This is a genomic window from Ruegeria sp. O11, from assembly GCF_056535285.1.
Window position 1 is genome coordinate 114,448 of record NZ_JBQERS010000001.1, and the last position, 222,291, is coordinate 336,738.

Below are 222,291 nucleotides of genomic sequence, written 5' to 3' on the forward strand. Positions count from 1 at the left end.
TTAGTTGAAGTCCCGGTTGGCAGTTTGCACTGCGTGCCGGCGGCGATGTCAGATGCCGCTGCCAGCCTCGCCGAGCCGGTGGCCTGCGTCACAAACTCGATGTTTGGTACACACGGATATGTCGAACCGTCGCAGCCCACCTTGGTGATTGGACCCGGGTCTATCGGACTGATTGCAGCACAGGTGGCCGCCGCGCAAGGAGCGGATGTCACCGTTCGCGGGACAGATCGCGACGCACTTCGCCTTGATCTGGCCCAGAAACTTGGCTTCAACGTTTCGAAAGTTGGCGATGGCTTGCCGCATAACCGCTTTGAGACGGTGATCGAATGCTCCGGCAATGCTCTTGGATACGCCGATGCGATCAGGTTTGCGGCGCGTACCGGGCATATTGTGCAAATGGGATTGTCGGGGAAATCCTCGGACCTGCCGTCGGATCTTATTTGCTACAAAGAGCTCACGATCACCTCTGGTTTCGCCTCAACGCCGCGTTCGTGGCACAGGGCCATGGCGCTGATGAACTCCGGCGCTATCGACCTTGAGAGCCTTGTCACGGATGTATTTCCATTGTCCGACTGGCGAAGCGGCTTTGACCGATCTTTCGCCGCAGATGGCGTGAAGTTCGTTCTCGCTAACTTGTAAACTCAATTACTATTCCGAAGTACCTGCGTGGCACTGCCTTAGGAAACCAGTTTGAGGAGGTGTCCGTCGACAAAAACTTTCGCTTCCATGGCTTGATGCAGGCGTTTTCCAGAACCAACCGGATTTACGATGCGACCAAGACGTTCGGCAATATCGTGGCGTTCAGGGACCTTGAGCAAGCGACCGTTGATGCGATCACGCTGTTCGGTGACAAGAACACAAAGAACGTCGTGCTTGAGAAGAGCTACGACGAGTACATGAATGGTTTCGTTGATCAGGAAACCGGCGCGGCGCGACGCGGGTTCATTGATGTCGTGAAGGAGTTGACCGAGCGCTTCCCAAAGCCAGACGAGATTGTCAAAGAAGTAGATAAAAAGGAGTTCGCGAAGCTCTTTGGTGAGTATCTGAGAGTTGAGAATGTGCTCAGGAACTACGACGAATTTTCAGCATTGAAAGCCTATCAGGGGCTGGATTTAACAGATCCAGCTGCCGTTGAGGAGTTCAAGCAAAAGCACTATTTGAGCGACGAGGACCTCCGCGACCTAGCGGCGATAGACCTGCCTTCAGACCGAGCAGTTCAAGACTACAGATCAACATACAACGACATTCGCGATTGGCTGCGCCGGGAAAAGTCTTCGGCTGAGCAAGAACAAAGTAATATTGAGTGGGACGATGTCGTTTTCGAAGTGGATCTTCTGAAGTCGCAGGAAATCAACCTCGACTACATCCTCGAGCTCATCTTTGAGAAAAACAAAAAAGTGAGGAGCAAAGGGGATCGGATTGAAGATGCTCGCCGCGTCATTCGCGGTAGTCTTGGGAACCGAGCCAAAGAGAGCCTGATTGTGGACTTTATCAACCAGACTGATCTTGATCAGATAGATGATAAGGCAGGCGTGATCGATGCATTTTTCTCTTTTGCTCAGGAGCAGCAACGCAAAGAGGTAGACGAGCTTATTAGGTCGGAAGATCTAAATTCCGATGCGGCAAGGCGCTATATTTCTGCTTCCATAAAACGCGAATATGCAAGTGAAAACAGTGCTGACCTCAATGCCATACTCCCCGAGATGAGCCCACTAAATCCGCAGTTTCGGACCAAAAAGAAGACCGTCTTCGAGAAGATTGCAGCTTTTGTCGAAAAATTCAAAGGTGTTGGCGGGCAGGTCTAGCCAAAACGTTGAGGTGCCCTACGATTGCTGTTTTGCTTCTGCTTGTTGCCAGTCGTGATACGTCTGTTTTGATCCCTTGACCTTCCACTCCAGGCGTCCGTTGCTGTTTCGGTCCAGGACGACAGCAGCGGCGGCTGAAGGGCTATTGAACGACCAGGGTTTCGTGAAGCGGAGTTTTTGATTGCCGTCGGCGACCAGAGTGCCGTCGGATATGAGCTTTTCCTTCAAGCTGCCGTAGCTTAGTTGGACATAGCCAGTTTCGGTCAGCGCTTCGGACCCTTCCAGTACAACAAATTCGCCGTCCTCTTCGACAGCCGTCGCTTTGACGCCGCTCTTGTGGCGGATCTCGAATTGCACTTCGCCCTCGGTCCGCTCGTCAACAGGCTTCGCTGTCTGTGTTACCGCGCGTGGTTTTGGCTTGAGCATATCCAGACCGATTACGGGCAGGATGATGCGTAGGTTTGAGAGAAACTGCTCCATGTTGGCTACGTCGGCCTCGGGCAGTCGCCGCCTGCTTGTGTCCGGCTGCGTGCCGTTATCCAACATGACGCGGCCTGCCTGGGCGGCTTGCTCTATGAGTCGCGCCTCCAGATACTCCTCGTGTCCTTTGGAAAGGTCATCGTCACTTGTGGTGATGGTGATGGCAGTTTCCCAGAAATCTCTTTTGATCGCGCTTTGCTTGATCCTCTCGGCCACCGAATTTCCGGAGCCAATATAGGTGCGGGTGGCACCGGTTTTTTCGGGATCGGGGCCCGAGAGGATATAGATGCCGGTCCGATCAACTTCATCACGAGCGGTCAGGTCGCCGAAAGCTGAAGCGCCGCTTACAAAAAGCAAACCTGTCCAACCATGGATTGTCGCTTTTCGCAGCCCGGTTGGCTTCCCGTCTACGAGGAAAAGCTGGATTGTTCGACCGAATGAGCCCTCTGTTTGCACGATTTGTTCCTTGAAAACATGATTCTAATAATTTCTTGCACAGCTCACTCTAACCACGAAATTACATGATTGTCGTCCCGTGAGGACGGCTTTCCCATACGGACCGCACCGAGGCTCAACGGGCCGTTGGCCCGCTCCCCCCGATCCAGGCATCATTCCTTTTGTTGGGTCCGCCCAACATCCCTGACCGTGGCGGTCAACCTTAGTCCATCCCCAAAATCAGCCACCAATTTCCCCTGTCTCGCTGGCGAGCCATTCCTCGCGGGGCAAATTGGTGTCTGATTTTGGCGCAGACATTTTCTTCGCAAATGTGGCCGATTGACAGCCCCGTTCAGGGCCGTGGGTCGGGCTTTGCCCTCTCCCACTCTGTTCCGCCGAATACATGCGTATTCGGTCAGATCAGGTGGCCGAGGCGCAGCCCATCGGCGGAAAGGGGCGTGAAGCCTCTCCCGCGTCACTTTGATCGAGGAGGCCACAAATGGCACCGAAGTTTGATGTATATGCCCACGTCACCCTCACCATTATTGCAGAGATTGAGGCAGGCACGCCGCCATGGCGCAAGCCGTGGACTGGGAGCGCGTCGGGCATTGCCCTGCCAACCCGACACAATGGCGAGGAGTATCGCGGGATTAACATCTTGATGCTCTGGGTCATGGCAGCAAAGCATGGCTATGTGTCCAGCCGCTGGATGACCTACAAGCAGGCGCAAGAGCTGGGCGGCCAAGTCCGCAAAGGCGAGACGTCTTCGACTGTGGTCAAATACGGGACGTTCACCCGAGAGAACGAGCAGGGCATTGAGGAAGAACTGCCCTATGCGCGCGCCTATCGCGTGTTCAATGCCGCTCAGATCGAGGGTTTGCCGGAGGACTACTACATCCGGCCCGAGGCCCCGCGCGATCTTGGCACAGCCGAAGATCCTGAGCTTGAGGCGTTTTTCAGCCGGACAGGGGCAGAGATCCTCACCAGTGATGATCCGCGCGCCTATTACAGCCCAGCCAAAGATCACATCCACATGCCGCCGATTGCCACGTTTCACGATGCAGTAGGCTACTATGGGACGTTGGCCCATGAGGTGATCCATTGGACCGGCAGCGAAAAGCGGCTGGAGCGGATCAAGAAGTTTGCAAATCGAGAAGCCTATGCCTTTGAAGAACTGGTCGCAGAAATTGGCGCTTGTTTTCTTGGTGCTCAGATTGGCGTCGCGCCGGAATTCGACCAAAGCGCCGCCTACGTTGAAGGTTGGTTGAAAGCGTTCAAAGAGGACAAACGGGCGATTTTTCGTGCGGCATCTGAAGCGCAGAAAGCCGCAGACTTTGCATTGCAAGCAGCAGGTCAAAGCAAGGAGGTGGCAGCATGACTCCCGACTATCACAGCGATGATTTTGCGACGGCGCGTCTGGAAGATACCGTCAGCTTGCGAAGCGCCGCCCGTGAGGCGCACGCCACGCTTTACGCGGTGTTGAACCGACTGGAACTGAACGATCTGGACGGCGAAGAGCAGCCCTATATCGACGATTGTCTCGGGGCACTCGCAATCCTTGAGGAGGCGTTGCGATGACCTTGGAAGAGATCAAAACAGCAGTGGACGCGGGCAACCGCGTTCACTGGGTCAACAGCGGGTATGTGGTGACGCGTGATGACCTCGGGCGATACTTCATCACATTCATGCGGAACGGGTCGGCTATCGGCTTGACCGGTCGGGATGGCACCCTCCTGAACGGCGAGCCTGACGAATTTTTCATCGAGGAAAGCGCCGAGGATTGCCATGAAGTACTCTGACATCAGGCAGGCGGCCCGAGAGGGCCGCGCCAGCGTGCATCTTCATGGGTTCTGCAATCTGCCCGATGGCGGGCAGGAGTATTGTGATGATCCAGAACTGATTGATGGCTGGGCGATCTATGTCCGAGTTGAGACCCCGGACGACCCGCAACAACACTTTGATCTGCACGAGCTGCCCGATCATCAAACCTATGCCAGCGCCGAAGGCGCGGCCCGCGCAATAGCGCTGCAATTGCTTGGCGATGCTGAGGCGTGGAACCACGACTAGTGGTGCCATGCCTTGCGCATGAGGCTGGGCTTTGCCCGGCGGTCGCAGCCTATGGCTGCTCCAAACGGAATACAGGCAGTTGATGCAATATTATAATATTGAATCAAATATGGCTAAATGCCATAACAGAGCTGCCTGTATGATGCTGGCAAGAAATAGGGGTGATTACTTCACATGAGCCGACCGCGCGCACCACGGCACAAACGACTGACGCAAAACCAGCGTTTTGCGATCGTGCGCAAGCGTGCAGAGGGCGTCCCGATCGAGGATCTGGCCCGTGAATTCGGCGTCACGACCCGCAGCATCTTCTACACGTTGAAGGCCAATCAAAGCCGCAAGCTTGATGCGCGCGTGCGCTCCGAATTGGTGAATGTTCGGCTTACGCCAAAGGAGCTTGCGCGCTTTGATGCCGTGCTGACGCGGCATGATATCAACAGCCGGGCGGAGGGGCTGCGGCGGCTGATCTATGCGTCGAACGATCTGTTTGTTCCCGACGATGAACTGGCGAACCAGATGCAGGGGCTGTCGGCCTCGCTCAATCGCACAGGCAACAACATCAACCAGATTGCACAGCGCCTGAACGAGGCAAAACGCCAGGGCAAGACGCCGCCCTATGGCAATTCTGCCCATGGCCAAGTCCGCGCCTTGGCCGGGCTGATCTTCGACATCGCCGACCAGGTTCAGGACATGGCGCAGCGCCGCCGAAGCGCGCTGTCTGGCGAGGTTGCCCGCGTTCTGGGAGGCTTTGCCGATGACCCGGAATAGCGCCATTGCGGCCGCGCAGGAGGCCTTCTTCGACCGTGACTGGAGCCGCATTCGCGGCAGCGTCCCGCGCGCCCGCGCGAAGCACATGGCCCGGGCGGCGATGGGGCATTCCCCTGCGATCTTCAAAGCCATTCGAGACGGCGGAACACACAACAAATCACAGCTGCGCAACCAGCTGGAATACCTGACCACCAAGTCGAGCTTTATCATCGACAGCCGTGGCACCTATGACGGGCAAAGCGTTCTGTCAGCCAAAGAGATCGAGCAGGTCACGCGCCGGTTTTCCGCGCAGTGGAATGAAGGGTTCCATCCAAAGCTGGGACATACCTCACATCTCTTGATGGCCTTCCCAATTGGCACGCGCGGCGAGGATGTAGCCGAGATCACGCGCGAGATTTGCGAGCGGTTCTTTCAGGGCGAAGGCAGCCATTTTGACTACATCGCCGCCGTGCATGAGGACCGGGAGCACCCGCACGCCCACATCGTTCTGAACAGGCGCAGCAAGGACGGTGAATTCTTCTTTATGAAGGAAGGGCACCACTTCAATTACGACAGTTTTCGCGAGGCGATGGTCGAGGTGTCGGACCGCTACGGGCTGCGGCTTGAGGCGACGCGACAGCTCGAGCGTGGCATCACGACGAAGAGGCCCAGCGACGTGGACCAACGTCGTGCAGAAGCTACGGGGCAGAAGCCGACCGAGCGTGAGCGCGTGGGGCCGGAGCTTGACCGTGCCTTGGCTGAGGTGGCGCAGAACGCGCGGCTTTATCGCGGCCTGGCTGCCGAGGCCTCGCGCGAGAACCAGCATGAGATTGCAGCAGCCTTGGACAAGGCCGCGACGCTTTTGGCGCAGGGCAAACCGATTGAAGCAGATGGAAAGGTATATGGCATGGCCGAAGAACAGCATTCGTTTGATGAGGTCGTGGATGCCTTTCACGACAAGATCAACCAAGCCGAACGCATTGTTGCTGAGGCACCGGTCGATCGGCGCGCGGCGCTGGAGCATGAGCTGAACGACATCTATCGTTCACTGTCACATCTCAGCCCAATGGGAACGCAGTCCCACACCTTGCTCGAAGATGCGTCCAAGAGTGGGATCTATTCGGCCGCGAATATACGGGCCGAGGCCCAAGGCGCTTTGCAGGATCCGGCGCTGGCCGAACGCCTCGAACAGGCTTTGAAAGGCACCGGCATTGACGCGCAGGAGGTGACACGTCGAGTCGAAGTCGGCGCGGGCAATGCCGCGCTGGAGCGGCAATGGCTTGGTCAGGATTTGAAGGCGATTGCCGAGAAGGACGGCTATGACCTGTCTCGCGCCGATGAGCTCGAGAAAGCGATCGACCATCTCGACCGGGTTCATAGCGATCTGGGCCGTGTCTTGGCCGATGCTGAGGTTCTCAAAGACAGTGAGGTGGTGGAAGCGGACGGGCAAGCAGCCTTGGTCGACAGGTTGCCGCCGACCACGGCTGATATCCTGAGCCGTTTGAGAGGTGATCCGACCGAAGATCCCTTCCGCAGCGACCTGGAACGCGAGACTTTGCGTGCTGAGCTGGAGGAGCTGGTCGGTGAAGAAAATACCCCTGACTTAGCGATTGGCGATGAGACCGCGCTGGAGGAACAAATCGAAGACCGCCTGGACCGGCTCTATGCGGCCAAGGCCTACCTGCAGAGCGATGCCGCTCTGGCGAACAGTGTGGCGATGGAGTACGTCCTCGACGAAATCGCCAATGAAGAAATTGATGTTCAACGCGCGCGGCATGTCGATAGCGATGGCGAAAAGGGTGTGGCGCATGGGTAAAGCGCGGATCGCTCTTGGCGTCATGAGTTTTGCTGTTCTGGGCGCGGTTCTTGGGTATGTCCTGGCGTCGGCCTTTCTGACATTCCGCTGGTTCGGGGGCGGGGCGGATATCGATTTCCTGATGTTGGCGCGCAGCTATGGGGTTCTCCGAATGACCCATCCGGCCGATATGCAGATTGTTCACCTGATCGTGGGGGGAAGTACAGCAGCCGGTGTTTTGCTCAGTGCGGTCTTGATGAACGACGCTCTGACCAAATTTGGGGAAACCCACTGGCAGCACATGTCCGAGATGAAGCGGAACGGCTTTTTCGGAAAGCCCGGCTACGGCTATGTCGTCGGCAAAATGGGCAAGCCCAATAGTCGCAAACCCTTCGTGATGTCCAAGGTGTTCCCCCATGCCCTGATCGTCGCCCCGACCGGGCGCGGTAAGACGACGGGTTTCGTCATCCCGAACCTTCTGACCTACCAAGGCAGTGCCGTGGTGCTGGACGTAAAAGGTGAAAACTTCGAGGCAACAGCGCGCCAAAGAGCTGCGCAGGGCGACAAGGTGTTCCGGTTTGCGCCCACTGATTGGAAGGACAGCCGCTCGCACCGCTACAATCCCTTGCTGCGAATATCGGCGCTGGAAAACGTCGACCGCCAGCAGATGGAGCTGCAACTTCTGGCCTCGCTGTTCTTGCAAGCTGATAACGACCGCGTCCAAGGGCTCCTCGATGGCGGTATCGATCTGTTCGTGGCGGCAGGGCTTTTAGCTTTCGAGCGCAAGCGACCGACCCTCGGTGAGATTTACCGCATCACCGCATCAGGTGGCGACAAGCAGAAGGAATATCGCCGCCGCGCCGACGAGGTGGTCAACCCAGCCGCCAAGCTGATCTTCATGCGCATGGCTTCGACCAACAACGACACGCTGACGTCCTACCTGTCGCTTCTGATGACCTCGGGCCTCAAACAATGGTCAAACCCCGCCATCGACCGTGCAACGGCAACTTCTGACTTCGATTTTCGGGATATCCGAAAAGCGCCGTTTTCGGTTTATCTCGTGGTCGAACCACTGATGGTGAAACCGCTCGCGCCGCTGATCCGCTTGTTCTTCTCAGATTTGTTAGCATCGCTTCAGGACCATGAACCTGGCAAGGACGAACCTTGGCCGGTGATGATCATGCTCGACGAGTTCAACCGTCTGGGCAAAATGCCGATCGTTCTGGACAGCATTGAGACACTGCGGTCTTACCGGGCCAACCTCGCGATCGTCACACAGACCATCCCGGCGCTAGATGAAATCTACGGCGAAAATGCCCGGCGTGCCTTGCAGGGCAACGCGGGCATCAAGCTCTATCTGACTCCCTCAGATGAAAAGACCATCGAAGAGCTCAGCAAAGCTGTCGGCAAAACCACCAAGCGCGTTGTGACCCACTCGCGCTCAGTCGGTCGCAACCCCTTCTCCGGTCGCAGTATGTCTGAACGGACCGAAGAGACCGCGTTGCTGCCCGAGGATGAAGCGCGGCGCATGGATCTTGATGACATCGTTCTGGTGGTCGACGCGCAAATGCCCGTGCGCGCCAAACGGATCAAATACTATGACGACCGGTTCTTTAAGCAGATCTTCGACAAGCAAACCGGCGATCTGCCGTACCCGTCCGCCGGGGACCAAATGCGTGGTCTGCAAGGGCAAATTAAAGCGCTGGAGGAGAAGATTGGGGCGCTTGAGGTGCCGAAGGTGATGCCTGCTGAGGGATCTGAAAGTAGCGGGAAGCGACGTGAAGAGATCGATGATTTGGCCAGAGAAGAGCGGGAGGTGACGTCAGGCAACAAGCCTAGTCGGGGCGAATATCAGGCGGGAACAGATCGGGTGGAGAGGTTCATTGCGGGGGCGGCTGACCGATGAGTGTAGGCGGCAGAAGCATCCTCTCTTGGTGCATATTCCAATCAGAATTCGCCGTAATAGATGCACATCGCGCAGGCCCTAAAGCGGCATCTTAGGCTTTTTCTTAAGGTTCAGGTTAACAGAGTTGCATGAACACCGAAGCCCTTCTGGTGCAGTGCCTTTGGGAGTAATATACAGCCATGATCCGCAGTCATCGCATTGTGCGCATGCCAGCAGATCCTTGAACGCCTTAACAATAGGTATAAAGTCGTTGGGACTAAAGTTGGCCCACTCGTTGAAATGTACGGCCTTATTGACGGTCCAGTCTTCCTCGCCCTTGTGGGTGTTGGCTGCCTTGAGACGTTGCTTGCGAGCCTGCGCTTTGGACTTTTGGTCCTCGTTGCCCCAGGATTGCGCCGAGTCGACGGCTTTTCCTAGGAGATCTGACAGTCTAGAAAAAGCGCTCGGTAATAGCCCCCCTAGATCGTAGCTGTTGTCTGCTCTGAAGACCGTTTGCGCCCCCAGTTGATCCGCAAGGAGTCGGGCGACAAACTCCATGTGACGCCGCAAAATCGGAGCGGCAACTTCGACCTTACCCTTAGCCAAAGCTGTATCGATTTCCACCCAAATTTCTGGGTTCGATTCCACCAACGGACCGGTGTCCACAGACCAACTATCAAAGGCCATAGATGTTTTTCGGGTCACCAGCTTTGCCGAACGCATCTGCTCTGCCCAAACTTTGTCATGGGTGGCAATCACGAATTGCGTGTTTGGGAATTCTGCCATCAAAAGTTTGCAAAATTGGTAACGATGGTCTGCATCGACAGACATCACAACATCATCGAGCAGCGCGACGGTAAAACGGTCACCCAAGAGCCGCTTCATCAATGCAAGGTATAGGCATACACCCATGCCATCTTGGTGACCTTCGCTATGAAAAGCACCTGGTGGGAAAAGTCCCCGCTCGTAGAAATTCACATCAAAATCGAGACGCCCTTCAGTTGCTTTAAAACGTGCGACAAATTTTTGCTCATCGCCGTCATTTAAGAGGCGATAAAACTTGCTGAAATCATCTTCGACGGCCTCGTATAGCTCGTCGAGTTCCGACTCCATCGCTGCGCACCAAGCGTCATATGCGACTTTGCTGGCGTCTCGTGCCTTTTTGGAAGCTGTCTCGGTGAAACGTGCTGCTTTGTAGTCCTTGAACCGCTGTTCAGCATTGATCAGAAAACTCTGTGCGGCCAACGAAGCAGATTGATCAGGCTTCGCGCGAATAGCGCTCATAAAGTCCGCCAGTTTGGCCCCAAAGCCTTCCGGAATGGCTGGCCATCCACTGGCCAAGCGATCCTTCAACTCCAAGATTGTTGCGAAAGACTTTAGTTGTTCCTGAAAAAACGCCAAGTCTTTGCCCCATGCGACGACGCTGGACAGCATTTCAACTGCGCTCTCAATCTTGGCAATACGGTGAGTTTCGAGCAGCAGCGCTTTCAAGTTTCCCACTTCCGTCGAAAGTGATGATGCATGCTCAATGAGCTTTTGCTTCAGCTCTCCTGCCGCTTGCGATTTCTGTTGCTTGGCATGTAGGTGCGAAAGAAGATGTGCTTCATCGGGCCATTCATGATCGCACATTGGACATGACGGTCCGTCCACCAACTTCAAGCCGCTCTTCACCAACTCCCGTTGTTGCAACGAAACGAGGAGCCGTGCGTCTTTTTCGAGTTGCTCGATCTGATCGATAAGAGCTTCAGCATCCGGAGACGGAGATTGCCCAAGCTCGACGATCTTCTTGTTAAGCTTGTCCAGTTCGATCAGTGCTGCGGATTTATTGAGCGATTGTTCACCGGTAGGTTCCGCCAAGCCCTGGTCGATGATTGTATCAGCCGTCATTGCATCGTGGATTTCCAGTCCTAGCAGCTTGCGCTTTGCATTGACCGCTTCCAGCATTTCAGCTGCAGACAAAGACGTGATGCCTAGGTGCTGCAACAGCGTATCTCTTTTGTCCTGCGTATCCGTTTCCGCTGCAATCGCTGCCCGGTTGAGCTTGCCGTATGCTGTGTTCAGTGCCGAACGGGTCTGACCCAACTCATCGATCTTTAGAATCTCTTGAATCTGTGCCGATCGCTTCGTTGGTTCAACCAAGATGAATTTCAGAATTTCTCTTCTCGCCAAAGTGATTTCGGGATGCTGAGAAACTTCGTCCAAAATTTCCACGATGTCCGGATCGTTCGGTTCGATACTTGGCTTCTTGGGGGCAGAAACCTTGCGAGTGAGCTTGGCTTTTTTGCCAAGTGTCGGGAAGGATACCTCCAGCTCTACAAATGCAGCATCTGGGAATTTGATATGGTCTACATGAGGACCATGATCTGCTAGTGACAGCCCTTTGGTTCCGGTTCCGGTCAATCTGCCAATCTGACCAGTTAGCGCAAATTCGATGGCGTCAATGACCCCACTTTTTCCCGAGCCGTTCGGGCCGGATATCGCGAAGGTCTTCTCAGCCAAGTTGATGTCCAACTTACGAATTCCACGAAATTCTTCGATGTGTGCTGAAACGATCTTGATCACAGAACTTCCCCTCCGTCTGGAAGAGTGAAAATCGCGGCCAGATCGTCAGCCTTAATTTTTCGACCTTCTTTCAGGAGCGCTTCAAGCTTCGTTGTTTTGGATGAGTCGAAATTTTCATCATTTGAAAGTGTTTCGAGAAATTTGTTTGCAACTGAATCCTGAAGCGACGCCATTTTACACCAAGCTTGTTTAACCTGATTTACTATAGGTTGAGTGCCAGTTTCTCGTAAGGGGTCTTGTTTGGAAAAGTTTGAAATCTGACACCATCCGAAAGCTTTGACTGGCATGGCGCTTATTGCAAGACGCTGTCTTGGCAGGCTTTCTAGCAATACCTTTCTAACTTGAAGCAGCTTGAAAAGGACCAATTCACTCCAGCCGCTTCGCTCGTTCTGCTACCCGCTGAACCATCGAAACAGACGCAGTGCTAGCTTGCCGTATCCCAGCCCCCGCAACTTCCGCGTTTGACCTCGCTCCAAATCTTGCCCGCGCCAGTGACCCTTTGGTGCCAATCAAGCCCTTTGCGAACCCACCCGGACCGGGAATGCTCGGGGGCCCAGCCATCATGAAGTTGCCTGAGATTGAGCGGACGATCAGCGGGGTGGCGATGATCATGCCGCCTGCGAGAAACATCATCATGAAGAAAGGCACCAGCGCGCCGATGTTGCTCGCGCCAGAGGGATCGCCGAGCTCGGTCATTAGTGAGCGCGACATTCCGACGACGGTGGAAAAAACCCCCGCGATCACGAGGGGGTAGAGCGCATAGGATACCGTGCTGGACAGCCAGCGATGGAAATAGTCCTTGCTGACATCAAAAAGCGAAAGCGCGATCATGATGGGGGCGATGCCGATTATGAAGGCCAGCATAATCTTCGCGAAGATCAGGACCAGGCCGCAGAGCGCACCGATGACGCCCAATAGGAACGCGCCGATCGCGCCGATCAGGGCTCCGGCCATCCAATGCATGTTGTCTCCTGCCGCATTCAGGTAGTCACCAAATTCTTCGATGAGGTCGTCAAAGGCCCCGGCAAAGTAGGATGCACCTGCACCGCCGCCGCCAAGCCCTGCCACCATGCCGCCCGCGAGCTGGTCAAGCCCGTTGATGAGGGCGCTGGCCACCGCGTTGAATTGGACCCAATTCATCGCAAACAGGGAGATGAGCATGAGCTTGAGGGCGAACCAGAAGGCAGTCCGCCCATCCGTGGATTTGTACTGAAACACCATGTTGAGGAAGACGCCGATCACCGCGAGCGTCGAGGCCACCGCAATGACGCCGCCAAGCTGCCCGGCGACGTTGCCAAAAGTGGTTTGGGCCGCGTCTTCCAGAAAGTTGTCGGTTGTCTCAACCATCCATGTGACGACGCCCATAGGATCCCCCTCAGTTAGGTTTAGGCGCTCGCGCCGGTGCGACGTTTCAGGAAGGCCTTCAGGATGTGCTCGCCGTCAAAATCTGGCACGACCGAGACTAGCTCCCAGCCATCTTGTCCAAGGGCGGTCAGCTGCGCTTCGATCTTTGGCGGCTTTGTTTTGGCCGTGTTGATCTGTTCAATCTTGTATTCAAGCATGGGCTATTTCCTTTGAATGGGCCGGATCTATCGGCAGGTAGAATTCGGTGATGCCGCGCGCGCCTTCATGGCGACCGGCCTGAATGATCACATCGATCGAGCGGGTGATGTAGTCGTTCATGTCCTGGTAGGTCATGGGCACGTCCATTTTCAGGGCGGCGATGGCGAGACGCTGGATTGCCAGCTGCGGCGTTTCAGCGTGCAGCGTGGTGAGAGAGCCACCATGCCCAGTGTTGATCGCCTCGAGGAAGGTCATGGCCTCTTTGCCGCGTACTTCACCCAGGACGATACGGTCCGGCCGCATGCGCAGGGTAGAGGTCAGCAGGACATCAGCGCTGCGTGTGACCTCGTCGCGGTCAGACATCAGCGTGACGACATTAGGCTGCGTTGGACGTAGTTCGGCGGCTTCTTCGATGGTGATGATGCGCTCGTCGGCGGGCACAAAGGAGAGGATCTTACGCGCCGTGACGGTCTTGCCGGTCGAGGTCCCGCCGGAGACGATCATGTTGAGCTTGTGCGTCACACAGAACTTGATCGCGGCGTCGATGTCGCCGGTGGCCACGAAATCGCGCAGCTCGGCGTTGCGCTTGCGCCTTGCCCCCTCGTTGCTGCGTTCTTTGCCGAAGAGGTAGGACAGCTTGATCTGGTCCAATGGCAGGTCCGCAAAGAACCGCAGCGAAATCGCGTAACCGCCATCAACGGCCGGAGGCTGTATGACTTGCGCGCGGATTGGGCGGTCACGGTAGGTGATGCTGACTGACACAATCGGTTTGGTCCGGCTGAGCGTCGTGTTCGCGGCGGAAGCAATCTGATTGCCTAAGTCTTTGATCTCGTTCTGCGAGAGCCGTCGATTGACGCGCCGCATAAAGTGATCCCCCTGAAACTCCGCCCAGGGCGTGCCGTCGGGGTTGATACAAAGCTCGATCAGCTTTGGATCACGCGCCTCGGGGATCTTGTCCATCGAGCTTTGCAGATAGCTGGCCGCCATAATCAGAAAATCTCCAGATCGCGGTCGACCATCACGGTGACGCGGGCACCCTGATCCACATAGATCACGGGCGAGACGGAGAGGTATTCGCCAATCACGCTTTGAGCGCTGTCTTGCAGGTCTTCGCCAATACCCTCTAGCACATCTGAGGTGATCTCATCTTCGGTGTTCTGCGCGGCGACGGCAGGCAAGGCTCCGATCAGCGATATCAGGGCGGCTGACCCAAACCGGGTGCCAAAACGGCTATCGACGAAACCGGTTGTGCCGGACCGCCCCAGTTCATCACCTCCGAAGGCGCTGATTTCGACGGTCTGGTTGCTGGGCAGAATGATCCGGTCCCAGGCGATGGTCACGCGTCGTTGTGCTATGTCGAGCCCGGATTGATACCGCCCGATCAGACGTGCGCCGCGTGGGATCAGGATCCGCGAGCCGTCATAGGCGTGGACATCTTCCGATACAATCGCGCGGACCTGACCGGCGAGCGAGCTGTCGATTGCGGTCTCAAGCACCGCCTGGATCATCGTGCCCTGAACAACCGTGATTGACGGGTTCACGATCAACTGGGCTTGCGTCACCTCAGCAGGTTCAGCGCCGTTGCGGACAAAGTCTGTGTCGCCATCAAGTCGCCGTTGCTGCACGGCGGTCTCTGCATTGCCGGTGCCCGAACCGCCAAAGGCGATAATTGGGCTAGCAATACGGGCTTGCAGTTCCTCAAGTTCGGCCTGCCGTCGCCGCTCGAGCTCTTGAAGACGCAGTTCTTCGGCCGTGGGGCCGGTTGGGGCTGGCGTGCGCGGGGTCTCCAGGCGTGCAAGCTCTAGATCGTTCTGTAGTCGCTGGATTTGCCGTGCGCGTTCCTCCAGCTCCTCGCGCAGGGCGGTTTGCGTCGCAGCGGCCTCACTGCGTAGGGCATCGATCTCTGCGCCCAAGGTATCCAATGCTTCTGTGTCCACGGTTGGGGCTTCAGGTGCAGGTGTGTTGAGCAGGGCTTCGAGCTCGGTGCGCATTGCGTCTATTTGCGCGCGCAGCTCTTCCGTTTCGCTATCTGGTTCCGGCTCCGGCGGCGGAGTTGTGTCAATCGGTGCAGGCGTGGGCTCGAGCGCACCAAAGCCCGGTCCCGCTGCTTGGAATTCATCCGGGGAGGCGGTTTCCAGGCTGTCGGGTTCAGAACCGCCAGAGAACAACAGCAAGAGGCCGCCAAGAGCGGCGATTGCCGAGATGCCCAACCCAACAGCGACAAATGACGGTCGTGCCTTTGAGTTTTGTGATTTACCTTCAAGCGCTTCGAGGCGCTTCTTAAGCTCAGCTGTTTCACTCATCGTGGTTTGCCTCGCTCATCTCTTGTACGCAGATCTCGTCCTCGCCGAGCCTGAGAACCCATCGATCGCTGACACCTGACACACGGATCACGCCGTCTGGCCGCGCGAGCGCATTCACGCTGCGCTCATTGCCGTTTGACCAGCGAAAGATCGCAGGCAGCGGCGCGTTTGCGGTAAAGCGGAAGTAAGTGAAGGTGCCGTCGTCCCAAATCTCGCGCGGAGTGATTTCGGACCGCGCGCTGACGCCATAGGCGTGGTTTGCTGGCGCGTTCGCTGCCACACGCGATTGCCGAGGGGACGCCTCGGGATAGGTGAAGCGGATGACATAGAACGTCGGAGAGCTCGCCTCAGTGACGTTGAAATAGTAACTGCGCCGGTTGGTATAGACGGTGATGTTGGTATGCGCGCCGGGCGTGACGGGCTTGATTGCAAAGGCCTGGCCACCGGGCACGCCGTCCAAAAGGAACCCTTCGGTATCGCCTGCAATGATTGAGCGGATGGTCTCGCCTTGGCCGAATTCAATGCTGGTCACATGGGTCAGGCTGGTGCGAATGCGGTAGACCTGCCCATCCTGATAGGTGGCGAGCCGCACACGGGCATCATAGGGGCCTTGTCGCGGCTGAGTCTCCGCATAGGCGGTGCCTGCAATCGGAACAATGAGGGCGAGGATCAGGAACAGGCGGCGCATTGGTTACTCCAAACGATCCGAGCGGATCGCGTATTCGGTGACAGTGAAGCCGAAGGGGTTCTGCCAGACATCGTCGATCGACCGGCTGTTCTCGGGTAGAAACTCAAACATCAGGGTTGCGGTGAAGAGCCCGTTTTGACTGCCGCGCGGCGAATTGAGCCGCTTGCGCAGGCGCACTTGGGCGCGATTGGCGCTGATGTGCGTGATCGACAAAACTTCGACATCAAGCCGGGCATCTGTGCCGTAGCTGTCCGGCGGGTAGGCCTCATGGCCGCTGGTCCAAAGCGCGCGCAGTCCCGCGGCGGCCGCGCCGTCCGATTGGTCCAGGGCCCGCCGCACGCGCATGTCATTGTCGAGCTGATTATAGGTCTCTCGATCAATGACATAGCGGTAGACCTGTGCCTCGATGATAGCGGGGCGTTCCGTGAGTGAGACCGCTTCAACCATGGCATTGGGTAGGGCCATGCCGGTTTCGCTATCAAAGGGCACGATCATAGGCGGCGGGTCCACGTCGAACAGGGCAACAAGGGCAGCGGCGAGGCAGCCTGTCATGCCAAACGCCATGCCTGTCAGCCCCAGTTTCTGCCACATGAGCTCGCGTCGTCGTGCGCCATAGACGAGCTCTTCTTCGATGATTTCTGCATCGCTGTTCATGGGATCAGTCCGCGCGCAGGTCTGGAAGGGTAAAGTCCATGTAGCGGCGTTCTTCGGCTAGCGTCGCGGCATCCACCACGCCGGACTGGCCCGCGCCGACAGTCTGAATGGCTTCGAGCTCCCACATGCGCGTCATGGCGATGGCCAGCTCAGCCGTGACGCGGGTGTTGTGATCGACGGCTTCCTTGAGCGTTTCCATGTCGGGGATCAGGGAAACCAGCTGTTCGACCCGCTTGAGGGATTGCGCGGCCTCGTCATAACTGTTCTCAGCCGCAGCCGACATCACTGCCCCAGTGCCTGCCTGGCTGGCAATGCGCTCAGCCCCTGGATTTCCGCTGCTCGCCATGTTGGAGAGGGTATCTTGGTCGAACCCTGCCTCTTCAAGCGCTTGCGTCATGCGGCCTTCCATTTGAGGGGCGGCGTTGCCGATAAGGCCGCTGAAATCGCCACTTTGGATTTGCCGGATGGTGCCAAGGAGATCGCCGAATTCCTGATCGAGAAGCCCATCAAGATCACCGCCCATGGCCATCTCGATGATGTCAGTTGCGCCGGTCAGGGCCGCGTAGGTCTCGTTAAGCGTGTCGAGTTGTTGTTGCACCAGGTCGAGCTGTTCGAGAAGCGTGTCGAGCTGGTCGGTCTGGATCCCGAAATCCTCCAGCATCTGCTGCAGCTGACGAATTTCCTGCGCGATGTTGCGTGTGTCGACCGTCGGCACACCTTGGGCAGATGCAGGAGACGCAAGCAACAATGCGCAAATGGAAATGCTTGAAAGAAAGCGGATCATCGGAGTACCTCCAGATCGAATTGCATGAAGTCTTGTTCGCGCGCCTGCGCGGCCGCCATAGCCAGCTCAGCGGTGCTAAGCGGGCGGGTGTGGGCGGATTTGAGGCGGGTGCGGATGGCGATCAAACGGGCGAGTTCGGCCCGCGCGTAGGTGTTGAGCGACATGGCCGCATGAATGTCGTCAGTTTCGCCAATGCGCCTGATGATGTCCTGCACCCGAAGCGCGGCCGCTTGCACCGAGACCAAGGAGTAGTCGCCATAGACCCCTGCGCCGAACGAGGTCAGGCTCATCGTGGAGTTGGCAAGCAAGACAGGATCAATCGTGCCAAGCGCATCGAGGCCGCCGACGCGTGCAATGTAGAGATTGTAGCGTTCGGGGATCACTTGAACGTAGTGCTGGGTTTCGGAAATGGGTGGCACGCCACCGTAGCGCTGCACATTGCCGGGACCGGCGTTGTAGGCGGCCAGCCCGTGAATGATGTTGCCGTCAAACATGGCCAGCATCTGCGCCAGATAGCGCGCGCCGCCTATGACCTGGATATAGGGTTTTTCGTAATAGGCCGGATAAATCCCGAGATCCTGCGCCGTGCCGGGCATGATCTGGGTCAGGCCGAACGCGCCTACAGGCGAGCGCGCACCAATGGTAAAACGGCTTTCTTGCCAGATCAGCGCCTGCAACAGGTAGCGCCATTGCTTGGGCGACAGGCCCGCCGCGCGCACGCCGGACATGTGGTGCGTTTCTTGAGCGGCGCGAATGATCAGCTCTTCGATTGAGCCCGAGGCATCGCCGAACATTTGGGCTGCGCCAGGGTTTGGGTCGACCGGGCCGTATAGCTGTCCTGCGGCACTCTCAGGCGATGAGCCTGCTTCCAGGCTTGCGACCAGTGCGCCTGAGTTCCCGCTGGCCAACGTCGTGGCATCGAGAATGCCTTCCAGCGCTTGGAGTTGTTCTTGCTGGAGCTCTTCAAGCTCGTCTTCTTTGGTCAACCGATCTCGTTGCAGCGCCAGATCTTGCTCGCCCTGCTGCAACACGCGTTCACGCTGCAGGAACATGCCCGCATCAAATGTGGGCACGCCTTGGGCAAAGGCCGCTGGTGCGGCAAAACAGACCAAACCCGCAAAGATATGCAGGCGGTGCTTACTCACTGAGACCACCAATCGGCCCGAGTAGCTCGAAGTTACAGTTGCTGCGGCTGACCTCGGCAAACGAGTTGAAACATTCGGCTTCAGACGGCCGGTATTCTGCACAGGCTGTCAGGGTCAAAAGGGTGAGGGTCAGCACGCAAAGTCTACGCATCAATCTGTCTCCAAAATTCCGGGTTTTGGCGATAATCCGCGCCGACCAGCGCCTCGCCTTTTTCCATTCCGCCAAGGATCGTGAGGTAGGGCCCAAGGGCGCTGAGATCAGCGTCGATCACCACCGAGCCTTGATCATCGCGCACCAGCGCCAGACGGGAATTGCTGCCTGTGCTGAGCAATACGCTGAGCTCTTTCTCAGAAAGGCCTAGCATGGTGTAATCGCTGGCCGAGGCGCGGATGTTGGGAAGCAAGAGCTGCGTCGGCACAGCCTCGACAATCGTTTTGCCTGTGCGGGTCTTTTCAAGCTGGCTTGCGTATTGGGTCATCATCACGACCACGGCGTTCTGTTTGCGCGCGGTCACGAGCCAATTGCTCAGCCGATCGGCGAAATACGGGTTATCCAGCGCCTTCCAGGCCTCATCGATGATGATCAACGTCGGTTGGCGATCCTCAATCACCCGCTCCACCCGACGAAACAGGTAGGACAGGACCGCCATGCGTTCCTTCTCGCTTTCGCTGTCGAGAATGCCGGTCAGGTCGAACCCAACAACATCACCATCGAGCGAGAAGGTATCCTCAGCGCCTTGACCGAAAATCCAACCGTGGCGGCCATCAGCAGTCCATTCCTGAATCCGTTCGAACAGATCTCCTTCATCTGCCCCCGCCACAAAGAGCGAGGCCAAATCCTGCCAGTTGCGTAGGGCGGCATCGCTCGCCCCGGCGTTCTGGCGCACCACTTCTTGGATGCGATTGATCTGAACAGGGCTCAGGGGCTTGTCGGCACGATGCAGTAGCTTGGCTAGCCAATCAGAAAGCCAGGCTTGCCCGCGCCCATCGATTTCGGTGCGCAGCGGGTTGAGACCGGTTGCTTCACCCGCTTTGATGGCGCTGTAGCGCCCGCCATTGGCCCGCACGGCCATTTCCATTCCCGCGCGATAGTCGAACACGAACACGCGCGCGTCGCAGCGACGGGCTTGGGTCATCAGGAAGGCCGACAGCACTGACTTGCCTGAGCCAGGACGGCCGAGGATCAGGGTATGCCCGCCGGTCGGTTCTTTGTCCGGCTGACCCGTCTCATGATAGTTGAACAGGAAACCTGAGCGTTCAGGCGTCGGGAAGAGAGTGATAGGCTTGCCCCAAGGCACTTTGTGGCCAGGTTTGCCCAGTTGACCGCGATGCAGTGCTGCGAGGTCGGCAAAGTTCGTGTTCGTGATGGCGGCCTTGCGGCTGCGCATTTGCCCATTGCCAGGATGCTGCGCGAAATAATGGGTGCGCGCCGCAAAGCTCTCGTTCACCAGATTGACGCCTTCACTGGCAGCTATATTGCGCACCTCGGCGGCGATTGCTTCCAGCTTTTCCTCGGTCTCGGCGAAGACCGTGCCCGTCATGTGATGATCACCAAAGCTGAGCCGCTTGGATTCCAGATCGTCGAGCGCGTCGACCAGTTCTTCTGCGAGAGAAAACGCGCCATCATCACTGGCCTTCATCAGACGCTGTTGGCGTTTGATCCGGCTGGCCATGATGTTGCTGTTGATCGGCGTGAAGGAATGGGTGACGACCATGTCGACTGGCAGGTTCAGCTCATCGAACATAGTGCAGCTGGTTTTGGCTGGGTAAGTCTTGATCGCAAAGCTGGTTCCGAACCGCTTGCCCGCCGTCCCATCATCCAGCGCAAAGCCTAGCCCCTGAAACGTGACACGCGTGTTAGCCACATCCTCGGCAATGATGCCAAAGCGGGATTTTGCGAAAAGCGGTCGCTCTTGACCGATGTTGAGCGCCCCGAGGAAACCCAGCAGTTCGCCGCTTTCGGCCCCAAGAAGGCGCGGGTTCATTTCGGCAAATGACGACAGCAGAAAACCGACGACTTCCTCGAGTTTGCGCAGCTGCTTAGCCGTCTGGCCTTTCAACTGTGCGATTGAGTCTGCGCGTTTCAGACGCAGCCGCGCGCCGAGGGGAGGGCGTTTCAGCACGGTGAGCGTGAGCGTCTTGTCCCGCAGGCCTGCCCGCGCCATGGCCGTTTGCCAGCGGATGTCCAGCGCTTGTGCAAACCCTTCCTCGGGCACCGGTGGCAAGGCGGTCTCGATCTCTTTTGAAACCTTGTGAACGTAGAAACTGTACTCCGGCCCTATCTGCGCGATGATCGCCGCGAAGAGCGCGCGGACCTTCTCCAAATGCGGGTCATCGCTTGTCATGCTGTTGACGCCACCAAGGCGGATGCACTGGAACAAAGCATTGCCGCGCGTGCGGATCGTCACATCATTTACCAGGCTTACATAGGGCAGCATGCTGGCCATAGGCCGCTCTTTGTGCGCCCAGTCCGGCAGTCCGGCAAGATTATCCGAAGGGTCATGGAGCATAGCTGTCCCCCGAATGGATCTTGCGGTTCGGGGTGGGTGGCGTTTCCTGCAGTGATGTCACCATCACCTCAAGAAAGGCCGGGTCCCAGTCAGCGGCTTTCCACAGCGCAGGATAGGCCAGAGCGGCAATGATGATCACCGGCCAATTCTGGACCCAGAGAAACAGCAGCACAAACCCGAACAGCCAGACCATCGCATACATGATCGGCAGCCCGATGAGCTTTGGTGGCCGGATAAGTCCCAGGAAGAGGCGGGTTTGTGTCGCCATGCCGAATTTACGCGCCCCAGATCGCGGTCACGATGGTCGGCGCAGCCGCGATGCCTGCGATGGCGACCAGCACCCAAAGTGCTTGGCGGAAATCGAGGATGCCGAAGAGCCAGGAAAGGAAAACTCCGATCAAGGCCAAGGTGCCGATGACTATGCCCAAGGGGCCGGTGATCGTGTCGACGATGCCCTGCAAAAGGTTCTGCACCGGCGAGAGGTCAATGCTCTGCGCAAAAGCCGGGTTGGCAATCATCAAGCTGGCCATAGCCAGCGACAGGATCGTGCGGAATTGTGTTTGCATCAGGAGGCTCCAGTCAGTCGGTCACGCACGGCCATGACGCGATGCACGTGATTTTGGGTTTCTTGGTAAGGAGGGATGCCGCCATAGCGCGCGACCGCGTCTGGTCCGGCGTTATAGGCAGCGAGCGCCCGTTCGGGCGTGCCGAACTGCGCCAACATCATTAGGAGGTAGCGGGCAGACCCATCGAGGTTGGCCTGCCAATCATGCGGATCAACGCCGAGCTGCGCGGCCGTCGCAGGCATCAATTGTCCAAGTCCAATCGCGCCTTCGGAGCTACGCGCATTCGGGCGATAGGCGCTTTCGATCTCGATATTGGCTTGGAAGAGCGCCTGCCATTCCGTCACCGACAGCCCAGCCCGGCGCAGCGCGGGGTGCCCGCCATAACGATGCGCGGTGCTTTCAAGTGCTGCGAGAATTTCGGGGCGGGGAACTGCGCGGGCGGGTTCAGGAGGCGGTTCTACAGGCTCAGGAGCTGCTAAAACGATCAACTCTGGTGGGTTTGCACCAATCCCGTCGACATATCTCTGCGCAAAACCTGATTGGGGCGCTTTGGTCTCCAGCTGGCCATCGGCCCGCATGGAAAGCACGAAGCCTTCAGAATAGGCGGGGGCAGCAAGGAATGCTGCGAGGACGGCAAGTAGTTTAGCCTTCGTCGTACAGGTTGTGAGAGGCAACCTTGCCTTCGAGCATCGGGATTGAGGCGATCGAAACACCAAGGCCTGCAAGGAAGCTGGATAAGCCGTTGATTGTCTTGAACTCTCGGGCAGCCATGTTGTTGCGTGCGGTGACGAGCAGGCGGCGCGTCTCGCCATCGGGCGAGACGCAATGCACGGTCCAAACTCCGGACCACTGAGCACCTGTACGTTTGGGCGTAACCCGGCACACAACATCCGCCGAATGACCCTCGGCAAGCAGCGTGCGCAGCCCGTCTTCACTGACAACATTGGGGGCGTCTTGCATCAAATTCATAGGATCGAGCCTTGCAGAATTGTGCACTAGCCCGGCAGTCCCTCATGGACTCCCGAACCGATACAATATTATAATCATGCAATCAATAGGTGCAATTTGCTTTATTGCGCCCTTCATGCGTTGAAACAAATTTACTGCAACGGAGTGGCTGAGCCAAGATAATATGGGGCTTTTGAAACAAACATGGATGGTTATGGTCGTTCTGAGCTGGGGATCTGCCGCGATTGCGGGCAGTTGCCTGCCGCCAGCGCCGCCCTGGATGCCCACCGATCCCGATGATGTCAGGTCATATGCTGACCTGTTGAGGCGTGATGCGAAGACGTATTTTGCCGATGTTGAGCGGTACTTCCGTTGCCTAGATCAGGAGCGACGGGAGGTCTTCGAACAAGCGCGCGAGGTCAGTGGAGACTATGCGCGCGTTCTGGAGTTCCTGTATGATATGAGGAAATGATACCTGTCCTCACATAGAGAAAGCTGTCGTTCAACAAAGCTGCGGCGAAGGTCTCCCAAGCGGGACAAAGCCGCCAATAGGCTAATGTCTGCTTCAATAATTGGGCGTTTGAGTCGAACTCGGAATCTTTGCTGTTTGTGATCGTAGTCGCTCATCCGGGTTACGCTCTCTTCGCAGCCTGTTTGATGCCACATGGAACATCGCTGCATGCATGTGTCGGATTGGTTGTGGAGTTCCGTCATACATGGATCAATGGTAGCACTTGGCTGAAATGAAGGTGTCCCACGAAGTAGCGCCACCCGCCAAAGGCGAAAAGGCATCGGATCAGAACTATGAAACCCCTGTTTCATTGAGCTAGAGATCATTTGAATTTACATAGATGGTTCGAAGGTTTGCGATGTCGTTGCAGACTTTCGTGCTCAGCTAACCACCACGAAGTTTCTTAAGCTTGGGTGCGGATCTTGAACCAAAGGTCGGAAACGCCCGTTCCTTAGAGTATCTTTTGAGAAAGTCGATTGGCCTCGAGTACTGTAAAACTTCCGGAGAGCCAGAAGCACTACTTGCCCGCGTCAACCAATCCTTTGGTGGCTTCCAATCCAAGGCATGCGATCAACTGGTCGTGGGCTCTTTCGATATTAAGCCGGAGGCACTTGCAGGCCGTCGCGGCATCGTTGCCCGCGATCGCGTGAATGATCATTCTGTGGAGTTCGTTCGACACCTTGAGGTGGCCTCGCACGTTCAAGATATGAAAGTTGGGCGAAATCCGCAGCCAAAGGTTTCGAATGATTTCGATTAGGACCGGGTTCTTCGACTGTTCATAAATCAAGAAGTGAAAACGGTAGTTCAGATTGATGAACCTTAGGTTGTCGTGGCTGCGCTCGGCTTCAATCATCTCCGAAAGCAGGTCGTGAAGCCGCGCTTCAAATTGTGCTTCTCTAATTTCGACCGCCATTCGCACAGCAGCCTCTTCGACCGTGATCCGCGTATCGCGAAGATGGATCAGTTCTTCAAGGCTGGGGTTTGGCACACCCATTGAGCGCCCTGTCAGTCGTGTTAGTGCGCCAATATGCGCAAGACGCGCCATCGCCTCGCGGATGGGCATAGGGCTTACATCAAGGACGTCACTCAAGGATGCGACGGTAACGGCCTGACCGGGTTCAATACCTCCTTCGAGGATAAGCTGGCACATGCGCTCGAACACAATCTCTGGAAGGTTTTCGCGGCGAACGGGCTGCATTTTTGATAGGTCTGCCATGTGCCTACATTCGCAATTCGCACCCATTCTGTCTATCTGATTTTTGATCGTTGACTTTTGATCAAAGATCTATCTTAGTAGTACTGACAACAACAGGGAGGAAATCATGTTGAAATGCACCGCGAGAATTCTCGCACTCTCGACAGCTTTGACTGGAGTGAGCGGCGCCGCGTTTGCTGACGAGCCGTACAAGATCTTCTTGTCAATGAGCTACATCGGCAATGACTGGCAAGCCGAAGCAGCCAATATGGTCAAGGCGATTGGCGCTCATCCGGACTATGCCGACAGGGTTGATCTGCAGGTGCAGGTGTCCGGGCCAAACGCGCAGCGACAGATCCAGCAGATCAACGCCATGGTTCAATCCGGCGCTGACGCGATCATCGCATTCCCGATTTCACCGACTGCGCTCAACAATGTGGTGAAGAATGCCTGCGACAAGGGCGTGGTTGTCTTTGCTTATGACGCTGAGATCACCGAACCCTGCGCCTACAATACCCATATCAACCAGATCGAAGCTGGCCGCGTTCCGGCACAGTGGCTGGTAGATCAGCTTGGTGGCGAGGGCAATATCATTGCAATCACTGGCGTTCCCGGAACATCGGTTGATGCAGAGCGGACCCAAGGCGCCATGGAAGTCTTCAACGCTCACGAAGGCATCGAGATCGTTGGCGAGGCCGTAGGCATGTGGAGCCAGGCGGTCGCCCGGACAGAACTTTCCAAAATCCTGGCCACGCGCGATTGGGATGACATCGATGGCCTTTGGATGCAGGCCGGTTGCTTCACGGCAAACGCGATGCAGCTTGAGGCGGGAATTGCCGCCGAAGATCTCAAGCCCTGCGCGGGCGAAGGTTCCAACGGCGGACGCATCCAGATGTTGCCTGCGGGCACCGAGGTTGAAGGTGCTTCCGGCGCTTATGCCCCGCTTGGCGCCCCGCGCATCAGCTACGCTTCACCGCCTTACTCCGGCGCGCTGGCGTTCAAGCTCGCGGTCGATGTCCTGGACGGCAAGGATGTTCCCAAGTTCACAGAGCTTCCGCTTCCCATCGTGACGAGCGAAACGGTGCAGCTTTGTGAAACGGGCACCTGGGAAGAGATGAAGGCCGGTTGCAATGCGTTCCTGCCGTCGCTGGTCTCCAATCCGGGTTGGTTCGCATCGATCTTCTCAGAAGACCTCCCGCAGGTCGGTTTGGGCGCAGCCCTTGTAGGCCAGCCCGAGGGCTGATCCTCCCTGGCGATGCGCGCATGTATGGCTTCTAGCCGTCAGCGCGCATCGCAACTTTTTGTGTATGGTCGTCCAGACTGACACCCAATCCAAAAGGGATCGGACGCATGACGCCGCGCGCGCCCATAATTGAATTGACCGGCATCACCAAGCGCTACGGCGCAACCGTTGCAAACGACGATGTTACGTTCTCTGTAGCGCCGGGTTCGGTGCACGCACTTCTTGGGGAAAATGGTGCGGGCAAATCGACCACGATGAAAATCCTCTCGGGGCTTGTAGCGCCCGACGAAGGGGAGCTGCGCGTTTCAGGCGAACTGACCCGGCTCTCGACGCCAAAAAAAGCACATGAGGCCGGAATTAAAACGGCTTTTCAAGAGCTTACACTGATACCCGACCTCACGGTTCTTGAGAATATGCTGATCCCGCGGGGCGCGGTGACAGCCTTTGGTACGCTCAAACGCCGTGACATGGCGCGAACCGTATCAGCGCATCTGGAAGAACTGGGATTAGAGATCGACATCCATGCCCTGGCCAGTGAACTATCGCTCTCTGATCGGCAGAAAATCGAGATCGCACGCGCACTTTTGCGCCAGCCTCGCGTCCTTCTTTTGGACGAACCGACTTCGTCATTGACCGGGCAGGATGTAGACTGGCTGGGTCAGCGCATTGCGGCGGCAAAGGCGGATGGGGTGACCGTTTTGTTCATTTCCCATCGAATGCCGGAAGTGCGGGCGTTTTGCGACGAAATGACAATTCTGCGCAACGGCAAGACTGTCGGATCGGGCAAGGTGCAGGACTTCTCGGATGAAGAAGTCGTTGAGATGATTATCGGACGTTCGGTGGAAACGGCATTTCCGCCCCGCGTCGACGAATCCGCTCGCGATTGGCCGGCGCCGGTGCTTTCGGTCCATAACCTGGGCGCGGGGTCCAAGCTTCGGAACGTCGAGTTTGATTTGCATCCCGGCCAGATCCTGGGCATCGCCGGCCTTCAGGGGATGGGCCAAAAAGATCTGTTCATGACGCTCTTTGGCGCGGAGCCGCTAGTTGAGGGCGAGATCAGGGTGGACGGCGTCCCGATCACACTCAACTCGCCTGCCGATGCGATCGACGAGTCCGTCGCGATCGGTCTGGTTCCTGAAGAGCGAAAGACGCAAGGCCTGTTTCTAAAGCTTTCAGGGTCCGAAAACGCGGCGCTTCCGGTGTTGCCGCTTTTTCGGAACGGGGCACTGCTTGATGCTGATGCCGAAGGCAGCGCCGCTGCTTCCGCATTCTCGGCTGTCGAGGTCGACGAGCGTGCGCACTACCTTGCGGCGGGGGCATTTTCAGGGGGTAATCAGCAGAAGATTGCAATTGCCAAGTGGTTTGTGACCCAAAGCCGAATCCTTCTTCTTTTTGACCCCACGCGGGGCATTGATGTCGGCACCAAGCACCAGCTTTATCAGCTCATTCGCGACTTCGCGGAAGCGGGTGGCGCGGTCTTGTTTTACTCGACCGAGATCCCTGAGATCGTTCACCTGAGCGACCAGGTCGGCGTCATTTACGAGGGCGAAATTCGCGCTTGGCTTGAAGGGTCCGACATCACCGAAACGGGCATCATGGACGTGGCTTTGGGTGGAAGTTCGACGCAAATTGCCAAAGTCCCCGGGACGGCAGTAGCCCAATGAACACGCAAGCGACACCCAGAATTGCCACACAGGCAAAACGTTCGCAGGGCATGATCGTTGCCGCTTTGGTGTTTGTGGGGCTGTTCTGGTTCTCAAACTGGCTCAGCCCGTTTCCGCTTTCCTACTTCGATGTCTCGTTTATCGCCAGTGGCGGCACGACGACCGCGATCGCGGCGATGGGACAGACGCTTGTGATCCTCTCGGGCGGCTTCGATCTGTCTGCCGGTGCAGTCATCTCTTTGGTGAACGCCGTGCTCGCGACGTACATGGACCCCACGGATTTCGAAGCGTCTGTGCCGCTTTGGACGACCATTGGGGTGCTTGTGGGAATGAGTGTCGGCGCTTTCAATGGGTTCTTTATTGCATTTCTGCGCCTTCAACCGATCGTGGTCACGCTTGCCACCATGTTCATCGTTCAGGGCGTGACGCTTCTGATCATGGCCAAACCCGGTGGGTTCATTTCGCCAAGCCTTGGAATTTATGTCGCTGACTTTGTCTCCGGCCTAATCCCAATGCCTGTGGCGCTGATAGCTGCCGTTCTAATCCTTTGGGCGTTACTGAAGCGCACCCGCTACGGTCTGGCGTTGTATGCGGTCGGTTCCGACGTGGAGGCCGCCGAGGCATCTGGACTGCCTGTCAGATGGGTTCTCTTTTTTACCTATGTGATTGCCGGCGGGCTCTATGGTCTCGCCGGGGTGTTCGTTTCGGCACAAACCGGGTCCGGCGACCCGCTTGTCGGCAACGCGCTGCTTTTGCCGATCTTTGCTGCTGTTGTCATTGGGGGCACGCGGCTTGGGGGCGGACAGGGCGGTCTGCTTGGGTCCGTCTTCGGCGCCTATGTCCTTTTGATCGTCGTCAACATTCTTCTGGCGGCCAATGTGTCGGCCTACTATTCAACTATCGCTGAAAGCGTCGTCCTTTTGGCGGCCGTCCTAGCTGGGTCGCTTTCGCGCGGTTCGGCGCTGGCTGAGCAGCTTGCCGCGGCGCGCCGTTGGCTGGCGGCGCGATCCGTCGGCACTTTGGCCTCACAGCGCGACCGCGTTGACAGAAGGTTGCACTTTGCCAACCCAGCAAGCGCGCCCGAGCTTCCCCCGTTCTTGCGCCGGAACGCCGCCACGCTGCGCCACGTACTGCCAGCATGGATCTGCCTCATCGGCGTACTGATTTTGACGCAGGTCGTGCTTGGCAATGTTTTCACGGGTTGGGGATATTGGGACTCGCTGTTGGTGCTGTCTGCATTCCTGGCCATTCTGGCCCTGGGTCAAGGCGCAGTTATCCTCACTGGCGGGTTGGACCTTTCGGTGCCATGGATGATCAGCCTAGCCGGTGTGATGCTGACGGGGATCGCGCAGGGCTCGGACATCGCGCTGGTTTACGCTGTTCCGATCGTGATTGCCGTTGCTATGGTCGTGGGGCTTTTGAACGGGATAGGCGTGGTCGCACTTGGTCTTTCACCGATCGTTGTGACGCTGGCAATGAATGGTCTGTTGCAGGGCGCGACCCTTCTCTATTCGGGCGGAACGCCGGACGGCTTTGCCCCGGCCGGGCTTCGATGGATCATGACTGGCGAGGTGCTTGGCCTTACCCCGGTTATTCCGCTGCTTGTCCTTTTCACCATTGGTGCGACTCTCTTGCTGACACGCACGGTTTTTGGGCGTCGCATTTACGCCGTCGGGAACAGTATGGAAGCGGCAGAATTGTCTGGGGTGCGTACAGGTCGCGTTCTGATTGGCGTGTACATGTTATGCGCCGTCTGCGCGGCCATCGTTGGCATTCTGCTCACGGGCTTTGGTGGACAGGCAAGCCTTGGGATGGGAGACGAGTATCTTCTGCCATCGATTGCGATCGTCGTCGTCGGAGGCGCGCTGATCACGGGAGGACGCGGGCACTACCTGGGCATGCTTGGAGGAGCGGTCCTGCTGACGGCCATGCAGACGCTGCTGGCCGGGTCGACTTTGCCTTATGCCTATCGAGCCGTCTTTTTCGGCCTTGTCATCCTTCTGGCGGTCATTGGCTTGCGTGAGAAGCAGGGGGGATGACAATGGGACTTGTTCAGGGCCAGAAGGTTGCGATCACCGGTGGCGGGTCAGGGATCGGACTTGCAATCGCGCGACGTCTCTACGCGGAAGGCGCGCAGATTGCGATTTGCGATGTCAACGCCGCTGCGCTTGAGAGCGTTGCATCTGAACTGCCGGGCACCCTGACCAAGGTCTGCGACGTCAGTCAGACATCGGATGTTGGACGTTTCTTCGCGCTCATCGAAGCCGAGTGGAGCGGCCTCGACGCCCTCATCAACAATGCCGGAATTGCGGGGCCAACCGGAGGCGTAGACGAAATCACACCTGACGAATTCGAGACGTGCCTCAGGATCGGCCTTCTCGGACAATTCAACTGCGCACATTTCGCGGTCCCTCTTATCCGCAAGAACGGAGGCGGGAGCATCGTCGGGATGTCTTCGGTCGCAGGCAAATACGGCTATGCGTACCGGACGCCCTATAGCGCCACCAAATTCGGGGTCGTGGGGCTGTGTCAAAGCCTTGCCAAGGAACTCGGCCCGGAGAACATCAGGGTCAACGCGATCCAGCCGGGGTTTGTCTCAGGGCCGCGCATGGAGGGCGTGATCACCGACCGGGCCCGTCAGGAAGGTGTTCCGGTCGAGACGATGCGCGAAAGCTACCTGTCGAAGGTGTCGATGCGCCGGATGGTTACCGAAGACGACGTCGCCAACACGGTTGCATTCCTTTTGTCGCCGGCGGGCGCGAATATCTCCGGTCAGAACATTGCCGTCGACGGCAATGTGGAGACGCTCTGATGACAGAGAAAGTTGCCATCATCGGAACAGGACTGATCGGACGCGCATGGGCGATCAGCTTTGCCCGGGGTGGTTTTGACGTCGCGCTTTGGGATGTAAATCCAGAGGCATCAAAGAAGGCGCAGGACATCTGCGGGAGGGACGCTGCAGAGTTGGAACGCCACGACCTGCTGAACGGCGAAAGCGCGGCGGACGTTCTGGCACGCATAAGTGCTTTGGATACGCTGGACGCCGCAGTGGATGGCGTCGTGCATATTCAGGAAAATGGACCTGAAGAACTGTCGATCAAGCAAGCGTTGGCTAGGGACATTCTCAAGGCCGCGCCGGAGAACGCCATTCTGGCGACCTCAAGCTCTGCCCTCCTGCCATCGCTGATCTTTGAAGGACTGGAAGGGCGGGAACGATGCCTTGTCGCCCACCCGATCAACCCACCCTCGCATATCCCCGCTGTGGAACTTGTGCCCGGGCCAGACACGTCGACGGATACGATGGAACGAACCGCTCGGGTGATGGTCGATGTGGGACAAAATCCGGTTCAGGTTCTGCGCGAGTTGAACGGTTTCATCGTCAACCGCCTTCAAGGTGCGTTGTTGGACGAAGCATTCCGACTGGTCGGTGAAGGCTATGCAGAAGCCGAAGACATCGACAAATGCATTCGTGATGGTCTGGCCCTTCGCTGGGCCCTCATGGGCCCCTTCGAAACCATAGATTTGAATGCGCCAGGTGGGCTGGAAGACTACGTCAACCGGTATGATCCGATGTACGCACGGATGAATGTGGGCGGCGGGCCGCGCCAGAGCTGGCAAGGCGACGTCTTGCGGCGCGTTTTGACGGACCGCCGTTCGCGATTGCCGATCGGGCGACTGGCTGCGCGCCGGGAATGGCGGGACACGCGCCTTTTAGAGCTCAGAGCTTTCAAGCGTGCAAACAATCTGGAGGGTAAGGAACGCGCTCATGACTGACGCCGTCATCATCACCTGTGCCGTCACCGGTGCCATCCACACGCCGCATATGTCGCCCCATTTGCCGGTCACGCCTGATGAGATTGCGGAAGCGGCCATCGGAGCCGCCGAAGCTGGCGCAGCGATCCTGCATCTGCACGCACGCGACCCCGACACCGGCAAACCCGATCAAACCCCCGAAGGTTTCTCCCGCTTTCTGCCGCGGGTCAAACAGGCGACCAATGCGGTTGTGAACCTGACCACCGGTGGCTCCCCCTATATGAGCGTCGAAGAACGCGCGCGCCCCGCGACAGAATTCGCGCCTGAGGTTGCCTCGCTCAACATGGGCTCGATGAATTTCGGGCTTTTCCCGATGCTGGCGCGTTATCCGGAAATCGCGGGATGGGAGCGCGAGCATCTTGAAGGGTCGCGCGACCTGGTGTTCCGCAACTCGTTCCAGGACATCGAGTATGTTCTGGCCGCAGCAGGGGAAAACGGCACGCGGTTCGAGTTCGAATGCTACGACATCTCGCACCTCTACAACCTTGCCCATTTCGTCAGGCGCGGTCTCGTGAAGCCGCCCTTCTTCGTGCAATCGGTGTTCGGCCTTCTTGGCGGCATCGGCAATCACCCCGAAGACATCACACATATGAAGCGGACGGCAGACCGTCTGTTCGGGTCGGACCTTCGGTGGTCGGTTCTGGGCGCGGGGGCGGCCCAGTTTCGGATCGTGGCGCATGCGGCAGCGATGGGGGGCAACATCCGCGTCGGCCTGGAAGACTCGCTCTGGATCGGAAAAGGCCAGCTCGCGACATCGAACGCCGAGCAGGTTAGAAAGGCCGCCGCACTGATCGGAGGGCTGGGCAAGCGCGTCGCTAGCCCACGCGAAGCGCGCGAGATTCTCGACCTCAAAGGCGGCGACGGCGTGAATTTCTGAAAGGAAGACAGATGCAAATCGATATTCTGCTCGACATCAAGACAACGCTTGGCGAGGGGCCGCTCTGGGACGTCGACCAACAGCGCTTCTATTTCATCGATTCGATGGACGGCCGCGTCTTTCGGTGCACCGACAAGGGTACGGAACTGCGGGCATGGGATGTTCCGGGCAAGATTGGATCCATGGCGTTGCGCAAGGACGGAAATGGGGCGATCATTTCGCTCGACAGCGGCTTTTACGCACTCGACTTCCAATCCGGCGACTGTGACCTGATCCACGATCCCGAACCCGACAAGCCCGCAAACCGGATCAACGATGGCAAGGTCGATAGGCGCGGGCGCTTCTTTGCTGGGTCCATGGATACGATGGAAGAAGGCCCCAACGGTGCACTTTATCGAATGGATCCTGATTTCAGCGTACACAAGGTCGATACTGACATCATTGTCTCGAACGGGCCGTGCTTCAGCCCGGACGATAAGACGTTCTACTTCGCGGACAGCTGGTCAGGTGTGATCTGGGCCTACGACTTCGACGTTGAAACAGGCGCCCTGTCAAACCGTAGGGATTTTGTTTCCGTCGACAGATCGAATGAGGGCGCGGCGGACGGATCGACGGTGGACGCAGAAGGGTGCCTTTGGAACGCCAATGTCTATGCCGGACGTCTTTACCGCTGGACGCCGGACGGCGAGGTTGACCGGGTGATCGACATGCCCGTGCGCAAGGTCACCAGCGTGATGTTCGGCGGGCCAAATCTTGATACGCTCTATGTCACGTCGATGGCCAAACCACCTCTGCCACGTTTCCCCGGGGACGGTGTGCAGCGCGGCAGCGTCTTTGCCATCACAGGGCTTGGCGTAGCCGGCGTGCCCGAGCCGCGCTTCGGCGCGTGAGTTCACCCGAAATGTCGCCGGACCTGCTTTTCCTTGGGCGTATTGCAGTCGATCTCTACGGCCAGCAGACTGCGACCCCTTTGGAAGAAACGCGCAGTTTCGCCCGGTACCCCGGCGGGTCATCCGGCAATATGGCAATTGCGGCGGCACGCGCCGGAGCGCGCGTTGGGCTGATTTCTGCCGTGGGAAATGACCCGATAGCCCGCCTTGGAGCGGGCAAATCTGGAGGTCGCGGATATCTTGCGCGCCCATGGGACGGCGTATCGCGCTGCCAATGTGGGCCATATCAGCCTCGGCCAGTTGAAGGTGATGTCGGCTATCGAGCGTTGCCGCACGGCGGTGCTCGGTGGCCATGTAACGCGCTGTGAAGACTGCGCCCACGAGCACATTGCGTACAACTCTTGCCGCAATCGCCATTGCCCCAAGTGCCAGTCCGGTGCCGCAAAGGCATGGTTGGCCGCGCGGGAAGCTGAGCTTTTGCCCGTGCGCTACTTCCATCTGGTCTTCACGTTGCCCAAACAAGTTGCCGACATCGCCCACCAGAACAAGCGCGCGATCTACAACCTGCTGATGCGGGCAAGCGCGGATACAGTCATCAAGATCGCTGCCGATCCCAAGCACCTTGGCGCGCGGGTCGGCGTCACCTCCGTGCTTCACACCTGGGGCTCGGCGATGACGCACCATCCACATGTCCATATGATTGTTCCGGGCGGCGGCCTGTCTGCGGACGGCACAAAGTGGATCGGTTGCCGCAAGAACTTCTTCCTCTCCGTTCGGGTGCTGTCCCGCCTTTACCGGCGGCTCATTCTGGAAGGATTGGCCAAGTTGCACGAAGCCGGGAAGCTGCAGTTCTTCGGCGATCATACGGAACTTGCCAACTCTAAAGCATTCGGTGCCTTTCTGGGCCCGCGGCGCCAGCTCGACTGGGTCGTCTACGCCAAGGAACCCTTCGCCGGGCCCAAAGCGGTGCTGGCCTACCTGTCGCGCTACACCCACCGCATCGCGATATCAAACAGTCGCCTGATCCGGTTCGATCAGACCAGCGTCACCTTCCGCGTCAAGAATTACCGCGTCAATGACGCCGGGCGGCATACCACCATGACGCTCGCAACCGAGGAATTCATCCGTCGGCTCCTCATCCACGTCCTGCCCAAGGGCCAGCACCGCATCCGCCACTATGGTTTCTACGGAAATGGCAACCGCGCAGCTAATATCGCCCGGATCAGGGATCTTCTCGGGGCCAAATCGCCGAGCCGGGAAGGCACCGGTGATGCAAATGGAGGCGACACCGATCAGCATCCCAGGGTCCTCGTACTGCCCTGTCCATGCTGTGGCGGGCGGTTGATCATTGTCGGCACTTTCGCGCCCTCGCAACATCCCAGAGCACCGCCGGCATCGGCGAGGGCCGCTGCATGAAACGCACGACCAACATGATAACAGACATCTTCAGCCGTAGCCGATGTCGCCTGCGAACCCATCGTCATGCACTGATCAAGTTATCGACAAGGTAAAAGTCGATGGCACAGGAAAAACACCACGCGTATCGTCCAAATACCGGCAAGGACGACACCGCGCTTGGCCTGACGGGAGCCGTTAAACGAGTCTGTCAGATCAGCCCAAGGCCAAGCTCAACCCTCAAATCCCCATAGCAACCCACTCACCAAGACCAACCCCGCGATTTCCCGCCTGAGCGCTTCTCCGACGCCAGACAACGCCCCACGTCACTCCAACGTCGCGCGTGGCGTCCGAGAAACCTGCATCTTTGCGGCCGTTAGCCGCGTTTTGCGCCAACGTCCGGTTCACCAGAATGAGCTGAGCAGTCTAGTGTTGTGAGGATGGCGTCTTCGTACAACGCTGCCTGCGTCTCGCCGTTGTCCCAGCGATACAAAAGACCGATTTCTTCACCTGTTTTGATGCAAGAAATACGACCGATGGCTTCGGCCGTTGTGCGAACGCTCTCAAATTCGGGCAAAACTAGCCCCTCTCGTTAAACAATTCCTTGGGATCGACGCCGAGAGCATCCGCAATCCGCTCCAGAACATCGATTGATGCTGAATTTTTGGCGAGTTCGATCTCGCTGATATAGCTGCGATCCACATCCGCAGCTAACGCTAGTTGTTCTTGGCTTAATCCTCTGGAACTTCTGAGATTCCGGACATTTAACCCTACTCGTTCCCTTAATTTCATGGCCTCTATACGGCCAGATCACAAGAACTGCTCTACGGAATATATTCCACAAAACGCGCGCGAGCCTCACAAAGGATATGCTCGCATATGGTGTAGAGGTGGAGGGAAGAAGTAATGTATCAATAATGCAGTAATGTAATCAAAAGGAAACTATTGATATGTGGTGTTGGTTCTTCAGAAATTGGGTTGCTGGAGGCGTGGTGGCTCTTTCCTGCAGCGTGTCTCCGCAGGCGGCGAAAGCCTATCAGGTCGACTGCGCCATTCTGCTTTGCCTGGCTGGTGGGTGGCCCGCGTCAGCAGAATGTGCCCATGCCCGCGCCGTGTTTATCCGTCGGATCACACCCTGGCCGATTGAGCCGCCTTTGCAAATCTGGCGTTGTCCTATGGGTGTTTCCGAGCGCGAGCCGTTGCAAAGTACGGCCCCTAAAATCTGGGAGGCAAGCAACCAATCGAGGCAGACACTTGGCCAAGTCATTCTGGCACAGGTGGTCGAAGGTGGAGCCGATATCGACATCAGTGGTCTGGAATTCGATTTCGTACGCTCGATCCGTGTCTGGGATGTTCGATACTATAGCCATCGGGAACGTGGCCGCGATGATGATTGCTCTGAAAGTTACAACATGCGCCTCGGCACCTACGGCACGCAGGGCGAATTCGGCTGGCAACGCACGACGCCAGCGGCCGCCCCGCAATGGGTGCTTCCGACGCGACGCTGTTCTTCATCAAGTTGGCGGCGCGGAGTCGGTGTCGAATGGGAAGATCACGAGGGCAACCACGGATACGAGTGGGTGGCCTACTAGGGCTAGTCGCCTATGTCCTTCATACGTTCCGCGATATCGCCCGCAATCCGCTCATACAGGGCAGCTTGTTTTTCCCTTGGAGTTCCAGGCTTTGGGTCTCTTCGACGGATGCGTTTTGCAAGCCAGAAGAGCAGCCGCGCGGCAGGGTCTTCCAGTTTTTCCGGCACAGGGGCCGGATAGTTTTCTTCGAGGAGGGCAACGACCTCAGCATTCATGCTGCGATGGTTAGCCTCAGCCGCAAGGCGTATTCGATCGCGCAGGCCGTCTGGCAGACGCACGATGAATTTATCCTGATTTTGAGAGCTTTGTTCCGGCATGGTGGCACTGTGCCATAAAAAGTAATTGACGCAATAGTGGCTAAGTGCCACTAACGGAGTGTGGTTTCAACCTGGAGGTGTTTCATGAACAGTCGTAAACCAATGCAGCTTCGGCTCCCGCAAGAGCTCAAAGAGTGGATCAAGGCGGAGTCAGATCGGAATGGTAACTCCCAGAATTCAGAAGTGATCCGCGCCATTCGGGCAGCGAAAGACAGGCGATCCACGTTCGGATCAGTTGGAAAAATCAATATGGATCAGGGCGATAATGCGCGTTTTTAACGACGTTAGAGAGGTGCCGATTAGATGACCAAAGCAAGTGCACAGACAAAAGCAAAACAGGCAGCCTCCGCCTTCATCCGCGAGGCGCGGGAGGCAGGTTGGCAGCGCGCGAAGTTCGAGATCAAGCCTGATGGCAGTGTCATCGTCGATGCCAACATGGTCGCGCCGGAGGCGGCAGACGACTTTCTCAACAGTGACCTGAGAATGGGCGAATGACTCGCAAAAGCTTGCCCAAATACGTCTACAATGACCGGGGGTATCTCCGGTTCATCCGGCGTTCACGCGGTATCTCGGTCATGATGCACGAGGAAGCGGGCACGCCAGAATTTTGGGATCACTACAATCGCCTGCTGAAGGGAAAGCCAGCGCCAGCGCCGGTGAAACGCAATTTTGAGGCGTTGATTCTTAGTTACTACGAGAGTGACGCCTACAAGAAGCTGAAGCCCCGGACGAGATCCGACTATCGGCGATACATCAGCCATATTCGAGAGATCTGGGCCGACAAGGACCCGGCGAGGATCGAAACCCACCACATTTATGAACTGCACCGGGCCAATGCGGATCATTGGAGGCAAGCCAACTATCTCGTTCAGGTTATGGTCGTCTTGATGAATCACGCCCGGTTGATCGGCTTCATCAAGAAAGAGCACGGCAATCCGGCAAAGGGCATCCCGCTTTTCAAGCAGCAGAGCGACGGCTGGGAGCCTTGGCCAGATGATGTTCGTGCCGAGTTCGAAGCGCTGGCTTCAAAGAGGGCGCGGCTGGTTTACGAGCTTTGCGTTGGAACAGGCCAGCGTATTGGCGATGTCGTGAAGATGAAGTGGGAGCACTTCTCGGATGAAGGATTCGATTTCACGCAGGGCAAAACTGATAAGCCTCTTTGGATCCCGCTCACCGACCGCCTGAAAACCCATCTCGACGGGCTCGCACGAACGGACGGCACCGTTGTGACCGACGCCAAGGGTCGACCAGTGAGCTACCGGATCGTTGCGGAGGAAATGCGCACCATCAAAAAGAAGATGAAGCACGAGAAGGCGAGCTACTACAAAACGCACGGGCTCAGGAAAAATGCGACGATCGAGCTGTATCTGGCCGGATGTGATGACGAGATGGTCAAAGCCGTCACCGGTCACTCAGGCGTTGAGATGCTCAAAAAATACGGCGGGCCGATCCGGCAAAGAGAGCTCGCCAAGCGCGCTCAAGAAGCAAGAAATCAGTTGGAACGAAGCAAGACCGAAACGTGAAAGTTTCAACGGTCGTTTCAAAAATGGCAGTGAAGGAGAGGAAGGATGACGCAAGTCATTGATTTTATTGGAGGCGAGTACCGGAATCGAACCGGTGTACACGGATTTGCAATCCGCTGCGTCACCACTCCGCCAACTCGCCTTTTCAAGCAATATCAAGTACTTGCTGTGGTGTGGTCGGCGTTCTAACAGCTTTCTGAGTGAACGTCCAGAGTTTTGAGTGCGATTGTTTCGGCTCTTGTACTAAATTCCGAAGCGCTCTGATAAGATCATTTTGCCGCGCCCGAATTTGCCGTCTGAGCCGTTGCTGCTGGCAGACGGATGTGGCACAAGTCAATAAGCAGATTGACAAGGATTGAGCGATCAAATGACAGATTTCGCAGCCCGGCGTCTTACGATGGTTGATACTCAAGTCAGGCCCTCGGATGTGACAAAATTCCCGATCATTGATGCGATGCTGTCAGTGGCACGTGAAAATTTCGTGCCGGATTCGCAGCGCGAGGCAGCCTATGTCGGCGATCTGATTGAATTGGGAGGCGGGCGTTGCCTACTGGAGCCCAGAACTTTGGCCAAGATGTTGGATGTAGTGAATATTTCCAACGATGAAGTGGTGTTGGATATTGCACCTGGATTGGGTTATTCGACTGCGATAGTGGCGCAAATGGCTGAGTTGGTCGTGGCTGTGGAATCAGAAGACGATTTGGCGGCAGAAGCGCAGACACTTCTGATGGAAGCCGATGCAGATAATGCAATTGTTCACACAGGTCCTCTCGAAATGGGTGCCGTTGAGCATGGCCCTTATGATGTGATCTTGGTTCAGGGCGGTGTTGAGCAGTTGCCCGCCACGCTGCTGGATCAGCTCAAGGATGGTGGACGGATCGTCTGCCTGTTCATGGAGGGCAGTCTTGGGACTGTGCGGGTAGGTATTAAGGCTGCAGGTCGGATTTCGTGGCGCTATGCGTTCAATGCCAGCGCTCCTGTTTTGCCCGCGTTTTGCGCAGAGTGTGCATTTTCGCTATAGTTGGCAATAGAAGTATTTTGATGCCTTGATTACTTGAAAACACCAGCGCAAACTGCTCCGGTGGTTGCGTAATTTCGATTTGAGAGGATTTGGTAATGCGCGGGACGACGACAGGAAAGCTGCTCAAAGGTCTCACTTTGGCTGCTGGTATTGCGTTTAGTGCAATACCCGGACGGTCAGTTTGGGCTGACAATCTGACAGATGCGTTTATCGGTGCGTATAATACCAGCGGTCTGCTCGAACAGAACCGTGCGTTGCTGCGGGCAGCGGATGAAGACGTCGCAATTGCGCTGTCTGCATTACGTCCCATCATCAATTGGACAGTGCGTGTTAGCAGCGACTACACGCGGACCAGTACAAGCGGCCTAATCAATACGAACGAACCCTCCAGTTTTTTCTCGGGCCTTACGCTTAGCCAGTTGATCTATGACGGCGGCGCTTCGGTTCTGGGCAAGCAATCGGCGCAGGAAACCGTTCTTTCCACGCGTCAGTCTTTGATCGATATCGAACAGCAAATCCTAAATCGTGCAGCGAATGCTTATTTAGGTGTATTGCTGCAGGAAGAAACTGTCGCGATCCGCCAAAACAACGTGGAAGTGTCGGCCGAGGAACTCCGTGCCTCGCAAGACCGTTTCGAGGTTGGTGAAGTGACACGTACCGACGTCGCGCTGTCCGAGGCACAGTTGGCCAGTTCGCAAGCGGATTTGGCCGTTGCCCGTGGTAACCTGAGCATTGCGCAGGCTGAATACGTAAATGCAGTTGGCAAAACGCCCGGAAGGACGGCTGGCCAGCCGAGGTTGCCAAATCTGCCGCGTTCGGAATCCGATGCTGTCAATCTGGCGCAGCGTAACCACCCGGCTATCCTTTCGGCGCAGCATCAGGTTCGCGCGCTGGATCTGATCGTACAGCAACAGCGAGCTAATCTTGGACCGAATGTCAGCTTGAATGCTGATGCAGGTATTACCGAGAGCTATGACAACGACGACTATATCAACGATGCAACGATCTCGTTGAATTTCAATCAGCCGATCTATGCTGGCGGTGGTCTGGCGGCTGCAGTGCGTCGGGCGATGGCAACGCGTGACGCGTCTCGCGCGAATTTGCTGAATGTACAGAAAAACATCACGCAAGGAGTTGCGGATCGCTATGCAGCATTTCAGGCCGCTACGGCCAGCTTGCGGGCTTCGACCGAGCGTGTTCGCGCCTCGCAAGTTGCCTTTGACGGTATCCGCGAAGAAGCGACGCTAGGTGCGCGTACAACTTTGGATGTTCTGAACGCTCAGCAGGATTTGTTGGACGCACAGTTGGCTGAAGTTGCGTCTCGGACTGAGCGGTCTCGTGCTGCGTATGAGTTGCTGCAGGCGCAGGGTTTGTTGACGGCAGAACGTTTGGGGCTGGCGGTGCAGATTTATGACCCGACCTTGTATTACAACCTCGTCAAAAAGGCGCCATCGCAGGTTAGCAAGCAAAGCCGCGATTTGGATCGGGTGCTCAAGGCATTGCGCCGGGATTAAACAGTATCGCTACCTGTTGTGGCGATGGTTTTGATTGGCTACAATCGAACCAAGGTTAGAGCGGTAGAAAAATATGTCGGATCGTGTTGTAAACGCCAATATTCAGGACGTTCTCTCGTCGGTTAAACGAATGGTCGACGAAGACGCCAGTGGCGAATCGGAATTTATCTTTGTCCCTTCGCCCCCGGTGTCCAAGCCTGGGCGGCTGGTTTTGACCGACGCCCTGCGTGTCAGCGAGGAACCGCTGATTGCTAAGAAGCGGGCACCTCTGAAGTTGATGCCTCATCGCAGCGCGGGCGATGAGGCAGAAAGACAGGCCGCGAATACGCCTGACAACCCAGACGAACCGATGCGTTTGCAGCCCAACGATGTTGTGCCTGCCAAAGATGCGGAGGTCAGCACCGAGGAAACAAAGCGTGACCTTGCGGGGAGTTTGAGCGCAAAAATCGAAGCCTTGGAGGCCGCGATCGCCCGGACTGAAGATCAGTGGGAACCGGATGGTGAAAGCGACGATGAGTACTCTGGTACCAAGACAATGGCTGTCGAGTGGCCAGTGGACAAGGGATTTGCGCAGTCTAAGGTCGCACAACCTGACACAGAGGCCAAAACAGAGGCCGTATTCATACGCGATCCTTCGGTAAAAGCGGCTCCGACACCAAAGCCCACCGGTGCAGTGTTTGAGGAGCAGCAGTTGCGCGAGCTTGTTGCGCAGATCGTCCGAGAAGAGCTGCAAGGCGCATTGGGCGAGCGGATAACTAAGAACCTGCGTAAGATGGTTAGGCGCGAAATTGTGCGGGCGTTGGCCGCTGGGGATCGAGACTAATCCTCAGCCCCGATTTGGTGTCTGCGCCATCGAGAGAAGCAGGTCTAAATCCATGTGCCGCTCAAGATGGTCGGCAAGGTCGTCCAAAACCTGTTCGACGCCGTCTTCATAGGCGTTTTCTGATACAACGCCCAATTCGGACAGATAGTTTGCGCGAAACGCGTCTGATGTAAAAATCCCATGCAGATAGCTGCCGCGTATGCGACCGTTGGCGCTGGCAGCACCTTCTGGCCTCCCCCCGACCTGCAGCCACGCGCGGGCGCAATCCGGACCGTCGGTCCTACCCATATGGATTTCATAACCGCTGACGGGTTCCTTACCGGGTAGGGCGGTCGCTGATCGCAATGTAACCTGCTTTTGACCGGCCATGGTGGTGGTGACATCCAGCAGCCCCAAACCTTCGACGTGACCCGGGCGACCGTCTACGCCATCCGGATCCGCGATGGTTTTTCCCAGCATCTGATATCCGCCGCAAAGGCCCAGAACATGTCCTCCCCGACGGACATGGGCATACAAGTCTATGTCCCAGCCTTGCGCCCGGAAATAGGCCAGATCGCCAATCGTGGATTTGCTGCCGGGCAGCAACACCAGATCAGCATCGCCGGGCAGGGGGCGGCCGGCAGGAATGATTTCTACCGTCACACCCGGTTCTGCCGACAGCGGGTCAAGATCATCGAAATTGGCCATCCGCTCTAGTTGAGGCACAACGATCTTGCACGCGCCTCCGGCATGAGAGCGAATATCCATCATATCCTCGGCAGGCAGCTTCCATGCATCGTGAAACCAGGGCACCACGCCGGCGCAGGGCCAACCGGTCCGGGCCGCGATGTCATCGCGACCTTCGTCAAATAGGGACACGTCGCCTTTGAACCGATTTATGGCAAAGCCTCGGATCATCTCGAGATCCCTTGCGTCCAGGACTGCCTGTGTTCCAACGATTTGGGCGATCACTCCGCCACGATGGATATCGCCGACCAGAACAACCGGAACGTCAGCGGCACACGCAAATCCCATATTGGCAATATCACCCATGCGCAAATTGGTCTCAGCTGGGCTGCCTGCGCCCTCGATCAGCACCAAATCGGCATCGCTGCACAGCCGGCCGAAGCTTTCCAAAGCCGCACCCAGAAGCTTGGATTTATCTTTGCGATAGTCGCCCGCTTTCATTGTGCCTGCGCGCTTGCCCTGAAGGATGATTTGGGCGCCTGTGTCGGTTTCTGGTTTCAACAGGATCGGGTTCATGTCGGTATGCGTCGGCCGTTTCGCCGCCCGCGCCTGCAGGGCTTGCGCGCGCCCGATTTCTCCACCGTTTTCAGTAACAGCGGCGTTGTTTGACATGTTCTGCGGTTTGAACGGAGCAACCCTCAGCCCGCGTCGGGTATATGCGCGTGCCAGTCCGGCCACCAAAACCGATTTTCCGACATTGCTGCCGGTGCCTTGAATCATGATGGACCACGCCATGGCCTGTCTCCTATGTTGACGCGCAGATGACCTGATTTAAGGGCAAAGGGAAAGCCCCCTATGAACACACCTGCGCATCTTTTGATCGGCGTCGCCGCTTTTGCACGCCCAGCCCAAGGAGCCGCATTATGGGCAGCGTTGCTTGGATCGTTGTTGCCGGACTTGTCGTTGTATGTGATGGCAAGTGCCTCGCTGTATATTCTGAACATCCCGGCACAGGTTGTATTCGACCAGCTTTACTTTTCGCCAGCCTGGCAAACGGTGTTCGCCGTCGACAACTCGTTCTTTGTGTGGGGAACAGCGCTTGGCCTAGGGCTGTGGCTAGGTTGGCACCTATTGACCATAGGTGCGTCCGCAGGGCTGCTGCACTTGGTGATGGATTACTTTTTGCACGCAGGAGATGGTCGGCCACAATTCTGGCCGCTCAGTTCTTGGGTCTTCGACAGTCCCATCAGCTATTGGGACAGCACGCATCAAGCCATGTGGGTCGCGCCCATATCCATGGCGGTGTGTTTGGCGGCCTATGCGGTGTTGTGGCAACGCGGCCTTTCGATAGGCGCTAAGCTCTTTTTTGCTGTTTTTCTTGCGGCCGAGCTCTGGGTTGCAAGGCAATGGATAATGTACTTTTAGTCTGGTCAAAGAAAAACGCGCCCCGTCGTCAGGGCGCGTTTTTTCAATCGGATGCGGGGTTCAATCAGGCCGCTTCGGCCTGCTGAGCCGCATTCCGGCGTTCGCTTTCTTCGCGTGACAGAGCCACCGAAGTCCGGACGCCGCGACCGACGAATTCCATCAATCCGCCAACAACCCGCTCATTGGGGTCGATACCGGCGCAGGACAGTACTTCGCGACCATCGCGCGAACGAGCCCAGCGGGCAATTTGTTCTGGCCCATTGCCGTATTTCTTGTCGTCAGCGATGGCATCATCCAGAGCAGCCAGTACAACGGCTGCGAAAAGTTTGCGTGCACGATTGCCTTGTTCGTTATTGAAGGCAGTGCCGTCAACGAAATCTCTCATCTCGTTTTTCCTGTTTTTCTTGCTCTTGCAATTTTCGGCGTGACGGTCCTTATGACCTATTACATGCGATTCGGATACACCTAAATCGCATAACTACGTTGCGTCATTTGCATGGCTCGCTGCATGTGCAGCACTAGGTTTCGTTGTCTTGTCAGGTGTGGTCACGCCAGATATAGGGACAACAACTGACGCATCAACCGTTTGTGAAGGATTTAAGTCATGCCCAAGATAAATGGGAACGAAATTCGCCCCGGCAATGTGCTTGAGCATAACGATGGGCTGTGGGCGGCTGTTAAGGTGGATCACGTAAAGCCCGGTAAAGGCGGTGCTTTTGCGCAGGTCGAACTGCGCAACTTGCGTAATGGCTCAAAATTGAACGAACGCTTTCGTTCCGCCGACAAGGTTGAGCGCGTACGGCTTGAGCAAAAAGATCAGCAGTTCCTGTACGAATCCGATGGCATGTTGGTGTTCATGGATTCTGAGACATACGAACAGATCGAGTTGCCGTCGGAATTGCTGGGCGAGCGCCGCCCGTTTCTGCAGGACGGCATGACCATTGTTGTCGAATTCTACGAGAGCGAGGCGTTGAATGCGACGCTGCCGCAAAAGGTGACCTGCAAGATTGTCGAGACCGAACCGGTCGTCAAAGGGCAAACCGCTGCAAACTCGTTCAAACCTGCAATCTTGGATAATGGCGTTAAGGTCATGGTTCCGCCGTTTATTGGTCAGGATGAAATGATCATCGTGAATACGGAAACCATGGAATATTCTGAACGCGCCTAAGCTTGTTCCAACCACATTCGAAAGACCGCATCCTTCAGGTGCGGTCTTTTTTGTTGCGCGGTCGCCGGTATCGCTCGGGGTCTGGACCAAACAGTTCAAGCATCAATTCGAACTTGATGCGATTGGCGCTGACTTGGCGATAGAATGCGATTAGGAATGCGGTTGGACCTTGTATGCGTGTTAGCCCGCTGGTGGCAGCAACCACGGTGCCGACGTCCGTACGCCCCTGCAAAACCAGCCATCCGCCAAGCATCAAGATGCCAACCGTCCCGGCACCGTTGATAACGCTCAGCAAGAATTTGGCAGATAATTTCCAGATGAACATGCGACGGCGTGTTTCGTAAATGTCATCAAACAGTGCCTCGATATCTGTAGATACAGCCTCGATATCCTCGGTCGTCAAACGGTCGGTCGAATTGCGCAGGATACGGACCCGTTCGGCGACAAAGACGTTCACGCGCCGTTGCGAGACCAGAACAATGATGATTTGTGGAAGGATCATCGAAAACGCGATCAGACCCAGGCCGGGTTGTGTGGATGAGATATAGCCAATCACACTGATCAACGTTCCGATCTGAACAACGGGGTCGGAAAAGGCGCCGCCTGCAAATTTACCAAGCTCTTCAGCCTCGGCAGAGACGGCAGTGCTCATGGTTCCCTTGCGAAAGGATCCTCCGGTTTGGTTGAGGTCAGCTGCGCGCACCAACAGGCGTCGACGGATCAGGCGGATCAAGTCCTCGCCCAAAGTGCCCGCCCGGTAGCCCAGCACCCATTTCAGGGCAAGGCTCAGCAAAATGACAGCCATCATGCCAGCGCCTAATGTCAACAATCGCTCGACCCCGACATCTGCCGAAGTCAGATGGTTGATGATGTCGCGCTGAAATTCCAGCGGAACTGCAGCTAGCGCTGCGACTGCCAATGACAGCAGGATAAGTATTACTTGCCGGCCCGCACTGGCCCGCCAGATTGCCCGATACAGCCGGAACATCTTTTACATCCCTCTTGCAGTTCCGGCGCCAGTGTTACCGCGCAGCGCGATGGGTTCCAGCGAAAACGTGGCGCGAGGCTATCCGTGGGGTTAGTCGGTCAAACGCACGATCGCATCGCCCGCCAGCATGTCCCCTTGGGCGCGGTCAAGGCGCAGATAGGCAATTGCTTTGCCATTGGATTGCGTAAACAAAGTTCCGGCGGGCTTTCCACCAGACTGTATCTCGGTTCCGATCGGTGCAGCGCCCGTAATTTCAACAACACGCAAGCCTTTGCGCAGTTCGGTTTTGTGCTTCATGCGCGCGGTGACTTCCTGGCCAACATAGCAACCTTTTTTGAAGTCGAGGCCATTCAGGGCTTCGAAACCGGCTTCAAGTATGTAGCTGTCTGGCGTTAGTTCGATATTTGTCTCTGGAATGCAATGACGGACGCGGATCGCATCCCAGTCTGTACCATCTTCGTCTTCCGGTGCCGAAGAATAGCCGCGCCAGCCAAGATCGGGATGCCTCGGATCGGGCAGGGCGCCTTCTGGTGCGGGGCCTGTGCCGCGCTGCAGATTGAGGTCGGTCGCTTCGATCGCAACATCAGCACGCAGCTTGTACATCGTCAGGCGCTTATTCAGCGCGTCGGCCAGATCCTCTGCCACGTCCAGCAGAATCGATGATCCGTCCCGTTTCAAAAAGAAATCAGCCAGATACTTGCCCTGCGGGGTCAGCAGGGCAGCGTAGACCAACCCCTCATTCATCCGCTGTACGTCATTTGTGATCAGCCCTTGCAGAAAGCTGTCAGTATCCTTGCCGGTCAGGCGCAGAATGCGGCGATTGGGCATGGGTTGATCCTCGTCATTTGGTCTGGCCTCGTGATATAGGAGAACGCGCCGCCATGACCAGAGGGTATCAGACGTGTCCGCCCCAATCAGCATCGTGATCCCGACATTGAATGCAGGGCAGGAGCTGCCAAGTACTTTGCAATCGCTGATGGAAGGTCTGCAACAGGGACTGATCCGCGAGTTGATCGTCAGCGATGCTGGTTCGGATGATCACACGCTAGAGATCGCTGATGAGGCAGGGGCCAGGATCGTGTCAGGCGCCCCATCACGCGGCGGGCAATTGCGGAGGGGATGCGCTGAGGCCAAGGCTGACTGGTTGCTGATCCTGCACGCGGATACCGAGTTGCAACCGGGCTGGACCGCAGCGGTTGCAGAGCATCTGAACACAGGCCAACCTGCGGCCTTTCGTTTGCGGTTCCGCGCCAAAGGCGTGGCCCCACTTTGGGTTGCTGGCTGGGCGAATTTGCGCAGCCGCCTTTTCGGGTTGCCTTACGGCGATCAGGGACTGTTGGTCCAGCGCCAGACCTATCTGTCGGCGGGTGGGTATCCGGATCAGCCATTGATGGAAGATGTCGCCCTGGTTCGCGCCCTGCCGCGCTCGGTGCTGTTAAAAGCGAATGCGGTTACGAATGCGGAACGCTATATCCGTCAGGGCTGGTTTCGGCGGGGTGCGCGGAATCTCTGGACATTGGCGCGCTATTTTCTTGGGGCTGATCCGGCGAAGTTGGCAAAGGCGTATCGGGGATAAAGGCGGTGCGCAGTTCAACAATGGACTTGCCGAGGCGAAACGGGGCCGCAAAACTGACCAGACATAGGGCGATGATCTGTAAGACCAGAATATGCGCATTGGCCTGCAGATATTCCCATTCCTCCTTCAATTTGCCCACCTGATCAATCAGATCGTCATAGCTCTGGGCGAGGATCAGGTAGTCGCCTGCGATGGCAGGTACTTTGCGGCGCATGCTGTCAACGGCGGCTCGCGTGGTTTCATCCAGAGAGGTGAACACCAGAAACTGCTGGATATCAAAAGCATCGGCCTTAGCGGCCATATCGCGAGCCTCTTCCATCTCGTCCTTTGATGTCCGGCCAAACAGGAAATGCAGCCCTTGCAGCGGTGCAACTTCGTTTGTGACCGCAATAAAGAGCGGTAAATCGGCATTGCTGGCGGTCGAGGCAGACAAGAATTCCACCTTTTCACACAAAACGGCGGTATCAGGATCATATGCCGGATCGCAAAACCGCAGTCGAAAGCGTGCTGCGTCGCGGTCGAAGGCCAGAGTTGCAGCATAAGCGACGTCAATTTGCCGATCCAATCGTGAGCTGTCTGATGTATAGAGCCCCGCCAGTACGGCGACCAATGCGCCGATCCCGCCCAAAACCACCCAGACAAGATCTGCAAGTTTCCAGGCTCGGTGTCCCGCTGGCTTCCGGAATAAGAAGCCGGTTCCCAATAGGCCGATCAGAAACGAAAGAATAAGCAACGGTAGTTGATTGTCGGCAATAAATGTCATGTGTACAGAATGTACGGTCTGAGGTCGTTCAGACAATAGTGTTCACGCGCAGTTGTATCTCATGACACCACGAAAAAGGCGTCAGGATCCCGAGCTTTGACCGAATTTGCGGAACAGTTTGGTCCTGTCGAATGCCTGCTCAAGCTCTTCCGTACGTTCTTTCACGCTGTCCCACAGACGTTCTTGCATTTCGGCGATCACACATTCCAATAGTACCAGGATCGAGGCCATGGAATCCCACGCAGACGGAACCGCGATACGCGCTGCAAATGTGTGCTTTGCCAGCCGATGGATCGGCGAACGCCATTGATCCGTCAGCAGCACGACCTCGGCGCCTCGTTCATGGCAAAGCTGTCCGATCAGCAGCGTGGTGTTTTCGTACCGCCGCACATCCAAGGCCACCAACACGTCCCCTTCACGCACCTCAAGCAGATCATGGGTCCAGGAGGCCGCATCTGATAGCAGTTTCACGTCGGGCCGTATCATTTGCAGGTGCAGATATAGATACTGCGCCAGCGTCCCGGTAATGCGTCCTCCGGTTATGAAAATGCGTCGATCCGGATCGCACAATAGGCGGCAAAAGCTGTCGAACTCTTCCGGAGCCACCTCATCGATTGAACGCCGTTGGTTGTCCAGCGCCTGCCGGGAATAGCGGTTTAGGATATGTTCCTCTGGCAGATCATTTTGCCAGACATCCCGCTTGGCAACGGGACCCGAGATCATCTCTTTCACTTCGCTGCGGATAGCGGCTTGAAACTGAGGATAGCCGCCAAATCCTGTTTTCTGCAGCATACGCGCGACTGTCGTGGTTGAAACCGAGGCGATGCTTGCAAGTTCCGTAATGCTGCCAAGACCTGCCATTGGATAATCATCCAGCAGCACATTCACCAATTGCCGCTCCGATGGGGTCATCGTTTCGCGATGGGCAAGGAGTCTTTCAGTTACGCGCACGGATTACATCCTCTTTGGTTGTCCACCATCCAATGTGTAATTTTTGACATCTGAAACGGTTGTGTGGGATATTTTACAGGAAAATTATTGACAGGTTAAGGCTGGGTGTAGAAATTTTTCCCCATGGAATCGCACAACAACCTTTCGCCGCTCGGGCATCTGGATTTTGGACCGGTAGTTCACGCACGCGAACCGGCGGACAGCCCATCGGTTATCGTGGTCTGTGAACATGCATCGTGCCGGATACCCAAAGAATTGAGGGACTTGGGTCTAAACGCGGATGCTTTGCGCAGCCATATCGCATGGGATCCGGGTGCTTTGCCTGTCGCGCAGGCTATGGCACGACAAATGTCTGCTTCATTGATCTACGGAGGCGTTTCGCGGCTTGTTTATGATTGTAATCGACCACCTGAAGCCGACGATGCGATGCCTGCTAACAGCGAGGATTTCGCGATCCCAGGCAACGCCTCCCTGTCTGACGCTGATCGCAAGGCCAGAGTCGAAGAGGTCTATAAGCCATTTTGTTTGGAACTTGCAGGAATGTTGGATCGTCATCGCGAAACGCTTGAGTTGATGGTGACAATACATAGCTTTACGCCCGTGTATCGGGGACAGAAACGGACTGTCGAATTGGGCTTATTGCATGGCGAAGACGAGCGCTTTGCGTTGAAAATGCTGGAAAAAGCCCCTGCGGACCTACCGCTGAAGACGCGCCTGAATGAGCCATACTCAGCCCACGACGGCGTGGCGCATACGCTGGACGTTCACGCGCAACCAAGAGGTTTGCTGAATGTCATGATCGAAATTCGCAATGATCTGATCGAGACGCCCGAGCAACAACAAGCGATTGCTGATGATCTAGTGCATTGGATCGAAAACACGATGAGCGCGATCCAAAGCGACGGCGCGCGGCAATGAAAATGATGGCCGCATATGTGCGCATCGTTGATGCGGTGAACTATCGGATCGGGCGGGTCATGATGTGGGGCCTGTTCGTGATGATGGGTATTTTGCTGTGGTCCTCGATCTCGAAAACGTTCTTTCTACCTTCGCTCTGGACGCTGGAAATGGCGCAGTTTGCAATGGTGATCTACTACATCATAGGAGGTCCGTACTCGATCCAATTGGGTTCGAACGTCCGGATGGATCTGTTTTATCACAATTGGAGCCCGCGCCGGAAAGCTTGGTTCGACGCCTGCACGGTGTTGTTACTGATCCTATATCTTGGCGTGCTGTTCTATGGTGGACTTGGTTCGACCGCCTACAGCCTCGGCTATTGGGGCGATGAACCGGTTTCCTATTTCACAGGCCTTCTGACCGGCAGTGAAGAGATCGGGAGACTTGAACGCTCATCGACTGCATGGAGGCCCTATATCTGGCCGGTCAAGGCAATTATGGTGTTCGGCTTCTTTCTTATGCTGCTGCAAGCAATTTCTGAACTCTTCAAAGACATCGCACGGATCAACGGGCAGGAAATCGGGGTCAGCCGGGCATGAGTCAGGAATATATCGCCATTTTCATGTTTGCCTCAATGATGCTGATGCTGTTTACAGGCCAGCGCGTTTTCGGGGCCATCGGAGCGGTTTCGGCGATTGCGGCGCTGGCACTGTGGGGAACAGGCGGGCAGGATATTCCCTTTTCGGCCGCGATGAAACTGATGAAGTGGTATCCGTTGCTCACGCTGCCGATGTTTATCTTCATGGGTTATGTTTTGAGCGAAAGCCGCCTGGCGGACGACCTCTATCGCATGTTTCACGTTTGGATGGGGCCGGTGAACGGAGGCCTTGCGATCGGTACAATCGGGCTGATGGTTCTGGTTTCTGCTATGAACGGCCTCAGTGTCGCCGGAATGGCCATTGGGGCGACAATTGCTTTGCCCGAGCTTTTGCGGCGCGGATACGACAAAACCATGGTGACCGGGGTCATTCAAGCCGGATCGAGCCTGGGGATTCTCGTGCCGCCTTCCGTGGTTCTAGTGCTCTATGCCATGATCGCGCGGCAACCTGTGGGTCAGCTGTGGTTGGCCGGTATTGTGCCCGGGCTGCTGATGGCGTCAATGTTCATCCTCTACATATGGATACGCTGTCGCATTCAACCTCAGCTCGGCCCAGCGATGGAGGACGCGCACGAAGTGCCTCGGGCCGAAAAAATCCGGTTGTTGGGGGCAGGCGCTCTGCCGCTGATTATCTTCGCGTCCATGATGATCCCCTTCGTCAATGGCTGGACCTCGCTTGTTGAAAGTTCAGCGATCGGGGCGCTGGCGGCTTTAGCGGCCTCGGTTCTCAAACGCCGGATGACGTGGAAAATCTTTGAAGACTGCACCAAGCAAACGCTGGCCATATCCTGCATGTTCATGTGGATCATTCTGGCCGCACTGGGATTTGGAGCCGTATTTGATGGATTGGGTGCGGTTAAGGCCATCGACAATCTGTTCACCGAACAACTCAATCTTTCACCATGGATGATCCTGATCCTGATGCAGCTCAGCTTTATCGTAATGGGCACGTTCCTCGATGATACCGCGATGCTCGTCATCGTTGCTCCGCTATATGTACCGCTGGTGGGGGCATTGGGTTTTGATCTGATCTGGTACGGCGTGCTTTATACGATCACGACCCAGATCGCCTATATGACGCCGCCATTCGGCTACAATCTGTTCCTGATGCGAGCGATGGCCCCGCCCGAGATTACGCTTCGCGATATCTATCGCTCGATCTTTCCTTTTGTGGGCGTAATGGTTCTGGCGCTCGCGATAATCATGATCTTCCCGGAAATAGCGCTTTGGCTGCCCGGATATGTTTACGGAAATTAACCAGAAGGCCCGGCAAACGGGCACTTGAACTTTAACGGAGAGGAAATTGACATGACGACAAGACGTAAGTTTCTCAAAACTGCTGGGGTGGGGGTTGCAGCTGCACCTTTGGCCGCACCGGCGCTTGCGCAAAGTACGATTACATGGCGAATGCAGACCTATGCAGGGCCAGCGCTTGCGGCCCATGTGATCGATCCAGCCATCGAGATGTTCAACAAGATCGCCGGTGACCGAATGCAGATCGAGTTGTTCTACGCCGATCAGCTTGTGCCCACCGGAGAGCTGTTCCGTGCCATGCAGAAGGGCACCATCGATGCGGTGCAGTCGGATGATGACTCGATGGCTTCACCCACCGAGGTCACTGTTTTCGGCGGCTATTTCCCATTTGCCTCGCGCTATTCTCTGGATGTACCGGTTCTGTTTAACCAGTGGGGCCTGAACGAGATCTGGGATGAGGAATATTCCAAGGTCGGCGTGAAGCATATCAGTGCCGGCGCGTGGGACCCCTGCCACTTTGCCACCAAGGATCCGATCAACTCGCTGGAGGATATGAAGGGCAAGCGCATCTTCACCTTCCCGACGGCGGGTCGGTTCCTGTCGCAGTTCGGCGTGGTTCCTGTGACCCTGCCGTGGGAAGACATCGAAGTCGCGGTGCAAACCGGAGAGTTGGACGGCATCGCGTGGTCAGGCATTACCGAAGACTACACCGTCGGTTGGGCCGATGTGACCAACTACTTCCTGACCAACAACGTATCGGGCGCCTGGGCGGGTCACTTCTTTGCTAATATGGACCGTTGGAACGAACTGTCCGAAGACTTGCAGACGTTGTTCCGCGCTTGCTGTGATCAGTCGCACTATTATCGCCAGTGGTGGTATTGGGGTGGTGAAGCCAACCTTCGCGTCAATGGCACCAAGATGCAACTGACCACAATTCCAGATGCCGAATGGGCGCAGGTCGAAGAAGCGGCTGTCAAATTCTGGGATGAGATTGCAGCTGAATCCGAGACCAAGGCCAAGGTTGTTGAAATCTTCAAGAAATATAACGCCGAAATGCAAAAGGCCGGTCGGCCCTATCGCTACGGCTGACCCAACTCGACCGGTCCGCGAGTGAGCGGGCCGGTCGCAACAGCAGCAAGAATTTTCGTCGGATTTTCTCGATCAAACTGGCCGAATTTTTTGATCCTGTGACACCAGGCGCGGCGCTCTGTCAGGCACACAATCTACCAACATGGGCCTACGAGACGCATTCATCCAAGTGTTTCCTATACCCCAACCAGACTTCGTCGAATGTGCCTTCATCGCCCCAAATGCCATCCAACGGACCGGGGACAATACCCCAGTCCTTTGAGCGCAGTGCAGTAACGGACTTGCAGACCCTATCCTTCACCTCACATATTGGTCACAGGTGAGGGAGTTTTTCATGACAAAAGAGATTGTTTTGATCCACGGAGCTTTTGCCGGGCCGTGGTGCATGCAAGATTACGCGGAGTTCTTTCGCGCACGCGGCTGGTCGGTACACACGCCTGCGTTGCGGTATCATGGCGGCGACCCTAACGCCGAACCTGATCCGGGCCTGACCGAAACCAGCGTCTTGGATTACGCCAACGAAATAGCTGAATTCGTTCAGGGTTTGGACAGCAAACCTGTGCTGCTGGGCCATGCCATCGCGGGCGTAGTGGCACAACAGGTGGCGTCTCGTGGTTTGGCCAGCGCCATTGTCCTGATCAACCCGAACGCAGCCTGGGGCACCTTGCCTGAAACTGACGACGAACGTGCTGTGCCGCGCGCTTTGATGGAAGGTGGGGCGTTCTGGAAACAGCCCATGCGCGTCGATTTCGACCTGATGGCCCCCTTTGCGCTGAACAAGATGCCCGAGGCGCAGCAGCATGAGGTGTTCGATCAGCTCGGCCCTGAAAGCGGGCGGGTGATGTTCGAGATGTTCTTTTGGATGTTCGACGATCACCACGCAATGAAGGTGGATATCGACAAGGTCGACTGCCCGGTTCTGATCGTTTCAGGCACCGAGGACAGGGCCGTGAACCCCAACACCTGCCGCGCGCTGGCGAAGCTCTACGGAGACCGCGCGACGTTTCTGCCCGTAGAGAACCACGCGCATTTTCTGTTCATGGAACCGGGCTGGGAAGGCCCAGCCGGACAGATCGCCAATTGGCTGGATCAGAAATTGGGGTAGGATGGGGTTTCACCCCATCGCTCCCGGTACGCTTTGATGGGTTGGAAACCCATCCTACGTCAGTTGTTGGTTTGAAACGTGCTCTGCGGTTTCCAGACCAGAGAGCCATCGTCATTGCGATGACACCGCAGCAGCCGTTCCTCGCGCGTACTGATGGTTGAGGTGACGGTATTGTCGCCGGTCAGCAGGATGAAGGCGTCGGGCGAATAGGCCATGCCGTCATAATAGCAAAACCGCGTCTCGGCGCCGTCTGGAATGGGCGATGCGGTGCTGAGCATCTGCTGCGCGGGGGCTGCCGAGGCCAGCAGGGTCAGGGCAAGCCCGAGGGTTAGTGTTTTCATGTCGTCCTCCCGTTCGGAAAATTGTTGGTTGTTTATTTGGGTCTTGGACGCTCGGAACCTCAAATGTCGTTCTTGGATGACGGTTTGAGGTTAAGTGTGAACGAGATCAACGGGTTAGGCAAGGGGGTTGCGGTGTGCCGGGCTGAAGCCCGGCCAACGGGTTGTGGGTTTATCTCGTGCTGTACTGCCGAAATTGGTGGAATTCATTAAGCAAACCTTCGCCTCATCTCATTGAAGCGCCGAGGTCAAAAATTCACCTTCTATTTACTCCGATGATATAATCACTTGGTTTCAACTCAGAAGTGAAACCTAAGCATTGAATGCCAGGGCATGAGAACATATCCTAAAATTATCTTCCGATGGAGACTCAGATGGCTCAAAAAGGACTGCATGTAACCCCGCGCAATGGGAAATGGGCCGTTCGTGCTGCGGGAAAGTCGCGTGCAGCTCGAGTCGTTTCGACGCAGAAGGAGGCTGAGAAGATCGCCAAAGAGCGAGCCAAGAGGGATGGCGGCGAAGTTTATGTGCACGGACGTGACGGTAGAATTCGCGAAAGAAGTACCTACGGCAAAGACCCATATCCGCCGAAAGGTTAGAATTGGAAGACTACGAAAATTCAGTTTTTATCAACTGTCCATTTGATGAAGATTTCGCCCCAATACTAGAAGCAATGCTATTTTGCGTTGTAAGGGCAGGCTTGAAACCTCGCCTTGCTTCAGAACGACTGGAGGCTGGCGAGAACCGGCTTGATAAGATTCTCGAAATCATTGGGAACTGCAAATATTCTGTACACGACTTGAGTTTAGCAGTCGCTGTGAATGCAGGTGAATCTTTCAGGATGAATATGCCATTTGAACTGGGTTTAGACATGGGGCGCCGAAGAGCACCAGATCCCGAAACCGCAGACAAACGGTTTATCATTTTCGAAGATAAACCTTATGAACTTAAGCGTTGCTTGTCAGATTTGGCTGGTACGGACGTAGCGTTTCATAAGCGGGATTTCAGAAAAGTAATTAAGAGCTTGAGGGATTTTTTTCGTGTAGAAGCAGGACGTGCATTGCCTGGCGCTACAACTCTTGAAAATGAATATTACGATTTCCAAGGGTGGATGGTTGAAAAGAAAATCGGCGAAGGGCACACCGAAGTGGAAGCTACTCAGTTGCCTACACAAGAACGCCTTGATGAAATGGTGATTTGGAATGCTCTAGGACGCCCCATTAAGTTTGATATGGAATAATTCGGCGCACTAGATTTTTGGCCTTTAAACATCCAACTCCTCCACAAACCGCGCGTTCTCCTGAATGTACTGGAACCGCAGTTCGGGTTTTTTGCCCATTAGACGCTCGACCAGATCGCCGGTCTCGCCGGGTTCGTCCTCGTCGATGGTGACCCGGATCAATTTCCGGGAGGCCGGGTCCATTGTGGTTTCTTTAAGGTCCTTGGCGTCCATTTCGCCCAGACCCTTGAAGCGTGAGACGTCGATTTTGCCTTTGCCGCCCAGACCTTTTTCCAGCCATTCGTCGCGCTCGGCCTCGTCCAGACAATAGACACGTTTGGCGCCTTGGGTCAGGCGGTAGAGGGGCGGGCAGGCGAGGTACAGGTGGCCCGCATCGATCATCGGGCGCATCTGGGTAAAGAAGAACGTCATCAGCAGCGAGGCGATATGTGCCCCGTCCACATCCGCGTCGGTCATGATGATGATCTTGTCATAGCGCAGGTCGTCGACGTTGAACTTGGTGCCAAGGCCAACACCCAGCGCTTGGGTCAGATCGTTGATCTCGGCATTAGTGCCCAGTTTCGAACTGGCGGCGCCCAGCACGTTCAGAATCTTGCCGCGCAGGGGCAGCAGAGCCTGTGTTTTGCGGTCGCGGCCCATCTTGGCGGAGCCACCGGCCGAGTCGCCCTCGACAATGAATAATTCGGTTCCGTCGCGTGTTGAACTGGAACAGTCCACCAGCTTGCCGGGGAGACGAAGTTTCTTAGTGGCGGACTTGCGTTGTGTTTCCTTCTCGGCCCGTCGGCGCAGGCGTTCTTCGGCCCTCAGGATGAGGAAGTCGAGGATTGCGCCTGCGGATTTCGTGTCCGCGGCCAGCCAGTTATCGAAATGGTCGCGGACCGAGTTTTCGACCAACCTTTGCGCCTCGACCGTGGCCAGACGGTCTTTGGTTTGGCCGACGAATTCCGGTTCCGAGATAAAGCAGGACACCAACGCGCAGCCGCCGGTGATCAGGTCGTCACGGGTGATCTGACCCGCCTTCTTGTTGTTGATCAGCTCGCCATAAGCCTTGATCCCTTTGAGGACCGCAGCCCAGAACCCGGCCACGTGCGTTCCGCCTTCGGGGGTGGGGACGGTGTTACAGTAGGACTGGATGAACCCGTCGCGTGAGGGTGTCCAGTTGATTGCCCATTCGACCTTGCCGGGGGTGCCGAATTTTTCCTGAAAGTCCACGGTGCCGGCAAAGGGCTGCTCGGTATAGGTGGACGAGCCGTTCATGGTTTCTTTCAGATAGTCAGAGAGCCCGCCGGGGAAGTGGAATGTGGCCTCGGTTGGCGTTTCACCGTCATCGATGGCAGATTTCCAGCGGATTTCGACGCCCGAGAACAGGTAGGCCTTGGAGCGGATGGATTTGAACAGCCGCGCCGGTTTGAACTTGTGATGGCCGAAAATCTCGGCGTCCGCATGGAAGGTAACGGTGGTGCCGCGCCGGTTGGGGGCCGCGCCGACCTTTTCCACGGGACCCAGCGGGATACCACGTGAAAAGCGTTGCTCGTACAGCTGTTTGTCGCGCGCCACTTGAACGACCATAGAATCCGACAAGGCATTGACCACCGACGCGCCCACGCCGTGCAGACCGCCCGAGGTCTGATAAGCCTTGCCCGAGAATTTTCCGCCCGCGTGCAGGGTGCACAGGATGACTTCAAGCGCCGATTTGTCGGGGAACTTGGGGTGCGGGTCGATCGGAATGCCACGCCCGTTATCGCGTACGGTCAGGGCGTAATCGGAATGCAGTTCGACCTCGATCCGGTTGGCGTGGCCCGCTACGGCTTCGTCCATCGAGTTGTCTAGGATTTCAGCCACCATATGGTGCAAGGCACGCTCATCGGTACCACCGATATACATGCCGGGCCGTTTTCGAACCGGTTCCAGCCCTTCGAGCACCTCAATGGATGAGGCGTCATAAGTTGTGGTCGCTTCTGGCGTCAACAGATCGTCGGGCATGGGTGCTGCTCTTGTTTTTGAGTTTCCCCCATTATGGCAGGTGATGTGGTCCGGGGGAAGAGGGGCGCGAGGTGTTGTGGGTGTTTTGGACTGCGATTGGTCTGAGCAGTTTTTGCGGCATTGAATCAACCGCTTGTTGCGTTACTCGAGAACGGGACTTTGTAAGCACGCTTAGCCTCCGCTTCATACGCTCTTGAACGTTTGCTTTTAGGCGATTTCCGGACGGGCTTTCAGAACACTTAAGAAACTAGATTCGATTGACTGAGGAGTTCACTCTTTCTCTTCAATCAATAGCTCTTCAATCAGAACACACAAAAGTTGCGTTCTCGATTTAACATTGGCTTTTCTGTAGATGGAGTTGTTCTGCGACTTAATTGTGCCCTCACTGGTCTCACGCAATTTAGCTATCTCTGCGACAGACAATCCCTTCACAGTGAGTAGCGCAACATCTTGCTCTGCAGCGCTCAGATTCCAGCGGTCGAATTGCAGCTCCAGCATCCGGAAAAACTCACCTTGAGCCATCTGAAGACTATGCTTGATCTCCTGATGTCGCCGCAAAAAAAGTTTGTGGCTCTGCCAGATCAACACCCCCCCAATAACAAAGCCGAACAGGGTGATGAGCGCGGTGATTTCGTGCACCACCCAGCTCGCAGAGAAAAAATAATATCCGGTGATTTCGCCAACCAATTCAGCCGCAAACGCAAATGCGGAGATCGCATATATAGCGATCCCCGCCTTGAACATGGCGTCCTTGTTAAACCAATTGTTCAAACTTGAGACTCACTTGCGGGCAAGCGGAAATACACCTTAGTCATCATCTCCCTCACCATCGTCACCTTCGCCATCGCTTTCGCCGCCGTCGTCGCCTTCGCCATCGCTTTCGCCACCGTCGTCGCCTTCGCCATCGCTTTCGCCGCCGTCGTCGCCTTCGCCATCGCTTTCGCCACCGTCGTCGCCTTCGCCGTCGCTTTCGCCGCCGTCGTCGCCTTCGCCGTCGTTTTCGCCGCCGTCGTCACGCTCGCCATCATCGCCTTCGTCGTCACGTTCGCTATCATCACCTTCGCCGTCATCTTCTTCGTCATCAAATCCTTCATCATCATCTTCATCGTCAAAATCTCTGTCGTCGTCTTCTTCGTCATCGTACTCATCGTCACGCTCAGATCGATCGCGGACGATGGTTCCATCTTTTCCCAATACCACTTCTCTCTCGATCCCAGGCCCAGTTGCCTCAAAGCGGAGATTCCCAAAAAGCGTGTTTGTTATTTCAATTCTCTGGAAACCTTGTTCAGTAAGCTCGTCGATGACGTCTTGTTTGGTGGTTTGCGAGAGTGCTGTTGTAGCCATCAAAACAAAGGTTGTCGTAAGACCCATAGTTTTCTTGTTCATGTTCCTATCCTCAACGATTTTGCTGATTAATTTAGACCACTCGCCGCTGAAGCTGGGAATATAACTTTGGATGGTTTCGCCATACTTGAACCAAAGATCTATTTCCTCAACGATAGGGGGTAACGCACGTAAAGTATTAAGGTGTGGGTTTGGAAAGCCCTAGGAGATCTGGCCAGGAAGACTCTTGCAGGTGCGCTCGGGGTGATCTGAATATTTTGACCAACAGTTTAGTTGAAGGTAACGCCAAGGACATGCCCGAAGCCAAGAAATTCGAGAAGCTTTTCTCCACTCCAATGATGCGATTCCAAGTGCCCAACAGCGCAGCATTAAATGCGGCGTTGTTGTTTGAGGCAGAAAAGATGCGTGAGGAAGATGAAGGCGTCTCAAAGTCCAATCGCGGGGGTTGGCACTCACGAGGGAATCTATTTGAACGCGATGCGCCGGCCATTCAGACTTTGCGCGACGCAGCAAAAGATGCGGTTTTCCAGATGACACGAAGGGTCTCGGACAAGGTTAAACCGGACGAACTTCGTCTGAAACTGTTCGGCTGGATGAACGCCAATCCCTCCGGCGGTTACAATGCACCACATACGCACCCCGGAGCGCATTGGTCAGGTGTATACTATGTCTCTCAACCCGAGGTCGAAGAAGGTTCGTCTGGAATGATTGAATTTCTCGACCCTCGGAATGAGTTGCCGCACTGGCGGATACTTGAGGCGAGTGCATTTCGGAACAAAAAGAAGCTGCGCCCATCTCCGGGTGAAATGATCCTGTTTCCATCCTATCTGACCCATTGGGTCCACCCAAATCAAAGCGAGGACAGCCGTGTAACCGTTGCGTTTAACGCAACTTTTCGTCGCCCTAAGTCAGGCACGCTGAAAACGTCAGGAAGCAAGTAGTATTTCATTCTGCGCAAACGATATCTAACGGATACATGTCGAATTCGTCTCGCCACCTACTCAAAGCACTCCTAGTCTGTGGACATTAATCAGTTACGACAACAGGAACCCAAATGAGCTGGATCAAGACCATACCCTATGCCGAGGCGACGGGCAGGCTGCGCAAACTCTATGACCGGGTCACCGGCCCGGACAACAATGTGGACAACATCATGATGGCGCACAGCCTGCGCCCGCACTCGATGGAAGGCCATATGGCGATGTACAAGGCTGTACTGCATCATTCAGGCAACGCTATCCCGAAGTGGTTTCTTGAGGTGCTGGGCGTGTGGGTCAGCTCTCTGAACCGATGCGGGTATTGTGTCGAGCATCATTTCGCGGGTCTGCAGCGGTTGTTGCAGGATGAAGCACGAGGGAACGCGATCCGGGCGGCGATTGAGGCAGGCGAGCCGGGGCAGGCGCCTTTGGACGCGGCGCAGGTTGCTGCGATGTATTATGCACGTCTACTGACCAAAGCTCCGGCGGATTTGACTGAAGCCGATGTTGAGCGTTTGCGCTCCGCTGGTTGGGATGATGGAGAGATTCTTGAGATCAATCAGGTATGCTCGTACTTTTCCTATGCGAACCGAACCGTACTTGGGTTAGGGTGCTCGACGGATGGGGACGTTCTGGGACTGTCGCCGAACAACTCGGAAAATCCGGATGATTGGGGCCATCGGTGAGGGCAGGAGCGAGGGGCCAGCCCCTCGCGCTCCCCGAGATATTTTTGGCCAGATGAAGGGCGGATCGGCGCGCCTGCCCGGAGGCTCAGTTAAAACACAACTCTGTTTGACACCAATCAAAGCGCTGAACATGCCGAACTGCTAGCTTTCTCTTCGACAGTGAAACCGAGGAGAGAATGTATGGATGCAACGCCCCAGATCAGTCAGAAATCACCTCATATTAATTCGGCAACTGCCCCAAATGCGGAGGCCTCGGCGCCGACGCTTGAAAAAATTCGGCAAGCTTTTGAAAGCGGTAACTATCCCTATGTCCGAAAGATGGCGCGCAAGGATTATGAGGCGCAGAAGGCCGAGTTGCAGGCTGAGTTGCTGAAAGTTCAGTTGTGGGCCCAGGAGACAGGCCAGCGGTTTGTGCTGTTGTTCGAGGGGCGCGATGCGGCCGGGAAGGGCGGCACAATCAAGCGGTTCATGGAACACTTGAATCCGCGTCAGGCGCGCGTCGTTGCGTTGAACAAGCCAACGGATGAAGAGAAAGGGCAGTGGTATTACCAGCGGTACGTGCAACAGCTGCCGACCTTGGGTGAGATGGTGTTTTATGACCGGTCCTGGTACAATCGCGCGGGTGTCGAACGGGTTATGGGGTTCTGTTCTCCCAACGAGTACTTGGAATTCATGCGCCAAACTCCTGAATTGGAGCGGATGTTAGTACGCTCGGGCATTCAGCTCTACAAGTACTGGTTCTCGGTCACACAGGAAGAACAGCAACGGCGCTTTCGGAGCCGTGAAACCGACCCATTGAAACAATGGAAATTGTCGCCGATCGACAAAGCCAGCCTGAGCAAATGGGATGACTATACCGAGGCGAAAGAGGCGATGTTCTTCTACACCGACACGGCCGACGCGCCCTGGACCATTGTAAAATCTAATGACAAAAAACGCGCGCGTCTGAATTGCATGCGTCACTTTTTGTCGACGTTGGACTATCCTGACAAGGATCACGAGATCGTTGTTGAACCTGACCCTCTGATCGTGGGGCAGGCGCATCATGTGATCCATCGCTCGGACCATATTCTTGGAACGGCACTGCATCCAGATGCAAAAATTGGCTAACGGGCCGGGTCATCACCAGACAGGTGATGGCCCACTTGGTACAAGTCAAGTAAGTCTCACATTGAAATAAACTTGTTCTGCTCTTGTCTTGCGCTGCGGGCAAGCCTAAGGCTGGCGGGATGAACAAGGTGATGACATATCCCGGCCATTTGCGGGCAATTACAGTGTTGGGCGTGCCATTGATTGGCGGGCATTTGGCACAATATGCGATCGGTCTGACCGATACCATCATGCTGGGGTGGTACGGGGTCGAGGCACTGGCCGCAGTGACATTGGCCAGCAGCTATTTCTTTGTTCTTTTTCTGTTTGGCGCAGGATTTGGCTTGGCCGTTATGCCGATGGTGGCGACTGCTGCGGCTGAAGAGAATGAGACCAGCATACGCCGGTCGACCCGCATGGGCCTGTGGCTGTCTTTGATCTATGCGACGGTGATGATGCCCCTTCTGTGGTGGTCACAACCCATTCTGATTGCATTAAAGCAAGAACCGCAAGTTGCTGAAACCGCAGCTATTTACCTGCGTGTGGCAGGGTGGGGCCTGTTCCCGGCGTTGTTGGTGATGACCCTCAAGTCCTATTTGGCCGCACTTGAACGAACGCAGATTGTGCTCTGGATCACGGTTGTTGCTGCTGTTGTGAATGGATTGACGAACTATGCGTTGATTTTCGGCAATTGGGGTGCGCCTGAGTTGGGAGTGATGGGTGCAGCCGTTGCTTCGGTCGTGACGCAGATCGTGTCACTGGTCGCGGTGGTGATTTATGCGGTGAAGGCGTTGCCGGAACACAGTCTGTTCCAACGTTTTTGGCGTCCGGATTGGGAAATGTTTATGAGCGTTCTACGCCTGGGCGTTCCGATCGGCCTGACGACACTGGCAGAGGTGTCTTTGTTCGCAATTTCAGCGGTGATGATGGGCTGGCTGGGTCCGGTGCCACTGGCGGCGCATGGTATTGCTCTGAATCTCGCATCTGCGACATTCATGGTGCATCTGGGACTGTCAAATGTAGCAACAATCCGCGCGGGAAATGCATTGGGTCGTCGAGATCGTGCACATCTTGAAAAAGGCGCCATCACAGTGACCGGAATGTCGCTGGTGGTTTCAGTCTTAACCATTATTCTGTTCTTGACCTGTGCCGAGCCTCTCATTTCCTTGTTTATGGAATTTGATGATCCGCAACGGCCAGAAATTCTGTTGATTGGCACCGGGCTGCTGGCAATGGCTGCTTTGTTCCAACTGGTCGATGGCGCTCAGGTGATCGCACTGGGTCTTTTGCGCGGATTGCAGGATGCCAAAGTGCCGATGGTGATGGCCGCGCTCAGCTATTGGGTGATCGGGATCCCTGCATCATATTATTTCGGCTTCGTTCAGGGCATGGAAGGGATTGGAGTGTGGCTTGGCCTGGTGCTGGGCCTTGCCTGTGCTGCTGTGCTTTTGATGTCGCGATTCTGGCTGCGGTCTGTGCGCGAAGTTGGCGAAGTTCCGGCCTAAGGGTTCAACCTTTGCTGATCCGATCTGATTTTTTGCGCACAAGCACCGAACGCAGATCGTGCATAGCCATCAATAGCCGATCCGTGACGTCCTCCAACTGCTCATCCGTGGCCTTGGACTGCGCCCATTGCGTCGTCAGATTCAGATGGTCGACGGCGCGATGAATATCATCCAAGTCGCGGCGTGATAGCAGGGCTTTCCGCTCTTCCATCCAGCGCGTGATTTCGGCTTTGTCCGCATCGGACAGACTACGTTGACCCTGCGGTTTGACCTCACCATTGCGGATGTTGACCACTGCGATCTGATCCATCTCGATCCGACGTTGGCGGTTTTCCGTATCGATCTTGAACACTGCTGCGCCATTCTCGCGTACGCGGAAGTAATATTCGGGCAGGGTTGTGGACATGGAAACCTCAGGTCAGGGACGCGCAGAAGCGTTGGATACGGGTGCAAGCCTCGGTCAGCGCTTCATCAGATGTCGCGTAGCTGACACGGAAATTGGGAGATAGACCAAAGGCCGCGCCAAACACCACCGCAACGTCGGCTTCTTCCAGCAGGGCAGTCGCAAATGCTTCGTCCGAGTCAATCACCGTCCCTGCCTGGGTGGTCTTTCCGATCAGGCCAGCAATGGAGGGGTAGACATAGAATGCGCCTTCGGGTGTTGGGCAAGAGATGCCATCGATCTGGCTAAGCATATCGACCACCAGATCGCGACGGCGTTTGAATATCTCGTTATTTGGCGCAAGAAACGCCTGAGTCCCATTCAACGCTTCAACCGCAGCCCATTGGCTGACCGAGCAGGGATTCGACGTGGACTGTGACTGCACTTTACGCATTGCCGCGATCAGATCGACCGGGCCCGCAGCATATCCGATGCGCCAGCCGGTCATGGCATAGGCTTTGGAGACGCCGTTGCAGGTTAGCGTCCGGTCGTAAAGCCCCGGTTCCACTTGTGCAGGCGTGCAGAATGCGAACCCGTCATAGGCCAGATGCTCATACATATCGTCGGTCATCACCCAGACATGCGGGTGCCGCATCAGCACGTCAGTCAGCTCTTTCAGCTCTGCTCGGCTGTAGCCCGCACCGGTTGGATTGGACGGAGAATTGAAGATGAACCATTTGGTCTTCGGCGTAATCGCTGCTTCTAACTGATCGGCCGTCAGTTTAAAGTTGGTCTGAAGTGAGGTTTCAGTAATCACCGGCGTCCCGCCTGCCAGCAAGACCATATCCGGATAGCTGACCCAATAGGGTGCGGGGATGACGACCTCATCCCCCTCATTCAGTGTGGCCATCAGGGCGTTGTAAAGCGTCTGCTTGCCCCCGGTCCCGACCGAGACCTGAGCGGGCGTATATTCCAACCCGTGGTCACGCTTCATCTTGGCGCAGACCGCCTGTTTCAGCTCGGGGATACCATCTGGCGCTGTGTATTTCGTCTTGCCTGCGGCGATGGCGGCAACAGCGGCGTCCTTGATGTTCTGCGGTGTGTCAAAATCCGGCTCACCAGCACTCAGCCCGATGACATCGCGCCCAGCGGCTTTCAATTCAGCCGCTTTGGCTGTCATGGCGATGGTGGGCGAGGGTTTTACGCGTGACAATGTCGCAGACAGGAAACTCATGGGTAGCCTCAGTTTGTATGTTCAGCCTGACTGTCATAGGGTGCGCCGAAATATCGATCAAGCCAATTGAACCTCACCTATTGGAGACCCCAATGAACGACGAAACGGACTGGTTCGGACCGGACACTGCAACCTTTGGAGATCGCGTCGCGGGCGCGCGCGAGGTTGCGGGTATGACCCAGACACAATTGGCCCGTCGTCTAGGGGTCAAAAAGGCGACGATAATTTCGTGGGAAGATGATCTGTCCGAACCCCGTGCCAACAAGCTGTCGATGATGGCCGGGCTGTTGAATGTCTCGATCATGTGGCTTTTGACCGGCGAAGGCGACGGCATGGATGAGACCAGCCTGAACGGCGATGTGGACTCGGAGCTGCGCGATCTGGTGGCAGAACTGCGTACAATCAGGGGTGAGATGCGCGCGAGTTCAGAGCGCTTGGCCAGAGTGGAAAAGTCGCTGCGCCTGAAGCTGGAACGCAGTCAATGACCGAATCCCGCGAAACTCGGATCAAGCGCATGAAAATGCGCTCGATGCGACGTGGTATCAAAGAGATGGATTTGATCCTGACAGCCTATGCTGATCGCAACCTGTCATTGATGGATGACGATGGGTTGAATACCTATGACGCGCTGCTGCACGAAAATGATCAGGATTTGTATCAGTGGGTCACCGGTCAGGCCAGCCCTCCGACAGAGCTGTCAGATTTGATCGCGGACATTGCACAAACCTTTCAGAAATAAGGGATAATTCAGCTTAACCGATTTTTCGGAAATTCGCGCCATGTTTTCAGAAACAGCGCGATGAATCGGAGGATCAGATGAGTATGGAGTTACAGGTCGCCGCGCCAGGGACCAAAGGATTCATGACGGGCTATCTTGAAGCACTGGCGCTGGTTGAGCGTCTGCACCGCTTGCTTCTTGATGTCATCAAGGATGAATTTGAACGTGTCGGCGTGTTGGAAATCAACGCCGTGCAGGCCTTGTTGTTGTTTAACATAGGCGATCATGAAGTGACTGCCGGAGAGTTGAAGAGCCGAGGCTACTATCAAGGCAGCAATGTCAGCTACAACCTCAAGAAGCTGGTTGAGATGGGGTATATGCACCATCAGAGATGCGAAATTGACCGGCGTTCTGTCAGAGTGCGATTGACCCAACGCGGGCGAGAGATTCGCGATATAGTATCTGATCTATTTGCCCGTCATGCAGAAGGGCTGCAAAATCGTGGCGTGATTGGTGCGGATGGAATTGAAGAGATATCGGGTTCATTGCGACGGGTCGAGCGGTACTGGACAGATCAAATTCGCTATATTTACTAGCGGTTTAAGAGGTCAGAGACCGAATTTCATTGGACTGTCCAATGAAGCGGCACTTTATGCCTGCAGATGTGAAACATTCATCAGGGGTGCAGCTCGGTAAGTTCAAAACCCATCAATTCTCGTTCCAGCTTGCGTCGCATTGCGTTTTCAAAGTCTTCAAATCCATTTGCGATTTCAACGAAAGCTCCGGGGCCGTGCAGGACGTTGGACTGAAAAAACGGGATCAGGTCGATTTCGCCCTCAAAGTCGCCAGCGTTAATGACCAGACCATTCACGGTCGTGTTCTGGAACGGAAAATGCTTGTAGGCGATTTGAGGTCCGTAACCATCGTTGTTTTTCCCATCACCTGAAATGTCGATGGTTTGGAACAGGCAGCGGGGCGCGCGTTGCATGAGCGTTGCACCGTATGCCAAAGCATGTCCCATTGCTGTTGGATAATCATTGGCAGACCTCTCGGAATCGCCGATGCTGTGTGCGGCAGCAAGCAGGTCTGCAGGCGTCTCGATCAAGAGCCAATCCAAAAGAAGTTTCTGGTTGAAACTGCCGGACCATTCGTAGACCGCCAGTGCAACCGGCTGCGGAGACCTAAAAAAAGCCTCTTGCACTTCTGGTGCGATCAGGGCGGCGGCCAACCCTTTGCGCTGCAATGCATCTTCGACAGCATCGACAGAAGTTGAGATGTCCATAGCAAGGGCAAGTGCAAGGCGACATTGCTCGGCCCAAACGGGGCCGCCTGAAACGAGCAACCCCAGAGATGTTATCCGGCGGATCACCAGTGACCGGTGCTTTCCATGCTTGTCCACGGTTCCGCCGGTTCCAGTGCCTCTCCGTTTTGTAGTAATTCAACAGAGATGTTGTCGGGCGAGCGCACAAACGCCATTCGCCCGTCGCGGGGTGGGCGGTTGATTACGATCCCGTTGTCCTGAAGGTGCTGGCAGGTCTCATAAATATTGTCGACACCATAGGCGAGGTGACCAAAATGGCGGCTGTCGCTGGGCAGTTTATCGTCGCCATCCCAGTTATAGGTCAGCTCGATCGGGGCGTCTTCCTGACCAGGAGGGGCGAGGAAAACCAGTGTGAATCGACCTGCTTCACTGTCGTAGCGGCGGGTCTCTTTCAGGCCAAGAAGCTCATAAAATGCCATGGATTTCTCAAGATCCTTCACGCGGACCATAGTGTGGAGGTATGTCAGCCCCATCGCGACTTTCCTTACATTGATTGTGATGCCCAGCACCTTAGCGCGCCGGGATGCGGTGTCGAGAGGGCAGGACTGACACAATTCGTAAATTGCGCGCTATGCCGCACATATCGCGGTTCCGGTGGTTGATAAGCCGATATATAGTGGTGGGCGACTCATTGCTGGAAAGGATAATTTCATGCCTCTGTCTTCCGACCAACTGGCCGAGATTGAAGCGCAACGCGCACAATCGAGCCCGACCCGCCGCGTCGTTGCCGAAGGTATGGAAGATCACCTGTACACGGCGCATCAGGTTCTGGATCACGGGTTTGTCCGGGTCATAGACTATATGGGCGATGACGCCGCGATCTGTCAGGCCGCGCGGGTATCCTACGGCAAAGGCACCAAATCGGTGCAAAATGATGAAGGCCTGATCCGCTATCTGATGCGGCATTGGCATTCGACCCCTTTTGAAATGTGCGAGATCAAACTGCACGTCAAATTGCCGGTTTTTGTCGCTCGCCAGTGGATTCGCCATCGGACTGCTAACGTGAACGAATACTCGGCCCGTTACTCGATTCTGGATCGGGAATTCTACATCCCCGCGCCCGAACATGTGGCCGCACAGTCTGAGGTGAACAATCAGGGCCGTGGCGACACGTTGCAGGGCGAAGAGGCCGCACGAGTGTTGGAGATTTTGAAATCCGACAGCGCGCGATGCTATGACAACTACGAAGCTATGATTGGTCAGGATGGCCAGCAAGGGTTGGCACGAGAACTTGCGCGAATGAACCTGCCAGCCAATATCTATACGCAATGGTATTGGAAGGTGGATCTGCACAACCTGTTCCACTTCTTGCGTCTACGCGCTGACCCTCATGCGCAGTACGAAATTCGCGTTTATGCTGATACCATGTGCAAGATCGTCGCTGACTGGGTGCCGTTTGCCTATCGCGCGTTCGAGGATTATCGCTTGGGTGCTGTCAACCTCTCGGCTCAGATGGTGACCTGCCTGCGTCGGATGTTGAGCGGTGAGAATGTTACTCAGGAAAATTCGGGCATGACAGCGCGGGAGTGGCGCGAGTTCGAAGGCGTTATCCGCGAAAGCTGAATAGTCAGGAAAAAAGAAAATAGCGCGTCCCGAGGTGGGCGCGTTTTTTAGGGGTAGCTAACGGTTAACGGCCGGAAATTGGCCGCCAACCTTATTTGTCTTTCCCGCCGGGGCGGGCCTTGCCTTACAGCGGCTTCAAATCAGACGCCATCTGTCGGCCATCACGTCCGTCTTCCAGCTCGTACGAGACCTTCTGATTGTCAGCGAGTCCGGTCAGGCCGGATCGTTCTACGGCCGAGATATGTACAAACACATCTTTGCCACCCTCATCGGGCGCAATAAAACCATAGCCTTTGGTTGTATTAAACCATTTCACGGTGCCAGTTGGCATTTCCCGTGTCTCCTTCTACTTACACGTTGTCCCACAAATTGGTGGGGGTAGTGGTTGGCAATACCGCAACACATCACTGTTCGCCCACACGATACAGCCCGGGTCGCGTGTTTCGCCTTTTTCAACATTGCACGGTGAAGTAAAAAATCAAGAATAACTGGGCCATGCCAATGGAATTGCCCGATTTTGCAGCGAAGACAGGATCAATCAAACTATGCGCCTCTATGGATTGAAGAATTGCGACACATGTCGCAAGGCATTGAAATCGCTTCCGAATGCGGAGTTTGTCGACGTGCGGGGGCAAGGTGTTCCCGAAAATATCCTGTCGGAGGCGTATGAGACTTTCGGCAAAGCCTTGCTCAATACGCGATCAACAACCTGGCGCGGATTGGATGAGGATACACGAAATCGGCCGGTGCTTGAGCTGTTGGCTGATCACCCGACCTTGATGAAGCGCCCATTGATCGAAACTGATGGCCGGATGTATTTGGGCTGGACGCCTGAAACGCGTTAGGCCCTTGGTCTTACCTAATCAATTGCCTATGTGACATGGGCAACAAGCGGAGACCTGTGAATGCGAAACGCTGCCATGATACTAGGTGTGATTGCCGGGCTGATCGGAATGGTCGTCGGATTTTTCGGCTATGGATTTGTGGAACTGATCGACCAATTTGGTGAGATCGAAGGGATTGCCGAACAGGTCGATAACCCGGAACTGATCCAGACCGCTTCGATTGTGGCACCGCTATTGGCGATAGTGGGTGGAGCGATGGCCCATTCACGTGCTCTGGTCGCGGGCATATTACTGCTTATTTCTGCGTCGGGCATGTACTACGCCTTTGGCTTTGGCGTCTTTACGATGTTCCCAATAGCCTTTGCCGGAGTAGCAGGAGTGCTTGGGCTCGCGGCTGGAAAACCGGACGAGCCCAAGGCGCATTTCTAAGTCATTTCAGGCGCAGCAGCCGATCCAGCGAAAGCGGGCCTGCACCGTTGATGACAATCACTAGCAGCAGGAATGTCCACATCACGCGCTGATCCATCAGCGTGATTGCGTTGTCAAACAAGCCACCCAATTTGACACCATGTCCGGTAACATCGGTGAGGGTCTGCACCCAGACAAATCCAATCATGCCAAGTGCGGCAAGACGGGTTAGCAGGCCGATCAGCAGCAGTACGGGCAATACAAACTCAGCCACGGTTCCAAAGAAGATGACAATTCGCTGGAAGAAAGTCATCTGGCTGACGTCATAAAGGACGGCTTCGGCCGCCTTGGGGAAGATTTGCCCAAATGCTCCGGCGGATGGCGAAAAGATTGAGCCGTCAATCTTCAGTGTTGCTGAGTTCCAATAATACACGAACAGGACAGCGATAAAGACAACCCGAGCGAGGGTAGGCGTCAGCCAGCCGGACGTGTTCGCCACTTTGTCCATCGTGTCATTGTAGGTAGAGATCAGGGCAGTCATGTGTCCAGCCTTTCGATAGTCACAGAAGTTATTGCACCGCCCTGCAAAAGCAGTGCCAGAGTGGTTCCAAGGTCAAATTCGGGCGTTTCCGCCACGGTGGCTTCAAATGCTTCGCCGATGCTTTGCCCGTTTCGAATGCGTGCGATCCATGCCGCGCCGCCCTGTGGCAGCGGTTGCGGGGCAGGATCGTATTCGGGACGTGTAATCAGTACATCCTGAGCACCCGCTTCAGGTTTCGGGGCGCCGTCTTCAGTGTTGAACAACCAGATCGCGTGAACAGGCCATTCAGATCTTAAAACAGTTGCCGCAGGTGCGAGGGTCAGCTTGGCGCGCATCAAGTCTTCTGGTGGAACGTTCAGAGCCTCAGGGTCGATAGGCTGGCAATCGGCAGCGTGATAGGCCCGCCGCAACGCCAGTTCCAGCCGCGCTACATCTGGCAGGTATCCCAGATGCGACAATTGCTCCATACCTTCCAAAAAGGCAGGGAATTCATCACCGTAAAACATCATAAGTGGTGAGGTAGGCGGGTGCTGGCGCAGGAAAATCCCGGCAAGCCCATCCATGTTCTGTGATCCCAGCAACTTAGAAATGACTGGAAACGCCTGATGCATTGCCTCGGTCAATGAAACGGCGACATTGTTGCGATACACGCTGAAACGACGTCCCGCCGCGTTTGCTTGCGCGTCCAGCAATCCATCCGGAACCGACTTGTTGGCGTCCAGCAAAGCGTCATGGAATGTGGTCTGAGACACGTTCATGCCGGAATCTTGTCCAACGCAGATTGGGCACGTTCGGCCTCGGCCCTCAGGATTGGCCAGTCAGGTACGTCGGTATCCCATTCAATCAGCACCGGCTTCGGTCCCGATTTTTCCAAAACGTAGTCCAGCAATGCCCAGACCGGATCAACCACCTCGCGCCCGTGGCTATCGATCAGCAGGGGGTGGCCATGATCGTCTTCGTCTTCGTCGTGACCGCCCAAGTGAATCTCACCCACCTGATCCAGCGGGTAGGCGTCGATATAGCCCTGAGGCGAAAAATCCAGATTAGTGGCAGAAACAAAGACGTTGTTCACATCAAACAGCAAACCACATCCGGTACGGCGCGTTATTTCGCGCAGGAAATCAGGCTCGGACCAGGTGCTTTCTTCGAAAGCCAAATAGCTGGAAGGATTTTCCAACAGCATTTGCCGTCCAACGACCCCTTGCACCTGATCAATATGATCGCACACGCGGGTCAGAGTGGCATCGGTATAGGGAAGCGGCAGCAGATCATTCAGGAAGTGACTTTCATGAGTTGACCATGCCAGATGTTCAGAGAAGCTTGCTGGGTTCAGCCAACCAACCAAGTGTTTCAGGCGTGCGAGGTGATCTGGGTCCAGCGGTGTTTCACCACCAATGGAGAGGCCAACGCCGTGAACGGATATGGGGAATTGTTCGGATAGATGGCGCAATTGTGCCAAAGGACGTCCGCCATCGCCCATATAGTTTTCAGCATGAATCTCAAGCCATTCTACTGGCTTCGCATGCTCAAGGATTTGCGAGAAATGCTGCGGTTTATATCCGACGCCTGGGGCGGCGGGCAATCGATTTGATCTGAGAGCATTGTCTAACATGTGCAAATCCCTTGATCATCACAGAAAGGGCGGGCGATGGTGCCCGCCCTTTCCGGTTCATTCGGGCAGACTTATGCAGGCAGATCGCGTTCCAGCGGCTCGAGCGAGCCTTTGCGGTCCGCACCATCTGCTGTTTTTGGCAGCTCAATGTCCGCGCAGGTGCCTGCGTCAACCAGAGTCCATGCATTACCCTGATAATCTACAGTTGACGTGCCCGCGCAGGTCGTACCGGGGCCAGCCGCGCAGTCGTTTTGACCGGCCAGCGAAACGCCATAGCATTTCTCTTTGGCCTGAGCGGTCGCCGTTGTTGCAGCGCCGGAAACGGCGGCGGCAACTGCGCTTGCGATAACCAGTGTTTTTGCGGTGTTCGACATCTCGGATTTTCCTTTTGCTGACTTTACGTGTCTGCTTGTGACAATGACAAAGGTAGTAGCTTGATGCTCAGAGTTGAATTCACGAGCCCGTGTCTCACAACCCCGTCAAAGACCGTCATGGCCCCTTGAAGGTTAACAAACTGTTTTTGAAATGAAAAATGGTATTTGTTTCAATCCGGCCCTAAAATCAGGGCCGGATTTTCGGCAATTTGGCACCGAATGTTACAGCAGATCTGGCGGCGTTGCGGCCTGACCCAGCTCTTTTGTTACAGATTCAAGCGACTGAACTTGTGTCTGTTTTTCACCGAGACGGCGGACACTGACCGTGCGCTCATCAACTTCGCGGTGACCGACGGCCAGAATGATCGGGACTTTGCCAACCGAATGCTCGCGGACCTTGTAGTTGATTTTCTCGTTACGAATATCAGCTTCGGCCCGAACACCAGCGGCGCGCAAGGCTTCGACCACTTCGGCCACATACGCATCTGCCTCGGACGTGATCGAGGCGACCACGACCTGACGCGGCGCAAGCCAGAAGGGCAGTTTGCCTGCGTGTTCTTCAATCAAGATGCCGATAAACCGCTCGAACGAACCCAGTGTCGCGCGGTGCAGCATGACCGGACGGTGTTTGCCGCCATCGGCGCCGATATATGTGGCGTCCAGACGTTCTGGCAGAACAAAATCTACCTGATGGGTGCCGCACTGCCAGTCCCGACCAATCGCATCGGTTAGAACGAACTCCAGCTTCGGGCCATAGAACGCCCCTTCACCCGGGTTAAGTTCCGGTTCGATCCCCGCAGCACGAGTCGCACTGAGCAGGGCGGCTTCAGCCTTGTCCCATACCTCGTCGGAGCCAGACCGCTTTTCGGGGCGATCCGAGAACTTGACCGAGAAGTTTTCGAACCCGAGGTCTTTGTAGATCTCGGACAGGAACCGAATGAACTCGGCGGTTTCAGATTCGATCTGGTCTTCGGTGCAGAAGATGTGCCCGTCATCCTGGGTAAAGCCGCGTACGCGCATGATACCGTGCAGAGCACCCGAGGGTTCGTACCGATTGCACGATCCGAATTCGGCCATACGCAAAGGTAAATCGCGATAGGATTTCAGGCCTTGGTTGAATATCTGCACGTGACAGGGGCAGTTCATCGGTTTCAAGGCGTTAATAGCCTTTTCCCGCGCATGTTCCTCGTCGACTTCGACGATGAACATATTTTCCTGATATTTGTCCCAGTGACCCGAGGCTTCCCACAGCTTGCGGTCGACAACCTGAGGCGTGTTAACCTCGACATAACCGCCCTTGCGCTGCTGACGGCGCATATAGTCCTGAAGTTGGGTGTAGACGGTCCAACCATTGGGGTGCCAGAAAATCTGCCCCGGAGCCTCTTCCTGCATGTGGAACAGGTCCATCTCGCGGCCCAGCTTGCGGTGATCGCGCTTGGCGGCTTCTTCCAGCATATGCAGATACGCCTTCAGCTTTTCCTTGCCGGTGAAGGCCACGCCATAGATGCGTTGAAGCATGGCGCGGTCGCTGTCGCCGCGCCAGTAGGCACCGGCGATGGACATCAGTTTGAACGCATCGCCCGGCAGTTGACCAGTGTGCTGCAAGTGTGGGCCACGGCAGAGATCCTGCCAGTGGCCGTGCCAATACATGCGCAGCGGCTCATCACCCGGGATGGATTCGATCAGCTCAACTTTATAGGGCTCATTGTTGGCCTTGTAGAACTCGATCGCGCGGTCACGGTCCCAAACCTCGCTGGTCACCGGATCACGCTTGTTGATGATCTCTTTCATCTTTTTCTCGATTAGGCCGAGATCTTCGGGCGTAAACGGCTCCTCGCGGTCAAAGTCATAGTACCAGCCGTTTTCGATGACGGGGCCGATGGTGACTTTGGTAGCGGGCCAAATCTCCTGCACGGCGCGCGCCATGACATGCGCCAGATCGTGGCGGATCAGCTCATTGGCTTGCGCCTCGTCCTTCATGGTGTGAATGGCGATTTGCGCGTCGGCTTCGATGGGCCATTGCAAGTCCCAATGCTGGCCGTTCACCGTGGCAGAGATGGCTTTTTTGGCCAGCGAGGTCGAGATGCCGGCAGCGACCTGAGCGGGCGTGACGCCTGCATCGAAGGATCGGGAATTGCCATCGGGAAAGGTAAGGGAGACTGACTGTGAGTCCAAGGCCATATCGGCTCTCCTCGTCGGTTTGGCGCCCACTGAACGCCCGGTTGCGGGTTATGTGTGTTCGGCTCATGTGGCAGGTGGGGATGCGCGTGTCAAGGGTGGGAACGAGGGGCGCTGCCCCTCGCGCACCCCGGGATATTTTTGGCCGGATGAAAAGGGATCGGGGAATTGCGAAGCGCGTGATGACGTGCATGATGCGGGAAAAGAAAAGAGGATTTCATGGCAGAGACGAAATTTCTTGAGACAGCGCAGGGGCGACGGCTGGCTTATCACAAGTCTGAAGGAACGGGGCCAACCATCGTTTTTCTGGGCGGATTGAAATCGGACATGGAAGGCACCAAGGCTGTGCATCTTGAGGCCTGGGCCAAGGCGCGAGGGCAGTCTTTCTTACGCTTCGATTATTCGGGGCATGGTGAAAGTTCCGGTGAGTTTACCGATGGGTGCATTGGGGACTGGCACGAGGATACGTTGGCTGCAATCTCTCGGTTGACCGCGGGCCCGTTGATTATTGTGGGATCATCCATGGGCGGATGGCAGGCGTTGTTGCTTGCGCGGGTCATGCCCGAACGGATTGCGGGTATGGTAACGATCGCTGCAGCACCGGATTTTACCGAGGAAGGGTATTGGGCTTCGTTTTCAGATCAGCAGAAATCTGATCTGGAGATCGTTGGGCATGTTGAGCTGCCTTCGGACTATATGGAGCCCTACGTCATTACCAAGCGGATGATTGAAGATGGGCGGCAGCGTCTGGTTTTGCGTACGCCACTTGAATTGCGCTTTCCGGTGCGTTTCCTGCAGGGAACGGCAGATACCGCGGTATCCACTGAAACAGCAGTAGGCTTGCTTAACCACGCGTCGGGTCAAGACATGCAGCTACTGCTAGTCAAAGACGCAGATCACCGATTCTCGGACGGACCGTGCCTTGGTTTGATCGAGCAGGCCGTTCGGGATGTAATAGGAGGCACCTGATGCAGCGCTTTGGCTGGATTTTGGGGCGTCTGCTGCTGGGATTGGCCCTGATTGGTGGGTTGGTCTACGTATTTGGGCCCCGTGAGCCGGTAGACCTGCATCCCCGTTTCGATCCACGCAAATTTGGTGAAGGCGTTCAGGTCTATTTTGAAAGCATCGAAACTGGCTATGACGACATCGTGCCGGGCGTTGAAAGGCGTGTGATCTGGCAGGATGGGTTTTACGAGCAGCGAACATCGTACGCGGAGCTTTATATCCATGGGTTCTCGGCCTCGTCAGAAGAGATCAGGCCGGTGCCCGATCGAGTCGCAGAGTCGCTGGGCGCCAACCTTGTTTATACCCGGCTTCAAGGGCATGGGCGTGATGGTTACGCTATGGCCAAAGCGACGGCCTCGGGCTGGATGCGGGATGCGGCCGAGGGGTTGGCAGCAGCCCGGGCAGTCGGAGAGCAAGTAGTTGTAATCTCGACATCTACTGGCGGAACTCTGGCGGCAACAGCTGCGCTGGATACCGAACTGAGTGCGAATGTGGCCGCGATGATTTTTGTCTCTCCTAACTTCGGTGCGACCATGGCTGCGGCCTGGGTGCCAACATTGCCATGGGCGCGAGATTGGTTGCCTCTTTTGATGGGGGCCGAGCGGGATGTATCCAGTTCTGATACTGAAAAGAATAGGTATTGGACAACAATCTACCCATGGGAGGCGGTTGTGCCGATGTCTGTCATCGTAGATGCAGTATATGGGTTGGACTTTTCAGTTGCACGGATCCCCGCCCTATTTTGGTTCTCGGATGAGGATCAAGTCGTGCGGCCGGACAGAACGCATGAGGTGGCAAAGGCATGGGGAGGCCCGGCCTCGGTTGCATTGGTGACCATGGGCCCCGGGGATGATCCAGCCTCGCACGTTGTGGCGGGGCGGTTGATGTCGCCCGGTCAGACTGATGCAACGGTCTCAGGTACGTTGGAGTGGCTATCGGAGCAGGGGATTCAGTGATGGAGCAACGTGTAAGTTTGATCACGATCGGCGTGGAAGACTTGGAAACAGCCGCAGTTTTCTATGAGAAACTGGGCTGGCAACGTGTTGAAAGTCCCGATGGGGTGATTGCGTTTGATCTGATCGGGCAAACGCTGGGCCTCTATCCACTTGCCGCTCTGGCTGACGAAATGGGAGTGGACGTCGCAACTCTGGGACGTGGTGCGATGACGTTAAGCCATAATTGCCGTGCGAAAGATGACGTGGCGGCGCTGATTGACCAGGCGGAACGTGCCGGAGCGGAGGTGCTCAAGCCCGCATCGGACGTCTTCTGGGGCGGACATCACGGGTATTTCCGCGCTCCGGACCAGACGATCTGGGAAATTGCGTTCAACCCCTTCTCGACCTTGGCAGCGGACGGTTCCTTTCGCTGGAACGGGTACTGATCGTGCGTCGGCCGGGCAGCATGTGGAGCCTCGAGAACCTGGGTCGTGTGCGCCTTTCCCGGCATTTCTTCATGCGGGATTTCCTTTATTCCGAAATTGGAAACTTTCACGAGTTACAGAACGTACCTGACAACCCCGATCTTGCGATCGAAACGGGGCGTGCGTTTTGTGAAACACTTATGGATCCACTGGAAGAGACCTTTGGGCGGGTCGCTGTACGCTCGGGCTATCGTTCGCGGTCCTTGAACCGGTTTGGGAACGAGAACAGGTTGAACTGCGCCCGCAATGACAACCCATTAGAGTGCCACATTTGGGACTGGGGCGAAGGCGACGCGCGTGTCGCGGGTGCTTCGATCATTATACCATGGTTTGCCGACCGGTATGAGCAGGGACGCGATTGGCGGGATCTTGCGTGGTGGATGCATGACCATCTGGATTACTCTGAAATCTGGTTCTTTCCGAAACTCTGCGCGTTCAATCTGGTATGGCGGCCCAAGCCTGTAAGGCGGATCGACAGCTATATTGCGCCGCGTGGCTGCTTGTTGCGGGCCGGGGCCGATCCGGAAGAAACGCTGGCACAAAGGCAAGCGCGGTACGCGGATTTTCCGCCATTCAGAGCGATCGTTTATCCCTGAGGTTTTGCTTGCCCGCCACTGGCAAACTTCTCATCCTGTAACAAAACAACAAACAACGACCGGAGGGTGCCAGGGCGATCGAGCCATTGGTTTTGCAGCCCGGATTGATGTGTGACGCGCGGTTGTTTCAGGCGCAAATCACAGCGATGTCGCATGATCGTGCGGTCACGGTTGCACCAATCACCGGTGGTAAGCGGATAGAGGAGATCGCGTCGGGTCTGCTGGATCAACTACCGCATCGGTTCGCATTGTGTGGGTTTGGTCTGGATGGAAGCATCGCGCTTGAAATTGTGCGACGCGCGCCTGAGAGGGTGACACAATTATGTTTGATCACGGCAGAGGTGCAGGCGGACACGCCTCAGATCGCTGCAGACCGCGAAGAATTGATCATAGGCGCGCAGGCGGGACGGTTGGACGACGTCATGCGCAGAGTGATCGGTTCAGACATGTTGGCCCCAAGGACCGCAACGAATTCCGGTTCTCGACGGTGTATTGCAGATGGCCAGGGCGTTGGGGCCGGAAGTGTTTGTGCGACAGATGCGAGTGTTGCAGCGGCGTCCGGATCAGCAAGGCACGTTGAGGCGGATCAAGACGCCGACCGTGATCATGTGCGGTGCTCATGATGCCGAAAGCACGGCGCAGAAACACACTTTCATGGCAGATCTCATTCCGGATGCGGTGCTGCATGTAATTGATGGAGCTGGACATTTCCCAACGCTGGAAGCTCCTGACACAGTAACTGAAACGCTGCTGGACTGGATTCAAACTCCGCTACGGCTGACCTAGTCGTAGAAAGCTGCGCGTTCTTCTTTTGTTAAAATGGTCGGTTGAGCAACGGGGGTGCCCGTCTCGGAATCGAAAAACGGTGTTTTCTTCCAGCTTCCCGACAGGCGCGATTTTAGTACCCGCTTCAGCAATCCCATGGCCGCATAGCGAATTTTTTCATGAGATTGTTTGCCATCAGGCCCGGGCACAAATCCGCGTGTGGTAATGGGACCAAGACTGTTGTTGTCGGGGATGCGTTTCACTATGACCCCCGCGAATGGAAATTTGGGGGTCATTGGCGTTGTTGCCAATGGCGCGTTGCAGCATTTGGCATACCACCGCAACATGCCCTTGGGACTAAGCTGCATCACAGCCAAGTGCTCGGCTCCTCGGTTAATCTCGATTTCTTCCGGGGCCATCTGAAAAATATCGACAGGGCCGGGGGCCGGGTCTGGCTGTTTGAAATACAGTTGGGTTGCACGACAATCATGGCAGAAGCAGACGACATGGGTGCCTGATTTGACGCCGCGCTCTGTGATGCGGCCAGAAAGCGCGCCGCAGTCGCAGCTGAAGGAGAGTTCCTTAGCTGCGGTGCCGCTCATGCCACTTTGTTGCTATTGGCGGCGCGACGGCGTGGCTTACGGCTATTTTCATTCATGAAATCAATCACAAGCGGGCGGATATTGTCACGCCAGCTGCGGCCCGCGAAAATACCATAATGGCCAGCGCCAGGTTCGACATGGCTTGCTTTTTTGCTGTCCGGCAGGCCGGTGCACAAATCAAGCGCTGCAATGCACTGACCGGGTGCCGAGATATCGTCGTTCGCGCCTTCAACCGATTTCACTGCGACATCGGTAATCTTGCCGATATCCACCTTGTGTCCGGCGACAACAAATTCGTTCCGCGCAATCTCGCGGTTCTTAAAGACCCGTTCGACGGTTGAAAGGTAGAACTCGGCCGTCATGTCCATCACGGCAAGATATTCATCATAGAACCGGTTGTGGGCATCGTGATCCGAAGCTTCATCCCGGATCACCCGCTGGATTTGGTCCGAAAACGCCTTGCTGTGACGTTCGGCATTCATCGACATGAACGAGGCAAGTTGCAGCAGGCCGGGATAGACCATGCGACCGACCCCTTTGTATTTGAAGCCAACGCGCTGGATCATGGTTTCTTCCAGTTGGCCCATTGTAACGCGGCGACCAAAATCCGTGACCTCGGTTGGTGTCGCATCGGGATCGACCGGCCCTCCGATCAGGGTCAGTGTACTGGGCTGCGCTATTGGTTCGACTTCGGCCAGATAGGCCGTTGCCGCCAATGTCAGAGGTGCGGGCTGGCAAACAGCGACAACATGTGTGTCGGGCCCGAGTTCTTTCATAAAATCGACAAGGTAGAGGGTGTAATCCTCAACATCGAATTTGCCTTCGGACACAGGGATATCGCGCGCATTATGCCAATCAGTGATGTAAACTTCACAATTGACCAACAAGCTTTTGACGGTCGAGCGCAGCAGCGTCGCATAATGGCCCGACATGGGTGCGACCAGCAGAACTTTGCGAGGCTGCTCTTCACGCCCGTTGACGCGGAAGTGGATCAGGTCGCCGAACGGGCGCTCAAGCACTGTTGTGACATCGACCAAATGGTCTTTACCATCTTCGCAGGTGAAGGTGCGAATACCCCAATCGGGTTTGACGATCATACGTTGGAATGTTCGCTCGGTTACTTCACCCCAGGCTGCCATCCAGTTGAAGGCCGGATTGGGTGTCATCGAAAACAGGGGATAGGACGCCATCGCGCTTGCGGTTGCACCAAGCCATTGGTTGGTGTTACGCATGGTTTCCATCAGGTCGTAAGTCATCATGTAGCGCATCGAATGTGCCTCCTGAGTATCAGCCTGAGAATTCGGACCATTCGCCGCTTTGCCCCCCGACGCCTACGACGTTATTCTGCACAGCAGCGAGACTAGGGGGGAATTGTTAAAATGACAACTACCGACGACCAGACGCCAGAATTGACTGAAGAACATATTGAACGACTTAAAGAAAATATGGGCAAAGTCGAAGAATTGTCCAAACGCCTCGTCGAAGTCATGGCGGGAAAAACGCCGCATACCCCTGCGTTAGACGGCCCGAATCAAGAGCTTTTTGCAAAAGCAGCAACAGCCTATTGGGCTGATGTTATGCAAAACCCTTCAAAGCTGCTGGAACAACAGATCGAGTATTGGGGAAAGTCAGTACTCAACTTTGCCGAAGCGCAGAAAGCGATGACTTCTGGCGAAAGCGAAGAGCCGGACGCCCCAGTCAAAGATAAGCGGTTTTCCAACCCGATGTGGGACACCAACCCCTATTTCCGCTTGATCCGCCAGCAATACCAGACCAATGCTGATGCGATCGCTCAGGCTGTCGCATCTGTTGATGACCTAGACACCAAAGACAAACAGCGCCTGCGTTATTTCTCGCAACAGATCATCGATATGATGGCACCGACCAATTTTCTGGCCACCAACCCCGATGCCCTGGAGAAAGCCGTCGAGACTGAAGGTCAATCATTAATACAAGGGCTTGAAAACCTCGTATCCGATCTTGAGGCCAATGACGGCGAGATGGTTGTTCGGCTCGCCGACGAAAGCGCCTTTGAGATCGGTGGCAATATCGCGACAACGCCCGGAGACGTCGTTTACCGCAACCGGATGATGGAACTGATCCAATATAAACCGGTGACCGAGACGGTGCATGAAACCCCCATCGTTCTGTTCCCGCCCTGGATTAACAAATTCTATATCCTCGACCTGAAGGCTCAGAACAGCTTGATCAAGTGGGTGACCGAGCAGGGCTATACTCTGTTTGTGGTCAGCTGGGTCAATGCCGACAGCTCTCATGCTGATATCGGGATGGAAGACTATATTCAGGAAGGGTTCCTGACTGCCATCGAAGAGGCCAAGAAAATCTGCAAGGTCAAGCAGGTCAACGCGGTAGGCTACTGCATTGCTGGAACGACACTCAGCCTAACCCTTTCGCTGATGAAGCAACGTGGCGACAAATCTGTCAAATCGGCTACCTTCTTCACAACCTTGACGGACTTTGGAGAGCAGGGTGAATTTACGCCGTTCCTGCAAAACGATTTCGTAGATGGGATCGAAGATCAGGTTTCAAAAGACGGCGTGCTGAAGGCCTGGATCATTGGCCGGACGATGTCCTTCCTGCGATCACGGGATCTGATCTACACACCGGCGATCCGCAGCTACATGATGGGAGAGACGCCGCCCGCCTTCGATCTGCTTTACTGGAACGGGGATGGGGCCAATCTGCCCGGTAAGATGGCGATCCAGTATCTGCGCGGTTTATGTCAGAGCAATGGTTTCGTGACGGACGGGTTCGAATTGCTGGGGCAGAAGCTGCATATCAAAGATGTGGATGTACCGCTGATGGCGATTACCTGTGAAACAGACCATATCGCCGCGTGGAAGGATTGCTATCGCGGGGTGCAGCAGATGGGTTCGAAGTCAAAGACCTTTGTAGTGTCCGAGTCCGGCCACATCGCTGGCATCGTGAACCCGCCGAGCAAGAAGAAATATGGTCACTACACCAATCCTGATCTTAAGTCTGATGCCGATACCTGGCTGAAAGAGGCTGACTTCCACGCAGGTTCGTGGTGGCCGATGTGGGAAGCTTGGTTGAAAAAACGGTCGGGCAAGCAGGTTCCGGCCCGGGATACCGGCGATTCGGATCATCCGCGCTTATGTCCGGCTCCGGGGACCTATGTTTTGGTCAAGGCAAACCGCTGATATCATTCTGAAACTAAAAATATTCTGCATCGCAGCAAGAAAAAACTTGCAATGCTGCGATGCAGCAATCATATTGCCTTCAAGCTGATGAGAACCGGGGTGGGCCCGGAACGGCTAGAAGGATTTAGGACAATGGCAAAGACCCAAGACTTTACCGCGACCCTGAAAGACATGATGGGCGCGTTCCCGGTTGACACAACCGCTCTGGAAGACGCATTCAAATCGACTGCTTCGCTGAACGAAAAGCTGTCGGGCGTTGCTCTGGACGCAGCTGAGAAATCGGCTGAAATCTCGAACAAATGGACCAAAGAAACTCTGGCCAAACTGACCGAGATGTCGAAAGCAAAAACCGAGCCCGCGGATTACGCAAAAGCCGCAACCGACTTCGCAAGCGCTTCGGCTGAAGTTGCTGCTGAAAATCTGGCCGCTTTCGCAGAAATCGCGAAAAAAGTTCAGACCGAAACCGTTGAGCTGCTGATGGCGGCTGGCAAAGACGCTGCAGAAGACGCAACCGCAGCCGTCAAAAAAGCCACCAACGAGGTGACTGCTGCCGCAAAGAAAGCAGCGACCACAAAGTAAGATAAGACTGCGACTTAGCACCCATTCCTCCCAAATGGTGCAATCGCTGCGGGCAGGTCGCTTGACCTGCCCTTTCTTTTTGTTCTGCAGTCGCATAACCTCTGCTGCAACGCATCATCCTTGGGGAGGATACAGGGTGTCGGAACAAGAAAAACCTCTGCTGATCAAGCGTTATGCCAGCCGTCGGCTGTATAACACTGAGACTAGCGATTACGTGACGCTTGAAGATATCGCGGGCTTTATTCGCGACGGGCGTGAAGTGCAGATCATCGACCTGAAAACCGGCGATGACCTGACCCGCCAATATTTGCTCCAAATCATTGCCGAACACGAAAGCCGTGGCGAGAATGTGCTGCCGGTCAACGTGCTAAATGATCTTGTCCGTAGCTACATGGTGCCGGGCGGGGGTATGATGCCGCAATTCCTGCAGAGCTCGTTCGAGATGCTGCGTGAAAGCCAGTCCAAGATGATGGAAAACATGAATGCGATGAACCCGATGTCACAGATGCCGGGTTTCGACGCGATGCAGGCGCAGCAAAAGGCTTTCCTGAAGGCCATGACCGGGGGGTTGGCTGGCAACTGGTCCAGCCCCGAGCAAGAGGCTGATGCACCGTCCGAACCAAAAGAAGATCTGGACGACATCAAAAAGCAGCTTGCCGATTTGCAGCAGAAGCTTTCAAAGCTGAGCTGATTTTACCGATGCGCTGGCTGTTTGTGCTGTGCGCGGTGCTTTGGGCATTCCAGACTGCAGCACAAGGGCAGTTCACGTCGATCTGGGAACCTGTCTGCACATTAGGACAGGATTCCGCTGCGGGCTGCGATGCTATCCGCGCGCGCGAAATTCTGGACGCTTCGACTGAACCTTGGCGCGCGATAGGGCGCGTCAATTTTGCCAGTCGTAGCCAACGCTCGCACTGCACGGGTGTTCTTGTCGCTGAACATTTGGTTCTGACCGCAGCGCATTGTCTGTTCAACACTGCCCGTCAGCGCTGGATCCCTCCTGGCAGCATCCGCTTTGCGGCGGGGTATCAACGCGGTGAGGCCATTGCTGTTTCATCCGTCGCTGCCTACCGACTTGATGCAGAGCAGGGTGTTGGAGGTCGTTTCAACAATCGCGCTGATCTGGATTGGGCCGTATTGGAACTGGACCAACCAATTGGAGCCCAGTTGGGCTTTTTCCCAATTTCCCAGACCGCTGAGAGGGGCGGTTCGGTCGTAGGGTATCCCGGATTGCGCCCACATGTGCTGAGTCAAACGGGCTCATGTGCCCCAAACCCGTCAGGTGATGGGCTTTTCCATGGGATTTGCCCGGTCATGATGGGAGATTCTGGTGCACCGTTCCTCGTACAAACCGATGCGGGCCTCGCCGTTGCAGGAATACTATCGCGTATTGCACCAACCCCCGATGGGATTGATGCATTGTTTCTGTCAATACAGGAGTTCGATCTGGGCAGGCGTTAGAGTTAGGTTCCATAAACCGGCATCGGACCAACAACTTCACCAATCGAGGCCAGTAGGATGTCGGCAATGACGTCCAGCTCTTCGCGTGTCAGGCGCACAGGCAGGCGCACATCACAGGCCTTCATCAACATCGCGCGGGTCTGCGGCAGATCAAACTGCTCGGGCAGGAATTGCCAGTTCCAGAAGGCGCGGGCATTGTCCTGACTCATGCCAAACACCTGCACTTTGACGCCACGCGCTTCGGCAGCAGCGGCGAAGGCGCGAATTTCTTCGTCGTTAAGGTCAACTAGATTGAACTGGATTGAATCCGGTGCGCGCTGCTCGGGTGCAAGCGGGGCAGGGACATTGATATAGGGTGAGGTGTTCAGGCGATCGGCCACGTAGTCATGGTTCGCCAGGCCGTCCCGCACGCGGCGCGCCAGTTCGGGAAGCTGAGGACGGATCACTGCGGCGCTGAGGTTGCTCATGCGCAGATTGTACAGTGGCAACCGGTTCTGCCAGCGGGCAAAGGCCTGTTCCAGCTCGGGCGAACCTGAGTGCTTTTTCCAGTTATGCTCGTACGCACCCGACATGATGACCGCCTGAGCAACCAGATCAGCATCATCGCTGACCAGAATGCCACCTTCACCGGCGTTGATCATCTTGTAGGATTGGAACGAGAAGCAGCCGACCTTGCCGATGGTGCCAATATTGCGCCCATGCCATGTGGTACCCAATGAGTGGGCTGCATCTTCGATCACCGGGATATCGCGTGCGTCACACAGCTCCATGATGGCGCCCATATCCGAAGTATGACCGCGCATGTGGCTGATGATCACCGCCTGCACGCTGTCGAGCTTGGCGGCGAAGTCGGCCATATCGACGCGATAATTGTCGCCGACTTCGCACAGAACCGGAATGCAATCCGCGTGCACGATTGAAGACGGCACGGCCGCAAAGGTAAATCCGGGAATCAGAACCCGCGCATCGCGGGGTAAGCCCAACGCTTTGAGCGACAGAAATAGCGCTGCGGAACAGGACGAAACAGCGAGCGCGTATTTCGTGCCGAGTAGTTCTGCGAACTCTGTTTCCAGCAGGGCGACAGGCGCATCCTGCGGTGCGGTATAGCGGAACAGATCGCCTGACTTCATCAGGGCGTCAATGGCGTCTCTTGCGGCTGCGGGGATAGGTTCGGCTTCATGAACGTTGGGTACAAGCGTCATATTTGGATTTCCCGAATTTTATCTTTGGGAAATATAAATTCGATGTACAGACAAGCCAAGTCCCAATTCGCATCGTCAGCGAGATTTCACCAATTCGTCGTATGGAATGTGTTTAGATACCCAGCCTGTCGCGCAACGCGTACCAAGTCATCGCCAAGACCAACAGGGGCGTTCGCAATGCGGGTCCACCAGGGAAGGGCAGCGCGGGAACGCGGGCCATGGTATCAAATCCCTCAGCCTGTCCCTGAATCGCCAGTGCCATTAGTTGCCCCGCATGGGTCGCAGTGCCAACGCCGTGACCGGAATAACCCGAGGCGGACAGGATATTCGGTGCGATCCGGGTGAGGTAGGGCATACGCCGCATGGTGATACCGAGGGTTCCACCCCAAGCATAGTCAATCTTGACGTCTCGCAGATGCGGGTAAATCTCGGTCATCGGTTTGCGCACCTTGGCGGCGATGTCCTCGGGGAAACGATAACCATAGCTTTCACCACCCCCAAACAGCAGCCTTCCATCCGCGCTTAGCCGGAAATAGTTTACCACAAATTTCGTGTCAGCAACGGCGATATCCTTGGCCAATACCTTTTGCGTCTCAGCGCCCAATGGCTCGGTTGCCGCGATGAAATTGTTGATGGGCATCACACGCGATGCAACTTGCCGGTTCAGATCGCCGAGATATCCGTTGCAGGCCAGAATAACGTTATCTGCGGTGATCTTGCCTTTTTCCGTGCGCACAGTCACGCGAGCGCCCTGATCGATGCCAAGAACCTCGGTGTCTTCATGCAGTCGTAACCCCGCTCCGATCGCGGCGCGCGCAAGGCCAAGCGCATAGTTCAACGGATGCAAATGCGCCGCACCATTGTCCAGATACCCACCCGCATAGGCAGGTGAGGGACAAAGCCCGCGCGCAGCATCGGCATCCAGGGCTTCGATTCGGTCGTATTTGTATCTGCCCGACAGATGCGCCGCGTGATCATGTAGCTCGGCGCGCTCCGAATCGTTGAAGCCCAGAACCGCAATTCCTGGCTTCAGATCGCAGTCGATCTGATGCTTTGAGATCAGTGATTTGACCAGATCCTTTGCATCTTCGGCCAGATCCCAGAGCTTTGAGGCGTCGTCATCGCCGACGAGCCGCTCAAGATCCTCTTGGTCCATCCGCTGTGCGCTGCCCAGTTGACCTCCATTGCGACCCGAAGCACCAAAGCCCACGCGGTGAGCTTCGAGCAGAACAACATCGAACCCGGCCTCAACCAAATGCAATGCGGCCGAAAGGCCTGTATATCCGCCCCCGACAATGCAGACCTCTGCGGTGTGATCACCTTCAAGTGCCGGATAGCGGTCGAATGGATGCGCAGTCGCAGCGTACCAACTCGGCGGGTACTCCGCCTTGCGATCATTGGAATACAGCAGGTTCATCGCGTCGTTGCCTTAGACGTTCATCAGCAGATGCTCGCGTTCCCACGGGGAAATGACCTGCAAAAACTCTTCGTACTCAGCACGCTTGACGATGCCGTAGACGCGGGCGAATTCAGGACCCAGAACTTCGTGCAGGGCTGTTGCTTCATCAAACAAGTCCAGGGCTTCACCCATGATCTGAGGGATATCGCCGTCGCCTTCATAGGCGTCACCGTAGAATTGGCGGCGTGGGCGTTCTTGCTGAGTCAGCCCCAAATAGCCGCAGGCCAGTGACAATGCGATGCCCAGATAAGGGTTGCAGTCCATGCCTGCGATGCGATTCTCGACCCGTCGCGCCTCGGGGCCGGACAGAGGTACGCGAATGCCGGTTGTGCGGTTGTCGCGCGCCCACTCCAGATTGATCGGAGCCGCGTGGTCTTTGACGTAGCGGCGATAAGAATTCACATACGGCGCCATCACCGCAAGCCCTGCGGGCAGGTGGTTTTGCAAGCCGGCGATGAAGTTGTAGAAGGCGTCCGTTTCTCCGCCTTGAGGGCCCGAGAAAATATTCTGACCCGATTCCATATCGATAATCGAGTGATGGATGTGCATGGCCGAGCCCGGCTCATCCTCGATCGGTTTCGCCATGAATGTTGCAAAGCAGTTATGACGTAGCGCGGCTTCGCGGATCAGACGTTTGAAGTAGAATACCTCATCGGCCAGTTTTACAGGATCGTCATGACGCAGATTGATCTCTAATTGACCGGCCCCGCCTTCTTGCGTGATCCCGTCGATTTCAAACCCCTGAAACTCGGCAAAGTCGTAGATGTCGTCGATCACCGGCCCGAATTCATCGACCGCCGTCATCGAATAGGCCTGCCGCGCCGCCGCCGGACGGCCCGAGCGGCCCATCATCGGCTTGATCCCTTGCGCCGGGTCTACATTCGGCGCGACAAGGAAAAATTCCATCTCAGGGGCGACAACCGGCTTCCAACCCTTGTCATGGTACATCTTCACAACGCGTTTAAGCACATTGCGCGGGCTGAAGGGGATCGGTTCCCCATCCCGGTCGAACGCGTCGTGAATCACCTGCAACGTCCAGTCACCCGTCCAGGGTGCGGCCGACGCAGTTGAGAAATCAGGCTTCAGGATCATGTCGCGTTCAATGAAACCATCTTCACCTGCGGCTTCGCCCCAATCCCCAGTAATAGTTTGGTAGAAAATACTGTCGGGTAGGTGAAAATAAGATTGCTTTGCGAATTTCGACGCCGGGACCGCCTTGCCGCGGGCGATGCCGGGCAGGTCAGAGATGATGCATTCAACCTCATCCAGCCGTTTGCCTTCGAAATAGGTGCGCGCCGCTTCAGGCAGCTGATCTGTCCAGTCGGCCATCAGGCCCTCGCTTTCTTTAGGAATTCTGCCATGTGGCGACCGAATTTGGCATTGTCATCCGGGGCATCATGCCGGTTCGCGGCCTCCTGCATCAACGCATCAGGAACCACGCCTTTGCCTCGGGTCTCCATCAAGCCCTGAATGAAGTCATTTCCATATTCAGGATGGGCCTGCACGGTCCAGATCGTATCGCCATAAGTGACCATGGCGTTTTGGCAAAAGTCATTCGTGCCAGTGACCACAGCACCTTCGGGCAGTTGGGTCACCTGATCCTGATGCCATGCGTTCAGGGTGACAGTTTGATCGCCAAAACGATAATCGGTGCGTCCAATGGCCCAACCATCTTTGAACTTTTCCACTTTTCCACCAAGGGCTTGCGCGATGATCTGGTGACCAAAGCAGACACCGATCAGCGGGTTTCCGGTTTTCTGAATGTCCCGGATCAATTGTTCGAGCGGTGGTATCCATGGGTGATCTTCGTAAGCACCATGGCGTGAGCCCGTGATGACCCATCCATCCGCCTGATGTGCGTCCTCAGGAAACTCTCCATCGACGACTGCATATGTCTGGAATTCGAAGCCGTTGCCGCCCAGCAATGCACGAAACATTCCATCATATTCCCCGAATTGATCATACAATTCGTCGGGTGGGTGGCCGGTTACAAGGATGCCGATTTTCATAGTTCACCAAATTTGATCAAATTTATTCTAGCGGAGCAGAACGAAGCGGGCAAGAGGCTCATACGCTCTCAAGATAGCTATGCCAGTGGCTTTCTGGGGGCCGCTCTACGAAGCGCGCGATTTCCTGCCGTTTTGTCATCGCCATGTTGCGGATCAGGTCAGCAGGGAAGATGCGCGCAACCAACGGGTCTGTCTCAAACGCGGAAATTGCCGAGGACCAGTCGGGAGCAAGCTGCGGAAGGTCTGCAACCTCATAAGCATTTCCGGATATCCGAGCAGGGGGCTCTAAGCCGTCTTCGATACCAAGCAGCGCGGCACCTAGCACGGCGGCCAGCATGAGATAGGGGTTGATGTCTCCCCCAGCGACGCGATGTTCGATCCGTCGGGCGGCAGGGGCACCGCCCGGAATGCGCAGGGCGGCTGTGCGGTTCTCGTAGGCCCAGCTTGCCCCGGTGGGGGCGTGCGCGCCGGGTACGAGCCGTGTGTAAGAGTTTCCATGCGGCGCGAAGATCAGGGTTGAGCCGGGCATTGCGGCCAGACATCCCGCAACCGCTGAACGCAACAATTCGGTGCCTTCGGGCCCCCCGTCGTCAAAGATATTTTGGCCATCAGCGTCTATAACCGAGAAGTGCACATGCATCCCGTTGCCAGCATCCTCGGCGTAAGGCTTGGCCATGAAGGTCGCAGTGAATCCGTGTTTTCGTGCAAGACCACGCGTCAAGCCTTTGAAAAGCCAAGTATCATCGGCGCAGCGCAAGGCGTCCTGATGATTCAGGTTGATCTCAAATTGGCCAATCCCGCTCTCCGAGATGGCGGTTTGGGCCGGGATGCCCATTGCGGTGCAGCCATCGTAAAGATCGGTGAAGAACGCATCAAAAGCATCCATCTCGGCCATCGACAGAACGGCCTCGTCCTGCAGCCTGCGGCCGGTGACCGGGTTGATAGGAGCTTGCGGTTGGTCGCCTGAAGCGTCGAGCAGAGTGAATTCCAGCTCAGTGGCGGCAACAACCGACCAGCCTCGTTCTGCATAGCGGTCCAGTACCGAAGATAGCGCGTGCTGGGGATCGCCCGCAAAGGGTGTACCATCATCGTGATAGAGGCACATGGGCACCAGAGCTGTGGCTGTGTCGAGCCAGGGCACCGGCACTGGGCCACGCCCCGTCGGACGCAGGACGCCATCGGCATCTCCGCTTTCGAAGACCAGCGGGCTGCCATCAATATCGGCTCCCCAAAGATCGACATTGAGCGCTGAGAACGGCATTCGAACAGCCCCCTTATCCAGCTTGGTGGCATAGGAGGGCGGCACGCGTTTGCCGCGCATCTGTCCGTTCAGGTCACAGGCGGCGACGCGAAATGTGTGCAGGGCGCTCAGGTCCATTGTAGGCTCCGTGGTCTTGTCACGAGAGGTTTAAATCAGGATTAGCGCCTTGTCACTAAATTTGATCAAATTATCAGTCAACGCTTATTGCGACGAGGGCCGAAACTGGAAATCTTCCAACTTGTACAGGGATCAAAACCGCTTTCTCCCGAGTTGTACAACATTCAGGCACCTGATTGTGCCTGGCACGGTGATCCCTATAGTCTCGGGTATGTTCATCTTTCTTACTATTGCGTTACTGGTCGCAGGCGGGATCGGCTATTACCTCTGGTCCAAAAAGCAGGCCCGCGCGGCACTGCTGGCGACTCATCTGACCTCGCATCAGGGTGACATCATCGAACAACAGGTGCCCATCATCCGGCGGCTACCCGCCTCATTGCGCAGCCACCTGGATGGCAAAGTGAATCTGTTTCTGGATCAGGTCAGCTTTTATGGCTGCGACGGGCTGGAAGTGACCGAAGAGATGGAGCTGTCGATTGCAGCGCAGGCCTGTCTTCTCGTGATCAACAGCGATCTTTGGTATGACAATCTGACGACCATTCTGATCTATCCCAATGCGTTCAAGTCAAAGCAGCAGCGACGCTCGGGTTATGTAGTCTCGGAGAAAGAGATCGTACGAACCGGAGAAAGCTGGGATCGCGGGCCGGTCATTTTGTCATGGGCACACAGCCGGCAGGGCGCGCTGGATGATCGCGACGGGCAGAATGTGGTGCTACATGAATTTGCGCATCAGATTGATGATCTGTCCGGAGGTACGAATGGTGTGCCGATCCTGAGCGAAGGGCAGAGTTTTGCCGAATGGGAAAAGGTTTTCCTGACCGCCTACGACGCGCATGTCCACGCGGTTGAAAGCGGGCGGCATAGGGTCATCGATCCTTATGGCGCGACCGGCCATGAAGAGTTCTTTGCGGTCTCGGTTGAAGTATTCTTCGAACGCCCCCGTGCGTTGAAGCACGAGGTGCCAGAAGTCTACGAGCAGCTTTCGAAACTGTTCCGCCTCAATCCAGTGGAGTGGTCTTAGCGGCGAGGTTCAGGCGGAACCGCATTTTTGCTTTCCGTTCGGCCGGCAGGTGGCGGTTCAGGCGTTTGTTGATCATGCCAAACCCCCAAACGATCACCAGCGTCAACAGGATGAAATAGAATGCCAGAATCGGGTAGGGGATGAACGGGTTGAACGTCTTGTCCGCGAAATAGCTGGCGTAGTACAGCGCATCGCCCCTTTGCTGCCAAGCCGGGAAGGCCGAGAAGAAGACCAGCGTAGTTGCGTGGAACAGAAAGATCGCCTCGTTCGTATAGGCGGGCCATGCCAGGCGCAGCATGGTGGGCCAGACGATGCGGCGGAACCGGGACCAGCCCGACATGCCGTAGGCATCTGCCGCTTCGATATCTCCCTTGGGGATCGAGCGTAGGGCGCCATAGAAGATCTCGCCCGAATAGGCGGCTGTGTTCAGGAACAGCACAATCAGGGCGCCCAGCCAAGCCGAGGTCAGAGCGTCGAACATCGGGTAAGTTTTCTTCAGCGACAGGAAGAAGAAATACGCAAAGAAGAACTGAATGAAGAGCGGCGACCCCCGGAATAGGAAGATGAACCACTCGGACGGTTTGCGCAGCCATTTGTTGGTGGATGCTTTTCCAACGGCTAGTGCAGTGGCCAAAAAGAACCCGGTCGCCAGCGCCATCGCGCCGAAATAGACGTTCCAGATCATACCCGAGCCGATCAGGGTAAACTGCTCACACAATGTGAAATCGGTCTTGGGCAGAAGGCGTTCACCGAAGCCAAGCGAACGGAGGCCATAATCCTGTATGGTCTGGATGCAGCTCATGCGGTGGTCTCCTTACGCAGAAGCTCTCCGCCGGATGTTGCCTGACCGTGGGACAGGCGACGCATCAGTTTTTCAAGCCCGAGTTCCGAGAAACGCGTCATGCCAAGGTAAAAGATCAGCAATCCAAGGAAGTACCACATGCGCCAATCGCCATGGGGGTACTGCGTGAATTTCGAAGTTTTTGTGCCGCCCAATTCGCGGGCCCAATAGACGATATCTTCGACCCCCAGCAGGAACAGCAGGGGGGTCGCCTTGATCAACACCATCCAAAGGTTGGACAGGCCGGGCAGGGCATAGACCCACATTTGAGGAACAAGGATTTTCCAGAATGTCTGGCGTCGGGTCATGCCGTAGGCTTCTGCCGTTTCCAGCTGAGCATGCGGCACGGCGCGCATGCCTCCGAACAGGACATTGGCGGCGAATGCGCCGAACACGATGGAAAATGTGATGACCGCGAGGAAAAAGCCGTAGGTTTCGTGCACCCATTCAGGGGCGCTGCCCAGTGGCAGTTTGGCGGCCTGGCAGACGAGGAAATCGTTGCCCTGACGGATCGGATCGGTCCAGTCGGGGCAGAGAATCTTGTGTCTTACCCACTCAAAACCTTGATCCAGAGCGATCACGAAGAACATGAAAAAAGCAATATCGGGCACGCCGCGTACGATCGCGATATACCCTTTGCCCAACCAGCTAACCGGCGGGATATGCGAGCGCGCTGCCATGGCTCCGACAAAGCCAAAACCCAATGCAACCGGGGCGGTGACCGCCAGCAAGGCCAGCACCTTGAGGAATGAGGCGTAGAACGACCAGTGGACGCCGTTGGTCAGGTAGCATGAGAACCAACGGAATGTACCCAGCGTATCGGGATCGGAGCAGTACGAGAAAATGGCGGGCCTCTTAGACTGGCAAGGGCGCTGCAGCGACGCGCCCTGCGTTCAGGGCGCGCCACTTGGATCATTAGATTAGAAGGTCGAGGACACTTCCCACTTGGTGATCAGCTCGTTCAGGCTGCCATCGTCCTTCATGGATTGGATCGCTGCGTTGAACTTTTCTTTCAGTTCACCGTCCGATTCACGGATGCCCATGCCGACGCCACCGCCTAGCGGTACGTCATCGGCAACAAATTTCAGCTCACCGTCTTCTTCGACGATCGGTGCGAGGAAGGATTTGTCAGCCAGCACAGCATCGGCTTCGCCGTTGCGGACGGCTGCGATGGTTTCTTCAGGGCTGGCGAATTCGACCAGAGTTGCACCGGATTCAGCAATGTAACCCGCCTGAATGGTCCCGGTCTGAGCCGCGACAACGCCACCTGCGACGTCAACGTCATCGGACAGCGCAACATAGGCAGACGGATCCGGTGGTGTATAGTTCTGGGTGAAGTCGATGACTTCGTCCCGCTCGTCGGTGATCGACATACCAGCGATGATCACGTCATAGTTGCCTGACACCAAGTTCGGAATGATCGAATCCCAGTCGTTCTTGACCCATTCGCATTCCAGATTCGCGCGCTTGCACAGCTCATCGCCCAGTTCACGTTCGAAACCGTCGATCTCGCCCGCGTCGTTGATGAAGTTCCAAGGCGCATAGGCGCCCTCGGTGCCCATGCGCACGGTATCGGCCATGGCGATACCGGCGGTCAGCGCCAGTGCTGCAGTGGTCAGAATCAGGTTTTTCATTGTTACTCCCCTTATTGGTTCTGTCCGTTGATTAAGCCGCCTGAGTGGCGGAGAGAAAGCCCTGAAGCCGTTCGGATTCAGGGGTGGTGAATAGATCTTCTGGCAGGCCCTCTTCTTCAATCAGGCCCTGATGCAGGAAGACGACGTGGCTCGAGATATCCGCAGCCATCTTCATGTCGTGGGTCACGATGATCATGGTGCGGCCTTCCGCAGCCAGATCCTTGATCACCTTGATCACTTCCTGTTCCAGTTCGGGATCGAGCGCCGAGGTAGGTTCATCGAACAGCAGCGCCTGCGGTTCCATGCACAGCCCCCGCGCTATGGCGGCGCGCTGTTGCTGTCCGCCCGATAGCTGTGCCGGATAAACATCGCATTTGTCGCCGATGCCGACCTTTTCCAGATACCTGCGAGCGCTGTCCTCAACCTCAGACCGATCTCGGCCCAGAACGGTGACGGGGGCCTCCATCACGTTTTGCAGGATGGTCATATGCGCCCACAGATTAAACTGCTGAAACACCATCGACAGATTGGTGCGGATGCGTAGCACCTGTTTGGGGTCGGCTGGACGACGGTGATTGTGGCTGCCGGTCCAGCGGACTGGTTCGCCTTTGAACAGAATCTCGCCTTCTTGGCTGTCTTCCAACAGGTTGCAGCAGCGTAATAGGGTGGATTTCCCCGAGCCTGAAGACCCGATCAGCGAGACAACGTCGCCGCGATGCGCGGTGATGTCCACGCCCTTGAGCACCTCAAGTTGGCCAAAGCTTTTGTGAAGGTTCTTGATCTCGATGACGGGAGCGGCGTCTGTCACGGGCTGTCCAGATATGATTGGTGTTGGTGCGGTAATAGGGCTGAAAAATCGGGCTAATGCAATGCGCAAATAACAAGTTCACGCTGAGAAATAGCCAATTTGGCCAATGACGCTGTCAGAATTGTCAGTTGGTTGTGCGATTTGCGTGCCGTTAGGGCGAACAGACAGGTAAGCTTATGAGATTTGCAGTGACGGTTCTCAGGCTATCGACACCACCATCATATGAACGATATCCAATGCCAACATTGCGGGACTTACCGGCCGTTCGTCTAATCGTTCACGCTTTTGAGAATTTGTTGATAGAACGTGACGTTTCCATCCTCACCAATAGGCCGTGCGACCCATTCCAAATCCAAACTCAGTGCTGCTGCGGGTACGATTTGCCGCGCGATATCGGGCGGTGTGGTTTCGTCAGACGTTCCATTCTTCCAGTCGTGAAAGGCCGATGAGTATCGAACGACCGCTCCGCTAACCGGCAAATCGAGCAACCCGCCCTCGGCAAAGAACGTCAATCCGTCACCCATTTCTTCCCCAATGAGTTTGAGCCTGTTTCCCAATCGATGTCTAAGGATGGCTACAAACACTATCGCTGCGGAAAACGTGAATTTATCGACAAGCACAACAACCTGCTTGATTGCGCTTTCCGAGATCGCGTCGATCAAGGGCATCGTTAAAAGAAAGTCGCCACCAGTATTTCCGCGAACGTCAATCAGAAGCGTTTTGGTCGAGCCGGCGCGCACATGTTCCACTGCGGCTGAGATGGCTTTGGGCAGCGCACTTTCGTTCGGATCAAAGAAGCTTGGTAACACTATTGATAGCCCAAGCTCTTGCCAGTCCTGTATTTCCACAAAAATCTCGGGCTCCCAAGCTGGATCAGCCCTGCCGTGCTCGTTTCTCGGGTAGAGCATCGATCCGGGTACCGTATGTTCATTTGCCAATTTCAGATTCGCTATCTGCCCATTTTCGTCCTGCACACGATATTCGGTCGCTTTGCCGTTTGACGAAAAACCCAAATGTGCCAAAGCGTACGGCCACGCAAAAAGGATCGGACCGATGACCCTTTTCCTTTGGCATGTTCCCGCCAGAAAATTCTCTGCCGTGGCTTCAATTTTGCTCAAAGCCGCACCGTTGATCGCGATCAATTTTCCTCGCGGTGCAATTACCCCTGGCGCCGCCCCCAAGACTTGCACTGAACGCCCCACGCTCACGAACCTCAGCGGCAGCACCGAGATCGCATCATTCGGGATCAGCCTTGTGTGCCCATTTTGGGGAAGTGCCAATAGGCGCATCGCGGACATCAAAAAGGCTTCGATACAGCCCTCCGAGGCGTATCGCCGGGTTTCACTAAGGCAGCTGTCTATCACGGCGTTATCGATCCGACGAAAACTGGGATCGGTTGGCAGAGCAGTTTCTAGAATTTGCTTCAGGTCTTCCGTCAGCGCCATGATTCACAGTGCGCATAGCCAATCGTCAATGTCTAGATTGGGCTCGAAGCCGACATCAAGCTTTCTCAGCTCAGGTAAAATTATCCAGCAGCTTCGTAGTTGGGCTTTTCGCTTGGTTGTGCTGCAATTGGCTCAGGCCTTGGCTGCTTTTTGCCGTGCCAGTGCCGAATCCACGTCGCTGACACCCAACAGGCTTACGACGAGACGCAGCAGCGAATCCTCTTCTCCGCTGCGGTGTCCATCTGCCAATGCAACCGACCACATTGCCTGCACCACGGCTAGGCGATCATCATAGACGATGGCCTCTTTGATGGCGCGGGTAAAGCGGACGGTGTCGGGGGCTTCGGCCTCAAGATCTTCAGCACGGGCGCGCAAGGCGGCGGCTTCGAACGGGGACAGGTCAAAACGTTCAGCCGAGATGCGGTCGATCCGGGCCATTTCGGTATCGGCATAGTCATTGTCGGATCGTGCTATGCGCACCAACAAGGCGGTGAGGGCCAGACGGGCGTCATCTTCTACAAGCGGGTCGGGCTGCGGCTGTGTAAGCCGGGACAGGAAATCACTGAACATGGTCAAACATATAGAGGCTGCTCAAGTCGCTTCCAAGCGGCTTTGTATCCGTTCGCGTGCGGCCTTACTGTCGTTGAAGCTGAGACCCATGGCAATGCGGGCCTCTTCGACGATCTTGACCTCTCCTTCATCCGTATTGCCGTCGGCCAGCACCACTTCCCAAAGCGCGTCCAGAGCTGCCAGACGTTCTTTCAAGTCGGTGGTTTCGCGGATCAGTTTGCCGAAAGTATCGGTATCGGGGGCTGCCGCGTGCAACTTTTCACAGGTTGCGCGGACCTTGGCGGCCTCGATCGCGTTGTGCTGGTAGAGACGCGCAAGGATGCGGTCGATCAGGCTGATCTCTTCCAGCTTATAGTCGCGATCGGCCTGTGCCACGCGCACCAGCAGCGCCCCCAAAGCCAGTTCGGCATCAGGATCGGGCAACTTGTCATGTTGCGGAGGCCGGAAGGCCTGGAAGAATTTTTTCAACATGAGGTCAAGATATTCCGTAATTCGAGGCGCGCCAAGCGGTGCTAGCCCTCATAGCCCTGAATAATCACAAGGTCGGCGGTTGATACCGGATCGCGAAGGGCTTTGGCGGCCTGATATCCTGCGCTTTCATAACAGGCCAGGGCCTGTTCATAGCTGGGAAACTCGATCACGACTGTACGGGCGCGGGCTTTGCCCTCGACCTCGGTTCTTTCACCGCCACGCACCAGAAATTTGCCGCCATATTCGGCAAAAGGGGCCGCGTTGGCAGCGACATACGATTTGTAGGTTTCGATGACGTCTACATCGACATGGGCGACCCAATAACCTTTGGCCACGGCAATTCCTCCGCTGGTATCTGATGCAAGGTGCGGAGGAACCGCATAAAATGCAATCCCTTAAAAGTGGATCAACCGCCTGTTTGCAGCGCCTCGCGGGCTTTGTCCTGCAGCCAAGCGATCATTTGCCGATAAGGCACCGGGCCATAGCTGATCCGCGCCACACCGAGTTTTGCAAGCGTTGGCGTATCCGGCGTGCCGGGCAGGGCGATGATGTTGACGGGCAGGTCGGTGGCCTCGCAAAGCTGGCCAATCATCGCTTCGTCTTTCAGGCCCGGTGCAAAGAAGCCGCTGGCCCCAGCATCGGCATAGGCTTTGGCGCGGGCCATGGCATCATCCAGCATCGCCTGGTCATGCGTTTCCGAAGCCGCCTTGAGGAAAATATCGGTGCGGGCGTTGATGAAAGCAGGCACTCCCGCAACATCGCAAGATTCGCGCATGGCGGCGACACGCGCGGCTTGGGTTTCAATGCCGTAAAGTTCTTTAGTACCAACAATTTGGTCTTCGAAGTTGAAGCCGATTACGCCGGTTTCTAGCGCGCGTTTGACATTGGCCGATATGCCAAAAGTATCTTCGGCATAGGCGCCTTCAAGGTCCATCGTGACCGGGATATCGACCGCCTCAACAATGCGGCGGGCGTTGTCCAGCGCCGCATCAAAGGGGATGTTCTGCCCATCCGAAAACCCCTGCGCCATCGCGACCGGAGCACTGCCGGTCGCTAGTGCCTTGGCCCCCGCATCGCGCACAGCGGCGGCGCTGCCGGGGTCCCAGATATTGTAAAGGATGACCGGATCGCCCTTCTTATGCAGGGCGGCAAAGGTCTCTGCTTGGGTAATCTGGTTGGTCATGGCCGGTCTCCTGTCGCTGCTATGGCGGCAGTTAACCGTGTAACTGGTCGGCGCGTAAAGATATTTCGCGCCGAGGGGTACAATACTGTTATCGGTCCGTGATCAGACCAGGCGCGAGGTGTCTTTCGCGGCGCGCACGAAATCGCGGAACAGAGGGTGCGGGTCGAAGGGTTTGGATTTCAGTTCCGGATGGTACTGAACACCGATGAACCATGGGTGATCCGACCATTCGACGATTTCCGGCAGGCGGCCATCCGGCGACATGCCCGAGAAGTTCAGGCCCGCTTTTTCCAGCTTGTCGCGGTACTTGATGTCAACTTCATAGCGGTGTCGGTGGCGCTCCTCGATCTGGGTGCTGCCATAGACATCTGCGACTTTCGAGCCTTCGGCCAGGACGGCGTTATAGGCGCCTAGGCGCATGGTGCCGCCCTTGTCATCACCGACTTTGCGTTCGACCTTGTGGTTGCCCTGCACCCATTCCTTGAGGTGGTAAACCACTGGCTCAAAACGCTTTTTCCCAGCCTCGTGGTCGAATTCCTCGGACCCGGCCTCGGTGATTCCCGCCGCATTGCGTGCAGCTTCGATCACCGCCATCTGCATGCCCAGACAGATGCCCAGATAGGGCACTTTATGCTCGCGCGCGTATTGAGCGGCCTTGATCTTACCCTCGGTCCCACGCTCGCCAAAGCCGCCGGGGACGAGGATGGCGTGGAAACCTTCCAGATGGGGGGCGACATCCTCATTGTCAAACACCTCGGCATCGACCCATTCGACCTTGACCTTGACCCGATTGGCCATGCCGCCATGGGTCAGGGCCTCGGCGATCGACTTATAAGCGTCTTCCAACTGGGTGTATTTGCCGACGATGGCCACTTTCACCTCGCCTTCGGCGTTGTGGATGCGGTCGCTGACATCCTCCCACTTGGCCAGATCGGGCTTGGGCGCAGGGCTGATCTGGAACGCGTCCAGGACCGCCTGATCCAGACCTTCGCGGTGATAGGCCAACGGGGCGTCATAGATGGTGGACAGATCCTGCGCTGCAATAACGCTATCGGGGCGGACGTTACAGAACAGGGCCAGCTTTTCGCGTTCTTTCGTCGGAATCGGTCCTTCCGAGCGACACACCAGAATGTCAGGCGCAAGACCGATCGAGCGCAGCTCTTTCACCGAATGCTGGGTCGGTTTGGTTTTCAGTTCACCCGAGGCTTTGATGTAGGGCAGCAGCGTCAGATGCATGAAAAGGCACTGACCGCGCGGCTTGTCTTGGCTGAACTGACGAATGGCTTCAAAGAAGGGGAGGCCTTCGATATCGCCCACTGTGCCGCCAATTTCGCAGAGCATGAAATCAACCTCATCCTCCCCAATGGCGATGAAATCCTTGATCTCATTGGTGACGTGCGGGATCACCTGAATGGTTTTGCCGAGGTAATCCCCGCGCCGCTCTTTCTCGAGCACGTTGGAATAAATCCGGCCCGAGCTGACCGAGTCGGTTTTACGTGCGGCCACGCCGGTGAATCGCTCATAGTGGCCAAGGTCCAGATCGGTCTCGGCCCCGTCATCGGTGACGAATACCTCGCCATGTTCAAACGGTGACATGGTGCCCGGATCAACGTTCAGGTAGGGGTCCAGCTTGCGCAGACGCACCGAATACCCTCGGGCCTGTAACAGCGCGCCCAAAGCCGCCGAAGCCAGTCCTTTGCCCAAGGATGAAACCACACCACCAGTGATGAATATAAAACGCGCCATGTTGTTCGGCTGCTCCCGTGAGACGTCATTATCAGCTGCCCGGCGGCTTACAAAAAACCGCTGCATCACGGGACTTCACATATAAAGGATTCGCGCACATAGCGCAAGAGAACCGCAAGATGCTGTTGCAGTTCCCTTATGAATTTCTAGGTTTTGTGGCTTAGTCGGCAGCCTGCGGGATCAGCGGAGCGTTGTCGCCTTGTGCTGGCGGCAGCAGTTCATCCGCAGATGGAACCGCCGGAGCGCTTTCCTCAGCCGGTGCCGGAGCAGGTACGCCCAAACGATCAATTACTGAGCTGCCCGAAGATTTCTGAGCGGCCAGAATCGTCAGCGTGATCGAGGTTACGATGAAACACGCAGCCAGGATCCAGGTCAGCTTGCCCAGAGCGGTCGCTGCCGCGCGGCCGGTCATGGCCCCGCCGCCACCGCCACCCATGCCAAGGCCACCGCCTTCGGAACGTTGCATCAGCACAACGACAATCAGGCCCAAAGCCAGAAGAAGGTGGATGATGAGAACAACGTTTTCCATGGTGGTCCTGTACAGCGTGGCGTGTATCGCGTGGTACTTATGCAAGTTTGCCAGCGGGGGCAAGTCACGAGTTGGCATCACGAGCAGTGATGCTTCATATCACACCAAAGAGACTGGACAGGGTGCGGTTCTGTCGCGCAGGCTGCGCCCCATGCCACATGATGATCACGACCACCCGCACGCCCTGTTGCCCCCTGAACCCGCGCTTCGCGTCAAGGCGCTTGAAACGATTCTGACCCGCAAAGGCCTGATCGATCCGGCCGCTTTGGATGAGATCATTGATACCTATCAAAACAAGATCGGCCCGCAAAACGGCGCGCGAGTCGTTGCCAAGGCCTGGAGCGATCCTGATTTCAAGGCCGCGTTGCTGGAAGATGCCACTTTGGTCGTGGCTGATCTGGGGTATTACGGTCGGCAGGGTGAACACTTGGTTGTGGTGGAAAACACGCCCGAGCAGCACAACATGGTCGTATGCACTTTGTGCAGCTGTTATCCGTGGCCGCTGCTGGGTATCCCCCCCGGCTGGTACAAATCCGACGCCTACCGCGCCCGCGCCGTGCGCGAGCCGCGCAAGGTTCTGGCCGAATTTGGCGTGACGCTGCCCGAAGATACATCCGTACGGGTGTGGGACTCGACCGCCGAGATTCGCTATCTTGTCCTGCCGATGCGTCCGGAGGGGAGCGAGGGGCTGAGCGAGGAAGAACTCGCCGCGCTGGTCACCCGTAACAGTATGATCGGCACCGGGCTGCCCAAGGTGCCATCATGACGCGGGTTCATGACATGGGAGGGCGTTTTGGCGATGGCGCGGTTGTGCCGGAGGCTGAGGACGCTCCGGTCTTTGCGGAAGACTGGCACGCGCGGGCTTTGGCCGTGACAGTGGCTTCAGATTTTCTAGGTCAGTGGAACATCGATATCAAACGCCATGCTCGCGAATGCTTGTTACCCCAAGACTACAGCCGTTTCTCGTATTATGAGAAATGGATATCTGCGTTGGCGGACATGCTGGTTGATAAAGGCGTACTGACATTGGATGACCTGCGTGGAGTGGAACGGGAAACTACGCACCCTTTGGCCGAGCGAGCCATAAAGGCGGAAGAGGTAGCAAGTGCGTTGGCCAAGGGCGGACCCTCAGAACGCCCGTCGGACATTGCCGTTCGGTTTCAGTCGGGCGACGCGGTGCAGACTTTGCGACGCTCGGCCAACCGTTTGGCTGAGGGCGGTCACACCCGTTTACCCGCCTATGCCGCGGGCGCGACCGGGCGCGTCGTTAGGCTGCATGGCACCCATGTGCTGCCGGATTCCAACGCCCATGGATTGGGTGAGGCCCCTGAGCCGCTTTACGCCGTCGCGTTTCCCGCCTCGGAGCTTTGGGCAAATCCTGAGCATCCGGCGGATGAGGTCGTATTGGACCTGTGGCAATCTTATCTGGGGCCCGCATGAGCGATTGTATCACCCATTCGGCCCCGGAGCCGATTTTCGCCGAGCCCTGGCACGCGCAGGTTTTTGCAGTCACCGTAGCTTTGAACGAAGCGGGCCGGTTTGATTGGTCGGACTGGGCAGAGCGGTTTTCCAATACTTTGAAACGGAACGGCCTCAAAAAAGAACTGGATGGTGGTGATGATTACTTTCACGCTTGGTTGGAGACCTTGGAGGCGCTGCTGGCTGAGCAGGGAGAAGCACCCACTGATGATGTCCAAGATTTTCGTAATGCATGGGAAGAGGCCTATCTGACAACACCCCACGGTCACCCCGTACACTTGCGCTAAAAGCAGAAGGGGCGCTGCCCCCGCCGCCCGTCCGGGCGGCTCCCCCGAGGTACTTTTGGCCAGATGAAGCAGGGGATCCGTTTTTCATCTGGCCCAAAACACCTCCGCCGGAGGCATCGCGCGCAGCGCGATTTTCAACTGCGGCGAAATATCGGTTTCCCTGCCGTCTGTGCCCCGCTATATGAGCCGGGTTTGATTATTCAGCGCAAAAGGACCGGATATGGCCAACGTGGTTGTTGTCGGCGCCCAGTGGGGTGACGAAGGAAAAGGCAAGATCGTCGACTGGCTCAGCGAGCGTGCAGACGTGATCGCGCGTTTTCAGGGTGGACATAATGCCGGGCACACACTGGTCATTGAGGGCGAGGTATACAAATTGCACGCGCTGCCTTCGGGCGTGGTGCGCGGCGGCAAGCTAAGTGTGATCGGCAATGGTGTTGTTCTTGATCCGTGGCACCTGATCAAAGAGATCGGAACAATCCGTGCACAAGGCGTCGATATCACGCCTGAGACGCTGATGATTGCTGAAAACACTCCGCTGATCCTGCCGTTCCATGGCGAGTTGGATCGTGCGCGCGAGAGCCAGAATTCGGTCGCCAAGATAGGGACGACCGGTCGCGGGATCGGTCCGTGTTATGAGGACAAGGTCGGGCGTCGCGTGATCCGCGTGGCTGACCTGGCCGATGACGCAACGCTGGCGCTGCGGGTGGATCGGGCGCTGGTCCATCACAACGCGCTGCGCAATGGTTTGGGGCTTGATCCGATCGATCGGGATGCGTTGATCGCGCAGCTGAAAGAGATCGCGCCGCAGATTTTGCCTTTCGCAGCACCGGTGTGGAAGGTGCTGAATGAGAAGCGCAAGGCGGGCAAGCGTATCCTGTTCGAAGGCGCGCAGGGCGCGTTGCTGGATATTGATTTCGGGACCTATCCGTTTGTGACATCGTCAAATGTGATTGCAGGCCAGGCCTCAACGGGCGTCGGAATCGGACCGGGCTCGATCGACTTCGTTCTGGGCATTGTCAAGGCTTACACGACCCGCGTGGGTGAGGGGCCATTCCCCACCGAGTTGGACGATGCAGATGGCCAGCGTCTGGGCGAACGGGGACATGAGTTCGGCACGACGACGGGTCGCAAGCGACGCTGCGGGTGGTTCGACGCCTGTCTGGTACGCCAAACCTGTGCGACCAGCGGTGTGAACGGCATTTCGCTGACCAAATTGGATGTTCTGGATGGGTTCGAGACGTTGAAAATCTGCGTTGGATACGAGCTGGATGGCAAACGTCTGGACTATCTGCCGACAGCCGCCGATCAACAGGCGCGCTGCACGCCGATCTACGAAGAGATGCCAGGGTGGAGCGAATCAACCGAAGGTGCACGCAGCTGGGCTGATCTACCGGCCAACGCAATCAAATATGTGCGCAGGGTCGAGGAACTGATCGATTGCCCGGTTGCCCTATTGTCCACCAGCCCGGAGCGGGAGGATACCATTTTGGTGACCGACCCGTTTGCAGATTGATGAGCGGCGGCGAAAAACCCGGCCTCAGCTACAAAGCACGGCGGCGCTGGTCTCTGGTACTGCTGCTGGTCGGGTTGCCAGTCTATATCGTAGCGGTTGTGACTATCGTGAACTGGCTTGACCGCCCGCCAATCTGGCTGGAGCTTTTGGTCTATGTCGCGTTGGGCATTCTATGGGCATTACCCTTCAAGTTTGTCTTTCGTGGTGTGGGTAAAGAAGACCCAGATCAGGATCAAAATTAGACTTTCCGACTGCCGTTGAGTCATTCGCGAGGCACGCTGACTGCAGCTTAAACGCGTTGCAGGTAAGGGCGGTTAGGGTATGAACAAAGGGCTTTTCGCGGCGTTCGCCGTGTCTTGTGCCGCATATGGCGCTCAGGCTGGAGACTGGAACTACACGGTTGCACCCTATGTTTGGGGACCAGAATTCAGGACCTCCCTTGATATGGGGCCGAACCCGCCGGTGAACGGGGACACCTCGATCTTCAATATTCTAAAGGGGGCCTTTCTGATTGCAGGCGAGGCCCGAAATGGCCGATGGTCCATTGGAGGCGAGTTCAATTACCTGAACCTTGGAGACGATGTTTCCATCGGACCATTTGACAACGCATCCAGTTGAGAGCTTGAAGGCACCATGACATCGCTGGGGGCCGGTTTCGCGGTTTATGAAGATTAACAGTCGCGGCTGGAAGCGATTGCCGGGCTGCGCCATTGGGATCTTGATGTCTTAACCACGGTGCTGGATCGCACATTCAGCATGCTGACCCATTGGTTGGAGCGCGCTACAGTCATGCTCTGAACGATCGATGGAGTGTCACCGCAATGGGAAACATTGGCGGCTTTGGTTATGGTGCAGAGTTACAGTGGGAGGCGCTGGTACAAGCCAGCTAGAAATGACGACCTCGCATCAGCGTCGCCGGTGGGTACCGCCATCTGGATGTTGAGTTTCAAGATGGACGTGAAGTGATCGATCCGATCCTGACCGGCCCCTACGTGGCGTTGGCCTTTTTATTCTAATCTGGTTGGTCGCGCTGAAGCCGCGCTATTAAGAGAATTAGGGCCAGAGTATCCTCTGACCCTACTACGACTCGAGGGGGGTAATGCATACGCTGGGAACTAGCCCGCGGCGCGTTCGTCGTCATTGGGGCGGAAGCCGATTTCGGTTGAGGCGGCGAATCGACCACCTCCGGCTTTCTCGATCTTTCCATCGCGAAGCAACTGACCGAAGGAGCGCAAGCTTTCTTCGCGATTAAACGCATCTTGCTTAAGCGAGCGGACCTTGTTCATAAGTTGCGGGCGCGAGAACTGCTCTTGACCTTCGATAAAGGACAGATAGGCAGCTGCAGCTTCAAGCAGATCAGGCAGCGACTGGGCGCCCTGTTCCTGTGCGAAAGTGGCAAATCCGCCTTCTTCTTCACCCGTGTCTTCATCAGTTGAAGTGATCCGGCGCGGCGTAACAGGGCCAGTATCGGCGTTCTCGGTATCGATGCGCTGTTCGGCAACCAGCTTCAAGGGGGCAGCCGATTCTGGGGTCGGGCGCTGGCTGGTGACTTCAACCGCGGGACGACGTGGATTGACGACTGAGGCCAGATCGCCGCGAAAATCATCTTCGGGTGTCTTTGTCTTGTCGCCTACGGCTTCGCGTTCGGCCTCGGTTGCAGCGACCGCAGCGCGCAAGTGCGAGTAGGTTTCACGCTGATCGCTGGTGGCGGGATCGTCCAGCTGAACATCTGCTTCGTCCATTAGGCGCGAGACGTCCTCATCTGGTCCGGAAATACTGGGCACGTCAGCTTCAGAAATTGCTTCGAGTTCGGATTCAACAAGCGCGATCTCATCCAACAAAAGCGCTTCTTCCTCGACCGAGATGATGCCGTGCTCGATTCCGCTCAATGCCTCAGAGGCAACACTGCTGGCTTCATCGCCTAGAATGTTTGATGGGTTTTCTTCCTCGACTTCAGGCGCCTCATCATCCAGATCAGAAAACAGAACGTCTTTTTCCGTTACATCAGCTGTGGCAGGTTCCGACGCTTCGATTTCTTCAGCTTCATTCGCCGATTCCGCGGTAGCGACCAATGCACTTAGATCGTCGGAGGTCTCCTCAACCGTTTCATTTGAGGTCTCTTCAACCAATTCATCTGAGCTTTCTGGTTCCGTAACATGAGCAGCCTCGTCGGCCTGTGCTTCGGCTAACTCTTCGACGTGTTCCGGTTCGGCAGTCAGCTCGGGCTCGGGCGCAGGGAAGGTATCTTCTTCTGTTTCCTGCAAGTCGGCGGGATCCAATGCGCCTGCTTCAAAGGCGGCAGAGATGGCATCAACCTTTGGCTTCACAGGCTGAAGATAGCTGGAGTCTTCGTCCTCTGAATAGCCGGGGGAGACTTCTTCGGAATGCGAAACCACAGCCCGGATGCGCTGGAGTTTGGCCGCAATACTGTCCGCCGCAGGGCTGTCCGCTGCAGGAGCGGAATGTGCCGCGACGGGCGCAGGGGCGGGGGGAACGACATCGGTGGTCTGTACAGGTGCAGGCTCAGGCGCACTCGCGACTGCAGCGGGGGTCGGTACTGCAGGGGCATCGGTCTCGGTCGCGCGTAGCAGCAGACCGGTGTCGTTCTGACTGGCTTCTACCTTTCGTGCGACATCGCGCTGGGCGATGCGGGTCAGCATCTCGGCATCGGGCTGAGGGGGCTCAGAACCAAAATAGCGGTCGTCCGCCGCGAGATCCCGGAAATACTCGGCTATGGCTTTCATCGTTTCAAATGAATCGTCGAAGCCTTCGAGCGTGCATGAAAAGGTTCCGTAGGAAACGGTAAGTACCTTGTTGTTCTGTACCATCAGACGCATGTCCTTTACAAACTACCAGGCCGATCGCCAGACACAGCAGCAGCAATCGACTCGAAACTCTAGTCATGAAGCTACCATTTTGTGGTTTCATTATGTCCAAAACCGGGAATTATGGTCAATCTTGTGGAATCTGGTGTGATTGTTCAGGCTGAAATGCCAATCGGTCTGTTTGGCGGGGGGGAAATCACATCTGAAGATGTGAGTCTGGTCCTGAATCGCGTCAAAAGCGCTGTTGCAGCGGATGGGGGCGCTGCCGCGTTGATTGATTCGGGTCGAATTCCGGATGCGGTGATCGGCGATTTCGATTCGCTTTCATCCAGCCATTGCGCGCAGATACCCGCTGATCGGCTGCATCCAATATCCGAACAGAACAGCACCGATTTCGACAAAGCCCTTCGAAATGTCAGTGCCCCGGTCGTCCTTGCAGCGGGATTTCTGGGCGCTCGGGTTGATCACCAGTTGGTCGCGTTCAATACGCTCGTTCGTTTGCAGGACCGGCCCTGTATTTTGCTGGGTGCGCAAGAGATCGTTTTTCATGCGCCGCCCCGCATCGCGTTGGAGCTGATACCGGGAGACACCGTGTCATTGTTTCCTCTGCAGCGAGTGACCGGACGCAGCAACGGCCTGGAATGGCCAATCGATGATCTCGTGCTTGAGCCGGATGGGCAGGTCGGGACCTCGAACCGCGCACTGGGCGCTTTCACGCTGGAAATTGACGGACCGGGATTGCTAACGATCCTGCCGCGTGCGGCGCTAGATCAGGTCATGCAGGCGTTTCTGTCGGGCCAGACCGGGCATTGGCCCGCTCGTGCAGGATGACATAAAGCCCGGCAGCGATGGTGATGCCGATGCCAATCGCCGCCAGCCCGTTGGGCAGGTCGTGGAAAATCAACCAGCCGATCAGGGTGGCGACAGGAATTTCAAGATATTGCATCGGGGCGAGGGTCGCGGACGGTGCATAGCGCAGCGACCATGTCATCAGAAGATGTGCCACAGTGCCCAGCACGCCGATGCCCAGCAGCAGCCAAAGCGTTTCACCCTTGGGCATCGTCAATGACATGGCGGGCAGGTCAGCCTGAGAGCCCACATAGACGATCGGCAACAAGAGAGCTGTCGCCATAGCCCCCGAAACCGCTTGCAGCGCAACCGGGTCTGTTTCTTTGGCAATCTGGCGTGTGACCAGCATGAACAGGGCAAAGACCACGGCGACGATCAAAGGCAGTAACGCAGGAGCGCCAACCTGCGCAAAGCTAGGTTGGATGACGAGCAAAGTGCCGATGAAACCCACGACACAGGCAATCAGGCGGCGCGGGCCGACTTGTTCGCCAAGAACGTACTTGCCCAGCAGCAGCATGATAAACGGCATCACAAAAGCAATGGCGACAGTATCGGCCAGCGGCATATATTGCAGCGCGGTAAACATCGCCGCGATCCCAAAAATGTGCAGCAGCGTACGGACCATCGTCAGACGCAGGACCATTGATGTCATCCGCCACGGCTTGCCGGTCACAGCGATGAGCGGGATCAGGATCATCGCTTGCACACCGAACCGCACCAGAACCAACAAACCCAGAGCAATGGTTTCGCCCAACAGCTTCGCCATCCCGTCACCAAGCGGAGCGAGCACGCAAAAGCCGAGCATCAATACGATGCCAAAAACGGGACGATCCTGAGTCATGTGCGCGACGCTAGCGTTTTCGCGGCAGAGGGGGAAGCTCTGATCTCAGGTGTCGGACAGGGGTTGGACTTTGGTGTAATCCGGGCCGATGCAGGTGGGCAGGCCATCACCAAGCTGCATCCAGCTTAGCTTTTCCTCGTGCGCGACATGCAAGGTCGGGGTCAGCGCTTCGGGGTTTTCTAGCGTTGCCACATAGAGGTGCATCACATCCGACATCACGGTAGACCGAAAGGATATAGGCGTACCGCAATGGGGGCAAAAACTGCGCTCGACCCCGGGGGAGGAGTTAAACCTTGTCGGCTGTTCTCCGGTCCAGCGCCAATTGCCGTCGCGCACCCCGAAATAGGTGGTCATCGGGGCCGCGCATTGGCGACGGCAGCTATCGCAATGGCAGGTGACACAGGACAGAACCGGAGGGTCAACCTCGTATCCGATCTTGCCGCATAGGCAATGTCCACGCATGTCACCCGCTCTTTCTCGCTGTTAGATCAGCAGTTCGGCACGTTGACGGCCAGCCCGCCCAATGAGGTTTCCTTGTACTTCGCGTGCATATCCTCGCCGGTCTGGCGCATAGTTTCAATGGCTGCGTCCAGGGGCATGAAGTGCTTACCGTCACCGCGCAGGGCGAGTGACGCTGCCGAAACGGCCTTGATCGCGCCAAGGCCATTGCGTTCGATACAAGGCACCTGCACCAAGCCCGCGACCGGGTCGCATGTCATGCCGAGGTGATGTTCGAGCGCGATCTCGGCGGCGTTTTCCACCTGCTCGGGCGTACCACCCATCACAGCGCACATGCCGGCGGCAGCCATGGCCGAGGCACTTCCGACCTCTGCCTGACAGCCCGCCTCGGCGCCCGAGATCGAGGCGTTGAACTTGACCAGACCGCCGATGGCGGCCGCGGTGAGCAGGAAATCCTCGACATGGCTTTCGGACGCGCCGGGGACATGATCGAGGTAATAACGCAAGACTGAAGGCAGCACGCCTGCCGCGCCATTGGTGGGGGCGGTGACAACCTGACCTCCGGCGGCGTTTTCCTCGTTCACGGCCATCGCATAGACGCTCATCCAGTCATTGATCGTATGCGGCGCGTTCAGGTTCATGCCGCGTTCGGCCAGCAGGGCATCGTGGATCCCCTTGGCGCGGCGGCGCACGCTAAGGCCACCGGGCAGGATGCCATCGGTTTTCAAGCCGCGCTCGATACAGTCATTCATGACCTGCCAAAGACGTGCCGTGCCTTTGGCAAAGCTATCCGCGCAACCGCGCGCGATTTCATTTTCGCGCTTCATCTGAGCGATGCTTTTGCCGTTGTCCTTGGCCATCTGCAGCATTTCGGCCGCGGATTTGAACGGGAAGGGCACAGGCGCACCTTCGTCGGTTGCTTTGCCTTCGGCCAATTCTTCTTCGGTCAGGACAAAGCCGCCGCCGATGGAATAGTAGACCTGCCGCAATATGACATCGCCTTGTGCGTCAGTGGCCATCAGGATCATGCCGTTGGCGTGGCCGGGCAGATTGTTGTCGTAGTCAAATATCAGATCGGCCTTGGGATCGAAGCTTAGCGTAGGCAACCCTTCTGGGGTCACCGTATGCGTATCGGAAATCTGCGTCAGCGCGGCCTCGGCCTTTTCGTTGTCATACGTGTCGGGCACGAACCCGGCGAGACCAAGGATCGTAGCGCGGTCAGTCGCGTGGCCGACGCCGGTGAAAGCAAGCGATCCATGCAATGAGCCGCGCAACCCCGCAAATTCAAACGGTGATGCGCGCATCAGATCAAGAAACCGTGCAGCGGCGACCATAGGGCCCATGGTGTGTGACGACGATGGGCCAATGCCCACTTTGAACATATCGAAAACTGAGAGAAACATATCAGGTAGCTGAGCCTTCTGGAGGAGTGGCGTAGGTTGGAGATGTGAACGGCGTCGCTCCCAAACCCTCGGCGGCGATGACCGATCGGGTTGCCGGGCGAAATTCGAGTTGATGCAGTATCTTTTGCAAATAGGGTGTGTCGGCCAGCTGATACCAACTGCGGTCAGCCTTGGCGGGATAAAGCGCCATCCAGCGCATCATGCAGGCGACATAGACGGTCAGGGCCGAGGGCACCTGCGTGTTGAACCAATCGGGCGCGCCTTGGGCCAAATCATCCAGCCGCTTCAGATGCTGGCGCAATCTGGGGCGAATACCGGCACGCAACGCTTCGGCCTGTGCTGCGTCAATGTATTTCTCAGCGTAGAACAGGATGCGCAGATCGGCGTGCAATGTGTTTGAAGCAAAGAACAGCCATTTCAGAAACGCCGCCCGATCGGCGCTTTCGGGCGCGGGGGCCATCTGTCGGTGCGTGTCGGCCAGCCACAACAGGATTGCGGCAGTCTCGAAAATTGGTCCTTGTGGTGTTTCCAATACGGGAATCAGCCCATTGGGATTCAGTGCACGATAAGCGGCACTGTCTTGTGCGTTACGTGTGCGATCGACCAGCGCCGTCTCATACGTCAAGCCCATCTCTTCCAAAGCCAATCGGATTATCAGCGAGGCATTGTCGGGGGCATAGTGAAGGCGATAAGTCGATTCCATGACGTCTTTCTAGAGTGTCTGGCGACTAGTATAGTGATCGATTACGACGTTTCCTATAGGAAACTCGTCGTTAAGTGTTAAGTAAGCGCTGCGATCGAGTGAATTGCCTCTCGCAGTTGCGCGGGGCATTCCCTATAAGTCCGTCAATATTCTGAGGGGAAGCTGCCATGATCAAGGATTTGTCGCCCATCGACAAAGCAAAATATGTTGCGGCCTGCCGTGCCGCCGATCTTGTCCAAAGTGGAATGCGCGTGGGCCTGGGGACCGGATCGACCGCCGCGTGGCTGGTCCGGCGTCTAGGCGAGAGGGTGCGCGACGAAGGTCTGTCGATCAAAGGCGTTCCGACCTCGACCGCAACCGCGCAATTGGCGCGCGAAGAGGGGATCGAGGTTATCTCGCTGGATCAGGCTGGGTGGTTGGACCTGACCATAGACGGCGCGGATGAATTCGATGGTGAATTCAATCTGATCAAGGGCGGCGGTGCTGCGCTGCTGCAGGAAAAGATCGTGGCCACGGCCAGCGACCAGATGGTGGTGATCGCCGATGCCGGCAAAGAGGTCGAGACGCTGGGCGCGTTCCCCTTGCCGGTTGAGGTGATCCCATTCGGCTGGCAGACCACCCGCACGCTGATCGAAGAGGCGCTGGACACGATGGATGTGCTGGGCACGTCGGTTACTTTGCGGATGAATGGCGAGGCCCCCAAGGTCACGGATGAGGGCAATCACATATTGGACCTGCACCTCAAACGGATCGGAAATGCGCGGCAGTTGGCGCTGGTGATGAACCAGATCCCCGGCGTGGTCGAGAACGGGTTGTTCATCGACATTTGCGACAAAGTAATCGTCGGCCATGGTGACGGGCGCGTTGAACTGCGCGACCTCAATGAAGGCACTGTGCTGACCAACATGCTGGGCGAGGGTGGGGACAACCTGTTCTCCGATCTGGCAGATTAAGGTCAGGTCAGATAGCGCGGCGGGTATCTGATGAAATCTTGATATTTCAGCGCTCAGGGGTTGGCAGTTTGAATTTTGCGCCCAGATATCCACTGAATATTAGCCACGCGGCAAGCAAAGGAACGCATGTATGAGCTTTGACTATGATCTGTTCGTCATCGGAGGTGGCTCGGGTGGTGTACGCGCGGCGCGTGTAGCTGCGGGTGAGACCGGTGCCAAAGTGGCGCTGGCAGAAGAGGATCGTTACGGCGGAACCTGCGTGATCCGCGGCTGTGTGCCCAAAAAATTGATGGTTTTTGCCAGCGAATTTTCTGGGATGGTCGGAGATGCTCAGGCATTCGGTTGGGATGTTCGGCCCGGTGAGTTCGACTGGAATTTATTCCATGGCAAGTTGGTGACCGAGTTGGACCGTTTGGAGGGCGTTTATCGCAACATCCTTAAAAACAACGGTGTCGAAAGCTTTGATCAGAGGGCCCGTGTGGTCGATCCGCATACGGTTGAACTGGCTGACGGGACGCGCAAGACCGCCAAGCACATCCTGATCGCCACGGGTGGGCGTCCGGTTGTGCCCGAGTTTCCCGGCTCGGATCTGGCGATCACCTCAAACGAGATATTCCATCTGGAAAAATTACCCGAAAACATCCTGATTGTGGGTGGCGGCTATATCGCAAGTGAGTTTGCCGGCATCATGAACGGATTAGGGGTGAAGACTACCCAGTTCTATCGTGGACCTCAGATTTTGCGCGGCTTCGACGAAGAAGCGCGCGGTCTGATCTGCGACGAGATGCGCCAGAACGGCATTGATGTGCGCCTGGAAACCAACGTAGTCGAAATGACCAAAGATGGCGACAAGATCCGTGTCAAAGCCACAGATGGCAGTGAAGATCAGTTCGATGTGGTGATGTATGCCACCGGCCGCGCACCCAATGCAGATGATCTTGGGCTCGAGGCGCTGGGTGTCGAACGCGGTCGCAAGGGCGAGATCATCGTAGATGAATACAGCCAGACCGGCGTGCCATCGATCTACGCCATTGGCGACGTGACGGATCGGGTGAACCTGACTCCGGTTGCGATCCGCGAGGGAATGGCCTTTGTCGAGACGGTTTTCAAGGGCAACCCGACCCCCGTGGACCACGAACTGATCCCGACCGCGATCTTCACGCAGCCAGAAATGGGCACAGTAGGCCTCAGCGAAGAAGAGGCGGCGGCGCAGGAATCGATCGAGGTTTATGCGACCTCATTCAAGCCGATGCAGAAATCATTTGCAGGAGGCTCGCAGAAGGTTCTGATGAAGCTGATCGTGTCACAGGCGACGCGCAAGGTGCTGGGTTGTCACATTGTGGCTCCGGGCGCGGGCGAGATGATCCAACTGGCTGGAATTGCCGTGAAGATGGGGGCCACCAAAGAAGATTTCGACCGCACTGTTGCAGTTCACCCAGTCATGGCCGAAGAACTGGTGACAATGCGGCAACCTGTGCGCACGGCTTGATTTGCAAGCGCGCGCACACACGTTACAAGGGAACCCGTGATCACACGGTCCAATATAAGGGAAAAGATACACATGGCGGGCAACAGCGGCGGCCCCTGGGGGGGCGGAGGCTCATCCGGAGGCGGAGGAAATCGGGGTAACAACGGGGACGGGCGCAAGCCCCCCGAAGGCGACGGCCCGCAGATCCCCGAGATCGACGAGCTGATGAAAAAAGGCCAGGAGCAGCTGCGCGTCCTGATGGGCGGTCGTGGCGGCGGTGGCCGTGGTACAAATGGTTCGGGCGGCGGTGGTGGTCCGGCGTTTACCAAGGGCACAATTGCAATTGGTGTGCTGGTGGCAGCAGGTCTCTGGGCTGCGGCGAGCTTCTACACCGTTAAACCCGAAGAACAGTCTGTTGAGCTGTTTTTGGGCGAATTCTCGGCTGTTGGAAATCCAGGTCTGAATTTCGCGCCTTGGCCTCTTGTCACCGCAGAGGTGATTCCGGTCACCCGCGAACAAAACGAAGACATGGGTGGTGCCCGCGGCAGCGACGATGGTCTGATGCTGACCGGGGACGAGAATGTGGTCGATATCGACTATCAGGTCGTCTGGAACATTAACGACCCGGCCAAATATCTGTTTAACCTGCGCGATCCGCGCCAGACTATCCGTGCCGTTTCGGAATCGGCCATGCGTGAGATCATCGCGCAAAGCGAGCTGGCACCAATCCTGAACCGGGATCGTGGCATTATTGCCGACCGTTTGCAGGAACTGATTCAGGCGACAATGGACAGCTATGATTCAGGTGTGAACATCGTCCGTGTGAACTTCGACAAAGCCGACCCGCCGCAGGACGTGATTGCCGCGTTCCGTGATGTTCAGGCCGCCGCGCAGGAACGCGACCGGTTGCAGAACGTGGCGGATGCTTATGCCAACCGCGTTCTGGCCGAAGCGCGGGGTGAAGCCGCTCAGGTTCTGGAAGAGGCTGAGGCCTATCGTGCCCAGCAGATCAACAGCGCAATGGGTGAGGCCAGTCGTTTCAGTGCGGTTTTGGAAGAGTACTCCAAAGCGCCGGATGTAACCCGCAAACGTCTGTACCTGGAGCGGATGGAGCAGGTTCTGGGCGATGTTGACAAGATCATTCTGGATGAAAACTCGACAGGATCAGGGCAGGGCGTCGTCCCGTATCTGCCGCTGAATGAACTGCGCCGTAGCCCTGCAGGGGAGAGCAACTGATGCGTAAATCGACAATCATTCTGCCGATCGTATTCGTCGCAATCGTCGGCATCCTGTCCTCGATCTTCATCGTGGATGAGCGCGAGCGCGCGCTGGTTCTGCAATTTGGCCGCGTTGTTGCAGTGAAGGAAGAGCCGGGCTTGGCGTTCAAAATCCCGTTGATTCAGGAAGTGGTGCGCTATGATGACCGCATCCTGTCGATCGATGTGCAGCCGCTGGAAGTTACGCCTTTGGACGATCGCCGTCTCGTGGTTGACGCCTTCGCGCGCTACCGGATTTCGGACCTGAACCAGTTCCGTCAGGCGGTCGGTGTCGGTGGCATCCCGGTTGCCGAGGATCGCCTGGACCGTATCCTGCGCGCTGAAACGCGTGAGGTTCTGGGTTCGGTATCGTCCCGTGATATTCTCAGCTCGGACCGTGCTGCGCTGATGCTGCGAATCCGCAACAGTGCGATTGCCGAAGCGCAGGCTCTGGGCGTTAACGTGATCGACGTGCGTCTGAAAGCCACCGATCTGCCGCAGGCGAACCTCGAAGCGACGTTTGACCGGATGAAGGCCGAACGTGAACGTGAAGCCACTGACGAACGTGCCCGTGGTAACGAGGCGGCGCAGCGTGTACGCGCGCAGGCCGACCGGACTGTGGTTGAACTGGTGTCCGACGCAAATCGCGAGGCTGAAATCATTCGCGGTGAAGCGGATGCCGAACGGAACTCGATCTTTGCCGAAGCCTACGGTGCCGATCCGGAGTTCTTTGAATTCTACCGGTCGCTCACAGCTTACGAAAACGCCCTACAAGGCGGCAACAGTTCGTTGATCCTGAGCCCGGATTCAGAGTTCTTCAACTACCTTGCTTCGCCGACTGGACGTCGGGCGCCCGCCGCTGCGGCTTCCGAGTAATGGGTATGATCCTTCTGGCCTTTGGGCTGGTGTTGATCGTTGAGGGGCTGGCATATGCGCTGGCCCCTTCGCTTATTGAGCGCATGCTTGAGGCGCTGAGAACTCTGCCTGAACAGGCGCGGCGTTTGGCTGGATTGCTATGTGTCGTCAGCGGTTTGATCCTGTTGTGGGGCGCATATCAGGTCGGTTTTTGATGCGATGGTTTCACGCACCGGTGATTTCCCCGCGATCCCGAGTTGCGGGCTTGGCCAAACTGACTACATTGGTTGCTAAGAGGGGTGATCTTTGGTTGCCCGCAAAAGAAGTGTCGACAAGGAGACCCCAAGTGCAGGCGAAAGCGCGCAGTGTGTCCGTCCGGCGGGACGATGTTATGGTAATGATGCGGCTTATGTGGCTGGCCTTTTTGGGGATGCTGCTGGTTCTTGCACAGTCGGTGGCCGCGCAGTCGCGCGGTGACAGTCTGGCACCGCTTGCTGAAAAGATCAGCCCTGCGGTGGTCAATATTACCACCTCGACCCTGATTGAAGGTCAGACCGGTCCGCAGGGGATCGTGCCCGAAGGCTCTCCGTTCGAGGATTTTTTCCGCGAGTTTCAGGACCGCAATGGCGGGGATGACGAAAACCGCCCGCGCCGCAGCAACGCGCTGGGCTCGGGGTTCGTGATTTCGGAAGACGGGTATATCGTCACCAACAATCATGTCATCGCCGAAGCCGATGAAATTTTGGTTGAGTTCTTTCCTGGTGATGGTCAGCCTGCAGAAGAGTTGGTTGCTAAGGTGATCGGCAGGGACGAAAAAACCGATATCGCGCTGCTGAAAGTCGAAGCCGAAGGGCCGTTGAAATATGTCCAATTCGGTGACAGCGATACAGCGCGCGTCGGGGATTGGGTGATTGCGATGGGCAATCCGCTTGGGCAGGGTTTTTCGGTCTCGGCCGGGATCGTGTCGGCGCGAAACCGGGCGCTGAGCGGGTCGTATGACGACTATATCCAGACAGACGCGGCGATCAACCGAGGGAATTCGGGCGGTCCGTTGTTCAACATGAATGGCGAAGTGATCGGTGTGAACACAGCGATCCTGTCGCCCAATGGCGGCTCGATCGGGATCGGGTTCTCGATGGCCTCGAACGTGGTGATCAAGGTTGTCGATCAGTTGCGCGAGTTTGGTGAAACTCGCCGCGGCTGGCTGGGCGTGCGCATTCAGGACGTGACCGAGGATATGGCCGAGGCAATGGGTCTGGACAAACCCGGCGGCGCGCTGATCAGCGATGTGCCCGAAGGTCCCGCGAAGGAAGCCGGACTGCTGGCCGGAGATGTGATCATCAGTTTTGATGGTGTCGAGGTCGAAGATACGCGCGGCCTTGTGCGGCAGGTGGGTGAGACCACCGTGGGCAAATCGGTACGCGTAGTCGTGCACCGCGATGGCGGCACTCAGACCGTGTTGGTAACTCTTGGCCGCCGCGAGGATGCCGAGCGCGCTGAGGAAGGTGGTGAGCCAGAAGCCGAAACGCCCACCGAAGAGGACAAGAATATTCTTGGCCTGACCATCGCTCCGTTGGGCGACAGCCAGCGCGAGGAATTGGGGTTGGATGCCGATGCCGAGGGCCTGTTGGTCACCAATGTGGATGAAGCTTCGGAAGCCTTTGAGAAAGGCCTGCGCATCGGCGATCTGATCACAGAGGCGGGGCAGCAAAAAGTGACCTCAATTGCTGATCTTGAGGCTCGCATGGAAGAGGCGCGAGAGGCTGGGCGTAAATCGCTGTTGCTGCTGGTACGGCGTGGCGGAGAGCCTCGTTTTGTGGCACTGAGCCTGGAACCGTAAACAGCATTCCAATCAAAATTTAAGAAGGCCGGGTGAATATCCCGGCCTTTCTTCATTTATTCATACTTTCTTAAGAAAGAAGCCATATGCCGGGGAAGGCATATGGCTCTTGTACAGGGAGAGGTCGGTGGACAGATATCGGGGATGATAAAACCGACCTCCTACGGTAACAGGATTGACCTTAGGGCAATCTTGATGCCGCGTATGTGAAGCGGATCACATCCGTGCAACTTTAGATCAGATCAGATTCGGCAAGTTGCCGTAGTGCGTCGAAATCGTGGATTTGCAGACCTCCACGCGAGGCTTCGACCACATTGTCGCGCTTCCAAGTCGATATGGTTTTTGACACCGCTTCACGCGTTGCACCGACGAATTCAGCCAGTTCGCTTTGTGACAGCGTGATCCGAGCCGTCGGTGTGTCTTGTTGACCTGCCAAATGCAACAGCTTGCGCGCCAGTCTTATCGGCATTGGCAGGAACACCTGCTCGTTCAACTGATCGCCCATCCAACGCATGCGCACCCCCGCGAGGCGGATCAAGTCGACCGCGAGATCGGGGTTCTTTCGGATCTGTTCCATGACATCCTTGTGTCGAACGCGAAGGACTTTGGCAGGCTCTGCTGCGGTGACAGTGGCGGTCCGGGGACCGCTGTCGAACAGAGCAATCTCGCCGAACACTTCGCCAGCGCGCATCAGCCTAAGCGACAGTTTACGTCCGCTCATGGCCAAAAAGGATACCTCGAGCTTGCCGGACAGGATCGCATAAAGCGCCTCTCCTGGGTCGCCTTGTTCGAACAGTACATCGCCCCGGTCGAGCGTCAATTCTGTGGCCTGGGCCGCCAGCATTGTGCGCAGCTCTTCAGAGGCTTCGGATAGGAATCCGCTATTGGGGAAAGCCATCATGCGGGCGATTGTCTCCGGAGTTGAGTGGTGCGGGTGGTGCCCCAGCTTTCCACAGCTTGCGTTCTAAGCCAAGAAAATTCATCAGATATTAACGCTGAGTGATCCGACCAGTTACTGATCCGGGTCATCCATATAGCGTTGCAGCATGCTGAACTGCATCATCAGGAACGCCATCAGCGCGATGGGAAAGCCGAAGGTTTCGATCTTGACCCAAAGGTCGGTCGACATTGTTCTCCAGACCAGTTCATTGGCGACCGCAAGCACTGCAAAACAGGCACACAGTCGGCGCGTCAGGATCATCCAGCCTTCGTCACGCATGGGCAGCATTTCGTCCAGAACGTATGCCAGGTAGGACTTTCCCTGCAAAAGACCGATCCCAAGGATGGCGGAAAAGAAGCCATAGACCAGCGTTGTTTTCATCTTGAAAAACCGCTCATCATTGAACCAAGCGGTAAGGCCACCGAAGAAAATCACCATGAACGCAGTGAAAATCTGCATGCGGCTGAGCTTGCCTGTGAGGTACCAGAGGATGCCCATTGCGGCGAGCATCAGCGGTACAAACAGGATGGTGGCGACGATAAAGCCCGAATACTCGGTGCCACCGATCACGAAATTGTCATCACGCAGGCGCAGGTAGATGAAGAAGAAGGCTAGCGGAGGCCCAAGTTCCAGAACCTGTTTGAGGAAAGGGTTGATGTCTTTTTTCTCTGCCATGATTCCAACCTACTGCTTACCCGCCCATTTCAACTATTACGGCACCGAGTGCAATCAATGCCATTAATGCAATGCGCCTGGGGCCGACGGTTTCTTTTAGCACTAGCCAACCGATGAGCGCGGCGAAGACGGTTGAGGTTTCGCGCAGGACGGCGGCTTCTCCGACCTTGTCGAGCCGCGTGGCCAACATGACCGCACCAAAAGACAGCGGTGCGACGATACCGCCGACAAAACCGCGCAGCATCAGGGGGCCGAGTGCTGGTCGGTGAATCATTGCACGGTATCGAAGCGCGGCGTAAATCGGCATGGCGGCTCCGTCGATCATGAAAAACCACGCGAGGAAGGTGAACGGGTCGGCTGTGGCGCGTATGCCGTAGGCGTCATAGGTCGTATAGAGCGCGACAAAGAGGCCAGTGGCAAGCGCCAGTACCAGCGCGATATGTAGCGTGTCACGATTGGTCTCAAGATAGCGCAGGTTATAGGCGGCGAGTCCGAAGATACCTGCCAGCAAAGTGGCCACACCCAGCCATTGAACACCTGTGAATGTCTCGCCAAACAGAATATAGGCCCCGATTACGGTAAAGAGCGGACCAGTGCCACGCACGACCGGATAGACAACCGTGTAGGAGCCTTTGGTATAGGCCATCGCCTGCAGCACCTTGTAGCCGATATGGATCACCCAAACGACGCCAAAGATGGGCCACATATATGGTTCGGGCCATGGGACAACGAAAAAGGCGAAAGGCATCGCCATAAGGCAATAGCAGGCATCGATCGCCCCACGCGACATCCACGGGTCATGGCGCCCCTTTTGTAGCGCGCCGAAGACCGCATGCAGGAAGGCCGCCATCAGCGCGAGGGCGAGGGCGAGGTGGTGGCCTGCTTCGGTGCCTTCGAGGGAGATTAGCCAGTCGCTCAAATCGGGGCTTTCGCTTGGGCGGAGAGAGTGGGGGGCTGTCTGCCCCCCACGCCCCCCGAAGGTATTTTTGGCCAGATGAAGGGGCGGATCAGGTTTGCAGGCCGGTGAGGGCGGCGGCGAATTCTTCGGGGTCGAAGGGGGCGAGGTCGTCAATCTGCTCACCGACGCCAATCGCGTGGATCGGCAGACCGAACTTGTCGGCGAGGGCGACCAATACGCCGCCTTTGGCTGTGCCATCGAGCTTGGTCATCACGAGGCCCGAGACATCGGCGAGGTTGCGGAAGGTTTCGACCTGGCTAAGGGCGTTCTGGCCGGTGGTGGCGTCCAGTACCAGCAGGGTGTTGTGCGGGGCCGTGTCGTCGACCTTGCGGATGACGCGGACGATCTTGGCCAGTTCCTCCATCAGGTCAGCGCGGTTTTGCAGGCGGCCTGCTGTATCAATCATCAGAAGGTCGGCACCTTCGTTTTGCGCTTTGGTCAGGGCATCGAAGGCCAGCGAAGCGGGGTCGGAGCCTTCGGGGGCGGTCAGAACCGGCACACCTGCGCGGTCTCCCCAGACCTGCAACTGCTCGACGGCGGCGGCGCGGAAGGTGTCTCCGGCGGCGATGACGACCTTTTTGCCTGCGGCTTTGAACTGGCTGGCGAGCTTGCCGATGGTCGTGGTTTTGCCCGAGCCGTTCACGCCTACGACCAACACCACTTGTGGGCGCTTGGGGTAGATTGGCATTGGTTTGGCCACAGGGTCCATCACACGCGCGACTTCCTGCGCCAGCAGCTGTTTGATTTCCTGGGTCGAGAGTTTGCGGCCAAAGCGCCCCTCTGCCATGTTGGACGTAACGCGCAGGGCGGTGTCGACGCCCATGTCCGAGGCGATCAGAAGCTCTTCGAGCTGTTCCAGCATGTCGTCGTCCAGAGTACGGCGAACAACCGTGCGGTCTTCGTTGCGGGTAAACAGGCGGCCCAGCAGACCTTTGGAATCGGGGACTTCCGGGGGCGGAGGGGCCGGTGTGGGATCAGCCGGGATCGGAGCTGGGGGTTCGGCCGGTTGTGGCACAGGCGCAGGCTCCGGCACTTCGGGAACCGGTTGCGGTTCTGGCTCGGGGTCAGGGATCACGGGGTCAGGTGTGGTTTCCTCGCCGCCATCCTCGACAATCGCATCCAGCCCCTCTTCGAGGCGCGATGAGGATTTGAACAGCTTGTCCTTGAGCTTTGAGAAAAACGCCATTTTTGGTCTCCGCAGGTGTTCCCCTCACCTAATGCGGATTGAAAGCAGTTGCAAAGGGTCAGGTGAAGGTGATCAGAAACCCGGCCTGCGCCCCCCAATAGAGCGGCCAGACCAGATAGGGCGTAAGCTTCAGGGCCGGGTGCTTGGCGGGCAGCAGAAACTTTTCAGTCGCAAGGGTCAGGTCCGAGGCGATGAAGGCCATAGCGGCGGGCAAGGCCCAGCGTAATACACCAGTATCAGGAAGGGACAGAACGGTTATGCCCATGCCCAGGATGATCGGGATATAGGCGAGGACGGGGATCTTGAGGTCTCCGGCGCGGGGGGCGAGCAGCGTGGCCATAACGATGCCAAGAATGATCAGGGACCAGAAGGTCGCGGGGTGGTCGAAGATCAGTTCCAGGTTGCTATCGGGATGGGTCATGAACAGAGCAATATAAGCCAGATGGCCAGCCGCAAATGTGCCGATGCCTGCCATGAATGTGCTGTCGGTTTCGCGTGACAGAAGGGCATCCCCGATGGCGCAGAGGGTGAGCGCAAGGATCAGAAGCCATGGTGCATTTGCCAGTAGGGCGATTCCGGCCAGCAGGGCGACCGACGCTGTTTTCAGCGTGCTGCGCAGGGCGCTGGCAGGGCGCGGGGTTAGTGGCAGGTAGGCCAGCGCGCAGGCCCCCGCGATCCAAAACAGAAGTGTCGTCATGGTGCATCCCCGATGTTTTTGAGGCAATCATCGCCATGATCACCGCGGTGCATCAAGGCGTGACGTTGAGTTATCTTGCCGATTTGGCAGAGCCGGAAAGGTTGAATGGTACTCGGGAGCAGCATCTGACAGACTGAAGACATGTTCAGAGCTATTATGATTCTGCTGACCTTCGTGGCGCATTCCGTTGCGGCGCAGTCGCCTCTGACTGCGACTGAGTTCGATGCGTATACCCGTGGGAAGACGTTGTTTTACGGGTTCGGTGGGCAAGCCTATGGGGTCGAGCGGTATCTTCCTAATCGTCGTGTGATCTGGTCATTTCTGGATGGCAAATGCATGGAAGGGGTCTGGTACGAGCAGGAAGATCAGATCTGCTTTATCTATGAGGATCAGCTGGCGCCGCAATGCTGGGTGTTCACGGAGTTCGGCGGCGGGCTGATCGCGCAATTCGAAGGTGATCCGACTGCGACGGAGCTGTACGAGGCTGAGGATATTGGCGAAGAGATGCTGTGCTACGGGCCGGATGTCGGGGTCTGATGTCAAGCGTCGGGTGGCCTTAGCTCTTCGTAGCCAATCATGACATGTCTTTTATATGCAGGTCTTTCGGTTAACGTGTCGTAGTATCTGCTAAGATGCGGGAGCGTCGCGCGGCTTATTTCGATATCGTAGTAGCGGTAGAGCACGTGGCCGAATTGGATATCGGCCAATGTGAACGTATCGCCCGCCAGATAGGGTGAGTCGGCAAGCAGAGTATCCGCTATGGTGAGCTTGAACTCCAGATCGATGACAGCCTGTCGGATTGTCTGATCGTCCCGCTGTTTTGCAGGGGTGCGAACCACTTGCCAGAATACCGGGACGGTAAACGCCATTGCGACGTTTAGTTTTGCCCATTCCGCCCATTTGTCGATCTGTGCGCGCTGAATGGGATCTGATGGCCAGAAAGTTTCGTTCCCATATCTGGTAGCAAGATACCGCAGGATGGCACCGGTCTCCCAGAGCGGTGCGCCGTCACCATCTCTTAGAACCGGAATGGTTCGGTTTGGATTCAGGGCCTGAAACGCCGCGCTGTCCAATCCGCCAAAGCGATGACCCAGATCGTGGCGCTGGTACTCCAGATCGAGTTCGCCGACACACCACATGAGCGCCTGAACATTGGATGATGTTTTACGGCCCCAGATCGTCAGCATTGATTAGAACAACGATCCCTGATCAGGCGGTGCCTGTTTGGGTTTTTGGGTCGATGCTTTGCCCTGTGTTCCGGTTTGGAGGCGACCATCGGCGAACTCGATCTCAAGTGCCGTGTGACCGGCGGCCTGTGCTTTGGTTGTGATGACTTCCCCGTCGGCGCGCACGACGGCGTAGCCACGCCCGAGCGTCGCCTTGTAGCTCAGCGTTTCGCGCAGGCGGTCGGTGGCCTCCATTTGCTGGCGTAGGCGGTCCAGCCGCGTGGATTGCGCGGCGTTCAGGCGATCGCTCAGTCGGTTGAGGGTATCGCGCCGTGTTTCCAGCTCGCGCTGGATAGGGCGCAGAGACAAGCGCGAAGACAGATTGCGCCAGCGGTCTCGGCGGGTTTCGACGAAACTGCGCAGGGTCGAGGGGCGCAGACGGGCCGCGCTATCGAGCAGTTTGACGCGACGGTTCTGAACACCCCGGATCAGCGCGTTGGGCAGGCGTTCCGAGATTTGGTCGAGCCTTTGGCGCGGGCTTTCCAGCAGCGTATCGGGGCGGGGCAGGGCTCGGGACAGATCGCGCAGGCGCTGGCTGCGTCGTTGCACGGCATCCGTGGAGGCGCGCGACAGGCGGGCCCCTTGTTCGTTGGTCCAAGCCAGCAGTTCCATGCGGACCGGTACGGCAAGTTCGGCAGCGGCGGTTGGCGTAGGGGCGCGGCGGTCCGAGACATAGTCGATCAGGGTGGTGTCGGTCTCGTGCCCCACGGCCGAGATCAACGGGATTTCTGAGGCGGCAGTCGCGCGTGCTACGCTTTCTTCGTTGAAGCCCCAGAGGTCCTCGATTGATCCGCCCCCGCGCGCGACGATAATCAGGTCGGGTCGCGGGAGGGCCCCGCCCGGTGTGAGTTGATTGAAGCCTTCGATGGCGCGGGTCACTTCAGGGGCGCAGTTTGCCCCCTGAACCGCGACGGGCCAGATCAGAACTTTGCGCGGGAAACGATCGCGCAGCCGATGCAAGATGTCTCGGATCACCGCACCGGAGGGCGAAGTGACGACGCCGATGATCTGGGGCAGGTAGGGCAGGGGTTTCTTACGTTCAGCCGAAAACAGCCCTTCGGATTCGAGCTGTTTCTTGCGCTTTTCCAGCAATGCCATTAGTGCGCCTTGGCCGGCGACGGCGACCTCATCGACGTTCAGATTGTATTTCGACTGGGCTCCGAAAGCTGTGAGACGTCCGGTGACGACAACTTCAAGACCTTCCTCGGGAACAACCGACAAACCTGATATCTGCCCTTTCCACGTGGTGCAGGCCAGAACATTCCGGTCGTCCTTAATGTCGTAATAGAGATGCCCCGAGCGCGCCTTGAATACGCGCCCAACCTCGCCGCGTACACGGATTCGCCCGAAGGTGCCCTCGAGAGTGCGTTTCACCTCACCCGAGATGTCCGAGACGGTGTATTCGGGGGTGTTTTGGCCCGGAATCGGGTCGTCTAGCAGGTCGGACATTTCAGCGCCTTGTGTCAAATCTCTGCGCAGCTTAGAACGCCGCGCAGGCAAGGCCAAGCAGATCGGAGCGTTTCATGAATATCCTCATTCTCGGCAGCGGCGGGCGCGAACACAGCCTTGCCTGGGCGGTGATGCAGAACCCTAAATGTGATCGCCTGATTGTGGCGCCGGGCAACGCCGGGATCGCGCAGATCGCAGATTGTGCTGCACTGGATATCGAGAATGGTGGGGCAGTCGTCAGTTTTGCCGAAGAAAACGCGATTGATTTCGTAATTGTCGGCCCTGAGGCTCCTTTGGCGGCGGGGGTTGCTGATCGGTTGCGTGAAGCAGGCGTTCTGGTCTTTGGTCCGTCAGCCGAAGCGGCGCGGTTGGAGGCCTCAAAAAGTTTCACCAAGGAAATCTGTGACGCATCTGGCGCGCCGACAGCGGGTTATGCCCGGTTCACGGAAGCAGAACCAGCCAAGGCTTATATCCGCGCGCAGGGTGCCCCGATCGTGGTCAAGGCCGATGGTCTGGCTGCCGGGAAGGGCGTGATCGTTGCAATGGATGAGCAATCCGCGCTGGACGCCATTGATGACATGTTCGGCGGTGCCTTCGGTGGCGCGGGGGCTGAAGTTGTGATCGAAGAATTCATGGAGGGCGAGGAGGCTTCGCTTTTCGTTCTCTGTGATGGTGAGGATATCCTGTCGATTGGCACGGCTCAGGATCACAAGCGTGTGGGCGAGGGGGATACCGGACTGAACACCGGCGGCATGGGTGCGTATTCTCCGGCCCCGGTTTTGAGTGCCGAGATTGAGGCCCGTGCGATGGATCAGATCGTGCGCCCAACCGTGGCTGAGATGATGCGGCGGGGGACGCCATTTCAGGGTGTGCTTTATGCAGGGCTGATGATCAAGGATGGTCAGCCCAAGCTGGTGGAATACAACGTGCGTTTTGGCGATCCGGAATGTCAGGTATTGATGATGCGGCTGGGCGCGCAGGCGATGGATCTGATGCACGCTGCGGCCGAAGGGCGGCTGGGTGAGACGCGCGTGAACTGGGCCGAGGACCACGCGATCACCGTCGTGATGGCCGCAAAGGGATATCCCGGCACCTACGAGAAAGGCACTGCAATCAAGGGATTGGAGGACCTGCCCGAGGACAGCCGGAACATGGTCTTCCATGCGGGTACTAAGGCGGCTGAGGGGCAGGTTCAGGCAACAGGCGGTCGGGTTCTTAACGTGACCGCACGCGGGGAAACACTGCAAGAGGCGCGGGACCGGGCCTATGCGATGGTAGAAGGCGTGGATTGGCCCGAAGGCTTCTATCGCCGTGATATCGGTTGGCGCGCACTGTGATCTGATTGCCGGGCTATGCCCGACTTCATTGATTGCGAGTAGAGGGCATTGCCCACTCGGCCTTTGGCCTCACCCCCAGGATACTTATGGCCAGATGAAAACGGGATCAGCACTTTAGCGCTGCGGTCAAGTCATCGCGTTTATTGAGCGGGCCGAGATCAGCGGTTTGCCAGCCGTTTTGGTATGAGACGCTGATGATGCGCGTCCAGTTCGCGTTTGCAACGATTAACTCTGGGGCACCGTCGCATTGACGTAGGCCGCCCGAGATGAAGTCCTCTCCGATTTTGTGATTGGTGAGGCTGGGGATCGACTGGATTTCGGTCAGGGTGCCGTTTTCAAAGCGCCAGATGCGCAGGGTTTTAGCGAGGTGTGGGCGGTCGACATAGGCGATCTCGATACGGCCGTCACCATCGAGGTCGGCGGCACCGATAGGGGCAAGCCAGCGATTCCGGGTTCCGATATAGGGGGTGGCGGCGATCAGACCGCCGCCGTTGTAGATTGCGAGCCGGGCACCTTTGTCACGATGGCTTTCAACCACAAGCGCTTCGCGACGGCCGTCATTGTCTATGTCGACAAGACGCGGCTTAATATCTTCAAAGACCCGTTCCATGGGCAGGCGGATTGTGTATCGCGCCGAGTTGGGTACGTATTGCAATACAAGCGCGCCGTATTCGATCTGATCACCGAGCACGCCGTGCGGGTATCGAGCGGTGGGTTCGGCGTATTCCGCCGATTCCAATGGCTCATACTGCCATGGTTGCTGCGACTGAGCTTTGATCGGACAAATCCCCAGCGCGATTGCTAGGGCCATGACCGACCGGGAAGGCATCAGATTTGTTTTTCGGGCATCTGGACAACCAGCCCGTCCAGCGCATCGGTGACCTTGATCTGGCAGGTCAGGCGCGAGCGCTCAGTGTCGGGCTCATAGGCAAAGTCCAGCATGTCTTCTTCCATGTCGTCCTTGGCTGGGATTTTCTCGACCCAGTCAGGGTGAACATAGACATGGCAGGTCGAGCAGGCGCAGGCGCCACCGCAATCGGCCTCGATGCCGGGGATATTGTTGTCACGGGCCCCTTCCATGACTGTCAGTCCGTTGGCGACCTCGACTGTATGTTCGGTACCGCCATGCTCGACATAGGTGATCTTTGCCATTGCGTGCGTCTTCCTTTTGCGATGTTCGAATTCTTCCTTAGTGAAGCGAGTTAAGTCTTTCCAGTGGGAATTGCGACTCTGCATGTCGCGCGTGGAGATTCGCTACATTTATTCCGGTTTCTGTCCGAGTTACGAGAATTCGAGGCTCTGCAAGTTCAAGACAGTGAACAGGACGCAAATTTGATGGACAATCCAGCGGCAGGCGAAGAGGAGCAGGTAGCCGCAAATCTCCAAAGAGCGTTGGAAATGGCGGGGCGGATTGGCGCTCAAAACTGCCGTTGGGATGAAGACGGCTTAGGTATTATAGAACTTCGAATGCGCTAAACCCTTTTTGCGGCGCTGAGCCAATATTGGTCCACTAGCGCAGCTGGCGCGTATCTTTTGTACTACCACTCACGGCGGCCCGCGTTGTCGGCCCATACCTTTACTCATCGGCAGCGCGGGTTCCAGATACGCCCATGCGTTTCCCGTGAGCTCTAGTAATATAGGTAATGGGAGTAGAAACATGACTAATATATCGAATGTTAAATCGACGTGGGATTCAGTAATGAATGAAACTAAGAATCCTTTGAAAAATCAGTCCCTTCCCACTGCCCATTTGCTGATGCAAATGCTGGCCTGGATGTGGAGCGCTATCTTTTCGCTCATGGTAGGCAGCTATTTTGTTTTCGGCGTAACGGCTGCAGCTCACACAATGCTAATAGCCGGTCTTTTCATAACCTTGCTGGTGTTCCAAAAGTCTGAAGCAGCTAGTCCTGATCCACAGTAAACCGCATGGCTCATGACATACCCGGATTGGGGGGCAGCTTAGTGGCGTTTTGTGCTGTCAACAGAAAGGCGCAAAACTTCCTTCTTCGTTCTGAGCGCTTTTTGCCAGACAATTTAGGCAGCCTTTGGTTTCAAAGCGGTCGCAATCAACAAAGCTTATCGTTTGAACAAAACATCCTGAGCTGACCTGTCCCGATGATCCCCACGCAGCTCGGCATGCAGTGCGCGACCGGCCTGAACGCCTGGGCGGGCGCTCATCATCTCAAGCCAGCGTGTGAAGTGCGGTTTGTCCTCCAGTACCTGCTGCTGACCCTCCCACAAGCTCGCCCAGCCCCAGATCGACATGTCGGCGATCGAGTAGAAATCGCCCGCAACAAATTCATTTTCGGCCAGACGCCGGTCCAGAACGCCGTATAGACGCCCGACCTCGGTGCGGTAACGATCTTTTGGATAGGGTAGGTCCTGCGGAGGGTCCAGTTGAGGGGCGTATTTCAGGAAGTGATGCGCCTGTCCGGCCATGGGGCCGACGCCACCCATTTGCCACATCAGCCATTCTTCGACGGCGATCCGGTCACGCTCGGTTTTGCCGTAAAACCGCCCAGTCTTGCGGGCGAGGTACATCAGGATTGCACCGCTTTCAAAGACGGATACCGGTGCACCGTCAGGGCCGTCCGGGTCGACGATAGCAGGCATTCGGTTGTTGGGTGAGATCTTCAGGAATTCGGGATCGAACTGATCGCCCTTGCCGATGTTGATCAAGTGGGTTTCATAGGGCAGCTCCATCTCTTCCAAAGCGATGGACACTTTCCAGCCGTTGGGCGTGGGCCAGAAATATAGATCGATCATGGGGCCTCCTCAGGTTGAAGCGATGATGAAGCTTTTTGAGCAAACGGCAAGAGCCTGCTCGGGCCATTTACGAAAGCGTGACCCGAAGCGGGACGGGCTTGACGAGGCCTGGGACGGGGCGTAAATGCATGCCTACCACGTGGCGATTTGTTACCGGATTGCGGGCCACGCTAAACAACACCGCTAAAAGGTCAGGATGAAAGACCCCTTTCGCTTGGCCGCGTCTGGGGTTTTTTGTTTGCCTCCCAAGCGGGGCCGAAAGGAATGAGATGAGCGAAAGCTGGAACAAACGCACCCAAGCCGTCCATGGCGGCATCCGTCGCAGTCAGTACAATGAGGTTTCCGAGGCGATCTTTCTGACACAAGGGTTTGTCTACGAAAACGCTGAGCAGGCCGAGGCCCGGTTTATCGAAAGCGGCCCGGATGAGTTCATCTATGCCCGCTACGGCAACCCCACCGTTTCAATGTTCGAGCAACGTATAGCGGCTTTGGAAGGCGGGGAGGATGCGTTTGCCACCGCCTCGGGCATGGCGGCTGTGAACGGTGCGCTGACTTCGATGTTGAAAGCTGGCGACCATGTGGTTTCAGCCAAAGCTCTGTTTGGGTCCTGCCTGTATATCCTTGAAAACATCCTGACTCGGTTCGGTGTTGAGGTGACGTTTGTGGACGGTACCGATCTGGTCGCATGGGAGGCTGCGCTCCGACCTGACACCAAGGCGGTATTCTTCGAATCCATGTCGAATCCGACGCTTGAGGTGATCGATATCGCCGGTGTGTCGAAACTGGCCCACGCGGTTGGTGCCGTTGTAATCGTAGACAACGTATTCTCGACGCCGGTGTTCTCGCGTGCGATTGAGCAGGGCGCGGATGTGGTTGTCTATTCGGCAACCAAGCATATTGACGGGCAGGGCCGCGCGCTGGGCGGTGTGATCATCGGCACCAAGGATTTCATCCGTGGCACGGTCGAACCCTACATGAAACACACCGGCGGAGCACTGAGCCCGTTTAACGCCTGGATCATGGTCAAAGGTCTTGAAACCATGGCCCTGCGCGTGAATGCGCAGGCAGACAGCGCCCAGAAGATTGCTGAGGCGCTTGAAGGGCATCCCGCACTAGAGAGGACACTGTTCCCCGGCCTTAAGACGCACCCGCAGAACGCATTGGTGCAGGATCAGCTGGGCGGCAAAGGCGGCACGGTTCTGTCGCTGGATATCAAGGGCGACAAAGCCGCAGCGTTTGCGTTCCTGAATGCGCTCACGATCCCGGTGATCTCGAACAATTTGGGTGACGCCAAGTCGATCGCGACGCACCCGGCCACCACCACGCATCAGCGCCTGAGCGAAGAACAACGCGATGAGTTGGGAATTACGCCGGGCCTGATCCGCCTGTCGGTCGGGCTTGAGGATGCCGGGGATCTGCTGGCGGATATCCAGCGCGCGCTGGAGGTATCTCAGGGCTAGCGCCGCGCCGGGAATTCATGGTCAGGCGGGTGTGAACCGCCTGATCCGGCGTTTTTGGTTGTAATGTGACGATTTCTCGCCTCGAATTTCGATCCGGGCTGCTATCCCGCGCGTATCGTTCAGGACTGGTAATTAAACCTCGGTGGTATATAACCGTCGGCCTAGCAAGGGATCCGTGCCAATGAACATTCATCCGCGCGACATCAACGAAACACCCGATCACGATCAAGCCGCCGCAGCGCTAAAGGTACTGCGCGAATGGGCGAAATCGGCCTCGGCGGCCGAAATCAGCCAGCTTGATCCAGCGGTGGCGCAGCTTGTTCCGGGTTTACAGCCGTCAAACTATCCTGCTTTGTCGCGCGAATATCCCGAAAGCTTTGAGGCAGATGTAGCCTACAGGGCCACCTTGCCCGATTTGCAGAACGGGCCGTCCAGCCTGATCCGGGGGTCGAAGCAGCAGATCCAGCATGTCGGCATCTCGAATTTTCGCCTGCCGATCCGGTTCCACCGCAAAAGCGGTGCCGAGCTGACACTTGAGACCTCGGTCACCGGATCTGTCAGCCTTGAGGCCGAAAAGAAGGGCATCAACATGTCCCGGATCATGCGGTCTTTCTACAAGCACGCCGAGCGCACCTTTAGTTTTGAGGTGATGGAGGCAGCGCTGAACGACTATCTGTCCGATCTGGACAGTTTGGATGCGCGGATTCAGATGCGGTTTTCCTATCCCGACCGGATCGAGAGCCTGCGTTCGGGATTGTCCGGTTACCAGTATTACGACATCGCGCTGGAACTGGTTGATCGGGGCGGAGAGCGTCTAAAGATCATGCATCTCGACTATGTCTATTCGTCCACATGCCCCTGTTCACTGGAACTTAGCGAACACGCACGCGCCACACGTGGGCAGTTGGCAACGCCGCACTCGCAGCGCTCAGTCGCGCGCATTTCGGTCGTGGTAGATTGCAACGCGGATTGCCTGTGGTTCGAAGATCTGATCGCGCTCTGTCGCCGTGCGGTGCCAACCGAAACGCAGGTGATGGTCAAGCGCGAGGATGAACAGGCATTTGCTGAGCTGAATGCGGCCAACCCCATTTTCGTTGAAGATGCCGCGCGTCTGTTCTGCGCCGAGTTGCAGGCCGATCATCATGTCGGCGATTTCCGCGTGATTGCCAGCCATCAGGAAAGCCTGCACAGCCATGATGCGGTCTCGATTTTGACCGAAGGTCCAACGTTCGAAACGGCTAGCCTGGACCCGCGTTTGTTCACGACGCTGTTTCATGTGGGCTGATTGACCCCACGGAAGCTGCTGGAAAAACGATCATAAATCCCGCATGGGCGCTTTTTTGCCGCAACGCAGCAAATAATGCTGCATCTGCACCTCAATTTGCGATAGGTTGCACCTGAGTGCAGCTGCTGCACCTCCGCAAAATCCGGATGGTGCAGCCCGAAAGGAAGCCGGGACGTGCAACGCCTTGGACCGCCAACCTGCAAATCCGCCCGGACGATTGGGGCGGGTGGGGTCTTTTACTCATTTTCCCGCTGCCTCGGTTTTATCAGGAGAGACATGCAATGAATCCGATTACTCAACCGCTTGAGTTTCAGGCAGCGGCCATCCGGATGGCCGGTTACGCAATGGCCAGTCAGATTGAGATCATGCAGATCATGACCCGCGCGGCTTTTGATCTGCCGATGACACCTCTTCACGGACTGAAGACAGCCGAGGCACCCGCTCCGGTTGCCCGCAAAGCGGCGACACCAGCAACACGAAAGCCAGCCAGGCCGGCTGCTAAAACCAAGGTTGCAGCAAAGCATAAAGCTGAGCCGAAAACCAAAGCGGCACCTAAGCCAAAGGCGGCGGCTAAGTCCGCGGTGGTACCAGTGCCGAAAGCGGCGGCTCCTAAGGTTGCGGCCGCTGCACCTATGGCGACCCCTGCGGCCAAACCGGCTGTGAAAACAGCACGGGCCAAGGCCAAGGTACCTGCGAAACCCGCCTCGAAATCGGCCAAGCCAGTATCAACGGCGGCCAAGGCGGTCGCTGAGTTCAAATCCTCCGCGCAGGCCAAGGCACAACCGGCTGCCGCAGCGCCGAAAGCATCGGCAAAAACGGCAAAAGCTGGGCTCAAGGCACCTGCGGCAGCTAAGCCTGCTCCCGTAAAGCCCGCGCCTGCAAAAGCTGCGCCTCAGGTCACAGTGGCCCCGAAACCTGCCGTGGCAAAGCCTGCGCCGCAGAAACCCGCAGCTGCGTCGGCTGAGCAGGCCAAACCAGCGCAGCGTCGTGCACGCGCCCCGTCGAAGCCACCCGCGATGCCGGGCTCTGAGGCAAAATCCGACAGTTAACGCCGATCATCTGCTTGACACCATCGGGTTGGCGCGCCAACGCTGCCCGTCATGATGGATCTTCGCCCGGTCGGATATGTGATTGGCCTGCTGGTCGCCATTCTAGGGGCGACCATGCTGCTGCCCATGCTTGTCGACATGATCGAGGGGCGGGGCGAGTGGCATGTTTTCTTTGAAAGCGCGGTCATCACGCTGTTGACTGGCAGTGTTCTTGCGATGAGTTGTTCGAACGGGGTGGGGGAAGGTCTGACCATCCGTCAGACCTTTTTGTTGACCTCGGGTGTCTGGGTCGCACTGCCGGTTTTTGGCGCCATACCCTTTGTGTTCGGCGAGACCGAGCTCCGCTTTGTTGATGCATATTTCGAGGCGATGTCGGGGCTGACCACCACCGGGTCGACTGTGATCTCGGGGCTGGATGATCTGCCGCGTGGCCTGTTGTTGTGGCGGGGGGTCCTGCAATGGCTGGGTGGCATTGGCATCATCGTTGTCGCAATGGTTTTCCTACCCGAACTGCGCGTAGGCGGAATGCAGATCTTCCGCTCGGAAGGATTTGAAACTATGGGGAAGATCCTTCCTCGTGCGCAAGAAATTGCAGGTCAGATTTCCCTGATCTATGTCGTTCTCACAGTGGTCTGCACCCTCGTATATGCCGGTCTTGGGATGAGCTTCTTTGACGCTCTGGTCCATGCGCTGACCACTATTTCCACCGGCGGGTTCTCCAACTATGATGCATCATTCGGGACTTTTTCGGGACCTGCTGAATACGCCGCCGCCGTTTTCATGATCCTCGCAGCCTTGCCATTCGTACGCTATGTCCAATTTGCCAACGGCAATACGAGTTCGCTTTGGCAAGACAGTCAGATCAGGGCATTTCTGGCAACGATTGCGGTTCTTGTGGTTCTCATGTCGATATTCCTGACATCGGTCTTTCCACACCATTGGGAACAAGCGTTCCGCGAGTCGCTGTTCAATATCACTTCGATCATCTCGGGTACCGGCTATGCCAGCGTTGATTATATGGGCTGGGGCAGCTTCCCGATCATGCTGTTCTTCCTGATCGGCCTAATTGGCGGTTGTGCGGGGTCTACCGCATGTTCGATCAAGGTGTTCCGCTATCAGTTGCTGTTTGCCTCGATCAAAACGCAGATCAGCCGCATCCGGTCTCCGCATGGTGTGTTCGTGCCGCGATATGACGGGCGACCCATAGGGCGCGATGTTCTGACCTCGGTCATGAGCTATTTTATGTTCTTCGCACTTTCGATGGGGGTGCTGTCCTGGGCTCTGGCACTGACTGGACTGGACTTTATCACCTCGGTTTCGGGTGCCGCAACTGCACTGGCCAATGTGGGTCCTGGGTTGGGTGATCAGATCGGCCCTGCAGGAAACTTTGCCGGACTCAACGACAGCGCGAAATGGATGCTGATTGTAGGTATGTTGGTTGGGCGGCTAGAGCTGCTTGCCGTTTACGCAATATTTACTGTTCAATTCTGGAGAGACTAATGAAGCGACCGCTTGGTGCGCAGATATCGCACATGTTAAAAGATCGCGGCGTTGATGTGATTTTTGGAATTCCCGGCGTTCATAATCAGGAAATGTACCGTGGTATCGAAGAAGCTGGCATAACGCATGTTCTGGCGCGCCACGAACAAGGCGCTGGGTTCATGGCCGATGGATACGCGCGCGCTTCTGGCAAGCCTGGTGTGGCTTATGTGATCACCGGTCCCGGCCTGTGCAACATCATGACGCCAATGGGCCAGGCCTATTCGGATTCAGTTCCAATGCTGGTGTTGTCCTCTTGCCTTGACGATGTTCAGTCACGGAGTGGACAGTTGCACCAGATGAAAGATCAACGCGGCGCAGCGGACACCGTGGCAGACTGGTCCTGCCAGGCAGACGATGCGCAGGCCGCATATCGGTTGGTTGAACGAGCGTTCGAAGACTTTGAGTTGTCGCGACCACGGCCCAAGCATATCCAGATCCCAATTGCTCAGCTGGAAGCTGAAGCTGAGCCGGCACCATTCCCGAACCAACCCGCCTTGCGTACCAAGGCGTTGCCGCCCGATGTCGCTCCTGTTTTGTCTTTGCTCAATATTGCGCAGCGGCCATTGTTCATTCTAGGCGGTGGTAGCCGCTCCAACCTGTGGCGGCAGATCCTGACGGAGCTAGGTGCTGCCTGTTTCACCACATTTGCCGGACGAGGGCTTGTTGGGGCCAACTATCCGCTGGATTTCGGATCGATGTTGCCTCGTCCGGGCAGCGCCGAGGTGATCGCCTCGGCCGATCTTGTTGTTGTTGTCGGGGCAGAGCTGGGAGAGGTTGATTTGTGGCGTGATCGATTGGGCCATTCCGCCCAGCTGGTACGCGTTGATCTCGACCCCGAAGTGTTGTCCGACCACCATAGGGCGACAGTCAAGATTCAGGCTGATGGCGAAAGCTTCGCATATGCGTTGTGGCAATCCGTCGAAAAGGTTCAACCGGCAGGCGGATGGTCCCAGGATGAAGTAAGTGAGGCACGCGCGCGCTGGCGTGCGGAAATCAACGCCGAACTACCGGGCATCGTTCAGGTGTCCGACGCGCTGCGCGAGGCGATGCCGGTCGAGACGATGATCTATTCGGATATGACGCAGTTCGCTTATGTCTCGAAAGAGATCTGGGACATGCATTATCCTTATCACTGGCATCACCCAACTGGGTTCGGCACACTGGGATATGCTCTGCCCGCAGGCATCGGTGGTGCCATGGCGCGACGTGGAAAACCCACAGCGGTGATCGCGGGCGACTATGGTTTCCACTACACGATGCAAGAGCTTGGCGTCGCAGTGGAGTTGGGCCTGCCTCTGCCCATTATTCTATGGGACAATGGCAAGCTGAAAGCGATCGAAGATAGCATGGTGCGCAGTCAGATCGCGCCCAACGCGGTGATCGCGCGCAATCCGGATTTCTGCAAACTGGCCGAGGCCTTCGGGGCTCGATCGGCAGAACCGGGTAATCTGGATGAGATGCAGGCGGTAGTTCGCAAGGCGTTTACTGCTAACGGCCCAACTCTGATCAGAATTACGCCGGAAATTCTGTGAGGCATGAAAAAAGGCGCTGCACCTCGGTCCAGCGCCTTTTCAGTGATGTCAGATATTCAGTCCCAGCAATGAACTAATACAGTCATTCCACTGGCCCGGCGGCTTAGCTCGTTTGGTGAGATCTGGGTCGAGTTTTGTGCGGTTTGGCCGGAAACACCCGCCTTGTTCAGGACTTCTGTCAGGCGATCGACATTTGCCGCAAGGCTAACCGAGTCGGGCAGGGTGCGTCCCTCAGATGGGGTGGGTAGCAGCATGCCGACCACGTTGCCGCTGTCATCAAAGACCGGCCCGCCCGCATCCCCGGGCTGCGCGGCCAGCGCTAAACGTTTGACGCCATCTTCGCCGTTCAAGCCGCGAAGATCGGCGATCTCGCCAAAGGTCAGGGTGGGGGCACCCAAAGCGCCTTCGTAAGAAAAGCCCGAAACGGCGACCTGAGACTGAATACGGGGTTGGTCTGATTGGAATTCGGCGACGCTGATTGGGGCCAGTGTCTGGCTGGGGCGCAAAACGGAAACGCCAAGATCAGCGTCTTGCCATGCGACCTGAACCTCCTGGCCACCGTCCAGAGTGATGCGGTTACAGCTGTCGGAAGCCTCCGAAACAGTCAGGACTGTCCCGTTGCTATCGGCGTAGAAGCCGGATCGCGACAGTCGCGGTTTGCGGACCTGAAGACCCGAGACCAGATCAATGCGTTGTTCGGCCTCTGCCCCGGCACTGGCATCGAGCACCGCATCCGTTGGGGTGAAGCTAGCGCGCATTGCGGCCAGAACGCGGGCGCGTCGCGCTTCATCGCCTTCAGGCCAAACCAGAGTGAACCCCTTGATCTTCCCGTCCTTCAAGGCCGCCTGAGTGTACGAGGTTATTCCCTGGCCGCGCCCCTCTATCGTAAAACTGTTCCCGCGTAAGGCGCGTTTGCCATCAAGCGGAACAATCTCAAGCGATTGCATCACCTGATACAGCGCCCGAAGGGTGGCGGGTGAACCTTCCTGGCTGATCAACAGCGCTTGAGCGTCCAGATCCGAGGCGGGTTTGAAATGCGCAAAGGGGGCTTCATAGCGGTCAAATGCAATCACGCCCAGAGGCATGTCCAACTCGATCCCCGCTTGAACGTCGGAATATCGCGCCGAGCCGACGCTGATCAGCGGTGCGTTGTAGTCGTCCATCAGCGTCTTGCGCTGCAATGTTGTCAGAACGCCAGTTGCCTCAAACCCGTTGAAGCTTTGCCAATCGCTCATCGAGCGACGAGTACCCTGACCAAACGCACCGTCGATGGTCGAGTTGTAGAAGCCGGCCGCCTGCAGCGCAGTCTGCAGGTCCTTGCGTTCCTGAGCCGTCAGCAGGCGTTCACCCTGCAGGGCTTCCGAACGCGTTTCGTCTGCGTCCTGCAAGCTCAAACCAATCGCTGGCTGTTCTGGTTGCTGTTCCGGCTGTACGGGTGCGTTGATCACACCCCGTTCAAGAATGTTGGCTCCAACAGGCCAGAACTGCTGAGCCAGCGCATTGGAAAAAGCGATGAAACTGTCTGACGGTATCTGGCGTTCAGCCCGGTAGACCCGCAATACCTGCTCGGCGTCATCGCGAATATATGGCCCGATTACAATGGCATACCAGCCCGAGTTCAGGCGAAACCCGTTCACATCTGGCAGGGCGTTTGCGTAAGCCTGAGCACGCTCCTGCGCTTCGCGAAGCGAGGGCTGTGCCTCAATCTGGATCCAAACGCCGGCGTCTTGTTGGGCGAAAGCGGCGCGAAGACCGAAGAAGAGAAAGAATGTAATTACCGTAAATACGCGTGTCATTGTCTGCCCGTTTTATGCAGTGTTTTCACTTTGCCGCAGAGTACGCGGAATCGCGACCCGATGGCCATGCCCGGAATACGGGGAATTCTGGGTGTGGCTGCTCAGCGACAGCCAGTGCCGTTTGGCCCGTTGACGCCCCTTGGTGGCTTGCATAGGAAGGGCCAAACCCACTGAAACAGGGCGCAAATGGCGTCCAAGGGAAATGTCATGACCGAACCCAAAAGCGCTCCTCGTTCATTTCAGGAGATTATCCTGCGGCTTCAGACCTATTGGGCGTCGAAGGGCTGTGCGATCCTGCAGCCCTATGACATGGAGGTTGGCGCGGGTACGTTCCATCCGGCAACCACCCTGCGTGCGCTGGGATCCAAGGCTTGGGCCGCGGCCTACGTTCAGCCCTCACGCCGCCCGACGGACGGGCGCTATGGCGAGAACCCGAACCGGTTGCAGCATTACTATCAGTATCAGGTGCTGATCAAACCCAGCCCGCCGGATCTGCAAGAGCTTTATCTGGGCAGTCTTGAGGCGATCGGCATCGACATGGACCTGCATGATATCAGGTTCGTCGAGGATGACTGGGAAAGCCCTACGCTGGGTGCGTGGGGACTGGGTTGGGAAGTTTGGTGTGATGGCATGGAAGTCAGCCAGTTCACCTATTTCCAGCAGGTCGGGGGCCACGACTGTACGCCGGTTTCGGGCGAGTTGACCTATGGGTTGGAGCGTCTGGCGATGTATGTACTGGGCATCGATCATGTGATGGATATGCCGTTCAACGATCCGCAATCACCCAGTCCGCTATCTTATGGCGACATCTTCAAGCAAACCGAAGAGGAATACGCCCGCTGGAACTTTGATGTGGCCAATACCGAGGTCCTGCTGCGCCACTTCGAAGAGGCCGAGGCCGAATGCGCGTCCATTCTGGCGCAGGAACATGATGACCCGAAGACGGGCAAGCGCATCATCATGGCGCATCCTGCATACGATCAGTGCATCAAGGCCAGCCACATCTTCAATCTGCTTGACGCGCGAGGCGTGATCTCGGTGACCGAACGGCAGGCCTATATCGGTCGCGTTCGCGCTTTGGCCAAGCAATGCGCCGATGCGTTCGTGCAGACCGAGGCCGCCGGGTTCGAGGTTTGATGCAGCGTCTAGGCAAGACCGGGCAACAACGCCTTCAGGCCGTCTGCGATCATGCTGATTGCGATGGCCGCAAGGATCATGCCCATGAAGCGGCTCATGATCACACGGGCATTGTCGGACAGCCGTTTGGCCAGCGCCGATGCGTTCCAGAACGTGCCCAGAAGCAAAGCGACGACAAACAGAAATACGCCTGCATAGACAATGGCTTCGACCGGCGTCTTGATATGATGCGTGTAGAGGATCATGGTCGTGATCGTGCCGGGGCCGACCAGTATCGGAAAGGCCAAGGGATAGAAGGCAACCGTTTCGGGGGCCGGGTAGGATTTCTTTTCTCCGTCGGTTCCGTGGTGCGAGCTGCTTTCGTTTCCGTTCAGCATGTTCAGCCCGATCATCAGGACGACAAGGCCACCGGCGACACGCAGGTCATCGACGCTGATGCCGAACAGCCCAAGCACCTGACTGCCAATCGCAGCGAAGGCTCCACCAAGGATCAAGCAGTAGAGCGCGGTTTTCACAGCCACTTTGCGTTGATCCGAAACGGGCAGGTCTTGCGTAACACTCAGGAACACAGGCAGGTTGGTAATCGGATTCATGATCGCGAACAGCGCGCCGAAAAATCCGACGGCAAGGGTGGTTTCCATGCGTGTAGCCTCGTTTCTGCTCGTACTGATTTGAAACCTGTCCTATTTTCTGTGAACTTGAAAGAGGCGGCGTAAACGATGACTGGAAAACTGCTTGCGCTGATGCTTGTGATTTCTGCCGTTCTGGCAGGGGCAGGGATGTATTATCTGCAGGTCTATGGGTTCTATTATGAGGTCGAGCCGCGCCCGGGCCAGGATGTGGTATTGCTGGCACGAGGGGCGGAGGCTCCCGAACCCATCGCATATACTGGTTTCAAGGCCATTGACGCCGACAGCTCTCCGATCCGGTATAGGGCCTGTTTCGAAACTGAGATGATGCCGGATCAGATGGTGGATTTCATCCCTGTCGAGAACCCCGAGCCATTGACTGCGCCGGGATGGTTTGACTGCTACGACGCGGTTGCGCTTGCCGATGCGTTGAAAACAGGGCAGGCGCAGGCCTTCATGGGCGCCAAGAACATCCATTATGGAGTCGATCGGATCGTCGCCGTTACACAGGATGGTAAAGGCTACATCTGGCACGCACTAAACAATTGCGGTGAAAAGGCCTATGACGGCACGGTCGTGGGCGAGGAATGCCCACCCAGACCCGAGGGTTGACGCAGATGGGTACGGTTGTTGAAATTCCGGAGTTCCTGACCGCAACGCTGGGCTTTGCGGTTTACCTGTTGGGGGCCGAGATTAACGCCCGCGTTGCGTCCTTGCGCAGCTTCAACATCCCCGAGCCGGTGACCGGGGGCCTTTTGGCCTCGCTGGTGGTGTTGGCTCTGTATCTTGGATTTGGCATTGAGCTGTCATTTGGCTTGACCGCGCGCGATTTCCTACTGGTTCTGTTCTTTGCCGGGATTGGCCTGAACGCCCGCCTGTCCGATTTGATCGCGGGCGGTAAGCCATTGCTATTGCTGATTATTTTGACGCTTCTAACCATCGTTGCGCAGAATGTGATCGGCGCTGCGGGGGCCGTGATGTTCGGATATCCGGCGCAAGCCGGGGTACTGTTCGGGTCTGCTGCGCTGATCGGGGGGCACGGGACCGCGATCGCCTGGGCTCCCGAAGTTGCGGACGCCACTGGTTTGAGCGGCGCAACCGAGTTGGGGGTTGCAGTGGCCACATTGGGCCTGGTGCTGGCCGCCTTGGTCGGTGGGCCGATTGCGCGACTGCTGATCGAAGGGCGCAAGCTCAGCCCCGAACGACCGGGGGAAGAGCATACGGTGGGCCTGCCCAATGAGGTCGACCCGAAGTCCGAGATTGATCATCTGACAATCATGCGCGTGCTTCTGCACCTAAACCTTGCGATCATCTCGGGTTACATCCTGAGTGAGGCGATCACCGCCGCCGGGCTAAAGTTGCCCTTGTTCGTGCCCTGCCTGATCATGGGCATTGTCATTGCAAACCTGCGCTCCGCGCTTGCTCCGAATGCACCGCCGGTGTCGCGTACGCCCTCGCTGGCGCTGATCTCGGAATTTGCGCTGGGGGCGTTTCTGGCGATGTCACTGATGAGCCTGCAACTGTGGACCATCGCTGAGCTGGGCCTTGCGATCGCGGTGATCATGACCGCTCAGACGCTGTTTGCAGTCGTGTTCGTTATCTGGGCACTGTTCCCGCTGATGGGATCAAATTACCGCGCCGCCGTTCTGGCCGCCGGGTTCGGAGGTTTCGCTCTGGGTGCGACCCCGACCGCTATCGCGAATATGACCGCCGTAACCAAGCGATATGGGCCTTCACCTATTGCCTTTATCGTGCTGCCCCTTGTATCCGCATTCTTTGTGGATATCGCCAATGCCATCGTCATCCAGACGATTGTCAATTTCTAAGGACCGACTATGCCCGACCTGCTGATCGAACTGTTCTCCGAAGAGATCCCCGCGCGGATGCAAGCCCGCGCCGGTGAGGATCTGAAAAAGCGGATCACGGACGGTTTGGTCGAGGCTGGTTTGACCTATGCCTCTGCCGCTGCACTGACGACGCCGCGTCGCCTGACGCTGGCTATTGAGGGCCTGCTTGCGGAAAGCCCTACGATCCGCGAAGAGCGCAAAGGCCCCAAGGTAGGCGCGCCTGACAAAGCCATTGAAGGTTTTCTGCGCGGCGCTGGTCTGACCCGAGATCAGTTGGAAGAGCGCGACACGCCCAAAGGCGCAGTCTATTTCGCCACCATCGAAAAGGCGGGCCGCCCGGCCGCTGAAATCATCGCCGAGGTTTTGGAAGCTACCATTCGAAACTTTCCCTGGCCCAAATCGATGCGCTGGGGGGCTGGATCGATGCGGTGGGTACGGCCTTTGCACTCGATCCTGTGTATCCTGACAGATGAGGCAGGCGTGCAGGTCGTGCCGCTTGAGGTCGAGGGGATCACATCCGGTGACACGACTGAGGGCCACCGTTTCATGGCTCCGAACCGGTTTTCTGTCACATCCTTCGAGGATTACGCCGCCAAGCTGAAACGCGCCTTTGTGGTTCTGTCGCCCGAGGAGCGTGTCGAGCATATCTGGAACGACGCCCAGAACATGGCCTTTGCCGCCGGTCTGGAAGTGGTCGATGACAAGGGTCTGCTGGCCGAGGTGGCCGGTCTGGTCGAATGGCCCGTTGTACTGATGGGGCAGATTGATGAGGAGTTTCTTGAGCTGCCGCCCGAGGTGTTGCAGACCTCGATGAAGGAACACCAAAAGTTCTTTTCCGTGAAGAACCCCAAGACGGGGCGGATCGAACGGTTTATCACCGTTGCCAACCGCGAAACCGCCGACAATGGTGCGACCATTCTGGCAGGGAACCAGAAGGTGCTGTCGGCGCGTCTGGCGGATGCCAAGTTCTTCTGGGAGAACGACTTGCGCATCGCCAAATCGGACATCACCCAATGGACCCGCGCGCTGGAGAATGTGACCTTCCAAAACAAGCTGGGTACACAGGCCGAGCGGATCGACCGCATCGCCGCACTGGCCCGCGAACTGGCTCCGGTAACCGGAGCGGATGCCGATCAGGCTGAGAAAGCCGCGCGTTTGGCCAAGGCTGATTTGAACTCCGAAATGGTCTATGAATTCCCTGAACTTCAGGGGCTTATGGGGCGGTATTACATCGAAGCGGCAGGCGAGGATGCCGCAGTGGCCGCCGTGGCGCAGGAACATTATTCGCCGCTGGGGCCATCGGACGATGTGCCAACCGCGCCGCTGTCGGTGACCGTGGCACTGGCCGACAAGTTGGACACGCTGACCGGATTCTGGTCGATTGATGAGAAGCCGACTGGCTCGAAAGATCCGTTTGCGTTGCGTCGTTCGGCATTAGGGGTAATTCGACTAATTGTGAATAACGATCTGCGTCTTCGGTTGGACCGTTTCTTCGATAGCCAACTGGTTCGAGCAGAAAGCGCTATCAATGACGCCTTACCCGAAACGAATGTCCGCGATCTCTTGGAAGAAATCGCAGAACATGGTGTCTTTGGTGCTTCATTCCAGACAGTCAAAGAAAAGCTTGAAGGACTGCCCGCAAAAGCATTTCTCGAGCTTGAGAAAAAGGTTCCCGACGCGTCTGACGATCTCCTTTCTTTCTTCCACGACCGCCTCAAAGTCTTCCTCCGAGACGAAGGCATCCGCCATGATGTCATCGACGCCTGTATCGCGATGGAGGGGAATGACGACCTCAACCTGTTGGTCAAACGTGCGCGTGCTCTGAACGCGGTGATTGCGACCGAGGATGGAGAGAACCTCGTGCAGGGGTTCAAGCGGGCCAACAATATCTTGTCTCAGGCGGAAGAGAAGGATGGGGTGGAATACTCCTACGGTGCGGATGTGAAACTTGCCGAAACCGACAGCGAGAAGGCTCTGTTTGCAGCACTCGACGCAGCGGAGGCTAAGATCGATCCTGCGCTGAAGGCGGAAGATTTCCCGGCAGCGATGGCGGCAATGGCCGAACTGCGCGGGCCGGTGGATGCGTTCTTTGAGGATGTGCAGGTCAACACCGACAATGACATCCTGCGCCGCAATCGTCTGAACCTGCTGAGCCAGATCCGCAAGGTCTGTTCCAGCGTCGCTGATCTGACCCGGATCGAAGGATAACGCCCTTGCGCCATGGGCGCAGGGCCTTATGCTGCGGGCAAACCAAAAGGTGCCGCAGTGCAGAATAATCCGCATACCACGCTTATCACTCCGAAAGCGCCCGTTGCCGCCAATACCCATGGCGGCCGGGCGAAGTGCCTGCAACGACTGGTTCGGCTGGACATGCCGGTGCCGCGCACGGTGGCGCTGTCTTTTGACGCGGTGCAGCGCATCGCGGAAGGTCAAGTTCCTGACATCGCCGCCATTCTGGAACAATTCGATGCCGAGGCGCTGCTGTGCGTACGGCCTAGTTCAGAAGACCCCGATTGGGGTGGCCCGGGCGCAGTGCTGAACATCGGTATGAATGATGCACGTTATCTCGACCGATCGGCGGATATGGGCGCAGATGCGGCGGCGGCGCTCTATCTTCGGTTCGTGCAGAGCTACGCGTTGCATGTGGCCCGTCTGGACCCGGATGTATTCGATGATATCGAGACGGATGGTCGCGAAGGGCTGAGCTTGTCTCTGCGCGCGTATGAAGATGAGACCGACGAGGTCTTCCCTCAGGATCGGGGTGAGCAGTTGATCGGTGTCTTGCGGTCGATGGCACGGGCGTGGGATGGAACCTCGGCCCGGTTGCTGCGACAGGCCAAAGGGGCACCCGCAGATGCTGGGCTTGGACTGGTGATTCAGGAAATGATCCCGGGCGTGGGGCAAGGCGAATGTGGCTCGGGTGTACTGCAACTGATTGATCCGGCAACGGGCATGCCTCAGATCACTGGGCGCTATCTGAGCCAGAGCCAGGGGCGAGATGCGCTCGGCGAAGGCGTTGCTGCGTTGTATCTTGAGAAGGATGAGCGCGGACCATCACTGGAAGACGTGGCACCCGAAGCTTTCGCGGATCTCAAAGCCAATGCTGCCTTGATGCGAGAGAAGCTGCGCGAAGAGATGCAGGTCGAGTTTGTCGTTCAGAACGGGCAGGTACATATTCTGGATGGTGTCCGGGTGCCACGCGGATCGCGCGCAGGCATGCGGATTGCGGTGCGTTTGGCCGAGGACGGGATCATCCCGCCGCAAGAGGCTGTGATGCGCATCGACCCGCACTCGCTGAATGAACTGCTGCACCGTCAGGTTCACCCAGACGCTGAACGTGATGTTCTGGCCACGGCCATCGCCGCAAGCCCGGGCGCTGCGACAGGTCGGATTGTATTTACCGCAGCCGAAGCGCAGGCCAGCGCTGCGCGGGGTGAACCTTGTATTCTTGTGCGCCGTGAAACTTCGCCCGAGGATGTGCGGGGAATGCATGCCTCGGTTGCGGTGTTGACCGAAAAGGGTGGGATTACCAGCCATGCGGCGGTGATCGGCCGAGGTTTGGGGCTGCCTTGTATTGTCGGCGCGTCCGAGATGCGGTTTCAAACCAAGAAAAAGCTGCTGAACGCTCCGGATGGGCGGGTGTTCAAAACAGGAGACATTCTGACCATCGACGGCACGTCCGGGCAGGTTCTGGCAGGCCAGCCGGAGATGCTTGAGGCAGCGCTGGATGATTGCTTTCAAACCTTGATGGGGTGGGCCGACGCCGAGCGGGACATTGCGATCCGCGCGAATGCCGATACGCCTGCCGATGCGCAGACTGCGCGGAATTTTCAAGCAGAAGGGATCGGGCTTTGCCGGACGGAGCACATGTTCTTTGATCCGGGTCGTCTGACCGTGATGCGCGAGATGATTTTTGCGCAAACGCCATCGGGGCGCGCTGCGGTGCTGGAACGCCTACTGCCGATGCAGCGGCAGGATTTTGTACAGCTGTTTCGGATCATGGAGGGGCAGCCGGTTTGCATCCGCCTGTTCGATCCGCCGTTGCATGAATTCCTGCCCACAACCCGTAGCGGACAGAGAGAGCTGGCTGAGGCGCTGGACTTGCCTGTTTCGGATGTCGAGCGTCGGGTCGAGGCGATGAGCGAATACAACCCCATGCTGGGGCTGCGTGGCGTACGTCTGGGCGTGACTGTACCCGAAATCTACGACATGCAGGCGCGCGCGATCTTCGAAGCAACGTTGGAGGCCAGCAAGGAAGGCGCACCCGTGGTGCCCGAGGTGATGATCCCGCTGGTTTCGGCCAAGCGCGAGGTCGAGCTGGTTAAAACCCGGATCGATACGGTCGCGGCCGAGGTTGCCTCGGAGCAAGGGCAGGAATTCGACTATCGGCTGGGCGTGATGGTGGAAACGCCCCGGGCCTGTCTGCGCGCGAATGAGATTTCCCCGCATTCCGCCTTTCTTAGCTTTGGGACCAACGATTTGACTCAGATGACCTATGGATTGTCGCGCGACGATGCGGGGCGGTTCATGTCGGCTTACGTGAATTTGGGGGTCTTCAATGAAGATCCGTTCCACGTTCTTGATGGGGACGGGGTTGGCGAATTGCTGAAGCTTGGGGCCGAACGTGGTCGGGAAGCTCAGCCAGACGTTACGCTTTCAGTATGTGGTGAACATGGTGGTAACCCCGAATCAATCGCCATCTGCCGAGCTTTGGGGTTTGACTACGTGTCCTGCTCTCCCTTCCGAGTTCCGGTCGCTAGGCTGTCTGCCGCTCAACTGGCGATTTCGTCCAAACTTGGGGGTTGACTAACTGTCCACTACCTAGAAATAGTGGCGAAGTAATTGCCTCGCTGTCGATGAGAATCGTTGGCGTAGGCGATTTTTTACTTGCATCTACTTGAAAACTGGACCTCTGCCTCGAAGTGGGGTATGTGCCTCGTCGCGCCCGCCGGGGGAGGGTATGGCGCGTTTGTGCCTGTGCGAGGTTATCTGATGAGACGCTACATAATGGCTGTCGCCGTGGGGGCCGCAGCCGTGCTGCCAAGTTTGTTGTTCGCCGAACGGCAGAACGATGAAAAACCTGTTGAACTGGTTGCCCGGAACGAGCTGCCAGCGCAGAACTTTCGCGACTATCTTACGCTGTTCAAGCCGCGTAAGGCACCGGAAAAGGTTGAAATCTCTTACACCAAAGGTTGGTTGGATCAGCAGCCCAGCGCAAACGGAGATGAACATTTCCGTTGTCTTGCCGAGGCGCTGTATTTCGAAGCCCGTGGTGAAAGCGTACGCGGACAATTTGCAGTAGCCGAAGTGATCATGAACCGCGTCGAAAGTGGCCGCTTTCCGGATTCGCTTTGTGGTGTGATCAAGCAGGGAACCGGTAAGAAGTATCAGTGCCAGTTTACTTACACCTGCGATGGCCACAAAGAGGTCATCCACGAAAAGCGTGCTTACGAGCGTGTCGCCAAGGTTGCCCGTGCGGCGATTGATGGCGTTGCTGAAGAGATGACAGCGGGTGCTACACACTATCACACCAAGGCAGTTCGCCCGTCCTGGTCACGGGTTTACAAGGAAACTGCGCGGATTGGTGTGCATATCTTCTACAAGCACAACTATCGCACTGCCAGCAACTGATTGACGCACCAGCGCTGGAAGGGTGCTGGCCCCAGGCGTTTTACCGACTATGTTGCGAGCCAGGAGGCTCGTAATGACCATATCACGCCGACAGTTTCTACATTCGACCTTGGCCTTGTCGATGATGCCACGCGTGGCGATGGCATCAGCCTCAGAGTTGGTGGCACAGATTTCCATGCAGCAGATCGCGCCCCAAGGGTATCCGGAAACTCCGATCTGGAGTTACGGCGGTGGTGTTCCGGGTAGCGAAATCCGTGTTCCACAGGGCGCCCGGGTGCGTCGCAAGCTTGTTAACATGCTGCCCCAACCAACGACTGTTCACTGGCATGGCATCCGGATTGACAATGCGATGGATGGAGTGCCCGGTCTGACGCAGGAGGTTGTGCAGCCGAAGGCTAGTTTTGACTATGATTTCGAGGTGCCGGATGCGGGGACCTATTGGTACCACGCGCATAATCAATCTATGGAGCAGGTCGCGCGAGGGCTTTATGGCCCTTTGATCGTCGAAGAGGCCAGCGGACCCGATGTTGATCAAGACCTGACCCTGATGCTGGACGATTGGCGCCTTGACCCCGAAAGCGCAGAGATTTCAGACGATTTCGACAATGTTCATGATCTGAGCCATGCGGGTCGGCTGGGCAACCTTGTAACGGTGAACGGAAAGTTTGACCCTTCATATCCGGTACAGACGTCTGAACGATTACGCTTACGGTTGATCAATGCGGCGAATGCCCGGGTATTCGACGTCACGCTCGACGGGCTCGCCGGCTCGATCGTGGCGCTTGACGGTATGCCGCTTGAGGTTCCATTGCGGGTTAAAAACAGTTTCCCATTGGCACCCGCGCAGCGGGCCGACCTGATCGTTGATGTTTTGGCGAACTCGGGCCAGGCGGCTAGCATTGTCAGCGTGGAGAGGGACGGCGCATACGGATTGCTCAAGTTTGACGTGTCAGGAGTTTCCTCACGTGTTGCGCGCACTAAAATTGATCCGCTACCGGTAAATCGGATGCCCGAAATTACGCTGCATAACACTCCGCTGCATCGTATGGCGATGCAAGGTGGGGCAATGCGCTGGCTGGAGAGCGCCAACTTGGGCGATACGGAGCTTTCAGGTCGTGAGTTGGCACAGCTTGGGCGACTCTGGGCATTGAACGGATATGCAGAGCGGCCGGATGATCCGTTTCTGGATGTGCGATTAGGATCGGTTCATCGGATTGAATTTGCAAATGAAACGGCATTTCCACATGCCATGCATCTGCATGGGCACCATTTCCGCATAATCTTGCAGGACGGTACGCTGGGGCCGTGGCGTGACACTGTTCTGGTCGAGCGTGGGCAGGTGCGGCAGGTGGCGCTTGTCGCCGACAATCCAGGCAACTGGCTGTTGCATTGTCACATGCTAGGCCATGCGGCATCGGGAATGATGAGCTGGTTTCGGGTCACGTAACGCCGCAATCGATAGCTGGAAAGGCGCATGTTACGGTGCTATACGCCCGCGAAACGCCTAAAGTGGGCTGATCAGTCCACCGAGCCCGAAAAGGTCCGACGTATGAGCTCTGAAATCCGCCTTGCCTTCGCGCATCCCTCTGAGCGGTCCGAGGCAACCGCACCTCGCGGCCCTTTGGATCGTATTTCTTTGCGGGATCACATTGTCGAAGTTGAGATCGGCGCCTTTCAGGCTGAACGTGGCACAACCCAACGTATCTGTTTCAACATCGTCGTGGAAGTGCGCCCGCTTAGTGATCCTATTGATGATGATGTGGATCGCATCCTGTCATACGACAGAGTGACCGAAGCGATAGCGTTCGAGCTGGCGGCTGAGCGATTGAATCTTCTGGAAACACTGGCTGACCGTGTGGCTGAGCGAATATTGCTTGAGCCTCAGGCCGTAAGAGCCTTTGTTCGAATTGAAAAATTGGATCGTGGCCCCGGTGCGCTGGGAGTCGAGATCGTCCGCGGAAAGGATGCGGTGCATCACGACGTGACCGAAGAAGAGCGGCCTCATCCACGGCTTGTTTTCCTGTCAAATGCCGCGATTGAATCCGAAAACCTGGCTGGTTGGATCGATCAGCTCGAGAACCGGCAGCGCCCGCTGATCTTGTGTGTTGGCGCCTCTGATCTGGCGGTGTCGCAGACTGGCCATGCCATGACGCAACGCAGGATTGATCTGCTGGCGATCGAGCAGAACGCCTGGGTGTTGGCCGCAAGGGATTTCCGTTGCGTAGTCGTCTCGACACGGACCGAGTTGGATTGGGCGATGAAAAACGGTCAGATATGCGTTTGGGCGCCGTCGAAAGTAGTGTTGGATGCGGTAGATGGCCCGTCTGCGGCACCGTCGGATGCAGTGGCGCTGGCTGCGTGGTTCGCGGCAACATTTGAAGCCAGCGAAATGCTGGTGATCGGCGGAGACCTTCCCGAGGCCCCTAAAACGCCATTGCGTGCAATTCCGGTCGAACAGGCGCAACTGTGACCGTCTACTACCGTCCTTTGGTTCAGCACGGTGACCTTCGTCCTGACGGAGCGATGTCATTGGCAGGTCAGAAGCTGTGGTTTACACAAGCCGAAAAGATCGAACGCGGAAAAATCAAGAAGGTCGTGGATGTCTCTGATATTCCAGAGGAACATCTGGTTCGATTTGTCCACCCGCGCACCGCGATAGCCGGGCTTGATATGGCGCAGCCTCAGATCATGGGCATTCTGAACGCGACGCCCGATAGCTTCTCGGATGGAGGGGTGCATAACTCGATTGACACAGCGCGCACCGCTGCGGTCGAGATGGTGGCGCATGGTGCAAGCATTCTGGATATCGGCGGCGAATCCACACGCCCCGGAGCTGATTTCGTGCCGGAGGACGAAGAAATTGCGCGTACGCGCCCCCTGATCGAGGCGATCCGCTCCGAAACCGATGCGTTAATCTCGATCGATACTCGTAAAGCCAGCGTTGCCAAAGTTGCGCATCAGGCTGGCGCGGGGTTGATCAATGATGTGTCTGGGTTCACTTTCGACCCGCAACTTGCGCCATTTTGCGCACAGATCGAGGCTCCGGTCTGCGTAATGCATATGCAGGGTGATCCGGCCACGATGCAGGATGACCCGCAATATGACGACGTATTATTGGACGTTTACGATTTCCTAGATGGGCAAATCACTGAATTGGAACGGCGGGGCCTGAACCGCGATCTGATTATCGTCGATCCCGGCATCGGGTTTGGCAAAAACACAGACCACAACCTAACCCTTTTGCGTAATCTCAGCCTGTTCCACGGGTTAGGCTGCCCAATTCTGTTAGGCGTATCGCGCAAAGGGTTCATTGGCGAGATCGGCAAAGAGTCGCGCAAGGATTCCCGCGCGCCGGGATCAATCGCGGTTGCTCTGGCGGGAATATCACAGGGCGTGCAGATTGTGCGGGTACATGACGTGGTCGAGACGGCTCAGGCCTTGCGTCTATGGGCCGCCGTCCGGTAATCCGGACACAAGGAATTTCAGGAGAACGACTTATGCGCAAGCTGTTTGGAACCGACGGAGTGCGGGGCACCGCCAACACGCACCCGATGACGGCGGAAATGGCATTGCGTATCGGTGCAGCTGTGGGTCGGTATTTTCGCCGGGATGCGTCAGGCGTGCATCGGGTGGTCATTGGTAAGGACACAAGGCTGTCTGGCTATATGCTGGAAAACGCGTTGACGGCGGGCCTGACCTCTACGGGCATGAATGTGCTGTTGCTGGGGCCGGTGCCGACGCCCGCAGTCGGGTTGATGACTCGTTCGATGCGTGCAGATTTGGGCGTGATGATCTCGGCCAGCCACAATCCGGCGATCGACAATGGTATCAAGTTTTTTGGGCCAGATGGCTTCAAATTGTCTGATCAGGCAGAGATTGAGATCGAACGGCTGATCGAAGAAGGCGTAAGCCCCGCGCAGGCACAGAATATCGGCCGTGCGCGTCGGGTCGATGATGCGCGCTTTCGTTACGGAGAGCGGGTGAAATCCTCGTTGCCGCGCGATCTGCGGCTGGACGGGCTGAAGGTCGTGATCGACTGCGCAAATGGGGCGGCGCATCGGACAGCGCCCGAGGTTCTGTGGGAGCTGGGTGCGGATGTGATCCCGGTTGGGACTGCACCTGACGGCAAGAATATCAACCTCGATTGCGGCTCGACACAGCCCCGCGTTGCGGCCGAGACCGTGGTGTCGCATGGCGCCGATGTCGGCATCTGTCTAGATGGTGACGCCGACCGGGTGGTTGTGATCGACGAAACCGGCACCGTAGCTGATGGGGATCAACTGATGGCCCTTTTGGCTTCCTCGTGGTCTCGCGCTGATCAGCTCAAAGGCGGTGCGCTGGTGGCAACGGTGATGTCAAACCTCGGTTTGGAACGATATCTGGCGGGCCAAGGGCTGCGGTTGGAACGCACTGCCGTTGGTGACCGGTATGTAGTCGAACGGATGCGCGAAGGTGGCTTCAATCTGGGCGGTGAACAATCGGGCCATATTGTTATGAGCGATTATGCCACAACCGGCGACGGGCTTATGGCAGGGCTCCATTTTCTGGCCGAGATGGTACAGACCGGAAAGAAGGCCTCAGAACTGTCGCGCCAGTTTGAGACGGTGCCGCAACTGCTGAAAAATGTGCGTTTTAGTGCCGGTCAGGCGCCGCTTGAGGCCGCCAGCGTCCAAAGTGCTATTTCCGACGCCGAAGCACGCCTGAACGGTCAGGGACGCCTGTTGATCCGCAAATCGGGAACCGAACCTTTGATCCGGGTTATGGCTGAATGCGAAGATTCCACCCTGCTGAACCAGGTTGTTGATGGGATTGTGGCCGAGGTCGAGGCCGCCACTGGCTAACGCCTGATCAGCATTTTGCGCAGGCTGAACCATTGGCTGATCGCCAAACCGGTTAGAATCATGAGTAGAGCGATGTAGAAGCGCAGAGGCAAAGCCTCGGACAGAATCCACGCTCCGAAGATCATTGACCAGATGGGCACCTGATAATTCACCAAGGTCATAAAAACCGATCCGGCGCTACGGATGATCGACACGCGAAGCAGTGTGGCGAAGGCTGTTGGTATCAGCCCCAGAATTATGATGGCAAGTCCTGAGCGCGTGCCTTGCCATGTGGGTGTTCCTTCAGTCATCAGCATGATCGGTAACAAGATCACTGCCCCAACGACCAGTGTCAGTGCAGACAACGTTATCGGGTCAATTGGCGGGCAGCGGCGAGTGATAACGGATGAACTGGCATAGCAGAATGCGGCGCCGATACAGGCAAGCTGTGCCAGTGGCTCGGCCCCTTGGCCCAGCTGTGCCAGGCCGGGGCCGATCAGAACAAGCGCACCGGAAAATCCCAGCGATACCCCGACCAAGCGGCGCAGGTTCATCGGCTCATCCGAAAAGAAATGTGCCAATGGCAGCACCATGAGCGGAACCGCGGCCATCGACAGGCCCGCAAATGCCGATGGCACATATTGCTGGCCCCAACTCAGCAACACAAAGGGCAGGGCGGTAGAAAGCACTCCGATAACAGTGACGAACCACCAAAGTTGAGCACTCATCGCGGGCATGTTGCGCCGTGTGATCCACATCAACAGCAGCAGTGAGACCGCGCCCAGAGTTGTGCGCGCGGTGGCCACAGTAATGGGGCCATAGCCTTCAAGAGCTATGGCCACGACCATGAAAGTGGCCCCCCAGATGAGGCCGAGTGCTGCGATGCCGCTCCAGTCGCGGTGGTCGGGTTGTTGAACCATTCCATCCCCTTATCCTGCGATCAGGTCCGTGTCACGACGCGATCTTGACTTTATGTAAGTATTTGCTTACCGTTAGTTATGACTTACCAAGATACGTTCTATGCATTAGGTGATCCGACCCGTCGGCAGGTGTTCGAAGCGGTAGCTGACGAGCCCCGTGCAGTAGGTGAACTGGCAGGTGAATTGCCCGTTAGTCGCCCTGCAGTATCCCAGCATCTGAAAGTGCTTTCCGACGCCGGTTTGGTCGAATGCCGCGCTGAAGGCACCCGACGGATTTATGCGGCGCGGCCCGGCGGGCTGAATGAAATGCGGGCGTGGTTTGAGCGCTACTGGTCTGATGTTCTGGAAAGCTTCGCAATTGAGGTAAATGAAGGGGGGCAGGACATATGACGGATCCAATCATCAAAACTGTAGTTGTAAATGCAGCGCCACAACAGGCTTTCGACATATTCGTCAAGCGCACAGCATCATGGTGGCCACTGAACCGGCACGCGGTATCAGCAGGGGCGGGCAAGGCGGCTTTGGGTGTCGTGATTGAAACTGAAGTTGGCGGCGCAGTCTATGAAGTGATGCATGATGGCGCACGGGCCAAATGGGGGGAGGTTCTGGATTATGAGGTCGGTCGCCACTTTGCTATGAGCTGGCATCCGGGCACTGATCCAGACAAACAGACCCGCGTCGAGGTGAAGTTCGAGGAACATGGGCAGGGACAAACCAAAGTTACGTTGACCCATTCTGGTTGGGAGGTCTGGGCCGCTGAGGCACAAACCAAGCGAGATGGCTATAACAGTGGCTGGGATTATGTACTTGCGACCTGTTTTGCCGATGCGGTGGGCAAATGAAAAGGGCGGCCACATGGGCCGCCCTTTCACTAACAGACGTCAGGCCTAGTTCTTTTCTTTGTCGACCATTTTACCGGCCGAGATCCAAGGCATCATACCACGCAGTTTGGCACCGGTTTCTTCGATCATGTGCTCGTCATTGGCGCGGCGGGCCGCTTTGATGGTCGGCTGACCAACGGCGTTTTCCAGCATGAAGTCACGAACGAATTTGCCCTGCTGGATGTCGTTCAGAACCTCTTTCATTCGTGCTTTGGTCTCGTCGTATTTCAGGATACGCGGGCCGGTTACGTACTGGCCGTATTCGGCCGTGTTCGAGATCGAGTAATCCATGTTGGCGATGCCGCCTTCATAGATCAGGTCAACGATCAGCTTCACCTCGTGCAGACACTCGAAATAGGCCATCTCGGGCGCGTAGCCAGCTTCGACCAGCGTTTCAAAGCCGCAGCGGATCAGCTCTACCAGACCACCGCACAGAACGGCTTGTTCACCGAACAGGTCGGTTTCGCATTCTTCGCGGAAGTTGGTTTCGATGATGCCCGAACGCCCGCCACCGATGGCTGAGCAATAGGACAGGCCGATTTCCAGCGCTTTGCCGGTCGCATCGTTGTCGACCGCGACGAGGCAAGGAACACCGCCGCCTTTGGTGTATTCACCGCGCACAGTGTGGCCGGGGCCTTTAGGGGCCATCATGATGACGTCGACGCCTTCTTTCGGCTCGATCAAGCCGAAGTGCACGTTCAGGCCGTGGGCAAATGCGATGGCAGCACCCGGCTTGATGTTGTCATGCACGTATTTCTTGTACGTCTCGGCCTGCAGTTCGTCGGGCATGGTGAACATGATGACGTCGCACCAAGCGGCGGCTTCAGCGATGCCCATCACTTCCAAACCTTCCGCTTCGGCTTTCTTCGCTGAAGGCGAACCTTCGCGCAGCGCTACGACAAGGTTCTTGGCGCCCGAGTCGCGTAGGTTCAGAGCGTGGGCGTGACCTTGCGAGCCGTAGCCCAGAATGGCCACTTTCTTGTCTTTGATCAGGTTGATGTCGCAATCGCGATCGTAATAGACGCGCATTTTGCCGGTCCTTTCTGTTTCGATTGCGGTGGTTTTTACTTTGTATTTCCAAGGATAGCGATGGCTCTATCCTTGGAAAATCAAGAATAAATGCCTTGTCTATTCTTGAAAAATGCTATTCTTGTGAAATTCATGTTAGATGATCTGGATCGCCGAATATTACGCCATCTGCAGGCCGAGCCGAGCTTGTCCGGTGCGGAACTGGCCGAACGTTGCCGCAGCACGCAAGGTGTTTGCGGGCGGCGAGTCGAAAAGATGCAGGCGGTGGGTATCATCGAAGGGCAGGAGGCGGTAATCGATTGGACCGCTCTGGGATATGCGGTAGAAGTGTCGCTGCGCGTGACCTTGGACAAGACGCAGGCACGGGCCTTTGATGAATTTACCGAGGCTGCCCGTGAAGTGGCCGAGGTGATCGAACTTCAGACCTTTCTGGGGCGGGTCGATGTGCGCCTTTCAGTGCTGGCGCAGGACATGAGCCACTACCAACAGGTCTATCGGGATCGAATCCTGACACTGCCGCATATCGCAGATATTGAAGCGTTGATGCACATTGCCCGAGTCAAGCAGGATGAGGCATTGCCGATATGATCGAATCGGACGAAATTGATCGAAGGATTTTGCACGCTTTGAGGCAGGATGCTACCCAAAGTGCCGGTGCATTGGGGCGCAAATTCGGGTTGTCTCAGCCCGCAACCTGGCGCCGAATTAAGCGGCTGGAAGATGCGGGTGTGATCAAAGGTCGACGATTGCGGCTGAACGCCGAAGCGCTCGGGTTCGGGGTGACGGTGTTTTTGGGCGTGAAACTAGCGCGAAAAGGTCAGGTTAGCCTTGAGGATTTTGAGCGCGCCGTCAGTGCCATTCCAGAAGTGCAGACAGTCGAGCATGTGCTAGGGCTTTACGATTATCGCTTGCGGGTTGTGGCGCGGGACCTGGCTGATTTCGAAAGAGTCTTGCGGAGACGCGTTATGACTCTGCCCGGGGCCGGGGAAGTCGAGGCCAACGTATTGCTAAGCGAAGAGCGCCTTCCAGGACCGATTGGTTAGTACTTTGAGCGGATTCGAAATCCCGGATGATGGGTCATGCGGGCAAAAGTCATGGGGCGGCCGTTTTTCCATGTGGTCCGCTCGAGCTGGATCATCGATGTCCCAGTCGTGGTGCCCATGAAATCAGCTAAGCGCCCATCTGCAGAGATGGCGCAAAAGGCGATCTCAGCCTCGGTAAAAGGTGCTGCGTTCAGCAACCATTCATGAGGGCCGCTATTGTTCAGATCGGCGTGTTCAACCTCGGGAACGGCTTCAATATTGATCCAGCGCTCTTCAAGCTGGAAGGGACGATTGTCAGCATAGTGCATACAAATCACATGCAAGACACGCGCATCCGGTTCGACATTCAATTGTGAGGTCAGCCATCCGGGGCTGTAGACCACCTTACGTTCCACCAGTGCGTAGCGATAGGCTGAGTTCTGATTCTCAACTGCCTGACGTGCCAGTGAAATCTCAAGTTTGGCTTGTTTGCGCGGCTCTTTTTTAACCCGCGTCCCGCTTTTGCGCTTACGCTCGACAAAGCCCTGTTCTGCAAGTTCTCGCAACGCCCGGTTGACTGTAGCGCGGGCGCAATTGAACTCTTCCGCAAGTTGGGTTTCGGTGGGCAAAAGTGAGCCCTGTGGCCAAATACGTGATTCAATCCGCCGTTTAACTTCGTCCCGGACGACCTGAAAATTGATCCGCTTTTGCGCAGTCACGAGCTAAAAATTCCATTCTTGTTCAAAGTGAGTGTATCTGGTCAGAAACACGTCAGGGTGTAAAGAGATGGTGACACTAGTTGGCGTCATTTCTGCTAATTGTTGCATGTTAAATCTCAAAGTAAAACTTAAGGTTGCGGGTTACTTAAGGTCAACCAATCTCGGCGCTTTGAAGCTTTACCCCGAGGCAAGGAAAAGGCAGAAACAAGTGGCGATAGGAAAGGACGCATGATGCCTGCATTACTTGGAACCGTTGATCCCAATGGCCTTGAAGAGTTCTCGGTCGTATTTACTGATCGCTCACTCAACCATATGTCTGCAAACTTTCAACAGGTTATGCGCGATATCTCTGATATGTTGCGCGAGGTATACAATGCTGAAGGTGTCGCCATTGTTCCTGGAGGCGGGACGTACGGGATGGAGGCGGTTGCGCGACAATTTGCACGCGGGGCAAATGTTCTCGTGGTCCGCAACGGCTGGTTTTCCTATCGCTGGAGCCAGATCATAGAATCAGGTGAGTTGACCGGTTCGACGACGGTTTTGAAAGCCCGAGAGACCGGGAATGCCAGCCCTTCGCCCTTTGCACCTGCTCCGATAGAAGAAGTTGTCGCGACAATCCATGAGAAACGCCCGGATGTCGTTTTTGCCCCGCATGTCGAAACCTCTGCTGGGGTGATTTTGCCTGATGACTATGTAAACGCAATGGCAACCGCCGCGCATGAGGTGGGTGCGCTTATGGTACTGGATTGCATCGCGTCGGGCTGTGCTTGGGTCGATATGAAGGCAACCGGTGTGGATGTGCTGATTTCGGCTCCGCAAAAGGGGTGGAGTGCGACGCCCTGTGCCGGTCTTGTCATGCTGTCCGAGCGGGCCGAAGTACGGTTGACCGAAACCACATCAGACAGTTTTGCGATTGATCTGAAGAAATGGCGACAGATCATGCAGGCCTATGAAAATGGCGGCCATGCCTATCACGCCACGATGCCCACGGATTCTCTGCGTGCCTTTCGCGATACCATGCTTGAAACACGTGAGTATGGATTCGAAAAGTTGCGTGCGGCGCAGTGGGCTTTGGGGGATGGCGTACGGGCTTATCTGAAGGATAAAGGCGTGATGTCGGTGGCAGCCGAAGGTTTCGGCGCGCCCGGAGTGGTCGTCAGTTACACTGCCGACCCCGAGATTCAAAACGGCAAGAAGTTCGCGGCTTTGGGAATGCAGATCGCGGCAGGTGTGCCGCTTCAATGTGATGAACCGGCTGGGTTCTGCACATTCCGTCTAGGGCTGTTTGGCTTGGACAAACTTTATGATGTCGACGGCACGATTTCGCGACTGACACGCGTTTTGGATCAGGTATTGTAACCGGCAAGGCGGGCAGAAGCCCGCCTGACGGATCAGCGGACGCCGAGGCCCATTTGCATCAGCGTCTTCCGCACCGTTGGTAGGGAATAGAGCGCATTTAGCCCCATCGCCCTTGCATCACGCAGCGGTCGCGCCTCGATCATCGAGGCGCGGTTCAGCAGATCGATACCTTTGACGCGCAGTCCGATCTCAGTATGGCGGGCCTTATGATAGGCATCCAGCATTTGCGCGTCACCCAAGCCATCGGGCCGAGCCAGCGCTAGCTCCATCAAACTACGAAGATCGCCGAGCGACATGTTCAGTCCCTGCGCGCCGATAGGGGGGACCACGTGTGCGGCTTCGGCCATCAGGGCAATGCGTTCACCAGCCAGACGTTCCGCCGATTGGCTGATGATAGGCCAGATTGTCCTGCGCGAAGCGAGTTTCAGCGGTCCGAACAGCCCGCAGGAGCGTTCAGTCATCGCAGCCTCGAATGTCTCGGCTCCGAGGTTCAGCAATTCGACCGCGCGTGGGCCGCGTTCCATCCAGACAATCGCAGACGACGGCTGACCCTGCCAATCGGGCAGGGGGACCAAGGTGAAGGGTCCACCGGAACGATGGATCTCGGTCGAAACATTGTCGTGCGGGATCGGGTGCGTAACGGCGAAGGCCACAGCTTTCTGGCCGTAGCGGGTGGTATGCACGCTAATTCCGGCGGCTTCCCGCATCGGCGAGTTTCGTCCGTCTGCGGCGATGACAAGTTTGCAGTGGACGCGGCTGCCGTCGCTCAGACCGACGCGTGCTTCATTGGTGCGGGTGAACAGGCTGACCGTGCCGGTGCCGGGCCGGAAATCGACGTTTGGCAATTCTGACAGCCGTGCCACCATCTCACGCCGCAGCAGCCAGTTGGGCAGGTTCCAGCCGAACGGTTGATCCGAGATATCGGCGGCGTTGAAATCGCGCACCACGCGGGGTTCGGGCACGTCGCCGCCCGCGTCCACAATGCGCATGATCTGCAGAGGGGCAGCATGTGCATCCAAACGCGCCCAGAGTCCGCACTGCTCCAGCAACCCATGGGCGGGCTGCAAAAAGGCGGTGGTGCGCAGATCCGAGCCATCCACGTCGCGTTCTGTGATCGGCGGTGAAGGGTCGACGCAAATCACGTCAAACCCGGCAGCTCCAAAGGCGGCGGCGGCGGTCAATCCGGCGATTCCGCCGCCAGAAATCAGGATATCACAGCTGTCGGTCATGAATATGTCTCCGTTGCCGCAGACACTAGTGCTGTTGCGAGGCGGGTGCCAAGTGACATCCTGTCTCGTGCCTTATCCGCGAGAAATCAAAATCAGGATAAGAAACATCGTCGGCACCATCATCAAGGCCGGGATGTAGAGGCCCGGCAGGCCGAACAGCAGGATAGAACAGCCCCACATGCTGACAAGTGCCGCGGCGGTGTAGTACAGGTCTTCGGCTTCGGCATTGGCCACATCCCGGGCCATCCAGCCAAAAAGCGGGATTGCAAACAACAGGCGCTGCCACAAAGGCGGGCGCGCTGGCATATCGAGCGCGGTCATTGGGATCTCCGATTCTGTTCGTCGCTGAGCTGCATATGGGGCTAATGCTGCGACTGCGAAACGCACAGATCGTCGCAGTGTGACAGCCTATCGCAGGCGGCCCAGAAATCCGGTCAGATCGTCCGTGTGATGGTGAATGTGATCTGCATCGTGTGGATCAGGGGCGACGTGAACAGTACGCATTCCCATCTCATGCGGCGCAGCCAGGTTGCGTGGATCATCCTCGAACATGGCTGCTTGTGTGGCTTCGATTCCGTCCTGAGCAAAGATGGCTTGGAATGCAGCCTTTTGCGGTTTAGGGCGATAGCCTGCATGCTCAATTCCGTAGATCGCATCGAATAGCCCATCCAGCCCACGTGCAGCCAAAACACGCTGTGCGTAAGGTGCTGACCCATTGGTATAGACAATGCGTCGGCCCGGCAGCGCGCGGATGTGATCGGCCAATGCTGCGTCGGGCTCCATATGGCTCATATCCACTTGATGCACTGCATGCAGATAGGGATCGGGGTCCAGATCGTGTTCGGCCATCAGGCCGGCAAGCGTGGTGCCGTATTCACGCCAGTAGTGCGAACGGAGCCGATCGGCCTCGGGTCGGTCGACGCCGATCGCTTGCACCACGTAATCCGTCATCAGCACCTCAATCTGATCGAACAGGCGCATATGCGGTGGGTAAAGTGTGTTGTCGAGGTCGAACACCCATTGGGTGACGTGAGTAAAGGCAGGTTTGACCATGGTTTGGGTTTAGGGCGATGAACGATGGTTTTCAATGCCGCACTTGATTGCCAGGGCGCGAGGCGGCTAGACATGTCCGAACCAGGAGACATAATAACCGATGCCCCAATCCAAACAGTCCAATACGGATGCCTATAGCCTGATACTCGAAGCAATCGATGTGGGCGTCTACAAGCCGGGCGACCGGTTGGTGGAAAGCGAGCTGGCCGAACGTTTTGGCGTTTCGCGTACACCGATCCGCGAAGCGTTGCAGCGGTTAGAGACGCAATCGCTGCTGGAACGGGACGGGCGGTCTCTGATCGTGGCGTCGCTGGACCACAACCAGATGGCAGAACTATATGTCGTGCGACGTGAATTGGAGGGGCTCGCCGCAAGGCTGGCGGCCAAGCATGCAACCGAAGAAGAAATCCGGGTCCTTCAAGATATGGTAGAAGCCGATGATGCGCTGGTGAATGACCCGTCTGCGCTTTCGCGTGCTAACCGCAGGTTTCACGAGCAGATCCATCTGGCCTCGCACAATCGCTATCTGGTGCAACAGCTTGATCTGGTGCACAGGACCATGGCGTTGATGGCGACTACATCCCTTGCGGCCGAGGGGCGCGGTGAAATCGCGCAGAATGAGCACAAAAACATCGTCGATGCGATTGCTGCCCGTGATGAGGCAGGGGCCCAACAAGCCCTGCAGGACCATATCTCGGTCGCGTTCATGACCCGGCTGAAACAGGATGCGATCCGGCGCGAGAAATAACAGCCTCGCTTTCCTCGACCGCATGACCGTGCTGGGTTTTGTCCCAGAAGAATGGCCGTACCGCTAGTTCCCATAAGCCCTTATAGGCCGCTAGAACACCCAGTGGAAAATAGAGGACCATCATCGGAACCCAGGGCAGCAGAAAGCGCCTGTTGCCCGCGATGACGCCCAGCATGCCAACCAAAAGATTTGCAGCCTCTGCAGCGAGCAATAAATAAATGCAGTTTCGCAGAAAATCAGGTGTTGTGATGTGCTGATAGGGGTGCGGTAGATCGAGAAAGGTCAGCCAGAATACCCATAACACCGGGGCAAGTAGAAACTGCCCGAGCGTTCCAAGAAAAAAGGCCTGAAAGCCCAGAAAACGGAGCGGTCCCAGATCGCGCAGCAACCTTAACGGCGCGCGCATATGGACCAGATACGTAACCATGAATCTCTTCAGCCAACGCGAGCGCTGTTTGACCCAGGGCCAGGCCCGAAAATTAGCCTCTTCAAAGGTGGCGGTGCTGACGATTTCAGTCTTGTAGCCAGCCCGGCAGAGACGAACGCCCAAATCTGCGTCTTCAGTAACGTTATGGGCATCCCATCCGCCCAGTTCGACCAGTTTGTCTCGACGAAAAAAGAATGTGGTGCCACCCAGCGGAACCACAAGGCCCAATCGGGCGATGCCGCTGAGAATCACCCGAAACCAACCGCTGTATTCGATGGTAAAGCAGCGCGACCGCCAGTTGGTGCGCGGGTTATAATAATCCAGAACGCCTTGCAGGCAGACAACATCTTCGGGCGCGGCCGCAAAATGCCGGACAACGGATTCGATCTGATCTGGCATCGGGGCGTCTTCGGCATCCCAGACACCCAATATATCCCCGCGGCAGAAATCTAACGCATAGTTCATCGCACGAGGCTTGGTCGTTAGTTTACCCCGGTTCGGCACCTCAAGTACCCGTACCCAGCTGGGAAGCTCGATGTTATTCAGTGCGGCTTTGGTTACGCTATCCTGCTCTTCAAGCACCAATATGATATCGAGCAGCGCCTTTGGGTAAGTCAACCGTCGCAGACGGGCGATCAGGATTTCTGCGATTTCTCTTTCTTTAAAAAGCGGCACCAGTATCGACACACAGGGCAGGCGGATCGGATCTGCTGTGACAAGACGAGGGTTTCGAAGTGTCAAATGGGCAATCAGCCCCGAGACACGAAGGAGGAGGAACAACGCCAAAGTCGCAAGCGTTGTCCAAAGTAGAGCGGTGAGACCCAGCATTGGGAATAAGCTGCATAAAGTGATTAGCAGAACGACCAACGTGATAGGTCTGGCCCGAGCCGTTGCCGACCAGTTGCGACAGCTTTGTTGCGAATCGACGCGCGTTTCAGCCGCCTCCGTCAGATCGGCGGCAAAATGGCGCGCAATGGCGGCATCAATCTGTTCGGCCCCGGCTAGAACCGGGACGATCGTATAGCCTGTATCACTTAACGCAGTTGAAACCGTATCGAACCGGTCAGGCCGCGCCGTTGCAATCAGCAGGATTGGTCCAACTCGCATCCAAGGCAGAACGTTGTGCGTTAGCCAAAACTCCAATGGTTTCAGCGCGCAAAGCTCTTCGGGAGGCGGAGTTTGTTCCAGATCGGCAATTTGCAAGCCTGTTTGTTCGGACAAGGCAGAGAGAACTTCGGCCCGACTGGCCCAATCTTCACCAACAAGGATTTCCCCCAACGGGGCATTCTGGCGGGTTTGTAAATGCAACGCCTGTTGGAGCTGAGCCTCTGATATCACCCCTTGATCCCGCAGGCAGGCCCCAAGAGGTTTGCGTGAATGGGGGCCGGGAACCGGTTCCGCCGGTATCTGGCGTTTCAGATTCAGTTCAACCATAAGAATACCCTGCCGCGGTTCACGGACGGCAGGGTTGCTCAAACAGGGTTAACGCCGAGTTAACTCGACTAAATCGCTCTTAGGCCTGTGTTTTTTGATCGGCCATTGCAGCAGCGAAGCGTTCGAACAGGTAGAAACTGTCTTGTGGTCCGGGTGAGGCTTCGGGGTGATGTTGCACCGAATAGACCGGGCGACCCGTCATGCGGATGCCGCAGTTTGAACCGTCAAACAATGAACGATGCGTCTCGATCACGCCATCGGGCAGGGATTGAGCGTCTACGGCAAAGCCGTGGTTCATCGATGTGATTTCGACCTTGCCGGTTTCCATATCCTTGACGGGATGGTTCGCGCCGTGGTGGCCATGGTTCATCTTGACGGTCTGTCCGCCCAAAGCCAGCGCGAGCATCTGATGGCCAAGGCAGATGCCAAAGACCGGTAGGTTAGTGGTTTCCAACACTTCCTTGATCATCGGCACGGCGTATTCACCAGTGGCCGCCGGGTCGCCCGGGCCGTTGGACAGGAAAACACCGTCAGGCTTATGGGCAAGAACTTCTGCTGCTGTCGCAGTCGCGGGCAATACAGTCACGTCACAGCCTGCCGATGCCAGGCAGCGCAGGATGTTTCGCTTGGCACCATAGTCGATAGCGACCACCTTATGTGACGGAGCTTCCTGTCGCTGGTAGCCGTCAGGCCAGGCCCAACGCATCTCATTCCAACGATAGCTTTGTGCGCAGGTAACGTCCTTAGCCAGATCCATGCCCTCAAGTCCGGCAAACCCGCGTGCAGCCGCGATCAAAGCTTCGATGTCGAAGTTACCTTCGGGGTCATGCGCCAGCGCTACATGCGGTGCACCTTGCTGACGGATAGCGCGGGTCAGGCGGCGGGTGTCGACGCCCCCAATCGCAATGCGGCCGCGACGGGCCAGCCATGCTTTTAGCTCTTCGGCAGAGCGCCAGTTTGAAGGCTCGGTCGGGTCCCATTTGACCACCATACCCGCGGCAACTGGATCGCCAGTTTCGTCATCCTCCGGGTTCACGCCAACATTACCGATATGCGGGAAGGTAAATGTCACGATCTGGCCCGCGTAGGAGGGGTCTGTCATGATTTCCTGATAGCCGGTCATGGCGGTGTTGAAGCACAGCTCGGCCACCGTCTGGCCGGTGGCGCCAAAGCCAATACCGTAGAACAGCGTTCCATCGGCCAATGCCAGACATGCGGTGGGCTTGGACGGGGCGTTCTGGGCCATGGCGCGACTCTCCTGCAAGGTAAACGGACGCATACCTAAGGGGGTTAGCGCGTCAGGTCAAGCCTGTTCAAATTTTAGGCTATTGTTTAAAATCAATAACTTAGTAAAGTATCGCCCCTGTTGTGCCCGCCTTTTTGTTTCGATATGGTCGAGGTTCCTTTGCCATGGGGATGGACAGACCATATGGATATGCGATCACGGGTGAATGCCGCCCTGAAGCAAGCAATGAAAGACAAAGAAGCCGAGCGCCTATCGACGCTGCGCCTGATCAATGCCGCGATCAAGGATCGTGACATTGCGTCGCGCGCATCCGTAAATGAAGAGGCCAAAGGCTGTGGCGATGCCGAGGTGCTTGAGATCCTTGGAAAAATGACCAAGCAGCGCAAGGAAAGCGCGCGCGCCTATGAAGAGGGTGGGCGCCTGGATTTGGCCGAGCGTGAGCTGCGCGAAGTCGAAGTGATCGAGGAATTCCTGCCCAAGCAGCTGGATGATGACGAGGTCAGCAAAGCTATTCAGACGGCCATCACGGCCACCGGCGCGGGGTCAATCCGCGATATGGGCAAGGTGATGGGCGAATTGAAAACGCGCTATACCGGTCAGATGGATTTCGGCAAGGTCGGGCCAATGGTCAAAGATCACCTTTGCGCCGCATCAAACGGCGGTTAATCAAGCAGAATCGCGCAGTTTCCGGGTTAAGTCATCGAAAAGCGCGATCCGTTCCTCTTCAGTGAGGAATGCACCAATTTCGACCTCCCGGCCGTCTCCGACCAGTGTCACGTAATGGGGCACCGGACCACCGCTCGCGTGCATTTCGGGGCGCGCCCAATATCGATTGCAGGACCATTCCAGATCGTCTTTGCGTGGATTGCGGTGCACGAGGCGCGCCTGCGTTTTATCCAACGTGAGAACCTCGAACACGCTGCGTGCGCGATAGTTCATCTCAAATGCCAGCCAGAGACCTAGTACGGTCAGCAACAAGAAGGGCAGCAAGCCCCACAGCAGAACAGATCCCAGCACCGCAAACAGCGGAATCAGACCGAACAGAAAGACCGCGAGAACAACCCCCATTGCGCCACGCGGCGGTAAGGAGTTATGCGGCCAGAGGCGCAACTCCTGCTCAGTATCTGAATTCTTGGTCCATCGATAAGGCATGGTTGAAACCTAGCGCAGCAACTGCCTGAGTCGAAGTGCAAACTGTCACACAACGTGTCCAACACGCACCCATGACAACGCGTCGTCCAGCCGGTCATCACCCCAAAACACCTCGCCGCGCACGACAAAGCTGGGTGCGCCAAACACACCCAGTTGGATGGCAGTGTTGGTCTCGTTTTCGAGAGATTGCACAATGTCCGGACTGCGCGCACGTGCGAGGGCTAGGCGGGGGTCCTGCTGACAACGATGCAGGGCTTCGGTGATGGCTGTCTCGGACCCGGCTTCTATGCCGTCTTCAAACCAGAGAGCATAGAGCGATTGTGTATACGTCTTTCCCCAGCCTTCTGTCATTCCCAGTAGGGCGACCTGATTAGCCAATGCGAGGTCCGAGATTGGGTAGGGCGCAGGCAAGTTGGCGTGAATATGATACTTGGCCGCCCGGCGTTCGATATCCCGCCACATGTAAGCGGATTTAATCGGTTTGCCGGCGAAGGGGATGTTCTGCTGTTCTGACATCACGGTCCGCACATTGAACGGCCGCCAGTTCACGGTGGCATCGTGTTCGGCACTCCAATCGTCCAGGCGTTTGATCGTCAGGAAGCTGTAGGTGCTACCTATTGAGAACCAAAAGTCGATCTCGGGCATCGTAAATCCCTTTCGGTTGGCCGGGTATTTTGCCCGGACCAGAATACTCTATTTTTGCTGTTCTGGCGACTGCCCCGCTTACACAGGTCAGGCAGGAACAAAAAACCCCGCCTAAATGGGCGGGGTTTTCTTGTCATTCAGGTCGGGATCAGTGCGCGTGGCCTTTATCCCAATCCTCCTGCTTCGGCAGCTGCTCGAACGTGTGTTCAGGCGGCGGCGTTGGCAAGGTCCATTCCAGCGTATCCGCGTATTCGTTCCACGGGTTCGGCCGCGTCTCTTTCGCGCCGCGCAGCAGGGCGTAGATCACGATGCCAAAGAACAGCAGGAACGAAGCGAACGAGATGAATGCACCAATCGACGAAACAAAGTTCCACTGCGCGAACGCTTCGGGATAGTCGATGTAGCGACGTGGCATGCCCTGACGACCCAGGAAGTGCTGCGGGAAGAAGGTCAGGTTGGCGCCGATGAAGAACAGCCAGAAATGAACTTTGCCCCAGAACTCGGAATACTGACGGCCTGTCATCTTCGAGAAGTAGAAGTATACGCCAGCGAAGATCGCGAAGACTGCACCCAAGCTCATCACGTAGTGGAAGTGCGCAACGACGTAGTAGGTGTCGTGATAAGCACGGTCTACACCTGCTTGCGACAGCACCACGCCGGTTACACCACCAACTGTGAACAGGAACAGGAAGCCGAAGGCGAACAGCATTGGGGTTTTGAACTCGATCGAGCCGCCCCACATGGTCGCAATCCACGAGAAGACCTTAACGCCGGTCGGAACCGCGATGACCATAGTGGCCAGCATGAAGTAGGCTTGCTGACGCAGCGACATGCCAACGGTGTACATGTGGTGCGCCCACACGACAAAGCCCAGAACACCGATCGCGATAATCGCCCAGACCATCGGCAGGTAACCGAAGATCGGCTTGCGTGCGAAGGTCGCGATCACGTGGCTGATAAGGCCAAAGCCCGGCAGGATCACGATATACACTTCGGGGTGGCCAAAGAACCACAGGATGTGCTGATACAGGATCGGATCGCCGCCACCGGCCGGATCAAAGAAGGTGAAGCCGAAGTTGCGGTCCATCAGCAGCATGGTGATCGCGCCCGCCAGAACCGGCAGCGACAGCAGAATCAGCCACGCGGTGACAAAGATCGACCAGCTGAACAGCGGCACCTTGAACAGGGTCATGCCCGGGGCACGCATGTTCAGGAAGGTGGTGATCATGTTGATCGCGCCGAGGATCGAGGAGGCGCCCGATACGTGCACAGCAAAGATCGCAAGGTCCATGGACATGCCGCCCTCGGTCGTGGACAGCGGTGGATACAGAACCCAGCCGACGCCCGAACCGAGCTGATCGTTACCACCGGGGCTCAGCAGCGAGGCGACGCCCAGCGAGGTCCCGGCGACGTACAGCCAGAAGGACAGGTTGTTCATCCGCGGGAACGCCATATCCGGCGCACCGATCTGCAACGGCATGAAATAGTTGCCAAATCCGCCGAAGAGGGCCGGGATAACCACGAAGAACATCATCAGGACACCGTGATAGGTGATCATGACGTTCCACAGGTGTCCGTTGGGGGTACATGGATCGGCCATGAAACCTTCGAGGCACATGTACTGAACACCGGGGTGCATCAGTTCGAGCCGCATGTAGACAGTCATCAGAACCGAAATCAAACCGGCCAGGGCCGATACGATCAGGTACAGAATCCCGATATCCTTGTGGTTGGTCGACATGAACCAACGGGTAAAGAACCCACGCTGGTCTTCATGCTCGTGACCATGAATGGCTGCGTCTGCCATTAGGTGCCTCCTGTTGCAACTACACCGCGCAGTCGGACCTCTCCAACGCGCGGGATTCCTGCTGGTTTTAGATTGCAAGGGGGCGACCTTCAATGGCCGAGTTTGATCTGGATCAAGATTAATTGTCGCGGGCAGCCCACGCAGCCCGGCATTTCAACCTCTGATCCTAGCGATTTGGGGGGCCAGTCCGCGAATTCAAGTGGCGATGGGGGAATCCCGCTTGACCCGCATCGGGGGGCGGCACAGAACAGCAAAGAAGCGCAATACCGGAGGCCCGTGATGACTGAATATGATCCCGAAAACGTCTTTGCCAAGATCTTACGCGGGGAAATCCCGTCGAACCGAGTTTATGAAGATGATGAAACAGTCGCCTTGATGGACATCATGCCGCGCACTGATGGGCATGTGTTGGTCATCCCAAAATCACCGTGCCGCAACATGCTGGACGCGTCGTCCGTAGAACTTGCGGCAGTGATAGCGACGGTTCAGAAATTAGCACAGGCCGTGAAGGTCGCGTTTGAAGCTGATGGTGTAACTGTTCAGCAGTTCAACGAAGCTGCGGGCGGGCAGGAGGTGTTTCATCTACATTTCCATGTCCTGCCCCGTTACGAAGGCGTATCGATGCGTCCACCGGGCAAGATGGGTGATTTTGATCTGATTGCCAAACACGCTGACAAAATCCGCGCAGCATTGGGTTGAATTCCAAGAAAGTTCCGCTGGCACGTGGGGTCGATAAGCTGCACGAAAGGCCGCAAAGGCAAGGGATTCATACAATACCGAGGCCCTAAAACGAGAATTGCCGTTCCGATTATGGGGTCGGAACGGCAGACTCGTAACCAAACACTTTCACGGATTTCGCTGGGCAGCCCTGCGATCACCGGTTAACACACCACTCACTCATGAACGGTCATTACATACTACGTGGTCAAATGGCGTTTGTAAGGAGTGGATGTGAAGAATCCCTGAATTTGAGGCGAATTGGGGCGATTTGAAGGACAAGCCACTATGATTTTCGAAACAGAACGCATCGAAATTCAGCATTGTTGTTTGGGTAATGTTTCCGGATCGTTCCGAATACGTGGAATCACCTAGTTTTCAAACGCCTTCGGAGGCGAACACATCATCAAAGGTCTTTTTTAGTGCCACGTCGACGTCATCCATCGTTACGGGAAGCCCGAGGTCGACCAAAGATGTCACACCGTGTTCCTGTATGCCGCAAGGTACAATCCCACCGAAATGAGACAGATCTGGTTCAACATTGATTGATATTCCGTGGAAACTAACCCACTTCCTCAGACGTATTCCGATGGCTGCAATTTTATCCTCGGCGGTCTGTCCCGCTATCGAAAGCGGCTTGTCCTGCCGCTGAACCCAGACGCCCACGCGGCCTTCCCGTATCTCACCGGTTACGTTGAATTCGGCCAGGGCAGCAATCACCCATGCTTCAAGCTGCTGCACAAAGCGGCGAACATCACGGCCGCGTTTACCCACGTCCAGCATGACGTAAACGACGCGCTGACCGGGGCCGTGATAGGTGTACTGACCGCCGCGCTTGCTCTCATAGACCGGAAAGCGATCCGGATCGGTCAGATCTTCACGCTTGGCGGAAGTCCCAGCGGAATAGAGCGGTGGATGTTCCAACAGCCAGATGCATTCATCGGCTTCACCTGCCGCAATCGCGGCAACACGCGCCTCCATAAAGGCAGTGGCTTCGTCGTAGTCGATCAGCCCATCGGTGGTTTTCCATTCCATACTCGTTCCTTAGACCGTCTGCGGGGCAGGGGGAAGGGGTCAGGCGGCCTCGGCCAGACAACGCTGCAACACCTGCGCATAGGTGTCGGCGCCTTGCGCGCCAGTCAGCAGATATTTCCCGCCAAATACCATCGAAGGCACGCCCGAAATGCCTCGGCTGGTCCAGAATTGTTGTTTCTCACGCACCGACTGGGCGTGTGCACCCGACTCAAGCGCCGCGCGTGCCGCATTCGGGTCAAGCCCCGCCGTTTCGACGGCACCCAATAACACGTCGGCGTCAGAGACATCCTGCTGCATGGTGAAATAGGCGTCGAACAAGGCCAGTTTAAGCGGATGCTGACGTCCCTGCGTTTCCGCCCAATCAAGCAGTTGATGCGCGGCAAAGGTGTTCACAATTCTACTGTCATCGGTGAAATTGAAGGTAAATCCAAGTTCAGCCCCTAAAGCGGTCAACCGCTCGCGCGCCTGCTGGCTTTGTTCGGGTGTCGAGCCATATTTTTCGGCAATATGCTCTCGCAGGTTCTGCCCCTCGGGCCCCATGCTGGGGTTCAATTCGAACGGATGCCAGCGCAACCGGGCCAGCACATTCTCTTGCTTCAGCGCGGCATCGAGTTGACGAAAACCTACGATACACCACGGACAGACCACATCCGAGACGACATCAATCTGCACGGTAGGGCGGGGATCGGGCGAGGGCATGAGCTGCTCCAGATTGCATTGTGTCGCGTTTAGATATTGCTAAAGCGCGTGAATTCAATCGGCTGTGTTTTTGCCTCTTCACATCGCGTGGCGCAACGTCTATACGCCCCTCTACCAAGTCATTGGCAGTGCGGTCGTGGCGGAATTGGTAGACGCGCAGCGTTGAGGTCGCTGTGGGGTAACTCCCGTGGAAGTTCGAGTCTTCTCGACCGCACCACATAATTCATCTCGTTGTGTAATTTCAATTTATTATGTTGGCGTGAACGATCTTGGTCCACCTAAAGGCTTGTGATTTGGTCATCAGCACAACATAGTCGCTTTCGCTGCTTCTGCACGCGTGCGCTGATGCCTCCGATCGTCGAGTAGAGTGCCCGACAACCGATCAAGTGCATAAATGGCTTCCACCAATTACTGTTTATCGAGGATGGATCTCCACTGCTGGTTAAAAGGCTGTATGAGTGCGTCAACGAAATTAGCTGCCGCACTTGTTAAGGCTGATTAGCCGCGAATATTGAGATAAACGTGCAATACGGGCTTAAGAACTGTGACGACCATACAATCAGAGTTGGGCGTCAAAACTTGAGTGAATTAATTCAAATAGAGTGCGCCCAATCGATGAAAAAGCTGAATATGTTGACAGTCCGGCGGTCATTGGCTTTTTTGTTTCCGGTTTACACCAATTAGAACAACTAAAACGAACAAAACACGAGAATTTCTCGGTGCTTGGACAGCTCATCCCTTATGATGTTCATAGTAATATCGCGGCCTGCAAGTAGTAGGCCTATTTGCCGAAAGTTGTAAATCTACTGCATCTTCGGAAGTGTATTTGGTAACGAGTGTGCTGTTTCGATCGTATGATCGGGACAGCATTTTCTTTTTTGGAGTTGCTTTGGCAATATGCAGGCTGCCTCATTTTACCACTGACGATCTCGAGTGTGCCACGAGGTCTTGTGATCATAGGGATAACTTCACCACCGAAAATCCGCTACTGAATCACGGGATTGCTTCAGAAATCCAAAGTGATGTGCCATCGAAATTGCTCGGCAGGAATCCGTTATCGTTGCTCCGGTTGCGTGGCGCAGGGTAGTGAGGTGTGCTCTTCTCCGGTGGAACCTACTTCACGTCCGCTTATCGCAGGGAATTTAATGAAAAACTCTGTGCCTTCACCAAGTTTGCTTCTGTAGTCTATTGTTCCGCCAAAATGCTCAACAATTTCCTTTGAAATATGCATCCCGAGTCCGGTACCGCCTGCGTGACGTTCGTCGGAAGAGTCTATCTGGGAAAAGCGATCAAAAACTTTGTCATGGAACCCCTCAGGTATCCCGATGCCATGGTCTTTGACGAAGAGGCGAATATTCTCGCCGACTTTCTCGCATCCGACGGTTATCTCGCCTCCATCAAGGGAGAATTTAGCTGCGTTGGAGATAATGTTGGCCAACACCTGAAGAAGGCGGGAGGGATCACCTTTAACGTACAGATCATTGTTTCCCCTTAAGTCTTCTACAATTTCTACGTTGTGAGCACTGGTATATCCCATGTTACAGGCGATCGCTTCCTGAATCAGCGCATGTACATCAACAGTTCCTTCACGGTAGTTCATCTCGCCCGCTTCCATTTTTTGAATGTCCAGCACATCATTGATTAGGGATGCGAGCCGTTCGCAATTTTTACCTGCTAAATGAATGAGGCTTTGCATTGATTCTGGTGCTTCACCCAATGCGCCTGTGTTGATTAGGTCAAGTGATCCCTTGATCGAAGTGAGAGGCGTACGCAGTTCATGGCTAACTGTCGATATGAACTGAGTTTTCGCAATGTAGGCCGCTTTTGTTCTTTCGTGCTCTGCTTTGAGCTTTTCGAGTTGTTCCAAATTCCTGCGGTAGAGCTTCAGAAACACCATCGAACAGTCAATCAGAAAGTACATTACAAAGATAACGGTGAAGAAGTGCAGCCAGAGTTCAGATGAAAGCTCGGGGCGTTCGATCCAGATATCCTTGACGACAATCAACATGAACGATACGCCGTACATGGTCAGACGGATAATCATTGCCCACAGAAACTGATGGTTGTTCATTGCTGCAAACAACGCCGCAGCAAACAAGAAGAACATTGGAGTAAAGTGACCACCGGCGGGCTGTGCGAAAGCAACTGAAACAGCATACAGGCAGATTGCGGCCGCGCTGAGGATCGTGTTCAACAGAATCCAAACAACCATCATACTAATTGCTTTGTGCTGATCTGGCTTCAAGCGCGGTACGCGTTTGGCCAGCAATAAATCTTGCGCTTCGCAAATGAGGATTGTCCCGTAGAACAACATGGCATTAATGGGATCGAAGAAGAACGCAGTTAAAATGGTCGTGGCCAGATAAATAGCCTGCCGCTGCCACAGAAGCGCAAAGCTCATGGCAGTATAATCTATGATGTTTTGCAGAAGCCGGTTTTCCGTTTCACCGGAGTCCCGGTTCGGCAGATTGGCGTCGATGGCTGTCATCTAGATGTCTTCGTTTTTAGCGCTTGGACAGTACCATTAGCGGCACAATGAGGACTTAGTTGGTCTGAATTGGGTTCACAGTTTGGCGCTAATCCTTTGAAGGCCACCGTGATTGTTGGCGTTTCAATCAAGATTCTGGTGTGAGAGGTTGAAAAATTTTTGTTGCGCAAATGCAGTGTGGGGCGCCCAAATTTGACGATCTCGTTGCTAAGTGCATTTTTTTTTATCTTAATGTGCCAGAAAGAAGGAGAAAATCTAAAAGGGTTGGGGTTTGACTGCAGTTGAATTTACGAAGTTGGGGCAGGGCGCTGTCGCTCCTGTTTCGGCTAGGCTTGCAAAAAAGCCGGTGACACTGCTTCAGTTTGCAAGGTCCGCTGGTCGAAACATGTTTGAAGTCATCCCGGCCGAAACTCTGCGTGAAACTTATGTTCGTGGGCCTTTGAACATACACTATATCTGCGATCCTGAAATAATAACCGAGTTACTTGTCGGGCAGGGCCGTTCGTTTCCCAAAGCCAAGTTCACTAAAGACATTATTGGATCGGCTGTAGGCAACGGGTTGATACTCTCTGAAGGGGAAAAATGGCGTCAGCAGCGGCGTAGGTATTCTCCTCTATTCGCCGCCAGGAACCTCCCGGTTCTGGCTCGGCATTTTGCAGAGACTGGTGTCGAGATTGCAGATTCATTGGCGGAACACGAAGGCCCCGTAGATGTTGCACAAATTGCGCCTGCATCAACGTTGACGAATATTTCTAGGGTGATTTTTTCGGGTAACAAGAAAGTCAGTTCAGAGCAAATACGCGTGGGGCTGATCAAGTATTTTGAGTACATTTCTGATTTGTCTCTTTTCGATTTAATGGGTTTGCCAAAGTGGGTGCCGCGCAAGAATTGGCTACGCAGCCTAGCCCCGGTCACTAATATGCGGAACCTTGCCAGACAGGTTATTGATCAGCGTCGCTCCGAATGCTGCAGCGAGCCACAGGATTTCCTCGATTTCATGATTGAGGCGTTAAAAACAGATTTCGAGGATGAAGCGACAACCGTTGACAATCTTTTAACCTTTGTCGTTGCTGGTCATGAAACTTCCGCCAACGCTTTGGCTTGGGGATATTATTTGCTGGCCTTGCACCAAGATATGCAAGCTAGGGTTAGACAGGAAATTCGGTCCGTTCGCCCAAAAGGCCTAGTGGAATTTTCGGACCTGGAGGCAATGCCACTCCTGCGCGCCCATGTAAAAGAAACGCTGCGGCTTTACCCTTCAGCCGCGTTCTTTGCTAGAGACGCATCTGCCGACCTTGAAATCAAAGGAGTAAAGATTGCAAATGGTGACGCGCTGTTCTTCCCAGTTTACTCTTTGCACAGAAACGAAAAACTATGGGATGCTCCTGACCACTATCGACCGGAACGGTTCTTGGGGTCTACACTGCCTCGAGGCCAGTACATTCCATTTGGAGATGGTCCCAGAATCTGCATAGGTGCTCAGTACGCTGAAACTGAAATCATGGTACTTATGGCTTCGGTGCTCCGTCGAATAAATTTTTCGATTACTGAGTCTGAAATGCCGGAACCAGTTTTGACCTTCACCATGCGTACCAGTGGCCCACTCATCCTCAATGCCGAACGGGTTCGCGAATAAAGTTGATATCTAAACTCCAGTACCTGACCTTTGATCGACGTCAGGTCTGGCGATAGAATTAGCTTACTGCCGGCGAGTGAGGTAAGTGTTATCGCCGTACAGCTCACGCAAGACTACATCAAACAATCTATCGTTGACCATTTCTTTGCGATGCGGTGTGGGCTCTGAAAATGTGGAAGAGGTTGTAACCAGGCCCTTTCTGAGATTGGCCTCACGATGATTCACTTTTTTGATAGCCATGTCCAAAGAGGCGAATGCTCCAACCTTCGTAAAAGAACGAAGCGATACCGGTGTACCTTTCACCACTTTAAGATGGACAGATGCGCAGCGGTTGCTGAGAACAGTCCCTAGTTCTTGGTTTAGGAAAGCTTCGGTCGGAATATTCTGGGTGCGTTCCCGCCCATGTGTAACAACTAGAAATGTGCCACTCCCGCGATAGGAATAGATTCCTCCAGCAGCCTGTGTTGTTCTTTCAATGCAGGATCCGATGTCGGAAACAGATCGCCGAAAATCACCAAAATTCCCCAGATCAAAGTGATACTCGGCATCACGATATTTGATTGCGGTGACCCAGGTGTCAAATCGACGCCTCCGTGAAAGCTGCTCGACATAGTTGTCGAATTCGACATACCCCAAGCATTGTTCCTGCTCGTCGATAGACAAAGGATCCTTGAAATTGAATTTCTGGTTGAAATCCAATTCACTGCGAAGATTTTCTATCGACGCCGATGAGGATTGGGTTTTCTTTCTCTCCATCATCAGAAGGTGAGCAGCGTTCATACGGCTGCGCAATTCAAAGAAGTCGAAGGGTTTAGTTACATAATCAAACGCGCCTTCTAAAAATGCCTTCTCGATGTTCTGCCTGTCATCCAGAGCAGTCAGCATTATGACAGGTGTTTCCAGATTTTCCGGCAGGTTTCGGATTTGTGAAAGCAACTCTAACCCTGAGGTTCCAGGCATCTGAATGTCAACAAGCAGACAGTCGAACGGGGCTTCTGCTGCTTCTATCATCCCAAGCGCTTCATCAGCTGAACTGGCAGCAGCCACATTGCAGTTTTCGAGTTCAGGAAGCGCTGACTGGAGCAATTTCAAAATGTCAGGATCATCATCAACCGCCAGTACAGTAAGTGCGGTCTTTCTTTGTGCTCGATGCTCTAAATTTCTTTGGAACCGATCACTGCCAAATGTGGAATGTCTCATAACTGGTGAACCGCCGATATCCTCATAACGGGTTGAACCTATGAGGTGAGTGGGTCGAAACCGCGGCAAAAATTGAGAAATTCTTCGTAGAAAGGGGTTTTTTCTTGACCTTTGTTTGGCGCAAACGGCCTCAGCGACGAGTTGCCTGTTTTTTGTTTTGAGCGGCCGTGGCGCTTTTTTGATGATATTTATTCGGCAATATGTTCGCGTCTAAGAACAATTCACCATCTCAAAACAACGGAATTGAAATGCGATTGGGAAATTAAGCATCAATTCTGGTAACGCTGCTAACATGCATAAAAGCCATGGTTTCCCAATAGCCTGAAAATAAACCCTAGTCGCAATGAAGTCAGCGTCGGGCGTCAAAAAGTATAATAGACGATCCAGCAGCGGGGTTGTTCAATTTACTTGTAGATGTTGAACAAAACTGACTGACTGACGGTGCCATCGATAGAGAACTTTGCGCCGACAGGTGAGGCATTGATACCCAGTCGCCGTGACCACCGTGCCCAGACTGAAGGAACGATGCCCAGTATGCTGGATGCACCACCTTCCATCGCGACTGTAGTCATCTGGTGAAACAACTCTTGTTGAACCTGCTGCCTGCGTGATGAAGCTACATCTTTTGTCACGAAGAAACGGGATGCTTCCCAGACAGATTGCTTTACCGGGGCTTCAACAAACAGAACGTCAGATGGGATATCTTTAAGGATACCTCTTTGTGCGTCGCGCAGCATATAACTGTATACCCCGCATTGTGCGGTCGTGGGCAGAAGTCGCACACCTGCCAAAATTTCACCAAACTCGTGCAACACAACCCATCGACAGGCTGGCGTGTCGTATTGGTCGAATTCCATCCCGTCAGCTTCGCCGACTTGCCACTTTAGCTGATCTATGAAAATTGACTTTCTGGTTTCGAGGTATTTTGCCAGCAGTGGGCCATACTCGTGAATATTGCGAAAGCTAAGCGTAGTCGCACGAATATTGCCAACGTCACTACGTGGCATTGGCTGGCTACTTCTAACCGCGAAAACTTCTATTCGCGCCGATTTACTCGGAGCGCTTGAAGTGGCGTTAGCGGGTGTCAGTTCCGGAAATCCCTCCGGGACCGAGTATGTCTGCTTAAACCTGAGTGGACGGTCCATATTTTGCTCATATTATTGACGCACTTATGACAAGATTCAGCTCGGCAAGTCCACCAACCTATGCGGTAGTTAACCGAATTGATGAATGGGTGTGTCCAAATCTCCTCTCTCCCAATGGTTGAGTTCGCTGACAGATCAATTACGCAAGATTTTTTTAACTTTTCTTTTCACCCGTAGGCTTCATTCATTTCTGCGTGTGCAGCAACATTTTGAAAAAAAAGTTTTTTTGCTCTTTCGATTGGAAATTACCTATTAGAACTTACGCTGGATCAAGTGCCGTCTCGGTGTCTGATGAAAATTCAAGGCAGCCCTGACTGCTGATAGAAGCAGCCATCAAGATGACATCCAAATTTGGAGGGAGTTACTTTTCTAATTGCGTCCTCGGGCTGAGAAATTTGTACAGATTGAAAAAAATGTGCAGACATAAGGAAGTCTGCCTAATGTCACCGTTTTGCCACCTTCGTAAAAGAAAATAAGAGAGGATGAGTAATCCCTGAGTGTTTTATGCGCCAGCCAGCCGTTGCCTTAAAGTCTGCAATGCCCAACGGTTGGAGAGGTGTAAGAGGTTGGTGAAAAGTTATGCGTATACTTGCTGTAGACGACGATCCTAGCATCCTGGAGTTGCTAGATAAAGTTCTTGAAGCGTTCGGATACAAAGATGTCGTTACCGCCAGAAGTGGTCGGGAGGCCCTTGAAATACTGTCGAGACCAAATGAAGCGTTCGACTGCTTATTGCTTGATGTGCAGATGCCGCAAATGAACGGCATAACTCTTTGCGAAGAAGTGCGAAAATTACCAGAATACACGTACACGCCCATTATCATGGTGACCGCCATGGTGCAAAAAGAGTACATCGACGAAGCATTCGGAGTTGGGGCAACGGACTACGTTACAAAGCCTTTTGAGTTCTCGGATCTGAAGCAGAGGTTGTCTGACGCCTATAGAATGGCAGCGGAACGCAGAGCCGCAATCGAAGTGCTGGAAGCTGAAGCGGATTCTGAGTTGTGTTTTGGCAATAGTCCGGACGTTCGCTTAAGTGATCCGCAATGTTTCGGAGATTTGCCCGGTTGCATTGGGTTAGCTGAATTTGAGAACTACGTAATTCAGCTTTCAACGATGCACTCCATGGCTGCAAAGCTTGTGGCGGTGAAATGCATAGGCGCCGAACAAATCTATGAGACGAGCACGGTCAGTGAATTCCGTAGTGCCATGACTTTAGCTGGTACCGCGCTTCTGACAGCCAATCAGCAAGGGCGCAAAGTAGCGACCTATTGGGGAAATGGCGTATTCTTGATGATCTATGACAATCAAATTGATTTGAGTGTGGACCAGTTGGGTGCTCCGCTTCCGGAGGCATTGAAAGAAATTTCCGGTGACACCACTTCAGGTCGGCCAATTGGCTTCCAAGTTAGCGAAGAAGTTATGCTTAAAGCCAAAACCAAGATGGAGGCGTTGTTCTTGATAGACAAGGCCGTCGAAATGGCTGAAATGTCGGAGGGTCGAGCGGCGAATATCGGTTAAAAAACTGCATATATGGATGGTGATTAAGACCAGGCTGTTGGTGTAAAAAATACATTTGAACGCCCTGAGTTTTTCATTTTTCTGGTTTGAGTAGATCCGCGCGCTCGTTCATCAGACGTTCAACCTTTGTGCTTTTGGTCTACTTTGTCCGATCTCAGTGCCTACCCGGCAGCAACAACTCGGAGAAAGATCCCGTAAGCTTCTTCTCGAGATCTGATCTGATGCGAGATCTGGCGTATTCGCCTCTCTCTAATTTCCTGAAGGTTTCTTTCGCGACCACGGTCAAAGCGTGATCGGTCTAAGCAGCTTCCCGGCGTATCCGTTCTTGTTCTTTGATCGGGTCTTTGCCTTGACGGGTTATGGGTCGCCATTTCTCTGCTTCTTGGCGTGAATCTTCAGAGTTATGGCTGACAGAGCGCCCAAACCCATCTCTCTGCGACGCCTGTAGACATGGACCCGAAGCAACTACTTGCCAGCATCACCGTCCTTTTTGGCAGCCAGAGGTTCTCGCCATCCAAGTACTAGCCGGTTTGAGTGTTCTTCACTTGCAAAGATAACAGCTTGTTGACTGCTATAATTGGTCCACCCCAAGGTCCAACTTTTACTGTGAGACACAGTGATCCATCTAGAGACTACTGGAAGCCTCATTATGTTGTTTTAAAATTATTCTTCTGGTTTTTCGAGGAGTCCGGAAACAGGCGTGTTTAAGTTTTCAATGCATCTCGACCGCACCAAAATCCTAAAATCGTTACCCGATATTGTCAGGTGAGACGGGCGCCCTGTGGGTTGAAGCGATAGGTTCGATCCTGAGCATAGCCGAAATGTACGGATTCACCTGCATTAACCTGATGTTGGCCGAATAAGCGCGCGGTGATCTGATGGTCTTGCATCATCGCGATCACGTTGGTGTCTCCGCCCAGATGCTCGACATGAGTCACGTTCGCGGTCAGGGGGCCCTCGTCGGTCAGGTATAGGTCTTCGGGGCGTATTCCCAGTGTCGTGTCCACGCTGTCGCCGATCACGCTGGCGGGGAAGAAATTCATCGAGGGCGCGCCGAGGAAACCTGCGACGAACTGGTTGGCGGGATTGTTGTACAGCTCCATTGGGCTGCCGACTTGCTCAACGCGCCCGTCGCGTAGGACGACGATCTTATCCGCTAGGGTCATCGCCTCCGTCTGGTCGTGGGTGACGTAGATCATTGAAGCATCAAGCTGCTGATGCAGATTGGCGATCTCAAGCCGCGTATTCATGCGCAGGGCGGCGTCCAAATTGGACAAAGGCTCGTCGAACAGGAACAGTTTGGGTTCGCGCACAATGGCGCGGCCGATAGCGACGCGTTGGCGTTGTCCGCCGGATAGCTCAGAGGGGTAACGGTCGATATAGGGCTCAAGGTTCAGCATCTTGCTGGCCTTGGTGACCCGTTCTTCGATGACCTGCTTGCTCTGACCTTCCTGTTTCAGCGCCAAAGACATATTTTTGCGCACGTTTAGATGGGGGTAGAGCGCATAGCTTTGGAACACCATCGCGATGCCGCGTTTGGAGGGCGGGGTTAGGTTCATAAGTTCTCCGCCGATGCGAACCTCGCCCGAGGTCACATCTTCGAGCCCCGCAATCACGCGCAGAAGAGTGGATTTGCCACAGCCCGAAGGTCCAACGAAGACGACGAATTCTCCGTCTTCGACTTCGATGTTGATATCCTTAAGGACTTCGACGGAGCCGAAGGACTTGTTCACGTTCGTTAGCGTCAGGGCGGTCATGTGTTTGCCTCTTTCAGCGAAATTGGTTGGCCGGTGCGGATACTAGTATCGGCAGCCAGACAGATGGCCAGCGATTGCACGGCGTCGTTCATGTGGCGGGTCAGGTCGATGTCTTCAGCAATCGCGCGCAGCATATATGCTTGTTCGGCATCGCAGAGCTCCTGATGGCCGGGTTCATCCGGCATGTCGATTGTCTGGTCGCCTTCGGGGCGATGGACCAGAAGGCCGCCGACTTTGGTGTGGCCGTCGATATCGGCTGACGCACCCTTGTTGCCATCGGTGATCGAGACGGAACCGTTCGGTGAGACAATGTCTTTCACGAAGAATGCGGTTTCAGACATCATCGGGCCCCAACCGGCTTCGTACCAACCGACGGAGCCATCCTCGAAGATCACCTGAAACTGGCCGTAATTATACATGCCTTCGGCTATCTCATCGCTTAGGCGCAGGCCCATGCCGTGGACGCGCACGGGGTCTGAGTCCGTGATCTGGCACATCACGTCGACATAGTGCACTCCGCAATCGACGATGGGCGAGGTGGTCTGCATCAAGGCCTTATGCGTCTCCCACTCGGCCCCGCTGCTTTGCTGGTTGAGATTCAGCCGGAACACGTACGGCCCGCCCAGGCCGCGCGCCTCGGAAATCAGACGAATCCATGAGGGGTGATGGCGCAGGATGTAGCCGATGACCAGTTTGCGTTTGGTTTCAATGGCTTTCGCTACAACGCGTTTGGCATCTGCCACAGTCGTCGCGAGTGGTTTTTCAACGAAGACATGCGCTCCGGCCTCCATCGCAGTGCAGGCGTAATCAGCATGGCTGTCAGAATAGGTGGCGACGACTACCAAATCAGGGTTCGTCTCTGACAGAGCCGTCTGAAATTCGGAAAAGGCCGGATATTCTGACAAGTCAGGATGGTCCACGCGGCCAGACCGGTTCACCAGCCCCACGACTTCAGCGTCCGGGTGGTGATGGTGGGCCAAAGCGTGGCTCAGCCCCATATTGCCAAGGCCGGCGATCAGAACTTTGGTCATTTCACAGCTCCTGAAGTGATGCCGCGGATCAACTGGCGTGAGAAGATGACATAGAGCACCAGCACCGGCAGGATCGCCATGCTGAGCGCCGACAGAACCGCGTTCCAGTCGGTGACGAACTGGCCGATGAAGACTTGGCTGCCCAGTGTCAGTGTTTTGGTTTCCTCAGCTGGGGCGAGGATCAGTGGGAACCAGAGGTCGTTCCAGATCGGGATCATGTTGAACACGGCCACGGTCGCCATAGCAGGGCGGACGAGGGGCAGGACCAACCGGAAGAAGATGGTGTATTCGGATAGGCCATCGACGCGGCCCGCGTTTTTCAGATCGTCCGAAACCTGTCGCATGAACTCGGACAGGATAAACACGGCTAGGGGCAGGCCCTGTGCGGTGTAGACAAGGATTAGTGCCCAGAGGGTGTTCACCAACCCTGTAGCAACCATCATCTCAAGTATCGCAACGGTGCCGATGCGGATCGGGATCATGATCCCAAGTGCCAGATAGAGGCCCATCAGGGTGTTGCCCTTGAACTTGTACTCGCTCAGCGCAAAGGCGGCCATGGCGCCGAATAGCAGAACGAAGGCCAGTGATACCACGGTCACGATCAACGAGTTCTGGAAATAAAGGAAGAAATCCCCTTGTTTCATCACCGTCTGATAACCGATCAGCGAGAAGCTTTCGGCATCGGGCAGGGCGAGTGGCTCGCGGAAAATGGAGCGTCGGGTTTTGAAGCTGTTGATGATGATCACGAAGACCGGGAAGAGGGCGATCAATGTGTAGAGGATCAGCGCCCCATGCATGGCGGCCGTGTTCAGCGGGTTATGGCGTGCTTTGTTCATCCGGCGATCCTCACAGCTGATACCGGCGCATCCGGGTCTGGATGCCGAAGAGGTAGATACAGACACCCACGAGGATGATGGCAAACATGGCGCCAGCGATGGCGGAGCCCATATGCGGGTCGCCCAGTTGCAGCTGGAAGCCAAAGAAGGTGCGGTACATGAAGGTGCCCAGAATATCGGTTGAGAAATCCGGTCCTGCCAGCGCGCCTTGCGAGACGTAGATCAGGTCGAATGCGTTGAAATTGCCTACAAAAGTCAGGATTGAGATGATTCCGATTGAAGGAATGATCAACGGCAGTTTGATCTTCCAGAATGCCGAGGCTCCGGTGATGCCGTCTATTTCTCCGGCCTCAAGGATCTCTTCGGGGATCGACAGCAGGGCGGCATAGATCAACATCATCGGGATGCCGACGAATTGCCAGACCGAGACAAGTGCCAGTGTCGTCAGCGCGTATTCTTCCTTGCCCAGCCATGGTGCAAACAGAGACTTAAGACCAACGGCGTCCAGCATCGAAGGTGCAATGCCCCAAAGCGGGGACAAGATTAATTTCCACGCGAATCCGACAATGACAAAGCTCAGAATGGTCGGAATGAAAATCGCGGACCGGTAGAGCGCCGCAAACCGCAGGCGGGGATGCGAAAGTAGTGCCGCCAGAGCGATACCGATTGGGTTCTGCACCAGCATGTGGATCAGGAAGAACCAGAAGTTGTTGCCCAAAGCGTTCCAGAACTGCTCGGACCAGATTGGATCGAAGAACAGGGTGCGGAAATTCTGCAGGCCCACGTAGATACGTGTCTGATCAACCTCGGTGAACAGTGCGAGGCGCAGAGTGTTGAACAAGGGGAAGATCATCACCGCCGTATAGACCAGCACCGCAGGGGCGAGGAAAACGGCAATGTGCCAGCGTATGCGGCGGGTCTGCATGGGAATCTCCGGGGAAAAAGGTCCGGACGCGTCGCGGTGGCCGCGTCCGGTGTGAGTGGCCTAAGTGTTACTGATGCGGTGCGTACCAGCTGGCCAGACCGTCTTGCAGTTGCTGACCCAGCGCTTCGGGTGTCTCTGCACCCTTGATGGCTGCAACGGATGCACCCCAAGTCTCGTTTTCGAGGTTCGGCGTGCCGCGCGACAGGATTTGGTAGGTCGAACGGATCGTGCTTTCGCACTCTTCGCGCCAGCCAACGATTTCTTTGGCCAGTGGATCTTCCAACTCGACCGGAGTGCTGGATAGCGGGAAGAAACCGGGTAGGGCGTTACCGAATATGCTGGCAAACTCGGGGCTTGCGACCCAAGCCAGGAAGGTGCGCGCAGCTTCTTGGTTTTCGCTCGCGGCGTTCATACCGATGCCGATATCAGTGTGGTCCGAAATATAGCAGGTATCGCCCGCGTTCTGGACCGGTGGCTTAAAGGCGCCCATTTCAAAATCGGCCTGCGTGTTGAAGCCCGAGATTTCCCAGCTCCCTGCTGGATAGACCGCTGCACGACCCAGCGTGAACAGGTTCTGGCTGTCGGGATAGGTTTGCGCCTCATACCCGTCACCCAGATAGTCCGCCCACTTGGCCAGCGTCGCATATGGGGCAACCCACTGTGGATCGGTCAGCTTCTGCTCGCCCTTGATCAGCGCTTGACGGCCTTCTTCACCTTTCCAGTAGTTCGGGCCAATGTTGTTATAGCCCATTGTGGCGGCTTCCCACTGGTCATTTGTGCCCATCGCCATCGGGATATAGGTGCCGTCTTCTTTGATCTTGTCGAGCGCGGCAAAGAACTCAGCCTCGGTGGTTGGAACTTCGATGCCCAGTTCGTTGAACGCATCCTTGTTGTAGATGAAGCCGTGAATCACCGACGCCATCGGGACGCAGAAGCTGGCCGATCCATCATCGGTTTGCCAGGCAGATTTGGCGACGTCGGAGAAATTGCCCATAGCGTCAAGATCGGACAAATCCGTCAGGTGCCCGTCTTCATAAAGCGCGAGCGACGCATCAAACGGACGGCAGGTGATCAGATCACCAGCCGATCCGGCCTCAAGCTTCGAATTCAGAACGGCGTTGTATTCCGCAGGGGCAGAGGGCGAGAAAATCACTTTGATGTCGGGGTGCTCGGCTTCAAAAGCCGGAATGATTTTTTCCTGCCATAGAGCCAGATCGTCATTGCGCCAACTTTCGATTGTCAGGGTGGCCTCCTGCGCATAGGCGCTTGTGACCAACGCCGTACTCATCAGAGCAAGGCTCAGAACTTTGCGTGTCATTTGGTTTCTCCCAGGTTGATGGTTTCTTGGTTTTGCTTAATCCGCTCCAGGGCAGGGCGGAGGTGATCATTCGCGTCGTGCAACATGGCCTGTGCCTCGCCCAGTGTCGGGACCCCTGCTGCAAGCAAGGCGGCGCATTTCAGATTGCCGCTGGCCGTCATCAATGCTGTTTCGGCTTGTTCGGGTTCAACTCCGGCCAGTTGACAAACAATTCCTTTGGCGCGGGCGCGGAGCTTGTCATTATCAGCACGCAGATTGATCATCATGCCATCTTGAATATGCCCCAACTCCATTGCCATCAGGGTCGACAGCATGTTCAGCGCGATTTTTTGTGCCGTGCCCGCGCCCATGCGGGTCGAACCCGACACCAGCTCGGGTGGTGTGGAAAGCAGAATGGGGTGATCAGACAGCCGCAACAGTTCGGTATCGCCGTTATTCGCGATCCCGACGATAGGGGCACCCTTGTCGCGCGCGATCTGGGCTGCGGCAACGGTATACGGCGTCGTACCGCTGGCAGAAACAGTAATCAAAGTGTCTTTGGGGGACAGATCCACAAGATCACGAGCAAGAGTGCTGGTCGCATCTTCAGTATCTCCGGGCATCTCGACACCCGTTGGCATACCACCTGCCATATGAATGCGTATTTGGCTTGGAGGTATTGAATAAGTACCGCCGAGTTCCAGCGCATCCGAAGCGGCCATCAGGCCAGATGACCCCGCCGCGAGATAATGCAAGACCCCGCCCGTGCGGATCGTTTGCGCCATTGCTTTTGCTCCGGTGCAAATGGGGGTGAGCGAGGTGAGCGGAGTGGTCGCGGCCTCAGACTGAGATAGGGCTAGCAACTCGGCAACTTCGGCCAAGGGGCGCGCGTCTAGCCCGATCGCATCCTTGTGCAGTTGTTCCGTTACTGGCGTTGCCACGTGATTCTCCCCTCAGTTCTGGACATCATACCTTTTAGATACCATTAGTCTACCATTTTCTTTTTGTGTCGATATGTTTCAGAATTTCAGCCATAATTCTGTAATTTGGTCGCAATTGGGTCTTCAAAAACTTCAATAGGTATTATAAAGGTATTTCCATGAGTCGTCTTGCTGATACCATAGTGCTCGCTGTAGATGGCGGTGGTACGCGTTGTCGTATCGCTGTTTCTGATGGTTCCGTTGCTCGCCAAGTTGAGGTGGGGGCCGCGAACGTCTCGACCGATTTCGAAGCAGCTTGTGCCGAGCTGAATCGCGGCATTGCGGATCTGGCCAAGCAAGCCGGATTGAATGGCGCACAGGTTGCAGGGACGTCGGCCTATTTGGGATTGGCTGGGATCACGGGCAAAACGCTGGCAGGGCGTCTTGCGGCGAGGCTGCCGTTCGAACGCGCCCGAATTGAAGATGACAGGCCCTCCGCATTGAGGGGTGCGCTTGGGTCGAAAGATGGTTTCGTGGCGCATTGTGGTACTGGGTCGTTTCTCGCTTCACAGAGAGATGGTCAGATTCGCTTGGCCGGTGGCTGGGGACCGGTATTAGGGGATCAAGCTTCTGCGCAATGGGTTGGCCGGCAGGCTTTGGCGCGCACTCTCGATTGTGTCGATGGCATCGCGCCGACCTCCGAGATGGCGAATGGTCTTTTGGCACGCTTTGATGGTGCCGCCGGGATTGTAGGGGCTGCATCCATGATGACGCCCACCGAGTTCGGTGCGCTGGCCCCTATAGTCACGCTTAGCGCTGATCAGGGGGATGCGCTTGCGCGCGCTATCATGGAGGCCGGGGCGCGATATCTGGCGGATCAGATCGAGGCGATGGGCTGGAAGCCCGGTCTATCGATTTGTCTGACCGGGGGGATCGGTCCGCAATACGCGCCTTACCTCTCAGAGATCATGCAGCAAGACCTGACTGAACCACTGGGCGATCCATTGGCCGGTGCAATCGCGCTGGCCCGTGCGTTTCATGAGGAGATCGAACATGAGCGTTGCTGACTTCCTGAAACCCGAAGGATGGCTGGGTCAGACCGCTGGTCCGCGTTATGTGCAATTGCGCCATCGGTTGGAGCAGGGGATAGAAGAGGGCATTCTAGCCCCGAACAGTTCACTTCCACCCGAACGCGAGATCGCTGAGCTCACGGATCTGTCGCGCGTCACGGTGCGAAAGGCGATTCAGGAACTGGTGCGCAAAGGCGCGATCGAACAGAGGCAGGGTTCAGGCTCATTCGTGCGTCAGCCTGTTGCACGGGTTGAGCAATCATTGTCTCACTTGACCTCATTTACCGAGGATATGGAGCGACGTGGTTTTGAAACAACCTCGACCTGGTTGGAGCGCGGGGTGTTTCTGCCCTCTCCGGACGAGATGTTGGCACTAGGGCTATCGACCAATGATCAGGTCGCCCGAATTCATCGTTTGCGCGCTGCCGGAGGACGGCCAATGGCGTTAGAGCGCGCAGCTTTGCCGCTGGATATCCTGCCCAACCCGACCGAAGTCACTGGGTCCTTGTATGCCTTCCTGGAAAGATCCGGGAACCGTCCGGTGCGCGCGATCCAAAAGATCTCGGCCATCAACCTTGAAGCCACCGAGGCACGCTTGCTTGATGTTGCAGAGGGCACAGCGGGGCTGCGCATTCAGCGTACCTCATACCTCGAAAGCGGGCGCGTCGCCGAACTCACCCGATCCATCTATCACGGCGATGCCTACGATTTTGTGGCAGAGCTGCGTTTATCAACCTGAAAGGCGGGACATATGTCCACCGAAACAACTCAAATGCGGCGGGAAATCAACGAGATACCCTTTGCCGTTGATCGACTTTTAACCGAAGGTGCCAGGGCGATCTCCGCCACTGCTCGCGCGATCCGCGAGCATGATCCTAATTTCCTGATCTCAGTCGCACGCGGATCGTCGGATCATGCCTGCAGCTATCTGAAATACGCGTCTGAACTGCTGCTGGGCCTGCCCATGGCGTCGGTCGGGCCGAGCGTCAAATCGATTTACGGGGTAGACATGCGCTGCCCCGGCGCACTGTGTATCTCGGTGTCACAATCGGGCCAAAGCCCGGATATCGTTCAATTGACAAAATCCCTGACTGAAGGCGGATCATACTCGGTTGCAATTACCAATGATACAGGATCGGCCCTGGCCAAGGTTGCGTCTTCGGCTCTGTCGATCCACGCAGGCGCTGAACTGAGCGTGGCTGCCACAAAAACTTTCGTCACCTCTCTGGTTGCCGGGCTTTGGTTGTTGGCCGAGGTCAAGGGAGATGATGAATTGCTGTCGTCGATCCACAAACTGCCGGATGTTTTGTCACGCGCGATCACATGCGATTGGGGGGCTGTCGTAGACACCGTTGATGGCCAATCACTGTTCACGCTTGGGCGTGGCATGTCCTGGGCAATTTCGAATGAGGCGGCTCTGAAATTCAAGGAAACCTGCCAGATCCACGCGGAAAGCTATTCCTCGGCCGAGGTATTGCATGGTCCGGTTTCGATTGTCGATCAGGGGTTTCCAGTAATTGCCTTCGCCTCAGGTGATGCGGCCGAGGCCAATATTGCCGAGGTTGCGGATGCGCTTGCGGGCAAAGGGGCAAAGGTCTTTGCGACAACCAACAAGGTGGCTGATGCTGTGTCGCTGCCGCATGTGCGCACATCGCACTGGATGACGGATCCGGTTGCCTCGATTGCGTCTTTCTACGGTATGGTCGAGGCAGTAGCCACGCGGCGCGGTATCAACCCTGATGCACCACGCCACCTGCGGAAAGTGACGGAAACGGTATGACGGCTGCGACGATCACCTTCGCCGGAGGGCCGATTTTCGACGGCGAAATGCTGGTAGAAGGGCATGCGGCCCGCTTCGTCGACGGGAGGTTGGATTGCATCTTGCCCGAATCTCAGCTGTCTGCGGGTGAAGTGATCGAGAACCTGTCGGGTGACATTCTCAGCCCTGGTTACGTAGATTTGCAGGTCAATGGCGGCGGAGGTGTCATGTTCAATGATGATCCGTCAGTCGAAACACTGCTGCGTATCGCAGGGGCACATCGCCAACTTGGGGCGACATCGATCTTGCCGACGTTGATTACGGATACACCTGAAAAGACCAGAGCCGCGATTGCGGCCGCAACGCAGGCCATCAAACAGGGGGTGCACGGGATTGCAGGACTGCACCTTGAGGGCCCGCACCTGTCCGTGCGTCGCAAAGGCGCGCATGACGCTGCACTGATCAGGCCCATGGAAGGTGCCGATCTTCAGCAACTGTTAGATGCAGCAAAGGTGCTGCCTGCGCTCATGGTCACGATTGCACCCGAGAGTGTCACGACGGCTCAGGTCGAAACGCTTACCAAAGCGGGAGTCATCGTCTCAATGGGGCACAGTGATGCTGCGTTTGAAACCTGTGTGGCGTACGTTAAGGCAGGCGCGCATTGTGCGACGCATCTGTTCAACGCCATGAGCCAATTGGGCAACCGCGAACCCGGCCTCGTTGGCGCCGTCCTTTCCCAAGGTGCAATGTCCGCAGGTCTGATCGCAGACGCGATTCATGTTCACACAGAGACGATGCGCGCGGCCTTCGCCGCCAAGCAGGGGCCGGGCCGCCTGTTTCTGGTCAGTGATGCGATGGCCGTCGCTGGGACAGACTTGACAGAGTTCAAGTTGGAAGGGCGTATCATCCAACGAGAAAACGGCAGGCTAACCTTGCAGGACGGAACACTGGCTGGGGCTGATCTTGATCTGACCACTGCCTTGCGTGTGTTGACGACAAAAGTTGGAATATCACTGCCCGATGCCTTAGCAGCGGCAACGCGCATTCCCGGAGATATCATCTCGCAAAGAGCCATCTCTGATCTGAGCACGCTCACGCAGGCCATTCGAATTTCCCCGGATATGTCAGAGGCTCGACCGGTTGTTGCAGGTTGAACGCCATTTTTGGCGAAACTCATGACACCACAGATTTCGCATCTCGCCGCAGCCGCTGCGGTTGTGTAAGACGTTAGGCAAACACAGTTTGGGAATGTCCTAATGTTTCAAGATATTGGCAAAATCGACATGAGGGCGGCTGCCCAGATTTTGCCATGACCCAGAAGCGAGGCGTTTTCATTGGGCAGCGCAAGGATCGTATGGGCGCGCGCCTGTTAATGATCCTGACCTGTATTCGTCTGGCTGAAGATTTTGAGACCGACTACCGCGTGAACTGGTTCCCACAGGGCGCGGACGCACCGGAACTGGATCAGCCCGAGGAGCTGTTCACTACTGATTGGATGGATGCGCATTTTCTTAATCAGCCAGAGTTCGACGCACTGAATGAGACCGCTCAGCCGATTTGGGCTTTCCAGAACGACCCATCGCCAGAGCGGTTGATGGACCATTTAGCTTCGGGCCGTTCGGTACTGGTCGAAGAAGGGTTCGAGGTGCTGGCGTTCCCTTGGGAGGATATCGAAGCCATCCGCCCCCGTTATCGTGATTTCATCCGCGGTGTTGGGTTCGTCGATAAGGTTCGTCAGATCATGGATCGGGCGGATGAAAAACTTTCAGGGCAGGGGGTTTCTGCCTATCACATCCGTCGTGGCGATATCTTGAATGGATTGCCGTGGAAACACTCAACCTGGCCCGCCAAGATCGAGCCCGAAGAGTTTTATGAGGTCCATCTGGAAAAATCCAGGGGCCAGACGGCGATCATGTTCTCAGATCAGCCCGAGTTGATCGTACGGTTTAAGCAGCGGTTTCCGCAGCTTATGCAAATGTCGGACATTGCTGAGTTGTCGGGTCTGACACGAGCGCAACGAGACTTTCTGGAACTCTACGCAATGTCGCGGGCGGATCAGGTGATTGCACCATATATTTCGGCCTTTTCGATGGCAGCGGCGCGGATATCGGGACAGCAGCGCAAGGTGTTTCGCGATGTATTGACTGAGGAGGAATTGCAAGGGGCGAATGAGCGCGTCATCGAGCGGGTCGCGCAAGGACCAGCAGAGTTTCTGAATCCTTCGGAGGCTGCGCATATCTATGCAAAAGCGGCGCAATATCTATCGGCTCAGGATCGCTGTGAAGAGGCGTATGAAAGTGCGAAACCCATCCTAGACACCGGGGCCGACAACGCCTTTATGCCGTTGCTGCAATCACTGAATTGTTTTTACCTGTCCAAGTGGCAGGAAAGCGAGACGCTTGCCCGTGAGGGGTTGGAGAATCCGCATCTCTGGCCCGAAGATTATGCCGTCATGTGCGCTTTGCGTGGCGCCATTCTGGGTGTGCAGGGCAAACGCTGGGCGGCGACACGGCATTTCGCAAAAGCGTTCTGGGCCAAGCCATTACGGCCGGATGTTGTAGTGCTGGGTTCCAGAATGTTGTATCGGTCACATCTGGCACATCGACTGCTGCCACCGGTTGACTGGTCGTTACAGCGCACGGTGCGTCAGCGCCGTTTTCCACCGTTCAACAACCTGTATCTGGTTCAGCACAAGGTGGTATCATGGCGGCCGTGCAACTTTGATTTCGTTCTGCTGGATTGGGCGGATCTGGCGCTGGATCAACGCGCAAGACGTCTGTTTGATCAGCGTAAGAGGCTGGAAGCATTGAGCTCAGCCTTGGACGATCTGCCTGACGTGCCAGCAGACGACCCGCGATTGCAGAGCGCGCAGGTGGTACTGCAAAAGCATCTGGGCGAGGTCTCCGGCGCCCAGGCCATCGACAGAACACGTCGGATAGTAGCCGAAGTGCCGGAAAATACACTGTATCAGAAACGACTGGCCGAGCTTCATGAAGCGGAGGGCGATACCGACGCTGCCCAAAAAACAATGGCCGAGGCGCTGGCCTGCGACCCCGAAAGCCCATTTCTTCTGTACGCAATGGGCCGTTTGCTGGAGCGGACGGGCCAAATCGGGCAGGGCGAGAAGCTGATCTTGCAAGCCGCTGATCAGGATGAAGTCAGTGTCGCCATTCAGGGTATGGCGGGTCAGATCCACATGCGACGTGGAAACAAGAAAAAGGCGCGGCCGTATCTTGAGAGAGCGCGCGATCTTTATCCGCCCTACAAGCGGTTTACCAATCAGTTGAACAGGCTTTCGGGGTAGACGCGGCCCTAGTCCAGCGCAATCTCTTGCCGCAGTTTTCCGGTTGTCTTGTCAAAGATCATAATACGGTTGTCCTCGGTCACGACCGCATACCAGTTGTTGCCGATGGTCAATGCTTGGGCTTTTGCTCCGTCCGGTAACTCGATCTGATCGGGCAGCTTGGGTGTGCGATCGGATAGGCGGATGACAATCAGGGCGAATGTAACTAGAACCCCGCCAATCATAACCGCGGTCAACAGCATGACCATACGCCGCAGCAGTCGAAGCTGCGGTGTTTCCTGCGGTTCCTGAGGTTCGGAAGGGACAGTCATGGGCACCCGCCTGATAGAGTTTCACATCGCGGCCGCTCCGCCGCCCCGCCTTGATAAGGCGCTTGCGCGGGATGTGCCAGCGGAAGAGAACCTGTCGCGCACCCGACTGACACGATTGATCAGCGAGGGGGCAGTGACCGTCGATGGGGCGGTCATTAAAGACCCCAAGGCCAAAATTTCCGAAGATGCACAGATCGGGATTACAGTGGCTGAGGCCGAAGACAGCCATATCGGCCCAGAGGATATCCCTTTGGAAGTTGTCTATGAGGATGACGATCTGATCGTGATCAACAAGGCCGCTGGTATGGTGGTGCATCCGGCACCGGGCTCTCCGAACGGCACGCTGGTCAATGCGCTGCTTCATCATTGCGGCGAAGATCTATCAGGAGTCGGCGGTGTCAAACGCCCAGGAATCGTACATCGGATCGACAAGGAAACCAGTGGCCTGTTGGTCGTGGCCAAATCGGATGTGGCGCATCATGGGCTGGCGGCCCAGTTCGAGGCGCATAGCGTCGAGCGCTACTACCGCGCCATTTGTTATGGCGTGCCCGACGCCAACGATCCCCGATTGCGTGGGATAAAGGGCGTTAGCTTTGAGCCCGGCAACATTATGCGTCTGACGACTCAGCTGGCGCGACACAAAACGGATCGGCAAAAGCAGGCCGTGCTGTTTCACGGTGGTCGGCATGCAGTGACACGAGCGCGGATTGTCGAGGTATTCGGGTCGCCCGGTGGCCTATCATTAGTCGAATGCTGGCTCGAGACGGGCAGGACACATCAAATCCGTGTCCATATGGCACACGCTGGCCATGGCCTTGTCGGAGACCCGGTTTATGGTGGCAAACGCAAATTGGCAGCGCGTGCGTTCGCGCCCGAGGCGATTGAAGCTGTGCGAGCATTCCCACGTCAAGCGCTGCACGCAGCGGTGCTTGGGTTCGAACACCCAGTTTCCAGCGAAATGCTGCGATTTGAGGCGCCGTTGCCGCAGGATATGTCAATGCTGTTGGAAAACCTGAGAAAGCCGCTGAAATAATTTGCAAAGGCTTGTGAAAATCGCAATTTCAGCTTTCCTTTACATAGGGTTAATTCCAGACTTGTATCAGATCCTCTTGAATGTTCCGGTTCTGGTACCCATATCCCATGTTAAGGGCTTAAACATTTGTCCAAGGGGCAGAAATAAATGGCAAATTATTCAAATCTTCCAGCACCGACACCTGAAGGTGGACTGAACCGCTATATGCAGGAGATTCGTAAGTTTCCTCTGCTGGAGCCAGAGGAAGAGTACATGCTGGCCAAGCGGTGGGTCGAGGAACAGGATACCGAGGCCGCACATAAGATGGTCACGTCACACCTGCGTTTGGCGGCCAAGATCGCGATGGGATATCGCGGCTATGGTTTGCCGCAGGCCGAGGTGATTTCCGAGGCCAATGTGGGCCTGATGCAGGCGGTTAAGAAATTCGACCCTGAAAAGGGATTCCGCTTGGCGACCTATGCCATGTGGTGGATCCGCGCTTCGATCCAGGAATATGTTCTGCGATCCTGGTCGATGGTGAAGCTGGGCACAACTTCGGCACAGAAGAAATTGTTCTTCAATCTGCGCAAGGCGAAGGCGCGTATTGGCGCATTGGAAGAGGGTGATCTGCGCCCTGAAAACGTGGCCAAGATCGCTGAAGACCTCGGTGTGACAGAAGATGAAGTGATCAGCATGAACCGCCGGATGTCCGGTGGTGATGCCTCGCTGAACGCGACCGTCGGGTCTGAAGGCGAAGGCACAATGCAATGGCAGGATTGGCTAGAGGATGAAGATGCTGATCAGGCTAGCGACTATGAGGCGCGCGATGAACTGGAAGCCCGGCGCGAGCTGCTTGCCGCTGCGTTGGACGTCTTGAATGATCGTGAAAAAGATATTCTGACCCAGCGCCGTCTGATGGATCAGGCTGTCACGCTTGAGGAATTGAGCACGCAATACAATGTAAGCCGTGAACGCATTCGTCAGATCGAAGTGCGCGCGTTTGAGAAGTTGCAGAAGAAGATGCGAGAGCTTGCGCGCGAGAAGGGCATGTTGAGTTCAAGCTGAGCCGCTCGCATTCGAAGCGCCAACCGGTCTGATCCACGTCAGGCCGGTTTTTTCTTGCCCAAGGGGTATGACAGTCCTGTCCTTCGCTGCTAATGATTGGTGGCGCTAACATCGCGGGGAGGTGGTGATCATGCAAAAGCCGGTTCAATGGGGCATATTAGGGGCATCGAAATTTGCGCTTCAGCACATGGGGCCAGCTATCCACGCCGCCGATGGTGCTCGCCTTGCTGGGTTGGCCACGTCCGATCCGACCAAAGCGGCGCCATTTCAACAGTTTTGCCCCGATATCAGCGTTTTCCATAGCTATGACGCGCTGCTGGCTGATCCGGGGATCGAAGCTGTCTACATCCCATTACCAAATCATCTGCATGTCGAATGGAGCCTGAGGGCGCTGGATGCGGGCAAGCATGTTTTATGCGAAAAGCCGATGACCATGCGGGCTGATGAGTTTGAAACTCTGATTGCCAAGCGGGATCAAACCGGATTGCTGGCCGCCGAAGCTTACATGATCGTGCATCATCCGCAGTGGCAATTAACCCGCAATATGATCGCCGACGGAGCAATCGGGAAGCTGGTCCATGTCACCGGCGCGTTCAGCTATGACAACCGGGCGGATGCTGCCAACATTCGCAACCGCGCAGAAACCGGCGGGGGTGGGCTGCGCGATATCGGGGTGTATGTGATCGGCAGCGCTCGCTATGCGACGGGTCAAGAGCCGACCTCGGTCAGCGCTGCGATCCGCTGGGAGAATGACGTGGACGTCTTCACCGAAATTCGCGCGCAGTTTTCCGACTTTACCTACTCCGCCTACGTCTCGACCCGAATGCATCCGCATCAGGAGATGGTGTTTCACGGCGAAGGTGGTTTGATCCGTCTGACCGCGCCTTTCAATGCGCGTGTTTTTGGCGAAGCAAGGGTCGAGTTGCACCGCCCTGGGCTTGAGGTACAGGTGACGCGCTTTCCAGGGGACGATCACTATAAGTTGCAGGTCGAGGCATTCTGCCGCTCAGTCCGCGATCGGGCTGACTACCCCTGTCCGTTGGAATTCGTGCGGGGCACGCAAGAGGTTATCGATCAGGTCTTTGATACAGCTGTATCGCTCTAGCTTGCCACGCCCTTGGTGTCTCGCGTATCCTGTCCCGACCGGATCAGGAGGGTCAAATGGCGGGCGGCTGGGCGCGCGATGGTGCGGTGAGTGAACAGATCGAAGCGTCGATTTCGGATGAGCTGGCGCGGATGCAGGCGCAAAAGCGACCTGTGGGCGAAAGCCTGACCCATTGCGCCGAATGCGAGGAACCGATCCCCGAAAAACGCCGCCTTGCTTTGCCAGGCGTAAAGCTGTGCCTGGACTGCCAGCAAGAGCGTGACAGCAGCTTCAAGACCCGCGGCGGGATCAATCGGCGAGGTTCGAAAGACAGTCAGCTGAAATAACGCGAGGAGCACCCGGTGAAGGATCAGTCGCAGAGATCATTGCTGCAAAACGGGTTGGTTCTTGGGTTCCTCGCCGCGTTTCTATGGGGCACGCACAGCGTTATCGTGCGGTATCTGACCAGTGATCTCGGCGGGTTACAGATTGCCGTATCGCGCTTGTTCATAGCCGCATTTGCGATCTTCTGCATGTTGCGGTTTATGGGCGCACGGGTCTCGGTCCAGTACAGGGATTGGAACTTCCGGCTGGCAGTGTTGTCGACGTTGGTGAACTATATTCTGTTCCACATAGGCTTGGAACATACAGGTGCTGCTAATGCGATGGTGCTTGAGAATACCGCGCCGTTCTTCGTGTTGATTTTCCTGTATTTCTTCGCGGATACCGCCGTTGGCCGCGCTGATGTATTGGCGACGCTGCTGGCGATCCTTGGTGTGTTTCTGACCGTCTACCGGGATTTTCAGGGCGGGGGAGAGCCCCTGTTGGGCGATCTGATGGAAATCGGGGCGGGGCTCAGCTGGGCGGTGTTCCTGATTTCCAGCAGCCGCGCGATGCAGACCTCGGAAACTACCGTCGAAAGGTTGAACTTCCTGTTTGGCATCTTTTTGTGTTCGGGCGTCTTGTTGATGCCACTGGCGGCTTTCTCGTTCCAGATGCCAACCGCAAACGATGTGATCTTCTTGATCCTTCTGGGCGTTTTGCCCACCGCGCTTGCCTATTATCTTTGGTACGAAGCCGCCGCGCGCGTGTCGACATTGACGGCGACGCTGCTATTCGCCGCGTCGGTTGTGTTTACCTTTGTCAATTCGGCGCTGTTTCTGGGCGCAACGATCACACCGCTAGCGATTGTCGGCGCGTTTTTGATCGTGACGGCCATTTTCGTGACGACGATGAAACCAACCAAAGAGAAATGAGGCAGCCCTTGCAAGCTGCCCCTTAGATTTAGCTTTCCATCGCTTCCAGTTCGTCAATAAAGCATGAGATCATCGACAGGCCTTTGTCCCAGAACTCGGGATCGCTGGCGTCCAGTCCGAACGGGGCAAGAAGCTCTTTATGGTGCTTCGAGCCACCGGCACGCAGCATTTCGAAATATTTGTCTTCGAACCCGTCCGCACCGCTTTCGTAGACCGAATAGAGCGCGTTCACGAGGCCGTCGCCGAAGGCATAGGCGTAGACATAGAATGGCGAGTGGACGAAGTGCGGGATATAGGCCCAGAAGGTCTCGTACCCGTCCATGAATTCGAATGCGGGGCCAAGGCTTTCGGCCTGAACGCTCATCCAAAGAGCGTTGATGTCGTCCGGGGTCAGTTCACCTTCGCGGCGGGCGGCGTGCAGCTTGCATTCGAAGTCGTAGAAGGCGATCTGACGGACTACCGTGTTGATCATGTCTTCGACTTTACCGGCCAGCAGCACTTTGCGCTGTTCTGGGGTCTCGGCTTGATCCAGCATCTTGCGGAAAGTGAGCATTTCACCAAAGACCGAGGCGGTTTCGGCCAAGGTCAGTGGAGTCGAAGACAGCATCTCACCCTGATCGGCGGCCAATACCTGATGTACGCCGTGGCCCAATTCATGCGCCAAGGTCATCACATCGCGCGGTTTGCCCAGATAGTTGAGCATCACGTAGGGATGAACCTCGGTCACGGTGGGATGCGCAAAGGCGCCGGGCGCTTTGCCGGGCTTCACCGCCGCGTCGATCCAACCCTTCGAGAAGAAGGGGGCTGCGATCTCACCCATCCGAGGATCAAAGGCGTTATAGGCATCCATCACCGTCTTCTCGGCCTCGGCCCAGTCAATGATCCGGGTGTCTTCCATCGGCAGCGGTGCGTTGCGATCCCAGACTTGCATCACGTCCAGACCCAGCCACTTGCGCTTCAGTTCATAATAGCGATGGCTCAACTTGGGGTAGGCGGCCACAACGGCCTCGCGCAGGGCTTCGACCACTTCGGGCTCTACATCGTTCGACAGGTGGCGACCTGTCTGCGCCGTTGGCATATTGCGCCAACGATCAACGATCTCTTTTTCCTTTGCTTGCGTGTTATGAACGCGGGCGAAGGTTTTGATATTGCTTTGGAAAACGGTGGCCAACTCACGCGCGGCAGCCTCACGTTTGGCACGATCCTGTTCGGTGAGCAGGTTCAGCGTGCCTTCGATATTCAGTTCTTCTCCATCGACGGTGAAGGTCAGGCCCGCGATGGTTTCGTCGAACAGACGTTCCCACGCGTCGCCAACAACTCCGAGGTCGTGCAGGAATTTTTCCAACTCGTCAGACAGTTGATAGGGCTTCATCGCACGGATGCGACGGAACACGGGCTCGTATCGTGCCAGATCGGCATTGGCGGCGAAATGCGCGGCCAGCACGTCGTCGTCGATGCGGTTCAGTTCCAACGTGAAAAATACCAGCGGAGTGGTGAATACGGTGATCTTCTCCTGCATGTCCGACAGGAACTTGGCGCGATCCGCATCGGTGGTCAGTTGGTAATAGCGCAATCCGGCAAAGGACATGATCCGCCCGGCGATGGCGTTGATCTTTTCGTTGCGCAGCACGCAAGTCAGCAGGCCAGCAGCGTCCAGATCGGCCAGCTTGCCCTCATAATCCGTGGCAAAGGACGCACATTCGCCTTCCAGCCAGTCCAGATCGCGGGCCAATTCAGAAGCATCTTCCGAGGCGTAGAGGTCCGTCAGGTCCCATTCCGGCAAATTGCCCAGATCATCGGCACCGCCGCCTGCATTTGCGTCACGGATGGGAAAGGGAAGGTCGCGCATGGATCACCTCGAATAAACTGCGTTGGCAAACATTTAGGCGCGGCGTGTCCGGATCACAAGCAACCTGTCGGCTTAGGCCTTAATGACAGGGCTCGGGTTTTGGTTTCGCCGCGGCAGCCGCGAAATGTGCCGCCAGCTGATCAAAGATCGGACCGCGCACCTCGGGTGCCTCCATCAGAACCTCGTGTTCGCCGTTGGGAATCTCGACCAGAGTACCGCTAGGCCAGTCGGCCATCCGGGCTCGGATCGCTTTGCGATCCACAATCTGTTCGTGACTGCCCAAGAAGGTCAGGGCAGGGATGTCGGGCGCAGTCTGCTCCATCAGCCAGGTGCATTCATTCAGCGCCTCGCGCAGCCAGATGGTGGACGGAGCACCCAAAGCCAGCTCGGGATGCGCGGCCAGCTGGTCCTGCATCATTCGGTACATCGCCGGATCGCGCGTCAGCACGTTTCCTTCGAAAGGTTGCGACACAACATAGCTTTCAAGCGAAGTTGTGGGCGGCTTTTTCTCTCCCAACCCCAGGCGCGGCCCCCAATAGGCGGTCAACTGGCTGAGAGGCTTCATGATCGGTGTAAAGAAAATACCCCACATCGGCCCTGTGAAGGCACAAGCAGCGAAGTCATCTCCTTCCAGAACCGCGCGCAACCCAATGGCACCACCCATCGAGTGACCGATCACAAACCAGGGTTTGGGCAATTCCAGTTGCGTGGCGAGTGCCAGGGTGGATCGAACGTCATGCTGATAATCAGTGAATTGTTCGACATGACCGATTCTCGGATCATCAAGCAAACGATCCGCCAGACCTTGCCCGCGCCAGTCAACGGAAAAGCAGGCAAAGCCCCGGCTCACGAATTCAAGGGCCGCGTCGCCGTATTTCTCAATATATTCCGTTCGACCGGGGAACAGCATCACCGTGCCGCGCGCATCACCTTCGGGCAGCCAATGTGCCACGCGGATGCGTATTCCGTCTTCGGTAGTCAGCCAATGGGCCACTCCACCAGCAGGGCCGCCGGCCACGTCTTCGAATAAGGGGGCCGGCGAAAACTCCATCAAGCCAGCACCGAAGCGAGTTTCATGGCGATTCCCATGTCTCCGTCAACGCTCAGCTTGCCGGACATGAATGCACCGGTTGGGTTCAGGTCGCCGCTGAGGATTTGTTCAAAGGTATCCGCATCGGCGCTGAGGGTCACATCAGCCTCGTCGTCGCTGACGCGCGCACCGCTTGCATCAAGGATGATAGATCCCAGATCGGCGATGGCAAACTTGGCCGACGCGTCGAAATCGCCGCCCGACAGTTTCTCATTCAATGCCGCCGCGGCTTTTGCCAGAATATCGCTCATGGTCTTCCTCATATTGTTCATGCGCCGTGAATGGACATCCCCGGTCGCAACGCTACACTGACCATTGTTATGGGTATTGCAATCACCAATCTCAAACGTACCGTCGCGGCACTTGCCGTCATAGTCACGTTTTCCACCACTTGTACTGCGCAAGAGGCGGATTCGCGCGACGAGGCGGAGCTGTTGCAGCAACTGGCGCAATCGACGCCCGAGCAGGCCATTGGTTTGGATCGGCAATTGCAGGCGCTGTGGTCACAATCCGGTTCGGCCTCGGCTGATTTGCTGCTTGAGCGCGGGCGAGAGGCGTTGGATGATGGCGATGTCGAGGCTGCTCTGGACCATCTGACAGCGCTCACTGATCATGCACCTGAATTCGCCGAAGGCTGGCACGTGCGTGCATCGGCTTTTTTCGGCATAGAGCGGTTTGGTATGGCAGCTGCGGATCTTGAACACGCTTTGACCCTTAACCCAAACAATTATGAGGCTATCTATGGCCTTGGGCTGATCTTCGAGATTGTAGGTAAGCCCGAGCAGGCGTTCGAGGCCTATTCGCGCGCATTGGCTATACATCCCCATCATGAAGAAGTAACCAATGCCGTGAATCGGCTGAAGCCTCAGGTTGAAGGCAAGGCGCTGTAAGTCTCAGGGCGCAGGGGGCGAAGGTGAGCGGGTCATCCCGAATCGTGGCCGTACTTGGCCCAACGAACACAGGTAAAACCCATTACGCGATTGAACGTATGCTGGGGTACCGGACAGGTGTGATCGGCTTGCCCCTGCGTCTGTTGGCACGCGAGGTTTATGACAAGATCGTCGCCATTCGCGGACCCTCCGTCGTTGCGCTGGTCACGGGCGAGGAACGTATCGTGCCGCCGCGGGCGCAATATTGGGTCTGCACGGTCGAGGCGATGCCCGAAGGAATGGGCGCCGATTTCGTTGCTATCGACGAAATCCAGCTCTGTGCCGACCCTGAACGCGGCCATGTTTTTACCGACCGTCTACTGCGCTCGCGTGGAACGAATGAGACGTTGTTCCTCGGCTCTGACACTATGCGGGGTGCGATTGCCGCGCTTGTTCCCGAGGCGCAGTTTGTCCGGCGCGAGCGGATGTCTCAACTGGTCTATTCTGGAAGCAAAAAGATCAGCCGAATGCCCTCGCGCAGCGCGATTGTCGGGTTCTCGGTCGACAATGTCTACGCCATCGCGGAATTGCTGCGTCGTCAGAAGGGCGGGGCGGCGGTGGTCATGGGGGCGCTCAGCCCTCGCACGCGGAATGCGCAGGTTGACCTCTACCAGAACGGCGAGGTTGATTATCTGGTGGCCACCGATGCCATCGGCATGGGTTTGAACCTGGATGTAAACCATGTGGCGTTCTCATCCCTTACCAAATTCGACGGTCGCCGAATGCGGCCTTTGGCGCCCAATGAACTGGCCCAGATCGCAGGACGGGCCGGGCGAGGTATGTCGGATGGCACTTTTGGTATAACTGGTGAAGCCCCTCCGCTGGAGGAGGGCGTGGCCCAAGCCATTATGGACAGCCGGTTCACGCCGATGAAGAAGCTGAACTGGCGGAATGCCGCTTTGCGGTTTGGCTCGATCGAGGCATTGATCGACTCGCTTGAGGTCAGCCCCGACAATGAGCACCTGATCAAGGCGCGGCCCGCCGACGACCTGAACGTTCTGAAATCTTTGTCCCAGGTCACCGAAGTTGTCGCCCGTGCCAGCGATGGACCATCGGTACGCTTGCTGTGGGATGTATGCCGAATTCCTGATTTTCGCGGTATCAGCCATGCGGAACATGCCAGCCTGCTCGAGGTGATCTATGGCCACCTGCATGAGCGCGGATCCATCCCTGACGATTTCATGGCGCGGCAAATCCGCCGCATAGACCGTACGGACGGAGATATTGATGCGCTGTCCAAAAGGTTGGCATATATTCGCACTTGGACATATGTTGCGCAACGAAACAGTTGGGTGCGTGACGAATCCCATTGGCGTGATGAGACGCGCACTGTAGAAGACAGGCTGTCGGACGCTCTGCATGACCGTCTGACCCAACGATTTGTGGACCGGCGTACATCTGTTTTGCTGCGCCGGCTCAAACAGAAGGAGGCCCTTTTGGCCGAAGTAAATGACAAGGGTGAAGTGACCGTCGAAGGCGAATTCGTCGGTCGTCTGGAAGGGTTCCGGTTTTCGCCGGACAAAAGCGCGCAAGGAACCGAGGCGAAAGCTTTGAAATCGGCCTCTTTGCAAGCACTCGCGCCGCAATTCCATCTGCGTGCCGATCGCTTCTACAACGCGCCCGATACCGAAATAGATTTCACCGATCAGGGCGGACTGATGTGGGGCGAATATGCTGTCGGCAAGCTGGTTGCCGGAGCCGAGCCTCTCAAGCCAGTGGTCGAGGTTTTTGTCGATGAGGCCGCAGGCCCGGACGTCGAACAGAAAGTGCAGCGCCGGCTGCAGCATTTCATCGACCGCAAAGTGGCGGCGCTGTTTGAGCCGCTGCTGAATCTGTCGCGCGACGAAGAACTGACGGGTCTTGCCAAAGGCTTTGCATTCCGCATGGTTGAGGCGCTTGGCGTGCTGCCCCGTGCGCAGGTCGCGCAAGAGGTCAAGGATCTGGATCAGGACGCGCGCGGCGCGCTGCGCAAGCACGGCATCCGATTTGGTCAGTTCACCATCTTCATGCCACTGCTGCTGAAACCTGCACCAACGCGCCTGCGTCTGGTTCTGTGGGCATTGTCCAGCGGCTTGCAGGAATTCCCCGAAGCACCGCCTCCGGGTCTGGTCACCGTGCCGGTCGCGAAGGATGCACCGCAGGGTTATGACACCATGTGCGGTTATCGCGATGCGGGCGAACGCTCGATCCGGATCGACATGCTCGAACGTCTGGCCGACATGTTGCGGTCCGAGGACAGCCGGGGTGGTTTCGAAGCCAAGCCTGATATGCTGTCGATCACTGGTATGACGTTGGATCAGTTTGCCGACCTGATGCAGGGGCTGGGCTACAAGGCTGAACGTGGCGAGCGTGAAAAGGTCAAACCGGCCCCCGCAGACCAGCCCAAAGTCGATATGGCGGAACAGCCCGCGGGCGAAGAATCTCCGGCGCCCAAGGCCGAAGCGGACGATGTAAACGCAACCGCCGAGGCGCCAGCCGAGGCCACCGAAAGCACCGAGGCAGCAGCCGAGGTTCCTTCAGCTGATCAAGCCGCAGAACCGACATCGGATGAGCCCGAGGTTGAGGTGTTCTACACCTTCACATGGGGCCGCCAACGTCAGCAAAACCGGGGCCCGCGCCGCGAGCAGGGGCAAGGCAAGGGCAAACCGCGCGGTAAACCTCAGGGCAAGAAGGGGGGCAAACCTCAGGGTGCCAAGTCCTTCTCGTCTCGGCCGCCCAAGAAGGAAAAGGCCATCGATCCTGACAACCCGTTCGCAGCAGCGCTGATGGGTCTGAAGGACGGTAACTGATCCGCGATGGCCGAGGCCAAACTGCGGATCGACAAATGGTTGTGGCAGGCGCGGTTCTTCAAGACCCGCAGCCTGGCCGCCAAACAGGTCAGCGGCGGACATGTACGTCTGAACGGAAACCGGGTGCTGAAACCGGCGCAGGCCGTGGCACCCGGAGACGTCCTAACCTTTCCCCAGGGGCGGATCGTCCGCGTTGTGCGTATCGAAGCGCTCGGAGAGCGCCGCGGCCCGGCCCCCGAGGCGCAAAGTTTGTACTTCGATATGACCGAAAAGCAGGATGTACCGCCCAAGAATCCCGGATTTGAAGGAAAAGGTCGTCCAACCAAGAAGGAAAGGCGCGCGCTTGATCTTTCTCGTACCCCAAAGGGGTGATCTGACCTTGAAGAGGCGGTCAGACTGGATTAGCTAGTCGCCAAAGCGCAAACGGGAATTCCAAAATGACCTACGTTGTCACCGAAAACTGCATTGGCTGCAAATACACCGACTGTGTCGAGGTGTGTCCGGTGGATTGTTTCTACGAAGGTGAGAATACACTGGTCATTCACCCCGATGAATGCATCGACTGTGGTGTGTGTGAACCCGAATGCCCCGCCGACGCAATTCGCCCCGATACCGAGCCGGGTATGGAGCAGTGGGTCGAGTTCAACCGGAAATACTCGGAAATGTGGCCGGTGATTGTGACTAAGAAAGACCCCTTGCCCGAGGCCGAGGAACGCGACGGCGAAGAAGGCAAGATGGAGAAATATTTCTCGGAAGCAGCCGGCGAAGGTGGTTAACCGATTCGGCGGCCCCTAACCGTACGTTAGACAACAATCTGCGCTATAATACATTGAGGTAAAAAGGGAATCTCCCATTTGCCTTAGGTCGGTCTTTTGAGTGTCGCAATTTTGTGATATACTTGAGGTCGAATGATGACTGTGATTGGGATGTGCTCCGTAAGTATGCTCGCTTTGGAGTTCTGATTTTATGACAAATAAGCCGCCTGACGGGGCCGTTTAGGGCCTCGGCTGTGGTCTTTTTGTCGTCTCATATCCCGATCAGTAATGAAGGATGAATCTGAATGTCGAAATCGAAAAAGCTTGAGTTCCGCCCGAACGATTATGTCGTCTACCCAGCTCACGGTGTAGGTCAGATCGTATCGATCGAAGAGCAGGAGGTTGCAGGATTCTCGCTTGAGCTGTTCGTAATCTCCTTTGAAAAAGACAAGATGACGCTGCGCGTGCCAACCAACAAGGTCACCGAATCTGGTCTGCGCTCACTCAGCTCACCTGATGTGATCAGCCAGGCCATGAAAACGCTTAAAGGCAAGGCCAAGGTCAAGCGTGCCATGTGGTCGCGTCGGGCGCAGGAGTATGAGCAAAAGATCAACTCGGGTGATCTGATCTCGATCGCTGAGGTGGTCCGTGACCTGCACCGCACCGACGACCAACGCGAGCAGAGCTATTCCGAACGTCAGCTTTATGAGGCCGCGCTTGAGCGTCTGACCCGCGAAGTTGCTGCAGTGTCTGGTGCAGATGAAATCTCGGCCGCCAAGCAGGTGGATGAGGTGCTGACCTCGCGCGCTGCCTGATCAAAGGCACCACCCATTTCAAAGCCGCTCCGGTATTGGGGCGGCTTTTTTTATGAACCGTCGCTTGGTGCTGTAGTCGTTTCAGGGTATTTTTCTCTGAATATTAGGCTGATACGGGGTAAAGATGAAGCAGGCTGTGAAGTTTCTATACATCAGCCACGACCCGATTTCGGTCTGGTTTCGATATGGTCTGATCCTGTTCGACATCGCAACGATCGTGTTCTTTGTTGCGACCGCGCATATTCCGCACGGTCCAGGTATTACCGCAGCCAGTATTGGTGTCGGTGTGCTCATTCTCATGGATTTTTCTGCCCGACTTTGGATATCGAAAGATCGTTGGAAGCTACTGCGTCAGATCTACACGTTGGCGGACATTGTTGTTATCGTTTCGCTTTTCCTTGATCCGTTTCTGACGGGCAACCTGGCGTTTCTGCGCATTCTGCGCGCCTTGCGTTTGATTCATTCATACCATTTGCTCAGGGATTTGCGGCGTGACAGCAGGTTTTTCCGAACCCATGAAGACGCGGTGATCGCTGCAATCAATTTGCTGGTCTTTGTCTTTGCGACTTCGACCGCTGTATTGGTCTTTTTTGTGCCGGAAGACACCCAGACGCCCTATATCGACGCGCTGTATTTCACGATGGCCACACTGACGACAACTGGGTTTGGTGACATCACGTTGTCGACGCCGGGCGGTAAGTTGTTTTCGGTTTTCATCATGGTTGTTGGTGTGGCCCTGTTCGTGCGTCTGGCGCAGGCGATCTTCATGCCGCAGAAAGTGCGTTACAAATGCCCCAGCTGTGGTCTGTTTCGCCACGACCCGGACGCTGTGCATTGCAAGCACTGCGGCGCGACGCTGCGGATCGCGACGGGGGGTGCCAGTTAGATCAAAGCGATCAGCGTCAGCAGGAATGTGATCTCGGTTATCTGCTGCGTCGCCCCCAGAATGTCGCCGGTCTGACCTCCGATCTTGGCCTTTGCGATCTTAGCCACAATCAGGCTGGCGATCATCGCAAGAAGCATTGGGATCAACGCCAGAACCCCCAACAAGCCCAAAGCCAACACTGCGGCCACTACCAACCCGGCTAAAACCGCAGATACCGGCGGTGCGCCGACCGAATGGCTTAGCCCTGAGTGTCGGGCATTTTTGAGAAAGGTCATCAAGACGGGCATCAGAGACCGGGAAAACACACATGCAACCAGTACGCCTGTCAACATCTCGGCGCCAACAAGGGCTGCTATGGCTGTGATACGTAGAATCTGAAATAGCAGCAGTGCAAGCACACCGTAGGTGCCGATATGGCTGTCCTTCATGATCTCGAGTCGCCGCTCGGGCGTGAACCCTCCCCAAAGGCCATCGAACGTATCGGCCAACCCGTCTTCATGCATTGCACCTGTGGTTGCGATCAGCGCGGCAACGATCAGGCCTGCGACAGCAAAAACGGGCAACTGCGCCCAGATTGCGATCCACCCAATACCACACGCCAGGGCACCAACGATCAGCCCTGCAAGCGGAAATGCCCAGACGGCGCGCGACTGGCGAGTAAACGCCTCTTCCGGCATGCGTGGCAGGGGCAAGCGTGTCAGCAAGACCAGCGCAAGCGGAATATCCCACATGGAAAATGGGGCAGTGTCGTTTTTGGTCACTCCCAGGCCTTTCAGGGTCTTGTTGCTTTGTCAGGTTTGGTTAAACACACAGCACCACTCTGATGCAACGAGGCTTTCAATGCTGCCTGAACTCGACGATTTGAACAGTTTCCGCGACGCGCTGATCGGTGCGGCCGGTCCGGATACTTCTGCCGCGCAGGGCGCGCAAGAGCGCAACGGCCAACTAACCAAACCACCCGGAGCCATGGGACGGCTTGAGGATTTGGCGATATGGTATGCGGGTTGGCGTGGTGATGCGCGGCCACAGATCAACGCGCCTCAGGTCATCGTGTTTGCTGGCAACCACGGCGTGACGGCGCAGGGTGTTTCAGCGTTTCCATCTGAGGTCACTGTTCAGATGGTCATGAATTTCGAACACGGCGGTGCTGCGATTAATCAACTGGCCAAGGCTGCGGGCGCCAAGATGAATGTGCATGCGTTGGATCTGGACTGTCCGACCGCAGATTTTACCCAAGCCCCTGCGATGAGCGAAGATGAATTTCTGCGCGCACTGCGTACAGGCTGGCAGGCGGTTGATCCGCAGGCGGATTTACTCGTCGTTGGAGAGATGGGTATCGGCAACACCACCCCTGCAGCCGCCATCGCCTGCGCGCTGTTTGGCGGAGATGCATCTGACTGGACCGGGCGCGGCACAGGCGTAGATGATGCGGGGTTGGCGAACAAATCACGCGTTGTTGCCGAAGGCGTTGCCCTGCACGGTCAGGGCGATGGTCTGCGTATCCTTCAATGCCTAGGCGGGCGTGAGATTGCGGCCATGGCAGGAGCGATTGCCGCAGCGCGTGTGTTGCGGATCCCGGTCGTACTGGACGGATTCATCTGCACAGCGGCAGCGGCCTGTTTGGCGCAACTTTCGGACACTGCGCTGGATCACACTGTTGCGGGCCATCAAAGTGCCGAAGGTGCACATGCCGCAATGCTGAACAAGCTGGGTAAGGAACCGTTGCTGAACCTTGGATTGCGCTTGGGCGAAGGTTCAGGCGGGGCGCTGGCGATCAACATTCTCAAAAGCGCCGTGGCCTGTCATTCCGGCATGGCAACGTTTGCCGAGGCCGGAGTTACAGACGGTTAAGCCGACTTCTTGGCGTGTTCTTCAGCAAGTTCCAGCAGCGCGGTTTCCAGATCTTTTTCAAGTTGCCGCGCCCGCTCGATATACTTTTTGTTTTCTGCGGTAGGCATGCCGGGTATCCACAGCTCGGCCAACTCACGCACCGATCCTCGGTCGTGGTGATAGAAAGTTTGTTCTGCTTGCGCGGCTTCATATTCACTAAGGCCGATATTCTCGAGAACATAGCGACCCGCACGTAGTGACCCATCGAACATTTCGCGCACGATGTCATTGGCCCCGGCCTGATAGAGTTCGTAAACATGAGTGCGATCGCGCGCCCGAGCGATGATGTGCAGGTCAGGCCGCTGGCGGCGCGCATATCCGACCAGACGAGTGACCTGTTTGTAATCATCCATGGCCGCGACCAAAACCGAGGCTTTTTCAATCCCGGCGGCGCGCAGCAGTTCGGGACGCGTCGGATCACCCAAGAATCCTTTGACGCCAAACCGGCGCATAAGCTGGATGGTTTCAATGTCGTGATCCAGAACCACGGTCTTGAATCCGCTTGCCTGTACCAGGCGATTCACGATCTGACCAAAGCGACCGATCCCGGCAATTATGACAGGCCCTCTCTCATCAATCTCATCCGGTTCGACCTTTGGCTTGCTCTCGCCGATATAGCGAGAAAGCAGATCGTAGAGGATAAACAGCAGAGGGGTGATCAGCATAGTCAGGGCGATGATCATGAGCAGTTTTTGCGATAAACCCGGAGGGATCACGTTTTGCTGTGTCGAAAATGCCAACAGTACAAACCCAAACTCGCCAGCCTGGGCCAATCCCAAAGTAAACAGCCAGTGATCGCGTCCGCGTAGCTGGAAGGCACGACCGACGATGAACAAGATGATACCTTTGGCCAAGATCACAAGTAGCGCCAGCCCGATCAGATCAAATGGATCGGCGAAGAAATAGCCCACATCGATCCCGGCACCAACGGTGATGAAGAACAGACCCAGCAGCAGACCTTTGAAGGGCTCAAGGTCGCTTTCCATCTCATGCCGGAATTCCGAACTGGCCAGAACAACGCCCGCAAGAAACGCGCCAAGGGCGGGGGAAAGGCCCACCAGAGTCATCAAGAACGAGATGCCAACCACGATCATCAACGCGAGTGCCGTGTACATCTCGCGCAGGCGGGTGGCGTGGATGAAACGGAAAAGGGGGCGGGTCAGGTAGATTCCCGCCAACACGACAAAGGCGACCACTCCGATTGTAACCAGCGTGACGGCCCAACCGGGCAAACCCTCGACCAGCGAAAGTGTGGCGTGATGATCGGCTCCGTGGGCGGAATCCACACCTCGATTGATCGAGCCATCGTCTTCTATGTGGACGCTGGCAGGCAGTGCAAGAAGGGGCAGAAAGGCCAGAATAGGTATGACGGCGATATCTTGCGTCAACAGAACCGAAAATGTGGCTCGCCCGCCATTGGTCTGCATCAACCCCTTTTCGGACAAGGTTTGCAGAACGATAGCGGTGGAAGACAGTGACAACGTAAGGCCTACAGCCAGCGCCACCGACCATTGATGGCCCGCGTAGAACGCCACAGCTGCGATCGCGGCAGTGGACAGGCCAACCTGCAGCCCGCCCAGCCCCAACAACTTGTCGCGCATGTCCCATAGGGCGCGGGGCTCAAGCTCTAGCCCGATCAGGAACAGCATCATGACAACGCCAAACTCGGCGACGTGTTGAAGGCTTTCTGTTTCTGCGCCTACAAGGCCCAGAATCGGTCCGATTGCAATTCCGGCGGCCAGATATCCCAGCACCGAACCCAGGCCCAGACGCGCGGATAACGGAACGGCGATCACCGCTGCTGCCAAATAGATCGATGCCTGATAAAGGAACTCGTTCATTATATTCCTCTTAAATCCGCTCAGGTCGGGAGCGGCGCGTCGCGTTTCAATTGGTCCATCACGATCTGGCTTTGCACACGTGCCACTGCAGGATGCGGCAGGATGACTTCGTGAAGCAAGCTATTGAGTGCGGATAAGTCGTCACAATAGACGTGAAGCAGGTAATCTGCCTCACCCGTCATCGTCCAGGCACTCGTGATCTCGGGGCGCGTGTCGACCAGGCGGGCGAAGCTGGCGGATTGTTCGGGGCCATGTGTGCCCAGATGCACCTGAATGAACCCTTGAACCTGCAATCCCAGCATCAGCGGATCCAGCCGTGCCGTATATCCGGTAATATAGCCCTCAGCCTCAAGGCGCTGTCGGCGGCGGCCCGCCTGACTGGCCGACAGGTTTAACATCTCACCCAATTGATGTGCTGTCAGGTGCGCATCTTTCTGCAAAGCTGACAACAGTCGTGTGTCTGTTGCATCCAGCATGTGCGGTGATTCTCCGGTTTTTGTGCGTTTCGTGCGGATGTTCCGCGTTAAAATTCAGTCTACATGAAAACAATGCGCAGAAACAGCACCGAATAAGGCGTATTTTTGAATCAGCAAAGAAATTCCTGTTTTCCAAGGAGACGCGCCATGGGTCCTTTCCCGCATAACGCCCCGAAATCTGTCATCAGCGAAGAAAACCCCGCCGGCACCGATGGGTTTGAGTTCGTTGAATTCGCCCATCCCGAACCGCAGGAACTGCGCGATCTGTTCGCGCGGATGGGGTTCGAATATGTCGGCTACCACCGCGACACCCCCAAGGTCGAGCTGTGGCAGCAGGGTGATGTGACCTACATCCTGAATGCTGATCCGGACAGCTTTGCCGCGAAATTCGTCGCCGAGCATGGTCCTTGCGCCCCTGCGATGGGCTGGCGTGTCGTGGATGCGCAGAAGGCTTATGAGCACGCGATTGCCAATGGGGCCGAGCCCTATGACGGTGCCGACAAGACCATGAATGTCCCGGCGATCAAGGGTATCGGTGGCTCACTGATCTATTTCATCGATCAGTATTATGACACCTCGCCTTATAACGAGGAGTTTGAGTGGCTGGAGCAATCGAAACCGCGCGGTGATGGGTTCTATTACCTCGATCACCTGACCCACAACGTATTCAAGGGTAACATGGACAAGTGGTTCAAATTCTACGGCGACCTGTTCAACTTCCGCGAAATTCGCTTCTTTGACATTCAGGGCAAACATACAGGTCTTTTCAGCCGAGCGCTGACTTCTCCTTGCGGTCGCATCCGCATACCGATCAATGAGGACCGGGGTGAAACCGGGCAGATCGTCTCTTACCTAAAGAAATACAATGGCGAGGGTATCCAGCATATCGCGGTGGGTAGCGATGATATCTATGGCTCGACCGATGCGATTGCCGAGAAGGGGTTGAAGTTCATGCCTGGCCCGAACGAGACATATTATGACATGTCTTACGACCGTGTGTCTGGCCATGATGAGCCCAAGCATCGAATGATGAAGCACGGTATTCTGATCGACGGCGAAGGGGTTGTTGATGGGGGTGAGACCAAGATCCTGCTTCAGATCTTCTCTAAAACCGTAATCGGCCCGATCTTCTTTGAATTCATTCAGCGGAAGGGTGACGACGGGTTTGGTGAGGGTAACTTCAAAGCCCTGTTTGAATCGATCGAACGCGAACAGATTGAATCGGGTGAAATCTCGGCGGCCTGATCTGACATCAATGAAAATAACTGAGCGCACTGTTTACCAAACAGGGCGCTCTTCTTTTATCCGCGTGGCATCTTGAGGGTGATGTTCTTACCGCGTTTCTGATAGCGCAATTCGCTATCTCCGATGGCCACGACATTCCCACCATCGATACGATCACCTACTTTCAGCTTCTTATAGCGTCCGCTGGGCAGGCGTACCAAGGCACGGCGATTGGCCGGGGTGCCATATACACCGATCAGGTTGAGCTTGCGTAGGTTGATGGCATTATCGATGGTCGCCTGTCGCGCAACCGAGGCGGTTGTCGGTATCTTGGGTTTTACAGCCCTGGGCTGGAATGAACCGGCCTCATCACTGCTGGTTGCCACATTCGCGGTCGATCCCAGCGAAGTACTTTGGGTGCTGGGTTTCTTGGCAACCAATGCGGCGATATTCGCAGGGCGTGGCTTGGGGCGTGGAACACGAACCACCGCCAGAGCGGTTGGTGTTTCGTCAACCTCGGGCTTGGATTGCAGGCTTTCCGGACGCAGTTTTGGTCGCACCGAAGCCAATTCCTGGCGAGACCGGCCACCCAATTGTTGTCTTTCGAATTGATCAACAAGGTTGTCGGGCCTTGGGCGGGGTCGGATTGATGCGAGCCTTTCGTCAACCTCTTCAACAACAACGGGCTCTGTCTCAAACCGTGTAGGGGATTCCGGAGGCACCGATGAAGGGCGGCCCAGGTAGACCATCACACCGGCTGGATTCAGAGTGCCCTCTGCGGTCGGCGTCACCAGACCACGTTCGTCCAACTCAAACCTCTGACCCGCGGCGCCGGGCAGGGCGGTCAACTCAAAAGCTTCGTCAGTTTCGAGGCTTTCATGTGGTGGCAGGGCAACGGTGTCGGTCGACAGATCAGCGCGATCAACCGAAGTTAGATAGACATCAGCAAGCTGTTCCAGCGGTGGTTCGGCCAACGGGTTCGGTTCAACAGGCGCGGTCCCGGTGAAGTCATGAAACTCTGCCCCGAAGTCTGGCAGGCCAGCAATTTCTTCAACCGGTTCAGGAGCAACCTTCAAAGCTTCGAGAATGGCCTCATCAGTTGCAGACAGATCAGTTTCGTCACCGGTGTTCGGCTCGGCGGGTTCAGGTTCAATTGCGAGTTCCGCAACATCTGGTGCGCTGGGTTCAACGGCTGTCGGGACATCTTGCTGTGGCTCTGGAACTAAAACGGGCGCCTCTGCAACGACTGGTTCTGGGGCATCGACCGTAGGTTCATCGCTGTTCAGTGACCAGAGACCAAGTACCATGCCCAATAGAACGGATGCAGCAACCGCCGGAATAACATATTTTTTCACCTCTACCGACGAAGAGATCGTGGGCGATTCAGCGCTTTGAGCGGAACGGAAAGCGGTCGGATCAGCTGTATCCGCGATGGGATGAATGGGAATACTCGATGCCTCATCAGGCGTGGCTTCCGGCGATTTTGCCACGGGCGCAGTGCTGATTTCATTTGACTGGGAGTCCACCTCAGACGCAGGCACTTCGTAAACGGACCCTGATAGAACGTCTTCACCATTGGCACTAAGCCAGAACCCTTCTGGGATAAATCCATGTTCCACCGCAAATGAGTGCGCTTCTTTCAAAGTTTGCTGCGCGACTGCCGCGACGTGAATGTCTGAACCGTTCGGAGTTGCGACAAAGGTCAGCTCGGACAACTGGTATGGCGTTGCTGAGGCTAAAGTTTCTTCAACTTTCTGCGTTGCCGCTTCGGTATCCATTCCATCGGTATCGACCGTCAAAAGACGTACCTGATCCGAAGGAATCACGAGCTTGCAGCTTAGGTTGTTTTCTAGTGCGAATCCCTGATCGCGCAGGGTCCGGATCTGATCAGAGAAATCCGGTGCATCCAACGGGATCGTGCCAATGCAGTACCAGTCTCCATCCGACTGGTGATGCAAGGAAATACCGTTTTCAGAAAATGACAGCACAAAGGCGGGTTTCATGATCGCGATGAACCATAATTGTCAGCTTCAATGCAAACGCTTGGATGTCTGCCCGACGAGATTAGAGCAGGAACTCGCCGAGGGAAAGAAAAAGGCGCGTTTCCCCCTTGCCGTGTACGGAGTATGACACCCATCTTAGCGACAAGTCATAAGGAGAGATCACCTTGAAGACACTTGCTTTTCTGGCTGCCATGACCGCAGCCGTCGCGGCGTTGCCTGCCCATGCGGAAGAACGTCGCATCACCGTCAGTGGAACCGGAACGGCCTTGGCTGCGCCAGATATGGCAACCATAACGCTTGGCGTGACGAACCAGGACGCCCAGGCATCGGTTGCGATGCAGGCGACCTCTGACGCTGTGACACAGATTCTAAAACGGTTGGATGAGATGGGCTTGGAATCACGTGATGTGCAGACCCGCGATCTGTCGTTGTCACCAGTCTGGTCTGGGCACAGGAACTCAAGCGACGAAGCACCCAGGATCACCGGATTTACAGCCTCAAACCGCGTTTCTGTTCGGGTTCGGGATTTGGATAAACTGGGTCAGATTATGGACGCCGTCATCAAGGACGGGGCCAATGATTTTGGCGGCTTGAGCTTCAGTGTACAGGAGCCTAAGCCGCTTGAGGCCGAAGCGCGCGCGAAAGCGGTCGCAGACGCAACCGATAAGGCGCAACAATTGGCCGAGGCCTCAGGCGTGACTTTGGGTCCGGTGATTTCGATAAACGATCACGGTGGGGGCGTTCGCCCGATGGCCCAGATGCGCGAAATGGCGATGTCTGACGCTGGCGGCGTTCCGGTAGCGGGCGGAGAGATTTCTGTATCGGTCAATATCGCTATGGAGTTCGAAATCGCGGACTAAGCTACGCTCCAACGCGGGCTTGCAGCGGTTGTCGCTGCTGGCCCGCCGCGTCGAAATTCCCCGGCGCAAGCCAATTCTCGAATGCTGCGCGAATGCGCGGCCATTCGCTGTCGATAATCGAGAACCAAGCGGTATCCCGGTTACGCCCTTTGTAATGGGTCGCTTGTCGGAAAATACCTTCGAACGTAAATCCCAAGCGTTCGGCCGCGCGCTTTGAGGGTGCGTTCAAAGCGTCGCATTTCCATTCGTAACGGCGATAGCCAAGCTCATCGAACACCCGTCGCATCATCAGATACATCACTTCGGTTGATTGCGGTTTGCGTTGGAGCAGGGGTGAGAAATGGATATGGCCCACCTCGATGGCACCCGCTGCTGGTTCGACACGCAAATACGAGGCCATACCCACCGGCGTTTCGTCGGCATCCAACACCGTATGGAACATGGGATCGGCGTCCATGCAGTTGTTCTGCGCCCATGTGGTGAAATCAGCCTCAGAGGCGAAGGGGCCATAAGGCAGATAGGTCCAGTTATGGCCATCCGTGTCACTGGCAAACGCCCGGTACAATCCGGGCGCATGCCGGTTCACATCTAGCGGCACAACGGAACAGAACCGGCCCTGCATCGGTGTGTAAGGCGGGGTGGGGCGAGGAAACTCGCCCGTGACCGGCAAGCCGATGGGTTGACCCAGTTCATTTGTGTTGTGCTTGGTCATTGGATTAGGCGCTCGCCTTGGACAGCGCTTGATCCAGATCGGCGATCAGATCGTCTGCGTCTTCGATGCCGATGGAGACGCGCACGACTCCCGGGCCCGCGCCTGCAGCTTCCTGCTGCTCAGGCGTCAACTGACGGTGGGTCGTCGAGGCCGAGTGGATGATCAGCGAGCGCGCATCGCCCAAGTTGGCCACATGACTGAAGATTTCCAACGCGTTGACCAGCTTGATGCAGGCGTCATATCCGCCTTTGACCGCAAATGTGAATAGCGCACCGGCCCCGCGCGGGTAATGCGCTTTGACCCGATCATGATAAGGCGACGAGGGAAGGCCTGCATAGGTCACGTAGTCCACGCGATCATCCGCTTCCAGCCAGGCGGCGATCTTCTGGGCGTTTTCGACATGGCGCTCCATCCGCAGTGAGAGTGTCTCGATCCCCATAAGGGTATAATGTGCTGCCTGCGGGTTCATGGTCATACCCAGATCGCGCAGACCGATTGCAATGCCGTGGAAGGTGAAGGCCAGCGGGCCGAAAGTCTCGTGGAATTTCAGTCCGTGATACGCAGTCTCGGGCTCGCTGAGCGAGGGGAATTTGTCATTCGCAGACCAGTCAAACTTACCCGAATCCACAATGCAGCCGCCGGTGACTGTGCCGTTGCCGGTCAGGTACTTGGTGGTTGAATGCACGACCAGGGTCGCGCCATGCTCGATCGGACGGCACAGGTAGGGCGTGGCCGAGGTGTTGTCGACGATCAGCGGGATGCCAGCCGCGTCTGCGACGTCCGCCAGCGCGCGGATGTCAGTGACATAACCGCCAGGGTTGGCGATGGATTCGCAGAACACCGCGCGGGTGTTTTCGTCGATGGCGGCTTTTACGGCATCCAGATCGTCGGTGTCGACGAATTTGGCTGACCAGCCGAAACGTTTGATGGTCTGGCTAAATTGCGTGACCGTACCCCCGTACAGGCGGGTTGAGGCGACCACGTTGCAGCCCGGACCCATCAGTGGGAATAGCGCCATGATTTGCGCTGCGTGACCCGAGGAACAGCAGACAGCGCCGACGCCGCCCTCAAGCGTTGCCACGCGCTCCTGCAAAACGGCGACGGTCGGATTGGTCAGGCGCGAATAGATGAACCCAACTTCCTGCAAGTTGAACAACGCAGCAGCATGGTCGGCATCGCGAAACACATAGGCCGTAGTCTGGTAAATCGGTGTCTGACGCGCGCCGGTAGCGGGGTCGGGGCGGGCCCCGGCGTGAATCTGCAGCGTGTCGAAACCATAGGTGGGGCCATCAGACATCTTCGAAATCTCCTATTGGAATGTGCGTTAGTAAATCTCTAGGACATTGCTTTGCACCACACAACGTCCACGTCACCGCAGCCAAAGTCCCTTGGCCTTGATGGTCTTGCGTATGACCTGTTCGCGTGCCGGCAGGTTGTTCCTGTCGAACATTGCCCGGATTTTTGCACCTTTGCGCTGGATCACCAGCTTCTTCATCGGGTCATAGCCTTTGAGCACCTTCTTGATCTTGTTGGGGGCCACAACGGTCTCTAGCACCTCGACCACATGATCGCTTTCTCGTGCATAGAGCATCGGAAACAGGTGATAATGGCAGCTGACTGACCCATCCAGCAGACCTTTAGGCAGCGCATCCCGACCACCGCCGAACGAGTGGATGACCAGCGGCAATGCCACCTGATCCAGCCAGGGGTCTAGGACCTGCCCGGTGAGTTCGGGGATACCTTCGTCCCGAATGGTACGGGCGTAATCAAGATACCGCCGACCAAACTGGTGAGGGCATTTGTAGAAGAAGTATCCCGCATTGAAATACAGGTAGTGTCGCCAATATCCCGGTGGCTGTCTGGAATCGAGCGAGCTTTCGAAATTCAGTCCGAATCGGTCATAAAGCGCGCGCCAGATGCCGTCATAACCGGGGCCATAAAGTGTGGGCTTCGGCCATGTGCCCTCGACACGGAGCGAGGCGCCGGGCCGGTTGAAATCAAATGGTACATCGGCAATTTCACCGGTGATCAATGTATCGGTGTCGAAGAAGACAAATGGCTCGCCTTCCGGCATCGCTAGCAGCGCTTCGATCTTGTTGCCGTGGGGATAGCTTGCCCCAAATATTTGCGATTCGAAGGGCAGGATCTCAGCACCCAATTGCCGCAAGGCTTGCAACACGTCCTCATCCTGAATGCTCGGGTCTTGGGACCACAAGGGGCCTTTCTGAGGAACGCCAACAAATAAACGTCCGGTAAATCCGGGTGAGCTATGGCGCAGCGATGCCGCGAACAATAGTGCCTCGTATTGCAGACGGTTGTTTTGCCCGATGATGAGGATGTTGAACGTCGTTGGGCTTGCCTGCATCTTTTCGCGCTTTCTAAACGGGCCGGAATTGGGCACCGGTCTCGACCGGAAGTACAACAAGCTGTGAAGGGCGTCAAAACCCCAAACATGACCGGTTTGCAAATCCGGCTCGTGCTCCCATCTAATGTGACAGCAACGCAGGAGGATTGCAGATGCGCGTCAATGCAGATTTCACACAGCGGGTCGCTGTCCACTTTGATCAAACCGCATGGGTCGCGTCACCGGCTGCCGGCGTTGAACGCAAGATGCTGGACCGCATTGGCGAGGAAGTGGCGCGTGCCACAACCATCGTGCGTTTTGCTCCTGGCAGCGCATTTTCAGCGCACACTCATGACGGAGGCGAGGAATATCTGGTGCTGGATGGTGTGTTCCAGGATGAAACCGGAGATTTTCCGGTCGGCAGCTATGTGCGTAATCCTCCGACTTCATCCCACACTCCTTCGGCCAGCGAAGGCGCGACGATCCTCGTCAAGCTTCACCAGTTCGACCCCAAAGACCGCACCGAAGTGCGTCGTTCCATCAACAGGGGCGGAGATATCGATTTGTTCAAGGATGCGCATGAGGATGTTCAGGTGAAATGCTGGGCTGCTGGTGAGCAAATTGAACTGGACTCTGGCAAGGGGCTTGAGGTCTTCGTTCTCGAAGGCAGCTTTATCGAGACAGGCGAAGAATTTGGTACTTGGGATTGGTTGCGACTACCACCTGGATCACGCTCGACAGCCATCGCAGGAGAGGGTGGAGCCCGTGTTTGGATCAAATCCGGCCACCTAAGTGGGATGATCTGACACCAAACGTGCTAACAATGTGGGCAATTATTAAGGAAATCCGGGTCATTTTCCCGGATTTCTATTTTTTTGACCATTTGGTAAATTTACCAATTGATAAAAAATCAGAATGTGGCAAGCTGAAGCTCATAACAAACATATCTACAGGGAGTAGAGTGATGGCACAGGGCCAGATGGCACCCGGGATCGTCTCCGGGCGGCTTTCCAGCGATGAGCTGACCTCGAATTTCACCGATCTGCATCCGCCTCTGGCTCCGCATGAGGCAGCCGTGGCAGCAGATCGTTGCTATTTCTGCTATGACGCACCATGTGTGACGGCCTGTCCGACGGATATCGATATTCCGTTGTTCATCCGCCAAATTCAGGCCGGACAACCAGCTGCGGCCGGACAGACCATTCTGGAACAGAATATCCTAGGCGGCATGTGTGCTCGGGTTTGTCCGACCGAGTCTCTTTGTGAAGAGGCTTGCGTGCGTGAGACGGCCGAAGGCAAGCCAGTCGAGATTGGACGCCTGCAGCGTTATGCAACCGACGATGTGATGGCCTCGGGCGTTCATCCGTTCGCGCGTGCAGAACCAACGGGCAAGACGGTCGCCGTGGTCGGGGCAGGGCCCGCTGGTCTGGCCTGTGCCCACCGTCTGGCGATGCTGGGGCATGATGTGGTGATCCACGAAGGCAAGCCCAAGCCGGGCGGGCTGAACGAATACGGCATTGCGGCGTACAAATCGACCAACGACTTTGCGCAGGCCGAGGTCGACTGGCTGCTGAAAATCGGTGGGATCGCGATTGAGACCGACTCAGTTCTGGGTGAGACGATTTCACTAGAAGGGCTGCAACAGAACTATGACGCTGTGTTCCTGTCGATCGGACTGGCAGGGGTGAATGCGCTACGTGCAGATGGGGTAGATAAAGACGGGGTGCGCCCGGCGGTCGACTTTATCTCGGATGTGCGGCAGGCCAGCGACCTGGCTGATCTCCCAGTCGGTCGGAATGTCGTTGTGATTGGCGGCGGCATGACAGCAGTAGACGCGGCAGTGAAATCGAAGCTGCTGGGGGCAGAGCATGTCACCATCGCCTATCGCCGAGGTCGCGACGCAATGGGTGCCAGCCGGTACGAACAGGATTTGGCGGCGTCGCACGGTGTTCGTATTCTGTGCAACGTTCAACCTGTGGCCATTCACGGAAATGGAGCCGCGGCTGAGATCGAATTGGAGTATACTGCTAGTCATGATGGTCGACTGACCGGTACAGGAGAAACCGTTCGTGTGCCTGCCGATCAGGTTTTTAAGGCCATCGGTCAGACGCTTGACGGTGCGCCGGAAGGGCTAACGCTGGATGGCAATAAGATTGCTGTAACCGGGGCAGGACGCACCTCGATTACCGGTGTGTGGGCTGGCGGAGACTGTGCAGCAGGTGGCGAAGACCTGACCGTTACCGCAGTGGCCGAGGGCCGCGATGCCGCGATGGACATCCACGCAAGTCTGGGCGCGTGAAACTCAAAGACAAAGATGCAAACCTGCATCAGGGAGGCCGGATAAATGGCTGATTTAACAACAAACTTTCTGGGAATTTCAAGTCCAAACCCGTATTGGCTGGCCTCCGCGCCACCGACGGATAAGGAATACAATGTTCGCCGCGCCTTCGAGGCCGGTTGGGGCGGTGTGGTATGGAAGACTTTGGGTTCCGAAGGCCCTCCGGTCGTAAACGTAAATGGGCCGCGTTATGGCGCGATCTACGGTGCGGATCGTCGGCTGTTGGGGCTCAACAACATTGAACTGATAACCGATCGGCCACTTGAGGTGAACCTTGAGGAAATGGCCCGTGTTAAGGCCGACTACCCAGATCGCGCCCTGATCGCCTCGATCATGGTGCCCTGTGAAGAGGCCGCTTGGAAGGCCATTCTGCCGCGTGTCGCTGAAACTGGCGCAGATGGGATCGAGCTGAATTTCGGTTGCCCACATGGGATGAGCGAGCGCGGCATGGGTTCGGCCGTAGGACAGGTGCCGGAATACATCGAAATGGTGACCCGGTGGTGCAAACAGTATTACGACCGCCCGGTTATTGTGAAACTGACGCCGAACATAACCGATATCCGCAAACCCGCAGCGGCAGCTAGGAACGGCGGTGCGGATGCGGTGTCGCTGATCAACACGATCAACTCGATTACCAGTGTAAATCTGGATACGTTCAGCCCCGAACCATCGATTGACGGCAAAGGCAGCCATGGTGGCTATTGTGGTCCGGCGGTGAAGCCGATTGCCTTGTCCATGGTGTCAGAGATTGCGCGGGCTGAAGCCACGCGTGGCCTGCCGATCTCGGGCATCGGCGGCGTGACCACTTGGCGTGACGCTGCCGAGTTTATCTCGCTTGGTTGTGGTAATGTTCAGGTCTGCACCGCAGCAATGACCTATGGCTTTAAGATCATCGACGAACTGACTGCAGGCTTGTCAGAATGGATGGACGAGAAAGGCTATACCAGCATCGATCAGGTGATCGGCCGCGCGGTGCCCAATGTCACTGACTGGCAATATTTGAATCTCAACTACATCGCAAAAGCGAAAATTGATCAGGACCAGTGTATCAAGTGTGGCCGCTGCTATGCCGCCTGCGAGGACACCAGCCATCAGGCGATTTCGATGTCGGCAGATCGGGTATTCGAAGTCATCGATGAAGAATGCGTTGCCTGCAACTTGTGTGTAGATGTCTGCCCGGTCGAAGGCTGTATCTCGATGGAGCCAATGGCAGCCGGAGAGGTTGATCCGCGCACGGGCAAAGTGGTTAATCCCGAATATGCCAACTGGACAACGCATCCGAACAATCCGATGGCCAAGGCCGCCGAGTAAGAGATACCGGAATCCCGCTACAACCGGTTCGGTGATACACTGCCGCTGACGGACAGGATCAAAGGAGCATGTCATGTCAGCGGCACCAATGGGTCGGAACAAGGGTGGCAACCGGGTCACAAAGCTTGATCGGGATACATCCAAGAAGAATGTCGCCCTTTCCAAAGCGAAACAGCGCGACGCGCTTGCGGCAAAAAATTTCGTGAAACATCAAAAGCAACTCAAAAAGGATCTGGAGCAACTGATCAAACTTCGGCGCTCGATCGAAGAGATGCTCAAGAAGTTGAAAGAGGACCGGCAACTGGATCAGAGATTTCTGAACCAAGTTACGAAAAAGGTTAAATCTCTTAAGGACTTTAGCGCTTTCATTAAAGCATCCGAACGTGAGCATTCGGTAGGTGTTCAGCAGCCCAAGATGTACACCGCAATTGTACGGGATGCCGGAAAAGTACCCAAAATCAACACAGTCAATACAATGGGCGACTTGACCATAATTCTGGCCATGACCATCGTGATTTTGAAGCGTATTCTGGCCCTGAAACCAGCGAAGTAACGTCTACAGCGTTAGAAGTTTGCGATAGAGTGTATCAACGAAAGTCTCAGCGCCTTCAAAAGGATCTTCGTCGCCCAAGATTGCGCGAACCTGCACGTCAAAATCTGCATAATGCTGGGTCAGCGCCCAGATTGAGAAAATCAAATGATAGGGATGCAGGCGCGCAATCTTTCCCTGATCCATCCAACGGGTAAGGATGGCGGTTTTTTCATCGACCAGCTTCTTGAGATCGCTGGATAAAGCATTGTGAATGCGGGGCGCTCCCTGAACCAGTTCATTTGCAAACAGGCGGCTTTCGCGGGGGAGGTCGCGACTCATCTCAAGCTTTCGGCGGACGTAAGATAAGATCTCTTCCAGCGGCTCTCCGTTTTCGTCAAGCTCGTACAAAGGTGCCAACCATACCTCAAGTAAGCCAGTTAGAAGGGCGGTGTGAATCGCTTCTTTTGACGGGAAGTAATAGAGCAGATTGGGTTTGCTCAATCCCGCCTCGGTGGCGATTTGGTCAACGGTGGCCCCGCGATATCCATGTGCAGAGAACACATTCAGGGCAGCGTCCAGAATCGCTGCTCGGTTTTTTTGCTGAATCCGTGTTGGCGCGCGGTCCTTGGGCATGTTTCCCTGTGCCTATTTTTGGTTTTCTGCGTGGCGGATATGTCGAAAATTTCGGCAACACCATGCATTTTCTTGACTGATGTCGAACCCGTGATAGCGTGAGTTTGACCAGATGGTCAAATCAAGACACCAAAAGCGAGCTAAATCGCAAGCAACAGGGAAGAACAAGATGGCAGCTCCGGCGCAGAATCTCAGGATCAATGGCGACAGGCTATGGGACAGCCTGATGGAGATGGCCAAGATCGGGCCCGGTGTGGCGGGTGGCAATAATCGCCAGACGTTGACTGATGAGGATGCCGAAGGGCGCGCATTGTTTCAAAAGTGGTGCGAGGACGCGGGTTGCACCATGGGATTGGACCAGATGGGTAACATGTTCGCCCGTCGAGAAGGCGCTGATCCTGAAGCGTTGCCGGTATATGTTGGGTCGCATCTGGATACGCAGCCGACTGGCGGCAAGTATGATGGTGTTTTGGGCGTGCTTGGCGGGTTGGAGATCATTCGAACCCTGAACGATCTAGGCATCAAGACCAAGCACCCCATTGTCGCGACCAACTGGACCAACGAAGAGGGGACGCGATACGCGCCTGCGATGTTGTCTTCGGGCGTATTCGCCGGAATGCACACGCAGGATTGGGCCTATGATCGTGAGGATGCCGAGGGCAAGAAGTTCGGGGATGAGCTGAATCGTATAGGCTGGCGTGGTGACGAAGAGGTCGGCGCACGCAAGATGCATGCGTTCTTCGAGCTGCACATCGAACAGGGCCCCATCTTGGAAGCTGAGGGCAAGGATATCGGCGTTGTCACGCATGGCCAGGGGCTAAGCTGGACCCAAGTCACAGTGACTGGCAAGGATGCGCATACCGGGTCTACTCCGATGCCCATGCGTAAGAATGCCGGGCTGGCAATGGCACGTATTCTTGAGAAAGTGGATGAGATTGCGTGGTCACATGCGCCTCATGCCGTTGGTGCGGCGGGTCATATCGACGTGTACCCGAACTCGCGCAATGTGATCCCGGGAAAGGCGGTGTTTACGGTCGATTTCAGATCACCCGAATTGGATGTAATCACTGATATGGAGAACCGGCTGCGTGTCGCGGCAGAGGATATCGTCAATGAGATGGGACTGCAGATCGAATTCGAGAAGGTTGGCGGTTTTGATCCGGTGAAGTTTGATGAAGGTTGCGTGGCGGCGGTGCGCGACGCGGCTGAACGGTTGGGTTATTCCCATACGGATATCATTTCAGGCGCGGGACATGATGCCTGTTGGATCAATCGAGTTGCCCCGACGGCGATGGTGATGTGCCCCTGCGTAGATGGGCTCAGTCATAATGAGGCTGAAGAAATCAGCAAGGATTGGGCTGCAGCCGGGGCGGATGTTTTGCTGCACGCTGTCGTTGAGACGGCCGTGATCGTGGAATAGGGGGCTTTGCCCCCGTCGCCCGATGGGCGAGTCCCCCGGGGATATTTTTAGCCAGATGAAGCAAGCGGCGCAGACCGCATCAGGGAGTTTAACATGAGCACTGTGATCAAGAACGGAACCGTTGTGACCGCTGATCTGACCTATAAGGCGGACGTGAAGGTTGAAGGTGGCGTGATTACCGAAATTGGGCCGGACCTGCGTGGTGACAAGGAACTTGATGCGTCGGGCTGTTATGTCATGCCCGGTGGAATCGACCCGCATACGCATTTGGAAATGCCGTTTATGGGCACCTATTCCAGTGATGATTTTGAAAGCGGGACGCGGGCGGCGCTGGCTGGCGGGACCACGATGGTGGTGGATTTTGCGCTGCCCAATCCGGGTGAAAGCTTGTTGGACGCGCTGAAACGCTGGGACAACAAGTCAACGCGTGCAAACTGTGATTATTCGTTCCACATGGCGGTGACCTGGTGGGGTGAGCAGGTGTTTGATGACATCAAAACTGTCATCGAGACCCGCGGCATCAACACCTTCAAGCACTTTATGGCCTATAAAGGCGCGCTGATGGTGAACGATGATGAACTTTTTGCCTCGTTCAAACGTCTTGCGGAGCTAGGTGGCACCGCGATGGTCCATGCCGAGAATGGAGATGTGGTTGCTGAGCTGAGTGCGAAACTGCTCGCCGAAGGCAATACTGGGCCGGAGGCACATGCTTATTCCCGACCACCGCAGGTTGAAGGTGAGGCTACCAACCGAGCGATCATGATCGCAGATATGGCAGGTGTGCCACTCTATGTGGTGCATACATCCTGTGAAGAGGCACACGAGGCCATCCGGCGCGCCAAGATGCAGGGCAAGCGTGTTTGGGGCGAGCCATTGATCCAACACCTGACCTTGGATGAAAGCGAGTACTTCCACCACGATTGGGAACACGCGGCACGTCGGGTTATGAGCCCACCATTCCGGAACAAGCAGCATCAGGACAGCCTTTGGAATGGTCTACAGTCTGGAACGTTGAGCGTTGTGGCCACGGACCATTGTGCGTTTACGACGGAGCAGAAACGGTATG

Annotated in this window: 231 protein-coding genes, 2 tRNA genes, 2 pseudogenes and 1 riboswitch (2 of these 236 cut by a window edge); of the genes and pseudogenes, 124 read left to right on the forward strand and 111 right to left on the reverse strand. The window is 56.4% G+C overall.

Features of this window, described 5'->3' with window-relative positions:
• Window positions 1-639: the 3' portion of an alcohol dehydrogenase catalytic domain-containing protein gene (locus tag ACRZ91_RS00540; protein WP_170610009.1), read on the forward strand. 366 nt of this gene lie to the left of the window's left edge; the window shows 639 of its 1,005 coding nt (coding positions 367-1,005); its start codon lies beyond the left edge, outside the window; it ends in the stop codon at window positions 637-639.
• Window positions 640-698: 59 nt separating this feature from the next.
• Complete coding sequence (locus ACRZ91_RS00545; RefSeq protein WP_480782737.1) at window positions 699-1,805, forward strand: type I restriction endonuclease subunit R, EcoR124 family; 1,107 nt, start codon at window positions 699-701, stop codon at window positions 1,803-1,805.
• Between the two features lie 18 nt (window positions 1,806-1,823).
• Here ACRZ91_RS00545 and ACRZ91_RS00550 read toward each other — a convergent pair whose 3' ends face one another.
• Window positions 1,824-2,741 carry a GIY-YIG nuclease family protein gene (locus tag ACRZ91_RS00550; RefSeq protein WP_170610010.1) on the reverse strand — a complete coding sequence of 306 codons (918 nt, stop codon included), beginning with the start codon at window positions 2,739-2,741 and terminating at the stop codon, window positions 1,824-1,826.
• Window positions 2,742-3,219: 478 nt separating this feature from the next.
• Here ACRZ91_RS00550 and ACRZ91_RS00555 point away from each other — a divergent pair, with 478 nt between their 5' ends.
• From ACRZ91_RS00555 to ACRZ91_RS00585, 7 genes are all read left to right on the forward strand, one after another.
• On the forward strand, window positions 3,220-4,098 hold the full coding sequence (locus tag ACRZ91_RS00555; protein ID WP_170610012.1) for a zincin-like metallopeptidase domain-containing protein: 879 nt from the start codon (window positions 3,220-3,222) through the stop codon (window positions 4,096-4,098).
• On the forward strand, window positions 4,095-4,298 hold the full coding sequence (locus tag ACRZ91_RS00560; RefSeq protein ID WP_170610014.1) for a hypothetical protein: 204 nt from the start codon (window positions 4,095-4,097) through the stop codon (window positions 4,296-4,298). The genes ACRZ91_RS00555 and ACRZ91_RS00560 overlap by 4 nt, the downstream gene beginning before the upstream one ends.
• A complete protein-coding gene (locus ACRZ91_RS00565; protein WP_170610016.1) occupies window positions 4,295-4,519 on the forward strand; it encodes a hypothetical protein in 225 nt (74 codons plus the stop codon). The genes ACRZ91_RS00560 and ACRZ91_RS00565 overlap by 4 nt, the downstream gene beginning before the upstream one ends.
• Window positions 4,506-4,787, forward strand: coding sequence for a hypothetical protein (locus ACRZ91_RS00570; protein ID WP_170610017.1), 282 nt, complete (start codon window positions 4,506-4,508; stop codon window positions 4,785-4,787). Before ACRZ91_RS00565 ends, ACRZ91_RS00570 begins: the two co-directional genes overlap by 14 nt.
• Before the next feature lie 174 nt (window positions 4,788-4,961).
• A complete protein-coding gene (locus ACRZ91_RS00575; RefSeq protein WP_170610019.1) occupies window positions 4,962-5,552 on the forward strand; it encodes a hypothetical protein in 591 nt (196 codons plus the stop codon).
• Window positions 5,539-7,347 carry a relaxase/mobilization nuclease domain-containing protein gene (locus tag ACRZ91_RS00580; protein WP_480901834.1) on the forward strand — a complete coding sequence of 603 codons (1,809 nt, stop codon included), beginning with the start codon at window positions 5,539-5,541 and terminating at the stop codon, window positions 7,345-7,347. The genes ACRZ91_RS00575 and ACRZ91_RS00580 overlap by 14 nt, the downstream gene beginning before the upstream one ends.
• Window positions 7,340-9,232, forward strand: a complete 1,893-nt coding sequence (locus ACRZ91_RS00585) for a type IV secretory system conjugative DNA transfer family protein (RefSeq protein ID WP_480782902.1) — start codon at window positions 7,340-7,342, stop codon at window positions 9,230-9,232. Before ACRZ91_RS00580 ends, ACRZ91_RS00585 begins: the two co-directional genes overlap by 8 nt.
• Window positions 9,233-9,310: 78 nt before the next feature.
• Here the strand turns inward: ACRZ91_RS00585 and ACRZ91_RS00590 are convergent, their stop codons facing one another.
• The 16 genes from ACRZ91_RS00590 to ACRZ91_RS00665 form a co-directional block, all read right to left on the reverse strand.
• Entirely contained in the window at window positions 9,311-11,773 is a 2,463-nt protein-coding gene (locus ACRZ91_RS00590) for an AAA family ATPase (RefSeq protein ID WP_170610023.1), read from the reverse strand.
• Entirely contained in the window at window positions 11,770-12,138 is a 369-nt protein-coding gene (locus ACRZ91_RS00595; RefSeq protein WP_170610025.1) for a hypothetical protein, read from the reverse strand. Before ACRZ91_RS00595 ends, ACRZ91_RS00590 begins: the two co-directional genes overlap by 4 nt.
• A 1-nt stretch (window position 12,139) precedes the next feature.
• Window positions 12,140-13,138: a TrbL/VirB6 family protein gene (locus ACRZ91_RS00600; protein WP_170610027.1), complete on the reverse strand. Its 999-nt coding sequence runs from the start codon at window positions 13,136-13,138 to the stop codon at window positions 12,140-12,142.
• Between the two features lie 20 nt (window positions 13,139-13,158).
• Window positions 13,159-13,335, reverse strand: coding sequence for a DUF4177 domain-containing protein (locus ACRZ91_RS00605; RefSeq protein ID WP_170610028.1), 177 nt, complete (start codon window positions 13,333-13,335; stop codon window positions 13,159-13,161).
• On the reverse strand, window positions 13,328-14,323 hold the full coding sequence (locus ACRZ91_RS00610; protein ID WP_170610030.1) for an ATPase, T2SS/T4P/T4SS family: 996 nt from the start codon (window positions 14,321-14,323) through the stop codon (window positions 13,328-13,330). The genes ACRZ91_RS00605 and ACRZ91_RS00610 overlap by 8 nt, the downstream gene beginning before the upstream one ends.
• Before the next feature lie 2 nt (window positions 14,324-14,325).
• Window positions 14,326-15,639: a TrbI/VirB10 family protein gene (locus ACRZ91_RS00615; protein ID WP_170610032.1), complete on the reverse strand. Its 1,314-nt coding sequence runs from the start codon at window positions 15,637-15,639 to the stop codon at window positions 14,326-14,328.
• Entirely contained in the window at window positions 15,632-16,327 is a 696-nt protein-coding gene (locus ACRZ91_RS00620; RefSeq protein ID WP_170610034.1) for a TrbG/VirB9 family P-type conjugative transfer protein, read from the reverse strand. The genes ACRZ91_RS00615 and ACRZ91_RS00620 overlap by 8 nt, the downstream gene beginning before the upstream one ends.
• Window positions 16,328-16,330: 3 nt before the next feature.
• Window positions 16,331-16,981, reverse strand: coding sequence for a VirB8 family type IV secretion system protein (locus tag ACRZ91_RS00625; protein WP_170610036.1), 651 nt, complete (start codon window positions 16,979-16,981; stop codon window positions 16,331-16,333).
• A gap of 4 nt (window positions 16,982-16,985) precedes the next feature.
• Window positions 16,986-17,765 carry a type IV secretion system protein gene (locus tag ACRZ91_RS00630; RefSeq protein ID WP_170610038.1) on the reverse strand — a complete coding sequence of 260 codons (780 nt, stop codon included), beginning with the start codon at window positions 17,763-17,765 and terminating at the stop codon, window positions 16,986-16,988.
• The gene (locus tag ACRZ91_RS00635) at window positions 17,762-18,910 is read right to left on the reverse strand and encodes a lytic transglycosylase domain-containing protein (RefSeq protein WP_170610039.1); all 1,149 of its coding nucleotides are present in this window, start codon (window positions 18,908-18,910) and stop codon (window positions 17,762-17,764) included. The genes ACRZ91_RS00630 and ACRZ91_RS00635 overlap by 4 nt, the downstream gene beginning before the upstream one ends.
• Window positions 18,903-19,061 carry a hypothetical protein gene (locus tag ACRZ91_RS00640; protein ID WP_170349216.1) on the reverse strand — a complete coding sequence of 53 codons (159 nt, stop codon included), beginning with the start codon at window positions 19,059-19,061 and terminating at the stop codon, window positions 18,903-18,905. The genes ACRZ91_RS00635 and ACRZ91_RS00640 overlap by 8 nt, the downstream gene beginning before the upstream one ends.
• On the reverse strand, window positions 19,054-21,420 hold the full coding sequence (locus ACRZ91_RS00645; RefSeq protein ID WP_170610041.1) for a VirB4 family type IV secretion/conjugal transfer ATPase: 2,367 nt from the start codon (window positions 21,418-21,420) through the stop codon (window positions 19,054-19,056). The genes ACRZ91_RS00640 and ACRZ91_RS00645 overlap by 8 nt, the downstream gene beginning before the upstream one ends.
• Window positions 21,410-21,688: a VirB3 family type IV secretion system protein gene (locus ACRZ91_RS00650; protein ID WP_170610043.1), complete on the reverse strand. Its 279-nt coding sequence runs from the start codon at window positions 21,686-21,688 to the stop codon at window positions 21,410-21,412. The genes ACRZ91_RS00645 and ACRZ91_RS00650 overlap by 11 nt, the downstream gene beginning before the upstream one ends.
• A 7-nt stretch (window positions 21,689-21,695) precedes the next feature.
• Complete coding sequence (locus ACRZ91_RS00655) at window positions 21,696-21,986, reverse strand: TrbC/VirB2 family protein (RefSeq protein WP_170610045.1); 291 nt, start codon at window positions 21,984-21,986, stop codon at window positions 21,696-21,698.
• The gene (locus tag ACRZ91_RS00660; protein ID WP_170610916.1) at window positions 21,986-22,564 is read right to left on the reverse strand and encodes a lytic transglycosylase domain-containing protein; all 579 of its coding nucleotides are present in this window, start codon (window positions 22,562-22,564) and stop codon (window positions 21,986-21,988) included. The genes ACRZ91_RS00655 and ACRZ91_RS00660 overlap by 1 nt, the downstream gene beginning before the upstream one ends.
• A 64-nt stretch (window positions 22,565-22,628) precedes the next feature.
• The gene (locus tag ACRZ91_RS00665; protein WP_170610047.1) at window positions 22,629-22,955 is read right to left on the reverse strand and encodes a hypothetical protein; all 327 of its coding nucleotides are present in this window, start codon (window positions 22,953-22,955) and stop codon (window positions 22,629-22,631) included.
• 163 nt (window positions 22,956-23,118) lie between these two features.
• Here ACRZ91_RS00665 and ACRZ91_RS00670 point away from each other — a divergent pair, with 163 nt between their 5' ends.
• Complete coding sequence (locus ACRZ91_RS00670; RefSeq protein WP_480901839.1) at window positions 23,119-23,406, forward strand: hypothetical protein; 288 nt, start codon at window positions 23,119-23,121, stop codon at window positions 23,404-23,406.
• A gap of 556 nt (window positions 23,407-23,962) precedes the next feature.
• Here ACRZ91_RS00670 and ACRZ91_RS00675 read toward each other — a convergent pair.
• On the reverse strand, window positions 23,963-24,661 hold the full coding sequence (locus ACRZ91_RS00675; protein WP_170610049.1) for a GntR family transcriptional regulator: 699 nt from the start codon (window positions 24,659-24,661) through the stop codon (window positions 23,963-23,965).
• 106 nt (window positions 24,662-24,767) lie between these two features.
• Between ACRZ91_RS00675 and ACRZ91_RS00680 the strand changes: the two genes are divergently transcribed.
• From ACRZ91_RS00680 to ACRZ91_RS00720, 9 genes and pseudogenes are all read left to right on the forward strand, one after another.
• Window positions 24,768-25,883 (forward strand): sugar ABC transporter substrate-binding protein, encoded by a 1,116-nt coding sequence (locus ACRZ91_RS00680; protein ID WP_170610050.1) that lies wholly within the window; start codon window positions 24,768-24,770, stop codon window positions 25,881-25,883.
• Between the two features lie 107 nt (window positions 25,884-25,990).
• Entirely contained in the window at window positions 25,991-27,547 is a 1,557-nt protein-coding gene (locus ACRZ91_RS00685; protein WP_170610051.1) for a sugar ABC transporter ATP-binding protein, read from the forward strand.
• Window positions 27,544-29,586, forward strand: a complete 2,043-nt coding sequence (locus ACRZ91_RS00690) for an ABC transporter permease (RefSeq protein WP_170610052.1) — start codon at window positions 27,544-27,546, stop codon at window positions 29,584-29,586. The genes ACRZ91_RS00685 and ACRZ91_RS00690 overlap by 4 nt, the downstream gene beginning before the upstream one ends.
• Before the next feature lie 2 nt (window positions 29,587-29,588).
• Complete coding sequence (locus ACRZ91_RS00695; RefSeq protein ID WP_480782734.1) at window positions 29,589-30,359, forward strand: SDR family oxidoreductase; 771 nt, start codon at window positions 29,589-29,591, stop codon at window positions 30,357-30,359.
• Entirely contained in the window at window positions 30,359-31,321 is a 963-nt protein-coding gene (locus ACRZ91_RS00700; RefSeq protein ID WP_170610056.1) for a 3-hydroxyacyl-CoA dehydrogenase, read from the forward strand. The genes ACRZ91_RS00695 and ACRZ91_RS00700 overlap by 1 nt, the downstream gene beginning before the upstream one ends.
• Window positions 31,314-32,237, forward strand: a complete 924-nt coding sequence (kce, locus tag ACRZ91_RS00705; protein WP_170610058.1) for a 3,5-dioxohexanoate:acetyl-CoA acetone transferase — start codon at window positions 31,314-31,316, stop codon at window positions 32,235-32,237. The genes ACRZ91_RS00700 and kce overlap by 8 nt, the downstream gene beginning before the upstream one ends.
• An 11-nt stretch (window positions 32,238-32,248) precedes the next feature.
• Window positions 32,249-33,127 (forward strand): SMP-30/gluconolactonase/LRE family protein, encoded by an 879-nt coding sequence (locus ACRZ91_RS00710; RefSeq protein ID WP_170610060.1) that lies wholly within the window; start codon window positions 32,249-32,251, stop codon window positions 33,125-33,127.
• Between the two features lie 11 nt (window positions 33,128-33,138).
• Window positions 33,139-33,318, forward strand: a pseudogene (locus ACRZ91_RS00715) (PfkB family carbohydrate kinase); the annotation flags it as partial.
• Between the two features lie 16 nt (window positions 33,319-33,334).
• On the forward strand, window positions 33,335-34,543 hold the full coding sequence (locus ACRZ91_RS00720) for an IS91 family transposase (protein ID WP_170610061.1): 1,209 nt from the start codon (window positions 33,335-33,337) through the stop codon (window positions 34,541-34,543).
• A 355-nt stretch (window positions 34,544-34,898) separates the two neighbouring features.
• On the opposite strand, the gene ACRZ91_RS00725 is transcribed toward ACRZ91_RS00720, so the two are convergent.
• Together ACRZ91_RS00725 and ACRZ91_RS00730 are read right to left on the reverse strand one after the other, a co-directional pair.
• Window positions 34,899-35,099, reverse strand: a complete 201-nt coding sequence (locus ACRZ91_RS00725) for a hypothetical protein (RefSeq protein WP_170610063.1) — start codon at window positions 35,097-35,099, stop codon at window positions 34,899-34,901.
• A 2-nt stretch (window positions 35,100-35,101) separates the two neighbouring features.
• The gene (locus ACRZ91_RS00730) at window positions 35,102-35,314 is read right to left on the reverse strand and encodes a helix-turn-helix domain-containing protein (protein WP_170610065.1); all 213 of its coding nucleotides are present in this window, start codon (window positions 35,312-35,314) and stop codon (window positions 35,102-35,104) included.
• Window positions 35,315-35,472: 158 nt separating this feature from the next.
• Between ACRZ91_RS00730 and ACRZ91_RS00735 the strand changes: the two genes are divergently transcribed.
• Window positions 35,473-36,114, forward strand: a complete 642-nt coding sequence (locus ACRZ91_RS00735) for a hypothetical protein (protein WP_170610067.1) — start codon at window positions 35,473-35,475, stop codon at window positions 36,112-36,114.
• A gap of 2 nt (window positions 36,115-36,116) precedes the next feature.
• Here ACRZ91_RS00735 and ACRZ91_RS00740 read toward each other — a convergent pair whose 3' ends face one another.
• Window positions 36,117-36,431: an Arc family DNA-binding protein gene (locus ACRZ91_RS00740; protein WP_170610069.1), complete on the reverse strand. Its 315-nt coding sequence runs from the start codon at window positions 36,429-36,431 to the stop codon at window positions 36,117-36,119.
• 84 nt (window positions 36,432-36,515) lie between these two features.
• On the opposite strand from ACRZ91_RS00740, the gene ACRZ91_RS00745 reads away from it, so the two are divergent.
• The 3 genes from ACRZ91_RS00745 to ACRZ91_RS00755 all read left to right on the forward strand — a co-directional run bounded on the left by ACRZ91_RS00745 (window position 36,516) and on the right by ACRZ91_RS00755 (window position 37,954).
• On the forward strand, window positions 36,516-36,710 hold the full coding sequence (locus ACRZ91_RS00745) for an Arc family DNA-binding protein (RefSeq protein ID WP_170610071.1): 195 nt from the start codon (window positions 36,516-36,518) through the stop codon (window positions 36,708-36,710).
• A 24-nt stretch (window positions 36,711-36,734) separates the two neighbouring features.
• Window positions 36,735-36,926, forward strand: coding sequence for a hypothetical protein (locus tag ACRZ91_RS00750; RefSeq protein ID WP_024096637.1), 192 nt, complete (start codon window positions 36,735-36,737; stop codon window positions 36,924-36,926).
• 80 nt (window positions 36,927-37,006) lie between these two features.
• Complete coding sequence (locus ACRZ91_RS00755; protein ID WP_480901845.1) at window positions 37,007-37,954, forward strand: site-specific integrase; 948 nt, start codon at window positions 37,007-37,009, stop codon at window positions 37,952-37,954.
• 68 nt (window positions 37,955-38,022) lie between these two features.
• Here the strand turns inward: ACRZ91_RS00755 and ACRZ91_RS00760 are convergent.
• Window positions 38,023-38,096 (reverse strand) — tRNA-Cys (locus ACRZ91_RS00760).
• Window positions 38,097-38,321: 225 nt separating this feature from the next.
• Here ACRZ91_RS00760 and ACRZ91_RS00765 point away from each other — a divergent pair.
• From ACRZ91_RS00765 to ACRZ91_RS00775, 3 genes are all read left to right on the forward strand, one after another.
• A complete protein-coding gene (locus ACRZ91_RS00765; protein WP_170469004.1) occupies window positions 38,322-38,975 on the forward strand; it encodes a protein-L-isoaspartate O-methyltransferase family protein in 654 nt (217 codons plus the stop codon).
• A 95-nt stretch (window positions 38,976-39,070) separates the two neighbouring features.
• Window positions 39,071-40,489, forward strand: coding sequence for a TolC family outer membrane protein (locus ACRZ91_RS00770; RefSeq protein ID WP_170770251.1), 1,419 nt, complete (start codon window positions 39,071-39,073; stop codon window positions 40,487-40,489).
• Between the two features lie 73 nt (window positions 40,490-40,562).
• On the forward strand, window positions 40,563-41,312 hold the full coding sequence (locus ACRZ91_RS00775) for a hypothetical protein (protein WP_480901849.1): 750 nt from the start codon (window positions 40,563-40,565) through the stop codon (window positions 41,310-41,312).
• Window positions 41,313-41,315: 3 nt separating this feature from the next.
• On the opposite strand, the gene ACRZ91_RS00780 is transcribed toward ACRZ91_RS00775, so the two are convergent.
• The gene (locus tag ACRZ91_RS00780) at window positions 41,316-42,773 is read right to left on the reverse strand and encodes a cobyric acid synthase (protein ID WP_480901852.1); all 1,458 of its coding nucleotides are present in this window, start codon (window positions 42,771-42,773) and stop codon (window positions 41,316-41,318) included.
• A gap of 60 nt (window positions 42,774-42,833) precedes the next feature.
• Here ACRZ91_RS00780 and ACRZ91_RS00785 point away from each other — a divergent pair, with 60 nt between their 5' ends.
• Complete coding sequence (locus ACRZ91_RS00785) at window positions 42,834-43,403, forward strand: cobalamin biosynthesis protein CobQ (RefSeq protein ID WP_480901853.1); 570 nt, start codon at window positions 42,834-42,836, stop codon at window positions 43,401-43,403.
• Between the two features lie 64 nt (window positions 43,404-43,467).
• Here the strand turns inward: ACRZ91_RS00785 and ACRZ91_RS00790 are convergent, their stop codons facing one another.
• Window positions 43,468-43,788, reverse strand: coding sequence for a DUF6280 family protein (locus ACRZ91_RS00790; RefSeq protein ID WP_008757056.1), 321 nt, complete (start codon window positions 43,786-43,788; stop codon window positions 43,468-43,470).
• Between the two features lie 219 nt (window positions 43,789-44,007).
• On the opposite strand from ACRZ91_RS00790, the gene efp reads away from it, so the two are divergent.
• Window positions 44,008-44,571, forward strand: coding sequence for an elongation factor P (gene efp / locus ACRZ91_RS00795; RefSeq protein ID WP_010439041.1), 564 nt, complete (start codon window positions 44,008-44,010; stop codon window positions 44,569-44,571).
• 34 nt (window positions 44,572-44,605) lie between these two features.
• On the opposite strand, the gene ACRZ91_RS00800 is transcribed toward efp, so the two are convergent.
• Both ACRZ91_RS00800 and ygfZ read right to left on the reverse strand, forming a co-directional pair.
• Window positions 44,606-45,559, reverse strand: a complete 954-nt coding sequence (locus ACRZ91_RS00800; RefSeq protein ID WP_480901856.1) for an ABC transporter transmembrane domain-containing protein — start codon at window positions 45,557-45,559, stop codon at window positions 44,606-44,608.
• 90 nt (window positions 45,560-45,649) lie between these two features.
• The gene (gene ygfZ, locus ACRZ91_RS00805) at window positions 45,650-46,387 is read right to left on the reverse strand and encodes a CAF17-like 4Fe-4S cluster assembly/insertion protein YgfZ (protein WP_170770261.1); all 738 of its coding nucleotides are present in this window, start codon (window positions 46,385-46,387) and stop codon (window positions 45,650-45,652) included.
• A 73-nt stretch (window positions 46,388-46,460) separates the two neighbouring features.
• Here ygfZ and ACRZ91_RS00810 point away from each other — a divergent pair, with 73 nt between their 5' ends.
• Window positions 46,461-47,135, forward strand: a complete 675-nt coding sequence (locus ACRZ91_RS00810) for a TIGR04283 family arsenosugar biosynthesis glycosyltransferase (RefSeq protein ID WP_029621734.1) — start codon at window positions 46,461-46,463, stop codon at window positions 47,133-47,135.
• A gap of 7 nt (window positions 47,136-47,142) precedes the next feature.
• Here ACRZ91_RS00810 and ACRZ91_RS00815 read toward each other — a convergent pair.
• Both ACRZ91_RS00815 and ACRZ91_RS00820 read right to left on the reverse strand, forming a co-directional pair.
• Window positions 47,143-47,898, reverse strand: a pseudogene (locus tag ACRZ91_RS00815) (hypothetical protein); the annotation flags it as partial.
• 81 nt (window positions 47,899-47,979) lie between these two features.
• A complete protein-coding gene (locus tag ACRZ91_RS00820) occupies window positions 47,980-48,849 on the reverse strand; it encodes a MurR/RpiR family transcriptional regulator (protein ID WP_170779195.1) in 870 nt (289 codons plus the stop codon).
• Window positions 48,850-48,972: 123 nt separating this feature from the next.
• On the opposite strand from ACRZ91_RS00820, the gene ACRZ91_RS00825 reads away from it, so the two are divergent.
• The 5 genes from ACRZ91_RS00825 to ACRZ91_RS00845 all read left to right on the forward strand — a co-directional run bounded on the left by ACRZ91_RS00825 (window position 48,973) and on the right by ACRZ91_RS00845 (window position 53,852).
• Window positions 48,973-49,767, forward strand: coding sequence for an N-formylglutamate amidohydrolase (locus ACRZ91_RS00825; protein WP_480901859.1), 795 nt, complete (start codon window positions 48,973-48,975; stop codon window positions 49,765-49,767).
• Window positions 49,764-50,345 (forward strand): TRAP transporter small permease subunit, encoded by a 582-nt coding sequence (locus ACRZ91_RS00830; RefSeq protein WP_480901861.1) that lies wholly within the window; start codon window positions 49,764-49,766, stop codon window positions 50,343-50,345. The genes ACRZ91_RS00825 and ACRZ91_RS00830 overlap by 4 nt, the downstream gene beginning before the upstream one ends.
• Window positions 50,342-51,661, forward strand: coding sequence for a TRAP transporter large permease (locus tag ACRZ91_RS00835; protein WP_010439063.1), 1,320 nt, complete (start codon window positions 50,342-50,344; stop codon window positions 51,659-51,661). The genes ACRZ91_RS00830 and ACRZ91_RS00835 overlap by 4 nt, the downstream gene beginning before the upstream one ends.
• A gap of 51 nt (window positions 51,662-51,712) precedes the next feature.
• On the forward strand, window positions 51,713-52,747 hold the full coding sequence (locus tag ACRZ91_RS00840; protein WP_480901864.1) for a TRAP transporter substrate-binding protein: 1,035 nt from the start codon (window positions 51,713-51,715) through the stop codon (window positions 52,745-52,747).
• A 334-nt stretch (window positions 52,748-53,081) separates the two neighbouring features.
• On the forward strand, window positions 53,082-53,852 hold the full coding sequence (locus ACRZ91_RS00845; RefSeq protein WP_480901866.1) for an alpha/beta hydrolase: 771 nt from the start codon (window positions 53,082-53,084) through the stop codon (window positions 53,850-53,852).
• Between the two features lie 59 nt (window positions 53,853-53,911).
• On the opposite strand, the gene ACRZ91_RS00850 is transcribed toward ACRZ91_RS00845, so the two are convergent.
• A complete protein-coding gene (locus ACRZ91_RS00850; protein ID WP_170420982.1) occupies window positions 53,912-54,193 on the reverse strand; it encodes a hypothetical protein in 282 nt (93 codons plus the stop codon).
• 371 nt (window positions 54,194-54,564) lie between these two features.
• On the opposite strand from ACRZ91_RS00850, the gene ACRZ91_RS00855 reads away from it, so the two are divergent.
• Window positions 54,565-54,789: a DUF2188 domain-containing protein gene (locus tag ACRZ91_RS00855; protein ID WP_480901868.1), complete on the forward strand. Its 225-nt coding sequence runs from the start codon at window positions 54,565-54,567 to the stop codon at window positions 54,787-54,789.
• Window positions 54,790-54,791: 2 nt separating this feature from the next.
• The gene (locus tag ACRZ91_RS00860; protein WP_480901871.1) at window positions 54,792-55,430 is read left to right on the forward strand and encodes a hypothetical protein; all 639 of its coding nucleotides are present in this window, start codon (window positions 54,792-54,794) and stop codon (window positions 55,428-55,430) included.
• Between the two features lie 24 nt (window positions 55,431-55,454).
• On the opposite strand, the gene parE is transcribed toward ACRZ91_RS00860, so the two are convergent.
• From parE to ACRZ91_RS00875, 3 genes are all read right to left on the reverse strand, one after another.
• Window positions 55,455-57,413 carry a DNA topoisomerase IV subunit B gene (gene parE / locus ACRZ91_RS00865; RefSeq protein WP_480901873.1) on the reverse strand — a complete coding sequence of 653 codons (1,959 nt, stop codon included), beginning with the start codon at window positions 57,411-57,413 and terminating at the stop codon, window positions 55,455-55,457.
• A gap of 270 nt (window positions 57,414-57,683) precedes the next feature.
• The gene (locus ACRZ91_RS00870) at window positions 57,684-58,184 is read right to left on the reverse strand and encodes a helix-turn-helix transcriptional regulator (protein WP_480901875.1); all 501 of its coding nucleotides are present in this window, start codon (window positions 58,182-58,184) and stop codon (window positions 57,684-57,686) included.
• Between the two features lie 36 nt (window positions 58,185-58,220).
• Window positions 58,221-58,799 carry a hypothetical protein gene (locus ACRZ91_RS00875; protein WP_480901878.1) on the reverse strand — a complete coding sequence of 193 codons (579 nt, stop codon included), beginning with the start codon at window positions 58,797-58,799 and terminating at the stop codon, window positions 58,221-58,223.
• A 215-nt stretch (window positions 58,800-59,014) separates the two neighbouring features.
• Between ACRZ91_RS00875 and ACRZ91_RS00880 the strand changes: the two genes are divergently transcribed.
• From ACRZ91_RS00880 to ACRZ91_RS00895, 4 genes are all read left to right on the forward strand, one after another.
• Window positions 59,015-59,698, forward strand: a complete 684-nt coding sequence (locus ACRZ91_RS00880; RefSeq protein ID WP_480901880.1) for a TIGR02466 family protein — start codon at window positions 59,015-59,017, stop codon at window positions 59,696-59,698.
• Between the two features lie 113 nt (window positions 59,699-59,811).
• A complete protein-coding gene (locus tag ACRZ91_RS00885; protein WP_480901883.1) occupies window positions 59,812-60,420 on the forward strand; it encodes a carboxymuconolactone decarboxylase family protein in 609 nt (202 codons plus the stop codon).
• 180 nt (window positions 60,421-60,600) lie between these two features.
• Window positions 60,601-61,530: a polyphosphate kinase 2 gene (gene ppk2, locus ACRZ91_RS00890; protein WP_260025204.1), complete on the forward strand. Its 930-nt coding sequence runs from the start codon at window positions 60,601-60,603 to the stop codon at window positions 61,528-61,530.
• A 119-nt stretch (window positions 61,531-61,649) separates the two neighbouring features.
• A complete protein-coding gene (locus ACRZ91_RS00895; protein ID WP_480901885.1) occupies window positions 61,650-63,014 on the forward strand; it encodes an MATE family efflux transporter in 1,365 nt (454 codons plus the stop codon).
• A 4-nt stretch (window positions 63,015-63,018) separates the two neighbouring features.
• On the opposite strand, the gene ACRZ91_RS00900 is transcribed toward ACRZ91_RS00895, so the two are convergent.
• Entirely contained in the window at window positions 63,019-63,420 is a 402-nt protein-coding gene (locus tag ACRZ91_RS00900) for a hypothetical protein (protein WP_170469092.1), read from the reverse strand.
• 7 nt (window positions 63,421-63,427) lie between these two features.
• Window positions 63,428-64,630: a pyridoxal phosphate-dependent aminotransferase gene (locus ACRZ91_RS00905; RefSeq protein ID WP_480901887.1), complete on the reverse strand. Its 1,203-nt coding sequence runs from the start codon at window positions 64,628-64,630 to the stop codon at window positions 63,428-63,430.
• Window positions 64,631-64,722: 92 nt separating this feature from the next.
• On the opposite strand from ACRZ91_RS00905, the gene ACRZ91_RS00910 reads away from it, so the two are divergent.
• From ACRZ91_RS00910 to ACRZ91_RS00920, 3 genes are all read left to right on the forward strand, one after another.
• Window positions 64,723-65,115 (forward strand): helix-turn-helix domain-containing protein, encoded by a 393-nt coding sequence (locus ACRZ91_RS00910; protein ID WP_010439102.1) that lies wholly within the window; start codon window positions 64,723-64,725, stop codon window positions 65,113-65,115.
• A complete protein-coding gene (locus ACRZ91_RS00915) occupies window positions 65,112-65,369 on the forward strand; it encodes a succinate dehydrogenase assembly factor 2 (RefSeq protein WP_170770280.1) in 258 nt (85 codons plus the stop codon). Before ACRZ91_RS00910 ends, ACRZ91_RS00915 begins: the two co-directional genes overlap by 4 nt.
• Window positions 65,370-65,446: 77 nt before the next feature.
• Window positions 65,447-65,944: a MarR family winged helix-turn-helix transcriptional regulator gene (locus tag ACRZ91_RS00920; protein ID WP_170538906.1), complete on the forward strand. Its 498-nt coding sequence runs from the start codon at window positions 65,447-65,449 to the stop codon at window positions 65,942-65,944.
• Between the two features lie 80 nt (window positions 65,945-66,024).
• On the opposite strand, the gene ACRZ91_RS00925 is transcribed toward ACRZ91_RS00920, so the two are convergent.
• Window positions 66,025-66,720, reverse strand: a complete 696-nt coding sequence (locus ACRZ91_RS00925; protein ID WP_480903362.1) for a DUF1194 domain-containing protein — start codon at window positions 66,718-66,720, stop codon at window positions 66,025-66,027.
• A complete protein-coding gene (locus ACRZ91_RS00930; RefSeq protein ID WP_170538909.1) occupies window positions 66,714-67,142 on the reverse strand; it encodes a VOC family protein in 429 nt (142 codons plus the stop codon). The genes ACRZ91_RS00925 and ACRZ91_RS00930 overlap by 7 nt, the downstream gene beginning before the upstream one ends.
• Window positions 67,143-67,320: 178 nt before the next feature.
• On the opposite strand from ACRZ91_RS00930, the gene thyX reads away from it, so the two are divergent.
• On the forward strand, window positions 67,321-68,232 hold the full coding sequence (gene thyX, locus ACRZ91_RS00935) for an FAD-dependent thymidylate synthase (protein WP_480901891.1): 912 nt from the start codon (window positions 67,321-67,323) through the stop codon (window positions 68,230-68,232).
• Window positions 68,233-68,356: 124 nt separating this feature from the next.
• Here thyX and ACRZ91_RS00940 read toward each other — a convergent pair whose 3' ends face one another.
• Window positions 68,357-68,563, reverse strand: a complete 207-nt coding sequence (locus ACRZ91_RS00940; protein ID WP_010439113.1) for a cold-shock protein — start codon at window positions 68,561-68,563, stop codon at window positions 68,357-68,359.
• A gap of 214 nt (window positions 68,564-68,777) precedes the next feature.
• Here ACRZ91_RS00940 and ACRZ91_RS00945 point away from each other — a divergent pair, with 214 nt between their 5' ends.
• The gene (locus tag ACRZ91_RS00945) at window positions 68,778-69,077 is read left to right on the forward strand and encodes an ArsC/Spx/MgsR family protein (protein ID WP_480901894.1); all 300 of its coding nucleotides are present in this window, start codon (window positions 68,778-68,780) and stop codon (window positions 69,075-69,077) included.
• Between the two features lie 60 nt (window positions 69,078-69,137).
• Entirely contained in the window at window positions 69,138-69,506 is a 369-nt protein-coding gene (locus tag ACRZ91_RS00950; protein ID WP_480901896.1) for a hypothetical protein, read from the forward strand.
• 1 nt (window position 69,507) lies between these two features.
• Here ACRZ91_RS00950 and ACRZ91_RS00955 read toward each other — a convergent pair whose 3' ends face one another.
• The 5 genes from ACRZ91_RS00955 to thrS all read right to left on the reverse strand — a co-directional run bounded on the left by ACRZ91_RS00955 (window position 69,508) and on the right by thrS (window position 74,193).
• Entirely contained in the window at window positions 69,508-70,026 is a 519-nt protein-coding gene (locus ACRZ91_RS00955; RefSeq protein ID WP_170770292.1) for a DoxX family membrane protein, read from the reverse strand.
• Window positions 70,023-70,784: an HvfC/BufC N-terminal domain-containing protein gene (locus tag ACRZ91_RS00960; RefSeq protein ID WP_480901898.1), complete on the reverse strand. Its 762-nt coding sequence runs from the start codon at window positions 70,782-70,784 to the stop codon at window positions 70,023-70,025. The genes ACRZ91_RS00955 and ACRZ91_RS00960 overlap by 4 nt, the downstream gene beginning before the upstream one ends.
• Window positions 70,781-71,638, reverse strand: coding sequence for an MNIO family bufferin maturase (gene bufB / locus ACRZ91_RS00965; RefSeq protein ID WP_480901901.1), 858 nt, complete (start codon window positions 71,636-71,638; stop codon window positions 70,781-70,783). The genes ACRZ91_RS00960 and bufB overlap by 4 nt, the downstream gene beginning before the upstream one ends.
• Window positions 71,639-71,709: 71 nt before the next feature.
• Window positions 71,710-72,012, reverse strand: a complete 303-nt coding sequence (locus tag ACRZ91_RS00970; RefSeq protein ID WP_010439128.1) for a BufA1 family periplasmic bufferin-type metallophore — start codon at window positions 72,010-72,012, stop codon at window positions 71,710-71,712.
• Between the two features lie 222 nt (window positions 72,013-72,234).
• Complete coding sequence (thrS, locus tag ACRZ91_RS00975; RefSeq protein ID WP_480901904.1) at window positions 72,235-74,193, reverse strand: threonine--tRNA ligase; 1,959 nt, start codon at window positions 74,191-74,193, stop codon at window positions 72,235-72,237.
• A gap of 216 nt (window positions 74,194-74,409) precedes the next feature.
• Here thrS and ACRZ91_RS00980 point away from each other — a divergent pair, with 216 nt between their 5' ends.
• The 6 genes from ACRZ91_RS00980 to ACRZ91_RS01005 all read left to right on the forward strand — a co-directional run bounded on the left by ACRZ91_RS00980 (window position 74,410) and on the right by ACRZ91_RS01005 (window position 77,997).
• Complete coding sequence (locus ACRZ91_RS00980) at window positions 74,410-75,159, forward strand: alpha/beta fold hydrolase (protein WP_480901906.1); 750 nt, start codon at window positions 74,410-74,412, stop codon at window positions 75,157-75,159.
• A complete protein-coding gene (locus ACRZ91_RS00985; RefSeq protein ID WP_480901908.1) occupies window positions 75,159-76,151 on the forward strand; it encodes an alpha/beta hydrolase in 993 nt (330 codons plus the stop codon). The genes ACRZ91_RS00980 and ACRZ91_RS00985 overlap by 1 nt, the downstream gene beginning before the upstream one ends.
• Window positions 76,151-76,576, forward strand: a complete 426-nt coding sequence (locus ACRZ91_RS00990; protein WP_170770302.1) for a VOC family protein — start codon at window positions 76,151-76,153, stop codon at window positions 76,574-76,576. Before ACRZ91_RS00985 ends, ACRZ91_RS00990 begins: the two co-directional genes overlap by 1 nt.
• A gap of 20 nt (window positions 76,577-76,596) precedes the next feature.
• Entirely contained in the window at window positions 76,597-77,211 is a 615-nt protein-coding gene (locus ACRZ91_RS00995) for a hypothetical protein (RefSeq protein WP_480903364.1), read from the forward strand.
• Between the two features lie 86 nt (window positions 77,212-77,297).
• Window positions 77,298-77,834, forward strand: a complete 537-nt coding sequence (locus ACRZ91_RS01000; protein WP_480901911.1) for an alpha/beta fold hydrolase — start codon at window positions 77,298-77,300, stop codon at window positions 77,832-77,834.
• A gap of 31 nt (window positions 77,835-77,865) precedes the next feature.
• Window positions 77,866-77,997, forward strand: a complete 132-nt coding sequence (locus tag ACRZ91_RS01005) for an alpha/beta fold hydrolase (protein WP_480901914.1) — start codon at window positions 77,866-77,868, stop codon at window positions 77,995-77,997.
• Here the strand turns inward: ACRZ91_RS01005 and ACRZ91_RS01010 are convergent.
• A complete protein-coding gene (locus ACRZ91_RS01010; RefSeq protein ID WP_480901916.1) occupies window positions 77,994-78,578 on the reverse strand; it encodes a DUF6151 family protein in 585 nt (194 codons plus the stop codon). The genes ACRZ91_RS01005 and ACRZ91_RS01010 overlap by 4 nt on opposite strands.
• The gene (gene phaZ, locus ACRZ91_RS01015) at window positions 78,575-79,846 is read right to left on the reverse strand and encodes a polyhydroxyalkanoate depolymerase (protein WP_480901918.1); all 1,272 of its coding nucleotides are present in this window, start codon (window positions 79,844-79,846) and stop codon (window positions 78,575-78,577) included. Before phaZ ends, ACRZ91_RS01010 begins: the two co-directional genes overlap by 4 nt.
• 111 nt (window positions 79,847-79,957) lie before the next feature.
• Here phaZ and ACRZ91_RS01020 point away from each other — a divergent pair, with 111 nt between their 5' ends.
• The 4 genes from ACRZ91_RS01020 (at window position 79,958) to ACRZ91_RS01035 (ending at window position 83,800) form a co-directional block, all read left to right on the forward strand.
• Entirely contained in the window at window positions 79,958-81,760 is a 1,803-nt protein-coding gene (locus ACRZ91_RS01020) for a PHA/PHB synthase family protein (RefSeq protein ID WP_480901920.1), read from the forward strand.
• A 132-nt stretch (window positions 81,761-81,892) separates the two neighbouring features.
• On the forward strand, window positions 81,893-82,339 hold the full coding sequence (locus tag ACRZ91_RS01025; RefSeq protein ID WP_170393620.1) for a phasin family protein: 447 nt from the start codon (window positions 81,893-81,895) through the stop codon (window positions 82,337-82,339).
• Between the two features lie 136 nt (window positions 82,340-82,475).
• Window positions 82,476-83,030, forward strand: coding sequence for a polyhydroxyalkanoate synthesis repressor PhaR (phaR, locus tag ACRZ91_RS01030; RefSeq protein WP_170469152.1), 555 nt, complete (start codon window positions 82,476-82,478; stop codon window positions 83,028-83,030).
• Window positions 83,031-83,038: 8 nt separating this feature from the next.
• Window positions 83,039-83,800 carry a trypsin-like serine peptidase gene (locus tag ACRZ91_RS01035; RefSeq protein ID WP_480901922.1) on the forward strand — a complete coding sequence of 254 codons (762 nt, stop codon included), beginning with the start codon at window positions 83,039-83,041 and terminating at the stop codon, window positions 83,798-83,800.
• 2 nt (window positions 83,801-83,802) lie between these two features.
• Here the strand turns inward: ACRZ91_RS01035 and ACRZ91_RS01040 are convergent, their stop codons facing one another.
• From ACRZ91_RS01040 to ACRZ91_RS01060, 5 genes are all read right to left on the reverse strand, one after another.
• Window positions 83,803-85,002: a DegT/DnrJ/EryC1/StrS family aminotransferase gene (locus tag ACRZ91_RS01040; RefSeq protein WP_480901924.1), complete on the reverse strand. Its 1,200-nt coding sequence runs from the start codon at window positions 85,000-85,002 to the stop codon at window positions 83,803-83,805.
• 112 nt (window positions 85,003-85,114) lie between these two features.
• Complete coding sequence (locus ACRZ91_RS01045; RefSeq protein WP_480901926.1) at window positions 85,115-86,419, reverse strand: NAD(P)/FAD-dependent oxidoreductase; 1,305 nt, start codon at window positions 86,417-86,419, stop codon at window positions 85,115-85,117.
• A gap of 12 nt (window positions 86,420-86,431) precedes the next feature.
• Entirely contained in the window at window positions 86,432-87,790 is a 1,359-nt protein-coding gene (locus tag ACRZ91_RS01050; protein ID WP_480901928.1) for a glutamine synthetase family protein, read from the reverse strand.
• The gene (locus ACRZ91_RS01055; RefSeq protein WP_480901930.1) at window positions 87,790-88,470 is read right to left on the reverse strand and encodes a type 1 glutamine amidotransferase; all 681 of its coding nucleotides are present in this window, start codon (window positions 88,468-88,470) and stop codon (window positions 87,790-87,792) included. Before ACRZ91_RS01055 ends, ACRZ91_RS01050 begins: the two co-directional genes overlap by 1 nt.
• 58 nt (window positions 88,471-88,528) lie before the next feature.
• The gene (locus ACRZ91_RS01060; RefSeq protein ID WP_480901932.1) at window positions 88,529-89,848 is read right to left on the reverse strand and encodes a glutamine synthetase family protein; all 1,320 of its coding nucleotides are present in this window, start codon (window positions 89,846-89,848) and stop codon (window positions 88,529-88,531) included.
• Window positions 89,849-90,059: 211 nt separating this feature from the next.
• On the opposite strand from ACRZ91_RS01060, the gene ACRZ91_RS01065 reads away from it, so the two are divergent.
• Window positions 90,060-90,869: a M90 family metallopeptidase gene (locus tag ACRZ91_RS01065; protein ID WP_480901934.1), complete on the forward strand. Its 810-nt coding sequence runs from the start codon at window positions 90,060-90,062 to the stop codon at window positions 90,867-90,869.
• On the opposite strand, the gene ACRZ91_RS01070 is transcribed toward ACRZ91_RS01065, so the two are convergent.
• The 11 genes from ACRZ91_RS01070 to secG all read right to left on the reverse strand — a co-directional run bounded on the left by ACRZ91_RS01070 (window position 90,847) and on the right by secG (window position 100,096).
• Window positions 90,847-91,671: an ABC transporter permease gene (locus tag ACRZ91_RS01070; protein ID WP_480901936.1), complete on the reverse strand. Its 825-nt coding sequence runs from the start codon at window positions 91,669-91,671 to the stop codon at window positions 90,847-90,849. The two genes, ACRZ91_RS01065 and ACRZ91_RS01070, sit on opposite strands and share 23 nt — an antisense overlap.
• Window positions 91,668-92,555: an ABC transporter permease gene (locus tag ACRZ91_RS01075; protein ID WP_029621742.1), complete on the reverse strand. Its 888-nt coding sequence runs from the start codon at window positions 92,553-92,555 to the stop codon at window positions 91,668-91,670. Before ACRZ91_RS01075 ends, ACRZ91_RS01070 begins: the two co-directional genes overlap by 4 nt.
• Window positions 92,556-92,630: 75 nt before the next feature.
• Complete coding sequence (locus tag ACRZ91_RS01080; RefSeq protein ID WP_010439165.1) at window positions 92,631-93,344, reverse strand: transporter substrate-binding domain-containing protein; 714 nt, start codon at window positions 93,342-93,344, stop codon at window positions 92,631-92,633.
• Window positions 93,345-93,375: 31 nt separating this feature from the next.
• On the reverse strand, window positions 93,376-94,152 hold the full coding sequence (locus tag ACRZ91_RS01085; RefSeq protein ID WP_010439167.1) for an ABC transporter ATP-binding protein: 777 nt from the start codon (window positions 94,150-94,152) through the stop codon (window positions 93,376-93,378).
• A 269-nt stretch (window positions 94,153-94,421) separates the two neighbouring features.
• Window positions 94,422-95,597 carry a S41 family peptidase gene (locus ACRZ91_RS01090; protein WP_480901940.1) on the reverse strand — a complete coding sequence of 392 codons (1,176 nt, stop codon included), beginning with the start codon at window positions 95,595-95,597 and terminating at the stop codon, window positions 94,422-94,424.
• Between the two features lie 132 nt (window positions 95,598-95,729).
• Window positions 95,730-96,167 (reverse strand): tellurite resistance TerB family protein, encoded by a 438-nt coding sequence (locus ACRZ91_RS01095; RefSeq protein WP_480901942.1) that lies wholly within the window; start codon window positions 96,165-96,167, stop codon window positions 95,730-95,732.
• A 21-nt stretch (window positions 96,168-96,188) separates the two neighbouring features.
• On the reverse strand, window positions 96,189-96,638 hold the full coding sequence (locus tag ACRZ91_RS01100) for a tellurite resistance TerB family protein (RefSeq protein WP_480901944.1): 450 nt from the start codon (window positions 96,636-96,638) through the stop codon (window positions 96,189-96,191).
• Between the two features lie 41 nt (window positions 96,639-96,679).
• Entirely contained in the window at window positions 96,680-96,973 is a 294-nt protein-coding gene (locus ACRZ91_RS01105; RefSeq protein WP_480901947.1) for a DUF1330 domain-containing protein, read from the reverse strand.
• A 71-nt stretch (window positions 96,974-97,044) separates the two neighbouring features.
• Window positions 97,045-97,821 (reverse strand): isocitrate lyase/PEP mutase family protein, encoded by a 777-nt coding sequence (locus ACRZ91_RS01110; RefSeq protein ID WP_480901949.1) that lies wholly within the window; start codon window positions 97,819-97,821, stop codon window positions 97,045-97,047.
• A 102-nt stretch (window positions 97,822-97,923) separates the two neighbouring features.
• Window positions 97,924-99,567 (reverse strand): CTP synthase, encoded by a 1,644-nt coding sequence (locus ACRZ91_RS01115; protein WP_480901951.1) that lies wholly within the window; start codon window positions 99,565-99,567, stop codon window positions 97,924-97,926.
• Between the two features lie 160 nt (window positions 99,568-99,727).
• Window positions 99,728-100,096: a preprotein translocase subunit SecG gene (secG, locus tag ACRZ91_RS01120; protein WP_010439184.1), complete on the reverse strand. Its 369-nt coding sequence runs from the start codon at window positions 100,094-100,096 to the stop codon at window positions 99,728-99,730.
• A 151-nt stretch (window positions 100,097-100,247) separates the two neighbouring features.
• Here secG and nthA point away from each other — a divergent pair, with 151 nt between their 5' ends.
• From nthA to ACRZ91_RS01150, 6 genes are all read left to right on the forward strand, one after another.
• Window positions 100,248-100,862 carry a nitrile hydratase subunit alpha gene (nthA, locus tag ACRZ91_RS01125; RefSeq protein ID WP_480903366.1) on the forward strand — a complete coding sequence of 205 codons (615 nt, stop codon included), beginning with the start codon at window positions 100,248-100,250 and terminating at the stop codon, window positions 100,860-100,862.
• Window positions 100,859-101,536 carry a nitrile hydratase subunit beta gene (gene nthB / locus ACRZ91_RS01130; RefSeq protein WP_480901954.1) on the forward strand — a complete coding sequence of 226 codons (678 nt, stop codon included), beginning with the start codon at window positions 100,859-100,861 and terminating at the stop codon, window positions 101,534-101,536. Before nthA ends, nthB begins: the two co-directional genes overlap by 4 nt.
• Window positions 101,533-101,862 (forward strand): nitrile hydratase accessory protein, encoded by a 330-nt coding sequence (locus ACRZ91_RS01135; protein WP_170538966.1) that lies wholly within the window; start codon window positions 101,533-101,535, stop codon window positions 101,860-101,862. The genes nthB and ACRZ91_RS01135 overlap by 4 nt, the downstream gene beginning before the upstream one ends.
• Before the next feature lie 220 nt (window positions 101,863-102,082).
• Complete coding sequence (locus ACRZ91_RS01140; RefSeq protein WP_010439192.1) at window positions 102,083-103,375, forward strand: adenylosuccinate synthase; 1,293 nt, start codon at window positions 102,083-102,085, stop codon at window positions 103,373-103,375.
• Window positions 103,375-103,617 (forward strand): DUF2842 domain-containing protein, encoded by a 243-nt coding sequence (locus tag ACRZ91_RS01145; RefSeq protein ID WP_170538968.1) that lies wholly within the window; start codon window positions 103,375-103,377, stop codon window positions 103,615-103,617. The genes ACRZ91_RS01140 and ACRZ91_RS01145 overlap by 1 nt, the downstream gene beginning before the upstream one ends.
• A gap of 79 nt (window positions 103,618-103,696) precedes the next feature.
• Window positions 103,697-103,993, forward strand: a complete 297-nt coding sequence (locus ACRZ91_RS01150) for a hypothetical protein (protein WP_480901958.1) — start codon at window positions 103,697-103,699, stop codon at window positions 103,991-103,993.
• Between the two features lie 497 nt (window positions 103,994-104,490).
• Here the strand turns inward: ACRZ91_RS01150 and ACRZ91_RS01155 are convergent, their stop codons facing one another.
• A complete protein-coding gene (locus tag ACRZ91_RS01155; protein ID WP_480901960.1) occupies window positions 104,491-106,203 on the reverse strand; it encodes a hypothetical protein in 1,713 nt (570 codons plus the stop codon).
• Window positions 106,204-106,323: 120 nt separating this feature from the next.
• On the opposite strand from ACRZ91_RS01155, the gene ACRZ91_RS01160 reads away from it, so the two are divergent.
• Complete coding sequence (locus tag ACRZ91_RS01160) at window positions 106,324-107,031, forward strand: thiamine diphosphokinase (RefSeq protein WP_480901962.1); 708 nt, start codon at window positions 106,324-106,326, stop codon at window positions 107,029-107,031.
• Here ACRZ91_RS01160 and ACRZ91_RS01165 read toward each other — a convergent pair.
• Genes ACRZ91_RS01165 through ACRZ91_RS01180 form a run of 4 tightly spaced genes read right to left on the reverse strand, consistent with a single transcriptional unit; the run spans window position 106,976 to window position 110,455 of the window.
• Window positions 106,976-107,890 (reverse strand): DMT family transporter, encoded by a 915-nt coding sequence (locus ACRZ91_RS01165; protein WP_480901964.1) that lies wholly within the window; start codon window positions 107,888-107,890, stop codon window positions 106,976-106,978. The genes ACRZ91_RS01160 and ACRZ91_RS01165 overlap by 56 nt on opposite strands.
• A gap of 45 nt (window positions 107,891-107,935) precedes the next feature.
• Window positions 107,936-108,352, reverse strand: coding sequence for a GFA family protein (locus tag ACRZ91_RS01170; protein WP_480901967.1), 417 nt, complete (start codon window positions 108,350-108,352; stop codon window positions 107,936-107,938).
• 26 nt (window positions 108,353-108,378) lie between these two features.
• Window positions 108,379-109,752: an L-serine ammonia-lyase gene (locus ACRZ91_RS01175; protein ID WP_480901969.1), complete on the reverse strand. Its 1,374-nt coding sequence runs from the start codon at window positions 109,750-109,752 to the stop codon at window positions 108,379-108,381.
• A gap of 1 nt (window position 109,753) precedes the next feature.
• A complete protein-coding gene (locus ACRZ91_RS01180; protein ID WP_170770344.1) occupies window positions 109,754-110,455 on the reverse strand; it encodes a glutathione S-transferase family protein in 702 nt (233 codons plus the stop codon).
• 167 nt (window positions 110,456-110,622) lie between these two features.
• Between ACRZ91_RS01180 and rpiA the strand changes: the two genes are divergently transcribed.
• From rpiA to ACRZ91_RS01210, 6 genes are all read left to right on the forward strand, one after another.
• Complete coding sequence (rpiA, locus tag ACRZ91_RS01185) at window positions 110,623-111,408, forward strand: ribose-5-phosphate isomerase RpiA (protein WP_010439210.1); 786 nt, start codon at window positions 110,623-110,625, stop codon at window positions 111,406-111,408.
• A gap of 130 nt (window positions 111,409-111,538) precedes the next feature.
• Window positions 111,539-112,897, forward strand: coding sequence for a glutathione-disulfide reductase (gor, locus tag ACRZ91_RS01190; protein ID WP_480715179.1), 1,359 nt, complete (start codon window positions 111,539-111,541; stop codon window positions 112,895-112,897).
• A gap of 72 nt (window positions 112,898-112,969) precedes the next feature.
• Complete coding sequence (gene hflK, locus ACRZ91_RS01195) at window positions 112,970-114,112, forward strand: FtsH protease activity modulator HflK (RefSeq protein WP_319546894.1); 1,143 nt, start codon at window positions 112,970-112,972, stop codon at window positions 114,110-114,112.
• Window positions 114,112-115,008 (forward strand): protease modulator HflC, encoded by an 897-nt coding sequence (gene hflC, locus ACRZ91_RS01200; protein WP_010439217.1) that lies wholly within the window; start codon window positions 114,112-114,114, stop codon window positions 115,006-115,008. The genes hflK and hflC overlap by 1 nt, the downstream gene beginning before the upstream one ends.
• Window positions 115,008-115,202, forward strand: coding sequence for a DUF2065 domain-containing protein (locus ACRZ91_RS01205; RefSeq protein ID WP_010439218.1), 195 nt, complete (start codon window positions 115,008-115,010; stop codon window positions 115,200-115,202). The genes hflC and ACRZ91_RS01205 overlap by 1 nt, the downstream gene beginning before the upstream one ends.
• A 176-nt stretch (window positions 115,203-115,378) precedes the next feature.
• A complete protein-coding gene (locus ACRZ91_RS01210; protein ID WP_480903368.1) occupies window positions 115,379-116,827 on the forward strand; it encodes a Do family serine endopeptidase in 1,449 nt (482 codons plus the stop codon).
• Window positions 116,828-117,059: 232 nt separating this feature from the next.
• On the opposite strand, the gene ACRZ91_RS01215 is transcribed toward ACRZ91_RS01210, so the two are convergent.
• The 5 genes from ACRZ91_RS01215 to ACRZ91_RS01235 all read right to left on the reverse strand — a co-directional run bounded on the left by ACRZ91_RS01215 (window position 117,060) and on the right by ACRZ91_RS01235 (window position 121,283).
• The gene (locus ACRZ91_RS01215) at window positions 117,060-117,728 is read right to left on the reverse strand and encodes a Crp/Fnr family transcriptional regulator (RefSeq protein WP_010439221.1); all 669 of its coding nucleotides are present in this window, start codon (window positions 117,726-117,728) and stop codon (window positions 117,060-117,062) included.
• Window positions 117,729-117,839: 111 nt separating this feature from the next.
• Window positions 117,840-118,442: an inner membrane-spanning protein YciB gene (locus tag ACRZ91_RS01220; protein ID WP_010439223.1), complete on the reverse strand. Its 603-nt coding sequence runs from the start codon at window positions 118,440-118,442 to the stop codon at window positions 117,840-117,842.
• Window positions 118,443-118,458: 16 nt separating this feature from the next.
• Window positions 118,459-119,361, reverse strand: coding sequence for an EamA family transporter (locus ACRZ91_RS01225; protein WP_010439225.1), 903 nt, complete (start codon window positions 119,359-119,361; stop codon window positions 118,459-118,461).
• An 88-nt stretch (window positions 119,362-119,449) separates the two neighbouring features.
• Complete coding sequence (ftsY, locus tag ACRZ91_RS01230; RefSeq protein ID WP_480901973.1) at window positions 119,450-120,586, reverse strand: signal recognition particle-docking protein FtsY; 1,137 nt, start codon at window positions 120,584-120,586, stop codon at window positions 119,450-119,452.
• A gap of 58 nt (window positions 120,587-120,644) precedes the next feature.
• Window positions 120,645-121,283 carry a lysoplasmalogenase gene (locus tag ACRZ91_RS01235; RefSeq protein ID WP_480901975.1) on the reverse strand — a complete coding sequence of 213 codons (639 nt, stop codon included), beginning with the start codon at window positions 121,281-121,283 and terminating at the stop codon, window positions 120,645-120,647.
• A gap of 141 nt (window positions 121,284-121,424) precedes the next feature.
• Between ACRZ91_RS01235 and ACRZ91_RS01240 the strand changes: the two genes are divergently transcribed.
• Window positions 121,425-121,820: a hypothetical protein gene (locus ACRZ91_RS01240; protein ID WP_029621749.1), complete on the forward strand. Its 396-nt coding sequence runs from the start codon at window positions 121,425-121,427 to the stop codon at window positions 121,818-121,820.
• A 2-nt stretch (window positions 121,821-121,822) separates the two neighbouring features.
• Here the strand turns inward: ACRZ91_RS01240 and ACRZ91_RS01245 are convergent, their stop codons facing one another.
• Complete coding sequence (locus ACRZ91_RS01245) at window positions 121,823-122,470, reverse strand: glutathione S-transferase family protein (RefSeq protein ID WP_480901979.1); 648 nt, start codon at window positions 122,468-122,470, stop codon at window positions 121,823-121,825.
• Between the two features lie 3 nt (window positions 122,471-122,473).
• On the reverse strand, window positions 122,474-123,958 hold the full coding sequence (gene xseA, locus ACRZ91_RS01250; protein WP_480901981.1) for an exodeoxyribonuclease VII large subunit: 1,485 nt from the start codon (window positions 123,956-123,958) through the stop codon (window positions 122,474-122,476).
• Window positions 123,959-124,032: 74 nt separating this feature from the next.
• On the opposite strand from xseA, the gene purD reads away from it, so the two are divergent.
• Window positions 124,033-125,295 carry a phosphoribosylamine--glycine ligase gene (gene purD / locus ACRZ91_RS01255; RefSeq protein ID WP_480901983.1) on the forward strand — a complete coding sequence of 421 codons (1,263 nt, stop codon included), beginning with the start codon at window positions 124,033-124,035 and terminating at the stop codon, window positions 125,293-125,295.
• A 106-nt stretch (window positions 125,296-125,401) separates the two neighbouring features.
• Here purD and ACRZ91_RS01260 read toward each other — a convergent pair whose 3' ends face one another.
• Both ACRZ91_RS01260 and ACRZ91_RS01265 read right to left on the reverse strand, forming a co-directional pair.
• The gene (locus tag ACRZ91_RS01260) at window positions 125,402-126,106 is read right to left on the reverse strand and encodes an FG-GAP repeat domain-containing protein (protein ID WP_480901985.1); all 705 of its coding nucleotides are present in this window, start codon (window positions 126,104-126,106) and stop codon (window positions 125,402-125,404) included.
• Between the two features lie 17 nt (window positions 126,107-126,123).
• Window positions 126,124-126,447 carry a 2Fe-2S iron-sulfur cluster-binding protein gene (locus ACRZ91_RS01265; RefSeq protein ID WP_010439247.1) on the reverse strand — a complete coding sequence of 108 codons (324 nt, stop codon included), beginning with the start codon at window positions 126,445-126,447 and terminating at the stop codon, window positions 126,124-126,126.
• A gap of 505 nt (window positions 126,448-126,952) precedes the next feature.
• Here ACRZ91_RS01265 and ACRZ91_RS01270 point away from each other — a divergent pair.
• Entirely contained in the window at window positions 126,953-127,216 is a 264-nt protein-coding gene (locus ACRZ91_RS01270) for a hypothetical protein (protein WP_480901987.1), read from the forward strand.
• 155 nt (window positions 127,217-127,371) lie between these two features.
• On the opposite strand, the gene ACRZ91_RS01275 is transcribed toward ACRZ91_RS01270, so the two are convergent.
• On the reverse strand, window positions 127,372-128,061 hold the full coding sequence (locus tag ACRZ91_RS01275; RefSeq protein ID WP_170770364.1) for a glutathione S-transferase N-terminal domain-containing protein: 690 nt from the start codon (window positions 128,059-128,061) through the stop codon (window positions 127,372-127,374).
• Between the two features lie 129 nt (window positions 128,062-128,190).
• Window positions 128,191-128,268: riboswitch (SAM riboswitch) on the forward strand.
• Window positions 128,269-128,330: 62 nt separating this feature from the next.
• On the opposite strand from ACRZ91_RS01275, the gene metZ reads away from it, so the two are divergent.
• From metZ to ACRZ91_RS01300, 5 genes are all read left to right on the forward strand, one after another.
• Window positions 128,331-129,521, forward strand: a complete 1,191-nt coding sequence (metZ, locus tag ACRZ91_RS01280) for an O-succinylhomoserine sulfhydrylase (RefSeq protein ID WP_480901989.1) — start codon at window positions 128,331-128,333, stop codon at window positions 129,519-129,521.
• Between the two features lie 181 nt (window positions 129,522-129,702).
• Entirely contained in the window at window positions 129,703-130,806 is a 1,104-nt protein-coding gene (gene folE2 / locus ACRZ91_RS01285; RefSeq protein ID WP_480901992.1) for a GTP cyclohydrolase FolE2, read from the forward strand.
• Window positions 130,807-131,087: 281 nt separating this feature from the next.
• Window positions 131,088-131,855, forward strand: coding sequence for a hypothetical protein (locus ACRZ91_RS01290; protein ID WP_480901994.1), 768 nt, complete (start codon window positions 131,088-131,090; stop codon window positions 131,853-131,855).
• A gap of 51 nt (window positions 131,856-131,906) precedes the next feature.
• A complete protein-coding gene (locus ACRZ91_RS01295; RefSeq protein ID WP_480901996.1) occupies window positions 131,907-133,355 on the forward strand; it encodes a TrkH family potassium uptake protein in 1,449 nt (482 codons plus the stop codon).
• The gene (locus tag ACRZ91_RS01300; RefSeq protein WP_480901998.1) at window positions 133,355-134,929 is read left to right on the forward strand and encodes a thiamine pyrophosphate-binding protein; all 1,575 of its coding nucleotides are present in this window, start codon (window positions 133,355-133,357) and stop codon (window positions 134,927-134,929) included. Before ACRZ91_RS01295 ends, ACRZ91_RS01300 begins: the two co-directional genes overlap by 1 nt.
• A gap of 56 nt (window positions 134,930-134,985) precedes the next feature.
• On the opposite strand, the gene ACRZ91_RS01305 is transcribed toward ACRZ91_RS01300, so the two are convergent.
• Window positions 134,986-136,725: a serine protease gene (locus tag ACRZ91_RS01305; protein ID WP_480902000.1), complete on the reverse strand. Its 1,740-nt coding sequence runs from the start codon at window positions 136,723-136,725 to the stop codon at window positions 134,986-134,988.
• Window positions 136,726-136,932: 207 nt separating this feature from the next.
• On the opposite strand from ACRZ91_RS01305, the gene ACRZ91_RS01310 reads away from it, so the two are divergent.
• Entirely contained in the window at window positions 136,933-137,862 is a 930-nt protein-coding gene (locus tag ACRZ91_RS01310; RefSeq protein WP_170770375.1) for a glycine--tRNA ligase subunit alpha, read from the forward strand.
• Window positions 137,863-137,870: 8 nt separating this feature from the next.
• Here the strand turns inward: ACRZ91_RS01310 and ACRZ91_RS01315 are convergent, their stop codons facing one another.
• Window positions 137,871-138,503, reverse strand: coding sequence for a MarC family protein (locus tag ACRZ91_RS01315; protein ID WP_170539025.1), 633 nt, complete (start codon window positions 138,501-138,503; stop codon window positions 137,871-137,873).
• Window positions 138,504-138,581: 78 nt separating this feature from the next.
• Here ACRZ91_RS01315 and ACRZ91_RS01320 point away from each other — a divergent pair, with 78 nt between their 5' ends.
• The 9 genes from ACRZ91_RS01320 to glmM all read left to right on the forward strand — a co-directional run bounded on the left by ACRZ91_RS01320 (window position 138,582) and on the right by glmM (window position 150,810).
• On the forward strand, window positions 138,582-139,103 hold the full coding sequence (locus ACRZ91_RS01320) for a DUF6446 family protein (RefSeq protein WP_480902003.1): 522 nt from the start codon (window positions 138,582-138,584) through the stop codon (window positions 139,101-139,103).
• Window positions 139,079-140,317, forward strand: a complete 1,239-nt coding sequence (gltS, locus tag ACRZ91_RS01325; protein WP_480902005.1) for a sodium/glutamate symporter — start codon at window positions 139,079-139,081, stop codon at window positions 140,315-140,317. The genes ACRZ91_RS01320 and gltS overlap by 25 nt, the downstream gene beginning before the upstream one ends.
• A 9-nt stretch (window positions 140,318-140,326) precedes the next feature.
• A complete protein-coding gene (gene glyS, locus ACRZ91_RS01330; RefSeq protein WP_480902007.1) occupies window positions 140,327-142,546 on the forward strand; it encodes a glycine--tRNA ligase subunit beta in 2,220 nt (739 codons plus the stop codon).
• 12 nt (window positions 142,547-142,558) lie between these two features.
• Window positions 142,559-145,144: a putative PEP-binding protein gene (locus ACRZ91_RS01335; RefSeq protein WP_480902009.1), complete on the forward strand. Its 2,586-nt coding sequence runs from the start codon at window positions 142,559-142,561 to the stop codon at window positions 145,142-145,144.
• A 186-nt stretch (window positions 145,145-145,330) separates the two neighbouring features.
• The gene (locus ACRZ91_RS01340; protein ID WP_170539031.1) at window positions 145,331-145,969 is read left to right on the forward strand and encodes a cell wall hydrolase; all 639 of its coding nucleotides are present in this window, start codon (window positions 145,331-145,333) and stop codon (window positions 145,967-145,969) included.
• Between the two features lie 73 nt (window positions 145,970-146,042).
• Window positions 146,043-147,416 (forward strand): multicopper oxidase family protein, encoded by a 1,374-nt coding sequence (locus ACRZ91_RS01345; protein WP_480902012.1) that lies wholly within the window; start codon window positions 146,043-146,045, stop codon window positions 147,414-147,416.
• Window positions 147,417-147,518: 102 nt separating this feature from the next.
• Entirely contained in the window at window positions 147,519-148,439 is a 921-nt protein-coding gene (locus ACRZ91_RS01350) for a dihydroneopterin aldolase (RefSeq protein WP_170470864.1), read from the forward strand.
• Complete coding sequence (folP, locus tag ACRZ91_RS01355) at window positions 148,436-149,434, forward strand: dihydropteroate synthase (protein ID WP_480902014.1); 999 nt, start codon at window positions 148,436-148,438, stop codon at window positions 149,432-149,434. Before ACRZ91_RS01350 ends, folP begins: the two co-directional genes overlap by 4 nt.
• A 32-nt stretch (window positions 149,435-149,466) precedes the next feature.
• Entirely contained in the window at window positions 149,467-150,810 is a 1,344-nt protein-coding gene (gene glmM, locus ACRZ91_RS01360) for a phosphoglucosamine mutase (RefSeq protein ID WP_170770385.1), read from the forward strand.
• On the opposite strand, the gene ACRZ91_RS01365 is transcribed toward glmM, so the two are convergent.
• Complete coding sequence (locus tag ACRZ91_RS01365; protein ID WP_480902016.1) at window positions 150,807-151,709, reverse strand: DMT family transporter; 903 nt, start codon at window positions 151,707-151,709, stop codon at window positions 150,807-150,809. The two genes, glmM and ACRZ91_RS01365, sit on opposite strands and share 4 nt — an antisense overlap.
• A 78-nt stretch (window positions 151,710-151,787) precedes the next feature.
• Between ACRZ91_RS01365 and ACRZ91_RS01370 the strand changes: the two genes are divergently transcribed.
• Window positions 151,788-152,099, forward strand: coding sequence for an ArsR/SmtB family transcription factor (locus ACRZ91_RS01370; RefSeq protein WP_480902017.1), 312 nt, complete (start codon window positions 151,788-151,790; stop codon window positions 152,097-152,099).
• Window positions 152,096-152,551 (forward strand): SRPBCC domain-containing protein, encoded by a 456-nt coding sequence (locus ACRZ91_RS01375; protein ID WP_480902019.1) that lies wholly within the window; start codon window positions 152,096-152,098, stop codon window positions 152,549-152,551. The genes ACRZ91_RS01370 and ACRZ91_RS01375 overlap by 4 nt, the downstream gene beginning before the upstream one ends.
• Before the next feature lie 45 nt (window positions 152,552-152,596).
• On the opposite strand, the gene ilvC is transcribed toward ACRZ91_RS01375, so the two are convergent.
• Window positions 152,597-153,619, reverse strand: a complete 1,023-nt coding sequence (gene ilvC, locus ACRZ91_RS01380; RefSeq protein ID WP_170469311.1) for a ketol-acid reductoisomerase — start codon at window positions 153,617-153,619, stop codon at window positions 152,597-152,599.
• A 132-nt stretch (window positions 153,620-153,751) separates the two neighbouring features.
• On the opposite strand from ilvC, the gene ACRZ91_RS01385 reads away from it, so the two are divergent.
• Together ACRZ91_RS01385 and ACRZ91_RS01390 are read left to right on the forward strand one after the other, a co-directional pair.
• The gene (locus tag ACRZ91_RS01385; RefSeq protein ID WP_480902021.1) at window positions 153,752-154,207 is read left to right on the forward strand and encodes an Lrp/AsnC family transcriptional regulator; all 456 of its coding nucleotides are present in this window, start codon (window positions 153,752-153,754) and stop codon (window positions 154,205-154,207) included.
• Complete coding sequence (locus ACRZ91_RS01390) at window positions 154,204-154,662, forward strand: Lrp/AsnC family transcriptional regulator (RefSeq protein ID WP_480902023.1); 459 nt, start codon at window positions 154,204-154,206, stop codon at window positions 154,660-154,662. The genes ACRZ91_RS01385 and ACRZ91_RS01390 overlap by 4 nt, the downstream gene beginning before the upstream one ends.
• Here the strand turns inward: ACRZ91_RS01390 and ACRZ91_RS01395 are convergent.
• On the reverse strand, window positions 154,659-155,360 hold the full coding sequence (locus tag ACRZ91_RS01395; RefSeq protein WP_170779053.1) for a GntR family transcriptional regulator: 702 nt from the start codon (window positions 155,358-155,360) through the stop codon (window positions 154,659-154,661). The genes ACRZ91_RS01390 and ACRZ91_RS01395 overlap by 4 nt on opposite strands.
• Window positions 155,361-155,591: 231 nt before the next feature.
• Between ACRZ91_RS01395 and ACRZ91_RS01400 the strand changes: the two genes are divergently transcribed.
• On the forward strand, window positions 155,592-156,719 hold the full coding sequence (locus tag ACRZ91_RS01400) for an aminotransferase class V-fold PLP-dependent enzyme (protein WP_480903370.1): 1,128 nt from the start codon (window positions 155,592-155,594) through the stop codon (window positions 156,717-156,719).
• A 32-nt stretch (window positions 156,720-156,751) separates the two neighbouring features.
• Here the strand turns inward: ACRZ91_RS01400 and ACRZ91_RS01405 are convergent, their stop codons facing one another.
• From ACRZ91_RS01405 to ACRZ91_RS01415, 3 genes are all read right to left on the reverse strand, one after another.
• Window positions 156,752-157,948 carry a UbiH/UbiF family hydroxylase gene (locus ACRZ91_RS01405; RefSeq protein ID WP_480902026.1) on the reverse strand — a complete coding sequence of 399 codons (1,197 nt, stop codon included), beginning with the start codon at window positions 157,946-157,948 and terminating at the stop codon, window positions 156,752-156,754.
• Between the two features lie 72 nt (window positions 157,949-158,020).
• The gene (locus ACRZ91_RS01410) at window positions 158,021-158,269 is read right to left on the reverse strand and encodes a hypothetical protein (protein WP_170539049.1); all 249 of its coding nucleotides are present in this window, start codon (window positions 158,267-158,269) and stop codon (window positions 158,021-158,023) included.
• 87 nt (window positions 158,270-158,356) lie between these two features.
• Window positions 158,357-159,001 carry a pyrimidine 5'-nucleotidase gene (locus ACRZ91_RS01415; RefSeq protein WP_170469326.1) on the reverse strand — a complete coding sequence of 215 codons (645 nt, stop codon included), beginning with the start codon at window positions 158,999-159,001 and terminating at the stop codon, window positions 158,357-158,359.
• 100 nt (window positions 159,002-159,101) lie between these two features.
• On the opposite strand from ACRZ91_RS01415, the gene ACRZ91_RS01420 reads away from it, so the two are divergent.
• On the forward strand, window positions 159,102-159,749 hold the full coding sequence (locus tag ACRZ91_RS01420; protein ID WP_480902029.1) for a GntR family transcriptional regulator: 648 nt from the start codon (window positions 159,102-159,104) through the stop codon (window positions 159,747-159,749).
• On the opposite strand, the gene ACRZ91_RS01425 is transcribed toward ACRZ91_RS01420, so the two are convergent.
• Both ACRZ91_RS01425 and carA read right to left on the reverse strand, forming a co-directional pair.
• Window positions 159,706-161,610, reverse strand: a complete 1,905-nt coding sequence (locus ACRZ91_RS01425; RefSeq protein WP_480902031.1) for a glycosyltransferase — start codon at window positions 161,608-161,610, stop codon at window positions 159,706-159,708. The genes ACRZ91_RS01420 and ACRZ91_RS01425 overlap by 44 nt on opposite strands.
• A gap of 79 nt (window positions 161,611-161,689) precedes the next feature.
• A complete protein-coding gene (gene carA / locus ACRZ91_RS01430) occupies window positions 161,690-162,856 on the reverse strand; it encodes a glutamine-hydrolyzing carbamoyl-phosphate synthase small subunit (protein WP_480902033.1) in 1,167 nt (388 codons plus the stop codon).
• Window positions 162,857-163,039: 183 nt separating this feature from the next.
• On the opposite strand from carA, the gene ACRZ91_RS01435 reads away from it, so the two are divergent.
• Window positions 163,040-163,522, forward strand: coding sequence for a GatB/YqeY domain-containing protein (locus ACRZ91_RS01435; protein WP_170539063.1), 483 nt, complete (start codon window positions 163,040-163,042; stop codon window positions 163,520-163,522).
• On the opposite strand, the gene ACRZ91_RS01440 is transcribed toward ACRZ91_RS01435, so the two are convergent.
• The 3 genes from ACRZ91_RS01440 to ctaD form a co-directional block, all read right to left on the reverse strand.
• The gene (locus ACRZ91_RS01440; RefSeq protein ID WP_170770412.1) at window positions 163,523-164,008 is read right to left on the reverse strand and encodes a DUF2244 domain-containing protein; all 486 of its coding nucleotides are present in this window, start codon (window positions 164,006-164,008) and stop codon (window positions 163,523-163,525) included. It abuts the gene before it with no gap.
• A gap of 45 nt (window positions 164,009-164,053) precedes the next feature.
• Complete coding sequence (locus ACRZ91_RS01445; RefSeq protein ID WP_170539067.1) at window positions 164,054-164,653, reverse strand: 2-hydroxychromene-2-carboxylate isomerase; 600 nt, start codon at window positions 164,651-164,653, stop codon at window positions 164,054-164,056.
• Window positions 164,654-164,801: 148 nt separating this feature from the next.
• Window positions 164,802-166,460, reverse strand: coding sequence for a cytochrome c oxidase subunit I (gene ctaD / locus ACRZ91_RS01450; protein WP_010439338.1), 1,659 nt, complete (start codon window positions 166,458-166,460; stop codon window positions 164,802-164,804).
• A gap of 279 nt (window positions 166,461-166,739) precedes the next feature.
• Here ctaD and ACRZ91_RS01455 point away from each other — a divergent pair, with 279 nt between their 5' ends.
• Entirely contained in the window at window positions 166,740-167,159 is a 420-nt protein-coding gene (locus tag ACRZ91_RS01455; protein WP_480902035.1) for an HIT family protein, read from the forward strand.
• 396 nt (window positions 167,160-167,555) lie between these two features.
• Here ACRZ91_RS01455 and lipB read toward each other — a convergent pair whose 3' ends face one another.
• Together lipB and ACRZ91_RS01465 are read right to left on the reverse strand one after the other, a co-directional pair.
• The gene (gene lipB / locus ACRZ91_RS01460; protein WP_480902038.1) at window positions 167,556-168,212 is read right to left on the reverse strand and encodes a lipoyl(octanoyl) transferase LipB; all 657 of its coding nucleotides are present in this window, start codon (window positions 168,210-168,212) and stop codon (window positions 167,556-167,558) included.
• A gap of 39 nt (window positions 168,213-168,251) precedes the next feature.
• Window positions 168,252-168,911, reverse strand: coding sequence for a DsbA family oxidoreductase (locus tag ACRZ91_RS01465; RefSeq protein ID WP_480902040.1), 660 nt, complete (start codon window positions 168,909-168,911; stop codon window positions 168,252-168,254).
• 130 nt (window positions 168,912-169,041) lie between these two features.
• On the opposite strand from ACRZ91_RS01465, the gene ACRZ91_RS01470 reads away from it, so the two are divergent.
• Window positions 169,042-169,128: transfer RNA gene (locus ACRZ91_RS01470), tRNA-Leu, on the forward strand.
• Between the two features lie 837 nt (window positions 169,129-169,965).
• Here ACRZ91_RS01470 and ACRZ91_RS01475 read toward each other — a convergent pair.
• Window positions 169,966-171,399 carry a sensor histidine kinase gene (locus tag ACRZ91_RS01475; RefSeq protein WP_480902042.1) on the reverse strand — a complete coding sequence of 478 codons (1,434 nt, stop codon included), beginning with the start codon at window positions 171,397-171,399 and terminating at the stop codon, window positions 169,966-169,968.
• A 271-nt stretch (window positions 171,400-171,670) separates the two neighbouring features.
• Here ACRZ91_RS01475 and ACRZ91_RS01480 point away from each other — a divergent pair, with 271 nt between their 5' ends.
• Window positions 171,671-173,035, forward strand: a complete 1,365-nt coding sequence (locus ACRZ91_RS01480) for a cytochrome P450 (protein ID WP_480902044.1) — start codon at window positions 171,671-171,673, stop codon at window positions 173,033-173,035.
• A 63-nt stretch (window positions 173,036-173,098) separates the two neighbouring features.
• Here ACRZ91_RS01480 and ACRZ91_RS01485 read toward each other — a convergent pair whose 3' ends face one another.
• Complete coding sequence (locus ACRZ91_RS01485; RefSeq protein ID WP_480902046.1) at window positions 173,099-174,235, reverse strand: response regulator; 1,137 nt, start codon at window positions 174,233-174,235, stop codon at window positions 173,099-173,101.
• Between the two features lie 404 nt (window positions 174,236-174,639).
• Window positions 174,640-175,242: an acyl-homoserine-lactone synthase gene (locus tag ACRZ91_RS01490; protein ID WP_170469386.1), complete on the reverse strand. Its 603-nt coding sequence runs from the start codon at window positions 175,240-175,242 to the stop codon at window positions 174,640-174,642.
• 717 nt (window positions 175,243-175,959) lie between these two features.
• On the opposite strand from ACRZ91_RS01490, the gene ACRZ91_RS01495 reads away from it, so the two are divergent.
• The gene (locus ACRZ91_RS01495; protein WP_480902048.1) at window positions 175,960-176,901 is read left to right on the forward strand and encodes a response regulator; all 942 of its coding nucleotides are present in this window, start codon (window positions 175,960-175,962) and stop codon (window positions 176,899-176,901) included.
• A 761-nt stretch (window positions 176,902-177,662) separates the two neighbouring features.
• Here ACRZ91_RS01495 and ACRZ91_RS01500 read toward each other — a convergent pair.
• From ACRZ91_RS01500 to ACRZ91_RS01525, 6 genes are all read right to left on the reverse strand, one after another.
• The gene (locus tag ACRZ91_RS01500) at window positions 177,663-178,658 is read right to left on the reverse strand and encodes an ABC transporter ATP-binding protein (protein ID WP_480902050.1); all 996 of its coding nucleotides are present in this window, start codon (window positions 178,656-178,658) and stop codon (window positions 177,663-177,665) included.
• Window positions 178,655-179,689: a Gfo/Idh/MocA family protein gene (locus tag ACRZ91_RS01505; RefSeq protein ID WP_170469395.1), complete on the reverse strand. Its 1,035-nt coding sequence runs from the start codon at window positions 179,687-179,689 to the stop codon at window positions 178,655-178,657. Before ACRZ91_RS01505 ends, ACRZ91_RS01500 begins: the two co-directional genes overlap by 4 nt.
• Window positions 179,686-180,525, reverse strand: coding sequence for a carbohydrate ABC transporter permease (locus ACRZ91_RS01510; protein WP_170393445.1), 840 nt, complete (start codon window positions 180,523-180,525; stop codon window positions 179,686-179,688). Before ACRZ91_RS01510 ends, ACRZ91_RS01505 begins: the two co-directional genes overlap by 4 nt.
• 10 nt (window positions 180,526-180,535) lie before the next feature.
• The gene (locus ACRZ91_RS01515; protein WP_039534942.1) at window positions 180,536-181,450 is read right to left on the reverse strand and encodes a carbohydrate ABC transporter permease; all 915 of its coding nucleotides are present in this window, start codon (window positions 181,448-181,450) and stop codon (window positions 180,536-180,538) included.
• A gap of 67 nt (window positions 181,451-181,517) precedes the next feature.
• On the reverse strand, window positions 181,518-182,768 hold the full coding sequence (locus ACRZ91_RS01520) for an ABC transporter substrate-binding protein (RefSeq protein ID WP_010439357.1): 1,251 nt from the start codon (window positions 182,766-182,768) through the stop codon (window positions 181,518-181,520).
• Window positions 182,765-183,688 carry an N-acetylmuramic acid 6-phosphate etherase gene (locus ACRZ91_RS01525; protein ID WP_480902053.1) on the reverse strand — a complete coding sequence of 308 codons (924 nt, stop codon included), beginning with the start codon at window positions 183,686-183,688 and terminating at the stop codon, window positions 182,765-182,767. Before ACRZ91_RS01525 ends, ACRZ91_RS01520 begins: the two co-directional genes overlap by 4 nt.
• 158 nt (window positions 183,689-183,846) lie before the next feature.
• On the opposite strand from ACRZ91_RS01525, the gene ACRZ91_RS01530 reads away from it, so the two are divergent.
• The 5 genes from ACRZ91_RS01530 to ACRZ91_RS01550 all read left to right on the forward strand — a co-directional run bounded on the left by ACRZ91_RS01530 (window position 183,847) and on the right by ACRZ91_RS01550 (window position 189,800).
• Window positions 183,847-184,734, forward strand: a complete 888-nt coding sequence (locus ACRZ91_RS01530) for a glucosamine kinase nucleotide-binding domain-containing protein (protein ID WP_480902056.1) — start codon at window positions 183,847-183,849, stop codon at window positions 184,732-184,734.
• The gene (locus tag ACRZ91_RS01535; protein ID WP_170469405.1) at window positions 184,721-185,476 is read left to right on the forward strand and encodes a GntR family transcriptional regulator; all 756 of its coding nucleotides are present in this window, start codon (window positions 184,721-184,723) and stop codon (window positions 185,474-185,476) included. The genes ACRZ91_RS01530 and ACRZ91_RS01535 overlap by 14 nt, the downstream gene beginning before the upstream one ends.
• 12 nt (window positions 185,477-185,488) lie before the next feature.
• Window positions 185,489-186,517: an SIS domain-containing protein gene (locus ACRZ91_RS01540; RefSeq protein WP_480902058.1), complete on the forward strand. Its 1,029-nt coding sequence runs from the start codon at window positions 185,489-185,491 to the stop codon at window positions 186,515-186,517.
• The gene (nagA, locus tag ACRZ91_RS01545) at window positions 186,514-187,650 is read left to right on the forward strand and encodes an N-acetylglucosamine-6-phosphate deacetylase (RefSeq protein ID WP_480902060.1); all 1,137 of its coding nucleotides are present in this window, start codon (window positions 186,514-186,516) and stop codon (window positions 187,648-187,650) included. Before ACRZ91_RS01540 ends, nagA begins: the two co-directional genes overlap by 4 nt.
• Window positions 187,651-187,805: 155 nt before the next feature.
• Window positions 187,806-189,800, forward strand: coding sequence for a hypothetical protein (locus ACRZ91_RS01550; protein WP_480902063.1), 1,995 nt, complete (start codon window positions 187,806-187,808; stop codon window positions 189,798-189,800).
• Window positions 189,801-189,808: 8 nt separating this feature from the next.
• Here the strand turns inward: ACRZ91_RS01550 and ACRZ91_RS01555 are convergent, their stop codons facing one another.
• Entirely contained in the window at window positions 189,809-190,111 is a 303-nt protein-coding gene (locus ACRZ91_RS01555) for a DUF6476 family protein (protein WP_010439370.1), read from the reverse strand.
• Between ACRZ91_RS01555 and ACRZ91_RS01560 the strand changes: the two genes are divergently transcribed.
• From ACRZ91_RS01560 to ACRZ91_RS01580, 5 genes are all read left to right on the forward strand, one after another.
• On the forward strand, window positions 190,110-191,144 hold the full coding sequence (locus ACRZ91_RS01560) for an RluA family pseudouridine synthase (RefSeq protein WP_170539106.1): 1,035 nt from the start codon (window positions 190,110-190,112) through the stop codon (window positions 191,142-191,144). The two genes, ACRZ91_RS01555 and ACRZ91_RS01560, sit on opposite strands and share 2 nt — an antisense overlap.
• 147 nt (window positions 191,145-191,291) lie before the next feature.
• Entirely contained in the window at window positions 191,292-192,188 is an 897-nt protein-coding gene (gene rpoH / locus ACRZ91_RS01565; protein WP_480902065.1) for an RNA polymerase sigma factor RpoH, read from the forward strand.
• Between the two features lie 130 nt (window positions 192,189-192,318).
• Entirely contained in the window at window positions 192,319-193,293 is a 975-nt protein-coding gene (locus ACRZ91_RS01570) for a Gfo/Idh/MocA family protein (RefSeq protein WP_480902068.1), read from the forward strand.
• Window positions 193,294-193,349: 56 nt separating this feature from the next.
• Entirely contained in the window at window positions 193,350-193,619 is a 270-nt protein-coding gene (locus ACRZ91_RS01575) for a DksA/TraR family C4-type zinc finger protein (RefSeq protein ID WP_010439380.1), read from the forward strand.
• A 15-nt stretch (window positions 193,620-193,634) separates the two neighbouring features.
• Window positions 193,635-194,528, forward strand: a complete 894-nt coding sequence (locus ACRZ91_RS01580) for a DMT family transporter (protein WP_480902072.1) — start codon at window positions 193,635-193,637, stop codon at window positions 194,526-194,528.
• 28 nt (window positions 194,529-194,556) lie between these two features.
• Here the strand turns inward: ACRZ91_RS01580 and ACRZ91_RS01585 are convergent, their stop codons facing one another.
• From ACRZ91_RS01585 to ACRZ91_RS01595, 3 genes are all read right to left on the reverse strand, one after another.
• Window positions 194,557-196,377: a M3 family oligoendopeptidase gene (locus tag ACRZ91_RS01585; RefSeq protein ID WP_480902075.1), complete on the reverse strand. Its 1,821-nt coding sequence runs from the start codon at window positions 196,375-196,377 to the stop codon at window positions 194,557-194,559.
• A gap of 79 nt (window positions 196,378-196,456) precedes the next feature.
• On the reverse strand, window positions 196,457-197,428 hold the full coding sequence (locus tag ACRZ91_RS01590; protein WP_480902077.1) for an alpha/beta fold hydrolase: 972 nt from the start codon (window positions 197,426-197,428) through the stop codon (window positions 196,457-196,459).
• Window positions 197,428-197,718 (reverse strand): SCP2 sterol-binding domain-containing protein, encoded by a 291-nt coding sequence (locus tag ACRZ91_RS01595; RefSeq protein ID WP_480902079.1) that lies wholly within the window; start codon window positions 197,716-197,718, stop codon window positions 197,428-197,430. Before ACRZ91_RS01595 ends, ACRZ91_RS01590 begins: the two co-directional genes overlap by 1 nt.
• 30 nt (window positions 197,719-197,748) lie before the next feature.
• On the opposite strand from ACRZ91_RS01595, the gene ACRZ91_RS01600 reads away from it, so the two are divergent.
• The 6 genes from ACRZ91_RS01600 to ACRZ91_RS01625 all read left to right on the forward strand — a co-directional run bounded on the left by ACRZ91_RS01600 (window position 197,749) and on the right by ACRZ91_RS01625 (window position 203,641).
• Window positions 197,749-198,357, forward strand: a complete 609-nt coding sequence (locus ACRZ91_RS01600; RefSeq protein ID WP_170770464.1) for a tetratricopeptide repeat protein — start codon at window positions 197,749-197,751, stop codon at window positions 198,355-198,357.
• A 23-nt stretch (window positions 198,358-198,380) separates the two neighbouring features.
• Window positions 198,381-201,185 (forward strand): helicase-related protein, encoded by a 2,805-nt coding sequence (locus ACRZ91_RS01605; protein WP_480902082.1) that lies wholly within the window; start codon window positions 198,381-198,383, stop codon window positions 201,183-201,185.
• Window positions 201,186-201,191: 6 nt separating this feature from the next.
• Window positions 201,192-201,557: an RNA-binding S4 domain-containing protein gene (locus ACRZ91_RS01610; protein ID WP_480902084.1), complete on the forward strand. Its 366-nt coding sequence runs from the start codon at window positions 201,192-201,194 to the stop codon at window positions 201,555-201,557.
• Between the two features lie 65 nt (window positions 201,558-201,622).
• Window positions 201,623-201,961 (forward strand): ferredoxin FdxA, encoded by a 339-nt coding sequence (fdxA, locus tag ACRZ91_RS01615; protein WP_480902086.1) that lies wholly within the window; start codon window positions 201,623-201,625, stop codon window positions 201,959-201,961.
• Between the two features lie 284 nt (window positions 201,962-202,245).
• Window positions 202,246-202,755: a CarD family transcriptional regulator gene (locus ACRZ91_RS01620; RefSeq protein WP_010439402.1), complete on the forward strand. Its 510-nt coding sequence runs from the start codon at window positions 202,246-202,248 to the stop codon at window positions 202,753-202,755.
• Between the two features lie 124 nt (window positions 202,756-202,879).
• Window positions 202,880-203,641 (forward strand): ion channel, encoded by a 762-nt coding sequence (locus ACRZ91_RS01625; protein WP_170469450.1) that lies wholly within the window; start codon window positions 202,880-202,882, stop codon window positions 203,639-203,641.
• On the opposite strand, the gene cobS is transcribed toward ACRZ91_RS01625, so the two are convergent.
• Window positions 203,638-204,402 (reverse strand): adenosylcobinamide-GDP ribazoletransferase, encoded by a 765-nt coding sequence (gene cobS / locus ACRZ91_RS01630; RefSeq protein WP_480902089.1) that lies wholly within the window; start codon window positions 204,400-204,402, stop codon window positions 203,638-203,640. The two genes, ACRZ91_RS01625 and cobS, sit on opposite strands and share 4 nt — an antisense overlap.
• 79 nt (window positions 204,403-204,481) lie before the next feature.
• Between cobS and cobT the strand changes: the two genes are divergently transcribed.
• A complete protein-coding gene (gene cobT, locus ACRZ91_RS01635; RefSeq protein WP_480902091.1) occupies window positions 204,482-205,492 on the forward strand; it encodes a nicotinate-nucleotide--dimethylbenzimidazole phosphoribosyltransferase in 1,011 nt (336 codons plus the stop codon).
• Here cobT and ACRZ91_RS01640 read toward each other — a convergent pair.
• Window positions 205,489-207,372, reverse strand: a complete 1,884-nt coding sequence (locus ACRZ91_RS01640) for a monovalent cation:proton antiporter-2 (CPA2) family protein (RefSeq protein ID WP_480902093.1) — start codon at window positions 207,370-207,372, stop codon at window positions 205,489-205,491. The genes cobT and ACRZ91_RS01640 overlap by 4 nt on opposite strands.
• Before the next feature lie 20 nt (window positions 207,373-207,392).
• Complete coding sequence (locus ACRZ91_RS01645; protein ID WP_480902095.1) at window positions 207,393-207,848, reverse strand: Lrp/AsnC family transcriptional regulator; 456 nt, start codon at window positions 207,846-207,848, stop codon at window positions 207,393-207,395.
• A gap of 147 nt (window positions 207,849-207,995) precedes the next feature.
• Here ACRZ91_RS01645 and hppD point away from each other — a divergent pair, with 147 nt between their 5' ends.
• Window positions 207,996-209,093 carry a 4-hydroxyphenylpyruvate dioxygenase gene (hppD, locus tag ACRZ91_RS01650; RefSeq protein WP_170469465.1) on the forward strand — a complete coding sequence of 366 codons (1,098 nt, stop codon included), beginning with the start codon at window positions 207,996-207,998 and terminating at the stop codon, window positions 209,091-209,093.
• 56 nt (window positions 209,094-209,149) lie between these two features.
• Here the strand turns inward: hppD and ACRZ91_RS01655 are convergent, their stop codons facing one another.
• Window positions 209,150-211,075: a hypothetical protein gene (locus ACRZ91_RS01655; protein ID WP_480650828.1), complete on the reverse strand. Its 1,926-nt coding sequence runs from the start codon at window positions 211,073-211,075 to the stop codon at window positions 209,150-209,152.
• 164 nt (window positions 211,076-211,239) lie between these two features.
• Between ACRZ91_RS01655 and ACRZ91_RS01660 the strand changes: the two genes are divergently transcribed.
• Complete coding sequence (locus ACRZ91_RS01660; RefSeq protein ID WP_170539134.1) at window positions 211,240-211,935, forward strand: SIMPL domain-containing protein; 696 nt, start codon at window positions 211,240-211,242, stop codon at window positions 211,933-211,935.
• 1 nt (window position 211,936) lies between these two features.
• Here ACRZ91_RS01660 and ACRZ91_RS01665 read toward each other — a convergent pair whose 3' ends face one another.
• The 3 genes from ACRZ91_RS01665 to ACRZ91_RS01675 form a co-directional block, all read right to left on the reverse strand.
• Window positions 211,937-212,647 (reverse strand): GNAT family N-acetyltransferase, encoded by a 711-nt coding sequence (locus tag ACRZ91_RS01665; protein WP_480902099.1) that lies wholly within the window; start codon window positions 212,645-212,647, stop codon window positions 211,937-211,939.
• 4 nt (window positions 212,648-212,651) lie between these two features.
• The gene (locus ACRZ91_RS01670; protein WP_010439425.1) at window positions 212,652-213,944 is read right to left on the reverse strand and encodes an O-acetylhomoserine aminocarboxypropyltransferase/cysteine synthase family protein; all 1,293 of its coding nucleotides are present in this window, start codon (window positions 213,942-213,944) and stop codon (window positions 212,652-212,654) included.
• Window positions 213,945-214,016: 72 nt separating this feature from the next.
• Window positions 214,017-215,012: a hypothetical protein gene (locus ACRZ91_RS01675; protein ID WP_480902101.1), complete on the reverse strand. Its 996-nt coding sequence runs from the start codon at window positions 215,010-215,012 to the stop codon at window positions 214,017-214,019.
• Between the two features lie 152 nt (window positions 215,013-215,164).
• Between ACRZ91_RS01675 and ACRZ91_RS01680 the strand changes: the two genes are divergently transcribed.
• The 4 genes from ACRZ91_RS01680 (at window position 215,165) to ACRZ91_RS01695 (ending at window position 219,193) form a co-directional block, all read left to right on the forward strand.
• Window positions 215,165-215,797 carry a cupin domain-containing protein gene (locus ACRZ91_RS01680; protein ID WP_480902103.1) on the forward strand — a complete coding sequence of 211 codons (633 nt, stop codon included), beginning with the start codon at window positions 215,165-215,167 and terminating at the stop codon, window positions 215,795-215,797.
• 158 nt (window positions 215,798-215,955) lie between these two features.
• On the forward strand, window positions 215,956-217,290 hold the full coding sequence (locus tag ACRZ91_RS01685; protein ID WP_480715103.1) for an NAD(P)-dependent oxidoreductase: 1,335 nt from the start codon (window positions 215,956-215,958) through the stop codon (window positions 217,288-217,290).
• Window positions 217,291-217,335: 45 nt separating this feature from the next.
• Complete coding sequence (gene preA / locus ACRZ91_RS01690; RefSeq protein ID WP_170469486.1) at window positions 217,336-218,640, forward strand: NAD-dependent dihydropyrimidine dehydrogenase subunit PreA; 1,305 nt, start codon at window positions 217,336-217,338, stop codon at window positions 218,638-218,640.
• 73 nt (window positions 218,641-218,713) lie between these two features.
• Window positions 218,714-219,193 carry a hypothetical protein gene (locus ACRZ91_RS01695; protein ID WP_480902106.1) on the forward strand — a complete coding sequence of 160 codons (480 nt, stop codon included), beginning with the start codon at window positions 218,714-218,716 and terminating at the stop codon, window positions 219,191-219,193.
• A 3-nt stretch (window positions 219,194-219,196) separates the two neighbouring features.
• On the opposite strand, the gene ACRZ91_RS01700 is transcribed toward ACRZ91_RS01695, so the two are convergent.
• The gene (locus ACRZ91_RS01700) at window positions 219,197-219,805 is read right to left on the reverse strand and encodes a TetR family transcriptional regulator C-terminal domain-containing protein (protein WP_480902109.1); all 609 of its coding nucleotides are present in this window, start codon (window positions 219,803-219,805) and stop codon (window positions 219,197-219,199) included.
• Between the two features lie 169 nt (window positions 219,806-219,974).
• Between ACRZ91_RS01700 and ACRZ91_RS01705 the strand changes: the two genes are divergently transcribed.
• Window positions 219,975-221,225: a Zn-dependent hydrolase gene (locus ACRZ91_RS01705; RefSeq protein ID WP_170770490.1), complete on the forward strand. Its 1,251-nt coding sequence runs from the start codon at window positions 219,975-219,977 to the stop codon at window positions 221,223-221,225.
• 93 nt (window positions 221,226-221,318) lie between these two features.
• On the forward strand, window positions 221,319-222,291 hold the 5' portion of the coding sequence (hydA, locus tag ACRZ91_RS01710; RefSeq protein WP_480902111.1) for a dihydropyrimidinase. It continues 482 nt past the right edge of the window; only the first 973 of its 1,455 coding nucleotides appear in the window; its start codon is at window positions 221,319-221,321; its stop codon lies off the right edge, out of view.

Excerpts from the sequence above, each read along its gene's own strand:
- ACRZ91_RS00555 (WP_170610012.1), top strand. The coding sequence starts at position 3,220 with ATGGCACCGAAGTTTGATGTATATGCCCACGTCACCCTCACCATTATT.
- ACRZ91_RS00560 (WP_170610014.1), top strand. The coding sequence starts at position 4,095 with ATGACTCCCGACTATCACAGCGATGATTTTGCGACGGCGCGTCTGGAA.
- ACRZ91_RS00565 (WP_170610016.1), top strand. The coding sequence starts at position 4,295 with ATGACCTTGGAAGAGATCAAAACAGCAGTGGACGCGGGCAACCGCGTT.
- ACRZ91_RS00570 (WP_170610017.1), top strand. The coding sequence starts at position 4,506 with ATGAAGTACTCTGACATCAGGCAGGCGGCCCGAGAGGGCCGCGCCAGC.
- ACRZ91_RS00575 (WP_170610019.1), top strand. The coding sequence starts at position 4,962 with ATGAGCCGACCGCGCGCACCACGGCACAAACGACTGACGCAAAACCAG.
- ACRZ91_RS00580 (WP_480901834.1), top strand. The coding sequence starts at position 5,539 with ATGACCCGGAATAGCGCCATTGCGGCCGCGCAGGAGGCCTTCTTCGAC.
- ACRZ91_RS00585 (WP_480782902.1), top strand. The coding sequence starts at position 7,340 with ATGGGTAAAGCGCGGATCGCTCTTGGCGTCATGAGTTTTGCTGTTCTG.
- ACRZ91_RS00600 (WP_170610027.1), bottom strand. The coding sequence starts at position 13,138 with ATGGGCGTCGTCACATGGATGGTTGAGACAACCGACAACTTTCTGGAA.
- ACRZ91_RS00605 (WP_170610028.1), bottom strand. The coding sequence starts at position 13,335 with ATGCTTGAATACAAGATTGAACAGATCAACACGGCCAAAACAAAGCCG.
- ACRZ91_RS00610 (WP_170610030.1), bottom strand. The coding sequence starts at position 14,323 with ATGGCGGCCAGCTATCTGCAAAGCTCGATGGACAAGATCCCCGAGGCG.
- ACRZ91_RS00615 (WP_170610032.1), bottom strand. The coding sequence starts at position 15,639 with ATGAGTGAAACAGCTGAGCTTAAGAAGCGCCTCGAAGCGCTTGAAGGT.
- ACRZ91_RS00620 (WP_170610034.1), bottom strand. The coding sequence starts at position 16,327 with ATGCGCCGCCTGTTCCTGATCCTCGCCCTCATTGTTCCGATTGCAGGC.
- ACRZ91_RS00625 (WP_170610036.1), bottom strand. The coding sequence starts at position 16,981 with ATGAACAGCGATGCAGAAATCATCGAAGAAGAGCTCGTCTATGGCGCA.
- ACRZ91_RS00630 (WP_170610038.1), bottom strand. The coding sequence starts at position 17,765 with ATGATCCGCTTTCTTTCAAGCATTTCCATTTGCGCATTGTTGCTTGCG.
- ACRZ91_RS00640 (WP_170349216.1), bottom strand. The coding sequence starts at position 19,061 with ATGCGTAGACTTTGCGTGCTGACCCTCACCCTTTTGACCCTGACAGCC.
- ACRZ91_RS00645 (WP_170610041.1), bottom strand. The coding sequence starts at position 21,420 with ATGCTCCATGACCCTTCGGATAATCTTGCCGGACTGCCGGACTGGGCG.
- ACRZ91_RS00650 (WP_170610043.1), bottom strand. The coding sequence starts at position 21,688 with ATGGCGACACAAACCCGCCTCTTCCTGGGACTTATCCGGCCACCAAAG.
- ACRZ91_RS00655 (WP_170610045.1), bottom strand. The coding sequence starts at position 21,986 with ATGCAAACACAATTCCGCACGATCCTGTCGCTGGCTATGGCCAGCTTG.
- ACRZ91_RS00660 (WP_170610916.1), bottom strand. The coding sequence starts at position 22,564 with ATGCGGGCCGATGGCCAGCTGGAGACCAAAGCGCCCCAATCAGGTTTT.
- ACRZ91_RS00665 (WP_170610047.1), bottom strand. The coding sequence starts at position 22,955 with ATGAATTTGATGCAAGACGCCCCCAATGTTGTCAGTGAAGACGGGCTG.
- ACRZ91_RS00670 (WP_480901839.1), top strand. The coding sequence starts at position 23,119 with ATGGGGCTTTTGAAACAAACATGGATGGTTATGGTCGTTCTGAGCTGG.
- ACRZ91_RS00675 (WP_170610049.1), bottom strand. The coding sequence starts at position 24,661 with ATGGCAGACCTATCAAAAATGCAGCCCGTTCGCCGCGAAAACCTTCCA.
- ACRZ91_RS00680 (WP_170610050.1), top strand. The coding sequence starts at position 24,768 with ATGTTGAAATGCACCGCGAGAATTCTCGCACTCTCGACAGCTTTGACT.
- ACRZ91_RS00685 (WP_170610051.1), top strand. The coding sequence starts at position 25,991 with ATGACGCCGCGCGCGCCCATAATTGAATTGACCGGCATCACCAAGCGC.
- ACRZ91_RS00690 (WP_170610052.1), top strand. The coding sequence starts at position 27,544 with ATGAACACGCAAGCGACACCCAGAATTGCCACACAGGCAAAACGTTCG.
- ACRZ91_RS00695 (WP_480782734.1), top strand. The coding sequence starts at position 29,589 with ATGGGACTTGTTCAGGGCCAGAAGGTTGCGATCACCGGTGGCGGGTCA.
- ACRZ91_RS00700 (WP_170610056.1), top strand. The coding sequence starts at position 30,359 with ATGACAGAGAAAGTTGCCATCATCGGAACAGGACTGATCGGACGCGCA.
- kce (WP_170610058.1), top strand. The coding sequence starts at position 31,314 with ATGACTGACGCCGTCATCATCACCTGTGCCGTCACCGGTGCCATCCAC.
- ACRZ91_RS00710 (WP_170610060.1), top strand. The coding sequence starts at position 32,249 with ATGCAAATCGATATTCTGCTCGACATCAAGACAACGCTTGGCGAGGGG.
- ACRZ91_RS00730 (WP_170610065.1), bottom strand. The coding sequence starts at position 35,314 with ATGAAATTAAGGGAACGAGTAGGGTTAAATGTCCGGAATCTCAGAAGT.
- ACRZ91_RS00735 (WP_170610067.1), top strand. The coding sequence starts at position 35,473 with ATGTGGTGTTGGTTCTTCAGAAATTGGGTTGCTGGAGGCGTGGTGGCT.
- ACRZ91_RS00740 (WP_170610069.1), bottom strand. The coding sequence starts at position 36,431 with ATGCCGGAACAAAGCTCTCAAAATCAGGATAAATTCATCGTGCGTCTG.
- ACRZ91_RS00745 (WP_170610071.1), top strand. The coding sequence starts at position 36,516 with ATGAACAGTCGTAAACCAATGCAGCTTCGGCTCCCGCAAGAGCTCAAA.
- ACRZ91_RS00750 (WP_024096637.1), top strand. The coding sequence starts at position 36,735 with ATGACCAAAGCAAGTGCACAGACAAAAGCAAAACAGGCAGCCTCCGCC.
- ACRZ91_RS00755 (WP_480901845.1), top strand. The coding sequence starts at position 37,007 with ATGATGCACGAGGAAGCGGGCACGCCAGAATTTTGGGATCACTACAAT.
- ACRZ91_RS00765 (WP_170469004.1), top strand. The coding sequence starts at position 38,322 with ATGACAGATTTCGCAGCCCGGCGTCTTACGATGGTTGATACTCAAGTC.
- ACRZ91_RS00770 (WP_170770251.1), top strand. The coding sequence starts at position 39,071 with ATGCGCGGGACGACGACAGGAAAGCTGCTCAAAGGTCTCACTTTGGCT.
- ACRZ91_RS00775 (WP_480901849.1), top strand. The coding sequence starts at position 40,563 with ATGTCGGATCGTGTTGTAAACGCCAATATTCAGGACGTTCTCTCGTCG.
- ACRZ91_RS00780 (WP_480901852.1), bottom strand. The coding sequence starts at position 42,773 with ATGGCGTGGTCCATCATGATTCAAGGCACCGGCAGCAATGTCGGAAAA.
- ACRZ91_RS00785 (WP_480901853.1), top strand. The coding sequence starts at position 42,834 with ATGAACACACCTGCGCATCTTTTGATCGGCGTCGCCGCTTTTGCACGC.
- ACRZ91_RS00790 (WP_008757056.1), bottom strand. The coding sequence starts at position 43,788 with ATGAGAGATTTCGTTGACGGCACTGCCTTCAATAACGAACAAGGCAAT.
- efp (WP_010439041.1), top strand. The coding sequence starts at position 44,008 with ATGCCCAAGATAAATGGGAACGAAATTCGCCCCGGCAATGTGCTTGAG.
- ACRZ91_RS00800 (WP_480901856.1), bottom strand. The coding sequence starts at position 45,559 with ATGTTCCGGCTGTATCGGGCAATCTGGCGGGCCAGTGCGGGCCGGCAA.
- ygfZ (WP_170770261.1), bottom strand. The coding sequence starts at position 46,387 with ATGCCCAATCGCCGCATTCTGCGCCTGACCGGCAAGGATACTGACAGC.
- ACRZ91_RS00825 (WP_480901859.1), top strand. The coding sequence starts at position 48,973 with ATGGAATCGCACAACAACCTTTCGCCGCTCGGGCATCTGGATTTTGGA.
- ACRZ91_RS00830 (WP_480901861.1), top strand. The coding sequence starts at position 49,764 with ATGAAAATGATGGCCGCATATGTGCGCATCGTTGATGCGGTGAACTAT.
- ACRZ91_RS00835 (WP_010439063.1), top strand. The coding sequence starts at position 50,342 with ATGAGTCAGGAATATATCGCCATTTTCATGTTTGCCTCAATGATGCTG.
- ACRZ91_RS00840 (WP_480901864.1), top strand. The coding sequence starts at position 51,713 with ATGACGACAAGACGTAAGTTTCTCAAAACTGCTGGGGTGGGGGTTGCA.
- ACRZ91_RS00845 (WP_480901866.1), top strand. The coding sequence starts at position 53,082 with ATGACAAAAGAGATTGTTTTGATCCACGGAGCTTTTGCCGGGCCGTGG.
- ACRZ91_RS00850 (WP_170420982.1), bottom strand. The coding sequence starts at position 54,193 with ATGAAAACACTAACCCTCGGGCTTGCCCTGACCCTGCTGGCCTCGGCA.
- ACRZ91_RS00855 (WP_480901868.1), top strand. The coding sequence starts at position 54,565 with ATGGCTCAAAAAGGACTGCATGTAACCCCGCGCAATGGGAAATGGGCC.
- parE (WP_480901873.1), bottom strand. The coding sequence starts at position 57,413 with ATGCCCGACGATCTGTTGACGCCAGAAGCGACCACAACTTATGACGCC.
- ACRZ91_RS00875 (WP_480901878.1), bottom strand. The coding sequence starts at position 58,799 with ATGAACAAGAAAACTATGGGTCTTACGACAACCTTTGTTTTGATGGCT.
- ACRZ91_RS00885 (WP_480901883.1), top strand. The coding sequence starts at position 59,812 with ATGAGCTGGATCAAGACCATACCCTATGCCGAGGCGACGGGCAGGCTG.
- ppk2 (WP_260025204.1), top strand. The coding sequence starts at position 60,601 with ATGGATGCAACGCCCCAGATCAGTCAGAAATCACCTCATATTAATTCG.
- ACRZ91_RS00895 (WP_480901885.1), top strand. The coding sequence starts at position 61,650 with ATGAACAAGGTGATGACATATCCCGGCCATTTGCGGGCAATTACAGTG.
- ACRZ91_RS00900 (WP_170469092.1), bottom strand. The coding sequence starts at position 63,420 with ATGTCCACAACCCTGCCCGAATATTACTTCCGCGTACGCGAGAATGGC.
- ACRZ91_RS00905 (WP_480901887.1), bottom strand. The coding sequence starts at position 64,630 with ATGAGTTTCCTGTCTGCGACATTGTCACGCGTAAAACCCTCGCCCACC.
- ACRZ91_RS00910 (WP_010439102.1), top strand. The coding sequence starts at position 64,723 with ATGAACGACGAAACGGACTGGTTCGGACCGGACACTGCAACCTTTGGA.
- ACRZ91_RS00915 (WP_170770280.1), top strand. The coding sequence starts at position 65,112 with ATGACCGAATCCCGCGAAACTCGGATCAAGCGCATGAAAATGCGCTCG.
- ACRZ91_RS00920 (WP_170538906.1), top strand. The coding sequence starts at position 65,447 with ATGAGTATGGAGTTACAGGTCGCCGCGCCAGGGACCAAAGGATTCATG.
- ACRZ91_RS00930 (WP_170538909.1), bottom strand. The coding sequence starts at position 67,142 with ATGGGGCTGACATACCTCCACACTATGGTCCGCGTGAAGGATCTTGAG.
- thyX (WP_480901891.1), top strand. The coding sequence starts at position 67,321 with ATGCCTCTGTCTTCCGACCAACTGGCCGAGATTGAAGCGCAACGCGCA.
- ACRZ91_RS00940 (WP_010439113.1), bottom strand. The coding sequence starts at position 68,563 with ATGCCAACTGGCACCGTGAAATGGTTTAATACAACCAAAGGCTATGGT.
- ACRZ91_RS00945 (WP_480901894.1), top strand. The coding sequence starts at position 68,778 with ATGCGCCTCTATGGATTGAAGAATTGCGACACATGTCGCAAGGCATTG.
- ACRZ91_RS00950 (WP_480901896.1), top strand. The coding sequence starts at position 69,138 with ATGCGAAACGCTGCCATGATACTAGGTGTGATTGCCGGGCTGATCGGA.
- ACRZ91_RS00955 (WP_170770292.1), bottom strand. The coding sequence starts at position 70,026 with ATGACTGCCCTGATCTCTACCTACAATGACACGATGGACAAAGTGGCG.
- ACRZ91_RS00960 (WP_480901898.1), bottom strand. The coding sequence starts at position 70,784 with ATGAACGTGTCTCAGACCACATTCCATGACGCTTTGCTGGACGCCAAC.
- bufB (WP_480901901.1), bottom strand. The coding sequence starts at position 71,638 with ATGTTAGACAATGCTCTCAGATCAAATCGATTGCCCGCCGCCCCAGGC.
- ACRZ91_RS00970 (WP_010439128.1), bottom strand. The coding sequence starts at position 72,012 with ATGTCGAACACCGCAAAAACACTGGTTATCGCAAGCGCAGTTGCCGCC.
- thrS (WP_480901904.1), bottom strand. The coding sequence starts at position 74,193 with ATGGCCTTGGACTCACAGTCAGTCTCCCTTACCTTTCCCGATGGCAAT.
- ACRZ91_RS00980 (WP_480901906.1), top strand. The coding sequence starts at position 74,410 with ATGGCAGAGACGAAATTTCTTGAGACAGCGCAGGGGCGACGGCTGGCT.
- ACRZ91_RS00985 (WP_480901908.1), top strand. The coding sequence starts at position 75,159 with ATGCAGCGCTTTGGCTGGATTTTGGGGCGTCTGCTGCTGGGATTGGCC.
- ACRZ91_RS00990 (WP_170770302.1), top strand. The coding sequence starts at position 76,151 with ATGGAGCAACGTGTAAGTTTGATCACGATCGGCGTGGAAGACTTGGAA.
- ACRZ91_RS00995 (WP_480903364.1), top strand. The coding sequence starts at position 76,597 with ATGTGGAGCCTCGAGAACCTGGGTCGTGTGCGCCTTTCCCGGCATTTC.
- ACRZ91_RS01005 (WP_480901914.1), top strand. The coding sequence starts at position 77,866 with ATGGCAGATCTCATTCCGGATGCGGTGCTGCATGTAATTGATGGAGCT.
- ACRZ91_RS01010 (WP_480901916.1), bottom strand. The coding sequence starts at position 78,578 with ATGAGCGGCACCGCAGCTAAGGAACTCTCCTTCAGCTGCGACTGCGGC.
- phaZ (WP_480901918.1), bottom strand. The coding sequence starts at position 79,846 with ATGCGCTACATGATGACTTACGACCTGATGGAAACCATGCGTAACACC.
- ACRZ91_RS01020 (WP_480901920.1), top strand. The coding sequence starts at position 79,958 with ATGACAACTACCGACGACCAGACGCCAGAATTGACTGAAGAACATATT.
- ACRZ91_RS01025 (WP_170393620.1), top strand. The coding sequence starts at position 81,893 with ATGGCAAAGACCCAAGACTTTACCGCGACCCTGAAAGACATGATGGGC.
- ACRZ91_RS01035 (WP_480901922.1), top strand. The coding sequence starts at position 83,039 with ATGCGCTGGCTGTTTGTGCTGTGCGCGGTGCTTTGGGCATTCCAGACT.
- ACRZ91_RS01040 (WP_480901924.1), bottom strand. The coding sequence starts at position 85,002 with ATGACGCTTGTACCCAACGTTCATGAAGCCGAACCTATCCCCGCAGCC.
- ACRZ91_RS01045 (WP_480901926.1), bottom strand. The coding sequence starts at position 86,419 with ATGAACCTGCTGTATTCCAATGATCGCAAGGCGGAGTACCCGCCGAGT.
- ACRZ91_RS01050 (WP_480901928.1), bottom strand. The coding sequence starts at position 87,790 with ATGGCCGACTGGACAGATCAGCTGCCTGAAGCGGCGCGCACCTATTTC.
- ACRZ91_RS01055 (WP_480901930.1), bottom strand. The coding sequence starts at position 88,470 with ATGAAAATCGGCATCCTTGTAACCGGCCACCCACCCGACGAATTGTAT.
- ACRZ91_RS01060 (WP_480901932.1), bottom strand. The coding sequence starts at position 89,848 with ATGGACCTGAGCGCCCTGCACACATTTCGCGTCGCCGCCTGTGACCTG.
- ACRZ91_RS01065 (WP_480901934.1), top strand. The coding sequence starts at position 90,060 with ATGTTCATCTTTCTTACTATTGCGTTACTGGTCGCAGGCGGGATCGGC.
- ACRZ91_RS01070 (WP_480901936.1), bottom strand. The coding sequence starts at position 91,671 with ATGAGCTGCATCCAGACCATACAGGATTATGGCCTCCGTTCGCTTGGC.
- ACRZ91_RS01080 (WP_010439165.1), bottom strand. The coding sequence starts at position 93,344 with ATGAAAAACCTGATTCTGACCACTGCAGCACTGGCGCTGACCGCCGGT.
- ACRZ91_RS01090 (WP_480901940.1), bottom strand. The coding sequence starts at position 95,597 with ATGGCGCTGACGGAAGACCTGAAGCAAATTCTAGAAACTGCTCTGCCA.
- ACRZ91_RS01095 (WP_480901942.1), bottom strand. The coding sequence starts at position 96,167 with ATGTTCAGTGATTTCCTGTCCCGGCTTACACAGCCGCAGCCCGACCCG.
- ACRZ91_RS01100 (WP_480901944.1), bottom strand. The coding sequence starts at position 96,638 with ATGTTGAAAAAATTCTTCCAGGCCTTCCGGCCTCCGCAACATGACAAG.
- ACRZ91_RS01110 (WP_480901949.1), bottom strand. The coding sequence starts at position 97,821 with ATGACCAACCAGATTACCCAAGCAGAGACCTTTGCCGCCCTGCATAAG.
- ACRZ91_RS01115 (WP_480901951.1), bottom strand. The coding sequence starts at position 99,567 with ATGGCGCGTTTTATATTCATCACTGGTGGTGTGGTTTCATCCTTGGGC.
- secG (WP_010439184.1), bottom strand. The coding sequence starts at position 100,096 with ATGGAAAACGTTGTTCTCATCATCCACCTTCTTCTGGCTTTGGGCCTG.
- nthA (WP_480903366.1), top strand. The coding sequence starts at position 100,248 with ATGCCACATGATGATCACGACCACCCGCACGCCCTGTTGCCCCCTGAA.
- nthB (WP_480901954.1), top strand. The coding sequence starts at position 100,859 with ATGACGCGGGTTCATGACATGGGAGGGCGTTTTGGCGATGGCGCGGTT.
- ACRZ91_RS01135 (WP_170538966.1), top strand. The coding sequence starts at position 101,533 with ATGAGCGATTGTATCACCCATTCGGCCCCGGAGCCGATTTTCGCCGAG.
- ACRZ91_RS01140 (WP_010439192.1), top strand. The coding sequence starts at position 102,083 with ATGGCCAACGTGGTTGTTGTCGGCGCCCAGTGGGGTGACGAAGGAAAA.
- ACRZ91_RS01145 (WP_170538968.1), top strand. The coding sequence starts at position 103,375 with ATGAGCGGCGGCGAAAAACCCGGCCTCAGCTACAAAGCACGGCGGCGC.
- ACRZ91_RS01150 (WP_480901958.1), top strand. The coding sequence starts at position 103,697 with ATGAACAAAGGGCTTTTCGCGGCGTTCGCCGTGTCTTGTGCCGCATAT.
- ACRZ91_RS01155 (WP_480901960.1), bottom strand. The coding sequence starts at position 106,203 with ATGGTACAGAACAACAAGGTACTTACCGTTTCCTACGGAACCTTTTCA.
- ACRZ91_RS01160 (WP_480901962.1), top strand. The coding sequence starts at position 106,324 with ATGGTCAATCTTGTGGAATCTGGTGTGATTGTTCAGGCTGAAATGCCA.
- ACRZ91_RS01165 (WP_480901964.1), bottom strand. The coding sequence starts at position 107,890 with ATGACTCAGGATCGTCCCGTTTTTGGCATCGTATTGATGCTCGGCTTT.
- ACRZ91_RS01170 (WP_480901967.1), bottom strand. The coding sequence starts at position 108,352 with ATGCGTGGACATTGCCTATGCGGCAAGATCGGATACGAGGTTGACCCT.
- ACRZ91_RS01175 (WP_480901969.1), bottom strand. The coding sequence starts at position 109,752 with ATGTTTCTCTCAGTTTTCGATATGTTCAAAGTGGGCATTGGCCCATCG.
- ACRZ91_RS01180 (WP_170770344.1), bottom strand. The coding sequence starts at position 110,455 with ATGGAATCGACTTATCGCCTTCACTATGCCCCCGACAATGCCTCGCTG.
- rpiA (WP_010439210.1), top strand. The coding sequence starts at position 110,623 with ATGATCAAGGATTTGTCGCCCATCGACAAAGCAAAATATGTTGCGGCC.
- gor (WP_480715179.1), top strand. The coding sequence starts at position 111,539 with ATGAGCTTTGACTATGATCTGTTCGTCATCGGAGGTGGCTCGGGTGGT.
- hflK (WP_319546894.1), top strand. The coding sequence starts at position 112,970 with ATGGCGGGCAACAGCGGCGGCCCCTGGGGGGGCGGAGGCTCATCCGGA.
- hflC (WP_010439217.1), top strand. The coding sequence starts at position 114,112 with ATGCGTAAATCGACAATCATTCTGCCGATCGTATTCGTCGCAATCGTC.
- ACRZ91_RS01205 (WP_010439218.1), top strand. The coding sequence starts at position 115,008 with ATGGGTATGATCCTTCTGGCCTTTGGGCTGGTGTTGATCGTTGAGGGG.
- ACRZ91_RS01210 (WP_480903368.1), top strand. The coding sequence starts at position 115,379 with ATGGTAATGATGCGGCTTATGTGGCTGGCCTTTTTGGGGATGCTGCTG.
- ACRZ91_RS01215 (WP_010439221.1), bottom strand. The coding sequence starts at position 117,728 with ATGATGGCTTTCCCCAATAGCGGATTCCTATCCGAAGCCTCTGAAGAG.
- ACRZ91_RS01220 (WP_010439223.1), bottom strand. The coding sequence starts at position 118,442 with ATGGCAGAGAAAAAAGACATCAACCCTTTCCTCAAACAGGTTCTGGAA.
- ftsY (WP_480901973.1), bottom strand. The coding sequence starts at position 120,586 with ATGGCGTTTTTCTCAAAGCTCAAGGACAAGCTGTTCAAATCCTCATCG.
- ACRZ91_RS01235 (WP_480901975.1), bottom strand. The coding sequence starts at position 121,283 with ATGACGACACTTCTGTTTTGGATCGCGGGGGCCTGCGCGCTGGCCTAC.
- ACRZ91_RS01240 (WP_029621749.1), top strand. The coding sequence starts at position 121,425 with ATGTTCAGAGCTATTATGATTCTGCTGACCTTCGTGGCGCATTCCGTT.
- ACRZ91_RS01245 (WP_480901979.1), bottom strand. The coding sequence starts at position 122,470 with ATGCTGACGATCTGGGGCCGTAAAACATCATCCAATGTTCAGGCGCTC.
- xseA (WP_480901981.1), bottom strand. The coding sequence starts at position 123,958 with ATGTCCGACCTGCTAGACGACCCGATTCCGGGCCAAAACACCCCCGAA.
- purD (WP_480901983.1), top strand. The coding sequence starts at position 124,033 with ATGAATATCCTCATTCTCGGCAGCGGCGGGCGCGAACACAGCCTTGCC.
- ACRZ91_RS01260 (WP_480901985.1), bottom strand. The coding sequence starts at position 126,106 with ATGGCCCTAGCAATCGCGCTGGGGATTTGTCCGATCAAAGCTCAGTCG.
- ACRZ91_RS01265 (WP_010439247.1), bottom strand. The coding sequence starts at position 126,447 with ATGGCAAAGATCACCTATGTCGAGCATGGCGGTACCGAACATACAGTC.
- ACRZ91_RS01270 (WP_480901987.1), top strand. The coding sequence starts at position 126,953 with ATGACTAATATATCGAATGTTAAATCGACGTGGGATTCAGTAATGAAT.
- ACRZ91_RS01275 (WP_170770364.1), bottom strand. The coding sequence starts at position 128,061 with ATGATCGATCTATATTTCTGGCCCACGCCCAACGGCTGGAAAGTGTCC.
- metZ (WP_480901989.1), top strand. The coding sequence starts at position 128,331 with ATGAGCGAAAGCTGGAACAAACGCACCCAAGCCGTCCATGGCGGCATC.
- folE2 (WP_480901992.1), top strand. The coding sequence starts at position 129,703 with ATGAACATTCATCCGCGCGACATCAACGAAACACCCGATCACGATCAA.
- ACRZ91_RS01290 (WP_480901994.1), top strand. The coding sequence starts at position 131,088 with ATGAATCCGATTACTCAACCGCTTGAGTTTCAGGCAGCGGCCATCCGG.
- ACRZ91_RS01295 (WP_480901996.1), top strand. The coding sequence starts at position 131,907 with ATGATGGATCTTCGCCCGGTCGGATATGTGATTGGCCTGCTGGTCGCC.
- ACRZ91_RS01300 (WP_480901998.1), top strand. The coding sequence starts at position 133,355 with ATGAAGCGACCGCTTGGTGCGCAGATATCGCACATGTTAAAAGATCGC.
- ACRZ91_RS01305 (WP_480902000.1), bottom strand. The coding sequence starts at position 136,725 with ATGACACGCGTATTTACGGTAATTACATTCTTTCTCTTCTTCGGTCTT.
- ACRZ91_RS01310 (WP_170770375.1), top strand. The coding sequence starts at position 136,933 with ATGACCGAACCCAAAAGCGCTCCTCGTTCATTTCAGGAGATTATCCTG.
- ACRZ91_RS01315 (WP_170539025.1), bottom strand. The coding sequence starts at position 138,503 with ATGGAAACCACCCTTGCCGTCGGATTTTTCGGCGCGCTGTTCGCGATC.
- ACRZ91_RS01320 (WP_480902003.1), top strand. The coding sequence starts at position 138,582 with ATGACTGGAAAACTGCTTGCGCTGATGCTTGTGATTTCTGCCGTTCTG.
- gltS (WP_480902005.1), top strand. The coding sequence starts at position 139,079 with ATGCCCACCCAGACCCGAGGGTTGACGCAGATGGGTACGGTTGTTGAA.
- glyS (WP_480902007.1), top strand. The coding sequence starts at position 140,327 with ATGCCCGACCTGCTGATCGAACTGTTCTCCGAAGAGATCCCCGCGCGG.
- ACRZ91_RS01335 (WP_480902009.1), top strand. The coding sequence starts at position 142,559 with ATGGGCGCAGGGCCTTATGCTGCGGGCAAACCAAAAGGTGCCGCAGTG.
- ACRZ91_RS01340 (WP_170539031.1), top strand. The coding sequence starts at position 145,331 with ATGAGACGCTACATAATGGCTGTCGCCGTGGGGGCCGCAGCCGTGCTG.
- ACRZ91_RS01345 (WP_480902012.1), top strand. The coding sequence starts at position 146,043 with ATGACCATATCACGCCGACAGTTTCTACATTCGACCTTGGCCTTGTCG.
- ACRZ91_RS01350 (WP_170470864.1), top strand. The coding sequence starts at position 147,519 with ATGAGCTCTGAAATCCGCCTTGCCTTCGCGCATCCCTCTGAGCGGTCC.
- glmM (WP_170770385.1), top strand. The coding sequence starts at position 149,467 with ATGCGCAAGCTGTTTGGAACCGACGGAGTGCGGGGCACCGCCAACACG.
- ACRZ91_RS01365 (WP_480902016.1), bottom strand. The coding sequence starts at position 151,709 with ATGGTTCAACAACCCGACCACCGCGACTGGAGCGGCATCGCAGCACTC.
- ACRZ91_RS01370 (WP_480902017.1), top strand. The coding sequence starts at position 151,788 with ATGACTTACCAAGATACGTTCTATGCATTAGGTGATCCGACCCGTCGG.
- ACRZ91_RS01375 (WP_480902019.1), top strand. The coding sequence starts at position 152,096 with ATGACGGATCCAATCATCAAAACTGTAGTTGTAAATGCAGCGCCACAA.
- ilvC (WP_170469311.1), bottom strand. The coding sequence starts at position 153,619 with ATGCGCGTCTATTACGATCGCGATTGCGACATCAACCTGATCAAAGAC.
- ACRZ91_RS01385 (WP_480902021.1), top strand. The coding sequence starts at position 153,752 with ATGTTAGATGATCTGGATCGCCGAATATTACGCCATCTGCAGGCCGAG.
- ACRZ91_RS01390 (WP_480902023.1), top strand. The coding sequence starts at position 154,204 with ATGATCGAATCGGACGAAATTGATCGAAGGATTTTGCACGCTTTGAGG.
- ACRZ91_RS01400 (WP_480903370.1), top strand. The coding sequence starts at position 155,592 with ATGCCTGCATTACTTGGAACCGTTGATCCCAATGGCCTTGAAGAGTTC.
- ACRZ91_RS01405 (WP_480902026.1), bottom strand. The coding sequence starts at position 157,948 with ATGACCGACAGCTGTGATATCCTGATTTCTGGCGGCGGAATCGCCGGA.
- ACRZ91_RS01410 (WP_170539049.1), bottom strand. The coding sequence starts at position 158,269 with ATGACCGCGCTCGATATGCCAGCGCGCCCGCCTTTGTGGCAGCGCCTG.
- ACRZ91_RS01415 (WP_170469326.1), bottom strand. The coding sequence starts at position 159,001 with ATGGTCAAACCTGCCTTTACTCACGTCACCCAATGGGTGTTCGACCTC.
- ACRZ91_RS01420 (WP_480902029.1), top strand. The coding sequence starts at position 159,102 with ATGCCCCAATCCAAACAGTCCAATACGGATGCCTATAGCCTGATACTC.
- ACRZ91_RS01425 (WP_480902031.1), bottom strand. The coding sequence starts at position 161,610 with ATGGTTGAACTGAATCTGAAACGCCAGATACCGGCGGAACCGGTTCCC.
- carA (WP_480902033.1), bottom strand. The coding sequence starts at position 162,856 with ATGGCCCAGAACGCCCCGTCCAAGCCCACCGCATGTCTGGCATTGGCC.
- ACRZ91_RS01435 (WP_170539063.1), top strand. The coding sequence starts at position 163,040 with ATGGATATGCGATCACGGGTGAATGCCGCCCTGAAGCAAGCAATGAAA.
- ACRZ91_RS01440 (WP_170770412.1), bottom strand. The coding sequence starts at position 164,008 with ATGCCTTATCGATGGACCAAGAATTCAGATACTGAGCAGGAGTTGCGC.
- ACRZ91_RS01445 (WP_170539067.1), bottom strand. The coding sequence starts at position 164,653 with ATGCCCGAGATCGACTTTTGGTTCTCAATAGGTAGCACCTACAGCTTC.
- ctaD (WP_010439338.1), bottom strand. The coding sequence starts at position 166,460 with ATGGCAGACGCAGCCATTCATGGTCACGAGCATGAAGACCAGCGTGGG.
- ACRZ91_RS01455 (WP_480902035.1), top strand. The coding sequence starts at position 166,740 with ATGACTGAATATGATCCCGAAAACGTCTTTGCCAAGATCTTACGCGGG.
- lipB (WP_480902038.1), bottom strand. The coding sequence starts at position 168,212 with ATGGAATGGAAAACCACCGATGGGCTGATCGACTACGACGAAGCCACT.
- ACRZ91_RS01465 (WP_480902040.1), bottom strand. The coding sequence starts at position 168,911 with ATGCCCTCGCCCGATCCCCGCCCTACCGTGCAGATTGATGTCGTCTCG.
- ACRZ91_RS01475 (WP_480902042.1), bottom strand. The coding sequence starts at position 171,399 with ATGACAGCCATCGACGCCAATCTGCCGAACCGGGACTCCGGTGAAACG.
- ACRZ91_RS01485 (WP_480902046.1), bottom strand. The coding sequence starts at position 174,235 with ATGAGACATTCCACATTTGGCAGTGATCGGTTCCAAAGAAATTTAGAG.
- ACRZ91_RS01490 (WP_170469386.1), bottom strand. The coding sequence starts at position 175,242 with ATGCCACGTAGTGACGTTGGCAATATTCGTGCGACTACGCTTAGCTTT.
- ACRZ91_RS01495 (WP_480902048.1), top strand. The coding sequence starts at position 175,960 with ATGCGTATACTTGCTGTAGACGACGATCCTAGCATCCTGGAGTTGCTA.
- ACRZ91_RS01500 (WP_480902050.1), bottom strand. The coding sequence starts at position 178,658 with ATGACCGCCCTGACGCTAACGAACGTGAACAAGTCCTTCGGCTCCGTC.
- ACRZ91_RS01505 (WP_170469395.1), bottom strand. The coding sequence starts at position 179,689 with ATGACCAAAGTTCTGATCGCCGGCCTTGGCAATATGGGGCTGAGCCAC.
- ACRZ91_RS01510 (WP_170393445.1), bottom strand. The coding sequence starts at position 180,525 with ATGAACAAAGCACGCCATAACCCGCTGAACACGGCCGCCATGCATGGG.
- ACRZ91_RS01515 (WP_039534942.1), bottom strand. The coding sequence starts at position 181,450 with ATGCAGACCCGCCGCATACGCTGGCACATTGCCGTTTTCCTCGCCCCT.
- ACRZ91_RS01520 (WP_010439357.1), bottom strand. The coding sequence starts at position 182,768 with ATGACACGCAAAGTTCTGAGCCTTGCTCTGATGAGTACGGCGTTGGTC.
- ACRZ91_RS01530 (WP_480902056.1), top strand. The coding sequence starts at position 183,847 with ATGAGTCGTCTTGCTGATACCATAGTGCTCGCTGTAGATGGCGGTGGT.
- ACRZ91_RS01535 (WP_170469405.1), top strand. The coding sequence starts at position 184,721 with ATGAGCGTTGCTGACTTCCTGAAACCCGAAGGATGGCTGGGTCAGACC.
- ACRZ91_RS01540 (WP_480902058.1), top strand. The coding sequence starts at position 185,489 with ATGTCCACCGAAACAACTCAAATGCGGCGGGAAATCAACGAGATACCC.
- nagA (WP_480902060.1), top strand. The coding sequence starts at position 186,514 with ATGACGGCTGCGACGATCACCTTCGCCGGAGGGCCGATTTTCGACGGC.
- ACRZ91_RS01550 (WP_480902063.1), top strand. The coding sequence starts at position 187,806 with ATGACCCAGAAGCGAGGCGTTTTCATTGGGCAGCGCAAGGATCGTATG.
- ACRZ91_RS01560 (WP_170539106.1), top strand. The coding sequence starts at position 190,110 with ATGGGCACCCGCCTGATAGAGTTTCACATCGCGGCCGCTCCGCCGCCC.
- ACRZ91_RS01555 (WP_010439370.1), bottom strand. The coding sequence starts at position 190,111 with ATGACTGTCCCTTCCGAACCTCAGGAACCGCAGGAAACACCGCAGCTT.
- rpoH (WP_480902065.1), top strand. The coding sequence starts at position 191,292 with ATGGCAAATTATTCAAATCTTCCAGCACCGACACCTGAAGGTGGACTG.
- ACRZ91_RS01570 (WP_480902068.1), top strand. The coding sequence starts at position 192,319 with ATGCAAAAGCCGGTTCAATGGGGCATATTAGGGGCATCGAAATTTGCG.
- ACRZ91_RS01575 (WP_010439380.1), top strand. The coding sequence starts at position 193,350 with ATGGCGGGCGGCTGGGCGCGCGATGGTGCGGTGAGTGAACAGATCGAA.
- ACRZ91_RS01585 (WP_480902075.1), bottom strand. The coding sequence starts at position 196,377 with ATGCGCGACCTTCCCTTTCCCATCCGTGACGCAAATGCAGGCGGCGGT.
- ACRZ91_RS01590 (WP_480902077.1), bottom strand. The coding sequence starts at position 197,428 with ATGGAGTTTTCGCCGGCCCCCTTATTCGAAGACGTGGCCGGCGGCCCT.
- ACRZ91_RS01595 (WP_480902079.1), bottom strand. The coding sequence starts at position 197,718 with ATGAGCGATATTCTGGCAAAAGCCGCGGCGGCATTGAATGAGAAACTG.
- ACRZ91_RS01600 (WP_170770464.1), top strand. The coding sequence starts at position 197,749 with ATGGACATCCCCGGTCGCAACGCTACACTGACCATTGTTATGGGTATT.
- ACRZ91_RS01610 (WP_480902084.1), top strand. The coding sequence starts at position 201,192 with ATGGCCGAGGCCAAACTGCGGATCGACAAATGGTTGTGGCAGGCGCGG.
- fdxA (WP_480902086.1), top strand. The coding sequence starts at position 201,623 with ATGACCTACGTTGTCACCGAAAACTGCATTGGCTGCAAATACACCGAC.
- ACRZ91_RS01620 (WP_010439402.1), top strand. The coding sequence starts at position 202,246 with ATGTCGAAATCGAAAAAGCTTGAGTTCCGCCCGAACGATTATGTCGTC.
- ACRZ91_RS01625 (WP_170469450.1), top strand. The coding sequence starts at position 202,880 with ATGAAGCAGGCTGTGAAGTTTCTATACATCAGCCACGACCCGATTTCG.
- cobT (WP_480902091.1), top strand. The coding sequence starts at position 204,482 with ATGCTGCCTGAACTCGACGATTTGAACAGTTTCCGCGACGCGCTGATC.
- ACRZ91_RS01640 (WP_480902093.1), bottom strand. The coding sequence starts at position 207,372 with ATGAACGAGTTCCTTTATCAGGCATCGATCTATTTGGCAGCAGCGGTG.
- ACRZ91_RS01645 (WP_480902095.1), bottom strand. The coding sequence starts at position 207,848 with ATGCTGGATGCAACAGACACACGACTGTTGTCAGCTTTGCAGAAAGAT.
- hppD (WP_170469465.1), top strand. The coding sequence starts at position 207,996 with ATGGGTCCTTTCCCGCATAACGCCCCGAAATCTGTCATCAGCGAAGAA.
- ACRZ91_RS01655 (WP_480650828.1), bottom strand. The coding sequence starts at position 211,075 with ATGAAACCCGCCTTTGTGCTGTCATTTTCTGAAAACGGTATTTCCTTG.
- ACRZ91_RS01665 (WP_480902099.1), bottom strand. The coding sequence starts at position 212,647 with ATGACCAAGCACAACACAAATGAACTGGGTCAACCCATCGGCTTGCCG.
- ACRZ91_RS01670 (WP_010439425.1), bottom strand. The coding sequence starts at position 213,944 with ATGTCTGATGGCCCCACCTATGGTTTCGACACGCTGCAGATTCACGCC.
- ACRZ91_RS01675 (WP_480902101.1), bottom strand. The coding sequence starts at position 215,012 with ATGCAGGCAAGCCCAACGACGTTCAACATCCTCATCATCGGGCAAAAC.
- ACRZ91_RS01680 (WP_480902103.1), top strand. The coding sequence starts at position 215,165 with ATGCGCGTCAATGCAGATTTCACACAGCGGGTCGCTGTCCACTTTGAT.
- ACRZ91_RS01685 (WP_480715103.1), top strand. The coding sequence starts at position 215,956 with ATGGCACAGGGCCAGATGGCACCCGGGATCGTCTCCGGGCGGCTTTCC.
- preA (WP_170469486.1), top strand. The coding sequence starts at position 217,336 with ATGGCTGATTTAACAACAAACTTTCTGGGAATTTCAAGTCCAAACCCG.
- ACRZ91_RS01695 (WP_480902106.1), top strand. The coding sequence starts at position 218,714 with ATGTCAGCGGCACCAATGGGTCGGAACAAGGGTGGCAACCGGGTCACA.
- ACRZ91_RS01700 (WP_480902109.1), bottom strand. The coding sequence starts at position 219,805 with ATGCCCAAGGACCGCGCGCCAACACGGATTCAGCAAAAAAACCGAGCA.
- ACRZ91_RS01705 (WP_170770490.1), top strand. The coding sequence starts at position 219,975 with ATGGCAGCTCCGGCGCAGAATCTCAGGATCAATGGCGACAGGCTATGG.